The 230,686-nt window shown below is 60.2% G+C and carries 194 protein-coding genes, 3 tRNA genes and 7 pseudogenes (2 of these 204 cut by a window edge); 92 read left to right on the top strand and 112 right to left on the bottom strand.

The window, feature by feature from the left end:
* A protein-coding gene (locus AB4O05_RS06800) for a fimbrial protein (protein ID WP_460132065.1) crosses the window boundary here: on the top strand, positions 1-29 show its final stretch. Its footprint begins 499 nt before the window's first position; the window shows 29 of its 528 coding nt (coding positions 500-528); the start codon falls outside the window, past its left edge; the stop codon is at positions 27-29.
* Between the two features lie 42 nt (positions 30-71).
* On the opposite strand, the gene AB4O05_RS06795 is transcribed toward AB4O05_RS06800, so the two are convergent.
* The 4 genes from AB4O05_RS06795 to AB4O05_RS06780 all read right to left on the bottom strand — a co-directional run bounded on the left by AB4O05_RS06795 (position 72) and on the right by AB4O05_RS06780 (position 3,099).
* Positions 72-1,277, bottom strand: coding sequence for an ISL3 family transposase (locus tag AB4O05_RS06795; protein WP_460131522.1), 1,206 nt, complete (start codon positions 1,275-1,277; stop codon positions 72-74).
* Positions 1,278-1,425: 148 nt separating this feature from the next.
* Positions 1,426-2,283 (bottom strand): phasin family protein, encoded by an 858-nt coding sequence (locus AB4O05_RS06790; protein ID WP_460132067.1) that lies wholly within the window; start codon positions 2,281-2,283, stop codon positions 1,426-1,428.
* 12 nt (positions 2,284-2,295) lie between these two features.
* Positions 2,296-2,718, bottom strand: coding sequence for a phasin family protein (locus tag AB4O05_RS06785; protein ID WP_460132069.1), 423 nt, complete (start codon positions 2,716-2,718; stop codon positions 2,296-2,298).
* 105 nt (positions 2,719-2,823) lie between these two features.
* Positions 2,824-3,099: a polyhydroxyalkanoic acid system family protein gene (locus AB4O05_RS06780; protein WP_122753825.1), complete on the bottom strand. Its 276-nt coding sequence runs from the start codon at positions 3,097-3,099 to the stop codon at positions 2,824-2,826.
* A gap of 144 nt (positions 3,100-3,243) precedes the next feature.
* On the opposite strand from AB4O05_RS06780, the gene ubiE reads away from it, so the two are divergent.
* The 12 genes and pseudogenes from ubiE to AB4O05_RS06720 all read left to right on the top strand — a co-directional run bounded on the left by ubiE (position 3,244) and on the right by AB4O05_RS06720 (position 13,355).
* Entirely contained in the window at positions 3,244-4,014 is a 771-nt protein-coding gene (ubiE, locus tag AB4O05_RS06775; RefSeq protein WP_010563184.1) for a bifunctional demethylmenaquinone methyltransferase/2-methoxy-6-polyprenyl-1,4-benzoquinol methylase UbiE, read from the top strand.
* Positions 4,014-4,637 (top strand): ubiquinone biosynthesis accessory factor UbiJ, encoded by a 624-nt coding sequence (locus AB4O05_RS06770; RefSeq protein WP_460132070.1) that lies wholly within the window; start codon positions 4,014-4,016, stop codon positions 4,635-4,637. Before ubiE ends, AB4O05_RS06770 begins: the two co-directional genes overlap by 1 nt.
* Positions 4,634-6,238, top strand: a complete 1,605-nt coding sequence (ubiB, locus tag AB4O05_RS06765) for a ubiquinone biosynthesis regulatory protein kinase UbiB (protein WP_460132072.1) — start codon at positions 4,634-4,636, stop codon at positions 6,236-6,238. Before AB4O05_RS06770 ends, ubiB begins: the two co-directional genes overlap by 4 nt.
* A 41-nt stretch (positions 6,239-6,279) precedes the next feature.
* A complete protein-coding gene (gene hisI / locus AB4O05_RS06760; protein ID WP_460132074.1) occupies positions 6,280-6,672 on the top strand; it encodes a phosphoribosyl-AMP cyclohydrolase in 393 nt (130 codons plus the stop codon).
* Positions 6,673-6,674: 2 nt separating this feature from the next.
* The gene (locus tag AB4O05_RS06755; RefSeq protein ID WP_003209299.1) at positions 6,675-7,007 is read left to right on the top strand and encodes a phosphoribosyl-ATP diphosphatase; all 333 of its coding nucleotides are present in this window, start codon (positions 6,675-6,677) and stop codon (positions 7,005-7,007) included.
* Positions 7,008-7,033: 26 nt separating this feature from the next.
* The gene (locus AB4O05_RS06750; RefSeq protein ID WP_460132075.1) at positions 7,034-7,312 is read left to right on the top strand and encodes a twin-arginine translocase TatA/TatE family subunit; all 279 of its coding nucleotides are present in this window, start codon (positions 7,034-7,036) and stop codon (positions 7,310-7,312) included.
* Positions 7,313-7,322: 10 nt separating this feature from the next.
* Positions 7,323-7,724, top strand: a complete 402-nt coding sequence (gene tatB / locus AB4O05_RS06745; protein WP_460132077.1) for a Sec-independent protein translocase protein TatB — start codon at positions 7,323-7,325, stop codon at positions 7,722-7,724.
* A complete protein-coding gene (tatC, locus tag AB4O05_RS06740; RefSeq protein WP_460132079.1) occupies positions 7,721-8,512 on the top strand; it encodes a twin-arginine translocase subunit TatC in 792 nt (263 codons plus the stop codon). The genes tatB and tatC overlap by 4 nt, the downstream gene beginning before the upstream one ends.
* The gene (locus AB4O05_RS06735; protein WP_460132080.1) at positions 8,509-9,216 is read left to right on the top strand and encodes a 16S rRNA (uracil(1498)-N(3))-methyltransferase; all 708 of its coding nucleotides are present in this window, start codon (positions 8,509-8,511) and stop codon (positions 9,214-9,216) included. The genes tatC and AB4O05_RS06735 overlap by 4 nt, the downstream gene beginning before the upstream one ends.
* A gap of 171 nt (positions 9,217-9,387) precedes the next feature.
* Positions 9,388-10,398, top strand: a pseudogene (locus tag AB4O05_RS06730) (methyl-accepting chemotaxis protein); the annotation flags it as partial.
* Between the two features lie 33 nt (positions 10,399-10,431).
* On the top strand, positions 10,432-11,304 hold the full coding sequence (locus AB4O05_RS06725) for a methyl-accepting chemotaxis protein (protein WP_460164901.1): 873 nt from the start codon (positions 10,432-10,434) through the stop codon (positions 11,302-11,304).
* A gap of 143 nt (positions 11,305-11,447) precedes the next feature.
* Positions 11,448-13,355, top strand: a complete 1,908-nt coding sequence (locus AB4O05_RS06720) for a methyl-accepting chemotaxis protein (RefSeq protein ID WP_460132082.1) — start codon at positions 11,448-11,450, stop codon at positions 13,353-13,355.
* 3 nt (positions 13,356-13,358) lie between these two features.
* Here the strand turns inward: AB4O05_RS06720 and AB4O05_RS06715 are convergent, their stop codons facing one another.
* From AB4O05_RS06715 to AB4O05_RS06670, 10 genes and pseudogenes are all read right to left on the bottom strand, one after another.
* A complete protein-coding gene (locus AB4O05_RS06715) occupies positions 13,359-14,093 on the bottom strand; it encodes an amino acid ABC transporter ATP-binding protein (protein WP_460132083.1) in 735 nt (244 codons plus the stop codon).
* Positions 14,086-15,045 (bottom strand): amino acid ABC transporter permease, encoded by a 960-nt coding sequence (locus AB4O05_RS06710; RefSeq protein WP_460132085.1) that lies wholly within the window; start codon positions 15,043-15,045, stop codon positions 14,086-14,088. The genes AB4O05_RS06715 and AB4O05_RS06710 overlap by 8 nt, the downstream gene beginning before the upstream one ends.
* 205 nt (positions 15,046-15,250) lie before the next feature.
* Positions 15,251-16,048 carry a transporter substrate-binding domain-containing protein gene (locus AB4O05_RS06705; protein WP_460132087.1) on the bottom strand — a complete coding sequence of 266 codons (798 nt, stop codon included), beginning with the start codon at positions 16,046-16,048 and terminating at the stop codon, positions 15,251-15,253.
* Positions 16,049-16,268: 220 nt separating this feature from the next.
* Positions 16,269-17,069 (bottom strand): transporter substrate-binding domain-containing protein, encoded by an 801-nt coding sequence (locus AB4O05_RS06700; RefSeq protein ID WP_460132088.1) that lies wholly within the window; start codon positions 17,067-17,069, stop codon positions 16,269-16,271.
* Between the two features lie 186 nt (positions 17,070-17,255).
* Positions 17,256-19,826 (bottom strand): glucans biosynthesis glucosyltransferase MdoH, encoded by a 2,571-nt coding sequence (gene mdoH, locus AB4O05_RS06695; protein WP_460132090.1) that lies wholly within the window; start codon positions 19,824-19,826, stop codon positions 17,256-17,258.
* The gene (locus AB4O05_RS06690; protein ID WP_460137651.1) at positions 19,819-21,498 is read right to left on the bottom strand and encodes a glucan biosynthesis protein G; all 1,680 of its coding nucleotides are present in this window, start codon (positions 21,496-21,498) and stop codon (positions 19,819-19,821) included. The genes mdoH and AB4O05_RS06690 overlap by 8 nt, the downstream gene beginning before the upstream one ends.
* Positions 21,499-21,821: 323 nt before the next feature.
* Positions 21,822-22,259, bottom strand: a complete 438-nt coding sequence (gene dtd, locus AB4O05_RS06685; protein ID WP_460132091.1) for a D-aminoacyl-tRNA deacylase — start codon at positions 22,257-22,259, stop codon at positions 21,822-21,824.
* The gene (gene pip / locus AB4O05_RS06680; protein WP_460132093.1) at positions 22,256-23,227 is read right to left on the bottom strand and encodes a prolyl aminopeptidase; all 972 of its coding nucleotides are present in this window, start codon (positions 23,225-23,227) and stop codon (positions 22,256-22,258) included. Before pip ends, dtd begins: the two co-directional genes overlap by 4 nt.
* A 106-nt stretch (positions 23,228-23,333) precedes the next feature.
* Positions 23,334-23,438: pseudogene (locus AB4O05_RS06675) on the bottom strand (alpha/beta hydrolase); the annotation flags it as partial.
* Positions 23,439-23,668: 230 nt separating this feature from the next.
* Positions 23,669-23,800: pseudogene (locus AB4O05_RS06670) on the bottom strand (glycine/betaine ABC transporter substrate-binding protein); the annotation flags it as partial.
* 67 nt (positions 23,801-23,867) lie between these two features.
* Here AB4O05_RS06670 and AB4O05_RS06665 point away from each other — a divergent pair.
* A complete protein-coding gene (locus AB4O05_RS06665) occupies positions 23,868-24,446 on the top strand; it encodes a hypothetical protein (RefSeq protein ID WP_460132095.1) in 579 nt (192 codons plus the stop codon).
* Between the two features lie 117 nt (positions 24,447-24,563).
* Here AB4O05_RS06665 and hutG read toward each other — a convergent pair whose 3' ends face one another.
* The 11 genes from hutG to hutC form a co-directional block, all read right to left on the bottom strand.
* A complete protein-coding gene (hutG, locus tag AB4O05_RS06660) occupies positions 24,564-25,364 on the bottom strand; it encodes an N-formylglutamate deformylase (protein WP_460164853.1) in 801 nt (266 codons plus the stop codon).
* A 29-nt stretch (positions 25,365-25,393) separates the two neighbouring features.
* Complete coding sequence (gene hutI, locus AB4O05_RS06655; protein WP_460132099.1) at positions 25,394-26,599, bottom strand: imidazolonepropionase; 1,206 nt, start codon at positions 26,597-26,599, stop codon at positions 25,394-25,396.
* Between the two features lie 157 nt (positions 26,600-26,756).
* Positions 26,757-28,289 carry a histidine ammonia-lyase gene (gene hutH / locus AB4O05_RS06650; RefSeq protein ID WP_460132101.1) on the bottom strand — a complete coding sequence of 511 codons (1,533 nt, stop codon included), beginning with the start codon at positions 28,287-28,289 and terminating at the stop codon, positions 26,757-26,759.
* Positions 28,290-28,327: 38 nt separating this feature from the next.
* Entirely contained in the window at positions 28,328-29,836 is a 1,509-nt protein-coding gene (locus AB4O05_RS06645) for an HAL/PAL/TAL family ammonia-lyase (RefSeq protein ID WP_460132103.1), read from the bottom strand.
* Between the two features lie 115 nt (positions 29,837-29,951).
* Positions 29,952-30,776, bottom strand: a complete 825-nt coding sequence (locus tag AB4O05_RS06640) for a quaternary amine ABC transporter ATP-binding protein (protein ID WP_460132105.1) — start codon at positions 30,774-30,776, stop codon at positions 29,952-29,954.
* Positions 30,773-31,624, bottom strand: coding sequence for an ABC transporter permease (locus tag AB4O05_RS06635; RefSeq protein WP_460132107.1), 852 nt, complete (start codon positions 31,622-31,624; stop codon positions 30,773-30,775). The genes AB4O05_RS06640 and AB4O05_RS06635 overlap by 4 nt, the downstream gene beginning before the upstream one ends.
* A gap of 71 nt (positions 31,625-31,695) precedes the next feature.
* A complete protein-coding gene (locus AB4O05_RS06630; RefSeq protein ID WP_460132109.1) occupies positions 31,696-32,661 on the bottom strand; it encodes an ABC transporter substrate-binding protein in 966 nt (321 codons plus the stop codon).
* Between the two features lie 69 nt (positions 32,662-32,730).
* Positions 32,731-34,176, bottom strand: a complete 1,446-nt coding sequence (locus AB4O05_RS06625) for a purine-cytosine permease family protein (RefSeq protein WP_460132111.1) — start codon at positions 34,174-34,176, stop codon at positions 32,731-32,733.
* 149 nt (positions 34,177-34,325) lie between these two features.
* Positions 34,326-35,999 (bottom strand): urocanate hydratase, encoded by a 1,674-nt coding sequence (hutU, locus tag AB4O05_RS06620; protein WP_460132113.1) that lies wholly within the window; start codon positions 35,997-35,999, stop codon positions 34,326-34,328.
* A gap of 298 nt (positions 36,000-36,297) precedes the next feature.
* Positions 36,298-36,858 carry a HutD/Ves family protein gene (locus tag AB4O05_RS06615; RefSeq protein ID WP_460132114.1) on the bottom strand — a complete coding sequence of 187 codons (561 nt, stop codon included), beginning with the start codon at positions 36,856-36,858 and terminating at the stop codon, positions 36,298-36,300.
* A complete protein-coding gene (gene hutC / locus AB4O05_RS06610) occupies positions 36,855-37,565 on the bottom strand; it encodes a histidine utilization repressor (RefSeq protein ID WP_460137653.1) in 711 nt (236 codons plus the stop codon). Before hutC ends, AB4O05_RS06615 begins: the two co-directional genes overlap by 4 nt.
* 147 nt (positions 37,566-37,712) lie before the next feature.
* Between hutC and AB4O05_RS06605 the strand changes: the two genes are divergently transcribed.
* On the top strand, positions 37,713-39,077 hold the full coding sequence (locus tag AB4O05_RS06605; protein ID WP_460132116.1) for a formimidoylglutamate deiminase: 1,365 nt from the start codon (positions 37,713-37,715) through the stop codon (positions 39,075-39,077).
* 106 nt (positions 39,078-39,183) lie between these two features.
* Here the strand turns inward: AB4O05_RS06605 and AB4O05_RS06600 are convergent, their stop codons facing one another.
* From AB4O05_RS06600 to AB4O05_RS06575, 6 genes are all read right to left on the bottom strand, one after another.
* Complete coding sequence (locus AB4O05_RS06600) at positions 39,184-39,753, bottom strand: lipocalin family protein (protein ID WP_460132118.1); 570 nt, start codon at positions 39,751-39,753, stop codon at positions 39,184-39,186.
* 30 nt (positions 39,754-39,783) lie between these two features.
* Positions 39,784-40,038: a hypothetical protein gene (locus tag AB4O05_RS06595; RefSeq protein ID WP_003171143.1), complete on the bottom strand. Its 255-nt coding sequence runs from the start codon at positions 40,036-40,038 to the stop codon at positions 39,784-39,786.
* A 176-nt stretch (positions 40,039-40,214) separates the two neighbouring features.
* Positions 40,215-41,225, bottom strand: coding sequence for a class 1 fructose-bisphosphatase (locus AB4O05_RS06590; protein WP_460132120.1), 1,011 nt, complete (start codon positions 41,223-41,225; stop codon positions 40,215-40,217).
* Between the two features lie 109 nt (positions 41,226-41,334).
* Positions 41,335-42,687: a DUF3999 domain-containing protein gene (locus tag AB4O05_RS06585; protein ID WP_460137655.1), complete on the bottom strand. Its 1,353-nt coding sequence runs from the start codon at positions 42,685-42,687 to the stop codon at positions 41,335-41,337.
* Positions 42,687-46,196, bottom strand: coding sequence for a DUF2339 domain-containing protein (locus AB4O05_RS06580; protein ID WP_460132122.1), 3,510 nt, complete (start codon positions 46,194-46,196; stop codon positions 42,687-42,689). Before AB4O05_RS06580 ends, AB4O05_RS06585 begins: the two co-directional genes overlap by 1 nt.
* Before the next feature lie 146 nt (positions 46,197-46,342).
* Complete coding sequence (locus tag AB4O05_RS06575) at positions 46,343-48,793, bottom strand: glycogen/starch/alpha-glucan phosphorylase (RefSeq protein ID WP_460132124.1); 2,451 nt, start codon at positions 48,791-48,793, stop codon at positions 46,343-46,345.
* Positions 48,794-49,031: 238 nt separating this feature from the next.
* On the opposite strand from AB4O05_RS06575, the gene AB4O05_RS06570 reads away from it, so the two are divergent.
* Positions 49,032-49,466, top strand: coding sequence for a YkgJ family cysteine cluster protein (locus AB4O05_RS06570; protein ID WP_024072902.1), 435 nt, complete (start codon positions 49,032-49,034; stop codon positions 49,464-49,466).
* Positions 49,467-49,651: 185 nt separating this feature from the next.
* Here the strand turns inward: AB4O05_RS06570 and typA are convergent, their stop codons facing one another.
* Together typA and thiI are read right to left on the bottom strand one after the other, a co-directional pair.
* The gene (gene typA, locus AB4O05_RS06565; RefSeq protein ID WP_460132126.1) at positions 49,652-51,472 is read right to left on the bottom strand and encodes a translational GTPase TypA; all 1,821 of its coding nucleotides are present in this window, start codon (positions 51,470-51,472) and stop codon (positions 49,652-49,654) included.
* A gap of 139 nt (positions 51,473-51,611) precedes the next feature.
* Positions 51,612-53,066, bottom strand: coding sequence for a tRNA uracil 4-sulfurtransferase ThiI (thiI, locus tag AB4O05_RS06560; RefSeq protein ID WP_460132128.1), 1,455 nt, complete (start codon positions 53,064-53,066; stop codon positions 51,612-51,614).
* Positions 53,067-53,399: 333 nt separating this feature from the next.
* Here thiI and glnA point away from each other — a divergent pair, with 333 nt between their 5' ends.
* From glnA to ntrC, 4 genes are all read left to right on the top strand, one after another.
* The gene (gene glnA / locus AB4O05_RS06555) at positions 53,400-54,806 is read left to right on the top strand and encodes a glutamate--ammonia ligase (protein WP_017529544.1); all 1,407 of its coding nucleotides are present in this window, start codon (positions 53,400-53,402) and stop codon (positions 54,804-54,806) included.
* Between the two features lie 85 nt (positions 54,807-54,891).
* Positions 54,892-55,428 carry a chorismate mutase gene (locus AB4O05_RS06550; RefSeq protein WP_460132129.1) on the top strand — a complete coding sequence of 179 codons (537 nt, stop codon included), beginning with the start codon at positions 54,892-54,894 and terminating at the stop codon, positions 55,426-55,428.
* A gap of 311 nt (positions 55,429-55,739) precedes the next feature.
* A complete protein-coding gene (glnL, locus tag AB4O05_RS06545) occupies positions 55,740-56,825 on the top strand; it encodes a nitrogen regulation protein NR(II) (protein ID WP_460132131.1) in 1,086 nt (361 codons plus the stop codon).
* The gene (gene ntrC, locus AB4O05_RS06540) at positions 56,822-58,258 is read left to right on the top strand and encodes a nitrogen regulation protein NR(I) (protein ID WP_460132133.1); all 1,437 of its coding nucleotides are present in this window, start codon (positions 56,822-56,824) and stop codon (positions 58,256-58,258) included. The genes glnL and ntrC overlap by 4 nt, the downstream gene beginning before the upstream one ends.
* Positions 58,259-58,691: 433 nt before the next feature.
* Here the strand turns inward: ntrC and AB4O05_RS06535 are convergent, their stop codons facing one another.
* The gene (locus AB4O05_RS06535) at positions 58,692-59,132 is read right to left on the bottom strand and encodes a hypothetical protein (RefSeq protein ID WP_460132135.1); all 441 of its coding nucleotides are present in this window, start codon (positions 59,130-59,132) and stop codon (positions 58,692-58,694) included.
* On the opposite strand from AB4O05_RS06535, the gene AB4O05_RS06530 reads away from it, so the two are divergent.
* Positions 59,131-59,586 carry a tRNA (cytidine(34)-2'-O)-methyltransferase gene (locus AB4O05_RS06530; protein WP_003171120.1) on the top strand — a complete coding sequence of 152 codons (456 nt, stop codon included), beginning with the start codon at positions 59,131-59,133 and terminating at the stop codon, positions 59,584-59,586. The genes AB4O05_RS06535 and AB4O05_RS06530 overlap by 2 nt on opposite strands.
* Positions 59,587-59,755: 169 nt before the next feature.
* Here AB4O05_RS06530 and secB read toward each other — a convergent pair whose 3' ends face one another.
* From secB to AB4O05_RS06515, 3 genes are read right to left on the bottom strand one after another with little or no spacing between them, the layout of a single operon-like run.
* Positions 59,756-60,235 (bottom strand): protein-export chaperone SecB, encoded by a 480-nt coding sequence (gene secB / locus AB4O05_RS06525; protein ID WP_005783933.1) that lies wholly within the window; start codon positions 60,233-60,235, stop codon positions 59,756-59,758.
* A 42-nt stretch (positions 60,236-60,277) separates the two neighbouring features.
* Positions 60,278-60,532 carry a glutaredoxin 3 gene (grxC, locus tag AB4O05_RS06520; protein WP_460132137.1) on the bottom strand — a complete coding sequence of 85 codons (255 nt, stop codon included), beginning with the start codon at positions 60,530-60,532 and terminating at the stop codon, positions 60,278-60,280.
* Position 60,533: 1 nt separating this feature from the next.
* On the bottom strand, positions 60,534-60,947 hold the full coding sequence (locus AB4O05_RS06515; RefSeq protein WP_460132139.1) for a rhodanese-like domain-containing protein: 414 nt from the start codon (positions 60,945-60,947) through the stop codon (positions 60,534-60,536).
* Between the two features lie 151 nt (positions 60,948-61,098).
* Here AB4O05_RS06515 and gpmI point away from each other — a divergent pair, with 151 nt between their 5' ends.
* From gpmI to AB4O05_RS06495, 4 genes and pseudogenes are all read left to right on the top strand, one after another.
* A complete protein-coding gene (gene gpmI, locus AB4O05_RS06510) occupies positions 61,099-62,625 on the top strand; it encodes a 2,3-bisphosphoglycerate-independent phosphoglycerate mutase (protein WP_460132141.1) in 1,527 nt (508 codons plus the stop codon).
* Between the two features lie 227 nt (positions 62,626-62,852).
* A pseudogene (locus AB4O05_RS06505) lies at positions 62,853-64,146 on the top strand (murein hydrolase activator EnvC family protein).
* Between the two features lie 30 nt (positions 64,147-64,176).
* A complete protein-coding gene (locus AB4O05_RS06500; protein WP_460132142.1) occupies positions 64,177-65,484 on the top strand; it encodes a S41 family peptidase in 1,308 nt (435 codons plus the stop codon).
* Position 65,485: 1 nt separating this feature from the next.
* Positions 65,486-66,259 carry a divergent polysaccharide deacetylase family protein gene (locus tag AB4O05_RS06495; RefSeq protein ID WP_460132144.1) on the top strand — a complete coding sequence of 258 codons (774 nt, stop codon included), beginning with the start codon at positions 65,486-65,488 and terminating at the stop codon, positions 66,257-66,259.
* Positions 66,260-66,333: 74 nt separating this feature from the next.
* On the opposite strand, the gene AB4O05_RS06490 is transcribed toward AB4O05_RS06495, so the two are convergent.
* From AB4O05_RS06490 to AB4O05_RS06460, 7 genes are all read right to left on the bottom strand, one after another.
* Positions 66,334-67,089, bottom strand: coding sequence for a substrate-binding periplasmic protein (locus tag AB4O05_RS06490; protein WP_460132146.1), 756 nt, complete (start codon positions 67,087-67,089; stop codon positions 66,334-66,336).
* Between the two features lie 66 nt (positions 67,090-67,155).
* Positions 67,156-67,926, bottom strand: coding sequence for an imidazole glycerol phosphate synthase subunit HisF (gene hisF / locus AB4O05_RS06485; RefSeq protein ID WP_064450246.1), 771 nt, complete (start codon positions 67,924-67,926; stop codon positions 67,156-67,158).
* A gap of 79 nt (positions 67,927-68,005) precedes the next feature.
* Positions 68,006-68,755 (bottom strand): 1-(5-phosphoribosyl)-5-[(5-phosphoribosylamino)methylideneamino]imidazole-4-carboxamide isomerase, encoded by a 750-nt coding sequence (hisA, locus tag AB4O05_RS06480; RefSeq protein ID WP_460132148.1) that lies wholly within the window; start codon positions 68,753-68,755, stop codon positions 68,006-68,008.
* A gap of 90 nt (positions 68,756-68,845) precedes the next feature.
* The gene (locus AB4O05_RS06475; RefSeq protein ID WP_460132150.1) at positions 68,846-69,106 is read right to left on the bottom strand and encodes a DUF2164 domain-containing protein; all 261 of its coding nucleotides are present in this window, start codon (positions 69,104-69,106) and stop codon (positions 68,846-68,848) included.
* Positions 69,106-69,744, bottom strand: coding sequence for an imidazole glycerol phosphate synthase subunit HisH (gene hisH, locus AB4O05_RS06470; RefSeq protein ID WP_460132151.1), 639 nt, complete (start codon positions 69,742-69,744; stop codon positions 69,106-69,108). Before hisH ends, AB4O05_RS06475 begins: the two co-directional genes overlap by 1 nt.
* Positions 69,744-70,337 (bottom strand): imidazoleglycerol-phosphate dehydratase HisB, encoded by a 594-nt coding sequence (hisB, locus tag AB4O05_RS06465; protein ID WP_017849940.1) that lies wholly within the window; start codon positions 70,335-70,337, stop codon positions 69,744-69,746. Before hisB ends, hisH begins: the two co-directional genes overlap by 1 nt.
* A gap of 306 nt (positions 70,338-70,643) precedes the next feature.
* Positions 70,644-72,305, bottom strand: coding sequence for an OFA family MFS transporter (locus AB4O05_RS06460; RefSeq protein ID WP_460132152.1), 1,662 nt, complete (start codon positions 72,303-72,305; stop codon positions 70,644-70,646).
* A 325-nt stretch (positions 72,306-72,630) separates the two neighbouring features.
* Between AB4O05_RS06460 and AB4O05_RS06455 the strand changes: the two genes are divergently transcribed.
* From AB4O05_RS06455 to AB4O05_RS06440, 4 genes are all read left to right on the top strand, one after another.
* The gene (locus AB4O05_RS06455; protein ID WP_460132153.1) at positions 72,631-74,847 is read left to right on the top strand and encodes an AsmA family protein; all 2,217 of its coding nucleotides are present in this window, start codon (positions 72,631-72,633) and stop codon (positions 74,845-74,847) included.
* On the top strand, positions 74,844-75,911 hold the full coding sequence (gene mutY / locus AB4O05_RS06450) for an A/G-specific adenine glycosylase (RefSeq protein ID WP_460132154.1): 1,068 nt from the start codon (positions 74,844-74,846) through the stop codon (positions 75,909-75,911). Before AB4O05_RS06455 ends, mutY begins: the two co-directional genes overlap by 4 nt.
* Positions 75,908-76,180, top strand: coding sequence for an oxidative damage protection protein (locus tag AB4O05_RS06445; protein WP_460132156.1), 273 nt, complete (start codon positions 75,908-75,910; stop codon positions 76,178-76,180). The genes mutY and AB4O05_RS06445 overlap by 4 nt, the downstream gene beginning before the upstream one ends.
* A gap of 103 nt (positions 76,181-76,283) precedes the next feature.
* Positions 76,284-76,359, top strand: a tRNA-Phe gene (locus tag AB4O05_RS06440).
* A 167-nt stretch (positions 76,360-76,526) separates the two neighbouring features.
* On the opposite strand, the gene AB4O05_RS06435 is transcribed toward AB4O05_RS06440, so the two are convergent.
* Positions 76,527-78,131, bottom strand: a complete 1,605-nt coding sequence (locus tag AB4O05_RS06435; protein WP_460132158.1) for a glycosyltransferase family 39 protein — start codon at positions 78,129-78,131, stop codon at positions 76,527-76,529.
* 85 nt (positions 78,132-78,216) lie between these two features.
* Positions 78,217-79,182 carry an arsenic resistance protein gene (locus AB4O05_RS06430; RefSeq protein WP_460132160.1) on the bottom strand — a complete coding sequence of 322 codons (966 nt, stop codon included), beginning with the start codon at positions 79,180-79,182 and terminating at the stop codon, positions 78,217-78,219.
* A gap of 140 nt (positions 79,183-79,322) precedes the next feature.
* Here AB4O05_RS06430 and AB4O05_RS06425 point away from each other — a divergent pair, with 140 nt between their 5' ends.
* A complete protein-coding gene (locus AB4O05_RS06425) occupies positions 79,323-79,736 on the top strand; it encodes a hypothetical protein (RefSeq protein ID WP_460132162.1) in 414 nt (137 codons plus the stop codon).
* Between the two features lie 103 nt (positions 79,737-79,839).
* Here the strand turns inward: AB4O05_RS06425 and gabP are convergent, their stop codons facing one another.
* A complete protein-coding gene (gene gabP / locus AB4O05_RS06420; RefSeq protein ID WP_460132164.1) occupies positions 79,840-81,231 on the bottom strand; it encodes a GABA permease in 1,392 nt (463 codons plus the stop codon).
* Between the two features lie 554 nt (positions 81,232-81,785).
* On the opposite strand from gabP, the gene AB4O05_RS06415 reads away from it, so the two are divergent.
* From AB4O05_RS06415 to AB4O05_RS06395, 5 genes are all read left to right on the top strand, one after another.
* Positions 81,786-82,559 (top strand): ABC transporter ATP-binding protein, encoded by a 774-nt coding sequence (locus AB4O05_RS06415; RefSeq protein WP_460132165.1) that lies wholly within the window; start codon positions 81,786-81,788, stop codon positions 82,557-82,559.
* 13 nt (positions 82,560-82,572) lie between these two features.
* A complete protein-coding gene (locus AB4O05_RS06410; RefSeq protein ID WP_460132167.1) occupies positions 82,573-83,325 on the top strand; it encodes an ABC transporter substrate-binding protein in 753 nt (250 codons plus the stop codon).
* A 72-nt stretch (positions 83,326-83,397) separates the two neighbouring features.
* A complete protein-coding gene (locus tag AB4O05_RS06405) occupies positions 83,398-84,090 on the top strand; it encodes an ABC transporter permease (protein WP_460132169.1) in 693 nt (230 codons plus the stop codon).
* Entirely contained in the window at positions 84,090-84,779 is a 690-nt protein-coding gene (locus AB4O05_RS06400) for an ABC transporter permease (protein WP_460132170.1), read from the top strand. Before AB4O05_RS06405 ends, AB4O05_RS06400 begins: the two co-directional genes overlap by 1 nt.
* Positions 84,760-85,947, top strand: coding sequence for a methyltransferase (locus AB4O05_RS06395; protein ID WP_460132172.1), 1,188 nt, complete (start codon positions 84,760-84,762; stop codon positions 85,945-85,947). The genes AB4O05_RS06400 and AB4O05_RS06395 overlap by 20 nt, the downstream gene beginning before the upstream one ends.
* Before the next feature lie 239 nt (positions 85,948-86,186).
* Here AB4O05_RS06395 and bcsQ read toward each other — a convergent pair whose 3' ends face one another.
* Positions 86,187-87,146 (bottom strand): cellulose biosynthesis protein BcsQ, encoded by a 960-nt coding sequence (gene bcsQ, locus AB4O05_RS06390; RefSeq protein ID WP_460164852.1) that lies wholly within the window; start codon positions 87,144-87,146, stop codon positions 86,187-86,189.
* 266 nt (positions 87,147-87,412) lie between these two features.
* Between bcsQ and lapG the strand changes: the two genes are divergently transcribed.
* Together lapG and lapD are read left to right on the top strand one after the other, a co-directional pair.
* On the top strand, positions 87,413-88,129 hold the full coding sequence (gene lapG, locus AB4O05_RS06385) for a cysteine protease LapG (protein WP_460137657.1): 717 nt from the start codon (positions 87,413-87,415) through the stop codon (positions 88,127-88,129).
* A gap of 11 nt (positions 88,130-88,140) precedes the next feature.
* The gene (lapD, locus tag AB4O05_RS06380) at positions 88,141-90,087 is read left to right on the top strand and encodes a cyclic di-GMP receptor LapD (RefSeq protein WP_460132174.1); all 1,947 of its coding nucleotides are present in this window, start codon (positions 88,141-88,143) and stop codon (positions 90,085-90,087) included.
* 55 nt (positions 90,088-90,142) lie between these two features.
* Here the strand turns inward: lapD and AB4O05_RS06375 are convergent, their stop codons facing one another.
* Both AB4O05_RS06375 and AB4O05_RS06370 read right to left on the bottom strand, forming a co-directional pair.
* A complete protein-coding gene (locus AB4O05_RS06375) occupies positions 90,143-90,481 on the bottom strand; it encodes a tryptophan synthase subunit beta (protein WP_460132176.1) in 339 nt (112 codons plus the stop codon).
* 124 nt (positions 90,482-90,605) lie between these two features.
* The gene (locus AB4O05_RS06370; protein ID WP_460132178.1) at positions 90,606-102,497 is read right to left on the bottom strand and encodes a retention module-containing protein; all 11,892 of its coding nucleotides are present in this window, start codon (positions 102,495-102,497) and stop codon (positions 90,606-90,608) included.
* A 343-nt stretch (positions 102,498-102,840) separates the two neighbouring features.
* Between AB4O05_RS06370 and AB4O05_RS06365 the strand changes: the two genes are divergently transcribed.
* The 4 genes from AB4O05_RS06365 to AB4O05_RS06350 all read left to right on the top strand — a co-directional run bounded on the left by AB4O05_RS06365 (position 102,841) and on the right by AB4O05_RS06350 (position 107,956).
* Complete coding sequence (locus tag AB4O05_RS06365) at positions 102,841-104,193, top strand: TolC family outer membrane protein (RefSeq protein WP_460132180.1); 1,353 nt, start codon at positions 102,841-102,843, stop codon at positions 104,191-104,193.
* A 45-nt stretch (positions 104,194-104,238) separates the two neighbouring features.
* A complete protein-coding gene (locus AB4O05_RS06360; protein WP_460132182.1) occupies positions 104,239-106,392 on the top strand; it encodes a type I secretion system permease/ATPase in 2,154 nt (717 codons plus the stop codon).
* Positions 106,382-107,758: an HlyD family type I secretion periplasmic adaptor subunit gene (locus AB4O05_RS06355; RefSeq protein WP_460132184.1), complete on the top strand. Its 1,377-nt coding sequence runs from the start codon at positions 106,382-106,384 to the stop codon at positions 107,756-107,758. The genes AB4O05_RS06360 and AB4O05_RS06355 overlap by 11 nt, the downstream gene beginning before the upstream one ends.
* 122 nt (positions 107,759-107,880) lie before the next feature.
* A tRNA-Thr gene (locus tag AB4O05_RS06350) sits at positions 107,881-107,956 on the top strand.
* Positions 107,957-108,123: 167 nt separating this feature from the next.
* Here the strand turns inward: AB4O05_RS06350 and AB4O05_RS06345 are convergent.
* Positions 108,124-108,765: a BRCT domain-containing protein gene (locus AB4O05_RS06345; protein WP_460132186.1), complete on the bottom strand. Its 642-nt coding sequence runs from the start codon at positions 108,763-108,765 to the stop codon at positions 108,124-108,126.
* 570 nt (positions 108,766-109,335) lie between these two features.
* Between AB4O05_RS06345 and AB4O05_RS06340 the strand changes: the two genes are divergently transcribed.
* The 4 genes from AB4O05_RS06340 (at position 109,336) to AB4O05_RS06325 (ending at position 112,172) form a co-directional block, all read left to right on the top strand.
* Positions 109,336-109,716, top strand: coding sequence for a hypothetical protein (locus tag AB4O05_RS06340; protein WP_460164851.1), 381 nt, complete (start codon positions 109,336-109,338; stop codon positions 109,714-109,716).
* Positions 109,713-110,240 carry a hypothetical protein gene (locus AB4O05_RS06335; RefSeq protein ID WP_460164850.1) on the top strand — a complete coding sequence of 176 codons (528 nt, stop codon included), beginning with the start codon at positions 109,713-109,715 and terminating at the stop codon, positions 110,238-110,240. Before AB4O05_RS06340 ends, AB4O05_RS06335 begins: the two co-directional genes overlap by 4 nt.
* 16 nt (positions 110,241-110,256) lie before the next feature.
* On the top strand, positions 110,257-111,291 hold the full coding sequence (locus AB4O05_RS06330; RefSeq protein ID WP_460132190.1) for a ParA family protein: 1,035 nt from the start codon (positions 110,257-110,259) through the stop codon (positions 111,289-111,291).
* A gap of 77 nt (positions 111,292-111,368) precedes the next feature.
* A complete protein-coding gene (locus AB4O05_RS06325) occupies positions 111,369-112,172 on the top strand; it encodes an SIR2 family protein (protein ID WP_460132192.1) in 804 nt (267 codons plus the stop codon).
* 205 nt (positions 112,173-112,377) lie between these two features.
* Here AB4O05_RS06325 and AB4O05_RS06320 read toward each other — a convergent pair.
* Positions 112,378-113,349, bottom strand: a pseudogene (locus AB4O05_RS06320) (hypothetical protein).
* 275 nt (positions 113,350-113,624) lie between these two features.
* Between AB4O05_RS06320 and AB4O05_RS06315 the strand changes: the two are divergent.
* A complete protein-coding gene (locus AB4O05_RS06315) occupies positions 113,625-114,446 on the top strand; it encodes a hypothetical protein (protein ID WP_460132194.1) in 822 nt (273 codons plus the stop codon).
* A 391-nt stretch (positions 114,447-114,837) separates the two neighbouring features.
* Here the strand turns inward: AB4O05_RS06315 and pelG are convergent, their stop codons facing one another.
* From pelG to AB4O05_RS06255, 12 genes are all read right to left on the bottom strand, one after another.
* A complete protein-coding gene (gene pelG / locus AB4O05_RS06310; protein ID WP_460132196.1) occupies positions 114,838-116,208 on the bottom strand; it encodes an exopolysaccharide Pel transporter PelG in 1,371 nt (456 codons plus the stop codon).
* Complete coding sequence (gene pelF / locus AB4O05_RS06305) at positions 116,209-117,723, bottom strand: GT4 family glycosyltransferase PelF (protein WP_460132198.1); 1,515 nt, start codon at positions 117,721-117,723, stop codon at positions 116,209-116,211.
* Complete coding sequence (locus tag AB4O05_RS06300; RefSeq protein ID WP_460132200.1) at positions 117,720-118,709, bottom strand: HEAT repeat domain-containing protein; 990 nt, start codon at positions 118,707-118,709, stop codon at positions 117,720-117,722. The genes pelF and AB4O05_RS06300 overlap by 4 nt, the downstream gene beginning before the upstream one ends.
* On the bottom strand, positions 118,687-120,054 hold the full coding sequence (locus tag AB4O05_RS06295) for a PelD GGDEF domain-containing protein (RefSeq protein WP_460132202.1): 1,368 nt from the start codon (positions 120,052-120,054) through the stop codon (positions 118,687-118,689). Before AB4O05_RS06295 ends, AB4O05_RS06300 begins: the two co-directional genes overlap by 23 nt.
* Positions 120,055-120,059: 5 nt before the next feature.
* Positions 120,060-120,578: a penicillin-binding protein activator LpoB gene (locus tag AB4O05_RS06290; protein WP_460132204.1), complete on the bottom strand. Its 519-nt coding sequence runs from the start codon at positions 120,576-120,578 to the stop codon at positions 120,060-120,062.
* 27 nt (positions 120,579-120,605) lie between these two features.
* Entirely contained in the window at positions 120,606-124,214 is a 3,609-nt protein-coding gene (locus AB4O05_RS06285; protein ID WP_460132206.1) for a tetratricopeptide repeat protein, read from the bottom strand.
* Positions 124,192-127,005 (bottom strand): endo alpha-1,4 polygalactosaminidase, encoded by a 2,814-nt coding sequence (locus tag AB4O05_RS06280; RefSeq protein ID WP_460132208.1) that lies wholly within the window; start codon positions 127,003-127,005, stop codon positions 124,192-124,194. The genes AB4O05_RS06285 and AB4O05_RS06280 overlap by 23 nt, the downstream gene beginning before the upstream one ends.
* Positions 127,006-127,068: 63 nt before the next feature.
* Entirely contained in the window at positions 127,069-128,001 is a 933-nt protein-coding gene (locus AB4O05_RS06275) for an NAD-dependent epimerase/dehydratase family protein (RefSeq protein WP_460132210.1), read from the bottom strand.
* A gap of 390 nt (positions 128,002-128,391) precedes the next feature.
* On the bottom strand, positions 128,392-129,684 hold the full coding sequence (locus AB4O05_RS06270; protein WP_460132212.1) for an OprD family porin: 1,293 nt from the start codon (positions 129,682-129,684) through the stop codon (positions 128,392-128,394).
* A 372-nt stretch (positions 129,685-130,056) separates the two neighbouring features.
* Positions 130,057-130,272 carry a hypothetical protein gene (locus AB4O05_RS06265; RefSeq protein ID WP_460132214.1) on the bottom strand — a complete coding sequence of 72 codons (216 nt, stop codon included), beginning with the start codon at positions 130,270-130,272 and terminating at the stop codon, positions 130,057-130,059.
* Between the two features lie 234 nt (positions 130,273-130,506).
* Positions 130,507-131,613: an agmatine deiminase gene (gene aguA, locus AB4O05_RS06260; protein ID WP_460132215.1), complete on the bottom strand. Its 1,107-nt coding sequence runs from the start codon at positions 131,611-131,613 to the stop codon at positions 130,507-130,509.
* Positions 131,614-131,735: 122 nt separating this feature from the next.
* Positions 131,736-134,645 (bottom strand): aminotransferase, encoded by a 2,910-nt coding sequence (locus tag AB4O05_RS06255; RefSeq protein WP_460132217.1) that lies wholly within the window; start codon positions 134,643-134,645, stop codon positions 131,736-131,738.
* A 153-nt stretch (positions 134,646-134,798) separates the two neighbouring features.
* Here AB4O05_RS06255 and rfbB point away from each other — a divergent pair, with 153 nt between their 5' ends.
* The 7 genes from rfbB to AB4O05_RS06220 are packed head-to-tail and all read left to right on the top strand — an operon-like array spanning position 134,799 to position 141,870.
* Positions 134,799-135,881, top strand: coding sequence for a dTDP-glucose 4,6-dehydratase (gene rfbB / locus AB4O05_RS06250; RefSeq protein ID WP_460132218.1), 1,083 nt, complete (start codon positions 134,799-134,801; stop codon positions 135,879-135,881).
* Positions 135,878-136,750, top strand: a complete 873-nt coding sequence (rfbA, locus tag AB4O05_RS06245) for a glucose-1-phosphate thymidylyltransferase RfbA (protein ID WP_460132220.1) — start codon at positions 135,878-135,880, stop codon at positions 136,748-136,750. The genes rfbB and rfbA overlap by 4 nt, the downstream gene beginning before the upstream one ends.
* Positions 136,747-137,292, top strand: coding sequence for a dTDP-4-dehydrorhamnose 3,5-epimerase (gene rfbC / locus AB4O05_RS06240; RefSeq protein WP_460132221.1), 546 nt, complete (start codon positions 136,747-136,749; stop codon positions 137,290-137,292). The genes rfbA and rfbC overlap by 4 nt, the downstream gene beginning before the upstream one ends.
* Positions 137,289-138,170 (top strand): dTDP-4-dehydrorhamnose reductase, encoded by an 882-nt coding sequence (rfbD, locus tag AB4O05_RS06235; protein ID WP_460132223.1) that lies wholly within the window; start codon positions 137,289-137,291, stop codon positions 138,168-138,170. Before rfbC ends, rfbD begins: the two co-directional genes overlap by 4 nt.
* Positions 138,171-138,206: 36 nt before the next feature.
* The gene (locus AB4O05_RS06230) at positions 138,207-140,015 is read left to right on the top strand and encodes a sensor histidine kinase (protein ID WP_460164849.1); all 1,809 of its coding nucleotides are present in this window, start codon (positions 138,207-138,209) and stop codon (positions 140,013-140,015) included.
* Positions 140,012-141,388, top strand: coding sequence for a sigma-54-dependent transcriptional regulator (locus tag AB4O05_RS06225; RefSeq protein WP_460132225.1), 1,377 nt, complete (start codon positions 140,012-140,014; stop codon positions 141,386-141,388). The genes AB4O05_RS06230 and AB4O05_RS06225 overlap by 4 nt, the downstream gene beginning before the upstream one ends.
* A gap of 26 nt (positions 141,389-141,414) precedes the next feature.
* Entirely contained in the window at positions 141,415-141,870 is a 456-nt protein-coding gene (locus AB4O05_RS06220) for a thioesterase domain-containing protein (RefSeq protein WP_460132227.1), read from the top strand.
* A 65-nt stretch (positions 141,871-141,935) separates the two neighbouring features.
* Here AB4O05_RS06220 and cysQ read toward each other — a convergent pair whose 3' ends face one another.
* Positions 141,936-142,772, bottom strand: a complete 837-nt coding sequence (cysQ, locus tag AB4O05_RS06215) for a 3'(2'),5'-bisphosphate nucleotidase CysQ (RefSeq protein ID WP_460132228.1) — start codon at positions 142,770-142,772, stop codon at positions 141,936-141,938.
* A complete protein-coding gene (nudE, locus tag AB4O05_RS06210; protein WP_460132230.1) occupies positions 142,769-143,335 on the bottom strand; it encodes an ADP compounds hydrolase NudE in 567 nt (188 codons plus the stop codon). The genes cysQ and nudE overlap by 4 nt, the downstream gene beginning before the upstream one ends.
* An 86-nt stretch (positions 143,336-143,421) precedes the next feature.
* Between nudE and yrfG the strand changes: the two genes are divergently transcribed.
* On the top strand, positions 143,422-144,084 hold the full coding sequence (yrfG, locus tag AB4O05_RS06205) for a GMP/IMP nucleotidase (RefSeq protein ID WP_460132232.1): 663 nt from the start codon (positions 143,422-143,424) through the stop codon (positions 144,082-144,084).
* A 50-nt stretch (positions 144,085-144,134) separates the two neighbouring features.
* Here yrfG and lysM read toward each other — a convergent pair whose 3' ends face one another.
* Positions 144,135-144,575: a peptidoglycan-binding protein LysM gene (gene lysM, locus AB4O05_RS06200; protein ID WP_460132234.1), complete on the bottom strand. Its 441-nt coding sequence runs from the start codon at positions 144,573-144,575 to the stop codon at positions 144,135-144,137.
* A gap of 132 nt (positions 144,576-144,707) precedes the next feature.
* Here lysM and AB4O05_RS06195 point away from each other — a divergent pair, with 132 nt between their 5' ends.
* From AB4O05_RS06195 to AB4O05_RS06180, 4 genes are all read left to right on the top strand, one after another.
* Complete coding sequence (locus tag AB4O05_RS06195; RefSeq protein WP_460132236.1) at positions 144,708-145,595, top strand: LysR family transcriptional regulator; 888 nt, start codon at positions 144,708-144,710, stop codon at positions 145,593-145,595.
* A 97-nt stretch (positions 145,596-145,692) separates the two neighbouring features.
* The gene (gene fdhD / locus AB4O05_RS06190; protein ID WP_460132238.1) at positions 145,693-146,532 is read left to right on the top strand and encodes a formate dehydrogenase accessory sulfurtransferase FdhD; all 840 of its coding nucleotides are present in this window, start codon (positions 145,693-145,695) and stop codon (positions 146,530-146,532) included.
* Entirely contained in the window at positions 146,529-148,877 is a 2,349-nt protein-coding gene (locus AB4O05_RS06185) for an FdhF/YdeP family oxidoreductase (RefSeq protein ID WP_460132240.1), read from the top strand. The genes fdhD and AB4O05_RS06185 overlap by 4 nt, the downstream gene beginning before the upstream one ends.
* Positions 148,878-149,084: 207 nt before the next feature.
* Positions 149,085-149,561 (top strand): glycine zipper domain-containing protein, encoded by a 477-nt coding sequence (locus AB4O05_RS06180; RefSeq protein WP_460132242.1) that lies wholly within the window; start codon positions 149,085-149,087, stop codon positions 149,559-149,561.
* A 156-nt stretch (positions 149,562-149,717) separates the two neighbouring features.
* Here the strand turns inward: AB4O05_RS06180 and AB4O05_RS06175 are convergent, their stop codons facing one another.
* The 3 genes and pseudogenes from AB4O05_RS06175 to AB4O05_RS06165 form a co-directional block, all read right to left on the bottom strand.
* On the bottom strand, positions 149,718-150,149 hold the full coding sequence (locus tag AB4O05_RS06175; protein ID WP_460132244.1) for an acyl-CoA thioesterase: 432 nt from the start codon (positions 150,147-150,149) through the stop codon (positions 149,718-149,720).
* A 23-nt stretch (positions 150,150-150,172) separates the two neighbouring features.
* Positions 150,173-152,109 (bottom strand): annotated as a pseudogene (locus AB4O05_RS06170) (RecQ family ATP-dependent DNA helicase).
* 208 nt (positions 152,110-152,317) lie between these two features.
* On the bottom strand, positions 152,318-153,493 hold the full coding sequence (locus tag AB4O05_RS06165) for a tetratricopeptide repeat protein (protein ID WP_460132246.1): 1,176 nt from the start codon (positions 153,491-153,493) through the stop codon (positions 152,318-152,320).
* 174 nt (positions 153,494-153,667) lie between these two features.
* Here AB4O05_RS06165 and AB4O05_RS06160 point away from each other — a divergent pair, with 174 nt between their 5' ends.
* The 3 genes and pseudogenes from AB4O05_RS06160 to AB4O05_RS06150 all read left to right on the top strand — a co-directional run bounded on the left by AB4O05_RS06160 (position 153,668) and on the right by AB4O05_RS06150 (position 155,775).
* Positions 153,668-153,838, top strand: a complete 171-nt coding sequence (locus AB4O05_RS06160; protein WP_460132248.1) for a YhfG family protein — start codon at positions 153,668-153,670, stop codon at positions 153,836-153,838.
* Positions 153,838-154,438: pseudogene (locus AB4O05_RS06155) on the top strand (putative adenosine monophosphate-protein transferase Fic). Before AB4O05_RS06160 ends, AB4O05_RS06155 begins: the two are co-directional and overlap by 1 nt.
* Positions 154,439-155,418: 980 nt before the next feature.
* Positions 155,419-155,775 (top strand): DUF1493 family protein, encoded by a 357-nt coding sequence (locus AB4O05_RS06150; protein WP_460132250.1) that lies wholly within the window; start codon positions 155,419-155,421, stop codon positions 155,773-155,775.
* Positions 155,776-156,033: 258 nt separating this feature from the next.
* On the opposite strand, the gene AB4O05_RS06145 is transcribed toward AB4O05_RS06150, so the two are convergent.
* Positions 156,034-157,575, bottom strand: a complete 1,542-nt coding sequence (locus AB4O05_RS06145) for a phosphoenolpyruvate carboxykinase (protein WP_460132251.1) — start codon at positions 157,573-157,575, stop codon at positions 156,034-156,036.
* 178 nt (positions 157,576-157,753) lie between these two features.
* Complete coding sequence (gene hslO / locus AB4O05_RS06140; RefSeq protein ID WP_460132253.1) at positions 157,754-158,656, bottom strand: Hsp33 family molecular chaperone HslO; 903 nt, start codon at positions 158,654-158,656, stop codon at positions 157,754-157,756.
* A gap of 125 nt (positions 158,657-158,781) precedes the next feature.
* On the opposite strand from hslO, the gene AB4O05_RS06135 reads away from it, so the two are divergent.
* Positions 158,782-159,585, top strand: a complete 804-nt coding sequence (locus AB4O05_RS06135; RefSeq protein WP_460132255.1) for a phosphatase PAP2 family protein — start codon at positions 158,782-158,784, stop codon at positions 159,583-159,585.
* 35 nt (positions 159,586-159,620) lie between these two features.
* Here the strand turns inward: AB4O05_RS06135 and AB4O05_RS06130 are convergent, their stop codons facing one another.
* Positions 159,621-160,028, bottom strand: coding sequence for an RNA-binding S4 domain-containing protein (locus tag AB4O05_RS06130; protein WP_460132257.1), 408 nt, complete (start codon positions 160,026-160,028; stop codon positions 159,621-159,623).
* 116 nt (positions 160,029-160,144) lie between these two features.
* Here AB4O05_RS06130 and rimA point away from each other — a divergent pair, with 116 nt between their 5' ends.
* The 3 genes from rimA to rimK are packed head-to-tail and all read left to right on the top strand — an operon-like array spanning position 160,145 to position 162,322.
* Positions 160,145-160,924, top strand: coding sequence for a S6 modification regulatory phosphodiesterase RimA (gene rimA / locus AB4O05_RS06125; RefSeq protein WP_460132259.1), 780 nt, complete (start codon positions 160,145-160,147; stop codon positions 160,922-160,924).
* Between the two features lie 13 nt (positions 160,925-160,937).
* Positions 160,938-161,420 (top strand): retropepsin-like aspartic endopeptidase RimB, encoded by a 483-nt coding sequence (gene rimB / locus AB4O05_RS06120; protein ID WP_005783815.1) that lies wholly within the window; start codon positions 160,938-160,940, stop codon positions 161,418-161,420.
* Positions 161,417-162,322, top strand: coding sequence for a 30S ribosomal protein S6--L-glutamate ligase (gene rimK, locus AB4O05_RS06115; protein WP_460132261.1), 906 nt, complete (start codon positions 161,417-161,419; stop codon positions 162,320-162,322). Before rimB ends, rimK begins: the two co-directional genes overlap by 4 nt.
* Positions 162,323-162,418: 96 nt before the next feature.
* Here rimK and AB4O05_RS06110 read toward each other — a convergent pair whose 3' ends face one another.
* Positions 162,419-163,732, bottom strand: coding sequence for an ATP-binding protein (locus AB4O05_RS06110; protein WP_460132263.1), 1,314 nt, complete (start codon positions 163,730-163,732; stop codon positions 162,419-162,421).
* Between the two features lie 117 nt (positions 163,733-163,849).
* Positions 163,850-164,590, bottom strand: a complete 741-nt coding sequence (ompR, locus tag AB4O05_RS06105; protein WP_460132265.1) for an osmolarity response regulator transcription factor OmpR — start codon at positions 164,588-164,590, stop codon at positions 163,850-163,852.
* A 356-nt stretch (positions 164,591-164,946) separates the two neighbouring features.
* Here ompR and AB4O05_RS06100 point away from each other — a divergent pair, with 356 nt between their 5' ends.
* The 3 genes from AB4O05_RS06100 (at position 164,947) to gshA (ending at position 169,452) form a co-directional block, all read left to right on the top strand.
* Positions 164,947-167,271, top strand: a complete 2,325-nt coding sequence (locus tag AB4O05_RS06100) for a Tex family protein (RefSeq protein ID WP_460132267.1) — start codon at positions 164,947-164,949, stop codon at positions 167,269-167,271.
* Complete coding sequence (locus AB4O05_RS06095; RefSeq protein ID WP_460132268.1) at positions 167,271-167,654, top strand: PaaI family thioesterase; 384 nt, start codon at positions 167,271-167,273, stop codon at positions 167,652-167,654. The genes AB4O05_RS06100 and AB4O05_RS06095 overlap by 1 nt, the downstream gene beginning before the upstream one ends.
* A gap of 214 nt (positions 167,655-167,868) precedes the next feature.
* The gene (gene gshA, locus AB4O05_RS06090; RefSeq protein WP_460132270.1) at positions 167,869-169,452 is read left to right on the top strand and encodes a glutamate--cysteine ligase; all 1,584 of its coding nucleotides are present in this window, start codon (positions 167,869-167,871) and stop codon (positions 169,450-169,452) included.
* A gap of 64 nt (positions 169,453-169,516) precedes the next feature.
* Here gshA and mgrA read toward each other — a convergent pair whose 3' ends face one another.
* The 3 genes from mgrA to epsC form a co-directional block, all read right to left on the bottom strand.
* Positions 169,517-170,554: an L-glyceraldehyde 3-phosphate reductase gene (gene mgrA, locus AB4O05_RS06085; RefSeq protein WP_460132271.1), complete on the bottom strand. Its 1,038-nt coding sequence runs from the start codon at positions 170,552-170,554 to the stop codon at positions 169,517-169,519.
* Positions 170,555-170,716: 162 nt separating this feature from the next.
* A complete protein-coding gene (gene betT, locus AB4O05_RS06080; protein ID WP_460137660.1) occupies positions 170,717-172,678 on the bottom strand; it encodes a choline transporter BetT in 1,962 nt (653 codons plus the stop codon).
* Between the two features lie 401 nt (positions 172,679-173,079).
* On the bottom strand, positions 173,080-174,006 hold the full coding sequence (gene epsC / locus AB4O05_RS06075; RefSeq protein ID WP_460132272.1) for a serine O-acetyltransferase EpsC: 927 nt from the start codon (positions 174,004-174,006) through the stop codon (positions 173,080-173,082).
* A gap of 238 nt (positions 174,007-174,244) precedes the next feature.
* Here epsC and AB4O05_RS06070 point away from each other — a divergent pair, with 238 nt between their 5' ends.
* The 12 genes from AB4O05_RS06070 to AB4O05_RS06015 all read left to right on the top strand — a co-directional run bounded on the left by AB4O05_RS06070 (position 174,245) and on the right by AB4O05_RS06015 (position 186,180).
* Entirely contained in the window at positions 174,245-175,240 is a 996-nt protein-coding gene (locus AB4O05_RS06070; RefSeq protein WP_460132274.1) for a D-cysteine desulfhydrase, read from the top strand.
* A 169-nt stretch (positions 175,241-175,409) separates the two neighbouring features.
* Positions 175,410-176,204 (top strand): cystine ABC transporter substrate-binding protein, encoded by a 795-nt coding sequence (gene tcyJ, locus AB4O05_RS06065; protein WP_460132275.1) that lies wholly within the window; start codon positions 175,410-175,412, stop codon positions 176,202-176,204.
* Positions 176,204-176,869 (top strand): cystine ABC transporter permease, encoded by a 666-nt coding sequence (tcyL, locus tag AB4O05_RS06060; RefSeq protein WP_460132277.1) that lies wholly within the window; start codon positions 176,204-176,206, stop codon positions 176,867-176,869. Before tcyJ ends, tcyL begins: the two co-directional genes overlap by 1 nt.
* 3 nt (positions 176,870-176,872) lie before the next feature.
* Positions 176,873-177,619: an L-cystine ABC transporter ATP-binding protein TcyN gene (gene tcyN / locus AB4O05_RS06055; protein ID WP_460132278.1), complete on the top strand. Its 747-nt coding sequence runs from the start codon at positions 176,873-176,875 to the stop codon at positions 177,617-177,619.
* Positions 177,620-177,989: 370 nt separating this feature from the next.
* Positions 177,990-178,766: a hypothetical protein gene (locus AB4O05_RS06050; RefSeq protein ID WP_460132279.1), complete on the top strand. Its 777-nt coding sequence runs from the start codon at positions 177,990-177,992 to the stop codon at positions 178,764-178,766.
* A gap of 178 nt (positions 178,767-178,944) precedes the next feature.
* Positions 178,945-180,186 (top strand): SfnB family sulfur acquisition oxidoreductase, encoded by a 1,242-nt coding sequence (locus AB4O05_RS06045; protein ID WP_460132281.1) that lies wholly within the window; start codon positions 178,945-178,947, stop codon positions 180,184-180,186.
* A gap of 25 nt (positions 180,187-180,211) precedes the next feature.
* Positions 180,212-181,405 (top strand): SfnB family sulfur acquisition oxidoreductase, encoded by a 1,194-nt coding sequence (locus AB4O05_RS06040; protein ID WP_460132283.1) that lies wholly within the window; start codon positions 180,212-180,214, stop codon positions 181,403-181,405.
* On the top strand, positions 181,374-182,807 hold the full coding sequence (locus AB4O05_RS06035; protein WP_460132284.1) for an LLM class flavin-dependent oxidoreductase: 1,434 nt from the start codon (positions 181,374-181,376) through the stop codon (positions 182,805-182,807). The genes AB4O05_RS06040 and AB4O05_RS06035 overlap by 32 nt, the downstream gene beginning before the upstream one ends.
* Before the next feature lie 95 nt (positions 182,808-182,902).
* Positions 182,903-183,718: a MetQ/NlpA family ABC transporter substrate-binding protein gene (locus tag AB4O05_RS06030; RefSeq protein ID WP_460132286.1), complete on the top strand. Its 816-nt coding sequence runs from the start codon at positions 182,903-182,905 to the stop codon at positions 183,716-183,718.
* Entirely contained in the window at positions 183,715-184,830 is a 1,116-nt protein-coding gene (locus tag AB4O05_RS06025; protein WP_460132287.1) for a methionine ABC transporter ATP-binding protein, read from the top strand. Before AB4O05_RS06030 ends, AB4O05_RS06025 begins: the two co-directional genes overlap by 4 nt.
* The gene (locus AB4O05_RS06020; protein ID WP_191955981.1) at positions 184,820-185,464 is read left to right on the top strand and encodes a methionine ABC transporter permease; all 645 of its coding nucleotides are present in this window, start codon (positions 184,820-184,822) and stop codon (positions 185,462-185,464) included. The genes AB4O05_RS06025 and AB4O05_RS06020 overlap by 11 nt, the downstream gene beginning before the upstream one ends.
* 89 nt (positions 185,465-185,553) lie before the next feature.
* The gene (locus AB4O05_RS06015; protein ID WP_460132290.1) at positions 185,554-186,180 is read left to right on the top strand and encodes a class I SAM-dependent methyltransferase; all 627 of its coding nucleotides are present in this window, start codon (positions 185,554-185,556) and stop codon (positions 186,178-186,180) included.
* Between the two features lie 100 nt (positions 186,181-186,280).
* On the opposite strand, the gene AB4O05_RS06010 is transcribed toward AB4O05_RS06015, so the two are convergent.
* The 3 genes from AB4O05_RS06010 to AB4O05_RS06000 are packed head-to-tail and all read right to left on the bottom strand — an operon-like array spanning position 186,281 to position 191,480.
* Positions 186,281-189,334, bottom strand: a complete 3,054-nt coding sequence (locus AB4O05_RS06010) for an efflux RND transporter permease subunit (RefSeq protein ID WP_460132291.1) — start codon at positions 189,332-189,334, stop codon at positions 186,281-186,283.
* Positions 189,331-190,401 (bottom strand): efflux RND transporter periplasmic adaptor subunit, encoded by a 1,071-nt coding sequence (locus tag AB4O05_RS06005; protein ID WP_460132292.1) that lies wholly within the window; start codon positions 190,399-190,401, stop codon positions 189,331-189,333. The genes AB4O05_RS06010 and AB4O05_RS06005 overlap by 4 nt, the downstream gene beginning before the upstream one ends.
* Complete coding sequence (locus AB4O05_RS06000) at positions 190,398-191,480, bottom strand: efflux RND transporter periplasmic adaptor subunit (RefSeq protein ID WP_460132294.1); 1,083 nt, start codon at positions 191,478-191,480, stop codon at positions 190,398-190,400. Before AB4O05_RS06000 ends, AB4O05_RS06005 begins: the two co-directional genes overlap by 4 nt.
* A 121-nt stretch (positions 191,481-191,601) precedes the next feature.
* Between AB4O05_RS06000 and AB4O05_RS05995 the strand changes: the two genes are divergently transcribed.
* Complete coding sequence (locus AB4O05_RS05995; RefSeq protein ID WP_460132296.1) at positions 191,602-192,765, top strand: AAA family ATPase; 1,164 nt, start codon at positions 191,602-191,604, stop codon at positions 192,763-192,765.
* Between the two features lie 316 nt (positions 192,766-193,081).
* Here AB4O05_RS05995 and AB4O05_RS05990 read toward each other — a convergent pair whose 3' ends face one another.
* The 4 genes from AB4O05_RS05990 to AB4O05_RS05975 all read right to left on the bottom strand — a co-directional run bounded on the left by AB4O05_RS05990 (position 193,082) and on the right by AB4O05_RS05975 (position 196,703).
* The gene (locus AB4O05_RS05990) at positions 193,082-193,864 is read right to left on the bottom strand and encodes a MetQ/NlpA family ABC transporter substrate-binding protein (RefSeq protein ID WP_460132298.1); all 783 of its coding nucleotides are present in this window, start codon (positions 193,862-193,864) and stop codon (positions 193,082-193,084) included.
* A 126-nt stretch (positions 193,865-193,990) separates the two neighbouring features.
* Positions 193,991-194,917, bottom strand: coding sequence for a sigma 54-interacting transcriptional regulator (locus tag AB4O05_RS05985; protein ID WP_460132300.1), 927 nt, complete (start codon positions 194,915-194,917; stop codon positions 193,991-193,993).
* Positions 194,918-194,963: 46 nt separating this feature from the next.
* The gene (locus AB4O05_RS05980) at positions 194,964-195,545 is read right to left on the bottom strand and encodes an alpha/beta hydrolase (protein ID WP_460132302.1); all 582 of its coding nucleotides are present in this window, start codon (positions 195,543-195,545) and stop codon (positions 194,964-194,966) included.
* Between the two features lie 96 nt (positions 195,546-195,641).
* Entirely contained in the window at positions 195,642-196,703 is a 1,062-nt protein-coding gene (locus AB4O05_RS05975; protein ID WP_460132304.1) for a fatty acid desaturase, read from the bottom strand.
* A gap of 101 nt (positions 196,704-196,804) precedes the next feature.
* Between AB4O05_RS05975 and AB4O05_RS05970 the strand changes: the two genes are divergently transcribed.
* Positions 196,805-197,809 carry an AraC family transcriptional regulator gene (locus AB4O05_RS05970; RefSeq protein ID WP_460132306.1) on the top strand — a complete coding sequence of 335 codons (1,005 nt, stop codon included), beginning with the start codon at positions 196,805-196,807 and terminating at the stop codon, positions 197,807-197,809.
* 10 nt (positions 197,810-197,819) lie between these two features.
* Here the strand turns inward: AB4O05_RS05970 and AB4O05_RS05965 are convergent, their stop codons facing one another.
* The gene (locus AB4O05_RS05965) at positions 197,820-198,185 is read right to left on the bottom strand and encodes a response regulator (RefSeq protein WP_460132307.1); all 366 of its coding nucleotides are present in this window, start codon (positions 198,183-198,185) and stop codon (positions 197,820-197,822) included.
* Positions 198,186-198,293: 108 nt separating this feature from the next.
* Positions 198,294-198,980 (bottom strand): Crp/Fnr family transcriptional regulator, encoded by a 687-nt coding sequence (locus AB4O05_RS05960; RefSeq protein ID WP_460132309.1) that lies wholly within the window; start codon positions 198,978-198,980, stop codon positions 198,294-198,296.
* A gap of 83 nt (positions 198,981-199,063) precedes the next feature.
* Here AB4O05_RS05960 and AB4O05_RS05955 point away from each other — a divergent pair, with 83 nt between their 5' ends.
* A complete protein-coding gene (locus AB4O05_RS05955) occupies positions 199,064-199,591 on the top strand; it encodes an Mpo1 family 2-hydroxy fatty acid dioxygenase (RefSeq protein ID WP_460132311.1) in 528 nt (175 codons plus the stop codon).
* A 45-nt stretch (positions 199,592-199,636) separates the two neighbouring features.
* Here AB4O05_RS05955 and AB4O05_RS05950 read toward each other — a convergent pair whose 3' ends face one another.
* The 6 genes from AB4O05_RS05950 to dibA all read right to left on the bottom strand — a co-directional run bounded on the left by AB4O05_RS05950 (position 199,637) and on the right by dibA (position 206,017).
* Complete coding sequence (locus tag AB4O05_RS05950; protein ID WP_460132313.1) at positions 199,637-200,617, bottom strand: sulfate/molybdate ABC transporter ATP-binding protein; 981 nt, start codon at positions 200,615-200,617, stop codon at positions 199,637-199,639.
* Between the two features lie 3 nt (positions 200,618-200,620).
* Positions 200,621-201,493 carry a sulfate ABC transporter permease subunit CysW gene (gene cysW, locus AB4O05_RS05945; RefSeq protein ID WP_460132315.1) on the bottom strand — a complete coding sequence of 291 codons (873 nt, stop codon included), beginning with the start codon at positions 201,491-201,493 and terminating at the stop codon, positions 200,621-200,623.
* A 12-nt stretch (positions 201,494-201,505) separates the two neighbouring features.
* Positions 201,506-202,324: a sulfate ABC transporter permease subunit CysT gene (gene cysT, locus AB4O05_RS05940; RefSeq protein ID WP_460132317.1), complete on the bottom strand. Its 819-nt coding sequence runs from the start codon at positions 202,322-202,324 to the stop codon at positions 201,506-201,508.
* 191 nt (positions 202,325-202,515) lie between these two features.
* A complete protein-coding gene (locus AB4O05_RS05935) occupies positions 202,516-203,526 on the bottom strand; it encodes a sulfate ABC transporter substrate-binding protein (RefSeq protein WP_460132318.1) in 1,011 nt (336 codons plus the stop codon).
* Positions 203,527-203,687: 161 nt separating this feature from the next.
* Entirely contained in the window at positions 203,688-203,870 is a 183-nt protein-coding gene (gene oscA / locus AB4O05_RS05930; protein ID WP_010565387.1) for a sulfur starvation response protein OscA, read from the bottom strand.
* Positions 203,871-204,103: 233 nt separating this feature from the next.
* Complete coding sequence (dibA, locus tag AB4O05_RS05925) at positions 204,104-206,017, bottom strand: phosphodiesterase DibA (protein ID WP_460132320.1); 1,914 nt, start codon at positions 206,015-206,017, stop codon at positions 204,104-204,106.
* A gap of 165 nt (positions 206,018-206,182) precedes the next feature.
* Here dibA and desA point away from each other — a divergent pair, with 165 nt between their 5' ends.
* Both desA and AB4O05_RS05915 read left to right on the top strand, forming a co-directional pair.
* Positions 206,183-207,367: a delta-9 fatty acid desaturase DesA gene (desA, locus tag AB4O05_RS05920; protein ID WP_460132321.1), complete on the top strand. Its 1,185-nt coding sequence runs from the start codon at positions 206,183-206,185 to the stop codon at positions 207,365-207,367.
* Between the two features lie 188 nt (positions 207,368-207,555).
* Entirely contained in the window at positions 207,556-208,557 is a 1,002-nt protein-coding gene (locus tag AB4O05_RS05915; protein ID WP_460132323.1) for a GGDEF domain-containing protein, read from the top strand.
* Positions 208,558-208,795: 238 nt separating this feature from the next.
* Here AB4O05_RS05915 and gabT read toward each other — a convergent pair whose 3' ends face one another.
* The 10 genes from gabT to AB4O05_RS05865 form a co-directional block, all read right to left on the bottom strand.
* The gene (gene gabT, locus AB4O05_RS05910) at positions 208,796-210,073 is read right to left on the bottom strand and encodes a 4-aminobutyrate--2-oxoglutarate transaminase (RefSeq protein ID WP_460132324.1); all 1,278 of its coding nucleotides are present in this window, start codon (positions 210,071-210,073) and stop codon (positions 208,796-208,798) included.
* A 182-nt stretch (positions 210,074-210,255) separates the two neighbouring features.
* Positions 210,256-211,698 carry an NADP-dependent succinate-semialdehyde dehydrogenase gene (gene gabD / locus AB4O05_RS05905; protein ID WP_460132326.1) on the bottom strand — a complete coding sequence of 481 codons (1,443 nt, stop codon included), beginning with the start codon at positions 211,696-211,698 and terminating at the stop codon, positions 210,256-210,258.
* Positions 211,699-211,992: 294 nt separating this feature from the next.
* Positions 211,993-212,307 (bottom strand): RebB family R body protein, encoded by a 315-nt coding sequence (locus AB4O05_RS05900; RefSeq protein ID WP_078731054.1) that lies wholly within the window; start codon positions 212,305-212,307, stop codon positions 211,993-211,995.
* 50 nt (positions 212,308-212,357) lie between these two features.
* Positions 212,358-212,672 (bottom strand): RebB family R body protein, encoded by a 315-nt coding sequence (locus AB4O05_RS05895; protein ID WP_124384586.1) that lies wholly within the window; start codon positions 212,670-212,672, stop codon positions 212,358-212,360.
* Between the two features lie 82 nt (positions 212,673-212,754).
* A complete protein-coding gene (locus tag AB4O05_RS05890; RefSeq protein WP_460132329.1) occupies positions 212,755-213,078 on the bottom strand; it encodes a hypothetical protein in 324 nt (107 codons plus the stop codon).
* A gap of 40 nt (positions 213,079-213,118) precedes the next feature.
* Positions 213,119-213,757: a hypothetical protein gene (locus AB4O05_RS05885; protein WP_460132330.1), complete on the bottom strand. Its 639-nt coding sequence runs from the start codon at positions 213,755-213,757 to the stop codon at positions 213,119-213,121.
* Positions 213,758-213,839: 82 nt separating this feature from the next.
* Complete coding sequence (locus tag AB4O05_RS05880; protein ID WP_460132332.1) at positions 213,840-214,403, bottom strand: hypothetical protein; 564 nt, start codon at positions 214,401-214,403, stop codon at positions 213,840-213,842.
* Between the two features lie 19 nt (positions 214,404-214,422).
* Positions 214,423-214,650 (bottom strand): RebB family R body protein, encoded by a 228-nt coding sequence (locus AB4O05_RS05875; protein ID WP_003187543.1) that lies wholly within the window; start codon positions 214,648-214,650, stop codon positions 214,423-214,425.
* A 103-nt stretch (positions 214,651-214,753) separates the two neighbouring features.
* On the bottom strand, positions 214,754-215,296 hold the full coding sequence (locus AB4O05_RS05870; protein WP_460132334.1) for an RNA polymerase sigma factor: 543 nt from the start codon (positions 215,294-215,296) through the stop codon (positions 214,754-214,756).
* Positions 215,297-215,382: 86 nt separating this feature from the next.
* Entirely contained in the window at positions 215,383-216,099 is a 717-nt protein-coding gene (locus AB4O05_RS05865) for a Crp/Fnr family transcriptional regulator (protein ID WP_460132335.1), read from the bottom strand.
* A gap of 196 nt (positions 216,100-216,295) precedes the next feature.
* Here AB4O05_RS05865 and AB4O05_RS05860 point away from each other — a divergent pair.
* The 4 genes from AB4O05_RS05860 (at position 216,296) to AB4O05_RS05845 (ending at position 220,645) form a co-directional block, all read left to right on the top strand.
* Positions 216,296-216,372: transfer RNA gene (locus AB4O05_RS05860), tRNA-Arg, on the top strand.
* 351 nt (positions 216,373-216,723) lie between these two features.
* Positions 216,724-217,893, top strand: coding sequence for a putative dsRNA-binding protein (locus AB4O05_RS05855; protein ID WP_460164848.1), 1,170 nt, complete (start codon positions 216,724-216,726; stop codon positions 217,891-217,893).
* Between the two features lie 68 nt (positions 217,894-217,961).
* Positions 217,962-219,785, top strand: a complete 1,824-nt coding sequence (locus AB4O05_RS05850) for a sensor histidine kinase (protein ID WP_460164847.1) — start codon at positions 217,962-217,964, stop codon at positions 219,783-219,785.
* A complete protein-coding gene (locus tag AB4O05_RS05845) occupies positions 219,782-220,645 on the top strand; it encodes an AlbA family DNA-binding domain-containing protein (RefSeq protein ID WP_460132338.1) in 864 nt (287 codons plus the stop codon). The genes AB4O05_RS05850 and AB4O05_RS05845 overlap by 4 nt, the downstream gene beginning before the upstream one ends.
* 228 nt (positions 220,646-220,873) lie before the next feature.
* On the opposite strand, the gene AB4O05_RS05840 is transcribed toward AB4O05_RS05845, so the two are convergent.
* Positions 220,874-221,890: a 2,3-butanediol dehydrogenase gene (locus AB4O05_RS05840; RefSeq protein WP_460132340.1), complete on the bottom strand. Its 1,017-nt coding sequence runs from the start codon at positions 221,888-221,890 to the stop codon at positions 220,874-220,876.
* A 381-nt stretch (positions 221,891-222,271) separates the two neighbouring features.
* Between AB4O05_RS05840 and AB4O05_RS05835 the strand changes: the two genes are divergently transcribed.
* Entirely contained in the window at positions 222,272-222,907 is a 636-nt protein-coding gene (locus AB4O05_RS05835; protein ID WP_460132342.1) for a LysE family translocator, read from the top strand.
* Between the two features lie 241 nt (positions 222,908-223,148).
* Here AB4O05_RS05835 and AB4O05_RS05830 read toward each other — a convergent pair whose 3' ends face one another.
* From AB4O05_RS05830 to AB4O05_RS05800, 7 genes are all read right to left on the bottom strand, one after another.
* On the bottom strand, positions 223,149-223,748 hold the full coding sequence (locus tag AB4O05_RS05830; RefSeq protein WP_460132344.1) for a hypothetical protein: 600 nt from the start codon (positions 223,746-223,748) through the stop codon (positions 223,149-223,151).
* Positions 223,745-224,317, bottom strand: a complete 573-nt coding sequence (locus tag AB4O05_RS05825) for an RNA polymerase sigma factor (protein WP_460132346.1) — start codon at positions 224,315-224,317, stop codon at positions 223,745-223,747. The genes AB4O05_RS05830 and AB4O05_RS05825 overlap by 4 nt, the downstream gene beginning before the upstream one ends.
* A 165-nt stretch (positions 224,318-224,482) precedes the next feature.
* Positions 224,483-226,111, bottom strand: a complete 1,629-nt coding sequence (locus AB4O05_RS05820; RefSeq protein WP_460132347.1) for a vWA domain-containing protein — start codon at positions 226,109-226,111, stop codon at positions 224,483-224,485.
* A 220-nt stretch (positions 226,112-226,331) separates the two neighbouring features.
* Entirely contained in the window at positions 226,332-226,982 is a 651-nt protein-coding gene (locus AB4O05_RS05815; RefSeq protein WP_460132348.1) for a DUF799 domain-containing protein, read from the bottom strand.
* The gene (locus tag AB4O05_RS05810) at positions 226,979-227,341 is read right to left on the bottom strand and encodes a DUF4810 domain-containing protein (protein ID WP_460132350.1); all 363 of its coding nucleotides are present in this window, start codon (positions 227,339-227,341) and stop codon (positions 226,979-226,981) included. The genes AB4O05_RS05815 and AB4O05_RS05810 overlap by 4 nt, the downstream gene beginning before the upstream one ends.
* Before the next feature lie 29 nt (positions 227,342-227,370).
* The gene (locus AB4O05_RS05805) at positions 227,371-228,051 is read right to left on the bottom strand and encodes a CsgG/HfaB family protein (RefSeq protein ID WP_460132352.1); all 681 of its coding nucleotides are present in this window, start codon (positions 228,049-228,051) and stop codon (positions 227,371-227,373) included.
* Positions 228,052-228,091: 40 nt separating this feature from the next.
* Positions 228,092-228,673 carry a hypothetical protein gene (locus AB4O05_RS05800; protein WP_460132354.1) on the bottom strand — a complete coding sequence of 194 codons (582 nt, stop codon included), beginning with the start codon at positions 228,671-228,673 and terminating at the stop codon, positions 228,092-228,094.
* Positions 228,674-228,846: 173 nt separating this feature from the next.
* Here AB4O05_RS05800 and AB4O05_RS05795 point away from each other — a divergent pair, with 173 nt between their 5' ends.
* Both AB4O05_RS05795 and AB4O05_RS05790 read left to right on the top strand, forming a co-directional pair.
* Positions 228,847-229,458, top strand: coding sequence for a hypothetical protein (locus AB4O05_RS05795; protein ID WP_460132355.1), 612 nt, complete (start codon positions 228,847-228,849; stop codon positions 229,456-229,458).
* Positions 229,459-229,474: 16 nt separating this feature from the next.
* A complete protein-coding gene (locus AB4O05_RS05790) occupies positions 229,475-230,062 on the top strand; it encodes a hypothetical protein (protein WP_460132357.1) in 588 nt (195 codons plus the stop codon).
* 90 nt (positions 230,063-230,152) lie between these two features.
* On the opposite strand, the gene AB4O05_RS05785 is transcribed toward AB4O05_RS05790, so the two are convergent.
* On the bottom strand, positions 230,153-230,686 hold the 3' portion of the coding sequence (locus tag AB4O05_RS05785; protein ID WP_460132359.1) for a hypothetical protein. It continues 87 nt past the right edge of the window; the window shows 534 of its 621 coding nt (coding positions 88-621); its start codon lies beyond the right edge, outside the window — the gene reads right to left on this strand; the stop codon is at positions 230,153-230,155.

Raw genomic sequence — 230,686 nt, 5'->3', positions numbered from 1 at the left:
CCGTGACCGTTTCGATCACGTACAACTGACGCGCGTACGTCAACGTTATACGCGCGCAAAAAAAAGGTTCTTCACGGATTGCCGGGAAAGACGCTCTTGATCTTCATGAAAAAGAATTCGCTGTCCCGGTAACCGTACGCCATTCGTTTGATGACCTTTATTCGATTGTTTATTCCTTCCAACTGACCAGTGTGCATTGGCCAGCGTACCCGGCTCACGATGCCCCGCCAGTAGCCCTTTAGTCGCTTTGCGAACTGGATCAGTGCGGGTATTTCGCTTTCTTGAGCGTGACGCAGCCACTGCTTCCAGGCTGATCTCCAGTCCCAGGCATCGCTCGGCGCCCAGAGCATTTTGAGCTCGGCCTTCATCAAGTAGACCGTCATTAACGATTGGTTAGCGGCCAGCAGATCCTGTAAATGAACCTGCTGTTCCGGCTTTTTCAGGTTCTCCGGGTTACGCAATAGCAACCATCGCGCTTGCTTTATGACCTTTCGAGCGGGCTTGTCATGGCGCAGTCGGTTCGCCTCGTCAACGCGAACACGATCAATCACTTCTCGGCCATATTTGGCGACCACATGGAAAAGGTCATAAATCACCCGTGCTTTTGGGCAGTGTTGGCGAACCTCCAGGTCATAAGCCGTGTTCATGTCCATCGCTACCGCTTCAATTCGGGCGCACCCTTCTGGCCCCAGCTCTTCGAAAAACGGTCTGACTGCCGCTCGGCTACGGCCTTCGCCGATCCAAAGCACTCGCCGAGTATCAGCGTCCAACACCACGCTGGCGTAGCGATGACCTTTGAATAACGCGAACTCGTCCATTATCAAGCGCCGTGGCTGGGCCTTGGGTAAGGCACTCAACGCCGCTTGCAGAGCGCGCCGCTCCAGCAACCGAACGGTGTCCCAGTGCAGCCCGAACATTTGCGCAACATGCAGTGTAGGAAGGCGTTCGCAGGCTTGAATAACGGCCTCTGCCAGCCGGCGCGTCATGCGGGCATAGCGATCCAGCCAACTGACGACCTCCATGCGCTTGCCACAATCACGGCAGCCAACACGCCTGAGTTGCACGTTGAGGCGGACTGCGCGACCGAGAATCGGCAAGTCACGCACGACTCGATCGCAGTATTCATGAGTTGTTGGACAGAGCTTTTGGCAGCCACCACAGGTGGGAAATCGCGTGGCCTGGGGGATCAGGTCGATTTGAAGGGCATCGCCGTCAGGTTTGATCGCGACGACAGAAAAGCCCTCCCAAAAGGGAAGGAAAGTATTAATATCGCGCATAAGAACGCCGGTTTTTTAGATGTGTTTGCTCGCACGAACATCATCCATCAAATCGGCGTTCTTGTTTCTGTGTTTCCCGGGATTCCGTGAAGAACCAAAAAAAAGCCCGACCTCTGCAGGCCGGGCATTTTTTGCGGTCCCGGAAAAATCAGGACTGACTGGATGGCGTCGGAGCTACCGGCGTTGCAGTCGGCGTCGCCGCAGCGTGGGTCGGCGTGGAAGCCGAGTTGGCTGTCGAGGCGGCGGGTGCTGGCGCAGTCGCCGGCTTGGCCGCTGCTGGTTTTTTCGCAGCCGCTGGTTTCCTGGCGGTTGCGGGTTTTGCCGCAGGCTTGGCAGCAGCAGGTTTTGCCGCTGCGGGCTTGGCGGCAGCAGGTTTGGCGGCAGGTTTAGCCGCCGACTTGGCAACAGGCTTGGCAGCAGGTTTAGCGGCAGCCTTGGCAACGGGTTTAGCCGCTGGTTTTGCTGCGGCGGTTTTGGCCGCTGGCTTGGCGGCAGCTTTTGCCGGAGCCTTGGCGGCGGTTTTGGCGGCAGGTTTGGCGGCAGCCGTTTTCGCGGCGGGCTTGGCGGCGGGCTTGGCCGCAGGTTTAGCGGCGGCGGCTTTGACAGGAGCCACTTTGGCACCGGTCAGTTTCTCGATCTGCTTGGTCAGGGTATCGACCTTGCTGTGCAGTGCCTTGACTTCAGTGCGGCTAGGCACGCCGAGTCGTGAAATAGCGCTGTTGAGGCGCTTGTCCAAAGTCTCTTCCAACTTGCCCCACGTGTCGGAAAGACTCGACTTGGCAGTACCGGCGCTCGCCTTGGCGGCATCAACTTTTTTACCCACTGCGCTTTTGGTCAACTTCTCGGCCTTCTCGCCGTCCTTGACCAACGTCTCGAAGAGTTTGCTGCCGTCACTGTCGATCTTCGAGTACACGCCTAAACCAGCGAGCCAGATTTTTCGGGAATACTCTTCAACTTTCCCGACCCACGAGCTGCTTTCTTTCTGAGTAGTCTTTTTAACAGCCATCCCGATGTCTCCTTAGTGTTTACGCGCGACACGTTCGAGCAATGCCGTCAGCTCTTCGAGCTTAGCAGAGAGTGTCTCCACGTCATGTTTAGACGCAATGCCGATTCGATTCAAGGCACTTGCAACGCGAGTATCAAAAGCTTTTTCAACTTTATCCAGCTGAACTTCTACCAGACCTTTGACGGAGGAGACATTACTCTTTACTTGGTCAATCTGACTGTTGGCGGCATCAAGTTGCTCAATGGCAACTTTTTTACCTTTACTTTCAACATGTTGACCACTCTTAACCAGCTCCTTGAAGTACTCGCCGCCCTCGCTGCCGACCTTGGCATAGGCACCAAGGCCTGCCAGCCAGATCTTGCGAGCGTAGGTTTTAACGTCGGTCAGGGCGCCGGTCTGTGCGTCGATTTTTTTCTTCAGGATAACTTTGGCCATGGTGCACCTCACGCAGAACAGGGTGGAGGAACCGCCCACAGGAGTTGAGGGCTTGGGCACAAAGTAGGAGAAAAAATTAGAATCGGCACCCTAAGAACATCCGCGTCACGCCAATGCCTTATCCAGGGCTTTCTCGATCTCAGACTTGATAGTGCCACTCATGGCCGACATCAGCAGACCCAATTCCACATCGATGCGCAGCGAATCGTCGGCCACTAATACTGTGCCTTTTACCCCGGAACGCTTGAGGTTCAAGGTATCGCCCGACCAGGACGACTCAAGGCCATATTGTTCCTTGAGTTTGTGTGCCAACTTCTCGGCCTTTGCCCGTGCCCCTTCTTTACCCAGGGAATGTGCACGCTCAACGGTTATACGGGCCATTGCAATGACTCCTCTTTATAGGGCTATGAATACCTTGAATGCGGCAAAAGGTCTCGGTGGGTGCCTATCTTACCTGCAGCCTTGCCAAGACAAAGCAGGCCTTGGGGATTATCATGTGCCGCATTCTCTTTTGGTGACAGCGATATGACTGATCAGCGCAAAGGCAGCGATGCCGAACCCACCACTCACTTCGGCTTCAAGAACGTCCCGGAAAGCCAAAAAGCGGAAAAAGTCGCTGAGGTGTTCCACTCCGTCGCCGCCAAGTACGACCTGATGAACGACGTGCTCTCCGGCGGCATGCATCGCCTGTGGAAGCGGTTCACCATCGAGTTGTCGGGGGTGCGCACCGGCAACCGCGTGCTCGACATCGCCGGCGGCACGGGCGACCTGGCGGCCAAGTTCTCCAAGCTCGTCGGCCCGACCGGCCAAGTGGTACTGGCGGACATCAACGGCTCGATGCTCAAGGTCGGCCGCGATCGCCTGCTCGACAAGGGCGTGGCCGGCAATATCGAGTTCGTCCAGGCCGATGCCGAAAAGCTGCCGTTCCCCGACAACCATTTCGACTGCGTGACCATCGCCTTCGGCCTGCGCAACGTGACCCACAAGGAAGACGCGCTGCGCTCGATGCTGCGCGTACTCAAGCCGGGTGGCCGCCTGTTGGTGCTGGAATTCTCCAAGCCGACCAATGCGCTGATGTCCAAGGTCTACGACACCTACTCCTTCGCCTTCATGCCGCTGATGGGCAAGCTGATCACCAACGACGCCGAGAGCTATCGCTACCTGGCCGAATCGATCCGCATGCACCCCGACCAGGAAACCCTGAAGTCGATGATGGTGGAAGCCGGTTTCGACCGCGTGACCTACCACAACATGACCTCGGGCATCGTCGCCCTGCACCGCGGCATCAAGCCCTGATGCTGCTCCAAGGCCTGCTTGCCAGCGTCGAACACGGCCTCAACCGTGTGCTGCGCCTGGACAGCACCGCCCTGGCGCGGCTGGCGCACTTGAACGGCAAGATCATTGCCGTCGACTGCACAAGCCCCGCCTTGCAGCTGTTTATCCTGCCCAGCGATGAGGGCCTGTTGCTCGCCGCCCACTGGGCCGCCGAGGCCGACTGCACCCTGCGCGCGCCGGCGTCGAGCCTGTTGCACCTGGCCCTGAGCCGCAACAAGACCGCCATCCTGCACAGCGCCGAAGTGGAACTGGAAGGCGACAGCGCGGTGCTGATGGACCTGGCCGCCGTGCTGCAAGACCTGGAGCTGGACTGGGAATACGAGCTGTCACGCTGGATCGGCCCCGTCGCCACCCAGTTGATCAGCGGGCACCTGCGCAGCCGCTCGCGCTGGTACCAGCAAGGGTTCGCCAGCCTCAACCAGAACCTCGCCGAATACCTGAGCGAAGAATCGCGCACCCTGGTCGGGCAGCGGGAGGCGCAAGCGCGCTTTCGCGAACTCGACAAGGCCAAAATCGACCTGGAACGCCTCGAGGCGCGCTTCGAGCGCCTGAGCCGTTCCCTTGATCCAAGCGATAACGCATGAAGCTGCTCGCCGTCCGCCGTTTGTTTCGTATCCAGCGCGTCGTAATCCGCTACCGCCTCGATGACCTGCTGTTCGCCCTGCCCCTGCCATGGTTTCTGCTGGCGGTGCGCTATGTGCTGCCGTGGCGCTGGTTCCCGCGCAAACAGCTGGCGCTGAGCCGTGGCGCGCGCCTGCGCCTGGCGCTGCAGGACCTGGGGCCGATTTTTATCAAGTTCGGCCAGATCCTCTCCACGCGCCGCGACTTGCTGCCCGAAGATATCGCCGATGAACTGATGCTGTTGCAGGACCGCGTGCCGCCGTTCGACTCGCAGCAATCGATGAAGCTGATCGAGGAACAACTGGGCAAGAAGATCAGCGAAGTGTTCAGCCGCTTCGACGTCGAGCCGCTGGCCTCGGCCTCCGTGGCGCAAGTCCACGCGGCGCAGCTCAAGACTGGCGAAGAAGTGGTGGTCAAGGTGATTCGCCCAGGCCTCAAGCCGATCATCGGCCAGGACCTGGCGTGGCTGTTCATTCTCGCCCGCGCCGCCGAGCGTTTCAGCGCCGATGCACGCCTGCTGCACCCGGTGGACGTGGTCGCCGACTACGAAAAAACCATCTACGACGAACTCGACCTGCTGCGCGAAGCGGCCAATGCCAGCCAGCTCAAACGCAACTTCGAAGGTTCACCGTTGCTGTATGTGCCGCAGGTCTACTGGGACTGGTGCCGCCCGAAAGTACTGGTGATGGAGCGCATCTACGGCGTGCAGGTCACCGACCTCGCGACCCTGGCCGATCAGCGCACCGATATGAAAATGCTCGCCGAGCGTGGCGTGGAGATCTTCTTCACCCAGGTGTTCCGCGACAGTTTCTTCCACGCCGACATGCACCCGGGCAACATCTTCGTCAGCACCGTCAACCCGTGGAGCCCGCAGTACATTGCGATCGACTGCGGCATCGTCGGCAGTCTCACCCCGGAAGACCAGGACTACCTGGCGCGCAACCTGTTCGCTTTCTTCAAGCGCGACTACCGCCGCGTGGCACAGTTGCACATCGATTCGGGCTGGGTGCCGGCAGAGACCAAGCTCAATGAATTCGAAGCGGCGATTCGTACCGTGTGCGAGCCGATCTTTGAAAAACCATTAAAAGATATTTCATTCGGCCAGGTGCTGATGCGCCTGTTCCAGACCGCGCGGCGCTTCAATATGGAAGTGCAGCCACAGTTGGTGCTGCTGCAAAAAACCCTGCTCAACATCGAAGGCCTGGGCCGCCAGCTGTACCCGGACCTCGACCTGTGGAACACCGCGCAGCCGTTCCTGGAGCGCTGGATGCGCGAGCGGATGAGCCCGAAAGCCATGCTGGGTAACCTGCATAGCCAAATGGAGCAACTGCCACACCTGGCCAACATGACCCGCGACCTGTTGGAGCGCATGTCCCAACCCCACGCCAAGGACCCGGAACCGCCGTGGCGCAAGCGCAAGGACGACTGGTTCCTGCGCCTGCTCGGCGCGGCGCATCTGGTGGGTGGCGTCATGCTCGCCATTGGCGGCCCGTTGAATCAGCTGGGCCATTGGCCCGCCGGCATCATGGTCGCCGTGGGTGTTTATCTGATCGTGCGTCGATAGCCGATCCGGTTATACACTGTCGCAAATTGCCGGAGCCGAACATGAAAGACTGGCTGGACGAGATCAAGTGGGACAGTGACGGCCTGGTGCCGGCCATTGCCCAGGACTACAAGACCGGGCGCGTGCTGATGATGGCCTGGATGAACCGCGAGGCCCTGGGCCTCACCGCCACTGAGCAGCGCGCCATTTACTGGTCACGTTCACGTGGCAAACTGTGGCGCAAGGGTGAAGAGTCCGGGCACGTGCAAATCCTGCACGAGATGCGCATCGACTGCGACGCCGACGTGGTGATCCTCAAGGTCGAGCAGATCGGCGATATCGCCTGCCACACCGGCCGTCACAGCTGCTTCTATCGCGTGTTCGAGAACGGCGAGTGGAAGGTTGTCGAACCGGTGCTCAAAGACCCGCACGCCATTTATTCCGCAGGACACTGACCATGAGCGATACCCTGAACCGCGTGGCCCAGGTGCTGGAAGACCGCAAAGGCGCGGACGCCGACAGCTCCTACGTCGCCAGCCTGTACCACAAGGGCCTGAACAAGATTCTGGAAAAACTCGGCGAAGAATCCGTCGAGACCATCATCGCCGCCAAGGATGCGCAGATCAGCGGCGATTGCAGCGATGTGATCTACGAAACCGCCGACCTGTGGTTCCACAGCCTGGTCATGCTCGCCCAATTGGGGCAGCATCCGCAGGCCGTACTGGATGAACTGGACCGCCGCTTCGGGTTGTCCGGGCACGCCGAAAAGGCCTCGCGCCCGTCCGCTTGAATAACTAAGACTAGAGGATTTGCAGCATGGGCATTTTTGACTGGAAACACTGGATCGTCATTCTGGTGGTGGTGGTACTGGTGTTCGGCACCAAGAAACTGAAAAACCTGGGCACCGACGTGGGCGAGTCGATCAAGGGCTTCCGCAAAGCCATGAACGACGATGAAAAGCCGGCGGAACCCAGCGCCAACCCAGTACCGCCGGCCCAGCCTGTGCACCCCCAGGCCTCCCAGCCGATCACCGAGCGTCGTACCTTCGACGTGCAGGCTGAGAAAGTCGAAGAGCCGACCCGCAAAGACTCGTGAGCACTGACTAATGTTTGGTATCAGCTTCTCTGAACTGCTGCTCGTCGGCCTGGTTGCCCTATTGGTGCTGGGGCCCGAACGCCTGCCCGGCGCCGCACGCACCGCCGGCCTGTGGATCGGGCGCCTGAAGCGCAGCTTCAACGCGATCAAACAGGAAGTTGAACGGGAAATCGGCGCCGACGAGATCCGCCGGCAACTGCACAACGAACATATCCTGTCGTTGGAGCAAGAGGCGCGCAAGATTCTTTCGCCCGTGCAGGAGCCGGCCAAACCCGTCGAGCCGCTGCCCGAGCAGAGCATCGCGCCCGCGGTCGACGCCACGCCTGCCGCGCCCATTCCGACCGAGCCAGCGCCGACGTCCGTTGCGTCGCCCGCTCCCCATGACCCTACATTGCCGCCGCGAGCCCCATGAGCGCTGATAAACCGGAAAACGACCAGCATATGCCGCTGGTCTCGCACCTCACCGAGCTGCGTACCCGCCTGCTGCGTTGCGTAGCGGCCATCTTCATCATCTTTGCCGGGCTGTTCGCCTTTACCCAGCAGATCTATACCTTCGTCTCCACGCCCCTGCGCCAGTACCTGCCGGCCGGCGCGACGATGATCGCCACCGACGTGTCGTCGCCGTTCCTCACGCCGCTGAAGCTGACCATGATGGTCTCGCTGTTCCTGGCGATCCCGGTGATCCTGCACCAGATCTGGGGCTTTATCGCGCCGGGCCTGTACAAGCACGAGAAGCGCATTGCCGTGCCGTTGCTGGTGTCGAGCATCCTGCTGTTCTACACCGGCATGGCGTTCGCCTACTTCCTGGTGTTCCCGCTGATCTTCAAGTTCTTCGCCGCCGCCACCCCGGCCGGCGTGGAGATGATGACCGACATCACCAGCTACCTCGACTTCGTGATGACGCTGTTCTTCGCCTTTGGCGTGGCCTTCGAAATCCCGGTGGCGGTGGTGCTGCTGGTGTGGATCGGCGTGGTCAACGTGCAGTACCTGAAGATGATCCGCCCGTACGTGATCATCGGCTGCTTCGTGGTCGGCATGATCCTGACCCCGCCGGACATCTTCTCCCAGACCCTGCTGGCCGTGCCGATGTGGATGCTGTTCGAGATCGGCATCCTGTTCAGCGGTTTGATCAGCAAGCGTGGCGAACACCCGGATGACCAGCCCGCCGACGACGACCAGCCGCCAGCAACCCAGCCGTGAACCTGCTGCTGCTGTTGGAGGCCGACTTTATCGCGGCCGACCGGGTGATCCTGCGTGATCGGCGCCTGGTGCATATGCAGGACGTCCATCGCGCCGCCGTGGGTGACAGCCTGCGGGTCGGGCGTATTGGCGGCCTGATGGGCCACGCACAGGTGCTGCGCCTGGAAGCCAGCGAAGCCGAGCTGCAAGTGAGCTTCGACCAACCGCCGCCGGCCAAACTGCCCCTGACCCTGCTGCTGGCCTTGCCACGCCCGAAAATGCTGCGCCGGGTGTTGCAAACCGTGGCGGCCATGGGTGTGCCGAAAGTGGTGCTGGTCAACAGTTACCGGGTGGAAAAGAGCTTCTGGCAAACCCCGTTCCTTGAGCCCGAGGCGATTCGCGAGCAACTGATCCTCGGCCTGGAACAGGCACGGGACACGATGCTGCCCGAGATCATCATCGAAAAACGCTTCAAACCGTTCGTCGAAGACCGCCTGCCGGCCCTGACGGCAGGCACCCTCGGCCTGATCGGCCACCCCGGCGACTATCCGGCCTGCCCTCGTGGCCTCGAGGAGCCGGTCACCCTGGCCATTGGCCCGGAAGGCGGCTGGATTCCCTACGAAGTGGACCTGCTGGCCAAGGCCGGCTTGCAACCGGTGCAATTGGGCGCCCGCATCCTGCGCGTCGAAACGGCCGTCACCGCCCTGCTGGCCCGCCTTTTCTAACAACACCGCTGTACCCCTGTGGGAGAGGGCTTGCCCACGTGCCCCCGCTCGGCATGGGAACTGACCGGTCACTTCTGTAGGAGCGAGGGGGTACAGCGTCACTACAGAATTCCGTCTGCAAGCCGATAACTCCTGAACAAGTCCAAGCCTTGCTCCAGGGGAGTTCGCAACATGTATCGTGGGTTAGCCGAAAAACTGGGGAATGTCAGCGTCAAAACCAAGCTGGCCGTAGGCTTTGGCCTGGTATTGCTGTTGACGCTGATGATCACCTTCACTGGCTGGACCGGCCTGGGCGACGTGATCAATCGCGGCGACAAACTGGGCTACATCTCCAGCCTGAACGGGCTGACCAAGGACCTTCGCCTGGCGCGCCTGGACTACGAGATGCGCCGTGGCGAACAAGGCCCGGCGGCGGTCAACGAGCTGCAGAGCAAGCTGGAAAACGGCCTCAAGACTGCCCGCACCCTGATCGAACAACCCGCCGACGCGGCCCTGGTCGATGGGCAGTTGGCCGCTTTGGAGCAATACAAGCGCGCGTTCAATGACATGACACAGGCCGGCGCCAGCCGTGAAAATGCTCGCAGCAAGTTGGGCGACACTGCTGACAATGCGGTGCTCAAGATCAACGAGATTGAAAAATCCCTGCTGCAAGGCGACAGCGTCACCCAGTTCAACAACGTGGTGGAACTGAGCAAGTTGATCCAGCAAGCGCGCTTCCAGGTGCGCGGCTACACCTACAGCGGCAAGGTCGAAGCCGAACAGCCCGCCCTGGATGCCATCGACAATGCCCTGAAGAAAATCACCAGCCTCACCGCGCAATTACCTGATCAATATGCGACCAACCTGCAGCAGGCCAGCGTTTCGCTGCAGGCCTACCGCGCCGCTGTCAGCCAATACCGCGACTCCCAAGTGGCCAGTGCCGCAGCGCTGAAAACCATGGCCGCCCAAGGCGATATCCTGCTGGAGCACAGTGACAAACTGACCGTTTCGCAGACCGTGGTACGCGACACCGATGCCGCGCAGGCCAAGTATTTCCTGTTGCTGGCCGCCGTACTGGCGCTGATCTTCGGCCTGGTCGCCGCCTGGGCCATCACCCGCCAGATCATCATCCCGTTGAACCAGACGCTTCAGGTTGCCGAGCGCGTGGCGTCGGGCGATCTGAGCCACAACCTGATCTCCTTGCGCCAGGACGAACTGGGCCAACTGCAACGCGCCATGCAAAGCATGACCGTCGGCCTGCGCGAGCTGATCGGTGGCATCAGCGAAGGGGTCACGCAGATTGCCAGCGCGGCCGAGCAACTGTCGTCCGTGACCGAACAGACCAGCGCCGGGGTCAACAGCCAGAAGGTCGAGACCGACCAAGTGGCCACCGCCATGAACGAGATGGCCGCGACCGTACAGGAAGTGGCGCGCAATGCCGAGGAAGCCTCCGAAGCCGCCGTGGCCGCCGACCAACAGGCCCGTGAAGGCGACAAAGTGGTGGGCGAAGCCATCGCCCAGATCGAACGCCTGGCCACCGAAGTCGGCCATTCCACCGAAGCCATGGGCCACCTCAAGCGCGAAAGCGACAAGATCGGCAGCGTGCTCGATGTAATCAAGTCCGTGGCCCAGCAAACCAACCTGCTGGCCCTCAACGCCGCGATTGAAGCCGCGCGCGCCGGTGAAGCCGGGCGTGGCTTCGCGGTGGTGGCCGATGAGGTGCGCAGCCTGGCCCAGCGCACCCAGAAGTCCACCGAAGAGATCGAAGAACTGATCGTCGGCCTGCAAAGCGGCACCCAGCAGGTAGCAACCATCATGGACAACAGCCGTGGCCTGACCGACAGCAGCGTCGAGCTGACCCGCCGCGCCGGCAGCGCGTTGGCCAACATCACGCGCACGGTCTCGACCATCCAGGCAATGAACTCGCAGATCGCCACCGCCGCCGAGCAGCAAAGCGCCGTGGCTGAAGAGATCAACCGCAGCGTGCTCAACGTGCGCGACGTGTCGGAGCAAACCTCTTCGGCCAGCGAAGAAACCGCCGCGTCCAGCGCCGAATTGGCGCGCCTGGGCATCTATCTGCAAACCCTCGTCGGCCGCTTCCGCATCTGAGCGCCCCTGCGCGGCGGCCAATCGAGGCCGTCGCCACGCGGCAACTTGTGAAATTTCCTACGCAGTTATCAGCCCCGCACTACTCCGAATCGACTTAGCGTTTCAGCTGTTGCGAAGCGCATTTTCAGATTGGGAGGTTCACCATGTTTCCTCGACTGACCCGCTTGCTGATCAACGCCAGCGTCCGCCTCAAGCTGGCCCTGGGTTTTGGCCTGGTGCTGATGCTCAGCCTCGCCATTGCCGTGACGGGCTGGCAGGCCCTCAATGCCGTGCTTTCCCGCTCCAACAACCTGACCGCCCTGCTGCAACTGGCCCTTGATACCGAGGCCCTGCGCGCTGATCGCATTGTCTATCGCACCCTGAACGATCAGGCCAGCCTGGGCAAAGTGACTGCGCACATTGAAAAAATCGAGCAGCAAGTGGCCGACTTCGCCTACCGCATGAACGACCTCGACGACCGGCCGCGCCTTCAGGAAGCTACGCGTCTGGTGGCAAGGCTCAAGGGGTCACTCGCCGAGCTGCCAGCGCTGATCGACGGTCGTGAAAACGCCCGCGCGCCCCTCAAGAACATGGCACTTCAGACCGGCGACAGCCTGGCGCAGCTTGCCAGTGAGCTGCCCGACCAGGACGACCAGGCTGCCCTGGAGGCGATCGAGAACCTGCGCCAGGCGATGGAGCAGGCCGACGATGGCGCCCAGAGCCCCGCCTGGGCCGCGGCCTCGCTCGAGGCCTATGCCGAAACGGCGGGCACGGCACTCGCCGCACTGGAGCAAGCACAGGCGGCCGTCGTGGCCCTGCCGGTGGACACGGCCCCGCTCAACGCCGAGCTGGCCAACTATCGCAAACAACTGGCCAAGCTCACGCAGGCCCAGCTCGACACCGAGACCGTACAGAACCGCTTCGAACACCAGCTCGATCAACTGCTGGCGCAAAGCGACCTGTTGAGCCAGGCGCACACGTTCAAGCGTGACCGCGAGGCCAGTCAGACTCGCACCCTGCTGGTCAGTGTCAGCCTGGCCGCCCTGCTGTTCGGCGCACTGGCGGCGTGGTGGATTGCCCGGCAGATTGCCGTGCCACTGCGCCAGGCCCTGGCCTGCGCCGAGCGCGTCGCCAAGGGCGACCTGAGCCAGGATATCCAGGTGGAGCGCCGCGATGAGGTGGGCCAGTTACAGCACAGTATCGGCGCCATGACCCGCAACCTGCGCAAGTTGATCAGTGGCATCGACGACAGCGCACGGCAGATCGCCAGCGCCGCCACGCAACTGTCGGCCATCACCGAGCAGGCACGCACCGGGGTGATGCATCAGAAAGAAGAAACCGACCAGGTCGCCACGGCGATGAACGAAATGCTCGCCACCGCCCATGCGGTGGCCCAGCACGCCGAACAGGCCTCGATCGCGGCGGCGGAGGCCGACCAGCAAGCCAGCACCGGCGATCAGGTGGTCACCCAAGCCGTCGAGCACATCGGCCACCTGGCCCACGAAATGGCGCGTTCCAGCCAGGCAATGCTGGCTCTGCGGCACGAAAGCCAGAAAATCGGCGGCGTGCTGGAGGTGATCAAGTCGGTGTCGCAACAGACCAACCTGCTGGCCCTCAACGCCGCCATTGAGGCGGCGCGGGCGGGCAGTGCCGGTGAAGGGTTCGCGGTGGTCGCCGACGAAGTACGCAGCCTGGCACAGCGCACGCAGGAATCGGCTGAAGAGATCGAAGGCTTGATCCTGGGCTTGCACAACGGCACTCAGCAAGTGGCGGACATAATGGACGGCAGTTGCGCCCTCACCGATGTCAGCGTGGACCTGACCCGCGACGCGGGCGACGCCCTGGCGGCGATTGCGCGCACCGTGTCGGTCATCCAGGAAATGAACCCGCAGATCGCCGCCGCGGCCGAGGAGCAAAGCGCGGTGGCCGAGGAGATCAATCGCAGCGTATTGAAGGTGCGGGAGGTGTCCGAACTCACCACGGCCGCCAGTGAGGAAACGGCGGCCGCGAGTGTTCAGTTGGAGCGGTTGAGCCAGGATCTACAGACGATGGTCGGTAAATTCAGGTTCTGAGGTTTACAACACCTGGCGCAGGAACGCCTGGGCGCGCGGGTCCTTCGGTGCGTCGAAGAACTCGGCCGGCGCCGCGTCTTCCAGCAGCTTGCCATGGTCGAAGAACAGCACGCGATCCGCTACTTCACGGGCAAAGCCCATTTCGTGAGTGACGCAAACCATGGTCATGCCTTCCAGGGCCAGGGTCTTCATCACGTCCAATACTTCGCCGACCATTTCCGGGTCCAGCGCCGAGGTGGGCTCATCGAACAGCATCACCTTGGGCTCCATCGCCAGGGCCCGGGCGATCGCCACCCGTTGTTGCTGGCCGCCGGACAAGCGCGAGGGGAACTCGTTGGCCTTCTGCGCAATACCGACCTTTTCCAGCAGCGCCAGGGCCTTGGTTTCGCGCTCCTGCTTACCGCGCTTGCGCACGACTTTCTGCGCCAGGCACAGGTTCTCCAGCACGGTCATGTGGGGAAACAGGTTGAAATGCTGGAACACCATGCCGACTTCACGGCGATAGGCGTTCACGTCGGTTTTCGGATCAGCCAGTTGCAGGCCATCGATGCTCACCGAGCCCGAATCGAATTCCTCCAGCCCATTGAGGCAGCGCAGGAAGGTGGATTTGCCGGAACCGGACGGACCGATCACCACCAACACTTCGCCCTTGGCCACCTGGATGGTCACGTGGTCCACCGCGCGAACCACATGGCCACGGGTGTCGAAGACTTTTACCAGATCGCGGACTTCAATCACTTTGTGCGAGCCTCCGCTCAAGCCGGCTGGCCATTTTCGACAGCGGCAGGTTGATCAGCAGGTACAGGCCTGCGACGCAGAACAGGATTTCAAACGGCGAGAACGAGGTGGTGATCACCTCGCGCCCGCTCTTGAGCAGTTCGGTGATGGCGATGACCGAGACCAGCGAGGTGTCCTTGACCAGGCTGATAAATTGCCCGGCCAAGGGCGGCAGCACGCGCTTGAAGGCCTGCGGCAACACCACGTGGCGCATCGACTGGCTGGCACTCAGGCCCAGGGAGCGCGCGGCTTCGTTCTGGCCACGGGTGATCGATTGCACACCCGCGCGGACGATCTCGGCCACATACGCGCCGGTGAACAGCGACAGTGCGGCGATCCCGGCGAATTCGCGCGACAGGTTGAGCACCGTGCCGATAAAGAAATAGAAAATGAAGATCTGCACCAACAACGGCGTGCCGCGTACCAGTTCGACGTAGATCGTCGACAGATCGCGCAAGGTCGGGTTGCTGGACAGGCGGCACAACCCTGTGGCCAAGCCGATCGCCAGGCCGAGGATGCCGGACACCACCGACAGCCATAATGTGGTCCACAAACCCCACATCAGCGGGCCCAACGCCCAATGGCGGTTCACCCCAATGACATCGCCTTCGGCCACATCATCGCCGCGCGCCACTTGCAGGCTGTTGTCGGCCACGCTCACCCGTTGTTCGGCGCCTGCGTCGTTGCGCAGGGTCACTTCGGCAACATCGCCTTTGCGGACCAACTCAATGACGGTGGAGATATCCGCCGCGCGCTGGGCCTCTTCGGCCTGATAGGCGAAGTATTGCGGCACGCGGTTCCAGCGCCATTCGTAGGACATCAGCGAGGTTGCGTAATACAAGGCGCCCGCCAGGCCGACCAGCACGACCACGGTCAGCAGGTGCCAGGGCCATTGGGCTTTTTTCTGTTTCATTTACTCAGCATCCAAAAAAATCGTGGCACGCACACTTGAGGTGGCGAGCGGGCTTGCCCCGCGTTGGGCTGCGCAGCAGCCCCAATAAACTCAGCGCGGTTTTCCATACACTCCGAGGCGGATGGTAGTGGGGCCGCTTCGCGCCCCAACGCGGGGCAAGCCCGCTCGCCACATCAAGCCCCCTCACAATAGAAACAGTCCCGCTTTATTCCATGTCCTTGAGCCACTCGGAGCTCTTGAACCACTTGTCATGGATGCGATCGTAGGTGCCGTCGTTCTTGATCTGGTGCAGGAAGTTGTTGATGAAGTTGAGGCTGTCGTAATCGCCTTTCTTCAAACCGAACGCCAACGGTTCGAAGGTGAAGGGTTCGTCGAGGAATACCAGCTTGCCGTTGCCGACTTTCTTCTCGGCCACTACGTTGTACGGCGCGTCATACACAAAGGCATCGGCCTTGCCGTTGACCACGTCCAGCACGCCTTCCTGCTCGTTGTCATAGCCGTGGTACTTGGCCTTGGAAATCAGCTTTTTGGCGACCATCTCGCCGGTGGTGCCGAGCTTGGAGGTCAGGCGGTATTTTTCGTCGTTCAGGTCTTTGTAGGACTTGATCGTGCCTTCCAGTTCCTTGCGGATCAGCAGGGTCTGGCCGACAACGATGAAAGGTTCGCTGAAATTCAGGCGCAGGTTACGTTCCTGGGTCAGGGTCATGCCGCTGCCGATCATGTCGAACTTGCCGGTGAGGAAGGCCGGGATGATGCCGTCGTAGCCGGTGGACACCAGTTCCAGCTTGACGCCCATGGACTTGGCCATGGCCTTGAGGATGTCGACTTCGAAGCCAATGATGTCGCCGCGCTTGTTTGTCATTTCGAACGGCATGTAGGTCGGGTCCATGCCGACTTTCAGTGTGCCGCGCTTGACCGCATCATCGATAGCGCCAGCCTGGGCCGTATTGGCAGCCACCAGCGCGGTGACGCCTAGCAGCAGCATCGAAAGATACTTTTTCATCATCAGGTCCCCTGAACGATTCTTATGAGGTCGGCGCGCTGAAGGGCTGCACCATTTCGGGGTGCGATCCTAACCCACTCATTGCTCGTCACAAAGGTTTCACAGGCAATTGTTATCGGCGTATGTCGGAAAAACCTCACAGCGCGGCGACCAGGCGCAGGGGGTAGACAGGTGCGCAACCTGAACCGGCAACGGCTTGATGTGTAAGCAGTTATGACGCTCAGTCGATTTCCGCCAGCCAGCCGGTGTCCTTGAACCACTTGTCATGCAGCCGATCGTAGGTGCCGTCCTGAGCCACCTGGTTGAGGAAATGGTTGATCCAGTTGAGGCTGTCGAAATCGCCTTTTTTCAAACCAAACGCCAGCGGTTCAAAGGTGAACGGTTGCTCCAGCGCCAGCAGCGCGCTGTTCTCCGGACGGCTCATGGCGATCAGGTTGTAGGGCGCATCATGGATAAAGGCATCGGCCTTGCCTTCGACCACCTGACGAACACCCTCCTCCGGCGTGGCAAAGCTGTTCAGCCGTGCCGCCCCCAGGAACCGCCGCGCCGCAGCCTCGCCGGTGGTGCCTTCGGTGGTAGCAATCGTGTAACTGGCATCGTCAAGGTCTTCGACGCTGGTGACCTTGCCGAGCAATCGGGAGTGCAGCAGCACGGTCTGGCCCACCACGATAAAGGAGTCGCTGAAATTCAGCTTGATGTTGCGTTCCTGGGTAACGGTCATGCCGCTGCCTATCACGTCGAATTTTTTTGCCAGCAGCCCCGGTAACAGCTCGGTATAGGGCACCGCCACCAGTTCAAGCTCCACCCCCAGGGCCTGGCTCATTACCCTGAGCAAGTCGATTTCAAAGCCGACGATGTGTCCCTGCCGATCAGTCATTTCAAAAGGGACATAAGTGGGCGTGGTGCCGACTTTAAGCACACCACGTCGTACGGCATCGTCGATGGCGCCTGCCTGCAGCAGAGCGCCTTGCATCAGCGCAACCGCCCCCATCAGCAATGCCGAACCATACCTTTTGATCATGAATCCCCCTGTGGCCTAGTCAAATCCGGGGCGCGATCCTAACCCAGTCGCGGGCACGTAAATATGCCTCGAACAAGGTATTTTGTTTCGAGATAACAAGGACTTAAACAGAAAAGGAAGAGGCGAAAAACGCTGTAGGACCAGCGCTGACAACGCCCCCGAGGAGAACCCTCGGGGGCGTCTGAATCAGGCCGGATGGGCCTGGGGCAACAGCGATTGCAGCGGCAGCAGCGGCGCGTGCGGGTCGGCCTTGATCGAATCACGCCAGGCAGCCAGCCACTCGGCATGCCCTTCGCTCCAGACCTGCTCGTGCAGGCGAGCCAAGGCCACCGGGTCACTGAGCAGGGCCACGCGTTCACCGTTGTTGAGGCCGGCGGGGCCGACTTTCAACGCATGGCGAACACGCTCCATGCGCAGGTACTCGATCGGCTCCGCTTCACGGTGACGCGAGGTCGCCAGGGCGCAGGCCAGGGCGTTCTGGCGCGGGTCGACCACCGAACGCACGAAGCCGTCATTGAGGGCGTGCCAGCGGTTTTCGTGGGTGTACTTCTCCGTCGACTGCAGCGCCTGCGGCGGGTTGTATTCCTCAGGAATCAGGAACAGGCTTTCGTCACGCGACTTCAGGCCCAGGTTCACACGGCTGGAGATCACCGACACCGGGATCGACAGCATCAGCGAACCCACGATCGGCACCAGCCACCACAGGAAGCTCGGGTTCAACCACACCACGAGCAGAGCCCACAGGAAGCCGAGCAAGGTCTGGGTACCGTGACGCTTGAACGCTTCGCCCCAGGTGGTGGAGTCATCGTCGCGCTTGGGCGAGTTCCAGGTCGCGGCCCAGCCAAGGAACGCGGCGAGCACGAAGCGGGTGTGGAAGATCATGCGCACCGGCGCCAGCAGCATGGAGAACAACATCTCCAGCAGCATCGACATCGTCACCTTGAACTTGCCACCGAACTCTTTCGCGCCCTTGGCCCAGATCAGGATGATGCTGAGCAATTTAGGCAGGAACAGCAGCACGATGGTGGTGGAGAACAACGCCACCGCCTTGTCCGGGTGCCATTGCGGCCACAGCGGGTACAGCTGGCGCGGCGCCATGAAGTACTGCGGCTCCATCAGGGTATTCACCGCCAGCAACGCCGTGGACAGCACCAGGAACAGGAACCACAACGGCGCCGACAGGTAGGACATCACACCCGTCAGGAACACCGCACGGTGTACCGGGTGCATGCCTTTGACCAGGAACAGGCGGAAGTTCATCAGGTTGCCGTGGCACCAGCGACGGTCACGCTTGAGTTCGTCGAGCAGGTTCGGCGGCAGTTCTTCGTAGCTGCCCGGCAGGTCGTAGGCAATCCACACGCCCCAGCCGGCGCGGCGCATCAGCGCGGCTTCAACGAAGTCATGGGAGAGGATCGAACCGGCAAACGCGCCCTTACCTGGCAACGGCGCCAGGGCGCAGTGCTCGATGAACGGCTTCATGCGGATGATCGCGTTGTGACCCCAGTAATGGGATTCACCCAACTGCCAGAAGTGCAGGCCGGCGGTGAACAGCGGGCCGTAGACGCGAGTGGCGAACTGCTGCATGCGCGCATACAGGGTGTCCATGCCCGACGCACGCGGCGCGGTCTGGATGATCCCGGCATCCGGCGTGGCTTCCATCAGGCGCACCAGACTGGTCAGGCATTCGCCGCTCATCACGCTGTCGGCGTCGAGCACCACCATGTATTTATAGTCACCGCCCCAGCGACGGCAGAAGTCGTCGAGGTTGCCGCTCTTGCGTTTGACGCGACGGCGACGGCGGCGATAGAAGATTTTGCCGAAGCCGCCGGCTTCGCGACACACGTCGAGCCAGGCTTGCTGTTCGGCGATGCAGATGTCGGCGTCATTGCTGTCGCTGAGCACGAAGAAGTCGAAGCGGTCGAGGTCACCAGTGGCGGCCACCGATTCGAACGTCGCACGCAGGCCGGCAAATACACGCGGCACGTCTTCGTTGCAGATCGGCATCACCAGCGCGGTGCGGGCCTCCTTCGGAATCGGCTCGTTGCCGGCACTTTTACCGGAGATCCGGTATTTATCGTGGCCGGTGAGCAGCTCGAGAAAGCCCATCAAGGCGGTCCAGAAACCCGCCGAAACCCAGCAGAACAGGATCCCGAACATGATCAGGATGCTGGTTTGCAGGGCGTAAGGCAGTACCTGGGTAGCGGTTTGCAGCAGGGTCTGGTTGCGGATCTCGTCGAAGTCGACCAGCGACCAGCCCTGGTACGGCATGATGCCTTTCATGTACCAGCCGGCCACGATGGTCTGGCCGAGCATCAGCACCAGCAGGATATAACGACGGATGGAACCGACGGTGCGCCAGCGCGCGGCCGGCAATACACGTTCATCCTTGGGCGGTGCCGGCGGGTTGCTGCGCCCGGTGATACGGCGCCAGCCGCGCACCAGGATATTGGTGCGCCATGGCTCCGGTACCACGCGAGTGCGACGAATTGGCGGCGTGGCCTTGAGGCACACGCGGCCGCCGGCATCGAGCGCGAGCATTTCGGCGTCTTGCAGCTCTTCGGCCGTGCTGAGGTTCAACCGGCTGCCAACCGACGCCTGGGCGGCGTCGATGGGCGCATCGAAGGTCTTGGACGACAAACGCTCGTGCAACTCGGTGAAGGATGTGCAGCCCGCCAGTTCGGCGCGCTGCTCAGCGGTCATCGGTAGATGCGCCAGGTACTCGGAGAGAGTCTCTGGCCGGGCTTGAGAATTACTCATCGGCAGGCAACTGATAGCTCCAGGTTTCGGTCAGGACTTCTTCTGTCTTGATCGGCTCCGGCGTGGCTGGGGCAGCTTCAGGCTGCTTGGTTTCCTTGTCCTTGGCGTCTTTCTTGGCCTGTTTCTCGTGCTGCTTGGCCAAGACTTTGTCAGCCTTGAGCACTTGGCTGGAAACATGAGCCGGCTCAGGCTGAGCGACATCCTGTACCAACGCTGCGCGTATCTCGGTCGGCTTGCTTGCGTCCTTGATCTTCATGCGCAGGGTCAGGCGCCAGCCTTTGGTGTGCTCGTTGTAACGCACGCTGTTTTCAACCAACTCAGCGTTGTCACCCACGCTCACCTGGCTGCGCACCGGGGCATCCGGCAGCAGTTTCTTCAGGGATGGGCCTTCGAAGTCCACCAGGTAGGCCACACTGCCATCCGGCTGACGGATCAGGTTGGATTGCTTCACATCGCCCGTGGAGCGCAGGGTCTGCTTGACCCAGGCGCTGTCCGGCGAGTGGAACGCGGCGTCATCCAGGGTCCAGTGCAGACGGTAGGCGACATCCAGTGGCTGGCCGACTTCCGGCAGTTTTTCCGGGTTCCAGAACGCAACGATGTTGTCGTTGGTTTCATCGGCGGTCGGGATCTCTACCAGGTCGACGGAGCCCTTGCCCCAGTCGCCCTCAGGCTCGATCCAGGCGCTTGGGCGCTTGTCGTAGTTGTCGTCCAGGTCTTCGTAGTAGCTGAAGTTGCGACCACGTTGCAGCAGGCCGAAACCACGCGGGTTCTCGACGGTGAAGTTGCTCACCGACAGGTGTTTGGGGTTGTTCAATGGGCGCCAGATCCACTCGCCATTGCCGGCATGGATCGACAGCCCACTGGAATCGTGCAGCTCACGACGGTAGTTGAGCACCTTGGACGGCTGGTTCGCGCCGAACAGGAACATGCTGGTCAGCGGGGCCACGCCCAGCTTGCTGACCTTATCGCGCAGGAACATCTGGGCTTTGACGTCGACCACGGTGTCGGTGCCCGGACGCAGGATCAGCCGGTAGGCACCGGTGGCACGTGGCGAATCCAGCAGGGCGAAGATCACCAGGTGTTTGTCACCCGGTTTTGGCCGCTCGATCCAGAACTCGGTGAAGCGCGGGAATTCTTCGCCGGACGGCAACGCAGTGTCGATCGCCATGCCTCGGGCAGACAGGCCATACACCTGGTCTTTGCCGACGACGCGGAAATAGCTGGCGCCGAGCATGGTCATGATTTCGTCTTGCTTGTCGCTCTTGTTGATCGGGTACAGCACACGGAAACCGGCATAACCCAGCTGTTCGGTGGCTTTAGGATCAACTTTCACGCCGCCGAAATCGAAACGCGACGGGTCGTATTTGATTTCATGGACGCTGTCGGCGGTGACTTCGTTGATTTTCACCGGTGTATCGAAGTGCATACCCTGGTGATAGAACGACAGCTTGAACGGGGTGTTCTGATCGGCCCATTCGGCTTTTTCGTTGCGGAAACGAATCTTCTGGTAGTCCGCGAACTTCATTTCACGGAATTCGTTTGGCAGATTGCTGCGCGGAGCTTCGTATTTCTGCCCGGCCAGCTCTTTTGCCTTGGCCGACACATCATCCAGACTGAATGCCCACAGTTGACCCGCGCCGAACAGGCAAAACAGGGCGGAGCCCGTCACCAGTGCGTTTCGTAACCGTTTGGCAGACAATTTTGGTGCATTACAGGGACTAACAATCACGAGCAACCCTCGCCGAAAACAGATCAAAAAACCAACGGCCAGCTATCTATATGCCAGGTTGGCGAGCATTGTTCCGACTCCTCTGGGTGAAAATGATTCCCCAAGGGTTGTCGGACAAGTCTCTACCTAAGTCAAAAATGGACCAAACAACGCTGATCCCCGTAGCGCGCGATTATCTAGTAGCCCGCGAGACAACGCATCAGGGGCAACGAAGTATTTGTAGCGAAACCCTGCGTTTTTAGGCATTAACGTCGTTTTTAATGCATTCAAGTCTGCAAGAGGAAGGTCACAGGGCCATCATTGACCAAATGCACCTGCATATCGGCACCAAAACGTCCCGATGCCACCTTGCCATGCAATTGTTGCGCTTGTAACAACATGTGCTCAAAAAGCGCCGCTCCCAGGGCTGGGGGCGCCGCCGTGGAGAAGCTTGGTCGCAGCCCGCTCCTGGTATCCGCCGCCAGGGTGAACTGCGACACCAGCAGCAAACCACCGCCGATATCCTTCAATGACAGGTTCATCTTGCCCGCGTCGTCGCTGAACACCCGATAGTTAAGCAGCTTGTGCAGCAGTTTGTCGGCACTCTCGACGGTATCCGCAGGTTCGACGGCTACCAGCACCAGCAAACCCTGGTCGATTGCCCCCACGATTTCGCCCGCGACCTCGACTCGGGCGCCACGCACCCGTTGCAACAGACCCTTCATGCTTCTTCAGGCGGCAGATCAAGCAAACGCCGCGCCATCTCACCGGTCGCGCGCACGAGCGCATCGGTGATGCCCGGCTCGGAGGCCGCATGGCCCGCTTCGCGGATCACCTGCAGCTCGCTGTTCGGCCACGCCTGATGCAGCTCCCAGGCATTATCCAGCGTGCAGATCATATCGTAGCGGCCGTGGATGATGACGCCAGGCAGGTGGGCGATCTTGTGCATGTCGCGGATCAGTTGGTTGGGCTCCAGGAACGAGTTGTTAGTGAAGTAGTGGCACTCGATCCGCGCAATGGACAGCGCCCGTTGCGGCTCGGAAAACCGCTCCACGTGCTGCGGGCTCGGGCACAGGCCCAGCATGCGCCCCTCCCAACCGGACCAGGCTTTGGCCGCGTGCATCTGGGCGATCTGGTCGTTACCGGTCAGCCGCTTGTGGTAGGCGGCGATCATGTCGTGGCGTTCCTCCGCAGGGATCGGCGCAATGTAGTCCTGCCAGTAATCCGGGAACAGGCGGCTCGCACCAGCCTGGTAGAACCACTCGATGTCCTGGGGGCGGGCCAGGAAAATGCCGCGCACGATCAGGCCATGCACACGCTCGGGGTGGGTTTGCGCGTAAGCCAGGGCCAGGGTGGAACCCCAGGAACCGCCGAACAGCACCCATTTTTCGATGCCCAGGTGTTCGCGGATGCGCTCAAGGTCGGCGACCAGGTGCCAGGTGGTGTTGTTTTCCAGGCTGGCGCGGGGCGTGGAACGACCGCAACCACGCTGGTCGAAGGTGACGATACGGTACAGGTTCGGATCGAAATAGCAGCGGCTCTGGGCGTCGCAACCGGCGCCAGGACCACCGTGGATGAAGACGACAGGCAAGCCTTCGGGGGAGCCACTTTCATCGACATACAGCGTATGGGTGTCATCGACGGCCAGATCGTGCCGGGCGTAGGGTTTGATCTGCGGGTACCAAGTCTGCATTGCGCGCTCCGTAGGGGGTCGGGTTCATCCCTGGGGGGACGTCTTTTATTTTGCCGTCTGGCACTATAAACCCGAATTGTGCAATGAGCATGTCCTTGAGCACCTGGACCTGTGTCAGCCGTTCGCCATCGAGGTAACCCAGCAGATAGCCGTACAGGCGATCCACCTCCGCCACCTGGCCTCGCGTCCGCAGACAGCCGTGGATCAGGCCGTCGTCGCGCAACCCCAGGCACAACGCCGCCAGGTTGCCGCCGGCGCTATCACCGATCATTGGAAGCAGATGAAGTTGTGGGAATCCAGCCCGCCGACCACCCAACCATCACCGTGTATATAAAGAGGAACGGCCAGTCCTGATCCGGGAAGACTCGGTGGTGATGACGAAGGCCGCAAGCTGCGGGGAGATCAGGTGCATGCACAAATATCCCTGACGATGAAAAACCGCTGTGGGGACTGGCACTCCATGATCGGCACCATCCGCTGGCTTTCCTGGACGGCGGTGAGGGTCAAGTTGGTGAGCAACCGACTGGCATTCGGGCAACGCTCGGCAAAGTCCGGCGCGGTCACAGTAGCGACTATTCCAATGCTCAACTATCGCTAATCAATATAAAGAACTGGCAATTCTCCCAGGCGACACTCACTGATGATCGCGATTAAATCACTCAAGGCCCCAAGGTTAATTTCGTACTCAAAGGAGATGGATGCAATGTGCCCTCAACCCATCCAAGATAATCTGCAAGAGTTTTTCACGGCAAATGTGATTTTTTCAGACCACATCGAAGAACTCATCGCCACTAGAGCGTCGCTTGAGAGCGTTGAGGCTTCTGGAATTGAATGTTGGAAGATAAGGTTCTTTGAAGACACTACTAATAAAGAAACTCAGACGAACGAGATCAACTTGATCCAGTTTTTTCTGGAAAAGGACTCGACGAGTTTCGACCATTCGCTTGCCAGGGCTGCACCTTATCCAGATTTCACAAAAAACAGCGCAAGCTTCTACAAGTATGAAGACAGCCCTGATGACGAGGATGACATAGTTGATACGGCTTATGACTTCCCTCTCAAAAAAGGTTGGATTACCTACCAATGGAGCCAGGACAAAACATCTATAAGTGCCAGCTTCGACCTCACGCTCGAAAACCCGGACACGACCACTTTCCAAATCATGGGGAGTTTCGTTATAAAAAAAGGCACCACTCACAACCTTGCCCCTACCCACTAAAACCCAACAACTATAGAGGTGCGCACTTGTTGCTATCGACATCGCACCTCGTCGACGAGCCAGGCCTGTCTTAAACGTTGGGTTACGGCGGCTATCGCACGAGATGCGACAATCAGCTCAACCGTAACGTTTTTTCCCCCATTCCAAGATCCTCTCCAGCAACTGCTTCAACACCACCCGCGTCGGCTCGGCCAGGTCCGGCCGATAACGGAACGGCTCGAACTCTTCCATGTACGTGCTCTGGCACAACTCCAACTGCACGGCGTGGATGTTCTGCGCCGGGTTGCCGTAATGCCGGGTGATATGCCCGCCTTTGAAGCGCCCGTTCAGCACATGCGTGAAGTGCGGATGCTCGGCGCAGACAGCCTCAAGTTGCCCGGCCAATTCAGGGTCGCAGGCAGCACCGTTGAACGTCCCCAGGTTGAAGTCCGGCAGCTTGCCCTCGAACAGGTGCGGGATCACCGAGCGGATCGAGTGCGCGTCGAACAGCAGCGCGTAGCCGAATTCGGCCTTGAGCCGTGCCAGTTCATCCTGCAACGTGCGGTGATACGGACCCCAGATCTTCTGCAGGTAACTGGCGCGCTCGGCCTCGCCCGGTGCCAGCCCCTCACGGAACAACGGCATGCCATCGAACAGCGTCGCCGGGTACAGGCCAGTGGTGGCGCCGGCATAGAGCGGGGTGTCGTCGGACGGCCGGTTCAGGTCGATCACGAACCGCGAATACTCGGCCGACAGGGTGCTGGCGCCCAGTGCTTCGGCGAAGTCATACAGCGTGGGGATGTGCCAGTCCGTGTCCGGCAGGCTTTGCGCCTCGGGGATCAAGCCGGCCTCGACCGCAGGTGTCAGGCGTAAACCTGCGTGGGGCATGCTGACCAGCAGCGGTACGCGACCTTGTTTGAAGTTCAGAACCTTATCCACAACGATACTCCTCACCTAAAAAGGCAGCTTTAGACGGTGACGTCGACGCCATGGCGCACGACGCGTTTATCCAACTCGCCGCCGAGCCAATAGGCGAGGTCGGCGGGACGATCAATTTGCCAGGCGACAAAATCGGCGACCTTGCCCACTTCCAGCGAACCATGGGTGTCCCCCATGCCCAGCGCGGTGGCCGCATGCTGCGTGGCGCCGGCCAGGGCCTCTTCCGGGGTCATGCGCAACAGGGTGCACGCCATGTTCAGCATCAGGCGTACCGACAAGGCCGGTGAGGTGCCGGGGTTGAGGTCGCTGGCGATGGCGATCTTCACGCCATGCTTGCGCAGGGCCTCCATCGGCGGCAATTGGGTTTCACGCAGGAAGTAGAAGGCCCCCGGCAGCAGAACCGCGACGGTGCCAGCGGCGGCCATGGCGATGGCGTCGTCTTCGGTCATGAATTCCAGATGGTCCGCTGACAATGCCTGGTAGCGCGCAGCCAGGCTGGAGCCGTGCAGCGACGACAGCTGCTCGGCGTGCAGCTTCACCGGCAGACCAAGTTGCCGGGCGACCTTGAACACCCGCTCCACCTGCTCGGTGGAAAACGCCAGGTATTCACAGAACGCATCCACCGCATCCACCAGCCCTTCCTTTGCCAGGGCCGGCAGCATCTCGCTGCAGATGTGCTCGATGTAGTCGTCGGCGCGATCCTTGTACTCCGGTGGTAACGCATGGGCGGCCAGACACGTGGCGCGCACGCTGACCGGCAGCGCGTCCCCCAGGCGACGGGCCACGCGCAGCATCTTGCGTTCATTGGCCAGGTCCAGGCCGTAGCCGGATTTGATCTCCACGGTAGTCACGCCATCACGCAGCAAACTGCGCAGCCGCTTGTGGGCGCTGGCAAACAGTTCATCTTCGCTGGCGGCACGGGTGGCGCGCACGGTGCTGGCGATCCCGCCGCCCTGGGCCGCGATCTCGGCATAACTCACGCCTTGGAGGCGCTGCTCGAATTCGCCGCTGCGGTTACCGCCGAACACCGCGTGAGTGTGGCAGTCGATCAGCCCAGGCGTAACCCACGCGCCTTGCAGATCATGCACCTGGGCGTAGTCCGCGGTGGGCACCTGGCTACGCGGGCCGATCCACTCGATCAGCTGACCTGCGGTCACCAGGGCGGCATCCTCGATGATCGCGTACTTGCCGTGGGCCATGGTTGCGATGTGGCAGTGTTGCCAAAGGGTGTTCATCAACGCCTCCCGATGTGATCCCTGATGCCTGTAGGAGCGAGGGGGACGCCTAGTTCTTGCTCGCGAAAACCTCAAGGACCCCGCGTTCATCCAAGATGCGCGCGTTAGCGTTGACGTTCTTCGCGAGCAAGCTCGCTCCTACAGGGGGTGGTGTTTTTTAGAGGCTCGGCAGGAGCTTGGCCGGTGCCAGTTCGTTCAGACAGCGGCTGGCGAGCAGTTCGCTGGCGGCGATGATGTCCGGGGCGAAGAAGCGGTCCTTGTCGTAGAACGCCACTTTGCCGCGCAGGAGGGCGCGCGCCTGTTCCAGTTTCGGTGAAGTCTTCAGGCCTTCGCGCAGGTCCAGGCCCTGGCAGGCGGCCAGCCATTCCACGGCCAGAATGCCACGGGTATTCTCGGCCATTTCCCACAGGCGCTTGCCCGCTGCAGGGGCCATGGACACGTGGTCTTCCTGGTTGGCGGAGGTCGGCAGGCTGTCGACGCTATGGGGGTGGGCCAGCGCTTTGTTCTCGCTGGCCAGTGCCGCTGCGGTCACCTGGGCGATCATGAAGCCGGAGTTGACCCCGCCATTGCCCACCAGGAATGGCGGCAGTTGCGACATGTGCTTGTCCATCATCAGCGAGATCCGGCGCTCACTCAGGGAGCCGATTTCGGCGATGGCCAGGGCCATGTTGTCGGCAGCCATGGCCACCGGTTCGGCGTGGAAGTTACCGCCGGAAATCACATCGCCTTCGGCGGCGAACACCAGCGGGTTATCCGACACGGCGTTGGCTTCGACCACCAGCACCTCGCCGGCCTGACGGAACTGGGTCAGGCAGGCGCCCATCACTTGTGGCTGACAACGCAGGGAGTACGGGTCTTGCACCTTGTCGCAGTTCTGGTGCGACTGGGAGACCTGGCTGCTTTCGCCGAGCAGGTCGCGGTAGGCGGCCGCAGAGTCGATCTGCCCTCGCTGGCCACGCGCCGCGTGAATACGTGCGTCGAAGGGCGAGCGCGAACCGAGCACGGCTTCCACGGTAAGAGCACCGCAGGCCAGCGCGCCGGCGAACAGGTCTTCGCCCTCGAACAGGCCACGCAGGGCATAGGCAGTGGACACCTGGGTGCCGTTGAGGAGCGCCAGGCCTTCTTTGGCGGCGAGGGTCAACGGCGTGAGGCCGGCGACCTTCAGGGCCTCGGTCGCCTCCAGCCATTCGCCCTTGTAGCGCGCCTTGCCTTCGCCGAGCAGCACCAGGGACATGTGCGCCAAGGGCGCCAGGTCGCCGGATGCCCCCACCGAACCTTTGAGCGGAATGTGCGGGTACACCTCGGCATTGATCAGCGCGATCAGCGCGTCGATCACCTGGCGACGAATCCCGGAGAACCCACGGCTCAGGCTGTTGACCTTGAGCACCATGACCAGCCGCACCAGCGCGTCGCTGATCGGCTCGCCCACACCGGCGGCGTGGGACAGCACCAGGGAACGCTGGAGGTTTTCCAGGTCTTCGCTGGCGATGCGGGTGGAGGCCAGCAGGCCGAAACCGGTGTTGATGCCGTAGGCGGTGCGGTTCTCGGCGAGAATCTGCTCCACGCAGGCGACACTGGCTTCGATCTGCGCCGTAGCACTGTCATCCAGACTGAGGGTCACCGGCTGCTGGTAGACGGTTCGCAGTTGGGCAAGGCTCAGTTGGCCTGGAATCAGGTTTAGCGCAGTCACATTCGTACTCCTTGTGAATTGTTTTTTTAAATCAGTGTTCAGTGCAAAGTCGGTAATGCAGTGTCTTTGAGCAATTTGGCGGCCGCCGCAATATCCGGTGCCAGCCAGCGGTCCTGCTCGTACGCGGGGACCACTTCACGCAACAACCGCCAGGCCCTGTCGGTGCCCGCGCCGAAACGCTGATCCTTCAAGAATTCAAACGCCTGCGCCGCCAGCAAGTACTCGATGGCGAGGATCTGGGTGACGTTGGCCAGCAGTTGATGCAGCTTGAGCGCGGCGTTGGTGCCCATGCTCAGGTGGTCTTCCTGCAGGCCCGAGGTGACGAAGTTGTCGAGCACCGCCGGTTGCGCCAGCTGACGGTTTTGCCCACACAGCGAGGCGGCGACGTACTGCACGATCATCATCCCGGAGTTGACCCCGGGGTTGCTCACCAGGAACGCCGGCAAGCCACTGACGTGGGGGTTGATCAGGCGGTCCAGGCGCCGTTCGGCCACCGCGCCGATCTCGGCCATGGCGATGGCGAGCACGTCGGCGGCCAGCGCCACGGACTGGCCGTGCGGGTTGGCCTGGGACACTACGCGGTAATTGTCAGGCGTGCCGAGCAGCAGCGGGTTGTCGGTGGCGCTGTTGAGTTCGGTCTCGATCTGGCGCGTGGCATGCTCTACCTGGTCGCGCGCGGCGCCGTGGATCTGCGGGATCGAGCGGATACTCAAGGCGTCCTGGGTGCGCAGGCCTTGGCTGCTGGCGATCACTTCACTGCCGTCGAGCAACGCACGCAGGTTGATACCGACGCGCTGCATGCCCGGGTGCGGCTTGAGGGCGATGATCTCTGCATCGAACGCGTCGATCTGGCCGCGCTGGGCCTCGAAGCTCATGGCACCGATCACGTCCGCCCATTGCAGCAGGTGATGGGCATCGGCCAGCGCCAGGCAGCTCAGGCCGGTCATGCACGGCGTGCCGTTGACCAGGCACAGGCCGTCCTTGGCGCCGAGCACCACCGGCTGCAAACCTTCGGCGTGCAAGGCTTCCTGTGCCGGGACAATGCGCCCGCGATAGCTCACCGTGCCAATACCCAGCAAGGCCACGCCGACATGGGCCATGTGGGTCAGGTAACCCACCGACCCCTGGGACGGCACTTGCGGAGTGATGCCGTGATTGAGCAGCGCCAGCAACGCCTGCACCACCTGCGGGTGCAGGCCGGAGTTGCCGTGGCTGTAGTTGATGACGGCCGCGCAGATGATCGCGCGGGTCTGCTCGTCGCTGAGCACCGGGCCGACGCCGCAGGCATGGCTGAGCAAGGTATTGCGCGACAGTTGGCTCAGTTGCTCGCCTTGCAGCGAGACGTTGCACAATGCGCCCAGGCCAGTATTGACGCCATAGGCGCGTTCGCCGCTGCTGACGATGCGCTGCACGATGGCCTGGGCATTGTCGATGCGTGCCCAGGCCTGGCCCGAGAGTTCGAGCACCGCGCCGTGGCGGGCTACGGCGGTCACGTCCTGCCAACGCATCGGGGCGTCGGCGATGATGATTTTTGCTGCCTGGGACATCTTCATACCTTCTTGAATTTATGTGCCGCTTTTGCCGGCCTCTTCGCGGGCAAGCCCGCTCCTACAGGGGAATGCATTCCAAATGTGGGAGCGGGCTTGCTCGCGAAAGCGTCCGTCAGACCACCGCCGCCCGCCGCTGAACAAAGCGGTCCACATATTCATCCGCCGGCGAATGCAGAATCTCGCGCGGCGTGCCGACCTGGATCAACTTGCCGTCCTTGAGAATCGCAATGCGATTGCCAATGCGCACGGCCTCGTCGAGGTCGTGGGTGATGAACACGATGGTCTTGTGCAGGGTCTTTTGCAGGTCGAGCAACTGGTCCTGCATCTCGGCGCGGATCAGCGGGTCGAGGGCACTGAAGGCTTCGTCCATCAGGATGATGTCGGTGTCGGCCGCCAGGGCACGGGCCAGGCCCACACGCTGGCGCATGCCGCCGGAAAGCTGGTGCGGGTATTTGTTTTCGTAGCCCTTGAGGCCCACGGTTTCGACCCACTGCAGGGCGCGTTCGGCGCACACCTGCTTGGGTTCGCCACGCACTTTCAGGCCGTAGGCGACGTTGTCGAGCACCGTCTTGTGGGGCAACAGGCCGAAGCTCTGGAACACCATGCTGATCTTGTGCCGACGGAATTGGCGCAGGGCGTCCATGTCCAGTTGCAGGATATCTTCGCCGTCCACCAGGATCGCGCCGCTGGTAGGGTCGATCAGGCGGTTGAAGTGGCGCACCAGGGTGGATTTGCCGGAACCCGACAGGCCCATGATGACAAAAATCTCGCCAGTGCCGATGCTCAAGGACAGGTCATTCACGCCGACCACACAGCCGGTTTCGGCCAGTACCTGATCCTTGGTCTTGCCCTGGCCGATCAGTGCCAGCGCTTCCTTGGAACGGTTGCCGAAAATCTTGAAGACGTTTTTAACTTCGATTTTGCTGACAGTGGTCATTTGCTCGCCTCATGCCGTGGGCGGCCATAAGCCTGGGTGATGCGGTCGATGACCACGGCTAGAATCACGATCGCCAGCCCGGCTTCAAGGCCACGGCCGACGTTGAGAGTCTGGATGCCGACGAGCACGTCTTCACCCAAGCCACGGGCACCGATCATCGAGGCGATCACCACCATCGACAACGCCATCATCGTGGTCTGGTTGATACCCGCCATGATGCTTGGCAGTGCCAGCGGCAGTTGCACACCGAACAGTTGCTGCCAACGGTTGGCACCAAAGGCGTTGATCGCTTCCATGACTTCGCCGTCAACCTGGCGAATCCCCAGGTCGGTCAGGCGAATCAGCGGCGGTGCGGCATAGATCACCGTGGCGAAAATCGCCGGCACCTTGCCCAGGCCGAACAGCATCAGCACCGGGATCAGGTACACGAAGCTGGGCATGGTTTGCATGATGTCGAGCAGTGGCATCAGCACCGAACGCAGGCGGTTGCTGCGCGCCGAGAGGATGCCCAGGGGGATGCCGATGAGCACCGAGATCAGCGTGGCGACCAGCATCAGGGCCAGGGTCTGCATCAGCTTGTCCCACAGGCCGACGGCTCCCACCAGAAACAGCAAACCGACGATCACCGCCGTGGTCACCACCTTGCGGGTGGCATGCCAGGCGACGCCGCCGACAATGGCCAGCATCAGCCACCAGGGCGCCGCGCGCAGCACGCCTTCAAGGTTGACGATGGCCCACAGCAGGGTGTCGGAGATGTGCCGGAACACATCGCCGTAGTTAGTCACCAGTGAATCAACCCAACCGTTGACCCAGTCGGCAATGGAAAACGTAAAACTCTCAGGAAACATAGCGTGCTCTCGATCCAAGGGGTTGTGGCCAGGTGCCCGGCTTCCCCTCAGGGTAGCCGGGCACACTTGACCTACAAGGCCGCGTCGATTTTCTTGGCTGCGTCTTCACTTACCCAGGCGTGCCAGACTTCAGGATGTTCCTTGAGGAAGATCTTCGCCAGTTTCGGCGACTCAATCCGCTCCTTGGCCATGCGCCCCAGGTTCTGGTTGAGCAGATCGATCGGCAGGTTGACTTTTTCCAGCACGGCCACCAGTTCCGGGGCGTGTTCGTGGAAGGTCTTGGACAGGCCGACCTTGATACTTATGGTCTTATCCACACCCGGCTTTTCTTCCAGTTTGACCAGATCCACCTGGCCCATCAGCGGGGTTGGCGACCAGTAGTAGAACAGGATCGGCTCGCCGCGCTTGTAGCTCGACAGCACCGCCGCATCCAGCGCCGGGCCAGTCCCTGGGCGGAAGTTGGTGTAGGTGCTTTCCAGGCCGTAGCTTTTCAGCATCTCGCTGTTTTCCAGCTCGCAGGTCCAGCCGGCCGGGCAATTGTAGAAACGGCCCTTGGACGGCTCTTCCGGGTCCTTGAACACGGCGGCGTACTTGGCCAGGTCAGCGATGTTTTTCAAGCCTGGCGCCTTGGCTTCCAGCTTGCGCTTGGCGTCGCCTTCGATCACATAACGCGGCACGTACCAGCCTTCGATGGCGCCGACAATCGGCGCACCGACACCCACGACCTTGCCGGCCTTCTCGGCCTTGTTCCAGACTTCGCTGCGGCCGACCCACTCCTCGGCAAACACTTGGATGTCGTTGCTGCCCAGGGCGTTTTCCATGGTGATGGAGTTGCCCGGCAGGCTGTCGGTTTTGCAGCCGTAGCCTTTTTCCAGCACGGTTTGCAGGATGTCGGTGAGCAGCATGCCGCTTTCCCAGTTCAAGCCCGCGAATTTCACGGGTTTCCCGGATTCGCACCAACCCGCCGCCTGCGCGCCGGCGCTGGCCAGCAAGCCTGCAGAGAACAATGTGGCCAACAGGGTTTTATTCACTTTCATTGTTGTGACGCTCCCAATCTTGAAATGGATTACGGCAGTCAGTAGGCATCCTGCCCTGTCCACGTCCCATCAGGCCTGTGCAACCAGCCCGTTTGTCGTCGGTGCAGCGCCCTGCTCTAGCGGCAGGATCAGGTGTTCAGGGGTTGCGCCGGGCCATTTTTTTGCAGCCCAGTAATACAGCGCGGCGGGGAGCACCAGCCCGATGATCCAGGAAATATCCACATCCCCCAGGGCGGCCACGAGGGGGCCTGTGTAGAACTTGGTGGAGATGAACGGCAATTGAACCAGCACGCCGAAGACATAGACGCTGATACCGAGCAGGTTCCAACGGCCATAACGACCGTTCGGATCGGCCAGCGCCGGCACGTCATAGCGATCACGGGTGATGCAGTAATAGTCCACCAGGTTGATCGCGCTCCAGGGCGTAAAAAACGCCAGCAGGAACAGAATGAAAGACTTGAACGCACCGAGGAACGAGTGCTGGCCGAGCAAGGCGATAAGGGTCGCCGTACCGACGATGACCAGCACGAACATCAGCCGCTGCAAACGCGTGACCTCCAGGCGCCCGCGAAAGCCGCTGATGATGGTCGCGATGCACATGAAGCTGCCGTAGGAGTTCAGCGTAGAGATGGTCACCTTGCCGAATGCGATGCTGAAATACAGCAGCGCAGCGGTGGCCCCCGTACCGCCCAGCCCCACGATGTAGGCCACTTCGTGACCGGCAAACTGCCCGTTGGACATGGCCGCGGCAAACACGCCGAGGATCATCGCCACCTGTGCGCCGATCACTGAGCCTGCGCCAGCAGCAAGAAAGGTTTTCAGCGCGGACGTACTGCTTGGCAGGTAGCGCGAGTAGTCAGCCACATAGGGCCCGAAGGCGATCTGCCAGGAGGCAGCGAGCGAGACCGCGAGCAAAAAGCTGCTCCAGCTGAAATGCCGGATTTGCAGCAATGCGCCGATGTCAGCCTGACCCACCAGGCGCATAAACAGGTAAACGAAGGCAATCACCCCAATGACGCTGGCGACGCGACCGATAAAGTGGATCACTCGATAACCCAGCACCGTCACCAGCACGATGACACTGGCGAAGAGGAGAATCCCGACGCTGTCGCTGATGCCGAACAACTGGCCCAGCGCCTGACCGGAGAGCACTGTGCCCGTGGCGGTGAAGCCCAGGTACATCAGGCACACCAACACGATTGGAATAGCCGCGCCATAGACGCCGAACTGCACGCGGCTGGAGATCATCTGCGGCAAGCCCAACTGCGGGCCTTGGGCGGCATGCAGCGCCATCACCGCACCGCCCAGCAGCTGACCGATCAACAGACCGATCAACGACCAGAACACATCACCGCCCAACACCACAGCCAAGGCCCCGGTAACGATGGCGGTGATCTGCAGGTTGGCCCCCAGCCACAGGGTGAACTGGCTCAGGAGACGACCATGTCTTTCCGCTTCCGGGATGTAGTCGATCGAACGCCGTTCGATCAACGCAGGGGTTTCGTTTGCAGCCATGGTGTTCAACCTCTGATGGATTGTTCGGGTTTAGCCTTTTCTTCTGTAGGAGCGAGGGGGACGCCTAGTTCTTGCTCGCGAAAAACGTACAGTCAACGCAGCAATGCGCCTGAAATATCTTCGCGCGCAAGCTCGCTCCTACAGGGGGATCAGCCTTTGATCATCGGCAGGTTCAGGCCCTGCTCCTTGGCGCAATCGATGGCGATCTGGTAACCGGCGTCGGCATGGCGCATCACACCGGTCGCCGGATCGTTGTGCAGCACACGCGCAATACGCTCGGCGGCTTCATCGGTACCGTCACAAACGATCACCATGCCGGAGTGCTGGGAGAAGCCCATACCCACGCCCCCGCCGTGGTGCAACGACACCCAGGTCGCGCCGCTCGCGGTGTTGAGCAAGGCGTTGAGCAGTGGCCAATCCGAGACAGCGTCGGAGCCGTCCTGCATGGATTCGGTTTCGCGGTTGGGGCTGGCGACCGAGCCGGAGTCGAGGTGGTCACGGCCGATCACTACCGGCGCCGACAACTCGCCGCTGCGTACCATTTCGTTGAACGCCAGGCCCAGCTTGGCGCGCTGGCCCAGGCCGACCCAGCAGATACGCGCCGGCAGGCCCTGGAAGCTGATGCGCTCGCGGGCCATGTCCAACCAGTTGTGCAGGTGGGCATCGTCGGGGATCAGCTCTTTGACTTTGGCGTCGGTCTTGTAAATGTCTTGCGGGTCGCCAGAGAGTGCCGCCCAGCGGAACGGGCCGATGCCACGGCAGAACAGTGGGCGGATGTAGGCCGGGACGAAGCCTGGGAAATCGAAGGCATTTTCCACGCCCTCTTCCTGGGCCATCTGGCGGATGTTGTTGCCGTAGTCGAAGGTTGGGATGCCTTGTTTCTGGAATTCCAGCATGGCTTTGACGTGTACGGCCATCGACTGCTTGGCGGCCTTGATCACGGCTGCCGGTTCGGTCTTGGCGCGGGCGCGGTATTCGTCCCAGGTCCAGCCGGCCGGCAGGTAGCCGTTGAGCGGGTCGTGGGCGCTGGTCTGGTCGGTGACCATGTCCGGGCGCACCCCGCGCCTGACCAGTTCCGGCAGGATTTCAGCGGCGTTGCCCAGCAGGGCGATGGAGATCGCCTTGCCTTCCTGGGTGTATTTGGCGATGCGCGCCAGGGCGTCGTCGAGGTCGCTGGCTTGCTCGTCGACATAGCGGCTGCTCAAGCGGAAGTCGATGCTGACCTGCTGGCATTCGATGTTCAGCGAGCAGGCACCGGCCAACGTTGCGGCCAGCGGCTGTGCGCCACCCATGCCGCCGAGGCCGGCAGTGAGCACCCAACGGCCTTTGAGGTTGCTGTCGTAATGTTGGCGACCGGCTTCGACGAAGGTTTCGTAAGTGCCCTGGACGATGCCCTGGCTGCCGATGTAGATCCAGCTGCCGGCGGTCATCTGGCCGTACATGGCCAGGCCTTTGGCGTCCAATTCGTTGAAGTGTTCCCAACTGGCCCAGTGCGGTACCAGGTTGGAGTTGGCGATCAGCACGCGCGGGGCATTGCTGTGGGTCTTGAACACGCCAACCGGTTTGCCGGATTGCACCAGCAGGGTTTCGTCGTCATTGAGGTTCGTGAGGCTCTCGACGATCTGGTCGTAGCACTCCCAATTACGCGCGGCACGGCCAATACCGCCGTACACCACCAATTCTTTCGGGTTCTCGGCCACTTGTGGGTCGAGGTTGTTCATCAGCATGCGCAGCGGCGCTTCGGTCAGCCAGCTTTTGGCGGTGAGCGTGTTACCGCGGGCGGCGCGGATTTCGACATCACGGAACTTAGTAGGCTTGGTCACTGCTGGAACTCCTCGGCGATCGATGCGCGGACAGGGATGGTGTGAAGAACAGTCTTACGCACACATCTTTACTTGTATGTACAAGCATATGCAATCGAGCGGCCAACTTGAGGAGCGCGCGGTGGAGAATTTTTTGAAGGCTGTGTGTAAGCCTTGAAAATAAAGGCTTGGAGGCTTGATGAAATTTCTTGCGGGGGATTTTTTCAGGGCGGGAGGTGTTTCATGACAGCGTCGCTTTGCGACACGCTGGGGCATTCGGTAACAAATTGGTGCGCGGGTTTGGTTAGCGCCGCAGTGTTTAACCGCGCGCGCTCAGTTCAATCAGGCAGCAACGGCCACTTACAGAGATATCCAGCAAGCCCGTATTACCGTCCACTTGCAGGCAATCGTGGTGACCAAGTTTCTGCTCCAGCACTTTCACTTCATCGGCCACACTGAACACCAGCACCGTCTGCGCGGCACTGAAAAACCGCTGCACGCCATCCACCCATTGCAAGCGCGCGTGGTAACGCTCGGGCGCGTAGATCAGGTTGAAGTCGCGGATCGGCCCGGTGATCAGGCGGCATGACACCTGGCTGTCGCCCTTGAACGCGAACGGTTGCAGCGGTAACAGCCCGCGTTGCTCTTCGCCGTCCACGGTCAGGACCATGCCAGCGCCCTTGATCACCGTGATCACGCGCTGGTAGCCGGCGAAACTGGAGAACCCACCCGACTCGACGATATCGGCAATCGACAGGCGCCAGCCAAAGCCATCCAGGCCGGTGCCTGCATCACGGGTGATTTCTTCGGTGCTGCCACCGCCGTTTTTCCATGGCATGCGCACGTAATCGGCGGCGCGCCACACAGTGATTGCACTCATTTACTGAAACGACCTTCCAGGCTGTGGCGGGAACCGGGGTGGATCAAACGCGCGGCGGTCACCGGCTGGCGACCGGACCAGGTACGTCGACGAATCAACAGGCAGGGCTCGCTGGGCTCGATCTGCAACAACTTGCACTCGGCGGCATCGGCCAGAATCGCCTCTACGACGTGCTCGCCTTCTGTCAGCGGCGCCACCTGGTTCAAGTAGGCATAAGGCGTTTGCAGAGTGAAATCCTGCTGCAGATAGTCCGGCGCGACCAGGGCGTTGACGAAGCGGTCCTCGATTTGCACGGGAATGTCGTTTTCGTAATGCACGATCAGCGAGTGGAACACCCGCCCGCCTTCGCGCATTTCCAGGGCGACGGCGCGCTCGGAACCGGCAGCTTCCTCGCCCAGGGTGATGACCTGGCAGGTATGCCGATGACCGCGGGAGGCGATTTCATCGGCAATGTTGTGCACTTCAAACAGCGCCGACTGGCTCTTGGGCTCGGCGACGAACGTGCCAACGCCCTGCATGCGCACCAGCAAACCCTCGGCGGTGAGCTCACGCAGAGCGCGGTTGATGGTCATGCGGCTGAAGCCCAGCTCGCTGACCAATTCGCTCTCCGATGGCACGCGGTAGTGCGGTGGCCAGTTACCGTTGAGGATCTGCTGGCTGATCATTTGTTTGACGCGGGCATACAAGGGCGCCGGACTTTCGTCCATGTGGGCAGCCAGCGAAGAGTTGGCGGGCGGAGTCGGCACAGGGAATCCTTGCAGGGGGAAAAGATGCATAGATTGCCGGAGTTTACCGAGCAGGCAAACGTCTGTATATGTATATACAAATAAACACACGACCGGGGTGCTCTGAACATGTCCGCTTTCTTTGCCGAACGCGCACTGCTGCCTGATGGATGGGCCAACGATGTACGTCTTGAAGTCAACGCTGAGGGACGGCTGACACAGGTGATGGCCAATGCCAGCGCAGACGGTGCCGAGCGGCTCAGAGGCCCGGTCCTGGCGGGCATGCCCAACCTGCACTCCCATGCGTTTCAACGCGCAATGGCCGGCTTGGCCGAAGTCGCCGGCAACCCCAATGACAGTTTCTGGACCTGGCGCGACCTGATGTACCGCATGGTCGGCAAGATCAATCCCGACCAGCTGCAGGTTATCGCACGCCAGCTGTATATCGAGATGCTCAAGGCCGGCTACACCTCGGTGGCCGAATTTCACTATGTGCACCACGATGTCAGCGGCCAGGCCTATGCCGACCGCACGGAGCTGTCGCGGCAGATCAGCCAGGCGGCCGCCAGCAGCGGGATCGGCCTGACGTTGCTGCCGGTGCTCTACACCCACGCCGGTTTCGGTGGCCAGGTGCCGAACGAGGGCCAACGGCGCTTTATCAACAGCACCGAACACTACCTGGACCTGCAAGCACGCCTCAAACCCATGCTTGCCGCGCAGCCGGCGCAGCAGTTGGGCCTGTGCTTCCACTCATTGCGCGCGGTCACGCCCCAACAAATCAGCGAAGTACTCGCCGCCAGTGATACAACGTGCCCGGTGCATATCCACATCGCCGAACAGCAAAAGGAAGTCGACGACTGCCTGGCCTGGAGCGGCAAGCGCCCGCTGCAATGGCTGTATGACAATGTCGAGGTCGATGAACGCTGGTGCCTGGTGCACGCCACCCACGCCGATCCGGACGAAGTCACGCGCATGGCCAAAAGCCGCGCGATTGCCGGCCTGTGCCTGACCACCGAAGCCAACCTGGGCGACGGGATCTTCCCGGCGGTGGACTTTCTTGCCCAGGGCGGGCGCATGGGCATTGGCTCCGATAGCCATGTGTCACTGAGCGTGGTGGAAGAACTGCGCTGGCTGGAATACGGCCAGCGCCTGCGCGATCAACGGCGCAACCGCTTGTATCGCAGTGACCAGCCGATGGTCGGCCGCACACTGTTCGATGCCGCGCTGGACGGTGGCACCCAGGCGCTGGGGCAGCCTATTGGTCGGCTGGAGATCGGCAAGCGTGCGGATTGGATCGTACTGGATGGCAATGACCCCTACCTGGCAACGGCGACTGAGGACGGGATCCTCAACCGCTGGCTGTTTGCCGGCGGCGATCGACAGGTGCGGGATGTACTGGTCAACGGCAAGTGGGTGGTGCGCGATGGCCGGCATGCCGGCGAGGAAGAAAGCAACCGGGCGTTCACTCAAGTCTTGAGAGATTTGCTGAGCTGACAGGCGACACATAACAACTGTAGGAGCTGGCTTGCCTGCGATGGCGTCCTTGAGATCGCCATCGCAGGCAAGCCAGCTCCTACAGTTGTTTGATGATGCTGCTCAATTACTGCGAAGTCTTGGCCATCTGCTTGTCCGACGTACGGAAGATCAACCGCGTCGTGTCGTACCCTTGCTGCCGCGCCCTGCTGAGCAGATCTTCGCGGGTATCGGCACTCACCGTCGGCGTGCGCGACAGGATCCACATATAGCGACGGCTGGGGCTGCCGACGATGGCGGTCTTGTAGTCGTCGCTGACGTACAACACCCAGTAATCGCCCTTGGCGACGCCCGGCAGCAGCGCGGTAAACCAGTTATTGAATTCGACCCAGAGCTTGTCGGTCTTGCCGGGCTCTTGCGGCGTGGCCGTGCCCTTGGCCTCTTCCCATGTCCACTCGGTGGTCAGGCAGCGGTTGAACACCGACATGTCGCCATCGGGCAGCAAGGTGTAACGCGCTTCGGACTGCGCGCAGTTACGCTGGAAGTACATCGGCAATCGCGCCAACTCATACCAGGTGCCCTGGTAACGCTTGAGGTTGACGTTGCCAGCGGTCTTGGGTTGCAGATCATCGCCAGAATGGCTGGCGCAGCCCGCCAAAAACAGGCTGGCGCAAAGGAACACAACAAAACGCATCATTCTTCTTCTCCCGCAGGCTCTCGCCCCGGTTTACTTCAGGCCTTGCCCGGAAAACATCAGAACTTTGTCACCGGCATATTGAACGCTGATAAAGCTGGTTTTATCGCCCCAGGTGCAGCTGGACATGCCCAGTGCGCCGGAACAGTCAGTCGGCTTACCCAACAGCGACTCCACCTCGGCCTTGGGCATCCCGGCCGACAACTTTGCGTAATTCTCTTGATTGACCTTGCTGCAAGCGGCCAACAGCACGCAGAAAGTCAGCAGGGCAAGACGGCGTAACGACATGGATAAACTCCTGGAGGGGCGAAGCAGCGTGGGTATCTGCCAGAAGCTTAGAAGGGAAAAGAGGTGTCTGGTTCCCGACCAACGAAAACAAAAAAGCCCCGAAAACGCTGAAACGTTTCGGGGCTTCTTTAAGGGTGAACAGGCTCACAACGACGCCGTTCACTTATCGCAGCGGGTTACTTCTTGTGGTAAGCCGTCACGCGCTCAACTTCTTCCTTGGAACCCAGGAACACCGCCACCCGCTGGTGCAAGCCTTCAGGCTGGATGTCGAGGATGCGCTGGTGGCCGTCGGTGGACGCGCCGCCCGCTTGTTCCACCAGGAAGGACATCGGGTTGGCTTCGTACATCAGGCGCAGTTTGCCTGGCTTGGACGGCTCGCGGCTGTCACGCGGGTACATGAACAAGCCACCCCGGGTCAGGATACGGTGCACGTCGGCCACCATCGCAGCCACCCAGCGCATGTTGAAGTTCTTCTTCAACGGGCCTTCCTCGCCTTCCATCAACTCGTTGACGTAGCGCTTGACCGGTTCTTCCCAGTGGCGCTGGTTGGACATGTTGATCGCAAATTCCTGGGTGGACGCAGGAATGATGATGTCTTCGTGAGTCAGCACGAAGCTGCCCATTTCACGGTCCAGGGTGAAGCCTTTGACGCCATCGCCCAGGGTCAGCACGAGCATGGTCTGTGGGCCGTAGATCGCGTAGCCGGCGGCAACCTGCTCGGTGCCAGGCTGCAGGAAGGCCTTTTCGTTCAGCGCTTCGTTCTGGCTCAGGTATTCGCTCGGGCAACGCAGTACCGAGAAGATGGTGCCGACGGGGGCGTTGATGTCGATGTTGGACGAACCGTCCAGTGGGTCGAACACCAGCAGGTAGGCGCCTTTCGGGTATTTGCCCGGAATCTGGTAGGCATTGTCCATTTCTTCGGACGCCATGCCGGCCAGGTGACCGCCCCATTCGTTGGCTTCGAGCAGGATCTCGTTGGAGAGTACGTCGAGCTTCTTCTGTACTTCGCCCTGCACGTTTTCAGTGCCCATGCTGCCCAGGACACCGCCCAGTGCGCCTTTGGACACGGCGTGGCTGATTTCCTTGCAGGCACGCGCCACCACTTCGATAAGGAAGCGCAGATCGGCAGGCGTGTTGTTGCTGCGGGTCTGCTCAATCAAATAGCGACTCAAAGTAACGCGGGACATGTAAGGCTCCGGAGAATGGGGGGCTTGAAAACCCGCGCAGTTTAACGCGAGTCGGGGCGTATTTCCTCCTATCAGAGGATTTAAACCCAATAGAGTTCATGGACTTTATTTAACGTGCCATCGGTGGCTTGCGCAGCAAACTGTAGGCCATGGCCCCCAGCGCCACCACTCCCAACAGCAATACGGCCCAGAGCCCGAGTTTTTTCCAGTTCGGCCCGTGATCGACAGCCGCTACGACGACAGGCGACGTGGCCACGATGTCCCCCGCGACCTTGGCCTGCCCCAACGCCTTGAGGCGCTCGGCGCTGTAGTCCGGGATCAGCGTCGACAGTGGCAGGTTCGCGGCCTTCACCGAGGCATTCCCCAACGCCAGGGTAAACGGCGGCTCCCCCCGAGCCAGGAACACCAACTGGGTGGCGCGTACCGCAAAACGCAGCGCTGGCGCCTCAGTGCCCAGGCCACCGCCACGCTCGTCCACCTGCAGGTTCAATTGGTGGACGACCTGGCCCGGCAACGGCAACTCATCCTGGACCACGTCCTGGCCGTTCTGGGTCAGACGGTACAACAGGCCATTGCTCAATGACTGCCAGGCTTGCTTGCTATCGCTACGCCCGGACACGGTCACCGGCGCCAGCGTATTGGGCTGTCGCAACTCGATGCGCAAACGCTCAACGCTCAACCCCGTGGGCAACTGCCAGCTGTATTCGCCGGCCTTGACCCGAGTACCGGCCAACGGCTGCGACCACACCAACGGCATCGGCAGGCTGCTGCGGGTGGCGCTTGCCAGCTTGGCCGAGGTCAGCAACGGCGCCGCCTGGCCCTGCCACACCAGGCGCAGGTAACGCGCCGATTGCCCTGGCAGGCTGACGTCATGCTGCTCGACCCGCTCGTCGGCAAATGACAAACGCGCCACTTGCCCGTCACCCCAGGATTCCCAATGCTGCAGGTCATCGCTGGCTTCAATGCTGAAACGCTGGAAGCCCTCCTGCTCGCGGCTCCAGTCAAGGCTCAATTGCTGCAACGGCGCCTTGATCGCGCTGGCATCCAGCACCCAACCCCGCAGCACTTGCTGGCCGGGCTTGGCGGCGGCGGACGGTTTGATTTCCACCAGGGTGCCTTCGGTGGTGGTTTTCATCACCACGCCGGGCAGGGTCTGGCGGGTATCGGCGGCATACAGCGGGAACCATTTCACGTCGGTGACGTTGCGGCTTTCGCTGCGTTGCGACGCCTGACGCGATAACGCATAGGCCTGGGGCTCCCCCGCGGCATTGAAGACACGCACGTCACCGAGGTCGGCCTGGCGTGCGTTCAGTTGCACCGCCAGAGGCAACTCCAGGCGATACCAGGGGCCGTCGCCGCTGACGCTCAGTGGCACCTGGGTGGCGAAATCCGCCGGGGCTTCCTGGGCCCACGCCGACAACGTCGCACACATGCCCGCCACGACCACGCTCAGCTTACCGATCAAGAGGATGCTCCTTCAGTTTCCAACACCGGTTCGGCGCGCTTGGGTGGCAGCGGCGCGAAGTACCCCACCACCAGCAACAACCCGCCCACACCGATAAACGACACGATCCGCGCCAGCCCGCCACGGTTGCTCAACTCGACAAAGAACAGCTTGGCCACCACCACCGCAATCAACGCCGCACCGATCAGCCACACTTCACGACGATGGCGCAGGTGACCGCCGATCATCAGGCCGAGGGCAATCAGGGTCCAGGCAATCGACAGGCCGGCCTGAACCAGCATCGATTCAAGCAACGCATCCAGATGAAACGGCACACCGCCCCAATGATGCGCGGTGCGCATCACCAACGCGGTAAAGAACGCAAACAGCGAAAGACCCGCCACGCCCTGGGCGATCCACTGCGCACGCGGCCCACGTTGCGGCGCCACGCTGCGCGACCACACGTACACGCCCAGCAACGCAAACAGCAGGCCCAGGTCCAGCGGATTAAGCAGCGGCACATAGGGCAGCGGCTCGGCCGTGCCGTCGCTGAAGCTGTTCGCCAGCCAGAACCAGCCGAGCATCAGCACCGCCAAGGGCAGCGCCGCCCAGACTCGATACTCCCGTGGGTACGCCGACACCGGCCACGGCCAAGTGCGCGGCGCGGCGGCCAGCACCAGGTACAGGCTCGGCAGAATCGCCCAGCCCAACCAGCGCCAGGCGTTGTACTCGCTCGACAGCAATAGCAGGCCGTAACGCAGCTCCAGCGCCAGCATGCCGATCAGCATCCAGCAGCCCAGCACATGGGCAATGCTCAGCACCTTGGCCGGCACTACTGTTGCCAGACGTCGCAGCGAGACGAAATGCACCACAAACACCGCCAGCCAGGCCAACCAGCCGAGCTGCGCCGCCGGGTGGTAATAGGTGTGCGCCGACGCCAGCAACACCACGCCCGCCGCCGGCATCAACAAAGTGCATAGCATGCCCAGCGACGCCCAGCGCAGTCGTGTCGCCAGCAGCGCCCAGATCGCCACGCTGACCGCCGCAATGCCCAGCAGGCAGGTGCCTTGCCGCTCAGCGGGAACAAATCGCAGCACTTCGCCGCTCAGCGCCATCGTCCACCAGGCCGCGCCCCACACCAGCAAGAGATCGGACAGACGTTGCAGCTTCAGCACCGTAAATACGCGCGCATGAGGCTCTCGCTGCAAGCGCCAGGCGCCCACCATGGCAGCCAGGCCAAGCACCATCGGCGTCCAGAAACCGCTGTGGGCCAATGGGCTCAAACCCTCGCGGGTCAAGGGCCCGAGCAGGTCCGGCACCGCCAGCAGGAATGAACCACCGCCGACCAGTTGCAGCAGCAAGCCAAACACAAAGCTGACGCGCTGTTGCAGGTACAGGCTCAACCAGATAATCAACAAGCCACTGGCCGCCCACACACCACTGGCGCTTTCCCAGGGCAGCACGAACAGCACGGCGAGGTTGATCAGCACCAGCCCGGCCAGCAGCACCACCGACAAGCCACGTAACAGACGTACGTCGCCACGCACCATGTCGTCGCGCGCCGCCAGCAGCATGCCGCCGATCAACGCCAGGCCGATCAGCGAGGCGGTGAGCAAACCGCTCCAACCGGCATTGAATACCGCCTCACCCCCACCGCCCTGCAAACGCAGCAGGAACAGCGCGCCACCCAATAACTGCACGGCGAACGCGGTGAACAGGAAGGTGCGCGACCCAATGCGCAGGCCGACAAACAGCGTTACCAACCCGGCGATGGCCCAACTGACAGCGGTGCCTTGGGTCAGCAACAGTAACGGCGCCAGCAGGTGCAAAAAGCCCAGGCCCAGGCTCGCCAGCAGCGGCAGGCCACGGCGCTCCCACTGCGCCGCTTGTTCGCTCGGCGCCTGGCGCAACTGCTGGAAGCTGAACAGCAATGCCGCGCCCAGCAGCAACGCACCCAGCGGCGCGCCATCCAGCAGAGTGTGTTCGCCAAGGCGCAGTTCGCTGAGGAACGCCAGCGCCGAGCCCAGTTGCAGCAGCAGACCGAAGGCCCGCGCCAGCGGTCGCTGCTGACGCAAACCGAGCCAGAAGATCCCCGCGCCCTCCACCGCCCACGCCGCCGCAGTCCAGCGCGCATCGAGGCCCAGTGGAATCGCCAGGCTGGCAAAGATCACACCCAGGGCCAGGCAGGTTTCCGCCAGCAGCACGGCACGCCCGCCGCTCAGCAGCCGGGCCAGGCCCATATAGAGAATGCCCAGGCCCAGTGCGCTGAACGCAGCGGCGAATTCCAGGTGCTGCACCAGCGCGAACTGCAAGCCGAAGCCCACCAGCGGCGGGCCGAACAACATGCTGCCGTCGACATAATCGCCCTTGGCCGCCGACCAGCGCAGCAACGCAACCCGGCCCTCGGGCGCGTCGCCCATCTCCAGCAATTTGCGCCGGGCGAACAACAGGCCGATGGCCAGGTACATCAGGAAGAACAGGATCAGGAACGGCTCGGTGCTCCATAACAGCTCCGGCGTGTAGGAACGCAGGCCCCAGGCGAAGCCGATGCCGAACGTGCCGACAAAACCGATCAGGTTGAGCAGGCGCCAGGCCTTGAACCAGGCGATGGCAAGGATGCCGGCGTTGAGCAAGGCAAAGTAACTGAACAGCGCCACATGGTTACCGGCGCCGGTGGATGTAAGGATCGGTGCCGCAAAGCCGCCGAGCGCCGCCGCGCAGGCCAGCCCCAATGCGTCTTGGCTAATCGCCAGGATCGCCGAAAACACCGTGACCGCCACCAGCAGGCCCAGGGCCGCCCCCGGATCGATCAGCGGGTGCAAACGCATCGCCGCAAACACCGTCAGGTACAACACCGCGATCCCAGTGCCTTGCAGCATCAACCCATAGTTGCTGTTGCGCAGCCGCAGCCACCAGCCCAGGCCCAGCAGGCCGAGGGCGGCTGCGGCCACACCGGCATAACGCAGCTCGATCGGCACCACCATGCCTTCGGTGGCGTAGCGCAGCAGGAACGCCAGGCCGAGGAACAACAGCACCACGCCCACCCGCAGCACGGTGTTGCCACCAAACAACCAATTGCGCGCGCCACGGATGGCGCGTTCGAACAGGTTGGGTTCACGAGGAGCGGCAGGTGTTTCGGGAGGGCGAGGCGCTGGCGTCCAGACATCGTCCGGTAACGGTTGGCTCGGTTCGGCGACCATCGCGACGGGCGTCAATTCGGCCGGCAGCTCCCAGACCAGCTCGGGCGCCTTGGCCACAGGTGTGGGCTCAGCAACAGGCGCTTCAGCAACCACGCTGCTCGAAGGCGTGGGTACCTCCAACTGCCGCAGGCGTTCACCCAGGGCGATCAGTGCCTTCTGCGTGGTTTCCAGCTCAAGCGCTTGCTGTTGTGCCTGGGCCGCCAGTTTCGACAGGCGAATCGCCTGGCCAATGCCCAACCCCAGCAGCGCACCGATGCCCGCGTCACTGAACGACTCATCGAGCGTCCAGCCGAGCACCAGGCCAATCAGCATGAAAATCCATTGCATGGTCGATATCCCTGAGCAAACCGAGACTGTAGGAGCGAGGGGGACGCCTAGTTCTTGCTCGCGAAGAACGCAAAGATACCGCGTTAAATCAGAAAGCACGCGTTATCGTTGACGCTCTTCGCGAGCAAGCTCGCTCCTACAGGAGGTTAGTCCAGCGCTTTCCAGATATCGGTGGCGTATTCGCGGATCGTGCGGTCGGACGAGAACCACCCCATCCGCGCGGTATTGAGCACTGCCGAACGCCACCAGGCCTTGGCGTCATGCCAGTGCGCTTCGACCCGCGCCTGGGCGTCCCAGTAGGAGTCGAAGTCGGCGCAGACCAGGAAGCGGTCGTAGTCGATCAGCCCGTCGATCAAGCCCACGTAACGGCCCGGATCATCCGGCGAGAACACCCCGCCACGAATCGCCTGCAGCACATCGTTGAGACGATGGGAGGCGGCGATGTCCGGCCCGGCACTGAACTCGCCGGCGTGCTTGCGGGCTTCCACCTGCTGGGCACTGAGGCCGAAGATAAACATGTGATCGGCGCCCACCCGCTCGTGCATCTCGACGTTGGCGCCATCCATGGTGCCGATGGTCAGCGCGCCGTTGAGGCCGAACTTCATGTTGCTGGTACCGGACGCCTCAAAGCCGGCGGTGGAGATCTGTTCCGACAAGTCCGCCGCCGGGATGATGCTTTCCGCCAGGCTGACGTTGTAGTTGGGCAGGAACACCACCTTGAGCAGGCCGCGCACGGTCGGGTCGTTGTTGACGGTGCGGGCGATGTCGTTGGTCAGCTTGATGATCAACTTGGCCTGGTGATAGCTGGCCGCCGCCTTGCCGGCGAAGATCTTCACCCGTGGCACCCAGTCGATCTCGGGCTCGGCACGGATCGCCTGGTACAACGCCACGGTGTGCATCAGGTTGAGCAGTTGGCGTTTGTATTCGTGGATCCGCTTGACCTGCACATCGAACATCGCCGCCGGGTTTACCGAAATACCCAGGCGCTCGTGAATGATCTCGGCCAACGCACGCTTGCTGTGCAGGCGCTGCTCGCCGAAAGCTTTGCGGAAAGCCTGTTTCTCGGCGAAGGTTTCCAACTCGCCCAGGCGGGTTTCCATGTTGTCGAGAATGTCCGGGCCCAAGGCGTCCACCAGCATCGACGTGAGCTTGGGGTTGGCCTGGTACAGCCAGCGGCGGAAGGTGATGCCGTTGGTTTTGTTGTTGATACGCTCCGGGTAAAGCTTATGCAGCTCGGAGAACACCGTACTGCGCATCAACTGGGTGTGCAGCCCGGACACGCCATTGACGCTATGGGAGCCGAGGAACGCCAGGTTACCCATGCGCACGCGGCGGCCGTTGTCTTCCTCGATCAGCGACACGGCGCGCAGCACGTCAAAGTCGTGGATGCCCTTGGCCCGCAGCGAGTCGATGTGCTGGGCGTTGATCAGGTAGATGATCTGCATGTGTCGGGGCAGCATGCGCTCCATCAATCCCACAGGCCAGGTTTCCAACGCCTCGGGCAGCAGGGTGTGGTTGGTGTAGGACAGCGTCTCGACGGTGACCTGCCAGGCCGCATCCCAGGCGATATCGTGCAAGTCCACCAATTGGCGCATCAGCTCGGCCACAGCAATGGAGGGGTGGGTGTCATTGAGCTGGATGGCCGCGTGTTCGCCCAGGCTCAGAACCGAGCCGTGCATGTTCTTGTGGCGGCGCAGCAGGTCTTGCAGCGAGGCCGAAACGAAGAAGTATTCCTGGCGCAGGCGCAGTTCCTGCCCGGCTTCGGTGCTGTCGGCCGGGTACAGCACGCGGGAGATGCTTTCGGCACGCGCTACTTCGGCGACGGCACCCAAGTGGTCACCGGCATTGAAGCGCTCCAGGTGCAGGTCTTCCACCGCACGGGCACGCCACAGGCGCAGGGTATTGACGCTGGCACCACGCCAGCCGACCACCGGGGTGTCGTAGGCGACGGCACGCACGGTCTCGCTGGGCGTCCACACCTGGATCAGCTTGCCATCGGCGTCAGGCAGGGTTTCGACGCTGCCACCAAAGCCGATCGGGTAAATCACCTCGGCCCGCTCGAATTCCCACGGGTTGCCGAAATCCAGCCAGCGTTCGGTCTGCTCCTGTTGCCAGCCATCGACAATCGCCTGGCGGAACAAACCGTGTTCATAACGGATGCCATAGCCGTGGCCGGCAATGCCCAAGGTCGACATGCTTTCCATAAAGCATGCGGCCAGGCGGCCCAGGCCACCGTTGCCGAGCGCCGCATCGGGCTCCAGCAGACGGATACGCTCCAGGTCGACGCCCAGTTCGGCCAGTGCCTCGCGGGCGACTTCCAGCACCCCGAGGTTGCTCAGGCTGTCGTAGAGCAAGCGGCCGATCAGGAATTCCAGAGAAAGGTAATACACCCGTTTCTGGCCTTTGCGGTAAATCCGCCGGGTATGGTCCATCCAGTGTTCGACCATCTGGTCGCGCGCGGCCAGGGCAATGGCTTCGAACCAGTCATGGTCGAAGGCGTGATCCGGGTCCTTGCCCACCGCATAGGTGAGTTTGGTCAAGACGGCATCGCGGAATGCGGCTACCTCTGCTTCTCGTGCAAGTGGTTCCTGAGACATCAAATGCGACCTCGGGCGAGATAGAAGGAGTTGCTAGAGCCTAGACGGTCTGACAGACGGTAGACGCTCTGGTTCGGCAGTTTTTTAACGCATTTACCTTTGTAGGGTTTTAATGCATTGGCCGTGCCTGCTTTTGCATAAATAGAGCCTTCGGGCCGAAACCCGCAAAATACTGTTCAAAAAAACACCAATCCCGGTATGATCGCGCGCCCGGATACCGCCCCACCTTGGAACCCTGATGAAGCCTCAACTGATCGCCGCCGCGGAACTCGACCGTCTCGAGACCTGGCAGAAATATTCCGCCCACATGTGCGGCGGCTGCGTGTCCAGCTGCTGCACGCTGCCGGTCGAAGTGAAGATCAAGGACCTGATCCGCATTGGCATCGTCGATGAGTTCGAACGCGGCGACCCGCCGAAGAACATCGCCAAGCGTTTGCAGAAGGAAGGCATCGTTGAGCGCTACAACAACAAATCCGAGATTTTTACCCTGCAGCGCATGAGCAACAACGATTGCCTGTATCTGGATCGTAAGACGCGCTTCTGCACTATTTATGACAAGCGTCCGGATACCTGCCGCAACCACCCGAAGATCGGGCCGCGGCCGGGGTATTGCGCGTACAAGCCCAAAGAAGTGGTGCGCGAGACCAAGTTCAAGACGCTCGATAAGTTCTGATCCGATCATTCCCACGTTCCGCCCTGGAGGCTCTGCGTCCGCCTTCAAGAGCGGGACGCAGAGCGTCCCAAGAGGCATTCCCACGCAGAGCGTGGGAACGATCAACAGTCACCCCAAAACCTGCAAACATAAAAAAACGCCCCCGGCCTTTCGACCGGGGGCGTTTTCATTCAGCCTGAGTTAACTCAGTTCTTGGCTTTCTTGGCAGCGCGGGTACGCTCGCCTTCGTCCAGGATCTTCTTACGCAGGCGGATCGACTTAGGCGTGACTTCGCACAGCTCGTCGTCCTGGATGAATTCCAGGGCCTGTTCCAGGGTGAAGCGAACAGGTGGAACCAGCGCGATGGTTTCGTCTTTACCCGAAGCACGCATGTTGTCGAGCTTCTTGCCTTTGGTTGGGTTGACGCCCATGTCGTTGTCACGGCTGTTCAGACCAACGATCTGGCCGTTGTAGATTTCTTGACCGTGTTCAACGAACAGCTTGCCACGCGCCTGGAGGGTTTCCAGGGAGTAGGTCAGCGCCTTGCCGGTTTCTACCGAGACCAGAACACCGTTCTGACGGCCGGACATGTCGCCGGACTTCATGGTGTCGTAGCGATCGAAGATCGAGGTCAGGATGCCAGCACCGTTGGTCAGGGTCAGGAACTGGTTACGGAAACCGATCAGACCACGCGCAGGGATGTTGTATTCCAGACGAACACGGCCTTTGCCATCCGGCACCATATTGGTCAGGTCGCCCTTACGCAGGCCCATCTCTTCCATGACCTTGCCCTGGGATTCTTCCGGGGTGTCGATGGTCACGTTTTCGAACGGTTCCTGCTTCACGCCGTCAACCGTACGGATGATCACTTCAGGACGACCAACGCCCATTTCGAAGCCTTCGCGACGCATGGTTTCGATCAGTACCGAGAGGTGCAGCTCACCACGGCCGGAAACCTTGAACTTGTCAGCCGAGTCGCCTTCTTCAACGCGCAGTGCAACGTTGTACAGCAGCTCTTTGTCCAGACGCTCCTTGATGTTACGGGAGGTCACGAACTTGCCTTCCTTACCGCAGAACGGCGAGTCGTTTACCTGGAAGGTCATGGAAACGGTTGGCTCGTCAACGGTCAGAGGCTTCATCGCCTCGACGTTGTCCGGCTGGCACAGGGTGTCGGAGATGAACAGCGAGTCCATGCCGCTGACGCACACGATGTCGCCGGCAAACGCTTCTTCAACGTCGATACGGTGCAGGCCATGGTGACCCATCAGCTTCAGGATACGACCGTTACGCTTCTTGCCGTCGGCGCCGATAGCCACAACCGGGGTGTTCGGCTTGACGCTGCCACGAGCGATACGGCCAACGCCGATAACACCCAGGAAGCTGTTGTAGTCCAGTGCCGAGATTTGCATCTGGAACGGGCCGTCACGGTCAACTTTTGGAGCCGGTACGTTGTCGACGATCGACTGGTACAGCGGGGTCATGTCTTCAGCCATCTCGGTGTGATCCAGACCGGCAATGCCGTTCAGGGCCGAGGCGTAGACCACTTTGAAGTCCAGCTGTTCTTCGGTAGCACCCAGGTTGTCGAACAGATCGAAGATCTGGTCCAGAACCCAGTCCGGACGCGCGCCTGGACGGTCAACCTTGTTGATGCACACGATCGGACGCAGGCCGGCTTCGAAGGCCTTCTTGGTCACGAAACGGGTTTGCGGCATAGGGCCGTCTTGAGCGTCAACCAGCAGCAGCACGGAGTCAACCATCGACATTACGCGCTCTACTTCGCCGCCGAAGTCGGCGTGGCCCGGGGTGTCCACGATGTTGATGTGGTAGCCGTTCCAGTTGATAGCGGTGTTTTTTGCCAGGATGGTAATACCGCGCTCTTTTTCCTGGTCGTTGGAGTCCATCACGCGCTCGTCGTTGAGCTCGTTGCGCTCCAGGGTGCCGGATTGACGCAGGAGTTTGTCTACCAGGGTGGTTTTACCATGGTCAACGTGAGCAATGATGGCGATGTTACGTAGATTTTCGATCACTTGTGTATCTCGATCAGAGGATTCGGTGTGCTGACAGGTCGTGGCAGCGATTAACAGTAGAGTCAGGCCTTGCCGTTACAGCTTGACGGCAGAGTCGGGGGGCCGGTGACGCAGGCCACAGGCAAACAGCCCCGGGCTCTTAGCTCGGTCGATAAACGCGCACATTGGCATGCCCCTCACTGAGCAAATGGTGGGCATGCAGGCGACTCATCACGCCTTTGTCGCAATACAGCAGGTACTGACGGCTGTTATCCAGTTCCTTGAAACGCGCGTTCAATGCATAAAACGGCAGCGTTTGTACGTCGATGCCGGCGATTTCCAGCGGCTCATCTTCAGCGGCATCCGGGTGACGGATGTCGATGACGATCTGGCCGGCCAGGGCTTCGCTGACTTCTTCGATCTGCACATCCTGGCCCAACTCGTCGATAACTCGATCGATCGGGACCAGCTTGGCGTTCTCGAGCGCACGCTCCAGAATCGCCATGTCAAACTGTTGTTCTTCGTACTCCACGCGGTTGCGCTTGGCGTGGGTCTTGGGGTTCACCGAGATGACCCCGCAATATTCCGGCATATGCTTGGCAAAATCGGCGGTACCGATTTCTTCTGCCAGATCGATGATGTCCTGCTTGTGGCTGGCGATCAGCGGGCGCAACACCAGCTTTTCGGTCACGCAGTCGATCAGCGACAGGTTCGGCAGCGTCTGGCTGGAAACCTGGGAAATCGCTTCACCGGTCACCAGGGCGTCGATCTGCAACTGGTCGGCGATTCGGGAGGCGGCGCGCAACATCATACGCTTCAATACTACGCCCATATGACTGTTATCGACTTTACCGAGAATTTCGCCCAGCACTTCCTCGAACGGCACGCTTACAAATAGCACGCGTTGGGAGCTGCCGTACTTCTTCCAGATAAAGTGCGCGACTTCCATCACGCCCAATTCATGGGCACGCCCGCCCAGGTTAAAGAAGCAGAAGTGGCTCATCAGGCCACGGCGCATGATCTGGTAGGCCGCCACCGTGGAATCGAAACCGCCGGACATCAGCACCAGGGTCTGTTCCAGGGCGCCCAACGGGTAACCGCCGATACTGTTGTGCTGGCTGTGGATCACAAACAACCGTTGGTCGCGTATTTCCATGCGCACTTCAATTTGCGGCGCTTTCAGGGAAATTCCAGCGGCACCGCACTCACGGCGCAGCTTGCTGCCGACGTATTTCTCGACATCCATCGAGCTGAACGGGTGCTTGCCGGCACGCTTGCAACGCACCGAAAAAATCTTGCCTTCAAGGCTGTCGCCGAAGTGCCGTTTGCATTTTTCAGTGATGTCGTCGAAGTCGCCCAGCGGGTACTCGTCGACCTGCAGGAAATGCGCGATGCCCGGCATGCAGCTCAGGCGCTCGGTCATGTCCTTCAAGGCTTTGGCGTCGGTCAGGCGGGTTTCCAGCTCGAGATTGTCCCACACGCCGTTCACCACCACAGCCGGGTCCAGGTCACGGAGCACGGTACGGATGTTCTTGGCCAACTGACGGATGAAACGCATCCGTACCGGTCGGCTCTTGATGGTGATCTCGGGGAAGACTTTAACGATTAATTTCATGGAAACAGCGCGCGCAGGGCCTGCCGAAAAAGGGGGGCGCGGATTATAGCGGAAATCGCTCAAGGTTTAACCAGTTAATATGCACAGCACTTACGCCGCACTAAATCAGTGCATTTTCGATTGAGCGCGCCACTTTGCAGTGCGCGAATTTAAGGCTTTTGTCGTAATGCACCTTTATAGGGGCGCTTTTGGAGCAAAAAACCCATGTTGGCGCACTGGCATGCAATTTGCTCTCTTGTGAGGCAGGTTGCCATGGCGGACTATCCGCGCCGGCATCACCCACATTCTAAGGGCTAACTCCACTACCCAGCCCGAAGCCACCCGGAGGACACTATGTCGAAGTCGGTTCAACTCATCAAAGATCATGACGTTAAATGGATTGATCTGCGCTTCACGGACACCAAAGGCACTCAGCACCACGTGACCATGCCGGCTCGCGACGCGCTGGATGATGCTTTCTTCGAAGAAGGCAAAATGTTCGACGGCTCCTCCATCGCTGGCTGGAAAGGCATCGAAGCCTCCGACATGATCCTGATGCCGGACGACAGCACTGCCGTCCTCGACCCGTTCACCGAAGACCCAACCCTGATCATCGTCTGCGACGTGATCGAGCCTTCGACCATGCAAGGCTACGACCGCGACCCACGTGCGATCGCCAAGCGTGCCGAGGAATACCTGAAGTCCACCGGTATCGGCGACACCGTATTCGTAGGCCCGGAGCCAGAATTCTTCATCTTTGATTCGGTCAAGTTCAAGTCCGACATCTCCGGTTCCATGTTCAAAATCTTCTCCGAACAAGGTTCGTGGATGTCCGACCAGGACGTGGAAGGCGGCAACAAAGGCCACCGTCCAGGCGTCAAAGGTGGCTACTTCCCAGTTCCGCCGTTCGACCACGACCACGAAATCCGTACCTCCATGTGCAACGCCATGGAAGAGATGGGCCTGGTCATCGAAGTTCACCACCACGAAGTGGCGACTGCCGGCCAGAACGAAATCGGCGTGAAGTTCAACACCCTGGTCGCCAAGGCTGACGAAGTACAAACCCTGAAGTACTGCGTACACAACGTGGCTGATGCCTACGGCCGTACCGCTACCTTCATGCCTAAGCCGCTGTACGGCGATAACGGCTCGGGTATGCACGTTCACCTGTCCATCGCTAAAGAAGGCAAGAACACCTTCGCCGGCGAAGGTTATGCCGGCCTGTCCGACACTGCCCTGTACTTCATCGGCGGTATCATCAAGCACGGTAAGGCCCTGAACGGCTTCACCAACCCGTCGACCAACTCCTACAAGCGTCTGGTCCCAGGCTTCGAAGCACCGGTGATGCTGGCCTACTCGGCTCGTAACCGTTCCGCGTCGATCCGCATTCCTTACGTGTCCAGCCCACGCGCCCGCCGTATCGAAGCGCGCTTCCCGGATCCAGCAGCCAACCCATACCTGGCCTTCGCTGCCCTGGTCATGGCCGGCCTGGACGGTATCCAGAACAAGATCCACCCTGGCGATGCCGCCGACAAAAACTTGTACGACCTGCCGCCTGAAGAGGCCAAAGAGATCCCACAAGTGTGCGGCAGCCTGAAAGAAGCCCTGGAAGAACTGGACAAGGGCCGCGCGTTCCTGACCAAAGGCGGCGTATTCAGCGACGACTTCATCGATGCCTACATCGAGCTGAAAAGCGAAGAAGAAATCAAGGTTCGCACCTTCGTACACCCACTGGAATACGAGCTGTACTACAGCTGCTGATCCGGTAGCGCTGCTTGACGTAGCGTGATGAAAAAGGCCTCCTTCGGGAGGTCTTTTTTTTGTCCACACATCAGGAGGTAGTATTTTGAAGCTTCGACTCGCGCTCACACTGCTATTGGCCAGCACTCATGCATTCGCCGCGCCGCCCACCCTCGAACCGCTGCTCCATAGCATCGCTGAACGGCTGGACATCGCCAACCAGGTTGCCTTGAGCAAATGGGACAGCCACAAGGCCGTGGAGGACAAAAAACGCGAACAGGAGGTGATTGCCAGCGTCGTCGCCCAGGCGCCGAGCTATAAGCTGGACCCCGCCGCTGCCGAGCAGTTTTTTGCGGCACAGATCGAGGCCAACAAGCTGGTGCAGTACACCCACCTGTCCGACTGGCAGTTGCAGGGCAAGGCACCCGACGACCCGCGCCCGGATCTGGCAAAGCAGATTCGTCCGCAGCTCGATCAATTGCAAAAACGCTTGCTGCAGCAACTGGCGGACTTCACTCCACAACGCACCGACCCGCAGTGCCCTCAATGGCTGGCCGAAGCGGTGCATGAGCCCCTGAACGACCCGCTGCGGCAACTGGCGATGATCCGCGCCACGGCCGAGCTGTGTATCTACAAAGGTTAAAGGCTGCACTCTGATTAAAAATTGTGGAAGGGGGCTTGCTCCTTCCCCAATTGATTTGTGCGAACTCAAGACTTCCTGAACAAGCGCAACAAAACGGCACTATATTGGTGCGACAGGCTGCACCCCTCCCAATGACTCACACCATTTTGGTTCGAAACTTCCCGAAAAAGCTGGCAGAACGCCACAGTTTCGCGCCTCGGCCCCCTATTTCAGGGCCTTAACGCTTCTTTTCGGAGCCTTGGTTTGGTTTTTGCATTTTCCTTGTATCAGCGTGAGCCTCAAGCCCGCGCCTTGCTCCAAAAGAGGTCCTGATGACCATCAGCGATGCACTGCACCGTTTGCTACTCGACAACCTGACCACCGCGACCATCCTGCTCAATGACGACCTGCGCCTTGAGTACATGAATCCGGCGGCGGAGATGCTGCTGGCCATCAGCGGCCAGCGCAGCCATGGGCAGTTCATCAGCGAATTGTTCACCGAATCTGCCGAAGCCTTGAGCTCGTTGCGCCAGGCGGTGGAGCAGGCACACCCGTTCACCAAACGCGAAGCGATGCTCACCGCCCTGACTGGCCAGACATTGACCGTCGACTACGCGGTGACCCCGATCCTGAGCAACGGCGCCACCCTGTTGCTGCTCGAAGTCCACCCCCGCGACCGCCTGCTGCGCATCACCAAGGAGGAAGCGCAGTTGTCCAAGCAGGAGACCAGCAAGATGCTGGTGCGCGGCCTGGCCCACGAAATCAAGAACCCGTTGGGCGGGATTCGCGGCGCGGCGCAGTTACTGGCCCGCGAGCTGCCGGATGAGCACCTCAAGGACTACACCAACGTCATCATCGAAGAAGCCGACCGCCTGCGTAACCTGGTGGACCGCATGCTCGGCTCGAACAAGCTGCCGTCGCTGGCGATGACCAACGTGCACGAAGTGCTCGAACGCGTCAGCCACCTGGTCGAGGCCGAAAGCCAGGGGTGCATCACCCTGGTGCGCGACTATGACCCGAGCATTCCCGACGTCTTGATCGACCGCGAGCAGATGATCCAGGCCGTGCTCAATATCGTGCGCAACGCCATGCAGGCCATCAGTAGCCAGAACGAACTGCGCCTGGGCCGTATCACCCTGCGCACCCGCGCCCTGCGCCAGTTCACCATTGGGCATGTGCGCCATCGCCTGGTGACCAAGGTCGAGATCATCGACAACGGCCCGGGCATTCCCGCGGATCTCCAGGAAACCATCTTCTTTCCCATGGTCAGCGGCCGCCCCGACGGTACCGGGCTGGGCCTGTCCATTACCCAGAACATCATCAGTCAGCACCAGGGTCTGATCGAATGTGAGAGCCATCCCGGCCACACCACGTTCTCGATCTTTCTGCCTCTGGAACAAGGAGCCCCATCGACATGAGCCGTAGTGAAACTGTCTGGATCGTCGATGACGACCGTTCTATCCGCTGGGTCCTCGAGAAAGCCTTGCAACAGGAAGGCATGACCACCCAGAGCTTCGACAGCGCCGACGGTGTAATGAGCCGCCTGGCTCGCCAGCAGCCCGACGTGATCATCTCCGACATCCGCATGCCCGGCGCCAGTGGCCTGGACCTGCTGGCACGGATCCGCGAGCAGCACCCGCGCCTGCCGGTGATCATCATGACCGCACACTCGGACCTGGACAGCGCTGTCGCGTCCTACCAGGGCGGCGCGTTTGAATACCTGCCCAAGCCATTCGACGTGGACGAGGCCGTGGCGCTGGTCAAGCGTGCCAACCAGCACGCCCAGGAACAGCAGAACCAGGAAGCCCCACCGACACTGACCCGCACCCCGGAAATCATCGGCGAAGCGCCGGCGATGCAGGAAGTGTTCCGCGCCATCGGGCGCTTGAGCCATTCCAACATCACTGTGCTGATCAACGGCGAATCGGGTACCGGCAAAGAACTGGTGGCCCACGCCCTGCACCGTCACAGCCCACGGGCGGCCTCACCGTTTATCGCGCTGAACATGGCGGCTATCCCCAAGGATCTGATGGAGTCCGAGCTGTTCGGCCACGAAAAAGGCGCGTTCACCGGCGCGGCCAACCTGCGCCGCGGGCGCTTTGAACAGGCCGACGGCGGCACGCTGTTCCTCGATGAAATCGGCGATATGCCGGCCGATACCCAGACCCGCCTGCTGCGGGTATTGGCCGACGGCGAGTTCTATCGCGTCGGCGGGCACACGCCGGTCAAAGTCGACGTGCGCATCATTGCCGCCACGCACCAGAACCTGGAAACCCTGGTACACGCCGGCAAGTTCCGTGAAGACTTATTCCACCGTCTCAACGTGATCCGCATCCACATCCCGCGCATGTCGGACCGCCGCGAAGACATCCCCACCCTCGCCCGCCACTTCCTCAGCCGCGCCGCCCAGGAGCTGGCCGTGGAGCCGAAGCTGCTCAAAAGCGAGACCGAGGAGTACCTCAAGAACCTGCCGTGGCCAGGCAACGTGCGCCAGCTGGAGAATACCTGCCGCTGGATCACCGTAATGGCGTCCGGGCGCGAAGTGCACATCAGCGACCTGCCCCCGGAGCTGCTGAGCCTGCCGCAGGATTCGGCACCGGTGACCAACTGGGAACAGGCGCTGCGCCAATGGGCCGACCAGGCGCTGGCTCGCGGCCAGTCGAACCTGCTGGACAGTGCCGTGCCGGCATTCGAGCGGATCATGATCGAAACCGCCTTGAAACACACCGCCGGCCGCCGCCGCGATGCCGCGGTGTTGCTGGGTTGGGGGCGTAATACCTTGACCCGCAAGATCAAGGAGCTGGGGATGAAGGTCGATGGTGGTGACGATGATGAGGGCGATGACGGCTGAATCTCAGACCCACATTTGGATATCTACATAGCGTGTGGGCCGTGCACTGCTTCAATGCATCATGAACTAGCATCGCGCACAGATTTCAACGCTGAAACAAGCGAACTGTTCAAAAAATAAATATCAAAAACAACAAAGCCCCGTATTCCGGGGCTTTGCGCTTTCTGCAGGATTTTTTTGGTACCACCCAACAACTCTGGCACGCGCCCTGCAATACCCCCAGTACTACCCAGTTTCGGGGACCTTGGTACAGGCAGGCCGAGAATCCCCCTCTTTACACCCGGGGTGCTTGACGCAAACAGCGTCGCGCTCCACACCGCTTTGGGGAACCTCGGTACAGGCAGGCCGGGAATTCCCTCTTTAACACCGAAGCCCTGCAAGGCTTCACCCCGTTTTGGGAGCCCTGGTACAGGCAGGCCGGGAACTCCCTCTTTTATTGCTCTTGGAGATGGATCTCCAGCCGCCAGCGGTCGTCGACCGCCTCACCTTTCCACTCCCCACGCAACGGCCGAGCCGCCACCAGGTTCAGCAGCAACCCGGCATCGGCCTTGCGGATGCGCCAATTCACGTCTTTGTCGTTGACCTTGAGCTGCCCACTGGCGGCCTTGCCCTGGGCGTCGAACAATATAGCCACAGTGCCATCAATGTGCTCAGCGTGCAGCTTGGGCTCGCGGTTGAACCACACCGTCACGCCGTCCGCCGTGGTCTCTACCTGTTGCAACTCCACCGGGTCCGGAATAGTCAGGCGGCCGATCATCAGGCCCACCATCAGCCCGAAAATCGCCAACGAACCCATGACCCTCGGCATTAGCTTCGGCCTTGGGTCCTCTTCGGGGGTAGAATGCAGCGCATCTTTACCTTCGGAGCCGTGCATGTTTCACGTCATCCTTTTTCAACCAGAAATTCCGCCGAATACCGGCAACGTTATCAGGCTGTGCGCCAACAGTGGCTGCCACCTGCATTTGATCGAGCCCCTGGGCTTCGACATGGACGATAAGCGCCTGCGCCGCGCCGGGCTGGACTACCACGAGTACGCGACCCTCAAGCGCCATGCCGACCTGGCCAGTTGCCTGGAAAGCCTGGGCCACCCACGCCTGTTCGCCTTCACCACCAAGGGTTCGCGGCCGTTCCATGATGCCAGTTTTGCCGAAGGCGACGCCTTCCTGTTCGGCCCGGAAAGCCGTGGCCTGCCGGCCGAGGTGCTGGACGCCCTGCCCGACGGGCATCGCCTGCGCTTGCCGATGCGTGAGGGTTGCCGCAGCCTGAACCTGTCGAACACCGTGGCTGTTGCTGTCTACGAAGGCTGGCGCCAACTCGGTTTCAAATAACACCACCGCCCCTCTGTAGGAGCGAGCTTGCTCGCGAAAAACCCAAGAGCACCGCAGGCATCCAGAATGCCCGCATCATCGTTGACCTTCTTCGCGAGCAAGCTCGCGCCTGCACAGGTTCGCGCCCAATAAAAAAGCGCCTGTTACGGCGCTTTTTTTCATCGGCGGCTTACTGAACCGTCGGCGCGCCTTCCTGTTGCATGCGCTGCAGCTCTTGAGCGTACAGGGCATCGAAGTTCACCGGTGCCAGCATCAGCGCAGGGAACGAACCGCGGGTGACCAGGCTGTCCAGGGTCTCGCGGGCATACGGGAACAGGATGTTCGGGCAGAACGCCCCCAGGGTGTGGCTCATGGACGCTTCGTCCAGGCCCTGGATCAGGAAGATACCGGCCTGTTGCACTTCAGCGATGAAGGCCACTTCTTCGCCATTCTTGACGGTAACCGACAGGGTCAGCACGACTTCGTGGAAGTCACCTTCCAAGGCTTTCTGCCGGGTGTTCAGGTCCAGCGCAACGCTTGGGGTCCACTCCTGACGGAAGATGGCCGGGCTTTTCGGCGCTTCGAACGACAGGTCACGCACGTAGATACGTTGCAGCGAGAACTGTGGGCCTTGGTCTTGCGCTGCTTCGGTGTTCTGTTGATCAGTCATCGCAGATCCTTCTCTATCTTGGGGTCTTTAAGGGTTTAGGCGTCAGACGAGCAGCAGCGCGTCGAGTTTACCGGCGCGCTCCAGGGCGAACAGGTCGTCGCAACCACCGATATGCTGGCTGCCGATCCAGATCTGCGGCACGGACGTACGCCCCGCCTTCTGGGCCATTTCGGCGCGCACCTGGGGTTTGCCGTCGACCTTGATTTCTTCGAAGGCAACGCCCTTTTTCTCAAGCAGGGCCTTGGCCCGCATGCAGTAAGGGCACCAATCGCTGGAATACACGACAACCTGGGTCATATCACTTCACCAGCGGCAGGTTATCGGCGCGCCAGCTGCTGATGCCACCGGACAGCTTGGCGGCGGTGAAACCGGTCTTGAGCATTTCGCGAGCGTGGGTGCCGGCGTGCTGGCCCTGGGCGTCGACCAGGATGATGGTCTTGGCCTTGTGCTTTTCCAGCTCGGCCAGGCGTGCGATCAGTTTGTCCTGCGGAATGTTCAGCGCACCGACGATATGGCCGGCGGCGAAGTCCTTGGCCGGGCGAATATCCACGACAATGGCTTCATCCTTGTTGACCAGCGCGGTCAGCTCCGATGTGCTCAGGCTGCGGCCACCACGGCTCATTTCGTGAGCGATCAGCAGCGCCAGCAGGATGACGAAGGCACCCACGAGCAGATAGTGGGCAGTGGCAAATGCAATCAGGTGATCAACCATCAAGGAGGTTCCAGGGCGTTAAAATGGCGGTAAGTATACACAGCCGCCAGGGGGGGCCAACCCCCGTAAAGCGGTGACGTGGTCGGAACTTCGCTTTAAACTGCCACTCCCTTTTCAATTGCCTTCCTTTATTACCGCCGCGAGAGGATCTATGACTACCACGCCTAAACCTTTGGTCCTGATAATTCTCGATGGCTTCGGACACAGTGAAAGCCACCACGACAACGCGGTCTACGCGGCCAACAAGCCTGTGCTGGACCGCCTGACCGCCACTGTTCCCAATGGTCTGATCTCCGGTTCGGGCATGGACGTGGGCCTGCCGGATGGCCAGATGGGCAACTCGGAAGTGGGCCACATGAACCTGGGCGCCGGACGAGTGGTCTATCAGGACTTCACCCGCGTGACCAAAGCGATCCGCGACGGCGAGTTCTTCGAGAACCCGACCCTCTGCGCCGCGGTCGATAAAGCAGTGGCCGCCGGCAAGGCCGTGCACATCATGGGCCTGCTGTCGGACGGCGGCGTGCACAGCCACCAGGACCACCTGGTCGCCATGGCCGAACTGGCCGTCAAGCGCGGTGCCGACAAGATTTACCTGCACGCCTTCCTCGATGGCCGCGACACCCCGCCAAAAAGCGCGCAGTCGTCCATCGAACTGCTGGACGCCACCTTCGCCGCCCTGGGCAAGGGCCGCATCGCCAGCCTGATCGGCCGTTACTTCGCCATGGACCGCGACAACCGCTGGGACCGCGTATCCCAGGCCTACAACCTGATCGTCGACGGCCAGGCCGAATTCAACGCCGCCACCGCCCAGGCAGGCCTGGAAGCCGCCTATGCCCGTGGCGAGAGCGATGAGTTCGTCAAGGCCACGACCCTCGGCGAGCCGGTAAAAGTCGAAGACGGCGACGCCGTGGTGTTCATGAACTTCCGCGCCGACCGCGCCCGCGAGCTGAGCCGCGTGTTCGTCGAGGACGGTTTCAAGGAGTTCGAACGCGCACGCCAGCCAAAAGTCCAGTACGTAGGCCTGACCCAGTACGCCGCCAGCATCCCCGCCCCGGCCGCATTTGCACCGGGCAGCCTGGACAACGTGCTGGGCGATTACCTGGCAAAAAACGGCAAGACCCAGTTGCGCATTGCCGAAACCGAGAAATACGCCCACGTAACCTTCTTCTTCTCCGGCGGGCGCGAAGAACCGTTCCCAGGCGAAGAGCGCATCCTGATTCCGTCGCCGAAAGTCGCCACCTATGACCTGCAACCGGAAATGAGCGCGCCGGAAGTGACCGACAAGATCGTCGACGCCATCGACCACCAGCGTTACGACGTGATCGTGGTCAACTACGCCAACGGCGACATGGTGGGCCACAGCGGCAACCTCGAAGCCGCGACCAAAGCCGTGGAATGCCTGGACCTGTGTGTCGGCCGCATTGTCGACGCCCTGGAAAAAGTCGGTGGCGAAGCACTGATCACCGCCGACCACGGCAACTGCGAGCAGATGTCCGACGAATCCACAGGGCAGGCCCATACCGCCCACACGACCGAGCCGGTACCGTTCATCTATGTCGGCAAGCGCGATTTCAAGGTGCGTAAAGGCGGCGTGCTGGCAGATGTGGCGCCGACCATGCTGATGTTGATGGGGCTGGAGAAGCCAAAAGAGATGACTGGCACCTCGATCCTGGTCTGATTCTCAGCTTCACCCAAACACCAGTGTGGGAGCGGGCTTGCTCGCGAATGCGGTAGTTCAGTCGACACCTTCAGCGACTGACCCAACGAATTCGCGAGCAAGCCCGCTCCCACATTGGTTTTGTGCCGCTTGGAAGATATCTTGACCGCCAGCCCGCATTGGGCGTTTTTTTTGCTGCCTGGGCCGGGCATACTAGGCCGTCCCTTTCCCTGGTGTCGCCCGCCTCTATGCTTCGCGCCTTGATTACCCTTGCTCTTGTCTGCCTGCTCCAACCGGCATTTGCCGATGAGCGCGCACAAACCCAACAACAGTTGGACGCTACGCGTCAGGACATTGCCGAACTGAAGAAACTGCTCGGCAAGCTCCAGGAAGAAAAATCCGGAGTGCAGAAAGACCTGCGCGGTACGGAAACCGAAATGGGCAAGCTGGAGAAGCAGGTCCAGGAGCTGCAAAAAGAACTAAAGAAGAGCGAGTCGGAACTGGAGCGACTCGACGCTGAGAAAAAAACTCCAGAGCGCACGCGTTGAACAGCAACGCCTGATCGCGATCCAGGCCCGTGCCGCCTACCAGAGCGGCCGCCAGGAGTACCTCAAGCTGCTGCTCAACCAGCAGAACCCGGAAAAATTCGCACGCACCCTGACCTACTACGACTACCTGAGCAAGGCCCGCCTGGAACAACTCAAAGGCTTCAACGAGACCCTGCGCCAGTTGGTCAATGTGGAGCAGGAAATCGCCAACCAGCAGTCGCAGTTGCAAGACCAGAAAAGCGCCCTCGACGCCCAGCGCGACGAACTCGATAAGGTGCGCAAAGAACGCCAGCTGGCCCTGGCCAAGCTCAATGATGACGTGAAGGCCCGCGACGCCAAGCTGCAAGCTCGCGAACAGGACCAGGCCGACCTGGCCAAAGTACTCAAGACCATCGAAGAAACCCTGGCGCGCCAGGCACGCGAGGCAGAGGAGGCGCGGCAAAAAGCGCTGATCGCCCAGCAGGAAGCGGAAAAAAAGCGCCAGCGTGAGGCCGAGCAGGCTGCTGCCACGGACGCGCCGGCGCCGCGTAAACCGGCGCATTCAGCCCCTGGCCCGCTGGTTTCAAACGCCGGCGAATCCTTCGGCGGCCCTTTTGCTTCAGCCCGCGGCAAACTTCCATGGCCAGTTAATGGTCGACTACTGGCGCGCTTTGGTGAAACCCGTGGCGATGACACCCGTGCCAAGTGGGATGGGGTAATGATCAGCGCCTCCGCCGGCAGCCAGGTGCATGCCATTCACGGTGGGCGCGTGGTATTTGCCGATTGGCTGCGGGGCGCCGGTTTGTTGGTGATTCTTGACCACGGCAATGGCTATTTGAGCCTTTACGGCCACAATCAGACATTACTCAAGTCGGCAGGTGATGTTGTAAAAGCCGGTGATTCCATCTCCACTGTCGGTAACAGTGGTGGCCAGGACACCCCGGCGCTGTACTTCGCTATTCGTCAGCAGGGTCGCCCGAGCGATCCCGCACAATGGTGCCGCTCCCAAGGATAGGGGCGCATCTACATTAGGAGTTCGTTCGACATGCTGCATTTGTCCCGCCTCACTTCGCTGGCCCTGACGATCGCCCTGGTGATCGGCGCGCCTCTGGCTTTCGCCGACCAGGCCGCCCCGGTGGCACCCGCCGCGACCACCAAGGCGCCATTGCCGCTGGACGAGCTGCGCACCTTCGCCGAGGTCATGGACCGGATCAAGGCAGCCTATGTCGACCCTGTAGACGACAAGACTCTGCTGGAAAATGCCATCAAGGGCATGCTCAGCAACCTTGACCCGCACTCCGCCTACCTGGGCCCGGAAGACTTTGCCGAGCTGCAGGAAAGCACCAGCGGTGAATTCGGCGGCCTGGGCATTGAAGTCGGTGCCGAAGACGGCAATATCAAAGTGGTCTCGCCGATCGATGACACCCCGGCGTCGAAGGCCGGCATCCAGGCCGGTGACTTTATCGTCAAGATCAACGGCCAGCCGACCCGCGGCCAGACCATGACCGAAGCGGTCGACAAGATGCGCGGCAAGATCGGCCAGAAGATCACCCTGACCCTGGTGCGCGACGGCGGCAACCCGTTTGACGTCACGCTGACCCGCGCGACCATCATGGTCAAGAGCGTGAAGAGCCAGCTGCTGGAGTCGGGCTACGGTTACATCCGCATCACCCAGTTCCAGGTCAAGACCGGTGACGAAGTCGCCAAGGCCCTGGCCAAGTTGCGCAAGGACAACGGCAAGAAACTCAACGGTATCGTGCTCGACCTGCGTAACAACCCCGGCGGCGTGCTGCAATCGGCGGTGGAAGTGGTCGACCACTTCATCACCAAGGGCTTGATCGTCTACACCAAGGGCCGTATCGCCAACTCCGAGCTGCGCTTCTCGGCGACCGGCAACGACCTCAGCGAGAACGTGCCGCTGGCCGTGCTGATCAACGGCGGCAGCGCCTCGGCGTCGGAAATCGTCGCCGGCGCCCTGCAAGACCAGAAGCGTGGCGTGCTGATGGGCACCACCAGCTTCGGCAAAGGCTCGGTACAAACCGTGCTGCCGCTGAACAACGAACGTGCGTTGAAAATCACCACCGCGCTGTACTACACGCCGAACGGACGCTCGATTCAGGCCCAGGGTATCGTCCCGGACATCGAAGTGCGCAAGGCCAAGATCACCAACGAGATCGACAGCGAGTACTACAAAGAGGCCGACCTGCAAGGTCACCTGGGCAATGGCAACGGCGGCGCCGACCAGCCATCCGGCAGCGTCGCCAAAGCCAAGCCGATGCCGCAGGACGATGATTACCAGTTGGCCCAGGCGTTGAGCCTGCTTAAAGGCCTGAGCATCACGCGCAGCCGTTGATATGCGTGTTGCCCTGATCATCGCTGTGCTATGCAGCCTGGCCGGGGTCGCCCACGCGACCCCGGCCAGCGAGCCGCACAAAGCCTACCTGACCCTGATCATCGACGACCTGGGCCAGAACCTGCCCCGGGATCGGCGTGTGCTGGCCCTGCCGGGACCGGTGACCACCGCGATCATGCCCGACACACCCCACGCCGCCGAATTCGCCCGCGAAGCCCACAAGGCCGGCAAGATCGTGATCCTGCACATGCCCATGGACCCGGCCACCGGCCCGTTCGCCTGGCACCCAGAACTGCCTATCGAAGAACTGGGTAAACGCCTGGACGCCGCGTTCAAGGCCGTGCCCTACACCGCCGGGATCAACAACCACATGGGCAGCCGCATGACCGCCCAGCCGGCGGCCATGGCCTGGTTGATGGCCGAGCTGCAACGGCGCAACAAGTTCTTTGTCGACAGCCGCACCAGCGCACAAACCGTGGCTGGCGCCGAGGCACAGAAGATCGGCCTGGCCAGTGTCTCGCGGGATGTGTTCCTGGACGATGAACGCACCGAAGCGGCAATCACCACGCAATTGCAGACGGCAATCAAGCTGGCCCACAAGCAGGGCTCGGCGGTGATGATCGGCCACCCTTACCCGCAAACCCTGGCAGTGCTCGAGCGTGAGCTGCCCAAGCTCAAGGCCCAGGGGGTGGAGTGGATCGATATCAAGCTGATGATCAGCGTGCGCAGCAACCAGGCCATGGATGGGCACGGTAAAAACGGCGTTTACCGCTGACGGCTCACCCTCACTGTAGGAGCGAGCTTGCTCGCGAAAAACATCTGCTGAAAGCTTGACCGCGAACAAAGTATCTACAAGTACTGGGCCATGATCTGGTCTATGCGACCGCTCTTGCGTAGTTCATCCAGAGCTGCCTGCAGCTTGGTCACCATTTCATCCGGCACCTCTTTGTTCAACGCCAGATACAGCTGCGCGCTGTTGAACCGCAGCACCGTCTTGAGCCCGGTCACACCGACCTGGCGCGCCAGGTAACGCCCCGCTGGATCGCCGGTGGCCCACAGGTCGATCTGCCCCTCCAGCAGTTTTTGCGCGTTGTCCTGGTCACGTAATACCACAACCGGTTTGAGGCCCTGCTTCGTCAGGGTATCGGCGATGGCATCGCCCTTGTAGGCGCCGATCCTGTAGCCGCGCGCCTGCTCGAGGTCGGCCAGCTGGATCTTGCTGTCCGCCTTCGCCAGCAGCACCCAGTCATCGGGACCGATGGGGCCGACCCACTTGAACAACGCTTCGCGGTCCGGCAGGCGGGCCATCACGAATACCCCATAACCGGGTTTCTCCAAGGCGAGCTTGTAGATACGCTCCCAGGGAAAACGCAGCGTGAGGTTGTAGGAAATGCCGGCGCGCTTGAAGGTTTCGCGCACGATGTCCACGGCGATGCCTTCGATGTTCTCGTCCCTGGCGAAGTTCTTGCCGTTTTTCGCCATGTTGTAGGGCGGGAAATTCTCCGTCAGCAACACCAGGGAGGCGTCGGACGGTGCTTCGGCGCGGGCCGAGCCTGCCAACAGCAAAGACGTACTGGCGAGGGCGAACAGCAGGTGCTTGAACATGAAGGTTACCGGAATCCATGGCAAGCGCAGAGAGTGCCGCGCGCCTGCCAGGGTGTCCAGCAACGTTTAGCGGACGACGATACCGCGTGCCGCCATATAGGCCTTGGCCTCGGGAACGGTGTATTCGCCAAAGTGGAAAATACTCGCCGCCAGCACCGCGCTGGCATGGCCTTCGATCACGCCATCAGCCAGGTGCTGCAGGTTGCCAACGCCGCCGGAGGCGATCACGGGAATGCCCAGGGCGTCGCTGATGGCGCGGGTCACGCCGAGGTCGAAGCCGTTTTTCATGCCGTCCTGGTCCATGCTGGTCAGCAGGATTTCACCGGCACCCAGGCCTTCCATCTTCATCGCCCACTCCACCGCGTCCAGGCCGGTGGGCTTGCGCCCGCCGTGGGTGAAGATCTCCCAGCGCGGGGTTTCACCCGGGCCAGAGACTTTCTTCGCGTCGATGGCCACCACGATGCACTGCGAGCCGAAATGCTGCGCGGCTTCGCCGACGAATTCCGGGTTGAACACCGCTGCGGTATTGATCGAGACCTTGTCCGCGCCGGCATTGAGCAGGTTGCGGATGTCTTGCACGGTGCGCACGCCACCGCCCACGGTCAGCGGGATAAACACCTGGCTGGCCATGCGCTCGACGGTATGCAGCGTGGTGTCGCGGCCGTCGACGCTGGCGGTGATGTCGAGAAAGGTAATCTCGTCGGCACCTTGCTCATCGTAGCGACGGGCGATTTCCACCGGGTCGCCGGCGTCACGGATGTTCTCGAACTTGACGCCCTTGACCACGCGACCGTTGTCGACGTCCAGGCAAGGGATGATGCGTCTGGCTAAAGCCATAGACTTAATCTCCGATTAAGAAGCTTTAAGCTACAAGCTGCAAGTTGAAGCAGATCTGCTTTTACTTGCAGCTTGCGGCTTATGACTTGGAGCTGGCCGCGTAGCCATCACACAAGGCCTGAGCCTCGGACACATCCAACGTACCCTCATAAATCGCGCGGCCGGTGATGGCACCGATGATGCCTGGGGCCTTGGCATCCAGCAGCGACTTGATGTCGCCCAGGTTGTGAATGCCGCCGGAAGCGATCACGGGAATCTTCGTCGCCGCCGCCAGCGCAGCGGTGAACGGTACGTTGCAGCCCTGCATCATGCCGTCTTTGGCGATGTCGGTATAAACGATGGCAGACACGCCATCGGCTTCGAACTGCCTGGCCAGGTCGATCACCTGCACGGTGCTGATTTCAGCCCAACCGTCAGTGGCGACAAAGCCATCTTTGGCGTCCAGACCGACGATCACCTTGCCTGGGAAGGCGCGGCAGGCCTCGGCGACGAATGCCGGGTCCTTCACCGCCTTGGTGCCGATGATCACGTAGCTCACGCCGGCCTTGACGTAGTGCTCGATGGTTTCCAGCGAGCGGATACCGCCGCCGATCTGGATCGGCAGGTTGGGGTAGCGCTTGGCGATCGCGGTGACCACTTCGCCATTGACCGGCTGGCCTTCGAAGGCACCGTTCAAGTCCACCAGGTGCAGGCGACGGCAACCCCCTTCCACCCATTTGGCAGCCATGCTCACCGGATCATCGGAGAACACGGTGGAGTCTTCCATGCGGCCTTGGCGCAGACGTACGCAGGCGCCGTCCTTGAGATCGATAGCGGGGATAATGAGCATGCTTTTCCTTCGTCAAAAAGTTGCAAGCTGCAAGCTATTAGCTGCAAGCAAGCACGCGTATCAATTCTTGCAGCTTATGGCCTGAAGCTTTCAGCTGCTCTTTTCAAGCGACCACAGGTCGCTTTCGATGCTTTCGAACCTTTCTTTAAGGAGCGTCTGCGCGTCGAAAATTGCCCGGTTGTAATAGTGTGGCGCCACTTCGGTGGTGAACAGGTCAAGAATCTCGGCGACCTCGAACGAGCCCAGCTTGAGTTCGAAGCGGTCTTCCATGAAGTGCTTGATCTTGTTGGTGGCCTCACGCTCCTGCTCGGGCGTGAGGTTCAAGATCGGCGGCTTGGCCTTCTTGGCCATTACCAACGGCCATCCCAGGCGGCGAAGTTCTGCAGCAATTGCAGGCCATGGGTATGGCTCTTCTCCGGGTGGAACTGCACGGCAAAGCGCGAACCGTCGGCCAGCGCGGCGGCGAAGTCGACGCCGTAGTGCCCGCCACCCACCACCTGGCGCGGGTTACCGGCAGCGATGTAGTAGCTGTGCACAAAATAGAAGCGCGCCATGTCCGGAATCTCGTGCCACAGCGGGTGGTCGACGGTGCGGCGCACTTCGTTCCAGCCCATGTGCGGGACTTTCAGGTGTTCGCCGTCTTCATGCAGGTCCTTGCCGAAGAACTTCACTTGGCCAGGAAACAGGCCGATGCAGTCGACGCCGCCGTTCTCTTCACTGCTGTCGAGCAAGGCTTGCATGCCCACGCAGATGCCGAGGAACGGACGGTCCTGGCTGACTTCGCGCACCAGGCTGTCAAAGCCCAGGCGGCGGATCTCGGCCATGCAATCGCGAATCGCGCCAACACCGGGGAACACCACGCGGTCGGCTTCGCGAATCACGTTGGCATCGCTGGTGATCAGCACCTTGCCGGCCCCTACGTGCTCGAGAGCCTTGGCCACCGAGTGCAGGTTACCCATGCCGTAATCGATAACCGCGACCGTCTGCATTAAAGGACGCCCTTGGTCGAGGGCATTTGCCCGGCCATGCGCTCATCCAGCTCCACGGCCATGCGCAACGCGCGGCCGAAAGCCTTGAACACGGTTTCGATTTGGTGGTGGGTGTTGGTGCCGCGCAGGTTGTCGATGTGCAGACTGACCAGGGCGTGGTTGACGAAGCCCTGGAAGAATTCCTGGAACAGGTCGACGTCGAAGCCGCCCACGGTGGCGCGGGTGTAGGGCACGTGCATCTGCAGGCCGGGGCGGCCGGAGAAGTCGATGACCACACGCGACAACGCTTCGTCCAGCGGGACATAGGCGTGGCCGTAACGACGGATGCCTTTCTTGTCGCCGATGGCCTTGGCAAAGGCCTGGCCGAGGGTGATGCCTACGTCTTCCACCGTGTGGTGGTCGTCGATATGCAGGTCGCCCTTGCTGACGATATCCAGGTCGATCAGCCCGTGACGGGCGATCTGGTCCAGCATGTGCTCAAGAAAAGGTACACCGATATCAAATCGGGCCTTTCCGGTGCCATCCAGGTTGATCGAGGCTTTGATCTGGGTTTCCAGAGTGTCGCGCTCGACGGACGCCTTACGTTCGGCCATCACCAGCTCCGCAAAATCATTGGGCGAAAAAGGCAGCCATTATAGGGGCGCGGGCGCCAAACAGAAACATCGAAGGGGATAAGACTGACGAGTTGAAGCGAGGAATGTCGGGGATAGACATGTGCACACATGTGGGTACCCGCTTATGTGGCGAGCGGGCTTGCCCCGCGTTGGGCTGCGAAGCAGCCCCAAAACCTACCTACGCGTTTTAACTGAAAAAACGCGCGGGTCTCCTTGGGGTCGCTTCGCGACCCAACGCGGGGCAAGCCCGCTCGCCACAAAAAGCCAGCCCCTACAGGTATTGCATCAGTGGAACAGTACCGCCGTCTTCTGCAGGGTCACCCACACACCCCACGCCAGCGGAATACCCACCACCAGCCAGGCGGCGATCGCCAATGGCACGGTGCCGGACGCGGCTTTCCACTCCAGGGAAGTGGTGGCATCGGCGCCTTTGTCATGGCCCAGCGCCTGCTCGGCGGCCAGTTCCGCATCGGTCATGAAGTACTTGTCGGCCACCGGGCGCACCAGCAGGTTGCAGATAAAGCCCAGTACCAGCAGGCCGGCGAGGATGTACAAGGTGATGTCATAGGCCGCAGCGCGTTCAACGCCGATGCTCAGCTGATATTCACGCAGGTAGTTCACCAACACCGGGCCCAGCACGCCCGCCGCCGCCCATGCAGTCAGCAGGCGACCGTGGATCGCGCCGACCATCTGCGTACCGAACAGGTCGGCCAGGTAGGCCGGGACGGTCGCAAAACCACCGCCGTACATCGACAGGATGATGCAGAACGCCGCCACGAACAGCGCAACGTTGCCCAGGTGCCCCAGGTTCGGGATCAGTGCGTACAAGGCAAAGCCCAGGGCGAAGAACACAAAGTAGGTGTTTTTACGCCCCAGATAGTCGGAGAACGACGCCCAGAAGAACCGGCCACCGATATTGAACAGGCTCAGCAGACCGGTGAAGCCCGCCGCAATGGCAGCAATTGACCCAAGCTGCCCGGCGTCCAGCTGGCCGAACGGCACATCCACACCCAGCAGTTTGCCGCCGAACACTTCCTGCAGCAGCGGCGAAGCCATGCCGAGGATGCCGATACCGGCGGACACGTTCAGGCACAACACCAGCCAGACCAGGCGGAATTGCGGGGTTTTCCACGCCACGTTCACGTGCACGTGACGGTGGGTGATCATCGCGTTGCTGGCTTTTTTCGCCGGTGCGGTCCAGCCCTCAGGCTTCCAGCCGGTCGGCGGAACGCGGTAGGACAATGCGCCGCCGATCATGAACACGAAATAGATCGCAGCCATCACCACGAAGCTCTGCCAGACGCCCACGCTGGTCGGCGAAGCGAAGTGCCCCATCAGCGCTGCGGCCAGGGGTGCTCCCACCATCGCGCCGCCGCCGAAGCCCATGATCGCCATGCCGGTGGCCATGCCTCGTTTGTCCGGGAACCATTTGATCAGGGTCGACACAGGCGAGATATAACCCAGCCCCAGGCCGATACCGCCAATAACCCCGGAACCGATCCACATCAGCCAGATCTGGTGGGTATAGATACCCAGTGCCGAGATCAACAGGCCGCCGCACCAGCACAACGCCGAGACAACGCCAGCCTTGCGTGGCCCGGCATGTTCCAGCCAGCCGCCCCAGATGGCTGCCGAGCAGCCCAGGAAAATGAAGAACAGGGTGTAGATCCAGCCCAGCATGGAGATGGGCCAGTCACATTGGGACGAGAAGACTTGCGCGATAAAGCTCATGTCCGGTGCGCAGGCAACCGGTTTGGTAATCCCCAACGCCTTGGACAGCGGCAACCAGAACACCGAGAAGCCGTAGGCCATGCCGATGCAGAGGTGGATGGCCAGGGCGGCCGGTGGAACCAGCCAGCGGTTGAATCCCGGCTTGGCGATAATGCGCTCCTTGGACAGGAACGCGGGCTGCGCGGCGGTATGACCTGCCGCAGTGCTAGTGCTCATTGGTGTTTCCCCCAGTTATTAGTATGCGTTCGTCAGGCGCTCTCTCCCTCGGCCTTGCACGCAAAGCGTGGCCGTTTTGTTGAGTGAAGCTCCATTTTCAGCGCGACGATAAGTCGCAGAAGGCGAACGAACGGGCGAAGATTAGCATCTGCGAGTGACAGAAAAACCAAAATGACATCATCTTTTTGCGTTTTTTTAGTTTTATTGACGTCAAAATCCCGTTTTTCCGGCCGTGGATACAATGTAACGATCGATGAACTGACGCAGGCCGTCGGGCGTTATACTCTGCGGCTAAATTTTGAAATCGACATACAAGGACTCGCCCATGAAAGCGTTCGGCAAAATCCTGGGTCTGGTACTTCTCGGGCTGTTGCTGATCATTGTGGCTCTCGGCTTTGCCCTGACCCACCTCTTCGATCCCAACGACTACAAGGAAGAGATTCGCCAGATTGCCCGCGACAAGGCCCACATCGAGCTGACACTCAATGGCGATATCGGCTGGAGCCTGTTCCCCTGGCTGGGCCTCGAACTGCACGAAGCCAGCGTCGCCACCCTGACCAACCCCACCCAACCGTTTGCCGACCTGCAGATGCTTGGCCTGTCGGTCCGCGTGCTGCCACTGCTGCGCCGTGAAGTCCAGATGAGCGATGTACGGGTCGAAGGCCTGAACCTGCGCCTCAACCGCGATAAACAGGGCCATGGCAATTGGGAAGACATCGGCAAGAACGCACCGGTGGCCGGCACTGAAACGCCCGCTGCCGCCCCCGCGCAAACGCCCGCCGCGCCCAAGCCGGAAAAGCCGGCCCAGCCCATCCGCCTGGATATTGACAGCCTGACCATCAACAACGCCCGTGTCGAATACAACGATGAGCAGACCGGCAAGCAGTTCAGCGCCGAAAGCATCCAGTTGAGCGCCGGCGCCGTGCACGAAGGCGCGAGCATCCCGGTGAAGCTCACCGCCTTCTTCGGCAGCAACCAGCCGGTGATGCGCGTCAAGACCGAGCTCAATGGCAACCTGCGCATCCAGCGCGCCCTCAAGCGCTACCAGTTCGAAGACATGCGCATCAGCGGCGAAGCCACCGGCGAACCGCTGCAAGGCAAGACCGTGACCTTCTCTACCCAGGGGCAGTTGCTGGTCGACCAGGCGGCCAATATCGCCGAATGGACCAACCTGAAATTGTCGGCCAACCAGCTGCGCGCGCTGGGCGAACTGAAAGTCAACAACCTGGACAACACGCCGCAGCTCAGCGGCGCGCTGTCCATCGCCCAGTTCGACCTGGCCAAGTTCCTCGACAGCGTGGGCAGCCCGCTGCCGGCCATGGCCGAAGGCAGCCTGAGCAAGGTGGAACTGGTCAGCCGTCTCAAGGGCACGCCGACCAGCCTGGCCCTGGAAGACCTGAACCTGAAACTCGACGGCAGCACCTTCACCGGCCGCGTCGCCGTGGACGATTTCGCCAAGCAATCGCTGCGCGTGCAGCTCAAGGGCGACACCTTCAACGCCGACAACTACCTGCCGGCCAAGTCCGAATCCGCCAAGGGCGCAACCGCGGCGCGCCAGGCCGAAGTGCAGAACAGCGAAGCCGGCGCCATGGCCGCCGGTGGCACCACACCGCTGCCTGAGGCACCGACCAAAGGCGCCTGGAGCACCGACAAACTGCTGCCACTGGCTCACCTGCGCACGCTGGATGTGGACGCCGACCTGGCCTTCGACCAACTGACCCTGAGCAAATTGCCGATCCAGAATGCCGTGCTCAAAGCCTCCGGTCTCGATGGCCAGCTCAAGCTCAATACCCTGAGCGGCGGCCTCTACAATGGCACCTTCCAGGCCAACGGCACGCTCGACGTGCGCCAGGACATTCCGCTGCTCGCGCTGCAAAGCCAGATCAGGCAAGTGCCGGTCGAACGCATCCTGCAAGCCCAGGGGCAAACGCCGCCGGTGAAAGGCCTGGTCACTCTCGACAGCAACCTCAGCGGCCGCGGCAACAGCCAGAAGGCCCTGATCGACAGCCTTAACGGCACCGCCAGCTTTGTGATCAACAACGGCGTGCTGCTCAACGCCAACCTTGAGCAGCAACTGTGCACCGGCATCGCCCTGCTCAACCGCAAGACCCTGCGCAGCGAGCCGCGAGGCAAGGACACGCCGTTCCAGGAATTGAAGGGCAACCTGACCTTCCGTAACGGCGTGGCGAATAACCCCGACCTCAAAGTGCGCATCCCGGGGCTGGCGGTCAACGGCAATGGCGACATCGACCTGCGCGTCCTGGGCATGGATTACCGCGTCGGCATCATCGTCGAAGGCGACCAACGCGAAGTGCCGGACCCGGCCTGCGAAGTAGGGGCCAACTTCCAGGGCATCGAAGTGCCTCTGCGCTGCCGTGGCCCGCTGGAGCTGGGCGCCAAGGCTTGCCGCCTGGACAAGGACGGCCTGAGCCAGGTCGCTATCAAGGCGGCCGGCAACAAGCTCGGCGAGAAGCTGGAAGAGAAGCTCGACAAGGTCAACCCACAGCTCAAAGACGCGTTGAAAGGCCTGTTCAAACGATGAAAGACCAGCAGTTCTCAACGGCGGTGCTGGATTGGTACGACCGCCACGGTCGCCATGACCTGCCCTGGCAACAGGGCATTACGCCTTACCGGGTATGGGTCTCGGAGATCATGCTGCAACAGACCCAGGTCAGCACCGTGCTCAATTACTTCGACCGGTTCATGGCGTCCTTGCCCACGGTTGAAGCCCTGGCCGCCGCGCCGGAAGACGAAGTGCTGCATTTGTGGACCGGCCTGGGTTACTACACCCGGGCGCGCAACCTGCAAAAGACCGCGAAGATCGTCGTCGCCGAATACGGCGGCGAGTTTCCAAGGGATGTCGAAAAGCTCACCGAACTGCCTGGCATCGGCCTGTCGACCGCCGGCGCCATCGCCAGCCTGAGCATGGGCCTGCGCGCACCGATCCTCGACGGCAACGTCAAGCGCGTACTGGCACGCTATACCGCGCAGGAGGGCTACCCAGGCGAACCCAAGGTGGCCAAGCAGCTGTGGGCCACCGCGGAGCGCTTCACTCCCCATGATCGCGTCAACGCCTACACCCAGGCGATGATGGACATGGGCGCCACCCTCTGCACCCGCAGCAAACCCAGCTGCCTGCTGTGCCCGCTGGAAAAGGGCTGCGAAGCCCATCTGCTCGGCCTGGAAACGCGCTACCCGATCCCCAAGCCGCGCAAGAGCATCCCGCAAAAGCGCACGCTGATGCCAATGCTCGCCAATGCCGAGGGCGCCATCCTGCTTTACCGTCGCCCTTCCACGGGCCTGTGGGGCGGCTTGTGGAGCCTGCCCGAGCTGGACGACCTGGCCGACCTCGAACACCTGGCCAACCAGCACGCGCTCGCACTGGGCACGCACCGGGAGCTGCCGGGTCTGGTCCACACCTTCAGCCACTTCCAGCTGGCCATCGAACCCTGGCTGGTCCAGGTCGAGGAATCCGCCCTTCACGTGGCCGAGGCCGACTGGCTCTGGTATAACCTCGCCACCCCGCCGCGCCTGGGCCTTGCCGCCCCGGTAAAGAAACTGCTCAAGCGCGCGGCCGATGCATTGAACGCAGGAGAGTCGTCATGACCCGCACCATCATGTGCCGCAAGTACCACGAAGAATTGCCAGCCCTGGAACGCGCGCCGTTTCCAGGCGCCAAGGGCCAGGACATTTTCGACAACGTCTCCGCCAAGGCCTGGGCTGACTGGCAAAAACACCAGACCCTGCTGATCAACGAAAAACGCCTGAACATGATGAACGCCGAAGACCGCAAATACCTGCAGGGCGAGATGGACAAGTTCTTTTCCGGCGAGGATTACGCCAAGGCCGAAGGCTACGTGCCGCCTGCTCAATAATTGATCAAAAGCCGGGGTCGGCACGTAAGCGACGGTAATAATTAAATATTTTTTGAAAACTTGCTTGACGACCCCCTGAAAAACCCGTTTAATGCGCCCCGTTGCCCAGATAGCTCAGTCGGTAGAGCAGGGGATTGAAAATCCCCGTGTCGGCGGTTCGATTCCGTCTCTGGGCACCACTATTAAGTTTCAGGTGGTGCAAACGCCATCCGAAACACACAAGAAACCCGCCTGGTGCGGGTTTTTTGTTGCCTGTAATTTACAGCGCCTCTCCTGCTCTGCCCCCCATCACAGCCAGATTCATAAAACCTGCACACCTACAGCCAGGCGCGCCAGGTTGCCCTGCTCACTCGAGCAGAAACACCAGCAGCGGATTGTCATTCAGACGCCCGTTGAACATCGGCTCTAAATGCTCCACAGGGGTTCCCTTCAACAACTCGGTTTCCCTGCGTGCCACGATCACCCATGACGGCCGGGGCAGTTGATCCAACCGTTGCAACTCATCACGCCCAACAAACAGCGGCTGTTCGTCATGGTCCAGGTTCATCATGTAGCGCACCGCCCAGGTATCGCGGCCAAGGTTGACGAACACCAGCGGCCCCGGCTGCGCATCGCGAAGCGCCTCTACCTGGTCGACAAACTGTCGGGTATCGAATTGCAGGTCCTTGGCCGGCTCCACCACGGTCACCAGCAGCAACCACTGCGCCGCCAGTGCGATCAGGCTGAGCCCCACCAGCCGTCCCGCCCGATGCCAGGCGATCAGTGCCGCCACCTGCAGCGCAACCAGCGCGCCAATCAATACCGGCAGTGAAACGTCAGGCCAGTAACCGTGCTTCTGCCAGCCATGCCGACAGACAAGCACGGCAACCACGCACAGCGTCGGCAGCGCCACGACAAGCCCCTCATAGCCTCTGCGCACACCCGCAAGCCAGCCTTGCGCCTGGAGCAACCCATAGGCCGCGACAGCCGCAAACAGCGGCACCATGGGCAGGATGTAGTAGGCACGCTTGAAATGCGGCACCGACAACCCGAGCAAAATCATCAAGCCACAGGCACCGAGCCGCACCACCAATTGCACCGTGTGATCGTCGCGCTCGCGCCAGCGGTGACGCAGTGCAATCAAGGTGGCCAACGCCAATGGCACCACGGGGAAGTAGCGGTACACACTCAACTGGAGGTAGAAATAGAACGGTTCGCCGTTTTCATCGAGGCGCCCGCCCACTTGCATCTTGAACACCTCGGCGGCAAATGCCTCGCCACCGCTGATGCGCGCCAGCTTCATCAACAACCACCAACAGCCCGCCAGCAACACCAGGCCGACGACACCGTGGATCAATACTTGCCTGACTCGCGCACCGGGACTGCCCAGCGCCCAGTACACGCACGTCACCCCGCAAACCTCGATCAAACCCAATGGCCCACGTATCGCAAAGCCCAGGACAAACAGCGGGAACACCGCGAGCTGCCGCCACTGCGACCCCAGGCGCTCGCCACTGTGCAGCAGGTAAAAACTGCCCACACAGAGCAACGCCACCATCTGGTCCAGGCACACCGAGCGCGACTTCTCGAGCAACTGGCTGGTGAGCAACGTCAGCAGCACCGTAAGCAACGCCCATTGGCGGTTCAGCGGGACCAGCAAGCGATAGATCACGGCCACCACCCCGGCGGATGCGAGGGCAGTGGGCAGCACATTTGCCAGGTGGTTGGGCGCGCCGAACAGCCGAGCGAATACATAGCTGAAGAAGGTCGCGGTACCGGGGTAGTCCGCGTAGGGCTGACCGTAGGTGGTGGGGAAAAAACTCGCGCCATGGCGAAACATTTCTTGCAGGAACAGCGCCCAGCGCCCGTCAAAACCCTGGGGTTGCTGATCCCATATGCCCAGGGTGAACAGCAACAAGGCGAGCAGGAAAATGCCCAGGGACTCGAGGCGAAAACGGCTGCGGTGATCCATCGACTGACCTGTCAGGTAGGGGGCGCTGGCTCATGGTGCCGAACACATCCCTAATAACGCCTGAACAGACCAGCATATTCATTTTTTACCGATCCCCGCGCCATACCAGCCGTGGGATCAGGCGGACGTAGATCAATTCGCCCACCAACTCGACCAGGGTTTGCAGGATCACCGCCGTGGCCGCCAGGCCGCGCACGTCTTCGGGCAACGCCAACGCCAGGGGCAACACCACCAGCGAGTTGCGCGTCGATGCGCTGAAGGCCACCGTGCGCGCGCTCATCGCCGGCAGCGTGAACAGACGCGCGGCCAACAACCCCGCCAGCGGCGCCAGCAGCAGGAAGCCGATATACACCGGAGTCACCGGTAACAGCAGGCCGATATCGCGTACAACCGAGGTCACCTGCGAACCAATCACCACCAGCAGTACCAGCGCCATCGCCGGCACCGGCAGCCATGCCCAGGCATTGTTCCAAGCGTTGACGGCTGACGAGCGCCGCGCCAGGTACGTGGTGGCCACCGCCAGCAGCATCGGCACCACGATCAACCACAGGAACGCCTCGACAAACGGCGCCACCTCGACCACCACCTCAGGCTGCGCGCCCAGCATCAAACCCAGGTACACCGGCAGCAACACCAACTGCAGCAACAACAGCACAGGCGTCGCCGCCAGCATCAACCGCGCATCGCCCTTGCCGATATGGGTGAACACCACCACGTAATCGATGCACGGCGTCAGCAGCACCAGCAACGCGCCCACCAGTAGCGCCGGGTGCTCCACCAGGCCACGGGTCAGACCCCATACCAGCAACGGCACAAAGATAAAATTGGCCAATAGCAGCGCCGACAGGAAGCGCTTGTGACTCAAGCCGTGGCGCAGGTCCAGAAACGGGATTTGCAGGAACATCGCGTATATCAGCACCGCAATGGCAGGTGTGATCAATACACGCAAGTGGTGAGCCGAAGAAGGGGCGAGCAGGCCGAAGGTGGCAGCCAGCAAGGCGGTGACGAAGTAGACAGGGATCTGGTGGCGCTCAAGGGCGTCGCGGGACATAAAGGAGGCTCTGGCGTTCGCGAAAAGGTGAGCCTAGGTGCCTGCTGCTTTAAGGTCGAGTAAAACTGGAACTTCTTGGGATTTGCCCCAACCTGCGCTTCAATACCCCACCCAGATCCTTCAACCCAGGACGTGAGCCCATGGCCTCGCCAAACAAGCAGCAAAAACGTGCCCACCGGGCAAAGGCCAAGGCCAAGCAAAACTGCACCCAGCGCGCCATCGCAGCCAAGCCGGATGCGTTCGCTGGCGATGACAGCCGCATTGACCTTGAGTCGGTGGATTTGACCGAGCTGTTTCTAGAAATGCGCGCCGCTGGCGAGATCAGCCAACAGGCGTTGTGCGCGGCATTCCTGGCCCACCCGCTGCTGGCGCTGGTGCTGGAACAGGAAGGTGAAGACAACGCCACCGATTTTATCCTGACAGCGCTGATCGAATATCGGCAGTGGGCCACGGACAGCGACGATGAAACGGCCGCCCTGGCGTGGATTGAGTCGCCACAGTTCCAGGCCGACTATGTGGCTGCGTCCCAGGCGCTGGCGACGTCCCAGGACTGACGCAAAACAAACTGGGGGCCGGGCTTGCCCTAATGCCAGTCAGTTAAGCGATAGACGAGCAAACAGTAGCCTGCGGCGCAATCAAGCGCCGCATTCCGTCACTTCAATTCAGCACCGCGGCACCGACTCTCTGCGCCTTGCGACGACTCGACACAACAAGCCCCGCCGCCACCACCAGCAAGCTCAGAACACCAGTCGCGATAATCTCGACCCGGTGCGCTTCCTGGAACAGCATGATGGTCAGCGTCCCCACGATAAAGACCATTACCGCGTAGGTCAGGCCGGGGAACAGCCACATCTTGAAGACAAGCTCCTCACTCGCAGCGGTGCGCTTCTGGCGCATGCGCAGTTGCGACACCGCGATCACCAGGTACACCAGCAGCGCGATGGCGCCGGAGCTGGCGAGCAGGAACTCGAACACCGCGGCCGGTGCTACATAGTTGGCAAATACTGCCAGGAACGCCGCGCCGGTAGACAGCATCACCGCCCAATAAGGCGTGCCGCTCTTGTTGGTGCGCTTGGCCACTGCTGGTGCATCACCGCGACGGCCCAGGGAGAACAGCATGCGCGAAGCGGTATACAGCGCCGAGTTCAAGCAGCTGGTCACGGCAACCAACACCACCAGGTCAACGATCAGCTTGGCATTCGGGATGCCCATGCGTTCCAGCACGGTCTGGTAGGAACCCACCGCCGCCAGGGTCGGATCATTCCAAGGCACCAGCGACACAACGATGAAGATCGACAGCAGGTAGAACAAGCCAATCCGCCAGATTACCGAGTTGGTGGCCTTGGTGATCTGCTGGCCTGGGTTCTTCGACTCGGCTGCGGCGATGGTGACGATCTCGGTGCCCATGAACGAGAACATGGTGGTCAGGATCGCGGCCAATACCGCGCCCATGCCATTGGGCATGAAGCCTTGGGTGTCGAACAGGTGCGACACGCCGCTGACCTGGCTGGTCGGCAGGAAGCCGAAAATCGCCGCCAGGCCGAGGAGCACAAAGCCCACGATCGCCACGACTTTGATCAGCGCAAACCAGAACTCGAATTCGCCGTAGTTCTTCACGCTGAACAGGTTGGTCGCCGTCAGCAGCAACGTGATGATCAGGGTAAAGGCCCAAATGGCCACATTCGGGAACCAGGCGTGGAGGATGGTCGCGGCGGCGTTGGCTTCCAGGGGAATCACCAGCACCCAGAACCACCAGTACAGCCAGCCAATGGTGAAACCTGCCCAGTGCCCGATCGCCCGGTCGGCGTAGGTCGAGAACGAACCGGTGTCCGGCGACGCCACGGCCATTTCGGCCAGCATGCGCATCACCAATACCACCAGCGTACCCGCAGCGGCATACGCCAGCAGCACTGCGGGGCCGGCGGCAGCAATCGCGTGGCCGGAGCCGACAAACAAACCGGCACCAATAACGCCGGCAATCGACAGCATGGTGACGTGACGCGGTTTGAGCCCCTGTTCGAGGTCATTGGAGCTTTGCGTACTACTCATTGACACACCTTTGCGAGGAATTGCGAAAACGGTTCGCCCGACCTGGGATCCTCCTCGTGAAAAGAAACCAACAGGGCGTTCTTTATTTTTTACGCAAGATTTGCGCCAAAATGTTACAAAGCCGCGCTTGACGCGGCCTGTATGAGATTTCACAAAGCATCGCAAGTCATTGACAACAATGGCATTTCGCTATGGCGTTACCGTGCGACTCACTTCTGCGGCCCCGAAGTGCACCAAAAACACACACAGAAAGCGCCAGGCGCTCCATAAAAGGGCTGATAGGTACCGTTTGCCCGTTTAACCCTTCCAACCCCCGGCCAAAGCTGGCACCATCGCGCCCTTTTTGACGCGAAGCCTGCGGTTTTTCGGGTTCAAACGGTTGTTCGGTTGTTGATGGCGCGACACCCTGCTGTGCCGATGCGACACCCTGCCGCAGACCGTCTGTTTACCGCCCGCCACGCTGTTGGCTGCCATCCGGACGCTATGCTAGCTTGGCGCCTCGCCAGGAAGGCGGCCCAACAGCAGGAACGCAACGAACACAATGAGGACCGCACATGGCCGAGGCCACGCCCGCGCTTGAAATCCGCAACTTGCACAAACGCTATGGTGAGCTGGAGGTACTCAAAGGTATCTCGCTGACCGCCCGCGACGGCGATGTGATCTCGATCCTGGGTTCCTCCGGTTCCGGCAAGTCCACGTTCCTGCGCTGCATCAACCTGCTGGAAAACCCGCACAAGGGCCAGATCCTGGTAGCCGGTGAAGAGCTCAAGCTCAAGGCCGCGAAGAACGGCGAGCTGATGGCCGCCGACGGCAAGCAGATCAACCGCCTGCGCAGCGAAATCGGTTTTGTGTTTCAAAACTTTAACCTGTGGCCACACATGAGCATCCTCGACAACATCATCGAGGCCCCTCGCCGTGTGCTTGGCCAGAGCAAGGCCGAAGCCGTGGACGTGGCCGAAGCCCTGCTGGACAAGGTCGGCATCGCCGACAAGCGCCACGCCTACCCCGCGCAATTGTCCGGTGGCCAGCAACAACGGGCCGCCATCGCGCGCACCCTGGCGATGCAGCCCAAGGTCATCCTGTTCGACGAGCCCACTTCCGCCCTTGACCCGGAAATGGTTCAGGAAGTACTTAATGTGATCCGCGCACTGGCCGAAGAAGGCCGCACCATGCTGCTGGTCACCCATGAAATGGGCTTCGCCCGTCAGGTGTCCAGTGAGGTGGTGTTCCTTCACCAGGGCCTGATCGAAGAGCAAGGATCGCCACAGCAGGTGTTTGAAAACCCGCTTTCGGCGCGCTGCAAACAATTCATGTCCAGCAACCGCTAACGGAGCAACATGCATGCAGAACTATAAAAAATTCCTTCTGGCAGCAGCCGTCTCGATGGCGTTCAGCGCCACGGCCATGGCGGAAACCTTGACCATGGGGATCGAAGCGGCCTACCCGCCGTTCAACAATAAAGACGCCAGCGGCAACGTCGTAGGCTTCGACAAAGACATCGGCGACGCCCTGTGCGCCAAGATGAAAGTCGAGAAGTGCGACGTGTATGTATCGGACTGGGACGGCATCATCCCGGCCCTGAACGCCAAGAAGTTCGACTTCCTGGTGTCCTCGCTGTCGATCACCGACGAGCGCAAGCAGGCCGTCGACTTCACCGACCCGTACTACTCCAACAAGCTGCAGTTCATCGCACCCAAAGCCACCGCCGACTTCAAGCCCGATGCGGCCTACCTCAAGGGCAAGAGCATCGGCGCGCAACGTGCGACGCTGGCCGCGACGTACCTGGAAGACAAGCTGCCCGACACCGAAGCCAAGCTTTACGACACTCAGGAAAACGCCTACCTCGACCTGAAGTCCGACCGTCTGGACGGGATTCTCGCCGACAAGTACGTACAGTACGAATGGCTCAAGAGCAAAGACGGTTCCGCCTATGAGTTCAAGGGCGACCCGGTGGTAGAAAGCGACAAGATCGGTATCGCCGTACGCAAAGGCGACCCACTGCGCGAGCGCCTGAACAAAGCCCTGGCAGAGATCAAGGCAGACGGCACCTACAAGAAGATCAACGACAAGTACTTCCCGTTCAGCATCGAATGATCTGACGGCCTGCCCGGCGCGCCTGTTGAGCGCGCCGGCTTTCAGCAATGCCTGCCGCGATATGAAAACACCATGAATTTCGATCTCTACGGATTCGGCCCGGCGCTCGCCGCTGGCGCGCTGATGACCGTCAAACTGGCGCTCACGGCGTTATGCCTGGGGCTGGTACTGGGCCTTGCCGGTGCCTTGGCCAAGACCTCGCCGTACAAGCCGTTGCAATGGCTGGGCGGTACCTACTCGACCATCGTGCGCGGTGTACCCGAACTGCTGTGGGTGTTGCTGATTTACTTCGGCACGATCAACGCAATGCGCGGGCTGGGAGAGCTGTTCGGCATTCCCGACCTTTCGCTCAGTGCCTTTGCCGCGGGTGTGATCGCGCTGGGGTTATGTTTCGGCGCCTACGCCACGGAAGTACTGCGCGGCGCGATCATCGCCATCCCCAAGGGCCACCGCGAAGCCGGTGTCGCGCTGGGGCTGTCGAAGTTGCGCATATTTACCCGGTTGATCATGCCGCAGATGTGGCGCATCGCCCTGCCAGGGCTGGGCAATCTGTTCCTGATCCTGATGAAGGACACCGCGCTGGTCACCGTCATCGGCCTTGAAGAAATCATGCGCCATGCGCAGATCGCCGTCACCGTGACCAAACAGCCCTTCACCTTCTACTTGGTCGCCGCGTTCATCTACCTGGGCCTCACATCCCTGTCGATGGTGGCGATGCACTTCCTGGAAAAACGCGCCGCCCGCGGCTTCGTGAGGACGACGTAATGGAATGGGAAGTCATCATCAAGTGGCTGCCAAAATTTGTTCAGGGCGCCATCCTGACCCTGGAACTGGTCGGTATCGCCGTGATTCTCGGTCTGATCCTGGCCATCCCGCTGGGCATCGCACGCTCGTCCACACGCTGGTATGTGCGCTCCCTGCCCTACGCCTATATCTTTTTCTTTCGCGGCACGCCGCTGCTGGTGCAGCTGTTCCTCGTCTACTACGGCCTGGCCCAGTTCGAATCGATCCGCTCAAGCTTCATGTGGACCTACCTGCGCGACCCGTTCTGGTGCGCCACGGCCACCATGACACTGCACACCGCCGCCTATATCGCCGAGATCCTGCGCGGCGCCATCCAGGCCATCCCGCCCGGTGAAATCGAAGCAGCTCGTGCGCTGGGCATGTCCAGGCCCAAAACGCTGTTCTACATCATCCTGCCCCGCGCCGCGCGCATCGGGTTGCCGGCCTATAGCAACGAAGTGATCCTGATGCTCAAGGCCAGCTCGCTGGCGAGCACCGTGACCCTGCTGGAGCTGACCGGCATGGCCAGGACGATCATCGCGCGCAACTACCTGACCGTGGAAATGTTCTTCACCGCCGGCGTGTTCTACCTGTTGATCTCCTACCTGTTGGTACAAGGCTTCAAACTGCTGGAACGCTGGCTGCGCGTCGATGCCTGTCAGGGACGTTGAAGCCCGCTTTCGGGCGCTGGACGCGTTCCTGATCGAGCATCAAGGGCTGTGGCGACCACGGCCCTTTACTCATCAACGGTTACCTTGGGAAAGCGAGTTGCCTGAACTCGCCCAATGGCTGCGCCAACGCACCTTGGCCGATGCCGAAACCAGCCACAACCAACCACATGAACTGCCCGCACCCGCGCCTTTTCCTGCATTGGCCGCAGAGGCCGTGCGCCTCAGTGCTGTGGATAAATTACCGGCGCAGCCCCTGCAACCTGCCGCGCACCGCCTGAACGTCGACGTACCGGGCCGTAAATGGCAACAGATCGAAGCCTTTGGCGCGGCCCTGCACTTTGCGCAAACGCCGACTCACTGGCTGGACTGGTGCGCCGGCAAGGGCCACCTTGGCCGGCGCCTGCTGCACACAGGCCAGCAGCTGACCTGCCTGGAACACGACCCGGCCCTGGTCGCGGCCGGCCAAGCCTTGAGCGACCACCATCGGCTGCCCGTCACCCATCGCCTGCAAGACGTGATGGCGCAGGTGGCGCTCAGCTCGGAGCACACTCCGGTCGCCCTGCACGCCTGCGGGGACCTGCACGTGCGCCTGCTGCAACTGGCCAGCGCCGCCGGTTGCAAGCAACTGGCAGTAGCACCCTGCTGCTACAACCGCATCAACACACACACCTACCAGCCACTCTGCGCAGCAGGCCGCGCTTCAACCTTGCAACTGTCGATCGACGACCTGGGGCTGCCCCTCAGCGAAACCGTCACCGCAGGGACACGGGTGCGCCAGCAACGCGACACGTCCATGGCCCGTCGCCTGGCTTTCGATCAGTTGCAACGCCGGCTACGTGGCTGCGATGAGTACCTGCCCACCCCCTCCCTGCCCGCCAGTTGGCTGCACAAACCCTTCGCCGATTACTGCCAGGCATTGGCACACCTCAAAGGGTTATCCACAGGGGAACAGGATTGGGCGGCGCTGGAGCTTGACGGCTGGCGGCGCCTCGCCGAGGTCAGGAATCTGGAATTGCTGCGTGGTCTGTTTCGGCGCCCGCTGGAGTTGTGGCTGGTACTGGATCGGGCACTGTTTCTGCGCGAACGCGGCTACCGGGTTGAGGTGGGCAGCTTCTGCGAAACGGCACTGACGCCGCGCAACTTGATGGTGCTTGCCGAGCGCGATTAAAGGGCAAAATTGTCGCACCACAGCCTGTGGATAACTCTGTTGATGAAATCTTTACGAAGCCTGTAGCTACCTACGCTACAGGCCAAAAGCCACGCTGGTCATTTTTTGATCACACGATAAAACGCACGTAAAACAGGCAGTTGCAGCGCGTTGAGAACAGCTCCACAAAATGGCTGTTCCATGACGTCGTCGCCAACCAATTGTGTATAAGCATCTGGCGTTACCCGTATAAACCGCGCCTACGCGGTTCTTTTTCGGGCGATCAACAACCGGCAAAGATCGCCGATATCGTCACTTGCCTGGCTTAACGCCTTGCTATCGAGCGGGTCCGTCGCGAAAGCCAGGGCTTGGCTGATCGCCGGATCGTGATGTACGACCGCCAGGGGGTATTTACCGCGGCGCAGCTTGAAGGCATCGAGCATTTCCCGGTTGAACGTCGAGCGTTCATCCAGCTGATTGATTACAAAGTGACAACGGGGTGCACGCTCTCGCTCAAGATGAGGTGCCAACAGCGCGTCCAGTTGATCCAAGGTGCCCAGGCACGCGGCATTGGGCTGGGCGACGACCAGCACAATGTCGGCCACGCTCAATGCTTGCTGAAGATAAACGTTGTTACCGGCGGGTGTATCGACGATCACCGTATGCGCTTCGCTCAGTTCCAGCGCCGACAGGTGCCGCACCAGCCACTGGGGCTCACGCGCGAGCCAGCGCTGCAGGCTTTCTTTCTCCTGGGTATCGGTATCGCCGAAAGGCAGCACCTGGCAACCGCAGAACCCCGCCTGCAGGAGTGTCGTCCATGGCGTCTTGAGCAGGCTGCCTGGGCCCACGCCGGGGCACTCATGTTCAACCCCGAAATGTTGGCGCAAAGCATTCTGGGGGTCCAGGTCCAATGCCACTACTGATTCACCAAGACGTTGCAAGCCGCTGCTCAACCCCGTGGCGAGGGTACTGCGGCCAACGCCACCATTGATGGATACCAACGCCACCACGGTCGGGCGCAGCGCGACTCGTTGATGGCTGTGAAGCGTTTCATGGGTGTAGGACGGCTGGGCGCCAAAGCGCGAGCCCGCTTTTTGGTTCACACGGGTGCCATCATCGAATGGGAGGGTGCCAAAAAAATGCAGTCGGGCTTTTTTTCCCTTGGGATCACGAGCGACGCTCTTGCCGGTCAGGGCAAACAGGTCATCGGTGCGACTCATGGCTGGGCCTCCTTTACGGCGCCCTTTAAAGACCTGTGAGGTCGGTAAAACAGGGCTTTACCGCAAGTCTTTTTGTAGGCGCTTATGGGGATACATTCTGTGACAGCGGGGGGTGAGTGTCATTATTTTGATGAAATAGTCACAACCATTTCAGACGAGCGGAAAATAGCCAATTTACTGACACGCCATTCGCGCATTCAAGGGCCGATGATTTCATCGTGCCATTGTTTTTTACCCGCTATCACCGCACCATTGCCGCACCTTCAATGCTGCAGGCTCTGGTAATCGCAGTGGCGATACGCTTTAAACTCCCGCGGATTCTGTACAGTTTGGCCATCACCTTGTTGCTGGGTGGCGGCCTGCTGGGCGATCTGCTCGCCGATTGGGATTTCAGCCAGATCAGCCGCCGCGCCGAATCGCTTTACGGGCCACTCGGCCCCGGCCGTCAGCGCATCGATGCCTGGCAACAGTTGCTGTCCACGCAGAAGCAAGTCAGTGAGAGCGAGCAGCTCAAAGTGGTGAATTTGTTTTTCAACCGCCAACTGCACTACGCGGAAGACATCGACGTGTGGCACGAGATTGATTATTGGGCGACCCCCATTCAATCCCTGTGGAAAGGCGCCGGCGACTGCGAAGACTATGCCATCGCCAAATATTTCAGCCTGCGGCACTTGGGTGTGCCGGCCGAAAAACTGCGCATCACCTACGTCAAGGCCTTGCGCCAGAACCGTGCGCATATGGTGCTGACGTATTATGCAAGCCCCGAAGCCATGCCCCTGGTGCTGGACAGCCTGATGGACCCCATTCTGCCGGCCAGCCAACGGACGGACCTACTGCCCGTTTATGCGTTCAACGGCGAAGGGCTGTGGTTGACCGGCGCGGCGGGCAACAAAAAAGTCGGTGACACCAAGCGCCTGTCACGCTGGCAGGACGTCTTGAAAAAAATGACCGCCGAAGGGTTTCCGGCCAGTTCGGATAATTAACAGGAGCTACGATGTCACTGTTCAAACAATTGCTGATCGCTATCTGCGTGTTCCTGGTGGTCGCATTCAGCGGTAGCTTCATGGTCAGCCTGGAAAGCTCGCGTACACAGTACGTCAACCAACTGCGCTCCCATGCCCAGGACGCGGCCACCGCGCTGGCGCTGTCGCTGACCCCGAACATCGATGACCCGGCGATGACCGAGCTGATGGTCAGTTCGATTTTTGACAGTGGCTATTACGCGAGCATCCGCGTGATAGACCTGAGCAATAACCAGGTACTGGTGGAACGTGCCGCCGAGCCGGATGCGAGCGGCGTGCCGGCCTGGTTCGTGAAGATGATCGGCCTGGCACCGGCCGGCGGCGATGCAATCGTCAGCCGTGGCTGGCAGCAGGCTGCACGGGTGGAAGTGGTCAGTCACCCGATGTTCGCGCTGGCCAAGCTGTGGCAGAGCGCGCTGGGCAGCCTGGGCTGGCTGTTGGTCTGCGGCGCCGTGAGCGCGGTACTGGGCGCGCTGTTGCTGCGCCGTCAACTGAAGCCCTTGGACTATATGGTCGAGCAGTCGCACGCCATCGCCCGTCGCGAGTTCCTGAGCTTGCCCGACCTGCCCCGCACCCCTGAGTTGCGCCGCGTGGTGCAGGCCATGAACCAGATGGTGGAGAAGCTCAAGGCGCTGTTCCATGAGCAGACCGAGCGTAGCGAAAAGCTGCGTGTGGAGTCCTATCAGGACAGCCTGACGGGCCTGGCGAACCGTCGCTATTTCGAGATGCAACTGCAATCGCGCGTCAGCAACCTGGAGGAACCCAGTTCAGGTTACCTGCTGATGTTGCGGGTCAACGACTTGAGCGGCCTCAACCAGCGTCTTGGCGGGCAACGCACCGACCAACTGCTGCAAGCCGTCAGCCAGCAACTGGTGCGCACCTGCGCCAAATACCCGGAGACTCAAAACCTGATCACTCGCAGCCGTGGCGGCGAGTTCGCAGTGCTTGCCCCGGGCCTGGTGCGTGATGAAGCGCTGCAACTGGCCCAGGACCTGGAAAGCACCCTGCAAAGCCTGCACGAAACGGGTGCTACCGACATGCCGACCGTGGCCTATATCGGGCTGGCGCCGTATAACCCTGGCGATGCCTCAGCCGACCTGTTGATGCTGGCCGACCAAGCGCTGACCCAGGCCGAAGCCAGCAGCGCTCAAACCTGGATCTGCCTGGAACGCCAGGCCCCAGGCACCGTCAGCGATGACCCGCACAACTGGCACACCTTGCTCGACGACGCCCTGAACCAGGGGCGCTTCCGCTTGTTTTTCCAACCGGTGGTCAGCAGCCGTGACACCCAACAGGTACTGCATTACAAGGTGCTGTCACGCCTGCTCGACAGTCAGGACCAGACCATTGCCGCAGGCCACTTCCTGCCTTGGCTGGAGCGCTTCGGCTGGACCGCCCGGCTCGATCAACTGATGCTCGAGCTGGTGATCAAACACCTCACACAACACAACCAATCGGTGGCGTTGAACCTCTCGGCCGCCACCTTGAATGACCCGCAAGCGTTGGAGCGGGTGTTCGAACGCCTGGCCCAACACCCGGCACTGGGACCGCGCCTGACGCTGGAAATCGGCGAAGAACAAGTGCCCGAGCAAACCCAATTGGAGCGCCTCATCCGACGCATGCACAGCCTGGGCTACAGCCTGGGCCTGCAACGTTTCGGCGGGCGTTTCAGCATGATCGGCAACCTGGCGAACCTGGGCCTGGCGTACCTGAAGGTCGACGGCAGTTACATCCGCGCCATTGATCAGGAAAACCACAAGCGCTTTTTTATCGAAGCGATCCAGCGAGCCGCCCACAGCATTGATTTGCCATTGATTGCCGAGCGCGTGGAAACCGAGGGTGAATTGCGGGTGATCCGCGAGATGGGTATTGAAGGGGTGCAAGGCCAACTGGTCGGTGAACCGGCGCCCTGGAAGTAAAGCACTGAGAGCTCATGCCTCCTTGACGGCCTTACCGTGAAGGAGGTGTGCAGTGTCAGATCAAGCCGGTTTCATCGTCATTGATCAGCTCGCTCAAGCCGCCCAATGTTGCCCGCGCCCTGGTACGCTCCAAAAACTTGGCCTGTGCCGCCGGTGGCAGGTCAGTGATGCTCATCACGTTCTTGGTGATCAGCACCTGGATCAAGTCATCGAGCACCCGAATCATCTCAAGGTCGCTTTGCTTGAGCTGTTTGAGGCTGTTATCGACCGCATCATCGGCAAACCACGCCAGAATCTCATGATGGTCAGCCGGTAGTGTCTCGGTGGCTTCGGCGTAGGCCTGCGCTTCGACGCGAATCAAAGCGTTGTGTTGATCGCGTTGCACGTAGAACATCAACGTTCTCCCAATAAAAAATCCCTGCAGGCCCCCTGTAGGCACCTTCGCAGAGATTACACACATTTTCCCGACGCTGATGCCCATGCAGCGCCAATCCATGAAGATTGGCGCTGCCGGGTAATCAGTCGTGATGCTTGACGGTCAGGTCACCACCGGCGATCAGGTTGTTGATCGCGGTGTTGCCCGCGCCCCAGTTGGCGCCATCGACCTTGATCGTGACATCGGCCGTACCGCCACCCTGGGTGGTGAACGAACCGGTGCTGCTCACGCTCAGCGTCGAATTGCCGGCCGTGTCGGTCGACAACTTCAGGTAGCTGGACAAGTTGTTGTCGTTATTGCCTTGCAGCAAATCGGACAGGTCCAGCTTGTCGCCTTCGCTGTGCTTGAAGTCGGTGATGCGATCAAAGCCGCCGCTGGTGTTGGTGTCACCTTTGAGCCACACGAAGGTATCGGCACCCGCGCCGCCGGTCAGGATGTCATTGCCCTTGCCGCCGACAAGAATGTCGTTGCCGGCACCGCCCGACAGGGTGTCGTTACCGCCCTGGCCGAACAGGATGTCGTTGCCGGCATTGCCGATCAGGGTGTCGCCGCCATCATTGGTGCCATAGATGTTCGACGCGTTGGCCAGTGCGCCGACGTCCTGCACATGCTCAGTGATGAACTGATGCAACGTGCGGTCATCGATATGGTCGACGGTGGTGGACAGCTTCTCGGCCGCGAAGGCCTTGAGTGCAGCACTGCCTTCCTGACCTTTGTAGCTGATCAGATCACCGAACAGGATGTCGTTGCCCGAACCGCCGGTAATGTTGTCGGCGCCCGCGTCGGCCGTGTGGCCGGTGATGGCGTCCGCCAGCTTCGCGGTGTCGATGGTGGCAACGGTCTTGTCGGTATCGAACTGCTTGAGCACAGTGCTATCAATGCTCGAACCCAGGCCGATTGCCTCGACGACGACCTTGCCGGGTACCGCGTTGACCAGATCGGCGTAGGCACTCTTGGCGTTCGCCATGGCCGTGTTGGCGTCGCTGTAGACCGATGCAACGTCAAAGCCGCCATTGCTGTTGGCCACCACCGTGCCTTCAAAGGTTCTTTGGCCCCAAATATTGTAGGAATAGACGTTGCCGTCGCCATCGACAATCAACTGCGACCAGCCGTTGATGTTCGCGTACACCTCTTTGCCCTGGCCCAATACGTAATTGGCGCTGGTGACGACATTGTCAAAGTAAATGTTCGAGCCCCAGTTGCCGCCCAGGTAAGGGTTGCCCTGCACGTCGGTATACACGTTCGGCGAACCGTCGGTAATGAAGTACGTGAGGTTGGTTGCGCCCTTGTTGCTGGTGGCTTCGCTGCTCTTGAACCAGTTGGTGGCGGCGTTGAACGCGTCCTGATAGTTGGTCATGTCGCTCGAATGGGACGCCATCTGGGTCAATACCGCCTGCAACGCAGCTTTGGCGGCGACCTTGTCAGCCAGGTTGACCGAAACCTGCGCCTCGACCCGCGTGTCGAAATCGACCAGCAGCACTTTCACGACGCCGGAATCTTTATTGCCGGCATTGGCAATCAAGGTATCGAACACGCTTGCCAGTTGAGTCTTGATCGAACTCATGGCGCTGCTGCCGATACTGCCCGAGGTATCGACGATGAAGGCGATGTTGTAATTGCTGCCCTGAGTGACGACGCCGGCCTTGTCGCCGACGACAACGTTGTTGGCCGAAGAACTGCCCAGGTTGATGACATCAGCAACACCGGTGCCGTCCGTCACCGAATAGCTCTGCGGGGCAACCGTGATGGTGCTGGTGGCCACGTTCGAAGTCAGGCTGTTGCCACCTTCGTTGTCGGTCACCGCGATATCGATCGTGCGATCACCGATAGTCGGATACTTGCTGGTGCTGGAGTACTGGAACGACTCAAGCAGCGTCTTGTAGGTCGCCGCATCCGCTGCACCCGACAAGGTCAGCACGATCTTGCCACTGACGTCGGTGCCGACCGCGGTCACCGTGATGCCGTTGTAGGTACCGCCCACGCTCACCAGGTTGGAGCTGAGCTGGTCACCGGCACTGGCGTTTTTCAGGGTGATGGTCGCACTTTGCATCTGGGTGCTGTCGACATCACCGATGGCCACGCTGCCGGTAATCGCAACACCGCTGGTGCTGCGCTCGTTGTACGCCGTGTTGTAACCGGTGGCGACAGTACCATCGACGGTGCTGAGGTCCAGAGTCGGCGCGTCGTTGACCGCAGCGATCACGATGCTCACCTTGCCGGTCGTAACCTCCTCGACCCCGGTGCTCAACTCTTTGGCCGTCGCTTTCACGGTGATATCGAAGCTGGCGGTCGAATCCTTGAACGGCGTAACCGTCAGGGTTTTCAGATTCCAGCCGCTGACATCATAAAGCGCGGTGGTGCCGGTGGAGGTGAAGCTGTGGCCAGTGGTGCCATCGGTGATCACGGTGCCTTTTGGCAAGCCGCTGATTTCCACCTTGTGGGATTCCGAGCCGTCGTTGTCGACAAACGTGGTGGTAATCGGAGCGACCTTGATGGCGGTGTCTTCCAGCCCACGGTTGTAGACGTAGCCGGTGTAATAGCCTTCGCCATTGACCACATGGCTATCGCCCAGCACCGCGCCGGCGGCTTTCAACGCGTCCACGCTGGTGTAGGTCTGCACGCCGCTGTTGCCCAGCGACATCGACACGCCGTTGTTGATCGACACATTGACGTCGTAGCTACCGCCGCCCGCCTGGTTGTAGTGGTAAATATCGAGGGTGTAGTAACCCGACTCGGTCGGCGTATAGGCCGTCCCGGTAATCGCGCTGCCCTTGCTCCAGGTTTCGGAAGCGACCAACTTGCCGCCCACGGTGATTGCCAGGCTGTCGTCGGCCGTACCGGTGAAGGTATAGCTCTTGCCGGCTTCCAGGTAGATCAGGCCAGAGACTTTGGTCGCCGTGCCCTCCGCCACATTACCGTTGCTGACACTGCTGGTCACACCCGTAGACACTGCGCTGGCAGCGGTCTTGGCGTCGATCACCTTGATCAGGTCGCTGGACTGCGCAACGCCGTTACCGTTGGTGCCCAGGTCTTTAGCGAGCGTGCCACCGGTCCAGGTTTGAATGACCAACCCTGTCGGCACTGCGCCGAATTGGCCAATGGTCACAACCGGCACATCCGTCACCGGGTGGATATCCACAGTGATGGTTTTGGTGTCGCTGTAGAGGTTGCCGTCGGTAGCCTGGAACTTCAGCTCGGCGTAATCCCCCTGCTTGTTACCCACGCCGGTGCCGCCGAAGCTGTTATCGCCCGATTCGTTGGCCACCGGGGTGTAACGCACGTTGTGGTTGTCGAAATCAGCCTGGCTGAATGCCTTGCCGGCCGACGTATCGGTTTTCAGATCCGCCGTGGTCAGCGCAACCCACTGGCCGTTGACTTTGTACTCGATGGAACCGACAGGCAGGCTGGTGAACACCACTTTCGGGCTCACCGAGTCCACATCCTTGACGCCAAAGTTTGCCCAGGTCAGTTCGACCGAGGTGTCTTCATTGCCCTGGATGTTGCCATTGGCCGCAGTCGGCGCGTCGTTGACCGCCACGATGTTCACATTCAGCGTACTGCTGGAGCCGGTGTTGGTGGTGTAGCCGACTTGCGGTACGTCGCCGTTGAAGTCTTTGACTGGGGTGAAGGCGTAGGCGCCGTCAGTACCAATGGTGATGCTGCCAACACCCGAGATAATCGCGGTTTGGCCAGCGGTATAAGTGGTGCCGTTGACGTTGAAAGTGGCAACGCTCAGCGCGTTGTCGACGTCGACGTCGTTCGAAAGGACGTTGCCGGTGGCAACCTGGTCTTCCAAGGCACTGCCGGTATCCGCTTTCAGTACGCTCGCGTCGTCAACGGCGTCGATCTTCACGTCCAGCGTGCTGCTGGAGCCGGTGTTGGTGGTGTAGCCGATTTGCGGTACGTCGCCGTTGAAATCTTTGACTGGGGTGAAAGCGTAGGCGCCGTCAGTACCAATGGTGATGCTGCCAACACCCGAGATAATCGCGGTTTGGCCAGCGGTATAAGTGGTGCCGTTGACGTTGAAAGTGGCAACGCTCAATACGTTGTCGACGTCGACGTCGTTGGTCAGCACATTGCCAGTGGCAACGTGGTCTTCCAAGGCGCTGCCGGTGTCCGCTTTCAGAACGCTCGCGTCGTCAACGGCGTCGATCTTCACGTTCAGCGTGCTGCTCGAACCGGTGTTGGTGGTGTAGCCGATTTGCGGTACGTCGCCGTTGAAATCTTTGATCGGGGTGAAGGCGTAGGCGCCGTCAGTACCAATGGTGATGCTGCCAACACCCGAGATGATCGCGGTTTGGCCAGCGGTGTAAGTGGTGCCGTTGACATTGAACGTGGCAACGCTCAGCGCGCTGTCCACATCCACGTCGTTGGTCAGCACATTGCCGGTGGCGACGTGGTCTTCCAAGACGCTGCCGGTGTCCGCTTTCAGAACGCTCGCGTCGTCAACGGCGTCGATCTTCACGTTCAGCGTGCTGCTCGAACCGGTGTTGGTGGTGTAGCCGATTTGCGGTACGTCGCCGTTGAAATCTTTGATCGGGGTGAAGGCGTAGGCGCCGTCAGTACCAATGGTGATGCTGCCAACACCCGAGATGATCGCGGTTTGGCCAGCGGTGTAAGTGGTGCCGTTGACATTGAACGTGGCAACGCTCAGCGCGCTGTCCACATCCACGTCGTTGGTCAGCACATTGCCGGTGGCGACGTGGTCTTCCAAGACGCTGCCGGTGTCCGCTTTCAGAACGCTCGCGTCGTCAACGGCGTCGATCTTCACGTTCAGCGTGCTGCTCGAACCTGTATTGGTGGTGTAGCCGATTTGCGGTACGTCACCGTTGAAATCTTTGACCGGGGTGAAGGCGTAGGCGCCGTCAGTACCAATGGTGATGCTGCCAACACCCGAGATAATCGCGGTTTGGCCAGCGGTATAAGTGGCGCCGTTGACGTTGAAAGTGGCAACGCTCAGCGCGTTGTCGACGTCGACGTCGTTCGAAAGGACGTTGCCGGTGGCAACCTGGTCTTCCAAGGCACTGCCGGTATCCGCTTTCAGTACGCTCGCGTCGTCAACGGCGTCGATCTTCACGTCCAGCGTGCTGCTGGAGCCGGTGTTGGTGGTGTAGCCGATTTGCGGTACGTCGCCGTTGAAATCTTTGACTGGGGTGAAAGCGTAGGCGCCGTCAGTACCAATGGTGATGCTGCCAACACCCGAGATAATCGCGGTTTGGCCAGCGGTATAAGTGGTGCCGTTGACATTGAACGTGGCAACGCTCAGCACACTGTCCACATCCACGTCGTTGGTCAGCACATTGCCGGTGGCGACGTGGTCTTCCAAGGCACTGCCAGTGTCGGCTTTCAGGACGCTCGCGTCATCAACCGCCACGATGTTCACATTCAGCGTGCTGCTCGAACCTGTATTGGTGGTGTAGCCGATTTGCGGTACGTCGCCGTTGAAGTCTTTGACTGGGGTGAAGGCATAGGCACCATTGGTGCCGATGGTGATGCTGCCAACGCCCGCGATGATCGCGGTTTGACCTGCGGTGTAGTTAGTACCGTTAACGCTGAACGTGGCAACGCTCAATACGTTGTCCACATCAATGTCGTTAGTCAGTACGTTGCCGGTGGCGACGTGGTCTTCCAAGGCACTGCCAGTGTCGGCTTTCAGGACGCTCGCGTCATCAACCGCCACGATGTTCACATTCAGCGTGCTGCTCGAACCTGTATTGGTGGTGTAGCCGATTTGCGGTACGTCGCCGTTGAAATCTTTGACTGGGGTGAAAGCGTAGGCGCCGTCAGTACCAATGGTGATGCTGCCAACACCCGAGATAATCGCGGTTTGGCCAGCGGTATAAGTGGTGCCGTTGACGTTGAAAGTGGCAACGCTCAGCGCGTTGTCGACGTCGACGTCGTTCGAAAGGACGTTGCCGGTGGCAACCTGGTCTTCCAAGGCACTGCCGGTATCCGCTTTCAGTACGCTCGCGTCGTCAACGGCGTCGATCTTCACGTCCAGCGTGCTGCTGGAGCCGGTGTTGGTGGTGTAGCCGATTTGCGGTACGTCGCCGTTGAAATCTTTGACTGGGGTGAAAGCGTAGGCGCCGTCAGTACCAATGGTGATGCTGCCAACACCCGAGATAATCGCGGTTTGGCCAGCGGTATAAGTGGTGCCGTTGACGTTGAAAGTGGCAACGCTCAATACGTTGTCGACGTCGACGTCGTTGGTCAGCACATTGCCAGTGGCAACGTAGTCTTCCAAGGCGCTGCCGGTATCGGCTTTCAGAACGCTTGCGTCATCAACCGCGTCAATCTTCACATCCAACGTGCTGCTGGAGCCGGTGTTGGTGGTGTAGCCGATTTGCGGTACATCACCGTTGAAGTCTTTGACTGGAGTGAAGGCGTACGCGCCGTCAGTACCGATGGTGATAGAACCCACACCAGCGATGATCGCGGTTTGGCCGGCGGTGTAGGTGGTGCCGTTGACGTTGAAAGTGGCAACGCTCAACACGTTGTCGACGTCTACGTCATTGGTCAGCACATTGCCGCTGGCAACGTGGTCTTCCAACGCACTGCCGGTGTCGGCTTTCAGGACGCTCGCGTCGTCAACCGCGTCGATCTTAACGTCCAGCGTGCTGCTGGAACCCGTGTTGGTGGTGTAGCCGATTTGCGGCACGTCACCGTTGAAGTCTTTAACCGGGGTGAAGGCGTAGGCGCCATCGGCGCCGATGGTGATAGAACCCACGCCAGCAATGACGGCGGTTTGACCTGCTGTGTAAGTGGTGCCGTTGACGTTGAAAGTGGCAACGCTCAACACGTTGTCCACATCCACGTCATTGGTCAGCACATTGCCAGTGGCAACATGATCTTCCAACGCACTGCCGGTGTCGGCTTTCAGAACACTCGCGTCATCAACCGCGTCGATCTTCACGTCCAGCGTGCTGCTGGAACCCGTGTTGGTGGTGTAGCCGATTTGCGGCACGTCACCGTTGAAATCTTTGACCGGCGTGAAAGCGTAAGCGCCGTCAGTACCGATGGTGATCGAGCCAACGCCTGCAATGACGGCGGTTTGGCCGGCGCCATAACTCGCGCCGTTGACGGTGAAGCTGGCAACGGTCAGCACGTTATCCACGTCGCTGTCATTGGTCAGTACGTTGCCGGTGGCAACGGTGTCTTCTTTCGCACTGCCGGTATCGGCCTTCAGAACACTCGCGTCATCAACCGCGTCGATCTTCACGTCCAGCGTGCTGCTCGAACCGGTGTTGGTGGTGTAGCCAATTTGCGGCACGTCACCGTTGAAATCTTTGACCGGAGTGAAGGCGTACGCACCGTCAGCACCAATGGTGATGCTGCCAACCCCGGCGATGATTGCGGTTTGGCCGGCGGTGTAGGTAGTGCCACCCACGTTAAAGGTCGCAACGCTCAGCACATTATCGACGTCGACGTCATTGGTCAGCACATTGCCGGTAGCAACATGATCTTCCAAGGCACTGCCGGTGTCGGCTTTCAGAACGCTCGCGTCATCAACCGCGTCGATCTTCACGTCCAGCGTGCTGCTGGAACCGGTATTGGTGGTGTAGCCGATTTGCGGTACATCACCGTTGAAATCTTTGACCGGAGTGAAGGCGTACGCACCGTCAGCACCAATGGTGATGCTGCCAACCCCGGCGATGATTGCGGTTTGGCCGGCGGTGTAGGTGGTGCCACCCACATTGAAGGTCGCGACAGTCAGTGTGTTGTCCACATCGACATCGTTCGAAAGTACGTTGCCCGTGGCAACGTGGTCTTCCAACGCACTACCGGTATCGGCCTTCAGGATGCTTGCGTCATCAACCGCGTCGATCTTCACGTCCAGCGTGCTGCTGGAACCCGTGTTGGTGGTGTAGCCGATTTGCGGCACATCACCGTTGAAATCTTTGACCGGAGTGAAGGCGTACGCACCGTCAGCACCAATGGTGATGCTGCCAACCCCGGCGATGATTGCGGTTTGGCCGGCGGTGTAGGTAGTGCCACCCACGTTAAAGGTCGCAACGCTCAGCACATTATCGACGTCGACGTCATTGGTCAGCACATTGCCGGTAGCAACATGATCTTCCAAGGCACTGCCGGTGTCGGCTTTCAGAACGCTCGCGTCATCAACCGCGTCGATCTTCACGTCCAGCGTGCTGCTGGAACCGGTATTGGTGGTGTAGCCGATTTGCGGTACATCACCGTTGAAATCTTTGACCGGAGTGAAGGCGTACGCACCGTCAGCACCAATGGTGATGCTGCCAACCCCGGCGATGATTGCGGTTTGGCCGGCGGTGTAGGTGGTGCCACCCACATTGAAGGTCGCGACAGTCAGTGTGTTGTCCACATCGACATCGTTCGAAAGTACGTTGCCCGTGGCAACGTGGTCTTCCAACGCACTACCGGTATCGGCCTTCAGGATGCTTGCGTCATCAACCGCGTCGATCTTCACGTCCAGCGTGCTGCTGGAACCCGTGTTGGTGGTGTAGCCGATTTGCGGCACATCACCGTTGAAATCTTTGACCGGAGTGAAGGCGTACGCACCGTCAGCACCAATGGTGATGCTGCCAACCCCGGCGATGATTGCGGTTTGGCCGGCGGTGTAGGTAGTGCCACCCACGTTAAAGGTCGCAACGCTCAGCACATTATCGACGTCGACGTCATTGGTCAGCACATTGCCGGTAGCAACATGATCTTCCAACGCACTGCCGGTGTCGGCTTTCAGAACGCTCGCGTCATCAACCGCGTCGATCTTCACGTCCAGCGTGCTGCTCGAACCGGTGTTGGTGGTGTAGCCGATTTGCGGTACGTCACCGTTGAAATCTTTGACCGGAGTGAAGGCGTACGCGCCGTCAGTACCAATGGTGATGCTGCCAACACCGGCGATGATCGCGGTTTGGCCAGCCGTATAGCTCGTGCCGTTGACACTGAACGTAGCAACGCTCAGCACGTTGTCGACGTCGACGTCATTGCTCAGCACATTGCCAGTGGCAACCTGGTCTTCCAAGGCACTGCCGGTGTCGGCTTTCAAGACGCTCGCGTCGTCAACCGCGTCAATCTTCACGTCCAGCGTGCTGCTCGAACCGGTGTTGGTGGTGTAGCCGACTTGCGGTACGTCACCGTTGAAATCTTTGACCGGAGTGAAGGCGTACGCGCCATCCGTACCGATAGTGATAGACCCCACGCCAGCAATGATCGCGGTTTGGCCGGCGCTGTAGGTGGTACCACCTACGTTGAAGGTCGCGACAGTCAGTGTGTTGTCCACATCGACATCGTTCGAAAGGACGTTGCCGGTGGCAACATGGTCTTCCAACGCACTACCGGTATCCGCTTTCAGTACGCTCGCGTCATCAACCGCGTCAATCTTCACGTCCAGCGTGCTGCTGGAGCCGGTATTGGTGGTGTAGCCGATTTGCGGTACATCGCCGTTGAAGTCTTTGACTGGCGTGAAGGCGTAGGCGCCATCGGCGCCGATGGTGATAGAGCCAACGCCAGCAATGACAGCAGTTTGGCCAGCGGTGTAAGTGGTGCCGTTGACGTTGAACGTGGCAACGCTCAGCACGTTGTCCACATCCACGTCGTTGGTCAGCACATTGCCCGTGGCAACGTTATCTTCCAACGCACTGCCGGTATCCGCTTTCAGGACGCTCGCGTCGTCAACCGCGTCAATCTTCACGTCCAGCGTGCTGCTCGAACCGGTGTTGGTGGTGTAGCCGACTTGCGGTACGTCACCGTTGAAGTCTTTGACTGGAGTAAACGCATAGGCGCCATCGGCACCGATGGTGATAGAACCCATGCCTGCGATGATCGCGGTTTGGCCAGCGGTATAGGTAGTGCCACCTACGTTGAAGGTTGCGACAGCCAGTGCGTTGTCCACATCGACATCGTTCGAAAGGACGTTGCCGGTAGCAACGTTATCTTCCAGTGCACTACCGGTATCGGCTTTCAAGACGCTCGCGTCATCAACCGCGTCGATCTTCACGTCCAGCGTGCTGCTGGAACCGGTATTGGTGGTGTAGCCGATTTGCGGCACATCACCGTTGAAGTCTTTAACCGGGGTGAAGGCGTAGGCACCGTCAGCACCAATGGTGATGCTGCCAACACCCGCGATAATTGCGGTTTGGCCTGCTGTGTAAGTGGTGCCGTTGACGTTGAAAGTCGCGACAGTCAATACACTATCAATGTCACTGTCATTGCTCAGCACATTGCCGCTAGCAACGTTGTCTTCCAACGCACTACCGGTATCCGCTTTCAGGACGCTCGCGTCATCAACCGCTTCAATCTTCACGTCCAGCGTGCTGCTCGAACCGGTGTTAGTGGTGTAGCCAATTTGTGGCACATCACCGTTGAAGTCTTTGACCGGGGTGAACGCATAGGCGCCATCGGCGCCAATGGTGATAGAACCCACGCCAGCAATGATCGCGGTTTGACCGGCGTTATAGGTGGTGCCATTGACATTGAAAGTGGCAACACTCAACACGTTATCAACGTCGACATCGTTCGAAAGTACGTTGCCAGTAGCAACGTTATCTTCCAACGCACTACCGGTGTCGGCCTTCAGAACGCTCGCGTCATCAACCGCCACGACGTTCACATTCAACGTGCTGCTCGAACCGGTGTTGGTGGTGTAACCGATTTGCGGCACGTCACCATTGAAATCTTTAACCGGGGTAAAGGTGTACGCGCCATCCGTACCGATGGTGATAGAACCCACACCCGTAATGACGGCGGTTTGGCCGGCGTTGTAGGTAGTGCCAGCCACGTTGAAGGTAGCAACGTTCAGCACATTGTCGATGTCACTGTCGTTGCTCAGCACGTTGCCGGTAGCGACGCCATCTTCGGCGATGGTGCTGGTATCAGCCACCAACACGCTCTTATCGTCCACTGCAACCACTGTAGAAGTGGCCGCTTGCGGATTGATCGCCAGGTTCTCGTAATTGCCGCCGGTGGCGCTGGTAATTGTGGTGCTGACGACCAGGTCTTTGCCGTCGGCCAGATTGGCAGGCGTGTCGATACTGACTGTACCGGTGGTTTTGCCGGCTTCGATGGTGATGGTCTGATCGTTGGACAGTTTGATGACAACGTCGGTCTGCGCGGCGTTGGTCACGGTCGCGGTGTAGACGATCTTGCCACCCTCATCCACCGACGCGGTCGCGGTCAGCGTGACGGTGGTGGTGTCGATGGTGTCGTTGATCTGGGTAACCGCTGGCGCCGGGTCAGTGGTGATGATCAGGTTGCCGCCGCCGGAGGTACCGGCGATGGTGGCGGAGATCGACGAGGCATCCAGGTAAGGCGTGTCATTGCCGGCAAACGTGACGTTCAGTGCGCCCGAGGTCTGGCCGGCGGCGATCACCACCGCGAGGCCGTTGGACAAGGTGACGGTCAAGTCGCTGGTCGGTGCCTGGGTGACAAACACCGTATACACCACAACACCACCGGCTTCGGTGATGGTGGGCGTAGCAGTCAGGGTAATGGTCACGTTACGCGGATCGACGCCATTATTGGTGGCGGCGGTGAGGGTATTGCCCACCGCATCAGCGGCGTTCAGACCGGTCGTCGGGTAACCGATGGTGGGGTCAACCACACCTGCGGTGGCTTCCAGCACGACAAAACTGTGGCCGCCGCCAACAGCGCCGTCTGCACCCGCGGAGGTCGGGCCGGCAGCTGTGGCTTCAAGGTCTTGGGTCGGGTCGGCACCGGCAGCGATGGCTTGCTGAAGTTCGGCGACGGACGGTGCGGCTTGAGCAGTGGCGGCGCTCAGGTCGGTGGACGAGTCGGGCGCGCTGGCGCTCCACTGAGTGTCGCGCCCCAGGTCGATGACCCGGCCATCCGCCAGTTCCAGCGAGACGGCGCCAGCAGCGCCGGTATCGACCTGTTCACCGGCGACCAGGCGATCCCCTTCTACAAGCAGGCGGCGAATCCCTTCCGGGGAAACCGCGAACACTTGACCGACAATACTTTTGACGACCGCAACGCTGCTCATAAAAGACTCTCCGTGTATTGCCGTTCGGGGTATCCATCAAGGAGACCGACCTTCTCGCTACTGCCGATTCAGATAGCTGGACTACGCTATTTCTATGAAAGTATATTGACGTCAATATTTTGTTGTTTCATGGGAAAAATTACTTTCCCGTCAAGGTATTGACCTATTGGGCGCCATCCTAAACAATCTGCCCAGTAATGTCACATTGATATTTAAGCGGCTTCACGACGTTCTGTTTGCGCCTTCACGCGTCTAAGAAAAACGAGCATTTCGAGTTGCCACTACAATGCATATTCCAGTTTGTTGCGGTTTTTCAGGCAACCAATCCCCGGGAAAAATCAGAATGCGTTTGCACCTTCTTAAAGCTATGCCGTTTGCTCTAGCCGCCAGTTTTGTCCAGGCCCAAACCCTTCCCGAAGCAATGCAAACTGCTGTGGAAAACCACCCGGAGATCCAGGCGGCTATCAATGCGCGGATTGCCGCCGACTATCAGGTCAGAGAGGCCCAGGGCGGCTACCTGCCTAAAATCGACGTGCTGGGCGGTTATGGCCGTGAAAGCTCGGACAACACCTCGACCCGTGCCGCAAGCAACAGCCATGACTGGAAAACCCTGAACCGTGGCGAGTCGTCCATTCGCCTTCAGCAAAATTTGTTCCAAGGCTTTGGCACCGTCAATGAAGTCGGCCGCCAACAAGCCACCGCCAACTCCCGTGGGTATGCGCTGCTCAATACGTCCGAGCGCACCGCGCTGACGGTTGCCCAGGTTTATCTGGATGTCTTGACCCGTCGCGAGATGGTGCAACTGGCAGAAGACAACCTGAAAAGCCACGAACGTATTTTTGACCAGATCAAACTGCGCACCAGCCGTGGCGTCGGAAGAATGGCGGACATGGATCAGGCCGAAGCTCGACTGGCCCAGGCTCAAAACAACCTGATCACCGAGCAGACCAACCTGGCGGACGCCAATACCAATTTCCTGAGCGTGGTCGGCAAAGAGCCCGACCAGCTTGAAAAACCACTGGGCATTGTGACCGCACTGCCGGCCAGCCTGGATGAAGCTCGCCGCCAGATGATTGCGGACAGCCCGGTATTGCGCTCTGCCGAGTCGGATATCGCCGCTGCCGAAAAGCAGTACGAAGCCGCCAAGTCGACCTTCTACCCGCGCTTTGACGCAGTGCTGCAGCGCTCCGCCAACAACAACATCGGCGGCGAAGAAGGCCATGACAATGGTTATTCCGCCATGCTGAACATGCAGTTCAACCTGTATAACGGCGGCAGCGACAAAGCCAGCCTGCAGTCCAAGGCCTCCCAGGCCAGCCAGGCGCTGGATATCCGCAACAACGCCCTGCGCCAGTTGAACGAAGAACTCGGTTTGGCCTGGAACGCCTACAACAACGCCACCCAGCAGGTGCCGATCGCACAGCAATACGTGGACCGCAGCAACAAAGTGCGCACCTCGTACCAGCAGCAGTTCAGCCTGGGCGAGCGTACGCTGCTCGACTTGCTCGACAGCGAGAACGAGCTGTTCACCGCTCAGCAGCGCCTGGCACAGATCAAAAGCCTGCACATCTATACGCAGTACCGGATCAAGGCCGATATGGGCCAATTGCTGAGAAGTCAGGGCGTCGTCGCGCCGCTGGCATCAGTTGTGCAGAACGAAGTCAAAACGAAGGTAAACCTGCCAGGGATGAACTGATTCTTGACGGCGTTGGACCACTCAACCGTTTAAGAGAGAGTCAGCTTGGATTCTGAAATAGGTGTGGCGCAGTTCCACCATGACCCGCGCAGTCAGCATGACGACCCCTTGCTGGACGGATTGTTGACGCTCTGCTCCCTGCATTACAAGCCTGCCAGTCGGGCCATGCTGACCACCGGATTGCCCTTGGCAGGCCAGCGCCTGAGCCCTGACCTGCTGCCCCGCGCCGCGGCCCGGGCGGGTTTGCAGGGCCGTCTGCTGCAGCGCAAGCTGGAGCAAATCCCGTCCATCGCATTACCGGCGCTGCTGCTCTTCAAGGAAGGACGCTGCGCGGTGCTGTTGGCATGGGAGGGTGACACCGCCCGCCTGCTGCTCAGCGAAAGCGACGGCGGTGAAGTCCAGGTTACCCGCGAAGCGCTGAGTCACGATTACAGCGGTCGGGTTTTCTTCGCCCAACCGCAACATAAATTTGACGTCACCAGCGGCACGCTGATCCCACGGGCGCGCTCGTGGTTCAAAGACACCCTCAAGCGCTCCCGTTGGCTGTACGCCGACGCGATCGCTGCCAGCCTGGTGATCAACCTGATCGCCTTGGCCGCGCCACTGTTTGTGATGAACGTGTATGACCGCGTCGTGCCGAACCAGGCCACCGCCACCTTGTGGGTGTTGGCCATCGGTATTTGCGGCGCCTACCTGTTCGACCTGTTGCTCAAGAGCATGCGCAGTCTGTGCCTGGACCTGGCGGGCAAGAAAACCGACCTGATCATTTCCGCGACGCTGTTCGAGCGCATCGTGGGCATGTCGATGAAAATGCGCCCGGCGCGCGTCGGCAGCTATGCCTCGAACATCCACGAATTTCAGGGGATGCGCGACTTCCTCACCTCCCTGACCCTCGCCAGCCTGATCGACTTGCCGTTTACCCTGATCATCCTCGCGGTGATCGCACTGCTCGGCGGCCACCTGGTGTGGATCCCCATCGTCGCCTTCCCGCTGGCGCTGGGGATCGGCCATTTCCTGCAAAAACCGCTGACCGCCACGCTTGAGCGCACCATGGCCCTGAGTGCCGAACGCCAGTCGAGCCTGATCGAAACCCTCGCCGGGCTGGATGCGGTGAAGGTCAACAACGCCGAAAGCGAACGCCAATACCAGTGGGAACAAACCATCGGCACCCTCAGCCGGCTGGAGTTGCGGGTCAAGGTTCTGTCCGGCCTGGCGATGAACATCACGTTGCTGATCCAGCAAGTGGCCGGCGTGGCGATGATCATCTTCGGCGTGTACCAGATCATCGATGGCGCCCTGAGCATGGGCGGCCTGGTGGCCTGCTACATGCTCAGCGGCCGCGCACTCGGCCCGTTGGCGCAACTGTCGGGCCTGCTGACACGCTACCAGCAAGCCAAGGTGACGATGGTGTCGGTGGACCAGATGATGGAGCTGCCGCAGGAACGCAACTTCGACGAGCGCCCGCTCAGCCGTAAAACCCTGCAAGGCGCAATGACGTTCCGCGAGGTCGACTTTACCTACCCGAACCAGCAGAACCTGGCACTGCGCGGCATCAACCTGACGGTTCGGCCTGGCGAGAAGATCGGCATCATCGGCCGCAGCGGCTCGGGCAAAAGCTCGCTGGCCAAGCTGTTGGTGGGCCTGTATCAGCCGGATTCCGGCTCGCTGCTGGTGGACGGTGTAGACATCCGCCAGATCGACGTCAGCGAACTGCGCCATAACATCGGCTACGTGGCCCAGGACATCCAACTACTGGCCGGCACCCTGCGCGACAACCTCGTGTCCGGTGCGCGCTATGTGGATGATGAAATGGTGCTGCAGGCCGCCGAGCTCGCCGGCGTGCATGAATTTGCCAGGCTGCATCCGCAAGGCTACGAACTGCAAGTGGGCGAGCGCGGGCAAAACCTTTCCGGCGGTCAGCGCCAGAACGTCGCCCTGGCCCGCGCGCTGCTGCTGAACCCACCGATTCTGCTGCTGGACGAACCGACCAGCGCCATGGACAACACCGGCGAAGAACGCCTGAAACAACGCTTGCAGTCGGTTATCGAAAACAAGACGGTGATTCTCGTCACCCACCGTGCTTCGCTGCTGAGCCTGGTCGATCGCCTGCTGGTGATCGACCGTGGCCAGATCCTCGCAGACGGCCCGAAAGCGGCCGTCATGGAAGCGCTGAAAAAGGGGCAGATCAGTGTTGCTTAAGTCCGGTGCAGGCCGTTGGAAGGACGTCATCTTCCGCTATTTCAAGGGCAGCGACTCGCTCGATGACCAGCCATTGCCCGAGGTCGAAAAGGCGCTGGTCGACGACGCGCCGCGCATCGTGCGCCTGACCATCTGGGCCGTGATCGGCTTCTTCGTGTTCCTGTTGTTGTGGGCGCACTTCGCGATTATCGATGAAGTCACCAAGGGTGACGGCAAGGCGATTCCTTCGTCGCGCATCCAGAAAATCCAGAACCTGGAAGGCGGCATCGTCGCTCAGATCTACGTGCACGAAGGGCAGATCGTCGAAGCCGGCGCGCCGCTGGTGCGCCTGGACGACACACGCTTTGCCTCCAACGTCGGCGAAACCGAAGCCGACCGCGTGGCCATGGAACTGCGCGTGGAGCGCCTTAGCGCCGAGATCGAAAATCGCCCGCTGAACATCACCGAGGACGCGCGCAAAGCCGTGCCCAACCAAGCCTCGAACGAAGAGTCCTTGTACCTCAGCCGCCGTCAGCAACTGGCAGACGAAATTGGCGGGCTGCAACAACAACTGCTGCAACGCCAGCAAGAGGCGCGTGAATTCAGCTCCAAGCAGGAGCAATACCGCAACAGCCTGAACCTGCTGCGCCAGGAAATCGGCATGTCCGAACCCCTGGTAAAACAAGGTGCGATTTCGCCGGTAGAAGTGCTGCGCCTCAAACGCTCCGAGGTCGAAACCCGCGGCATGCTCGACGGCACCACCCTGGCCATCCCCCGTGCCCAGGCCGCCATCAACGAAGTGCAGCGCAAAATCGACGAAACCCGCGGCAAGTTTCGCAGCGAAGCCCTTGCCCAGCTGAACGAAGCACGCACCAACCTGAGCAAGGCCCAAGCGACATCCAAAGGCCTGGAAGACCGCGTCAGCCGCACCATGGTCACCTCCCCCGTACGCGGCATCGTCAAACAGATGATGGTCAACACCGTCGGCGGCGTGATCCAGCCCGGCAGCGACATGGCCGAAGTCGTCCCGCTGGACGACACCCTGCTGGTGGAAGCAAAGATCCGCCCGCAGGACATCGCCTTCCTGCACCCAGGCCAGGAAGCCATGATCAAATTCACCGCCTACGACTACACCATCTACGGCGGCCTCAAAGGCAAACTCGAAACCATCGGCGCCGACACCGTGATGGACGAAGAAAAGAAAAACACCTTCTACATCATCAAACTGCGCACCGACCGCAGCCACCTGGGCACCGATGAGAAGCCGCTGCTGATCATCCCCGGCATGGTGGCGTCTGTAGACATCATCACCGGCAAGAAGAGCATCTTGAGCTACCTGCTCAAACCGATCATCAAATCCCGCGCAGAGGCGCTGCACGAGCGCTGATTTTTTTGCGGGTAGCGAAGGGAAATGCGGGGAGATTTGCGAAAACTTGGGTTTTCGCAAAAATAGTCAGATTTCAGGGGTTTACAGAACCTTGGCAGTCGCTATAATCGTCGCCCTAACACGCCGGTATAGCTCAGTTGGTAGAGCAACTGACTTGTAATCAGTAGGTCCCGGGTTCGACTCCTGGTGCCGGCACCATACAAAACGAAGCCCCTGCAGAAATGCAGGGGCTTTGTTGTTTCTGGGGTGCTCACTTTCCTCCACACCCTGAAAACCCTGTAGGAGCGAGCTTGCTCGCGATGAGTCCCTCAAACCCACCGACAATCTTCCAGCCAGGACAATCGGCAGCCTTTTCCTGGACCGGCTCAACCAAACAACATCTTTTGCCAGTGGTGCTCACCCACAATGGCAATCGAAGCACCCGCCTCCCGCAGCTCCACTGCCTTCATGATCTTCGTTCCGTAGGTGCTGTGGCGCCACTGCTCATTACCCACGCTGCCGACCACCAGGTAATGCACCTTCTTACTCACCCCACCACCAATCAAACCGCCACGCTCCTCGACCAATGCCTGGCAATCTTTGCGTGGCCCAAAGGCCATGACGCCTGTAAATACAAACATTCGGCCATCCCACACCAAGTCAGGGGCTGGGGAATTGAAGGGAAGGTCCGTTGGAGTCATGGCAACAGCTTCGCCGACCTTCGATCTCTCAATGCCAAGGCCAGAAAAGCTACGCAGGATGTTAAGCAGCTCAAGAGACTCGTCCGGGTCCAGAGCATCGTCCTGAAGCATGGACGCCAGACGCGAATACAACAGATTGATCACCGGGTCGTTTAGATGGGCCAGGTTGTTTTCCAACCATTGCTTTAGGAAAACCGCTTCGTTGGTGTTCACGACACCGTCCGCCGTAATCCCCGCGGCCAGTCCCACCAAGGCATCGGCGGCGCGTCGATCAATACGGGCGTGGTGGAAGAATTTGCTGTTTTCGAACTCGTTGTGTAGGTCCATTACAGGGTTCCTTAGGATGGTATCGGTTCAGCACCGAAGCATTACGGGTGGGGAAATGCTGTGTTCAAAGCACTCCTGCGCATAACCACCCATTTTTTGATCGAGGAAATAAATCCGTCCCTTTTTCCCGTTCATTTTTTTGGCCCAATAAAACCGGGGGATCGCCATAACCAGCAGGTGACCGCCTGAGTGCATCGCTATGCAACCGCGCTGCATTTTTCTTCCAAAATTTGTATTTTGTGAAATTGCCGATCGGCCGCGGAGCCGCCCTACCCGCCTGGGCTACAGGCGCATTTGCACTACATCTGGATTTGCACAAAAAACGATGCAAACCCCGTCGGCGGGAGGAGGATAAGTGCTTTTTTTGATATATTTTTTCGCCGCACGATTTTTTCGGCCAAAGGGGCAGCGAGTCTCCTGAACCATGAGCGGAGATGAACCGCTCAATATGGGATCTCGCCTGAGCGCCCCCTGTTCACGTCGGCATACCTGCAGACTTCCTCGATAGGGTTCCAAGCGCGATATCAAGATGCTACCTTCGACACACAGCATCACTCAATGGAGGCAGCAATGATTAAGGGACCAACAATCAAGAGTATGGCGCGCCTGATAGCCGAGGCTAAAGGTGCAACCAATGTGATGCTCGTAGTTCGCCAAGACCGTATAACGCCAGCTCGACAAAAAGAAATAGGTATTGATTTCCTTCAAGATGACGGAGACTCCATTCTCGCATCAAGCATTGGAAAAGTTTCAAGCTTTAATGTTAGCGGAAAGGAAGTTAAGCGAAAGGATCTTCCATTAATAAAAAAATCGATACCTCAGTATCGTACATGGAAGGATTGGCACGGAAAGGAGCATGACGGTATTCAGCATCGCACGATGGATGTCTACCCTATAGACTTTATTACTCCTCCTGCGGAGAAGCTGTCACTAAAAAAATTGACGGTGTGACGTATATATCGACACGTATAATAAATTTTACGGACTATCAGTCACCGATCATTCATTTAGCCAATCTATTATTCGAGTATTTCGGTGAATTTGAAATATTTGACGTTTCAAAACATAAAATCTCCAACATGCCTGCGCGCCAGCTTCAATGGGAAGTACTGCCACGAGGAAAGTATCCTTGGAACAAAGCATCAGGAGTTCTCGCGCCCTTTCTAACAAAACTTAGCCAATCTGAAAAAGGCGTGATTGAGCATAGAATGCGTGAGATCTCAAAATACGAACCTGATTTTTTAGCAACCGGTCGCGGCGGTTACTCCGGGTACTTTGTCTATGGCTTCACAGATAAAAAACTTCATTTCTTAGAGAGCATATATCTGAACAACGCCACATACATATTTGGGGAAAACTGGGAAGAGCTCTCAGGTTTATCAAAAGAAGAAATCATAAACGGCGAGCACGAACACTTAAGAGTAATCCACGATAAAAAATGGATAGGAAAAATCCGTCAACTGCTACGAGCCTAATCAAGGCAAGGCCTAATTGCTCACCAAAGGATATAAAATGAAAGCTTTTTGCGTCTTCAACAACAAAGGCGGCGTAGGAAAAACCACTCTCCTTTGCAACTTAGCTGCGTACTATGCCTTAAGGGGCAATAAAAGAGTATTAGTAGTCGATGCAGATCCACAATGTAACGCTACTGCCTATATGTTCAAGGAAAAAATACTTGACGACCTATACTCTTCCTCAAAGGATGGTGAAACTATAAACCAGCTAGTTACCTCACTAAAAAAATCTAAAGGTTATTCTGATATCCCGATTAAAAAAAGTGAATCATTCGGTGTAGATGTAGTACCCGGCGACCCCAGATTTTCTTTAGCTGAGGATTTCCTGGCAAAAGACTGGGTAGACGCAACAAGTGGACAAGAACGAGGTTTAAAAACAACCTTTCTTTTTAGAGCATTACTAGAGTGGGCCTCTAAAAAAAAATACGATTATGTTTTTTTTGATATTGGCCCGTCTCTAGGGGCGATAAATCGCACAGTACTTTTATCATGCGACTATTTTATTTTACCTATGTCGTCCGACATTTTCAGCTTACGCGGTCTTCAGAATATCGAAGTAGCGATCACCAGTTGGACTAAGGGTTTAGAACGTGGGCTTACAAGCTATAAAGAAGACAATAACGAAAATTTCCTTTTTGATGGTTTGCACCAACGAAACCCTCAAGGAATAAAGTTTCTCGGGTATGTCACTCAGCAATACACTGCTAAAACCGTTGCGGGAAAAAAACAGCCTGTTGATGCCTACGAGAAAATAATTAAACGGATTGGGCCCGCTATCAAAAAGAGCCTAATAGAAAAAATAAACCTTGGTAAAAATTTAGAATACAAGCTTGGCGAAATCCCTTACTTCAGTAGTTTGGTCCCTATGGCTCAAACTTCTACAAAACCAATATTCATGCTGAAATCTGCAGACGGGGTTGTAGGCGCACACTTTGATAAAGTTAAGCAATTTGAAAAAGTCATCTCTGACATCGCTGCCAGCCTTAGTATAAACATGAACGAGATGACTTAAATGTCTATCTGGCCCAAGGATTTAATTCATTCCATTGCTTGCAGGCGCTGCGTGCTTTTTTTGGCGCAGGTGTCTCTATGAACTCATCAGGCATTGACGGTGTTAGGCCGCCTAGTTGGGCGGACTTCCTAACAGAGGCTACAGGCCAAATAGACGCGCCTAGAAAAAAGAAGACAGTGAAAGAAATTCACGCCCTCATTAAAGCAGGAGATTACCTGACAGCCGCCGAGGTTATTCGAAATGAAATAAAACAGGAAAAATTTACAAACCTCGTGAAGGCTCGATTCCATACTCCGGATTTCAAAGCAGCACCAATACACAAAACACTTTTTAATTTAGACTTACGAATTGCAATCACACCAAATTTTGATAGCATTTACGAAACTGCAGCAGGTGAGCGAGGGGCTGGTGCCCTAACCACAAAAATATATCATGACGATGATATAGCAGATTGTTTACGCCGACATGAGCGGGTTTTGATAAAAAGCCATGGAACGATTTCCTCACCGAATAAATTGATTTTCACTAGAACCGATTACGCTAAAGCCCGGAACTCTCATAGCCAATTTTATGAACTATTGGATGCACTCCTTCGCACCCACACCTTCATATTTGTTGGATGCGGTGTGAGCGATCCGGATATCAGATCACTATTAGAAAATTATAGATACAGACATCCTTATGGACAGAGCCACTACTTTGTAACAGCTTCGAACAACTTCTGCCCCGAGGTTAAATCTGTTCTGAGCGACTCTCTAAAAATCAACTTCATAGAATATTCCTCAACCAAAGACCATGTAAATTTATCCAAAGAACTGGATTTATTGAAGGAGCAAGTCGAACTGGAAAGAATTGAGCTAAGCAAAAATCAAGCATGGTAAAATTTGCAAGAGTTTACAATACAGACCACCAATCTATAGCTGCCTTCCACGAAAGGCAGCTATAGAAATCTAAAAATGCAACTCGATTCGAAAAACTCTAATCACAAACACAATTTCAATTTATATCCTGACTCATGACCCTCAACAAAATTCTAGATATGACGTACTAACTTAACTACAACCGCACTTAAATTAGCAGACTAAATCAAAGTGTAACTTTTCTGAGCGCTATTCCAAGCTCCAAGGCGTTCCCCGCACTATCTGAAAATTCCTTTGCATTCGTTGGGATTGGAGTAGACCCATGCGTATGCCTGGCCAACTCGATGTTCATCTTTTGCACCAGGTCGAGCAAATCACAAAGTATCTGCAGCACGTTCACCCCTTCGGACCCCAGCCACGTCTTAGGCGCCACCAGCTGTTGACTGCCCCCCGCAACGCCCTTACGCAGCCCCTGAATCCTTTCCTCCATATCGCCACCCACCGTGGCGTTATGCTTCTGCCCCACCACCAGGTTCAAGTCCCGCCCGGTCGCCTGGTGCAAGTCATCCACCGCCGCCAAGCTCGAAGATCCGCCCGACAGCAGCTTGAGTGCCCCCAGCGCCTCGATCGTCTTGATTCCACCCACCGACTCCTTTGAATGGTCATCCACCGTCCTGGTGTGATTCTGGAACGTCCTCGTATTCCCCATCACTTCTACCTCCCGCTCTATCGCCTTGTCCAGGATCTTGCCGTCAGTCTGACGCAGCCAATTGCCATCAGCGTCGACACGCTCCTGACAGGCTTCGCTGTGCTACCGCACCTGGTCGCCCTTCGGCACGCTGGGCATGCTCAGGCCGTGGGGCAGAATGGTTTGGATATAGGGCTTGTGCGGCAGGCCGTAGGCAAAGCACACCACAACCTGGGCGCCTTCCTCGGGGAACGCATAGATGCCCATTTCCTCGCCACCGGTGGGCAGCGGCAACGGCACGCCGGCAAGCATCGGCAGCTTGGTATCTGGCTCGCCGTCCGGCCCCATGACCTCAATGTCGACCGCGTAGCGCGGCCGGAAGTCGTCACAGATGCCGGCGCCGGCCGGAGCGTCGGCCACGGCGACAACACGGGCAAAGCGCGGCAAGTGGTAACCGCCGGTGAGTTCGGGGAATTGTCGTTCTACGCTGCGGCGGATTGCGTCGTCCATCGGATGGCCATCTGGTTGTCGATGAGCGCCACACTGGTGATGCGCTCGCCGTGGTTGATTGTTGCACCTGGTCGCGCGCGTCGGGTTGGCCATTCTCTTCTCCTGCCTGGGGCTGCCATAGGGGCCTCCAGAAACGAAAAGGCCATGCTTAATAGCAAGGTCAGAGCTGTTAGAAAACGTCAAAGTGTGATGTATCAAAGGCATTCAAACAGAGCAACACTCTAAAAAAATGCTGCTAATATCAGTTTGCCTTCACTATAAAAACAGGAATAAAAATGAGCAAGCTAACAGTCTTACTTATATCGCTATCTATGCTTCTTGGATGCAGTGGAAAAAACCTTCGCTCAATGGATCTATCCACCACAAAATGCACGTCTACACGTCCAAGCATTTGTCGGATGATGTCCATACAAAATGAAATGGCCGAATACGCAAATGGAGCAAACTTAAACAGCTCCACCTTAAACTTAGTAGCCCTAGGGGGTGCGGGAGTTGGCGCAATAGGACTAGCAGCAGACTCACACTCGGATTTATACAAATCAGCTGGAGCTATTATTTTAACCTCATTAGGATTCAAAAAATGGGGAAACTTTGAAGAACAATCAAAAATTTACTCTGCTGCCTATTATAAACTTGGATGTGCAATCCCATATGTAGAAAACATCAACAAAAAAGGTGATGAACTTCAGAGAGTCTCTGCATCTGAAGCCGGCACCTCATATATAAAATTGCTCAAAGTCGTACCCGGAGCCGAAAGCTTGACGGATGATAACCTTCCGCAGGCTATCGCTAAAAGCATTTCAAATTACAGAACATTAGAAAATAAAGCGATCGCGGAAGACATCATCGCCACGATCAACAGAGACGCTTCCGCCGATGCTCTAAACCTACAAAAAATTGCTCGCGCCGAAGTAGAGAGGGATTCCTTCAAAACTGAAGAAAGCATCAAGGTGATCTACAACACCGCCTTCCAAAGCACTAACTTCATGTCTGACGCAGGGGATGACTCAGGCCTATCCAAAATATATGCAGATGTAATATCAGACAAAGTAAAGTATCTTGAGTGTATGCAGCTAAGTTCCAAACCAAAACCTTAATCTTCGACAAAAATCGCTTCATATTAGAGCACTGAAAAAGCCCGACTCGTTTGTCGGGCTTTTCTGTGGTGTTTCGCTGGAACAGCTGAACACCGTATTTGGCATTCCCTGCTCCATCCGGCACCAACAAGGCGATGGCAAGATGTACGCCGGCAGTTGAACGGACAGCTCATGGGGACCCGGCCGGCGTTGCAACTGCCCGTCGAACTGTTCAACCCTTGCCAAGGCAACCAAAGCACGGGCTGTGGCGTCGAGAGCGGCTTTTATGCCTTTCGCAGATGGCGGAGTGGGTTGGACGAGGATTGATCAAAAGCGCCAGCCCCCATCCCCAAAAAAACAAAAGGCACCTGCCGCTAACCGCCAAGTGCCTTTCGCCTCTCTACCGCCCCACTCAGCGCGACAACATAAACGTCTCGTACTCCAAATCCTCCAACGCCGAAGACAACCGCGCCAAGCCCAGCAATACACATATCAGCAGCGACAACGTAAACCCATACCCGAAGAAGCTAGGCCCCAGGTACATGCTGAGCAGTGTCAGGCCGGCGTTGAGCATGGCGAACAGTATGCAAAGCTCCAGCACCAGGCGGCGTTTGTCGAGGTAGAAGAACACGTTGAGCAAGGCCATGAACACCACTTGAATGCTCACGCCGATCAAGTCGATGTAGAACAGCGGCAGGTAGTAGCTGGAGATCCCCAGCCAGTCCAGCAGGCGCGGTGCGAAGAGGAACAGCAGCACCACGGTCAGGCCCTGGACCTTGCAGATTTCCAGCAGGCCCTGGCGGATGGACAGGATCATCTCGACTTTCAGTGAGCCGATGTGTTGCAACGTTTCGCCTTCTCGAATCGCGCGAAACAAGCGGTCATACCATTCGGCGAAGTCGGTTTCGATGCGCACCAGAAACACGGCCATGCCTGGGATGATGGCCAGGTAGGCGATGAAGATCGGCATGTCGTAGAGGATCGAGGCGCGCAGCGGCCCGATGACGGGGTTGGAGGTGCCGGGGTTGAACCAGAACAGGATCTTGTCGATCCAGATGCCGAAGTTGTAGAAGAACCCGGTGACCAGCAGGCTCAGGAAGACGTTGCGACGATTGAGGAAATCGAAGGCAATCATCTTCTCGGCCCGATACTCACGCAGGATGTCGTAGAGGTACAGGAACAACAGGGTGCTGTGCCCGATCAACAATGCCAGCAGCAGGCCAGGCATCTGCAGGAAGCTCAGCAGATAGGCGCTCGCCACCATGAGCGAGTAGCCAACCACCATCACCATCAGGATGCGGTTGTACTTCTTCATTCCCGATAGAAAGATGATCACCAGCCACAGGTTGCACAGCACCACGAAATTCGACAGGACCAGCACGCGGTAGATCAGCGGCTGATCGAACAGCAGCGCCAGCAACACGATACCCAGTACGCCGGCACCCACCGTGACCAGTAACAAGATGCCCAGCAGGTTGGGCAGGATGTTTTCGTACTTGTGTTCGAACAGTTGGTCGGACACAAACCGCGTGAAGAACAACTGCAGGCCACCCGTCAGGATCAATGAGCTGGCCATCAGGTAGGTCACCGTGACCAGGAACTGGCCGACCAGCGAGTTGGGTAACATCAGGCCCAGGCTGATGATGCCCACCAGCATCACGCTGATGATGGACAGCACCCAGGGTCCGGAACTGATCAGCCCGGCGTAGACGTAGGCGTGCAGGGTTGCGGTGTAAGAGTCGCGCGAAAGGATCTTGCGCAGTTCGAAGCCAATACCGGCCATTTAACTGTTCTCCATGGCGGCCTGGTACAGGTCGCGGTAGCGCTGCAGCATCAAGGCTTCGGTGTAGTAACGATTGACCCGCAACAAGCCGCTGGTCTGTGCGGCCTGCCAGCGCTCCGGGTTGCGCAGCAGTTCCAGGATCGCGGCGGACGTGGCTTGTGGGTCGGCAATCGCAACCACTTTGCCGGCCACGCCAAGGTCACGGTCTTCGGCGCTGCCGCCTTCGATCAACTCACGGCATGAACCGACGTCGCTGCTGATCACCGGCGTACCGGCAGCCCAGGCTTCAAGGATCACCAAAGGTTGTGCCTCGCTGATGGAAGTCAGCACCATCAGGCCCAGTTTCGGCAAAATTTCCTGGATCCGCTGGAACCCCAGAAAATGCACTTTGCCCTCAAGCCCCAGGCTCGCCATGAGGCTGCGGCATTCGCTGACGTATTCCGGGTCTTCTTCTTCAGGACCGACGATCCACCCTTCGACGTGCGGCATGGCGGTGATCACACCGCGCATTGCCCGCAGGAAAGTTTTGACGTCCTTGATCGGCACCACGCGGCCGATCAGCCCCACCACCGGTGCGATGCCTGGCTTACGGGTTTCCATGGCCGAGGCCCACTGCGACAGGTCGATCCCGTTGGCGATCAACTGGGTGCGGCTTGGGTCGGCGCCGTCCTTGAGCTGGCGCTGACGGTTGCCCTCGTAGAGGGCGATGATCTGGTCGGCGCTGTTGTAGGCCAACTGGCCGATCCGCTCGAAGTAGCGCACCCACAACGTGCGGATGTAACCCGACCCGCCATCGAGGCTGCGATTCAGCGCCTGGCCGGAGCTCTCCGCGATCCAGGTCGCCTGGGCCAGGTCGATCTTGCGCTCCTTGGTGTAGATCCCGTGCTCGCTGAGCAGGTAGCTACAGCCCCAGCGCTGTTTGAGGATGCAGCCCAGCAACCCGGCGTAACCGGTGGAGATCGAGTGCAGCACGCGTGCCGGCGGCATTTTGCGCGAGACTTCGGCCAGCATCAGCAAGGGCGACTGCAATGAACGCAGGGTCCAGAAATAGTTGACGAAGGACGGGTCGGCGCAGTGCTGGCGATAGCCTTCGGTCAACGTCTCCCAACTGGCGCGGCTGCGCAGCACATCGTCGAGGGTCATGTCGCCCTGGGCGATGCAACTGAGCATGCGCTCGCCCAGCTCGCGCTCGGGCAGGTCCGGGTGATGCAGAAACCGGTACAGGTCGGCCAACTGCTGGGCATCGGCTTCACGCGGGTTGCCACGCAGGCCAGTGGGGTGCGTTGCGTCTTCAAGGAATACTTCCTCGATGTGCAACACGTTCGCCGGGACTTCGTAGCGCCGCGAGGTGTATGCCGAACGCTGACCGCCGATGAACATCACTGAAAACGTGATGTGCGGCAAGCCGAGGATCAACTGGTGAATCCAGCTCGACACGCCGCCGCGCACGTAAGGCCAGGTGCCTTCGAGCAGCAGGCAAATGTCGGCAATCGGCGCTGCTTCCTTGTTTTTCATTCCCAGCTCCTCACCAGCTCAGCGAAGGGTGGCCGCTGGCGGGTCTTTTCGGGAAGGCTGGCGAGCAGCCCGGGGATTTCGTGATAACGACCCGCTTCGAACGCCAGTTCAGCGTGGAACGGCAGCAACTGGGCAGCACCCAGGCCGTTTTCCTGGGCCTTGTGCAAGAGCTCTTCGGCGCGTTCGTTCTCACCGCGCTGCAGGGCAATCCGGCCGGCCAACAGAAACAGTTCGCCGCTCTCACCCGCCGCCAGGCCTTGCTCGGCATGTTCGCTGGCCTGGTTGAGCACGTGCTCAAGCACGCTGCCCTGCGCCAATCCCAGGTAAGCCAGTTCCCAGTACCAGCGCGCCAGCATGCTATGCACGGGCCCCGCAGTCCTGGGGCTGGTGCCGGCCAATTGTTCCAGGCACATCTGGATGTGCAGGTTGATGTCGCTTTCTTGCTTATCGAGCATCGAGTAAGCCAGCAATCGCACGTCGTCACTGGGGTCACCCAGGGCGAGCTTGAGAATGGGCACCGCTTCCTTGCCGGGCATGCGGCGGGTCGCCAGCAAAGCCGCCAGGCGCTGGTCCGGATCAGGCGCATGACGCAGCACGTCCTGCAGGCCGCCATCGGCGAAAATCGGCGTTCGCGTCTGGGCCTTCGCACGGAACGGCAGGCTTGGGATGCCCACGGCCTGCCAGCCTTGCTGGTCACGTTTACGCGGCAGGTACAGCGCCGGAAAAATCGAGGCGATCACACCCAGCGTACCGATCACCGGCACAAAGAAGGCCAGGCTGAAAATGAACAGCGGGCTCCAGGGCAGCGGTGCGCGATAGCGGGCCGGCAGCAACAGCCACACAGCCGCGCACAGCATCAGGCAGGCGAGGCCATGGCTGAGGGTGAAGACCAGCAATTGCTGCAACTGCGGGGCATCGAGCCACAAACTGGCGCCACTGCCCGCCTCCAGCACCAAGGCTCCGCTAAACAGCCACTTGCTGATCATTCAGGCCACACTCGTTGTAAAGGAAGTTACGCAGCCCGTTGCGGTCGACGCCAGGCTCCAGGTTGAAAGGCAGGACCCGCACACCCAGGCTGTCGAAATTGCTGTCGATACCAAAGTGCTCGTGCAACAACAGGCCGATACGCGCCAGGTAGCCTTCGGTGCCTTGGGGAGCGGTCAACGGCAACAGCACCAGCAACAGGGCGTGGTCGCGGTTGTTGCGCACCGGCAAGTGCAAGTCCAGGCCGCGCTGGCTGCGCGCCATAAGGCGAGTCAGCTCGTCGTTGGCGCGAGTCATCTCGAACGCGAACAAGCCGGCAGGCAGCGCATGTTGCTCCACATCCGCCAGCGAACGCTTGAGCTGCAAGGTAAATTGCTGGGCATCGGCATCTGGCAGTTGCAGCACCTGCGGGTCACGGCGCAGCAAGTCGGCGATGTGGCCGGCCAGCAGCGACAACAGGCTCAAGGTACGATCCTGGAACGCGAAGAATGGCATCTGCCGAACCGCCAGGATCGCCAGCAGGCGGCCTTCGGCGTCGATCAACGGAATGCACGCCTGCAACGACGAAAACTGTGCGGACTGGCCGGCGTCAATCAGTTCCTGACGCACGCTGACCAGCTCGCCACGTTCCAGGCACAGCGTGATCAAGCCGTCGTCGACGTCCAGCGCGCCCATCACCCCGATCATGGCCAACGCGTGCGGCAGCACGTTTTTTTCAGTCTCGTCGACGCGGTACAGCCCCGCTACTCGCAGCGCACCGTATTGCCCCAGCAACGCCACGACCGGCTCCGCCAGGTCGTTGAGTGGGTCACCTTCGACCGGCAGGCCACGCAGTTTTTCACGCAGGCCCAGCAGAGAGCTGCGCAGGCTCTGGTCACTGCCCGCCATGCGTTGCTCCAGCAGGTCATGGGAAACCCGCAGGATCTGATGGGCGCGGGTGAATTCGTCGAGACGGTACTGACGGTATTCGTTGGCCATCTGCAGACGCTCCAGGCGCCGTACCCACAGATCGCGAACCTCGCCGACCAGCATGCCGCACACCAACACACCGACAATGAATGACGGCTCCAGTTGGGTATATTCCGCATGCCCGGCGTAGCGCAGGGCGAACAATGCCGCCACCAGCAGCACGGCACTCAACAGGCCGCGCACGAACCCGTAACGCACACCCAACAGCAGCGGCGCCAGGATCGGCCAGGGGAAGCCGCCGTGAACCTGCAACGGGTCCTCGGGCGTCAGCCAGAAGCCAAGGCCAATGGCCAAGCCCGTCACCAGCAGCGTTTCCAGCCAAGACACCGGCCCGCTGGCGCGAGGCGCCAGGCTGTAATCCATGTGTGGAGAATTCATTACGTTCACTCGAACCGAAGGGCGCCAACAAGTTTGTCGATGACCGTCTGGGCATTACCCGCCAGGCTTTCACGAGACCAGCCGGCGCGTGCGCCGCTTTTGCTCCAGAGTACGGTGCCGTCTTTGGCGTCCAGCACACGCAGGCTGATGCCAACCGCCGGCTCGCCATCCAGGCCGTTCTTGTACTGCCACTCTTCCACGCTGCCGGCGACCACGTAATCGAGCTTCTGTGCGCGTGCCCAATCGAGGGCTCCGGCCAGGCGCTCATTGTCATCCATCAAGGCTTGTTCGCCCTGGGTGCTGACAGGATAAACCCGTGGTTGCAGGCCGTGACTGCTGAGCACACTGAGCAGGATCTGCTCGCTGCGCTCACCCGCTTGCGGGGTCTGCGAATAGTTGACCATCGGCACGATGCCCCACTGCGCATTGCGCGGCAGGTTCGGGCTGTTTTCACTGGTGAAGCTTGAGCAGCCGGCAACGAACAGTACAGTCAGCGCCAGGCTCAGGTTACGAATGACTTGCATAGATTTTCTCCCGTAGAGATTCTGTAATCAGCGCCCGAAACGCACGCCGTAGCTCATACCCAGTGTGCCGCCGGATTTACCATCCCCGCCCTGAGGCGCGGATTGGTAGCCGACAGTCAGGGCCAGTTCGTCGTCACCCAGCACTTCAAAGCCGATGCCGGTATTCATGCCGTAGTTAAAGGTCTGGTCTGTCCACTGCCAGCCTGCCGTCACGTCCACCAGCCAGGTGTATTGCGGCTGGGTGCGCACCAGCGCGCCGGGTATGCCGCGACGCCAGGTGGTGCCGACGTAGAGTTGGCCGTAGCGGCTTTGCAGCAGGTTGGCGCCGGTGACAGGGTCCACATCCAGAGGATCAGGCAGACCGGTGTCGGCATCTATCGCCTGAGGCGTCACCTTGATGGCCCCGCCGTTGCGGCTGGACAAGTAGTCCAGTTCCCGATCCTTCACGCTGTTTTTCTGATAGTCCATGCCGCCGCGCACCGTCCAGTTAGGCCCGGCGAATTCCAGCGTATGGTTAAGCTCCATCTTCAACGCTTGCCCAGTGCCCAACGAGTCGCCTTGACGGGTAGAGAACGAACGCTGCGCCACTTCCCAGCTCAACTGGTCCCTTGCCGTCAGGCCATGACGCCCACCGACCCAGGCCCGGTCCTGCTGACCGAATGCGCGCATCAGCCCGCTGTCGTCACTCTTGCGGTGCCAGTCCAGACCCGTCTCAAACTGATGGCTGGTACCCAACTGCCACATGCGCGAAACACCCAGACCATTACGGTCTTCATCCTTGCGCTGGCTGGTATCGGCAAACAACTTCCAGCTGCCGTTTTCCACCGAGCGAAGCAGGGTCAGGGCGGCGTTGCTCTCGTTGCCGATCCTCGATGAGATGACGTCGTCGCCCTGGTACCTGCCGTGTTCCATCTCAAGGTCGGCGTACCATTTGTCACCCAGGTTATGCGCGATTTCCAGGCGCGGTGCGTCAAACGAAAGACCGCCGAAATCCTGCTGCTGATAAGACAACAGCGCACCTTGCGGCGTGCTTTCGTGGATCTCCACGGCCTGGCGGCGCAGTTGCTCACGCACCGATTCAGGCTGCTCGTCACCCAACGCAGACAGGCTGATGTCCAGGGCTTCGTTATCGCGCCCCAAACGGCTGAGTGCCTGGGCACGTTGCGCCGGGTTCAGGTCGCTGCTGGCCAACAGGGTTTCAACCTGGGCCTTGTTACGGCTGCGCAGGGCTTCCTGGATCTGCTCGTAGCGGTCGACCTTGAGGCCTTGGCTACGCGCCCATTCCAGCCATTGATCTTTCTGCGATTCCTGGTTGGTTGCATCCAGCCGCGCCAGCAAGCGTTCGAACCACATCTGCTTCATCGACGGCGAACCGTCTTTCCACTTCAACAGTTCCTGCTGTGCCTTGCGGGGCGAGTAGCTGCTGGACATCAAGCGCAGCCAGATCGCGTAGCGCTGCGACGAGGGTTGCAGGTCCTGCGCCTCGGGGTTGCGCAGCAGCTTCAAGCGCAGGCGTTGCGCTGCATCCTGGTAGCCGGCGGTGTCCAGTGCATCGGCGTATGCGGCCTGCACCAGCCAGTCGTTCGGGGTGAGCTTGAGGTACATGCGGTACCAGGCCAGGGCCTCGGTATCGAGGCTCAACAACTGGCTGGCACTGGCGAACGGCAGCCAGAGCAGGCGGTCTTCACGCGCATTGGAACGCCATTTGGCCAGCAACGGCTTGAGCTTCGCGGTGTCGCCCTGGTCGACATACATCCAGATCATGCGTTCGCGAAACAGGTTGTCATTGGGGAAGCGCGACAGGCCCAACAGGTACAAACGCTCGGCTTCGGCGCTGTCGCCCTGTTCGATTGCCAGTGCACCACGCACCGCCAGGACCTGGGCCTGCTCGTAGGCATCCGGGTACTGTTTGGCGTCTTCCAGCAGGTCAGCCACCTGGTCCCACTCCTGCAGTTCCTGGGCGAGCTGCAGCGCTTCGACCAAACGTTGCGGGTCCCGGGCACGGTGCCAACTGGCGACCATCAAGGCCAAAGCCCGTTGCGGGTCGCGGGTGCGGTACAGGGAAATCAACTGGCTTTCATCGCCGCTGACCAGCTTGCCGTTGACGGCCAGCAGTCGCTCCAGCGAAACGCGCAGGTCTTCATCACGCTCCAGGTCCCAGGCCAGGCCAGCGCGGGCGTGCCAATACTCAGGATCTTCGATTGTCGGGTCATCCGCTTTCACGACCTCCCATGCCGCCTGCTCGTCAAACAGCTTCATCTCGGTGCCGACCCAGTCCACCCGCTCGGCCGGGGTCAGCGTGAAACGCTTGGCGTAGTCGTTGTACACCTTGCTTCGTGCAGCGAACTGCCCGGTGTTATCCAGGTTCTGCAACAAGCGTGTCCAGGCCAGGCGGTGCTCCGGGTATTTGCGCAAATAGGTCCGCAGCCAGGCCTCGGCCTCGGCGGGCGTGCCGCGCGATTCGTGGCCGTAGACCAAGGCGTCCAGTTCGATATCGGTGAGCGCGCGTTGCTGCATGATTTCGGCGAGCAACGGGATCGAGCGGTCGAAATCGAACAGTTGGCTGGCCAGGCGCCACGCGTGTTCGCGGGTTTTCGGGTCTTCCTTGAGTGTGAGCAGGCGAATCCAATAGCCGACTGCCGCTGCGTTATCGCCGCGCCATTCGCCCAGGAGCGCCATTTGCTCGAGCAACTTGGGGTCATCCGGGTAATCGACCGTCAATTGCTGGCCGGTTTCCCACGCACCCGCCAGGTCGTTGATAGCCAGGCGTACGTGGAATTCTTTCAGGGCAATTTTCGGGTTGTCCGGCTGCACCTCGCGCCACTGCTTGAGCACGCGCTGCGCCAGGTCAAAGCGCTTGGTCGCCACGGCAACGTCGGCGCCCTGTTCCAGCCACGCCACGTCGGTCGGGGAGTTGGTGAGCTGGGGCAATTCGTCGGACAGCACCTGTGCGGCCTGTTCATCGTGCCCGGCCGACAGCAAGCTGTTGAACGCCAACAGCGCATAATCACGGCGCGCGGTCGGTTGCTGGGCGTCGCGCCTGAGTTGCAAGTAAATGTCTGCGGCATGCTGCGGTTGGCCGCTGGCCATGTACCACTGCGCGGCTGACGTGAGCGCTTCGGTGCGTTGCGCCGGATCGCGCGCGGCAATTTCTTCGTAAACCTCGGCGGCAAACTCAGGCGCCTGCAACGTCAACGCGCGTTTCGCCAGGTTTTGCAACTGAGGCATCGGCAGCTTGCGGTGATCGAAGCTACCCAGGCGCTGGACCAGCGCCTGCTGCGCGATCAGGTCGTTGCTGCTGGTGGCTACCAGTGCGTCCAGCTCAAGACGGTAGTAAGCCTGGGTTTCAGGCTGAGGCTTGGGCCACGCCTCCAGATGCTGGCGCGCTTTGGCGTAGTCACCGAGACGAATCAACAAGTCGATCAGTTGCAGACGCAATTGATCGTCGTCCGGGTGCGCCGCCAGCAGCAGCTCGGCATAGTTGGCCGATACCGCATCGGGCTGACGACCATCGGGCTGGAATACGGATTCACGCTGGAAGGTCGCCCACAGCAGACCTCCCACAGTCACCGCTACCACCGCCAATGCCCAAGGGTTGAGCAGGCGGGTGGGCTTAGTTGCAGAGGAGTTGACCATTACTCACCTGCTTCATAGGTAATTGAAAAGTCCACAAGCCGTTAGACGCCTTGCCCGCAAATTGTTGTCCATCCACTTCCACGCGGCAGGCACTGGCCGAACGCACGGAGAAGGTCAGGTCGAACTGACCGGCAAAAGCAAAACTCACGCGCCGCTCATCCAGGTAACGCCAGTCCAGCAAGGGCAAGTTGGCTTCCTCCAGCGCCGGTCTGGGGTCTCGATCCGGGCGCAGCACCAACAAGGCCTTGTCACTGCTCAGCGCCACGTAGCGCCCTTGCGGCAAATCACGCACACCGGCGATGCCCTGGGATTGCAGCAGGTCTGGCCAGCCCATTTGCGCGTCCAGGCGCACGGTACGCAGCGCGTCCATCCCGCGAATCTGCCAGGCGCCATCCGCTGTGCGTGCCAGGCTCGCCTGGTACAGGCCATGCAAACGGTCGAGGTAGTCGCTCATCCACAACGAGATCGGCTGCTGCTCGCGCATGTAGCCGTAGATCTCGTGCATGGCCTTGATCGATGCCTGCTTGGTGCTGGAATAGAAGTGGTAATAGAGGTGCAAGCCACGCAAGCGACGTGGGCTGTCGGTGAGTTCGAACGTCTCGATCAAATCGCGGAAGCCGTAATACGGTCCCTTCCACAGGTTGGTGTAGAGGTTCTCGTTGATGATCGGCGCGTAGTATTGCAGCCCACCCGCGGTTGGACGCAGCAACGGGTTCAGGCCGGTCAGCGACGGGTTGGCCTTGGTCATGATGGTTTCGGCACCGTTGACGTTTTTCAGGCCGGCGTCGTAGGCCAGTTTGATCGTGTCGGCCGAAGGCAGCGCATCACCGGGCCAGAACACCAACTTCACCGGCTTTTCCGGGGTGGTCAGGTTCTTGTTGATGTAGTCGCGCGAGCCAAAGATCTCACGACGAAAATCGATTTTGTCGTAGCCGGGCACCTTTATATTCATGCCGTATTCCGGATTGAAGTTCTCGCGCTTCTTGGCTTTTTCCGGTTGCATGAAAAACGGGTGACTGTAGGTGTGCGTGGCGACTTCGACTTTGGGGTTGGCGAAGATCTCGCGCGCAATCGGCTCCAGCTCACGGGCAAGGAAGGGGAACGCACCACGCGGCGAAATCTCGGCTTCGATGATCGACACCGAGGTCAGGAACGGGTTGGGCTTGATGTAGTCGTCCAGCGTGTGGCGCCCGGCGTAAGGCGTGCCACGCACCTCGGCCCGGGAAGGGAAACCATCGCCGTCGATGTGCACGGTGGCGATGCGGCGGCCATTTTCGGTAGTCGTGTCCGGGCGTGGCTGGCTTGGCAGATGCAGGCTGGCCTGCAGAAACGCAAAGGGATCGAGGATCCAGCGGCTGCGCTCGTTGTTGCTTTCAAGAAGATAGGGGGCAAGTGCCAGGCCACCCCATTTGCCGACCACCACCGGGGTGAACACATCACCGCCGGCACCCTTCAACGACAGCGCAACCGTCGGGCCGTTGGGCATGACCGACACGGCCGTCAGGTCACGCGAGCGCGGTACCACCGGTGCTTCGAATGCGCCCACCAGGGCCTTGTCCTGGTAAGTAATGGTCACCACCTGCGTCGCAGGCGGCGCATCACGCTTGAGGCCCAGGCGCTTGAGCAGCAGCTTGTCTTCAACCGGCAGCCCACTGAAAAACGCCACGGGTACCTGTTCGTCCAGGCGCGCATTGAGGAAGCGATTAAACGCAGCAGGGTCCTGGGGAGGGCCGCTGGTCATCCACGTGACGACACCGGCGTACAGGCCCGCGAAGCTGTAGAGCGGGAGGTCGCTGTCGGCAGGAAAATAATCGACCCGATAACCCAGATATTCCAGCAGGCCGCCGAGTTCGCTGTGGCCGGCGGAATCCTCCAGCGCGCCTTCGCGCGGGTCAAAGATCAGCGCGATACGTCGCGGCTGGACCTCAATGCTGCTGATACCCATGGTATTGAGGTCAGGCGTGCCGATATACGGGATGAACCCTTCATCGCGCAGACGCTTGGCCAGTTTGCGCGCTTCTTCACGGCGCTCGGGTGGCAGGTAGTCGATCGCCACCAGCGGGATGCCTTTGGCGCGCAGGGGGCGCAAATGGGTCTCCAGCCACTCGCGATCGGATTCCGACACCGGGCGATAGCGCTTGGCCGAAGCATCCCAGCCGGCATGGATCGACTCGACAGCCACGGCGGCGGCGACGCCATCCAGCTCGGGCAGCACTTCGAAGCCACGGTTGAAGAACAGTTTCAGCGTGGGCTGACGCTTGTGCAGCTCACGCAGCAGGCTGGCCAAGCCTACGCGTTGCGATTCCTGGGAGGCTTGCGGCAGCAGCTGGAAGCTGTCGAGGGTATCCAGGAACAGGCCGGCATAACCTTGCGCCTCGAGGGCCTTGGCACGGGCGAACAAATGCTCACGCCAGGCCGTCGATGTGAGGTCCATGACCTGACTGTTCCAGGCATTGTTGCGCACCGGAGCAATCGCTTTGCTCAAGCCGGCTTTCTCGACCTCGGCCTTGTTGCCGTCGAACTCGCCAACGGACAGGTACGCAAACGGCTGGCTGCCCAACGTGCGCAGGGTTTTGACATCCCCTGGCGTCATGTGGCCCGGCTCCACCACGGCCCAGTCAAATTGTGCCAGCTCCGGCAACGGTGGCTGATCGGCGTACCAGAAGGCGACGCTCGCGGGTTGAGGGAGAGCGGCTGCCTGGACGACTGGCCCGCCTACGATCAACGCAAAAGCCGCTAACAGCCGTTCAGCGACCGCGCGAACACGCGTCCTGCGAAAAACGATTTCCATAATTCACTCTTAAAAATGACTGGGCCGATACGACATTAATGCCGGTCTGGACGATGCCGACGGTTACAGGCTACGCAAAAGCTGAAGCAGCCCCTGGCCGACCGAGGTCGGCTGCGCAAGCGTGTAGTGCTCCAGCAAACGCTTGTTGTTAGCGCACGAATGGCGAATGTCGCCTTGACGAGGGTCGCGGTAAGTCACGTTCAGTTGGGTGCCAGTGGCCTCCCCCAGTTCAGCGATCAGCTCGTTGAGACTGGTCGAACGGCTCAGCCCTACGTTGACCGCACCGCGTGCCGGCTCGCTCGCCTCGACCGCCTGGACGAGAATGCTCACCAAGTCCTGCACGTACACAAAATCGCGAGTCTGTTCGCCATCACCGAACACCGTGATCGGCTTACCGGCCAGCGCGCACTCGGTGAAGATGCTGATCACACCGGAATACGGCGAGGACGGGTCCTGGCGCGGGCCGAAGATATTGAAAAAGCGAAAGATCACCGGCTCCAAACCGTGCTCACGGCCATAGAAGTCCAGGTAATACTCACTGGCCAACTTGTCACTGGCATAGGGGGTCAACGGCGATTTGGGGGTGTCCTCGTCAATGGCCGCGCCTTCACCGTTATGGCCGTAGGTGGCGGCACTGGAGGCAAATACCACACGTTTCACACCGGCCTTGAGCATGCTTTGGCAGACATTGAGCGTGCCGACGAAATTGGCCTGGTGAGTGGCAACCGGATCGTTTACCGATGCCTGCACCGATGCCACCGCAGCCAGATGCACCACCGCGTCACAATCACGCATGGCCTGGTCAACCACGGCGTCGTCAGCCACGTCACCGATCACCAGTTCCAGGTCAGCGTTATCAACAGGCAGGTTGGTTACCTTGCCGGTCGACAGATTGTCCAACACACGAATCTTGTGACCTTTGGCCAGCAAGACGTCGACAAGATGAGAACCAATGAAACCCGCACCACCAGTGACCAGAACCCGTCCAACAACCATGAAATGTTTTCCTAAAGACTCACAAGGAACAATCCGTGCCACTAATGTCATTTTAATGGCTTAGAGCCACCAAAACGTCGCAGATAATGTTAGATACGCCCAAGACTGTCAATACATTGTCTCTCGCTCCGCCAAACGGTAATTAGCGGGAATTTACGACATTTAATTGACGCCACCATCACACTCGTCGGTAATGGTGACTGAGTGAGCCAGTGCAGATTTGCTGAAGACGAATAGCGCCCGAGGGGCGTATTTCATGCGAGATGCGGAGGGAATAGGTGCATCCACACGAAGAAGATCGAGCACCGCGAGGACCGACCGGCACCCATAAAAAAACCCCGAACCAGTCGGGGTCTTTATCGCCTGGCATCAGGCGCGACGTGCGATCAATTAGAAAACGTTGATCGGGTAGTCGGCAAACAGACGCAGCTCGTTACCGCCAACGTTGTAGTTGCTGGCGTTGTTGGAAACGCGCAACCACGAGGCCCGCGCGCGCAGGCTCAGGTCTTTGGCAGGGCCGCTCTGAACGACGTATTTGAACTGGTTGAAGATCTCGCGCTCGGTGCCATTGCCGCGGCCGCTGCCGTCGTCGATGTTGGTACCGCGCACGTAGGCCACGTTGTAGGTCAGGCCAGGCACGCCGAAGGTGCTGAAGTCCAGGCCGTAGCCAACCTGCCAGGAGCGCTCGTCCTTGCCGTTGAAGTCGGACCAGTAGGAGTTGGCCAGCAGAATGGTATTGCCGCCGTCGCCGATGCCGGTGTCGCGGGTATTGTCGCGATAACCGCCATACAGGTAGCCGGTGTCGCCGGTGCTGCGCTGGTGGGCCAGGGTGAAGCTATGTGGGCCCACGGCCCAAGTGGCGCCCAGGCTCCAGATCTTGTTGTCGCGCGCGTCGGCATCGCCACGTTGTTCGGCGAAGCTCTTGTCCAGCTTGGTTTTGTAGCCGTTGAAGTCAAAAGTCAGCGATTGCTTTTCTGGCAGGGCCAGTACGTAGTTGACGTTGACATATTGCTTCTTCAGCACATCTTCCATGTCGGAAGCGTACAGCGCAGCGGACAGGCTTTCGGTGAACTTGTAGCTGCCGCCCAGGTAGCTGATGTTCTTCAGGTTGCCGCTGTCGGTGCCTTCAGCACTTTTGCGGGCTTCCTTGGTGAAGCGCCCCGCGTCCAGTTGCAAACCTTCGATCTCTTTGGAAACGATCGAGGTACCGGTGTAGGTTTCCGACAACAGGCGAGAGTTGTCGTACTGCAACACGGGCACAGCCGGCATTTGATCGCCGTACTTGAGCACGGTGTTGGACACACGGAATTTCACCGCCGCGCCGCCTTTGGCCAAATCGTCGGCCGCGGCACCGCTGTCACCTTGTTTGAAGAAGTCGATGCCGCCCGCGCCGCTGCGACCTTTACCACCGTCCAGACGGATAGCGTATTGGCCGATCACGTCCACACCCACACCGACGGTGCCTTGGGTGAAGCCGGACTCGAACTTGCCAATGAAGCCCTGGCCCCATTCAGCTTTGTCCTGCTTGCCGTTTTTGTAGTCACGGCTGATGTAGGCGTTACGTGCCGCGATATTCAGGTGGCTGTCTTCAACGAAACCCTGGGATTGCGCCTGGTCGTTTGCCATTGCTGTCGATGCGCTCAAAATCCCCAGAGCGATCAGACTCATCCGTTGCTTCAACATATTCTTGTATTCCTTGTTACGGGTTGAGTACGCGCTATGGCACCAGGCTCAATGTCGCTTTCTGGTGTCGACTTTTTCCGAAAAAAAGAAGGCCCGCGCAAGACTGAACATGCAGCGGGCCTTTTCTTATGGGATGAGTCATGGCGGTTAGCCACAGGCGTTGGGCGCAATCCTAGTCGCCGGTTGAACTATGTGTCAATTTCGTGAACCGCCTGTTTTTAGGCGAAATAATTCTAAGCAAATGCCTACTGCCTTTCTAAAAACGACAAAAATCTTGCTTAAACGACCCAAAAAACACATTTGAAAGCCGACAGGTGCGGGGCGTGCATGCGTCAAGGAAACCCGCACGCGACGTATGTCAGCGGTGAGCGTTTATTTTGTCATCAGCTCACACAACGCCTGTATTTCATCGTCGCTGAATAACCCCACCGGATAGCGCTCAGCCATCACCCTGTGCAAGTCACACCGCTGCCGAGCTTGTCGCGAGCCCTGCTCCTTCAACCAGAGACCCAGCGCTTGGATCGCGGCACCGTTGACCCGCACAGGATGAAAGGTGCGCATGTACATCGGGTGGGTATTGGCATTCATCTCGGCGCTCTCTCCTGCTGCGTGAGCGGCTAACTTACTCAAGGTTTATGACAGAACTGCGCAATCATTAGCTTGGGCCGCTGTGACAACAGCGATACAAGAGCTATGCCAATGTGTCGTGTTTATAGGCATGCGCACGCAAAAAAGCCCGGGGCCTTGTAGGGCCGCGGGCTTGCTGCGAGCAATGAAACCGAGTAGCGCATCGGCGCCGGAATGGCGCTGTTACAACTGCACTCAGTTTTTGTGTGGGGCGGGTTGCTGCTGGGTCAGGCAATGGATATTTCCGCCACCCAGTAACAGTTCACGGCCCGGCACCATCACCACTTGGTGCTGTGGGAACAGCTCCTGCAGGATGGCCTTTGCCTGGCTGTCCAGTGGGTCGTCAAAGCTTGGCGCGATGATGCCGCCGTTGACGATCAGGAAGTTGACGTAGGAACCCGCCAACCGCACGGTCGGATTACGTTCCTGGGTGCCGTCCACCGGGTCGACGCCCGCGCATTCGTCCTCAGTGGCGTACAGCGGGCCCGGGATCGGCATTTTATGCACTGTGAACGGGCGCCCCTGGGCGTCGGTGCTGCTTTGCAGCACGTCCATGGCGGCGTGGCAGCGTGCGTAGTTAGGGTTTTGCGGGTCGTCGGTCCAGGCCAGCAACACTTCGCCCGGGCGTACGTAGCAGCAGAAGTTATCCACATGACCGTCGGTTTCGTCGTTGTACAGGCCATGCGGCAGCCAGACAATTTTATCCACAGCCAGGTTGGCGCTGAGGATCGCCTCGATCCCGGCGCGGTCGAGGTGCGGGTTGCGGTTACGATTGAGCAGGCATTCTTCGGTGGTGATCAAAGTACCTTCACCGTCGACATGAATCGAACCCCCTTCAAGCACGAAGCCTTCGGTGCGGTAGCGCGGCGCGCGTTCGATTTCAAGGATTTTGCCGCCGACTTGCGCATCACGGTTCCAAGGCGAGTACAGGCCACCGTCAAAACCGCCCCAGGCATTGAAGTCCCAGTTCACCCCCCGTACTTCGCCATGGTTGTTGATCACAAAGGTGGGGCCGGTGTCCCGTACCCAGGCGTCATCGCTGGACATTTCCACCAGGCGAATATTCGGCACGTCCAAACGGGCGCGGGCGTTTTCGTACTGGCCGGCGGAAACCGCCACCGTCACCGGCTCAAAGCGAGCAATGGCCTTGGCTACCGCAATATGAGCCGCTTGCGCCGGCTTGCCGCCCAGGCGCCAGTTGTCCGGTCGCTCGGGCCAGATCATCCAGACCTGGGTTTGTGGCGCCCATTCGGCGGGCATATGGAAGCCATCGACGCGGGGGGTGCTGTTCAGGGTGGTCATGGCGATCAGGACTCCGAATGGGGGTAAAAGCCGACTTTATAACGGATAAAAATCGGCTTTAAAAGCGATCAAATAGCATGATCGATAAATATGACAAGAATTAATCGATAACAATCGACCAATTACAATTGTTCGTCCAGCACCTTCGACAACATGTCGACAAAGAAGTCCACGCTGCGTCTGGACGTGACCATGGGCGGCTTGATCTTGAGAATGTTCAGATAATCGCCGGTGGGTTGCATGAAAATGCCCAGCTCGCGCAGGCGGTCGCACAGCAGCATGGTCTCTTCGGTGGCGGGCTCCAGGGTCTGCCGGTCGCGCACCAACTCCAGGCCCAGATAGAAGCCGGACCCGTGCACCGCGCCCACCAATGGGTGACGGTCGATCAGTGCCTCCAAGCGCGACTTGAAATGCGCGCCTACCACTTGGGCGTTTTCCCACAGTTTTTCTTCTTCCATTACATCCAGCACCGCCATGCCGATCCGGCAACTGACCGGGCTGCCCCCCGACGACGAGAAGAAATACCCCTCGGCCTCCAGGGCTTCGGCGATCTCGCGGCGAGTGATCACCGCGCCCAATGGCTGGCCGTTGCCCATGCCCTTGGCCATGGTAATGATGTCGGGCACCACGCCCTGCTCTTCAAAGCCCCAGAAGAAGTGCCCCATGCGGCCGTACCCCACCTGCACTTCATCGGCGATGCACACGCCACCCTGGGCGCGCACCAATCCATACACCTGTTGCAGATAACCCGGCGGCAGGGAGATGCCGCCGGCATTGCCATACACCGGCTCACAGATGAAACCTGCCAATTGACGCTTGCTCTGCGCGATTTTCGCCAGGTTGTGTTCCACGCTTCGTACATAGTCCGGCGCACTGTCCTGCCCACGGAATTCACCGCGATAGGTATTCGGGGCGGTCACCGGGTGCACCCAGTCCGGGCGACTGCTCAGCGCCTGGGGGTTGTCGGCAATCGAGGTGGACACCGCATCCGCCGCCACCGACCAGCCGTGGTAGGCCTCCAGCACGCTGAGCATGTCGCGCCCGCCGCTGTAGGCCCAGGCCAGGCGGATAGCCAGGTCGTTGGCCTCGGTGCCGCTGTTGACCAGAAATACACGGTCCATGCCCGCCGGCGCCAACGCCAGCAAACGCTCGGAAAACTCGGCGACCGCCGCGTAGTGAAACCGTGAGTTGGTGTTGAGCAACGACCACTGGCGCGCCGCCACTGCCGCCATGCGCGGGTGGCCATGGCCCAGCACCGCAACGTTGTTGAGCATGTCCAGGTAGGAGCGGCCCTGCATGTCGATCAGGTGGTTGCGCCAGCCGCGCTCGATACGCGGCGGGTCGACATAATAGTGTTTCTGCGAGCGCGCGAAACTGGCATCACGCCGCGCCAGCAGGGCGTGGGGGTCAAGCTCCGGTTCGGCGTCACAGGCCAGCCCCAGCAATGCCGCGGGCGATGGGCACACGGCTTGCCAGGCCAAGGCTCGGGACGGCGTACAGAACAGCGGTGGCTCGAGGTCGGCGCGGCACAGTTGCACGGTCAACGGCGCATGCACTTCGCCGAGGATTTGCCCTTTTACCAGGAGTGCGCCGGGTTTCAGTATGGTTTTCACACCCCGCACACGCACGCTCAACTCAACGCCTCGCAGGCTCAGCAGGCCATCGGCGTCCTGGCGCAGGGTTCCGGCAAAGGGCGCTTCCAGCACTGTGCCATGGGGCACATGCAGTTCAACGTGCAGCGGGAAAGTGTCAGGCTCTACGGCACTGTCCGGGCAAGTGCGCGACAGGCGGTACTGGCCATAACGGCTGGCCGCCAAACCGTGCACCGTCGCAGCCTCATCCAGCAGCTGGTGATCAATGCCGGGGGCCTCCCAGTTTCCCGCATCGAAATGCGGGCTGAGCACACCCAGGTCGATCAGCGCGAACTCCTGCCCTACCAGCCCTGGCAGCAGGGGCGCAAAGTCCTGGCTGGCAATCGGCGCCAGTGCCTGGCCGACACTGGCCAGAATCGCGGCTTCCATCAATGCGAACGGCACCGACGTCGCCACCTGGAAAATTTCCCACTCGTGCTCGGCGTTTTTCAGCAAGTAGGTGTTATCCGGGTTCAGTCGTTGCTGCTGCTCGCTGCTCAGCACCAGCACCGCTGCACGGGCAACGATCAACGGCCACAGCACCTGCAGCTCTTCGCGTTGCAGCGCGGTCACGGCGTGACACGCCTGGATCGCCGGCAAGATGGCAAAGGGATCGCCCTCGGCATGGTGCAACAGCGCGGCGCAGGTCACCGACAGGTCGGCAATGCGCCAGGAGTGCACCAGGTCGCCGAAATCGATCACGCCCTGGATCTGCCAGTGCCGCTGCGCATCGCGCTGCCACACTACGTTGTCATCGGTGATGTCCATGTGCACCGCTTGCCACGGCAAGCGCTCGGCGAGGGGGCGGATGTGAGTGTCAACCTGCTCGGCGACCTGCTCGAGCGCCTTGCGATGGGGCAGGTTTTCCAGGGTGGCCAGCAGGTGGGTGATCAGCTCCCCGGCGTGCCGTGGGTCCCATTGCAGGGTGCGGTCCAGGCCAGGGTGCGTGAAGTCCGCCAGCGCGAGGCTCATGCGCCCGCACAAGTCACCGAAGCCTGCGATCACATCGCGCCCCAGATGAGGCAGATGGGTCAACGGCTGGCCGTCGATGTAGTCCAGCAGCCGCAGGTGCAGGGTTTGGCCATCGACCTGCACGCTCAGCAGTTCTTCACCATTCAAGGCCTTGATGACCCTGGGCACGCGCACCTTGGCACGGGCCTGCAACTCATTGAGGGCCGCGTGCTGGGCCTGCAACTCCAGCGCCGCGTAGTCGCCCCGGCAGATTTTAAGAACAAACCGGCCGCGAGCGCTGTCGACCTTATAGTTGAGGTCCTGCTGGCTGCCCAGTGACTGCAAAGCGCCCGTAAGGCCGTAATACTGCTCGAGGAGTTGCGCCGCCTGATCGGGGCCTACTTGCGGGCAGGGTAGACTGGCGCGGTGGATCAAAGTAGCGAGCAGCATGGTGGCACTCTCTGGTGTTATGAGGTGCTTATATCGCCATTGTTCAGGGGGGTTAGGCAACCCCTTATACATACCGCACTTGCTTCGCCCTGCCGCACAACTCAAGCTATGCTTCGTTCGCTTAATGTCCGTCTAAGGAAAAGGCCCCCCGACATGCGTATTCTCATCACCGGTGGTGCCGGTTTTATCGGCTCTGCCCTGATCCGTCACCTGATTCAACATACCGAGCACGAAGTGCTCAACCTGGACAAACTGACCTATGCCGGCAACCTGGAATCGCTGACCAGCATCGCCGCCAATAGCCGTTATGAGTTCGTGCAGGCCGATATCATCGACCAGGTGACTGTCAGCGCCGTGCTGGCGCGCTTCCAGCCGCAGGCAATCATGCACCTGGCCGCCGAATCCCATGTCGACCGGTCGATTGATGGTCCGTCGGATTTTATCCAGACCAATATCGTGGGTACCTACAGCCTGCTGGAGGCCGCGCGTGATTATTGGCAAAAGCTCGCCGAGCCCGCCAAAAGCGCGTTCCGCTTTCACCATATTTCCACCGATGAGGTCTACGGCGATCTTCACGGAGTGGACGATCTGTTCACTGAGTCCACCCCCTATGCGCCCAGCTCCCCGTACTCGGCAAGCAAAGCGGCTTCAGACCACCTGGTACGTGCCTGGCAGCGCACATACGGCCTGCCGGTGCTGCTGACCAACTGTTCCAACAACTACGGCCCCTTCCACTTCCCGGAAAAGCTGATTCCGTTGGTGATTCTTAATGCCCTGGCGGGCAAGCCACTGCCAGTCTACGGCGATGGCCTGCAGGTGCGTGACTGGCTGTTCGTCGAGGATCACGCCCGCGCACTGCTGAAAGTGGTGACTGAAGGTAAAGTCGGCGAAACCTACAATATCGGCGGTCACAACGAGCAGAAAAACATCGATGTGGTCCGTGGTATCTGCGGCCTGCTGGAAGAACTGGCACCGCAACGACCGGCCGGCGTCGACAAATTCACCGACCTGATCACGTTCGTCAAGGATCGTCCGGGTCACGATCAGCGTTATGCCATTGATGCCAGCAAGATCGAACGCGAATTGGGCTGGGTTCCCGAAGAGACCTTCGAGACCGGGTTGCGCAAAACCGTACAGTGGTACCTCGACAACCTGGAATGGTGCCGCAGGGTCCAGGACGGCAGTTATCAAGGTGAACGACTCGGCAACACCGACGTGAAGGATTTGATTGCATGATGAAGGGCATCGTATTGGCGGGTGGTTCTGGAACCCGCTTGCACCCCATTACCCTGGGAGTGTCCAAGCAACTGCTGCCGGTGTATGACAAACCGATGATCTACTACCCGATCTCGGTGCTGATGCTGGCGGGTATCAAGGACATCCTGGTGATCTCCACACCGGTGGACTTGCCGCAGTATCGCAACTTGCTCGGCGATGGCAGCCAGTTTGGCGTGCGTTTCAGCTATGCGCAGCAGCCGTCTCCGGATGGATTGGCCCAGGCGTTTATCATCGGTGAAGAGTTTATCGGCGATGATCCGGTGTGCCTGATCCTGGGGGACAATATTTTCCATGGTCAACATTTCAGCGATCAGCTGAAGAGAGCCGCTGAACGCCCATCGGGCGCCACGGTATTCGGCTATTGGGTCAAGGACCCTGAGCGTTTCGGCGTGATCGACTTTGACAGCGAGGGCCGCGCCCTGTCCATCGAAGAAAAACCGGCGAAACCAAAATCCAGCTATGCCGTAACCGGTCTGTATTTCTACGACAATGACGTGATCAAAATCGCCAAGGCGGTCAAGCCTTCGCCGCGCGGGGAACTGGAGATCACCGACATCAACAACGCCTATCTGAAACGCGGCGATCTGCACGTTGAACGCTTCGGTCGTGGTTTCGCCTGGCTGGACACGGGTACCCATGACAGCCTGCTGGAAGCCTCCACTTACGTACAGACAATCGAGCATCGTCAGGGCCTCAAAGTGGCATGCCTGGAGGAGATCGCCTACGAAAACGGCTGGATCGACCGTGACTATCTGCTGGAGCGCGCCAAGTATTTTGGCAAAACCGGTTATGGTCAGTACCTGTTCACCCTCGGGGGAGCCCAATGAATGTGATCGCCACTGAGTTGCCCGGTGTATTGATCATCGAGCCGAAGGTTTTTGGCGATGAGCGCGGCTTTTTCTATGAAAGTTACAACGCTCGGGATTTCGCCCAGGCGACCGGGTCGCATCAGGACTTTGTACAGGACAACCATTCGCGCTCGCAAAAAGGCGTATTACGCGGCCTGCACTACCAGATTGAACATGCCCAGGGGAAACTGGTGCGCGTGACAGCGGGTGAAGTATTGGACATAGCGGTGGATATCCGCCGCAGCTCCCCTCACTTTGGCAAATGGGCAAGTGTGCGCTTATCTGCCGAGAATAATCGCCAGTTGTGGATTCCACCGGGATTTGCCCATGGTTTCGTGGTGCTCAGTGATTACGCTGAATTCCTTTACAAAACCACCGATTATTACACCCCCTCTGCCGAGCGATGCATTCGTTGGGATGATCCAGACCTCGCCATCGATTGGCAGTTGACGACGGCCCCAACCCTGTCCGCCAAGGATCAGAAAGGTGAAAGCCTGAAAGAGGCCGACCTGTTCCCATGACAAACCCTTTGAAAATCCTCATCACCGGCCAACACGGCCAAGTCTCCCAAGAGCTGCAACACCGGCTCCAGGGCCTCGGCGAGCTCATCGTACTGGGCCGGGACCAGCTGGACCTGGCCGATGTCGACCAGATTCGCCGGCAAGTGCGCGCCCATCGCCCCGGCCTGATCATCAACGCCGCCGCCCATACCGCGGTCGACCAGGCCGAAAGCGAACCGGATGCCGCCTTCGCCATCAACGCCACCGCCCCCGGCGTGCTGGCCGAGGAAGCCAAGGGGCTGGGCATCCCGCTGATCCATTACTCCACTGACTACGTGTTCGACGGCAGCAAGCCGGCACCTTACACCGAGGCCGACTCGCCGAACCCCTTGGGCGTCTATGGCCAGAGCAAGCTCGCCGGCGAGCAGGCAATTGCGGCAGTGGGCGGCGAATACCTGATCCTGCGCACCAGCTGGGTCTACTCCAGCCACGGCAAGAATTTCCTGCTGACCATGCAGCGCCTGCTGCAGGAAAAACCGCACCTGCGTATCGTCGCCGACCAGATCGGTGCGCCGACCTGGGCCGGGACCATCGCCAGCAGCACCCACGCATTGATCGGGCGCTGGCAAGCGGGTCAAGCAGGTGACTGGGGCGTTTATCACCTGACCGCACAGGGCGAAACCTCGTGGTTCGGTTTTGCCCAGGCGATTGGCGAACACCTGCGCGCCGAAGGCAAAGCCTGCGCCGAGCTGGAAGCCATCCCTTCCAGCGCCTACCCGACGCCCGCCAAGCGTCCGCTGAACTCGCGCCTCGATTGCAGTCGCCTGCAACAGCAGTGGCAGGTCGGCCAGCCGCAGTGGCAAGACGCATTGCGCGAGTGTCTTGCCGGGCAGCACTAGGCATAATGCGCCTGTACCCCCAGGCGCACGACTCCCATGACTCCACCCCTCCCGCGTAGACCCCGCTGGCGCAGCCTGGCCCTGTTGGCGTTGTGCCTGGCACCGCTGCTGTGGCCGCTGGAGCATTTGGCCGAGCGCTACTACCGCAGCGAACTGGCCGGGCAGAACCGCCAGACGCTCGACCTGTACGTCGCCAACCTGCTCGGCACGTTGCATCGCTATGAGGTCTTGCCACAAATCCTCGGCGACTTGCCGGCCCTGCGCACCGCGCTGGACGCGCCAGAGGTGAGCACCAATCTGGTCAACGCCAACACGCTGCTCAAAGACGTCGCCGCCCAGGCCGGGGTGGAAGTGATGTACCTGATGGACACCACCGGCAAGACGCTCGCCGCCTCGAACTGGGATAAACAGGACAGCTTCGTCGGGCGCAATTTCTCGTTTCGTCCCTATTTCAGCGAAGCCATGGCCGGGCGATTGGGGCGGTTCTTCGGCCTGGGCACTACCTCGGCCAAACGCGGCTACTTTTTCGCGGCAGCGGTGCGCGACGGTGAAAAGATCATCGGCGTGCTGGTGGTCAAGGTGGATCTGGACCACACCGAAAGCCTGTGGGGCAACACTCCGGAACAACTGCTGGTGACCGACCACAACGGCGTGGTGATCCTGACCTCGCGCCCACAATGGCGATTTCGCGCCACCCGGCCGCTGACCGACGAAGAGCGCCAGGCCATTATCGCTATCCAACCTTACCCGACCCGCGATCCACAGCCGCTGAGCCTGAGCAGCACCGCCTGGCTGCGCCAATCCAGCGCCATCGCCGAAACCGGCTGGACCGTGGAAATCCTCGCGCCCAAATCCTTGATCAGCCGCCCGGTGCGCACGGTGGTCGCTGTGGGCGGTGCCACGCTGCTGGTGTTGATGCTGTTGCTGGGCTTGCTGATGCAGCGCCGCCGGCATTACCTGGAACGCATCGCCTTCGAAGCCAAGACACGCCGCGAGCTGGAAATGCGCGTGGTCGAGCGGACCAGCGATCTGGAAGGCCTCAACCGCCGCCTGAAACAGGAGGTGCTGGAACGCGAACACGCCCAGCAGGAACTGGTGCGTGCCCAGGATGACCTGGTGCAGGCTGGCAAGTTGTCGGCGCTGGGCACCATGTCGGCGAGTATCAGCCACGAACTCAACCAGCCCCTGGCGGCGATTCGCAGCTATGCGGAAAACGCCGAGATCCTGCTCGACCATGAGCGCACCAGCGATGCCCGGGGCAATCTCAAGCTGATCAGCGAGCTGACCGGGCGCATGGCCTCGATCATCGCCCACTTGCGCGCCTTTGCCCGCCGCGATCGGCATGCGCCGGAGAGCGTGGCCCTGCAACCGGCGCTCGACGATGCGCTGGCATTGCTGGCCAAACGCCGGCGGTCAATGGAAGTGGAGCTGATCCGCGATCTGCCGGAAGCGACCCTGTGGGTGCAGGCCGGCGAAACCCGCCTGCGCCAGGTGCTGGGCAACCTGTTGGCCAACGCCCTGGACGCCCTCACCGAAAAAGGCCCGCCGCGTAAACTGTGGCTGAGTGCCGAAGCCACCGCACAGGGCGTCAACCTGTACATTCGCGACAACGGCCCGGGGTTTTGCATGGAAGCCTTGGGCCGCGCCAGCGAGCCGTTCTACACCACCAAGACGCGCACCCAGGGCCTGGGGCTGGGCCTAGCGATCTGTGAAACCCTGATGCGTGCCTTTGGCGGCGAACTGCTGTTCGCCAACCACAAGGAAGGCGGCGCGCTGTTAACCTTGAAACTGCGTGCCGGCTCGCCGGGCGTCAGTCTGCAACCGTCCGAGGACCGCAGCGTATGAGCATTGATAACCAGATTCAGGTGGTGTTGATCGACGACGATCCACACCTGCGTCAGGCCCTGAGCCAGACCCTGGACCTGGCCGGGTTGAAAGTCCTGACCCTGGGCGAGGCCACCGGCCTCACCGCGCGCCTGTCGCGTGACTGGCAGGGCGTGGTGGTCAGCGATATCCGCATGCCCGGCATGGACGGCATGGAGCTGTTGGCCGAGCTGCACGGCCAGGACCCGGACCTGCCGGTGCTGCTGATCACCGGCCACGGCGACGTGCCGCTCGCGGTGCAGGCCATGCGCGCCGGCGCCTATGACTTCCTCGAAAAACCCTTCGCCAGCGACGCCCTGCTCGACAGCGTGCGCCGCGCCCTGGCCCTGCGCCGCCTGGTGCTGGACAACCGCAGCCTGCGCCTGGCCTTGAGCGATCGACAACAACTGAGCACACGCCTGGTGGGCCACTCGCCGCAAATGCTGCGCCTGCGCGAGCAGATCGGCGCGCTGGCCGCGACCAAGGCTGATGTGCTGATCCTGGGTGAAACCGGCGCCGGCAAAGAGGTGGTCGCCCGCGCGCTGCACGACCTTTCGAGTCGACGCAGCGGCCCGTTCGTGGCCATCAACGCCGGGGCACTGGCCGAGTCCGTAGTGGAGAGCGAGCTGTTCGGCCATGAGCCCGGCGCCTTCACCGGCGCGCAGAAACGCCGCATCGGCAAGTTCGAATTCGCCAACGGCGGCACCTTGTTCCTCGATGAAATCGAAAGCATGAGCCTGGACGTGCAGGTCAAGTTGCTGCGCCTGTTGCAGGAGCGCGTGGTGGAGCGCTTGGGCGGCAACCAACTGATCCCGCTGGATATCCGTATCATCGCCGCGACCAAGGAAGACCTGCGTCAGGCGGCGGACCAGGGCCGCTTCCGCGCCGACTTGTACTACCGCCTCAATGTCGCGCCGCTGCGCATTCCGCCGCTGCGCGAGCGTGGGGAAGATGCCTTGATGTTGTTCCAGCACTTCGCCGATGAGGCCAGCAGCCGCCATGGCCTGCCGCCGCACGAGTTGCAACCTGGGCAACGCGCCTTGCTGTTGCGCCATAGCTGGCCGGGCAATGTGCGCGAATTGCAAAACGCCGCCGAGCGTTTCGCCCTGGGCCTGGAACTGGCGCTGGACAACACGCCGGACAATCCCGCCAGCGGCGCGCTCACCTCCACCTCCGGCGGCTTGAGCGAACAGGTCGAGCAGTTTGAAAAAAGCCTGATCGCCGCCGAACTGGCCCGCCCCCACAGTTCCATGCGCAGCCTCGCCGAAGCCCTGGGCGTGCCGCGTAAAACCCTACACGACAAACTGCGCAAGCACGGCCTCAACTTCGCCAACCAAAGCGCCGACGACGAATGACCGTGCCCACCCACCAAGAGGCCGCCATGAGCCGCGACAGCCGTTACCTGGAGTCCATCCTCCATCACGACATCCCCCTCACCCGGGAAATGGGCCTTAAGGTGCTCGATTGGCAACACGGGCAGCTGCAACTGCATTTGCCCCTTGAAGCCAACATCAACCACAAGAGCACCATGTTCGGCGGCAGCCTGTATTGCGGCGCCGTACTGGCAGGCTGGGGTTGGCTGCACCTGCAACTGCGCGAGGAAGGGATTGAAGACGGGCATATCGTGATTCAAGAGGGGCAGATCAGTTACCCGCTGCCGGTCACCCGAGATGCGACCGCGATTTGCGTCGCGCCGCAAGAGAAGGTGTGGAAGCGTTTTCTAGCGACCTACAAACGTTATGGCCGAGCACGGTTGACATTGGGTACGTGGATCGTGAATGAGGGCAGTGAAGAGCAGGCCGTTACTTTTACCGGCCAGTACGTCCTGCACCGCTGAAAACCATCACCCAAAAGCAATGTGGGAGGGGCTTGCCCCCTCCCACATGTTGATCGGCAGAATCGTTAAGACCGGGCCAGGGTAAGCAAGCGTTCACGCCACGCCGCTTTGGCCGGCAACGCCAGAAAGAACGGGTTCAACAACGACGCCCGCGGCGGATAGCTGAACGGTTCACCACTCAACTCCAGCACCTCGCCGCCCGCGCCTTCCAGCACGCCCTGGGCCGCTGCCGTATCCCACTGTGACGTGGGCGCCAGACGCGGATAGCAATCGGCACTGCCCTCGGCCAACAGACAGAACTTCAGCGAACTGCCGATATTCGCCAACTTCAGCTCGCCCAGCCCGGCGCTCAAACCGTTCAACAGGCTTTCCTGTTCAGGGCTGGTATGTCGACGGCTGGCAACCACGGTAAACGCCTCACCCGCTGCCGGTGCTTCGCGGACCTGGATCTGCCTGGGCGCTTCGTTCACATCGGAGCGCCACGCACCCAAACCCGCCCCCCCAAAATAGCAACGGCCGCTGGTAGGCATCGACACCACGCCAAACACCACGCGCCCCTGTTCGATCAACGCGATATTGACGGTGAACTCTTCGCTGCCGGAGATAAACTCCTTGGTGCCGTCCAACGGGTCCACCAGCCACCAGCGCGTCCAACCGGCGCGCACACTCTGGTCAATATCGGCATCCTCTTCGGAGAGCACCGGAATGCTCGGGTCCAGAGCGGTGAGGCCGGCAAGAATCAGATGGTGAGCGGCCAGGTCCGCCGCCGTCACCGGCGAGTCATCCGCCTTGGAGGTAACGGCCACGTTGGCGCGCCAGTAAGGCAGGATGACTTCACCGGCCTGGCGAGCCAGCTCGATCACAGGGGCGATAAACGGGTGGCCTAAAAACAGTTCGCTCATGCGACAAACGCTCCTCGCTGGGTCAACAGGTCTCGTACCAGGTACAACGCCGCCAAGGCACGACCTTCACTGAATTGCTCGTTTTGCGCCAACTGCGACAGCTCGCGCAGGTTGACCCGCTCCACACGCATCGGCTCGGGCTCATCGCCTTCCAGGCGTTCTTCGTAGAGATCGGTGGCCAATACCACTTGGATTTTCTGGCTCATGTAGCCAGGCGACAGCGACAGCTCGGTAATGTGTTCCAATTGCCGCGCGCCATAGCCGGCCTCCTCCTTGAGCTCACGGTCTGCCGCTGCCAGCACGTCTTCGCCAGGTTCGATCAGGCCCTTGGGCAAGGACAATTCATATTCGTCGGTACCACCGCAGTACTCTTCCACCAGCAACGCATGGTCTTCGTCGATCATCGCCACAATCATCACTGCGCCGTAGCCGGCACCGCGGCCCACCAGGCGCTCGTAGGTCCGTTCAACGCCATTGGAAAAGCGCAATTGCACTTCCTCCACGCGGAACAAACGGCTACTGGCGACTATTTCGCGGGCGAGGACAGTGGGTTTCTGGCGCATAAGCGGCTCCTTGGCGTGATCGGGTTACTATACCGTGGCTTTTCCGATTGTCTGTGTCGGATATTTTACTTACATGAGACCGCCCCATGCCCTCTTTGCCTTGGCACGCCATCGACACCGTCCTGCTGGACATGGACGGCACCCTGCTCGACTTGCATTACGACAACCACTTCTGGATGGAACACCTGCCCCTGCGATACGCCCAGTTGCACGGTGTAAGCCAGGCCATGGCCGAGATGGAGCTGCTGCCACTGTTCGAGCGTAACGCCGGACAATTGCAATGGTATTGCCTGGATTTCTGGAGTGCGGAACTGAAGATCCCGGTGCGCGAACTCAAGCTGGAAACCGCGCACCTGATCGCCCTGCGCCCCGACGCCGACACCTTCCTGGCGGCGATCAAGCAGGCCGGCAAGCGTGTGATCCTGATCACCAACGCCCATCGCGATTCGCTGTCATTGAAGATGGAACGAATTGAACTGGCGCCGTATTTCGAACGACTGATCAGCTCGCACGACTACGGTTTCGCCAAGGAAAGCCCGCAATTCTGGGATGCCTTGCACGCCGACATCCAGTTTGACCCGGCGCGCAGTCTGTTTATCGACGACACCTTGCCGATTCTGCGTAGCGCGCGGGAGTTTGGTGTGAAGCATTTGCTGGCGGTGAAGGAGCCGGACAGTCGTAAAGGGCCCAAAGACACCGCGGAATTTACGGCAGTCGAAGACTACCGGGACCTCATCGGCGAACTCTAATCAAATGCGGGAGCGGGCTTGCTCGCTCCCGCATCTTTTTGATCTGCGTATTACTCAGGGATACGCAGGGTCTGGCCTGGATAGATTTTGTCCGGGTGCGACAACAGCGGCTTGTTGGCCTCGAATATCTTGTTGTACAGGTTGGCGTTGCCGTATACCGACAGCGAAATCGCGCTCAGCGTGTCGCCCTTCTTAACCACCACAAACCGGGCTGCCGCTACTGCCGGGCCGGTTACGCTGATCTGGTCATCTACAGTGGCCACACCGGCAATATTGCCCAGCGCCAACAGAATCTTCTCTTTCTCTTCCTGGGTGGCGACTTCGCCGGTCACGGTCACCTTGTCGCCTTCAACCGTGGTCTGCACATTCGGGTTGCCCAACCCCACCTTGGCCACGTGGTCCTTCAACTGCTCACTCGCGTTGGCATTACCCGGCGTCAGCAGGTCGACAATTTTTTCGCCGGCTTCTTTGATAAAGCTGAAAATGCTCATGGTGCGCTCTCCTTAGGATTTGGTTTCCAGATGCCCAAGACTAGACCAGCCCCAAAGACTTGGGTTCCAGCCCGACCAAAGACCCAAACGCGCTAGAATCCCCCCGCCATTGGAATAAGCCCTGGAGCGAAGATGGACATCAAACAGCTGAAATTCCTCATCGCCCTCGACGAAACCCGTCACTTCGGCCAGGCGGCCGCGCGTTGCCACATTACCCAGCCGACGCTGTCGATGCGCCTGCGCAGTCTTGAAGAAGAGCTGGACTTGCCCCTGGTCAATCGCGGGCAACGTTTCGAGGGTTTCACCGCTCCCGGCGAACGCGTGCTGGCCTGGGCGCGCACGGTGCTGGCGGCCTACGACGGCTTGCAAGCCGAGGCGGCGGCCTGCCGTGGCAACCTGGTGGGGACTTTGCGACTGGGCGTGGTACCGCTGTCGAGCTTCGATCCCCTGATGCTGATGCAACAACTTCATAAAGCACACCCCAGCCTGCGCTTTGAGCTCTCGGCGCTCAGCTCGGAACAGATTCTGGAACAGCTGGCGAGCAATCGCCTGGACCTGGGGGTGTCCTACCTCGAGCGCCTGGACAACGAGCGCTTCGACTCCCTGGCCCTCGGTGAAACCCGCATGGGCCTGCTTTACGACCAGCGGTTTTTCAGTTTTGGCGACAAACCGCTGAGCTGGGAAGCATTGATCGAGTTGCCGCTGGGCATGCTCACCAGCGGTATGCACTTCCGTCAGTCCATCGACCACAACTTTCACAGCCGCGGCCTGCACCCGCAGCCGCTGTTACAAACCGACGCGGTGCATCAGTTGTTACAAGCTGTGCATGGCGGCCTGTGTTGCGCAGTGATGCCGTTGGACGGTGGCCTGGATGCGCTCACCGAGCACCTGCGCCTGCAACCCATTGAAGACGCTCACACACTCGCCCGCCTGGGGCTGATCATGCGACGCAGCGCACCGCGCTCGGCGTTGGCCGAGGCGTGTTTCGCGCTGTATCAGAAATCGCAAACAGAGTCTTGATCGACGTCATCTATCGGTAGATCAGTACTGGCAATTAGACGCGACGCTTTGTCGCGCCTAGTCTAAACACTGATCAATCCGCCGGTGGTACTGCCTCATGAACGCCAAGCGCCCAGCCTGCGCGGCGCCCGCTCTCGAAACGCCCGCGCCCGTCGCCAGCCAGAGCTACCAATATTGCACGCTCGAACACACTCTCGGCGCCAGCACCGCGTTGGCGGAAGAGGTGGCGTTGGCGATTGCCTACAACGACATCAGCCAGGCAGTGATGTTGGTGACGCCCACCGACCTCGAAGACTTTATCGTCGGTTTCAGTATCGGTAGTGGCATTATCGACGACGTTAGCGACATCTATGACCTGAAACTCAGTGGTGAGGGCTCTGCCCAATACGCACAGGTGCAGATTTCCAGCCGCGCGTTCTGGAACCTCAAACAGCAACGCCGCCAATTGGCCGGCACCAGCGGCTGTGGGCTGTGCGGCGTAGAAGCGCTGGAGCAGGCGCTGCCGGACCTCAAGGTGCTTCGCGGCGCGCCGCTGCCACCGGCCGAATGGCTCGACGGCCTGCGCCAACGCATCAGCGCGTTCCAACCCTTGGGCCAGTACAGCGGCGCAGTGCATGCCGCCGTGTTTATGAACAACCAGGGCGAGTTGCTGCTGGGCCGCGAAGACATCGGCCGCCACAACGCCCTGGATAAATTGATCGGTGCGCTGATCCGCCAAAAGATACCGACCGATGGCGGCCTGGCGATTGTCACCAGCCGTTGCAGTCTCGAATTGATCCAGAAAGTCCTGCGGGCGGGTATCCAGACCCTGGTCAGCCTGTCCTCGCCCACCGGCCTGGCCCTGCAGTGGGCACGCCGGCATAACCTCAACCTTATCCACCTGCCGCAGAAAAGTGCGCCGCGGGTCTACAGCCCTGCGATGGAGAATCAGCCGTGAGCAATCATCATCAAGCCGACCAAACCCCCACCCCGCGCTACAAGCCGTACAAAGGGCCGGCGGGCGGCTGGGGCGCGCTGATCAGCGTGGCTCAGGCGTGGCTGACCAGCGACAACGCGCTGAAAAACCTGCGCATGATGCTCAAGACCAACCAGAACGGCGGCTTCGACTGCCCGGGCTGCGCCTGGGGCGACTCGCCGGAAAGCGGCATGGTCAAGTTCTGCGAAAACGGCGCCAAGGCGGTCAACTGGGAAGCCACCAAGCGCCGCGTCGACGCCGCATTCTTCGCCAAGCACAGCGTCACGGCGTTGTTGGAGCAGAGCGATTATTGGCTGGAGTATCAGGGCCGTCTCACCGAGCCGATGCGTTATGACGCCGAGACCGACCGTTACACCCCCATCAGTTGGGAAGCGGCGTTCGACCTGGTGGGCAAACACCTCAACGCACTGCCGAGCCCGGACATGGCCGAGTTCTATACCTCGGGCCGGGCCAGCAACGAAGCGGCCTATCTGTACCAGCTGTTCGTACGCGCCTACGGCACCAACAACTTCCCGGATTGCTCGAACATGTGTCACGAAGCCAGCGGCGTAGCCCTGGCGCAAAGCGTCGGTGTAGGCAAAGGCACCGTGACCTTCGATGACTTCGAACATGCCGATGCGATTTTCGTGTGGGGCCAGAACCCCGGCACTAACCATCCGCGCATGCTCGAACCCCTGCGCGAGGCGGTGAAACGCGGCGCCCAGGTGGTGTGCATCAACCCGCTCAAAGAGCGCGGCCTGGAACGCTTCCAGCACCCGCAACATCCCCTGGAAATGCTCACCAACGGCGACAAGCCGACCAACACTGCCTACTTCCGCCCGGCGCTGGGTGGCGACATGGCGATCCTGCGCGGCATGGCCAAGTTCCTGCTGCTGTGGGAACGCCAGGCCCAGGCCGAGGGCAAAGAAGCGGTGTTCGACCACGACTTCCTCAATGAGCACACCACCAACGTGCTGGATTATCTCGGCCAGATCGATGACACCTCATGGGATGAAATCGCCGAGCAGTCCGGCCTGCCCCTGGTGGAGATCGAGCAAGCGGCGCGCATGTATGCCAAAGGCAAGAACGTGATCATGTGCTGGGCAATGGGGATCACCCAGCACCGTCACTCGGTGCCGACCATCCAGGAAATCGCCAACCTGATGCTGCTGCGCGGCAATATCGGCCGCCCAGGTGCAGGCCTGTGCCCGGTGCGTGGTCACAGCAACGTGCAGGGCGACCGCACCATGGGCATCAACGAACGCCCACCGGTGGCGTTCCTCGATGCTCTGGAGCGTCGCTTCCAGTTCCAGGTACCGCGCACCAACGGCCACAACGTGGTCGAAGCCATTCACGCCATGCTTGAAGGTCGCTCCAAAGTGTTTATCGGCCTGGGCGGCAATTTCGCCCAAGCCACGCCGGACAGTACCCGCACCTTCGAGGCGCTGCGCAATTGCGACCTGACCGTGCAGATCAGCACCAAGCTCAACCGCAGCCACCTGATGCACGGTAAGGACGCGCTGATATTGCCTTGCTTGGGCCGTACCGACATCGACATCCAGGCCGAAGGCCCACAGGCAGTCACGGTAGAAGACTCGTTCAGCATGGTCCACGGCTCCAACGGCCAACTGCAACCGCTGTCGAAGCTGATGAAGTCCGAACCGGCGATTCTCGCAGGCATCGCCGCTGCCACCCTGGGCAGCAAACCCGTGGACTGGAACTGGCTGGTGGCTGACTACGGGCGCATCCGCGACCTGATCGCCGACACCATCCCAGGCTTCAAGGACTTCAACGAAAAGATCCAACACCCAGGCGGGTTCTATTTGGGTAACTCCGCCGGGGCACGCCGCTGGAACACCCCATCGGGCCGCGCCAACTTCCGCCCGAACAGGCTGCCCAAAGACCTGATCCATGAACGCACCCATGCCACCGGCAGGGTACCGGACCTGATCATGCAGTCGATGCGTTCCCACGATCAGTACAACACCACTATTTATGGCCTGGACGACCGCTACCGTGGGGTCAAAGGCCAGCGTGACGTATTGTTCGTGAACGAAGCCGACATCATTCGCCTGGGCTTCAAACCGGGGCAGAAGGCCGACATCGTATCGCTGTGGGAAGACGGGCGTGAGCGCCGGGTGAAGGGCTTTACCTTGCTGGCGTTTGATATTCCGGCGGGGCAGGCAGCGGCTTATTACCCGGAAGTGAATCCGCTGGTACCGCTCGAGAGCACCGGCGATGGCAGCCATACGCCGACGTCGAAGTTTGTGGCGATTCGCCTGGAAGCGGCGAGCGAGAGCGGTTTGATCATGTCGCGTTCGGCCTGACCGATCATTTCGCACACAAAAAAAGGCCGCTTTTGTATAAAAGCGGCCGTTCCGAAGTAGCTAATGACTCGCAAAAATCTCTTAAGTTCCGTAGTTAAAACAGTAACTTAGAGAATTGTGTACAACTCGTGCTATTGGTCGGATTTCTATTGTCACAATCTCGACACAGCCTCAGGATCGCGCCGTCATCCTCTTGAGGTTTCCCGAATGAAGTTCTCCTCGATTCTCTTGTTGTCCCTTGGCCTGGTCAGTGGCGCAGCCATGGCCGGTGGCACCACCGAAGCCGGTGTGGGCGGCGCATTGGGCGGGGTTCTAGGTTCTGTCGTTGGCCAGCAGTTGGGCGGTAACACCGGTTCTACCATCGGAGCGGCCCTGGGTGGCGCAGGCGGCAGTGCGGTCGGTGCCGACAAGCGCAGCCGCGGCGAAGCCGCCATTGGCGGCGCACTGGGCGCAGCCGGCGGCAACGTCGTAGGCCGCAGCGTGGGTGGCAGCACCGGCGCACTGGTCGGCTCCGCAGCCGGCGGTGGCGCGGGCGGTGCGCTGGGCAACTACATGGGCAACAAGAGCGATGACGATGACCGCCGTTATCGTGGCCGTGACGACCGTCGCTACTACCGCGACGACCATCCAGGCCGGGGCCATGCCTATGGCCATCGCAAGAACAAGCATCGCTACCGCGACTGATCCATACGCAGTCTGAAGAGCACAGCCCATTTCATGTGGGAGCCGGGCTTGCCCGCGATAGCAGTGGATCAGGTTTAGAAGTATTGCCTGACACTGCGCCATCGCGGGTAAGACCGGCTCCCACATTGGGTGTCCATTGCGCCTGCAAACGCGGCGTCACATCACCAACCGCTGCAACGCCTCGCGCAACATTCCAGGAATCGTCACCGGCTGGTTCGTGCCCCTGTCCACAAACACATGCACAAAACGTCCGGCCGCACAGGCCTCTTCCTGGCCAGCCTTGAACACCGCCAACTCATACTGCACTGAGCTGTTCCCCAGCTTGCCCACCCGCAGGCCGATTTCAATACGCTCGGGAAAGGCGACCGACGCGAAGTAATCGCACGCCGAACTCACCACAAACCCCACCACCTCGCCCTCATGAATATCCAACCCGCCTTGCTCGATCAGGTAGGTATTCACCGCCGTGTCGAAGAAGCTGTAGTAGGTGACGTTATTCACGTGGCCATACACATCATTGTCGTGCCAGCGCGTAATGATCGGCTGGAAGTGAGGGTAATCGGCACGGTGTGGCACTGAGTCAGGCATGGGCACGTCTCGTGAAAGTGGGTTTACAGCTCATTCAAATGGACCTCGGCCCATTCGCGTACTTCGACGTAGGGGTAGTCCTCCAGCGCGGCAAAACCTGGGATACCCCGCGCCTTCAATTTGGTAAACAACGGCACACTGATGCCGCAGAGAAAGCGTGTCAGGCGCTCGGCACCCGGCAAATGCCCGGTGTGCTCATGATGCCTGTGGATAAAATCACCGCACAGTCCCATGAAGTTTTTATCCACAAGCGGCGACAGACTCGGCGGTGCCGGCAAATGCGCGACATGACCGTGGCACACCGAGCAATGCCCACAGCGCTGCGGAGCATTTTCATCGCCAAAATACCGGGCCAGGCGTTGCCCCAGGCACTGCTCGGTAGCGAACAGATCGAGCATGGCGTGAATTCGCGCGACTTGCGCCACCTCGTGCTGCTTGAAGCCTGTGTATAACTCGACGCCCAATGCCTGTGGATCGAAATCCGTATCCAGCAGGCTGTAGACCTCGGTCATCTGCTTGCTTTCCAGCTCGATCAGGCCCTGCTCCTGGAAGTAATCCAACGCCTTCACCACGCGGCTGCGCCCGGCATTATGCTGTTGGTAAAGCGTGTCGAATCCACCGTCGCCCAGGTTTTCGCGCGTTTGCACACCTGGATGATCGCCGCGACAAACTGCTGCCGTTCGCCAGAGAACCGTGCCAGCAAGGCGTCAGGCTCGATCAGGTATTTGAAACGGTATTCGGCATAAAACGCGTAGCGCGGCGCGATCACGCCCTTGAGCTCCAGTTGCACCAGCAGCGTCTTGAGCGGCAGTTCGCGGATATTGCTGTGGTCCGATAGCGCCCTCAGCAAGAACTCCCACTGCCCATCGCCCCGCGCGGCCTGCAAGTCCTCCAGCACCCGACGAATGCCATCCTGCTCGGGCGTATCGCCATATACGAAGTTTTCCAGCACGTTGAGGCTGTCGCGGTTGGCCAGCACCAGGCAATCGGACGCCTGGCCATCACGCCCCGCGCGACCGATTTCCTGGCTGTAATTCTCGATGGATTTGGGCAGGTCGAAGTGCACCACATTGCGAATGTCACTTTTGTCGATGCCCATGCCAAACGCGATGGTGGCAACGATGCAATTGGATTGCCCGCCCATGAAGCGCTGCTGGATGCCCTCGCGCTTGTCGTGGGGCAGACCGGCGTGATACGCCTCGGCCTGGATGCCGTTGCGGTTCAAGTGTTCGGCAATCTGCTCGGCGGTTTTTTGCAAGGTGACGTAGACAATGCTCGGCTGGTTGGCTCGCTCGTTCATCCAGGCGACCAGCCGTTTGCGTTTGTCGGCTCCGCTCACCGGTTCGACCAGCAAGTTGAGGTTGGGCCGGTAGAAGCCCGTGGTGACCACATCGTCCGGTGCTATGGCGAACTTCGCCTGCATATCGACAATCACCTTCGGCGTGGCTGTAGCCGTCAGCAGCAGCGCCTGGGGGATATTGAACTGGCGCTGGTAGTCCGGCAGCTTCAAGTAGTCCGGACGGAAATTGTGGCCCCATTCGGAAATACAGTGAGCTTCATCCACCACCAGTAGTGAGATTTGCACGCTTTGCAGGAAATTACGAAAGCGTTCGTTCTTCAAACGCTCCACGGAAATCATCAGGATTTTCAGCTCGCCCGAACGCGCACGCGCCATGACGTCGTTGGCCTCATCGCGGCTCTGGGCCGAATCGATACTGCCCGCCGAAATGCCATGACGCTGCAAAAAACCAAGTTGGTCCTGCATCAGTGCCAGCAGCGGCGACACCACCACAGTCAGATGCGGCAGCAGCACCGCCGACAACTGGTAACACAGGGACTTGCCCGAGCCCGTCGGAAAAATAGCCGCCGCCGAACGACCGGCCAGCACCGCACGGACGGTTTGTTCCTGGCCCAAACGAAACTGTGGATAACCAAAGACCTGCTGGAGGGTGTCGTGCATAAGGCTGTCACTCCATTGACCGCTGACTGTGGCTCAAAAACATAGCCCGGAAAGCGCAGCGAATCGAGAAAGGTCGCATGGAAAAAAGAGACAGGATGATACACAGGGTGGGGAGATGGCCCAGGGCCAATTGAAAACACAAAATCAGATGTGGGAGCTGGCTCTAGCGAGCCGCTCCCACATCTTTTAGCGCTGTACTACAAACACATCAGCGGTTCTGCACGCGCTCAATTGCCGTGTCGTACACCGGGTTGGCCTTCTGCTCTTTGGCCAGCTGGAAATGACGCAATGCATCCGGGAACTGGCCGGCCGCTTCGTAGATCCGCGCAATGTTGTAGTAGGCGCCAGCACGCACGGTCGCGGCATTGGCACCCGTCGCCAGGGCAATGGCCTTGCGGTTGGCCCAGATCGACTCGGCGGTGTTGCCGGCTTTCTGGTAGGCCAGGCCAAGGTTGCCGTAGGCTTTACCGAAACCATTGTCCAGGTCGATCGCCTGACGGAACAGCTCGATGGCTTGGTCCAGGTTACCTGCCTGATAGGCTGTTTCGCCTTGTACGTTCAGACGCTTCGCATCGCTTTGTGCGGAAGAGCTGACGGCCACAGCCGTGACCGCAACATTGTCATCCAGCAACGGTTTGACTTCGTTGAGCACATTCGCGGCATTCACGGTGACGCCGCTGAAGGTGTTAATGTCCTGGAAGTCGCCGCTGCCGGTCATGCGGAATACCGTCCACAGGTTACCGCTGCGGTTTTTCGGCACGTAGTAAGTGCGTACCAGGGATTGGCCCATGTACACGAACACTTTGGCTTCGCTGTTGGACAACTGGCGCGAGCCTGGATTGCCGCCGTTGCTGTAGTCATGCACCGCGTAAACGTAGCTTTCGCCGTAGTGCTTCTTCTGCAGGGTGATGGTTTCCGGGCCATAGCTGTCGGTGTCATCCACGTCCAGCTCGGCGTCGGTACCGGTTTTGTTCTCGAAATAGATATTGTTGCCAGGGAAGATCATATGGGAGTCGAGATCATCCGGCGTCTTGCCCCAGGTCAGCACCACGCGCAGGCCGTCAAGGTTTTCCATGACCGGGCTGATGGCGTAGGTCATGCCCGCGCAGGGGCACTTCACCACCAGGTTGGAATAGCCAGGCTTCTTGATAATCAGCAGATTGCTGGCATCGTCGGCCGCCTCGCTGGTCAAGGTCACTTGGCCCTGGGCGTTGGTGCGGCCCACCACGTTCTGCGCGCCGTTGCGCTGCAGCAGCACTTCGGCGTCGGCGATTTTCTGGTCCTTGACCACCGCGCTAAGCACTTCGATGGGCAATTGCTCAGCCTGGATCGAAAAAGCCACCGCACACAATGACATCGCCCAAGCGACACGAAGCAAACCCATGCTTAACTCCCTTTAAGTAGTGGGCGGAATCGCCCTACAAGATTTTGCGGTGAAACATACGCTGAATAGCGGCCGCTGGCGGATTTTTTATACAGAATGTGACGTAGTTTTATCCTGCCTGCCCGCTGAAGCATTGCGCTACAATCAAGCCTTGCTACCCAGGAGTACGCTGCGATGAGCGAACCGACGTTTGAGCAAAAGCAGGATCATTACCACAAGATCCGCCGTTCCAATTACCTGGCCAGCCTGCGCCTGGAAGGGTTCGACACCCAACCGGCCGATGTCGACAAATCCCTGCCGACCCGCGAGGCCGTCCTTGCCAAGTACCGCAACACCCCACGCTGATGCTCGACAAATACGGAGTGGGCCAGGATCCGTATTGCTATCCCGGTAGCAGCGTCCTGCGCAACCGCCTCGATTTGCTCGACGAACACCGCCTGCACCAGGCCGAGCGAGAATTATCTGAAATCGCCGTAGGCGGCCTTCCCCCTCTTCCCGCCGCCCTATGACCTCGAACGCCTGCAATACATCCACCGCACCTTGTTCAGCGAACTCTACGACTGGGCCGGTGAGCTGCGCAGCGTCAACATCCAGAAAGGCGACACACTGTTCTGCACCCCGGAACGCATCCCGCCGGAAGCGGCAAAGATCATTCGGCATATGGAAGTGGCTAACTGGTTTGTCGGCGCGAACCAGGCGGAACTGGTGACGCAGATTGCCCAAGCGTATGGCGACCTCAACGTTATCCACCCCTTCCGCGAAGGCAACGGCCGGGCGTAGCGGATTTTGTTCGAACAGCTCATCGTGAATGCAGGGTTTTCGGTGAACTGGTGGCTGGTGAAACATGCGGCCTGGATACCGGCGAATATTGACGCGGTGGCGTGTGATTATCGGGGGCTGGAGGCGATTTTTGAGCGGTGTATCAGTAGGCCTGTCAGTGTCTGATTGAACCACAAACGATTAAACCATCTCCCACATCACCAACGCCTTGTACCTGCTCGTCCAGGACGGCTGTGATTTGCTGGAAGACGCGCAACACGTACAGCTACAAGCAGCGCCCGGTCAGGCACACACCTGAACCCTGTGGGAACTGGCTTGCCTGCGATAGCGGAGCATCAGGCAACAATTTCATACCTGACCTACCGTCATCGCAGGCGGCCGGCCATGTACCACTGTAGGAGCGAGCTTGCTCGCGAAGAACGTCAACGATAACGCGGTAGACCTGACCCCCCGCGGCGTTCTCGGTTTTTTCGCGAGCAAGAACTAGGCGTCCCCCTCGCACCTACAGAAGTGACCGGTCAGTTCCCCTGCCGAGCAGCGGCACGTGGGCAAGCCAGCCGAAAGGAGATCTGCGCTTAACTGACTGGCATTAGGGCAAGTCCAGCGCCCATATTTGGCCAGTTTCACCTCTGGCGTCGCTGCCAAGCCATAAATGCCGGAAACCGCTGTAAGAAACCTTCAAACGCCGTGACATCCTTTTCCCAAACTACTTCAACCACCCACTTGACCCTCTACATAATTCCCCGTGGTTTGTCCGAAACTAGCTTCTTCTCAACTGTCTCGACAAAAACCGTGAACATAGAAAGGACTCAACACATTGGACACTAAGGCGTCATCTTCAAAGCACCAATACGGGTGAAACGATGACCGAGTATTTTCCTTGGGTTTTCCTCATCATCCTTGTCGTACTGGCCGTCTTGCTCGACAGAAAGATGAAGCGTCCTGCCTTCAGAACATGCGCCGGCACCGCCCTCGTGGTTGCAGGTCCGGCGCTATTGTTGGGCGCCACGCGCTGGATAACCGAGCTACACTTGGACAGCATTCCGGTACTCGCTTTCAGCTACGGCATTCGCTTGCTGATCACCCGAAACCAATATCGCCTCCAACGCAACCATCCCCCTCACCTACTCCTGCGTGCCCCCACCATGAATCTCGCCCCCAACTTCCCCGAAGACCCCGTCATGCAGCAACTCCTGCAACTGCTGCACGAAGAAATCGGCCTGCCGAAACACAAGACCCTTCGCCTGCAAACCTCGCTCAATTTCGATCTGGGCTGTGATGGCGGTGAAGCCAAGCAACTCATGGAAGCGCTGGAGCAGGAATTCGCCCTCGACCTGGGCGACTACGACACTTATCGTTACTTCAACCCGCCGGTTTTTGACGTGTTCCTCAAGCGTCGAGCCAAGGGGCGCGGCGAGAAGGTACCGCTGACCATCGGCATGCTCTACCTGGCGATCAAGACCCACAGCTGGGACACCCAAACGCTGGAGAACCTCAGTTGATTTAAGGAACGCGGAGAGTCAAATGTGTGTGTGGGCTTGCTCACGAAGGCGGTGTATCAGGCTGGATATTTTTCACTGATCCACCACTTTCGCGAGCAAGCCCGCTCCCACATTGGTTTGCGCTAATCTGCTGATCCGCGCTCAAAACAGACCGTGCAAGCGTACTGGTTGGTGCGGTGGTTCTGCATATCGTTGACTAACCTTTCGCGCATAAAAAAGCCGCCCCACAAGAGGCGGCTTTTTCACAACTCGCAAATCTTACAACTTAGGACCCGCAGCCTTGATCGCATCGCTCACTTCAAACTTCTTGAAGTTTTCGATGAACAGGCCAGCCAGCGCCTTCGCCGCTTCATCGTAGGCAGCCTTGTCAGCCCAGGTGTTGCGTGGGTTCAACAGGCCGGTTTCAACACCCGGTACGGCCAATGGCACGTCGAGGTTGATGGTGTCGAGGTGTTCGGTTTTCGCACCGATCAACGCACCGCTCTGGATCGCTGCAATCACGCCGCGAGTGGTCGGGATGTTGAAGCGTTTGCCAACGCCGTAGCCGCCGCCGGTCCAGCCGGTGTTGACCAGGTAGACCTTGGAGCCGAAACCGCGAATGCGCTTGATCAGCAGCTCCGCGTATTCGCCAGCCGGACGCGGGAAGAATGGCGCGCCGAAGCAAGTGGAAAAGGTCGACTTGATGCCGCTGCCCGAACCCATTTCGGTCGAGCCCACCAGTGCGGTGTAGCCGGACAGGAAGTGGTAGGCCGCCTGTTCTTCGCTGAGGATCGACACGGGCGGCAGTACGCCAGTCAAGTCGCAGGTCAGGAAGATCACCGCGTTTGGCTCGCCGCCCAGGTTCTTCTCGGAACGCTTGGCCACGTGTTCCAGCGGGTAGGCGGCACGACTGTTCTGGGTGAGGCTCACGTCGGCGTAATCGGCGTGCTTGGCGTCGTCGATGACCACGTTTTCCAGTACCGCGCCGTGCTTGATGGCTTTCCAGATAACCGGCTCGTTCTTCTCGGACAGGTCGATGCACTTGGCATAGCAACCGCCTTCGATGTTGAACACCACGCCTTCGCCCCAACCGTGTTCGTCGTCACCGATCAGGTAACGGCTTTCGTCGGCCGACAGGGTGGTCTTGCCGGTGCCGGACAGGCCGAAGAACAGGGTCACGTCGCCCGCTTCGCCAATGTTCGCGGCGCAGTGCATCGGCAGTACGTCGGAGGCCGGCAGCAGGAAGTTCTGCACCGAGAACATGGCTTTCTTCATTTCACCGGCGTAACGCATGCCAGCGATCAGTACTTTTTTCTGCGCGAAGTTGAGAATCACGCAACCGTCGGAGTTGGTGCCGTCACGCTCGGGCACGCACTCGAAGTTGGCCACGTTGAGCACTTGCCACTCATCACGGCCGGCCGGGTTGTACTGGGGCGGGTTGATGAACAGGCAACGACCGAACAGGTTCTGCCAGGCAGTCTGGGTGGTCATTTTCACGGCCAGGTAGTGATCTTCGGAAGCCCCTACATGCACGTGAGACACAAAGTGCTCTTGCGCGTTGTTGAACGCTTCTACACGAGCCCAAAGGGCATCGAATTTGTCGGCGGGGAACTTGCGGTTGATCGGGCCCCAGGCAATGGCGTCCTGGGTGGAAGGCTCTTCAACGATGAAACGGTCGACCGGCGAACGACCGGTACGGTGACCGGTGGTTACGACCAGCGCGCCGGTATCGGCAAGCACGCCTTCACCGCGCTGCAGGGCTTCTTTGACCAGATCGTCAACACTCAGATCGGTGTATACGGCGTTATTGGCTTGCGTCATGAGTTTCCCCGTCGGCCTGTGGCCGAGTGCTCCAAACGTTTTGTAGTAGAAAGTCGCGCACTACTACCGCGAAAAAAGTGGGCCGGATTATGCCAGAAAAGCCCAAAAAAGTAGGGCCCTCCCGTCAGAACACCTCTAATCCGGCATTTGTCAGGTGATTTACCTGTGCTTAAACGTTTTAGTGGCGGGTGTCGGAAGGCGTGTCGATACCTGCGCCGGCGAACAACTGGGCGACATCGGCAGCATCGAACAGGTAGCACTCGTTGCAGAACTGGCAGTCGATCTCGATATTGCCACCGTGCTCCACTACCAGATTCTGCGCATCTTCCAGGCCCAGGCTGACCAGGGCATTGGCCGAACGCTCGCGCGAGCAGCTGCAATTGAAGTGCAGCGACTGTGCGTCGAACAGGCGCACGGCCTCTTCGTGGTAGAGCCGATGCAGGATAGTTTCGTTGTCCAGGCCCAGCAGTTCCTCAGCGGTCAGGGTGCCGGCCAGGGCCGTGAGGTGGCGCCAGCTTTCAACGCGATCGTCATCGTCCTTGATGCGATCGGCCGGCAGCTGTTGCAACAACAGGCCACGCGCACGCTGGCCGTCGGCATTGAGCCAGAACTTGGTGCCCACTTGCTGGGACATCACGAAATAGTTGGTGAAACAGTCCGAGAGGGTATCGCCATCGAGGTCGACGATGCCTTGGTAGCGCTGACCCACGGTCGGGTCGACGGTAAGCGCCAGGACACCATTGGGCATCAGGTCGGCCAGGGTCGCGTCCGGGGCGATCAGGTCGGCCTCGTAACGGGCAAGGCCACGGATCTCGCGCGCGCTGGAGCATTCGATCATCAGCAGCGGAATCGGGCCTTCGGAACGCGCCTGCAGGATCAGCAAGCCATCGAACTTCATGGTGCCCACCAGCAGCGCGGCAGCGGCCATCAGTTCCCCGAGCAGTTGCGCGACCGGCTCCGGATAGGGGTGCTTGGCGAGGACTTCGGCGTAGCTGCGCTCCAACGAGACCAGTTCGCCGCGGGCGTCGCTCTCGTCGAAGATGAAGCGTTGGGTGAAGTCGGTATCCGGTAGATCAGTCATAGGTCTGGGTATCTGAATTGATGACAAATTGATTACAAGGTTTATAAACTTAAACGCTTTAGCACCATCATGGTGCAGCTTTCTCCTGGAAACAGAGAGCTGAATAGAGTGAAGAGGGACAGTTTATGAACAATCCGGGTTTGTTCCAAGCCAAGTGGAACCTCCGGCGATGGGCTCTTTGCAATCTACTCGCTATCGGGCTGTTGTGTTTTTGGCTCTGGCCCACCGGGCAGAGGCTGTGTTTGATTTTCGACGAGTGGTTGTTTCATCTGCTGAATGACCCGCTGGCAACCAACGCAACCTGGCTACATATGTGGGCTGTGGCCAGTTTGCGGCCGTTCGATGCAGTGGTCGGGGTGATCCTGCTGACGCTGCTGGTTCGCGGTGACTGGGTGTTCAAGGCCGCGCAGGTACGCCAGGCGCTGTTAGGTTTTGTCGGCATTTTGTTGCTGTTGCTGTTCATCCGAATGTTGTTTTCCAAACTGGCAGCGCAGATGGGCTGGCAACACAGCAGTCCTTCGATGGTGATCGCTGGGGCGATTCAGATGAGTGACTTTTTCCCGGGGCTGGAGAAGGCCTGGGAACTGAAGGACCGCTCCAGCCAAAGCTTCCCCGGGGATCATGCTTCGGTGCTGTTGATCTGGGGGATGTTCATGACGGTGTTTGCCCAGCGCATCGCCCAGGTCCTGGTGATCTGGGGCCTGGCGGTGTTGTTCATGATGCCGCGCCTGGTCGCGGGGGCGCATTGGGGGCAGGACGATTACATCGGCGGCGTCTTGCTCGCGCTGTTGGCATTGGGCTGGGGGTATTACACGCCGTTTGCGGCAACAGCGTCCGCACTCTTGCTGCGGCTGACGGCACCCGTGTTCGGGGTGTTTCAGCGAGTGCCGCTGATCGGCCGGCTCAGCGCCGTAAGAGACGCGCAATAACCCGGGAAGAGGGTGCCAGCCCCTCTCCCCCATAACTAGTCATCATTGCCACTGCCGCGAAACTTGAACAAGTCGCGGCGTTGCTTCTTGCTTGGCTTGCCATCGGTGGTCATGCCTGTGGCGCCGGCCTTGCGCATGGCCGCGGCGTTTTCACGCTTGGCGATGCTGGCTTCGGTTTCGGCGTACAGCGCCTGGGCTTCAGGCGCGCCGCGCCGCACGATGGAAAGCGCCTGGACCACGACGGTCTTTTCGTCAAAGCCGATGCGAATCTGCAACTCATCACCCACCCGTGGCTCCTTGCCCGGTTTGCAGCGCTCACCGCGATGATGCACCTTGCCACTCTCGATGGCCGCCTTGGCCAGGGCACGGGTTTTATAGAAACGCGCAGCCCACAGCCACTTGTCCAACCGGACCTTTTCCTCCTCTTCCTGCTTTTGAGCCACTTGAATTCCTCGCTCTGAAAAATGTCGCAACTTTACCGTTGAAAACCTTCGACGCATAAACCCCAAGGCTCACCTAAGATACGCCAGGTAGCACCCTGCTTTCGCGAGGATATGCCGTGACCGACTTTCCCGTTTCACTTACCTCGCCAGACCAGCGGTGCGTGGGTTGCCAGCAAAGCGAGCCGTTGGGGTTCGACTTCGCTTTCGCCTACCAACCAATCGTAGACCTTCGGGACCATTCGATCTTTGCCAATGAGGCCCTTGTGCGTGGCATAAAGGGTGAAGGGGCAATGTCGATACTGGCGCAAGTCAACCATAGCAATCGCTACCGCTTCGACCAGCGCTGCCGCACGCAGGCCATTGCCAGCGCCGTAGCCCTGGGGATGCAAACTCGCCTTTCCATCAACTTCATGGCCAATGCCGTATACCGTCCGGAGCTGTGCATCCGCAGCACACTGGAGGCGGCTCGCGTGCACAATTTCCCGCTGAACAAACTGATTTTCGAGACCCTGGAAAGCGAGCACATAGATAACTATCGCCATTTGATGAATATTCTGCGTGAATACCGCGAATTCGGCTTCATGACAGCCATCGACGACTTCGGCGCGGGCTATTCGGGGTTGAACCTGCTGGCCGATTTCCAACCTGACCTGATCAAACTCGACATGGCGCTGATTCGTGATGTCGACCAGGACCGTGTCCGCCAGGTGATCGTCCGGGGGATTGTCACAATCTGTGAGCAGTTGGGGGTTACTGTCATTGCCGAAGGCATCGAAACGCCCGGAGAGAGAGACTTTCTGTTCGACTGTGGAATATTTCTGATGCAGGGCTACTGGTTCGCCAAACCCGCATTCAATGCCCTGGCCGAGGTTTCACCTCAGGCCTGGGCGAACTGATCGGTTACCTATATTGAAGACATTTGACCATTTGACCGTTGTGGGTCTGCGTGAATGGGTGGCACTTCCCGACTTGGGAGTGGCAGGCCTGCGCGCGAAGATCGACACCGGTGCCAGTACCTCGAGCCTGCACGCCACCGATATCGAGCCCTTTGAGCGCGACGGAGAGAAATGGGTGCGCTTTACAGCGCATCTGGGCAGCGTGGTGCAACTGCGTCACCGCCGCTGCGAAGCGCCCCTGGTGACGATGAAAACCATCAAGAGCTCCAACGGCCATGCGCAGGTGCGCTATGTCATCAGCACCACTCTGGCGCTGGGTGATCGGGTATGGCGGGTGGAGTTCACCCTGGCCTGCCGCAAGGCCATGCGTTACCGCCTGCTCCTCGGTTCCAAGGCGTTGATTGACGGCCAATTGGTGGTCAACCCCGGCGTCAAGTACGTTCAAGACAAGCCGGTGTTCCCGGTCTCTACTATTTCTGCCCCAGGTGCTGCATGAAGATTGCTGTGCTGTCGCGAAACCCGCGTCTGTATTCCACCCGCCGCCTGGTCGAGGCCGGCACTGAACGTGGCCATGAAATGGTGGTGATCGACACGTTACGTGCCTATATGAACATTGCCAGCCACAAGCCGCAGATCCACTACCGGGGCAAACCGCTGGAGGGGTTCGATGCGGTGATCCCGCGTATCGGTGCCTCGGTGACGTTCTATGGCTGCGCCGTGCTACGCCAGTTTGAAATGATGGGGGTATGCCCCCTTAATGAATCCGTAGCCATCGCACGCTCACGGGACAAGCTGCGCTCGCTGCAACTGCTGTCGCGCCGGGGCATTGGCCTGCCTGTCACCGGTTTTGCCCACTCCCCCGACGACATCCCGGACCTGATCGAGATGGTCAATGGCGCCCCCCTGGTGATCAAGGTGCTGGAAGGCACCCAGGGTATCGGCGTGGTGCTGTGTGAAACCGCGACGGCGGCCGAATCCGTGATCGAAGCGTTCATGGGCCTCAAGCAAAACATCATGGTGCAGGAATACATCAAGGAAGCCGGCGGCGCGGATATCCGTTGCTTCGTGGTGGGCGACAAGGTGATTGCGGCGATGAAGCGCCAGGCCAAGCCTGGTGAATTTCGCTCCAACCTGCACCGAGGCGGCAGTGCCAGCCTGATCAAGATCACCCCGGAAGAACGCATGACCGCGCTACGGGCGGCCAAGGTGATGGGGCTGGCCGTGGCGGGTGTGGATATTCTGCGGTCGAACCACGGCCCGTTGGTGATGGAAGTGAATTCGTCACCGGGCCTGGAAGGGATCGAGACCACCACGGGCAAGGATGTGGCGGGGATCATCATTCAGCATTTGGAGAAGAGTGGCGGGCCGAATATGACCAGGACCAAAGGCAAGGGCTAGAGAAGCAGTGGGCAGCCTCAAGCTATAAGCTGCAAGAAAGGGCAAAAGCGACATACCTTTCTCTTGCAGCTTTAAGCTTGCGACTTGCGGCTGTCCCTATACCGCCCCCCTCGGCAACATCAACCCCAATGGCAAGCGCACCCGCGCTTCCAGGCCACCGCCCTCGCGATTGCGCAGTTCAACATTGCCGCCATGCATCGAAGCGATCCGTCGCACGATCGCCAGCCCCAACCCGGTGCCCTTGCCACCCCGAGCACGGTCGCCACGGGTAAATGGGTTGAAGATGCCTTCCAGCTCCGCCGGGTCGATCCCTGCACCCCGGTCCATCACACTCAGCACCACATAAGGTGCAGCGCTGTCGCCGGACACGTATGCAGCCACTTCCACATCGGACCCTGCGTGGTGCAAGGCGTTGCCGATCAGGTTGTTCAACAGGCGCTTCATCGACACCCGACGCAACGCAAACGGCTGGATCGGCTCCAGACGCATACGCACCTGTTCGCCATTCTGGTTGTAGGGTGCCACCACCTCGCGTACCAGGTCCGTCAGGTCGACCTCTTCCACCACCTCGTCACGGCCGTCGCGGATAAACGCCAGGAATTGGTCGAGAATCGCGTCCATGTCCTCGATGTCACGAACCATGTCATCGGTGAGGTCGGTATGGTTGCCCATCAACTCCAGGGACAAGCGCAAACGGGTCAACGGTGTACGCAGGTCGTGCGACACGCCGGCCAGCATCAGCTCGCGTTCGCGCCCGGCCTGTTCGACGTCTTCCGCCATCTGGTTGAATGCGCCGTACACTTCGGTCATCTCACTGGGCGTGTCGCTGACCGGCAGGCGCACGCTGCGCCCCTGGCCCAGTTGCCGTGCGGCAAACACCAGGCGCTTGAGCGGTTGGTTGAGCTGACGTACGAAAATCCATGCCGAGGCAGTGGAAAGCAAACCGATGGCAAGGAACCAGCCCAGCACGTTCCAGATTTTTTGCCCGCGCAACGGGTGCGGATAAAGCGGCACCTTGATCCACGCATCCCCCAGGCTTGGAGCCCTCACCCACAGGGCGGGCGAAACATGCATGCGCAATCGAACTTCGGTGTCCTCTCCCAGCTCCGCCTGCATCTGGCGCTGATAGATCTCGCTGTACGGCCAATGCTGCTCGCCTTCAGGCACCCCGGAACCGTCCACACGGATCAGCGTCGATGCCTTGGCGACCTTTTCACGGTTCTCGGGGTCAACGGCCCAATAGGCGCGCAGCGTCAGCGCGACACCGTGGCTATATTGCCGATCCACCAGCACGTCCTCGTTCATCAACAGATAAACCAGCGTGAGTGCCTTGGAAAACAGAACGACGATCAACACCAGCCAAAGGGTGCGGGAGAAGAAACTTTGTGGGAACCACAGCGGGGTTTTCATAAATGACAGCTGGACACCTTGCAGGAACGAGCGGCGCTCGCAGAATTGCAGACATCGGGCACCCGGTCACCCCTCATGGAGTCAAACACCGGGATACCCGCCCCTGCAAGTCATCGGTCACTTTGTAGCGGTGCCATCCGGCACAAATACATAACCTACGCCCCATACCGTCTGGATGTACCGTGGCTTGGACGGGTCTGGTTCGATCATCCGCCGCAGACGGGAAATCTGCACATCGATGGAACGCTCCAGGGCATCCCACTCACGGCCACGGGCAAGGTTCATCAGCTTGTCGCGGGTCAGCGGCTTGCGTGCGTTCATCACCAGGGCCTTGAGCACTGCGAATTCACCGGTGGTGAGCATGTGCACTTCATCGCCACGCTTGAGTTCGCGGGTCGCCAGCGACAGCTCGTAATCACCGAAGGTGACGCTTTCGTCTTCGCTGCCCGGCGCGCCGGGTACCGGCGGCGCCTGGCGACGCAATACGGCCTTGACCCGCGCCATCAGCTCGTCCGGGTTGAATGGCTTGGCCAGGTAGTCATCAGCGCCCAGTTCGAGGCCTTTGATGCGGCTCAGCTCATCGCCCTTGGCGGTGAGCATGATGATGGGAATCTGGTTGTTGGCGCCGCGCAGGCGCTTGCAGGCGGTCAGGCCGTCTTCGCCGGGCAGCATCAGGTCGAGCACGACCAGGTTGAATACTTCGCGCCCCAGGAGACGATCCATCTGCTCGGTGTTCGGCACCGCGCGGGCACGGTAGCCCTTGGAGTTGAAGAATCGCTCCAACAGGCTGCTCAGCCCCGGATCGTCATCAACGATGAGAATTTTTTCGCCTTCAGCAGTTTGTGCAGTGCTGCTCATTGGATGCTCCTCTTATCTCGGCGCGCATTATGGCTTAGCTGCCGTTATACGCACCGTGTGCATTGTTAGCAGATTTTTCCTCTACTGCCAGCGAACCCGTGCCCTACAACCGTTGGCGCAGTACCCCTCAAGGACAGAACGCTGGTTATAATGCGGCGCCGTCGTGCAGGGCAACGTCAGATCGTTACCATTTACTGCCGGGCTTTTTTTACCCGCTTGTCGTGATTTTTTCGATTTCGAGGGTCAACAGGCAGCCTCTTGACCCAGGTAGCGGCGCCAGTCGGGCCGCTCAACCAGCCGCGCAAGGCCTTGTTTTTATGGCCTGCGGGCTGCTTTTCAGAATTTCAGGTGGTTTTATGGACAGCATCAACAGCCGCATCGCCGAGGAACTCGGTGTACGCCCGCAACAGGTCGAAGCGGCCGTCGCTCTACTGGATGAGGGCTCCACGGTGCCCTTCATCGCCCGTTACCGTAAAGAGGTGACCGGCAGCCTCGACGACACCCAACTGCGACACCTGGAAGAGCGCCTGCGCTACCTGCGAGAACTCGACGAACGGCGCATCAGCATCCTCGCCAGCATCGAGGAGCAGGGCAAGTTGACCCCGCAGCTTGAGCGCGATATCAAGCTTGCCGACACCAAGACCCGCCTCGAAGATCTTTACCTGCCCTACAAGCAGAAGCGTCGCACCAAGGGCCAGATCGCCCTGGAAGCCGGCCTGGGCGAGTTGGCCGACGGCCTGTTCAACGACCCGTCGCTGACCCCGGAAACCGAAGCCGCGCGCTTTATCGATGCCGAAAAAGGCGTCGCCGACGTCAAGGCCGCCCTCGAAGGCGCCAAGTACATCCTCATGGAACGCTTCGCCGAAAACGCCAGCCTCCTGGAAAAACTGCGTAACTACCTGAAACAGGAAGCCATCCTCAGCGCCCGTGTCATCGCCGGCAAAGAGGAAGAAGGCGCCAAGTTCCGCGACTATTTCGAACACGACGAACCGCTCAAGAGCATGCCGTCCCACCGCGCACTGGCGATTTTCCGTGGCCGTAACGAAGGCATTCTCAGCTCCTCGCTGAAAGTCGGTGACGAGCTGCCAGGCACCATGCACCCGTGCGAAGGCATGATCGGGCAACAATTCGGCATCCAGAATCAGAACCGTCCCGCAGACAAGTGGCTCGGCGAAGTCGTGCGCTGGACCTGGAAGGTCAAGCTCTACACCCACCTGGAAACCGACCTGCTGGGCGAGTTGCGCGACGCCGCCGAAACCGAGGCGATCAACGTCTTCGCCCACAACCTGCACGATTTGCTGCTGGCCGCTCCGGCCGGTCCGCGTGCCACCCTGGGCCTCGACCCGGGCCTGCGCACCGGTTGCAAGGTGGCCGTGGTCGATGCCACCGGCAAACTGCTGGACCACGCCACCGTGTACCCGCACGTGCCCCATAACAAATGGGACCAGACCCTCGCGATCCTGGCTGCGCTGTGCGCCAAACATTCGGTGGACCTGATCGCCATCGGCAACGGCACCGCCAGCCGTGAAACCGACAAGCTCGCCGCCGAGCTGATCAAAAAATATCCAGCCATGAAAATGACCAAGGTCATGGTCTCCGAGGCCGGCGCTTCGGTGTACTCGGCGTCGGAACTGGCGTCCAAGGAGTTCCCGGACCTCGACGTATCGATCCGTGGCGCGGTGTCCATTGCCCGCCGCCTACAGGACCCGCTGGCCGAATTGGTGAAGATCGACCCGAAATCCATCGGTGTCGGCCAGTACCAGCACGACGTATCGCAGCTCAAGCTGGCGCGCGGCCTGGATGCGGTGGTGGAAGACTGCGTAAACGCCGTGGGCGTGGACGTGAACACTGCCTCCGTCGCGCTGCTGGCGCGGATCTCCGGCCTCAACGCCACCCTGGCGCAGAATATCGTCACCCATCGTGACGAAAACGGTGCCTTCAAGACCCGCGCCGCGCTGAAAAAAGTCGCCCGCCTGGGTGAAAAAACCTTCGAACAAGCGGCCGGTTTCCTGCGCGTGATGAACGGTGACAACCCACTGGACGCGTCAGCCGTTCACCCGGAAGCCTACCCGTTGGTGCAACGCATCGCCGCCGAAACCGACCGCGACATCCGCTCGCTGATCGGCGATGCCGCGTTCCTCAAGCGCCTGGACCCGAAGAAGTACACCGACGAAACCTTCGGCGTGCCCACTATTACCGACATCCTGCAAGAGCTGGAAAAACCGGGCCGTGACCCACGACCGGGGTTCAAAACCGCCGAGTTCCAGGACGGCGTCGAAGACCTCAAGGACCTGCAACCGGGCATGATCCTCGAAGGCGTGGTCACCAACGTGACCAACTTCGGCGCTTTTGTGGATATTGGCGTGCACCAGGACGGCCTGGTGCATATCTCTGCGCTGTCGGAGAAGTTCATCAAGGACCCGCGTGAAGCGGTGAAAGCCGGTGACGTGGTCAAGGTCAAGGTCATGGAAGTCGACATCCCGCGTAAACGCGTGGGCCTGTCGATGCGCATGAGCGACACCCCCGGCGAGAAAGTCGACGGCGCCCGTGGTGCCCGCCCAGGCTCGGCGCCGCGTCAGTCGCAAAACACCGCACCGCGCAAGGAAACCACGACCGCAGCGCCAAGCAATAACGCGATGGCCTCGCTGTTCGCCAACGCCAAACAGTTGAAGAAACGCTGATGGAAATCCCCGCTGGCGTTACCCAGAGCGCTTTCAGCGAACTGATCGGCTGCCGCCTGCAACGCCTGGAAGAAGGTGTTGCCGAGGTGGCCCTGACCCTGGAGCCACACCTGCGCAACCGCTCGGGCAAGCTGCATGGCGGAGCGATTTTCAGCCTGGTGGACATCGCGATGGGGTTGGCCTGTTCCAGCGCCCATGGTTTTGACCAGAAGAGCGCGACCATCGAATGCAAGATCAACTACATTCGCGCCGTGGAAGACGGTGAGGTGTTGTGCACCAGCCGGGTGATTCACACCGGCCGGCGCACGCTGGTGGTCGAAGCCGATGTGTATCAGGACGACAGACTTGTCGCAAAAGCACAGGGCACGTTCGCTGTCCTATAGCTCTCTACCCGCGATTTGAGTTAATTTCGGCGCTGCGATAACGGCGTCGGAATTTTCCTTCCGTGCTATAGCCAAATTCATGGAGTGAAGTAGGCTTTTTCAATACAGGTCAAATCGACTCAAAACCAGGCGATCACGCCAGTTTTAACTTCACCCTTGTAGACCGTCCTGCCCACCCCCATATTGGGGCGACTGATGCGTGAAGGAATCCAACTTGAGCGAACTTCTCAACCGCCGCCTGGCCCTGCTCGGCAAGCGCGAACACCTCTCCCTGCTAGAGCACTGCTTGCATGGCATCGAGCGGGAATGCCTACGTGTCACCAGTGAGGGTCGCCTGGCGCAAACGCCGCATCCCGAAACCCTGGGCGCCGCGCTGACCCATGAACAGATCACCACCGACTACTCGGAATCGTTGCTCGAGTTCATCACCCCAGCCCTGCCCAACCCGGCCGATACCCTGAGCAGCCTGGACAAGATCCACCGCTTTGCCTATTCCAAGCTCGGCAGCGAATACCTGTGGAGCCCGTCCATGCCATGCCCGTTGCCGGCCGAGGAAGATATTCCGATTGCCTACTACGGCACCTCCAATATCGGCCAGCTCAAGTACGTGTACCGCAAGGGCCTGGCTCTGCGTTACGGCAAGACCATGCAGTGCATCGCCGGCATCCACTACAACTTTTCCCTGCCGGAACAGGTATGGCCGTTGCTCAAGGAAACCGAAGGGTTTGTCGGCACCGACCGCGACTACCAGTCCAACGCCTATATCGCGCTGATCCGCAATTTCCGTCGCTACAGCTGGCTGCTGATGTACCTGTTCGGTGCCTCGCCGGCCCTGGACGCCGGCTTCCTGCGCGGCCGTTCGCATCAACTGGAAGTCCTCGACCCCGACACCTTGTACCTGCCTTACGCAACCAGCCTGCGCATGAGCGACCTGGGTTACCAGAGCAACGCCCAGGCCGGCCTCACGCCGTGCTACAACGACTTGGCCAGCTACACCGACAGCCTGCGCAAGGCGGTGGCAACGCCCTACGCGCCGTACGTCGAAGTCGGCACCCATAAGGACGGTGAGTGGGTACAGCTCAACACCAACATCCTGCAGATCGAAAACGAGTACTACTCCAACATTCGCCCCAAGCGCGTGACCTACACTGGCGAGCGGCCGATCCAGGCGCTGATGGCGCGTGGCATCCAGTACATCGAAGTGCGCTGCCTGGACATCAACCCGTTCCTGCCGATGGGCATCGACTTGCAGGAGTCGCGCTTCCTCGACGCGTTCCTGCTGTATTGCGCACTGAACGACAGCCCACTGTTCGCCGACAACGAGTGCGGCAACGCCACCGCAAACTTCCTCAGCGTGGTCAAGCAAGGTCGTCGTCCGGGCCTGCAGTTGCAGCGCAAGGGCCAGGCGGTGGACATGAAGGAATGGGCCAGCGAGTTGCTGGAGAAAATCGCACCATTGGCCGCGCTGCTTGATCAGAGCCACGGCATCAGCGAACACAGCCAGGCGCTGGACGCTCAGTTGGCGAAGGTCAAAGACCCATCGCTGACACCATCGGCCCAAGTGTTGGCGGCGATGGCCGAGCGTAAAGAGAGCTTTGCGCAATTCTCCCTGCACCAAAGCCAGCTGCACGCCGAGCATTTCCGCAAGGAGCCGCTGGCGGCCGAAGAGCAGGCACGTTTTGAAGAACTGGCGCGCACGTCGCTGGCCCAACAGGCAGAGCTGGAACAGAACGAAGTGGGTGACTTCGATGTGTTTGTCGGGGCGTACCAGGCGAGCATCCTGGCGATCAGCAACTAAGACCGAACTCGGTCCATTGTGGGAGGGCTTGCCCCCCTGCCACAATGGACCCGGTAGTGTCAGCTTATTCAGCAGTGGATGGCTTTTCCCACAGGTTAATCCCGCCTTCCAGCGCAAACCGATCGATCTCCGCCAATTCCTCGGCAGTGAAACTCAAGTTCTGCAACGCCCCGACGTTCTCGATGATCTGCTCCGGCCGGCTCGCGCCGATCAGCGCGCTGGTGACCCGTGGATCACGCAACGTCCAGGCCAGGGCCAGTTGCGCCAGGCTTTGGCCGCGGCGCTGGGCGATTTCGTTCAGCGCGCGCACGTGGGCGAGGTTGGCTTCGGACAAATGCTTGGCCTGCAACGAACCGCCGCCCGGGCGATTGACCCGTGCGTCGGCCGGCACACCGTTGAGGTATTTGTCGGTCAGTAACCCTTGAGCCAGCGGCGTAAAGGCGATCACTCCGGCACCGAGTTCTTCGGTGGTGTCGAGCAGGTCTTTTTCCACCCAGCGGTTGAGCAGGTTGTAGGCCGGTTGGTGGATCAACAGCGGTACTTTCCACTCGTTGAGCAGCGCGGCGATTTCGCGGGTTTTCACGCCTGAGTAAGACGAGATGCCGATGTACAACGCCTTGCCTTGTTGCACGGCGGTAGCAAGGGCGCTGGCGGTTTCTTCCAGGGGTGTATCGGCGTCAAAACGGTGGGAGTAGAAAATATCCACGTAGTCGACGCCCAGGCGCAGCAGGCTCTGGTCCAGGCTGGCCAGCACGTATTTGCGTGAACCGCCGCCCTGGCCATACGGGCCCGGCCACATGTCCCAGCCGGCCTTGCTGGAGATGATCAATTCATCGCGGTAGTGCTTGAAGTCTTCGCGCAGCAAACGACCGAAGTTGATCTCGGCGCTGCCATAGGGCGGGCCGTAGTTGTTGGCCAGGTCGAAGTGGTTGATCCCCAGGTCGAACGCGGTACGCAGCAGGGCGCGCTGGGTGTCGATCGGGGTGCTGTCGCCAAAGTTGTGCCACAGCCCCAGGGACAGTGCCGGCAGCACTAATCCACTGCGTCCTACGCGGCGATACGGGATAGATTCATAGCGGTTTTCGGCAGCAATGTACGTCATCGAATCCTCTCTGGGCTTGGGGCAAATAAGGCCTGGAAATAAGGTTATTCCCAAGCCTTTTAAGCCGCTGAATCGCTTAAGTCTGCCTCTTCCTTTTACAGCAAAGACCTACCTGAAAGGAATGCCGGGATGCCCGCCCATCCGGGGCCTTTCAGCGTTTGCTCAGCGCACCAGGTGCAGGAACTGCAGGTGCCGCTCGTACTGGTCGAGGATGTCGTTGATGATCTGCTCCTTGGTGTAACCGACCAGGTCGTAGTCCTGGCTGCCTTCACTCAAGTGCACTTCCGCGCGGTAGTAGCGGCGGTTGTTGATCTCTTTGGAGCCCATGCCGCCACGGGCGAACGATGGTGTGAAGTAGCCGCGCATCTGCACTTGGTAGATGAACGGATGCTCCTCGCCATGGCCGATTTCCAGGCTGACGCTGTCGTTGGACGGGTCGGGCTGGGTCACGACCGAGAGCCCCTTCTCGACAAACACCGCCGTCACCTCTTCGATCGCCGGGCGGACCGTCGACTCAAGGAAGCGGTACACCTCGTCTCGCGATGGGAAGTGCACCGCCTGGCTCAAGCGCTGGCGCCAACCGCCCTTGCCTTTGCGCGAGGCGGAAATCGGCGCCAGCGAATGCAACTGGGCGATCTGCTTTTGCGACTCAAGGTAGAAGGCTTTGTGCAGGCCCCACATCATCAGCAGCAGGATCAGTGAGAACGGCAACGAGGTCAGCACCACCGCTGATTTCAGCGAGTCGATACTGCCGGCGAACAGCAAGGCACTGGTGACCAGCGCGGTCATTGCGCCCCAGAACACCCGCAGCCACTTCGGCCCGTCTTCATCGGCGTTGCCACCCTTGGACGACAGGGTCGACAGCACCACCGTGCCCGAATCCGCCGAGGTGACGAAGAACACGAAGCTGATAAACACCGTCACCGCGATAACGGTTTTGCTCCACGGGTAAGTTTCCAGCAGCAGGTAGAGGCTCATCGACGGATCATCGATGGCCGACTGACCGAGCGCCGCCATGCCGTGGTTGAGCACCTGGTCGATGGCGCTGTTACCGAAGATCGACATCCACGCCAGGGTGAACCCCAGTGGGATCAGCAGCACCCCGAACACGAATTCGCGGATGGTGCGCCCACGGGAAATCCGCGCGATGAACAGGCCCACGAACGGCGACCATGCGATCCACCAGGCCCAGTAGAACACCGTCCAACCGCCCAGCCAGTCGCTGGGTTTGTCGTAGGCGTATACGTCGAAGCTTTTGGTCGGCAACGCGCCGAGGTAATCGCCGATGTTCTGGATCAGGGTGTTGAGCAAATGCTGGGTGGGGCCCGCGAACAGCACGAACAGCAGCAGCGCGCAGGCCAGCAGCATGTTGATGTCGGACATCACCCGCACGCCCTTGTCGACCCCGGCCACCGCGACCAGGATCGCCGCGCCCATCATCAGGGTGATCAGGCCGACCTGGATCCATTGGGTATGGGCAATGCCAAACAGATAGTCCAGCCCGGAGTTGAGGTGCAGCACCCCAAAGCCCATATCGGCGCCGAGGCCGAACACCGTGGCGATAATGCCGAAGCCATCCACCGCATAACCAATGGGGCCGTTGATGCGCTTGCCGATCAGTGGATACAACGCCGAGCGCAACGCCAGCGGCAGGTTATGCCGGTAGGCGAAGTACGCCAGGGCCATGCCGACAAACGCGAACACCCCCCAACCGTGCAGGCCCCAGTGCAGAAACAGGACCTGCATGGCCTGGCGCGCGGCATCGGCATTCATGGGCGCGCCCTGGGGCGGCTGCACCAGGTGCGTCAGGGGCTCGGACACGCAGAAGAAAAACAGTGTGATGCTGATACCCGCGGCGAACAGCATGCCGGCCCAGGACAAGTAACTGAATTCGGGCTCGTCGTGGTCGGCACCGAGTTTTATCTTGCCGTAGCCCGATAACGCGGTGACCACCACGAAGACCAGATACAGGGTCATCGCCAGCATGTAGTACCAGCCGACCGTATTGGCCGCCCAGTTTTGCGCCGCCAGCAACCAGGCACCGGCCTGTTGCGGAATGGCGATGACCGTGAGGCCGAACAGCAGGATAAAGGTGGCGGCAAAGTAGAAGACCGGCGCATTCATGCGCACCAGGCCGCTAGGTGGGGTGGACGATGCACTCATGAACGATGCACCCCTGGGACGTGAAATGTGGCTGGGAAAAACGGACTCCGCAAAGGTAAGCCTCCTGTTGTGAGCGGGCAGCGAACCACCGGGTTTAACTTGAACGAACGTTCAAGTTAAACATAAATAGACGGTCTGGGACTAATCGCAGGGCCGAGCGGCAGGTAATTCCTACACTAGCTCAAGTACTGGTATGACGAACGGGGGAGGTAAATCGTTCAGCGACCTGGATTTGAAATGCAGATAAAAAATGTGGGAGCGGGCTTGCTCGCGAAAGCGGCAGGGCAGCCGACACATACATCAACTGACCCACCGCCTTCGCGACCAAGCCCGCTCCCACAGGGGATTTGCGCAATCTTCAGCTACTTCTGCGCGCCATCATCATGCTGCAGATTCGCCTGGGTGATATTCGCCTCGGCCGGCACACTGCGTGTCAGCCACACATTGCCGCCGATGGTCGACCCCTTGCCGATGGTGATGCGCCCGAGGATCGTTGCCCCGGCATAAATCACCACGTCATCCTCGACGATCGGGTGACGGGGATGCCCCTTCTGCAACTGGCCATCCTCATCCGCCGGGAAGCGCTTGGCGCCCAACGTCACCGCCTGATAGATACGCACCCGTTCGCCGATAATCGCGGTCTCACCGATCACCACGCCAGTTCCATGGTCGATGAAGAAACTCGGGCCGATCTGCGCGCCAGGGTGGATATCGATACCGGTGGCCGAGTGGGCGATTTCCGCGATGATCCGCGCCAGCAACGGCAAGCCGGCGCGGTACAGGTGGTGGGCCAGGCGGTGGTGAATCACCGCCAGGATCCCCGGATAGCACAGCAGCACTTCATCCACGCTGCGCGCCGCCGGGTCGCCGTGATAGGCGGCCAGTACGTCGGTGTCCAGCAGGCTGCGCAACGACGGCAAGGCCAGGGCGAAATCCTGGATCAGGCGGATGGCATGCGCATCGATCTGGCTGTCATCCTGGCCACCCTGGCGTGCGGCGTAGCGCAGTTCCAGGCGCGCCTGGGCAAGCAAGGCATTGAGCGCCACGTCGAGGGTGTGGCCGACATAGAAGTCTTCACTTTCTTCGCGCAGATCCGCCGGCCCCAGGCGCATCGGGAACAGCGCACCGCACAGCGCTTCAAGGACCTGTGCCACGGCCTCGCGCGACGGTAATTCACGGCCGCCATGTTCGCCGCTCAAGCGGCCATTGCGCGCTCGCCACTGGTCCCGGGCACCGCGTAGCTGGCTGACGATGGTCTGTAATTGCCAATGGCTGGATCGCTCGCTCAACTTGGTCACTCCTGAAAATGGGGAGGCGCAGTAGCAAACTTCAAGCGACAGGCTGCAAGTTGAGCGCGATCAACTTGAGGCTTGCCGCTTATCACTCGCCGCTGAAGGGGCCACCACTTTACGACATGCCGAGCCAGCAGCCTTAATAACCAATCATGCCGAGCAAATAACCAAACCGGTTGCCCGATGAAAAGTGCCTGCCTATAGTCGCTGCATCCCTTAGCCACCGTGCGTAGCCATGATCAAGCAACAGCTCGACCGTTTTAAGCGTCTGGAACTGCTGGGCGGCGCCACCGCCCTGGAAAAACTCGAACGGCTGTCGGCCTGGCTGGGCAGGGACGTCTACGTCAAGCGCGACGACACCACGCCCCTGGCAATGGGTGGTAACAAGCTGCGCAAACTCGAATACCTGGCGGCCGACGCCATCGCCCAGGGCGCCGACACCCTCGTCACCGCCGGCGCCATCCAGTCCAACCACGTACGCCAGACCGCCGCCCTGGCCGCCAAGCTCGGCCTGGGCTGCGTCGCCCTGCTGGAAAACCCCACCGGCACCGAAGACCCCAACTATCTCGGCAATGGCAACCGCCTGCTGCTGGAGTTGTTCGACGCCAAAGTGGAATTGGTGGAGAACCTCGACAACGTCGACGACCAACTCAACGCCATCGCCGAGCGCCTGCGCAGCAACGGCAAGAAGCCGTACCTGGTGCCCATCGGCGGCTCCAATGCCCTCGGCGCCCTCGGTTATGTGCGCGCCGGGCTGGAACTGGCCGGGCAGATCGAAGCCAGCGGCCTGGACTTTGCTGCCGTGGTCCTGGCCTCTGGCAGCGCCGGCACCCACAGTGGCCTGGCCCTGGGCCTGAGCGATGGGCTGCCGAACCTGCCGGTGATCGGCGTCACCGTGTCGCGCACCGAGGAAGCGCAGTTCCCGAAAGTACAAGGCCTGGCCGAGCGCACTGCTGAGTTGCTGGGTATAGGAGTTCCCGACGCGTTCAAGGTGACCTTGTGGGACGAATACTTCGGCCCACGCTATGGCGAACCCAATGCCGGCACCTTGGCCGCGATCAAACTGTTGGCCAGCCAGGAAGGTCTGTTGCTGGACCCGGTCTACACCGGCAAGGCCATGGCCGGTTTGCTGGACGGTATCGGGCGGCAGCGGTTCGAGGACGGCCCGATCATATTCCTGCATACCGGCGGGGCACCCGCGCTGTTTGCCTATGACTCGGTTTTCAACTGAGCCAACCAATATTCCTTAACTGAATATCAAATTGAATTTATATTATTTTCAAGTCTTAAAAACCGGCTTTATCATCGCGCCGAAGGCGAAGACGCGCTTCGCGCTTTAAGGCAGGATACGACTACCGCGTCACCTGCTTCGCTCAACATAAAAAACACAGGGGCTCTTCATGACTATTTCTGTATTACGTCGCACATTGCTGGTCGGCACATTGGGCCTGGCACTCGGTGCTGGGTTGCTGGGCCAGGCGGTTGCCGGCGAGCAACTGGGCAATATCAAAAAAGCCGGCGAGATCAAAATCGGCCTGGAAGGCACCTACCCGCCGTTCAGCTTTCAGGATGAAAAAGGCAAACTGGCGGGCTTCGAAGTCGAACTTTCCGAAGCGCTGGCCAAAGAGCTGGGCGTGAAGGTCAAGCTCCAGCAAACACCATGGGACGGCATCCTCGCCGCCCTGGAATCCAAGCGCCTGGACGCTGTGGTCAACCAAGTGACCATCTCTGAAGAGCGCAAGAAGAAGTACGACTTCTCCACGCCTTACACCGTTTCCGGTATCCAGGCACTGGTGCTGACGAAGAACGTCAACACGATCAAGACCGCCGACGACCTGGCCGGCAAGAAAGTCGGCGTGGGCCTGGGCACCAACTACGAACAATGGCTCAAGGACAATCAACCAAAAGCCATTATCAAGACCTATAACGATGACCCGACCAAGTTCCAGGACCTGCGCATCGGCCGTATCGACGCCATCCTGATCGACCGCCTGGCCGCCCTGGAATACGCCAAGAAAGCCCTGGACACCGAAGCTGCCGGCGCCCCCTTCTCCCGCCAGGAATCCGGCATTGCCCTGCGCAAAGGCGAGCCTGAACTGCTGGACGCCATAAACAAGGCCCTCGACAAGCTGCGCGCCGACGGCACCTTGAAGAAGTTGTCCGAGAAGTACTTCAACGCTGACGTCACTCAATAATGGAAGCAGGTTTCCAACTCGCGCTCGACTCCGCGCCCTTTCTGCTCAAGGGCGCGTATTACACGGTGATCCTCAGCCTTGGCGGGATGTTCTTCGGCTTGCTGCTGGGCTTCGGCCTGGCCTTGATGCGCCTGTCGCGCTTCAAGCTATTGAGCTGGACTGCCCGGGCCTATGTGTCGTTCTTTCGCGGCACGCCGTTGCTGGTACAGCTGTTTTTGATCTACTACGGCTTGCCGCAGGTGGGCATCGAGCTGGACCCGATCCCGGCGGCCATGATCGGCTTTTCGCTGAACATGGCGGCCTACGCCTGTGAAATCCTGCGGGCCGCCATCGCGTCCATCGAGCGTGGCCAGTGGGAAGCCGCCGCCAGTATCGGCATGACCCGCGCGCAGACCCTGCGCCGGGCCATCCTGCCGCAAGCCATGCGCACGGCCCTGCCACCGCTGGGCAACAGCTTCATTTCCCTGGTCAAGGACACCGCGCTGGCCGCCACTATCCAGGTGCCCGAGCTGTTCCGCCAGGCGCAACTGGTGTCGGCGCGCACCTTCGAAATTTTCACCATGTACCTCTCCGCAGCCCTGATCTACTGGGTACTGGCGAGCATCCTGGCGCACTTCCAAAACCGCCTGGAAGACCGGGTCAACCGGCATGACCTGGAGTCTTGAAGCATGATCGTGGTTGAAAAACTGACCAAACAATTCAACGGTCAGGTGGTGCTCAACGGCATCGACCTTGAGGTCAAGGCAGGCGAAGTCGTCGCCATCATTGGCCCCAGCGGTTCCGGCAAGACCACCTTCCTGCGCTGCCTGAATTTCCTCGAAGAACCCACCAGCGGCCGTATCAAAGTGGGTGACATCGAGATCGACGGCAGCAAACCGCTCAACCAGCAACAGAGCCTGGTGCGGCGCTTGCGCCAGCACGTGGGTTTTGTGTTCCAGAACTTCAACCTGTTCCCCCACCGCACCGCGCTGGAAAACGTCATCGAAGGCCCGATCGTGGTCAAGAAGATGCCGCGCGAGGCGGCCCTGGCGCTGGGTCGCCAGCTGCTGGCCAGGGTCGGCCTGGCGGGCAAGGAAGATGCCTACCCGCGGCGCCTGTCCGGCGGCCAGCAACAGCGCGTGGCGATTGCCCGTGCGCTGGCCATGGAGCCGGAGGTGATCCTGTTCGACGAACCCACCTCGGCCCTCGACCCGGAGCTGGTCGGCGAAGTGCTGGCGACCATCCGCAGCCTGGCCGAAGAGAACCGCACCATGGTCATCGTCACCCATGAAATGAGCTTTGCCCGGGATGTGGCCAACCGGGTGATCTTCTTCGACAAGGGCGTGATCGTCGAACAAGGCGAAGCCAAGGCATTGTTCGCCCACCCCAAGGAAGAACGCACCAGGCAGTTCCTCAGTAAGTTTTTAGCCCACTGATACCCTCCCCTGTAGGAGCTGGCTTGCCAGCGAAAATCGTCAACGATAACGCGGTCAATCAGGTTTACCGAGTTGTCTGGTCGTTCTTCGCCGGCAAGCCGGCTCCTACAAGCGTTTCTCGCCTGCACGCGCAAAACACCCTGCCACATGCACACCAAAATACCCCCTCCCAGTCGGACCCTTCTGAATATCTCCGAACTCGCCGTTTAGCCTTTTGCCGCCATTGACGCTCCCCGGCCAACCCTCTTATCTAACGCCCAGAGGATTGGATCCTATCCCGGCTACTCACTGAATCGTTCCTTTCGGCCCCCCGGCGCACCCGCGTCAAAGGCCGGAACGATTGCTGCTGGCTGCATCAAGGAGATTACTTATGACGCGCACTGCAACCCCGGCCATGCTCACCGCCCCAACGCTGCCCCAGGCGAGCCGATATGGCCTCAACGCCCTGGCGGCCACCCAACTTCAGGTGGATATCGCGCCCTACCCCGGCATGGATGAGGGCGACCTGATCGAGCTGTTCTGGAACAACTGCTTTGCCGCCTCACGCCGGGTGACCGCGTGCAGAGCCGGCATGCCGACGCACCTGCGGGTGCCGGAAAGTTTCGTGCAGGATGGCCTGGCCCAGGTGCATTACCAAGTCATGCAAGTCGGTCGCGCCCCCGCGCGCTCGGCCATAACACGGGTGCGTGTAAAAACCCGGTACCCGGGCGGCCAGCCCTCCTCCTTGTACAGCGACGAAAACCAGAACCTCGCCCCCGTCGAACTGCCCGAGACCATTCGCCGCTATGGCGTCAACGGTCGCCAGGTACGACGCGGCGTTCCGCTGACCATCGAGCCGTACCTGAACATGTCCACCGGCGACGCCATCACCCTGCGCTGGGGCGATGTGCGCATGGACCTGCCGAACATCGCCGCCAAGGGCGTGGGCGAGGCCGTGCGGGTATGGGTGCCGTCGACGGTGATCATGGAGGCGGGTGATGACAGCAGACTGGAGGTGACGTACTGCATCCTGGACCGTGTCGGCAACAATTCACGCTGGGCGCCGGCACGCACACTGCGCATTGCCGCCGGCACGCCAACTCACCCGAACGGTGGCGCGCGAGTCTATCAACCGCGCCCCCTCGGCTCGCCCTGCGAACCGGGGTAGCCGACCTTCTATGCATATTCCAAAAAGTTAGTTTATTTAATTATTTAACATGATTAGGGTATATAAACCGGACCACCGGACATCTTTGTTTTTATTTCATTGAAGTCGAGGTCGGTATGGTCAGGATTACCCCAGTGCACAACGCCAGAGCATCAGGTGCAGCCAAGGAGCGGCGCTGATGACGCATTTGGCTGTCACACCTCCCCAGCGTGAGCTGGACGTCGCGCCGCCGTTATTGCCGGCCGCCGTGCTGCGCAACGATGCCCAGGCGTTGCACGCCGCCCACGAACTGGCTCGGGCCGCGCGCGTGCACGCCGCCACGCGCGACCGCCAGCGCCAGTTGCCGTGGGCGCAGATCGAACAGTTCACCCGCAGCGGGCTCGGCAGTATTTCCATTCCCCGCGAGTACGGCGGCCCGCAGGTGTCTTTCGTGACCCTGGCCGACGTGTTCGCCATCATCAGCGCCGCAGACCCCGCCCTCGGGCAAATCCCACAGAACCATTTCGGCATCCTGCACCTGTTGCAGGGCAGCGCCACCGAGCGCCAGAAAAAGCAGCTGTTCCAGAGCGTGCTCGACGGCTGGCGCATCGGCAATGGCGGCCCCGAACGCGGCACCCAAAACACCCTGCAACTCAAGGCCCGCATCACCGCCAGAGGCGACGGTTATGTGATCAGCGGCCAGAAGTTCTACTCCACCGGCGCATTGTTTGCGCACTGGGTCGCCATCAAAGCGCTGAACGATAACGGCCAGCAGGTCATGGCGTTCGTGCGTCGAGGCACGCCAGGGTTGCGCATCGTCGACGACTGGTCCGGCTTTGGCCAACGCACCACCGCCAGCGGCACAGTGCTGCTGGACCAGGTACCGGTGGACGCCGAATGGGTGGTGGATAACTGGCGTATCGGTGAAACCCCGAATATCCAGGGCGCCGTCTCGCAATTGATCCAGGCCGCCATCGACGCCGGCATCGCCCGTGGCGCGCTGGACGACACCATCGCCTTCGTGCGCGAACGCTCACGCCCATGGATCGACGCCAAGGTCGAGCGCGCCAGCGATGACCTGTACGTGATCGCCGATATCGGCAAGCTGAACATCGAACTGCACGCCGCCCAAGCGCTGCTGCGCAAGGCCGGCCAAGTGCTGGACCAGGTCAGCGCCGCGCCGATCACCGCGCAGTCCGCCGCCCGTGCCTCGATTGCCGTGGCCGAGGCCAAGGTGCTGACCACCGAAGTGGCGCTGCTGGTCAGCGAAAAGCTCTTCGAACTGGCCGGCAGCCGCGCCACCCTCGCCGACTTCAACCTCGACCGTCACTGGCGCAACGCGCGGGTGCACACCCTGCACGACCCGGTGCGCTGGAAGTATCACGCGGTGGGCGCCTATCGCTTGAACGGCACCTTGCCGGCACGCCATTCCTGGATCTGACCGACCGGCCCTCTGGAGCACAACCATGACTTTCTCTCAACCCGTCGCGGTGATCACCAGCGACGAACAGGCGCTTGTTGTCGCCAGCGACCTGGCCGATGACCTGCGCCGCGACAGCGCCCAACGCGACCGTGAACGCCGCCTGCCGCTGCCGGAGCTGGACGTGTTCTCGCGCTCCGGCCTGTGGGGCATCAGTGTGCCGAAAGCACACGGCGGCGCGGGGGTGTCGAATGTCACCCTGGCCAAGGTCATCGCACTGATCGCCCAGGCCGACGCCTCGCTGGGCCAGATCCCGCAAAACCATTTCTACGCCCTCGAAGTGCTGCGCGTGAACGGCAGCCCGCAACAGCAACAACGCCTGTACGCCGAAGTGCTCGCCGGCCAGCGCTTCGGCAACGCCCTGGCGGAGCTCGGCACCAAGACCGCCCACGACCGCACCACCCGTATGACGCGCGACGGCGATGGGTTTCGCATCAGCGGTCGCAAGTTCTACGCCACCGGCGCGATCTACGCCCAACGCATCCCCACCGCAGTGGTGGATGAACACGGCGTACAGCAACTGGCGTTTGTGCCCCGCGACAGCAAGGGCCTGAGCGTAATCGACGACTGGAGCGGCTTCGGCCAGCGCACCACCGGCAGCGGCTCGGTGGTGTTCGACAACGTGCGGGTCGCCGCCGACGACGTGATCCCCTTCCAGAGCGCCTTCGAGCGTCCGACCACCGTCGGCCCGCTGGCGCAGATCCTTCACGCTGCCATCGACACCGGCATCGCCCGCGCCGCCTTTGAAGACGCGCTGCACTTTGTACGCACCAAGACCCGCCCGTGGATCGACGCCGGCAATGACAAAGCCACCGAAGACCCATTGACCCTGAAAAGCTTCGGTCACTTGAGCATTCGCCTGCACGCCGCCGAAGCCTTGCTTGAGCGCGCAGGCGAATACCTTGATCGCGCCCAGGCCGACAGCAACACCCAGACCGTCGCCGCCGCCTCGATTGCGGTGGCCGAAGTGCGCGCCCTGAGTACCGAAATTGCCTTGGCCGCCGGCAGCACCCTGTTCGAACTCGCCGGCAGCCAGGCGACCCTGGCCGAACACGGGCTCGACCGCCACTGGCGCAACGCCCGCGTGCACACCCTGCACGACCCGGTGCGCTGGAAGTACTTTGCGGTAGGCAATTACTACCTCAACGATGAAAACCCGCCGCTGCGGGGGACCATCTGATGGCGCTGCCTTTGAAAACGAGAAAAAGATCCTGCTCAACGCCTTCAACATGAACTGCATCGGGCATATCAACCACGGTTTGTGGACGCACCCACGCGACACCTCGACCCAGTACAAAACCCTCGAGTACTGGACCGAACTGGCGCAAACCCTGGAACGCGGCTTGTTCGACGGCCTGTTCATCGCCGACATCGTCGGTGTGTATGACGTGTACCAGAACGCCATCGACGTACCGCTCAGGGAGTCGATCCAACTGCCGGTCAACGATCCGTTGCTGCTGGTCTCGGCCATGGCCGCCGTAACCCGCAACCTCGGCTTCGGCCTCACCGCCAACCTCACCTACGAGCCGCCGTACCTGTTCGCCCGGCGCATGTCCACGCTCGACCACCTGAGCCGTGGCCGGGTGGGCTGGAACATCGTCACCGGCTACCTCGACAGCGCCGCCAAGGCCATGGGCCTTACCGAACAGGTCGAACATGACCGGCGCTACGACCAGGCCGATGAATACCTGCAGGTGCTGTACAAACTCTGGGAAGGCAGCTGGGAAGATGACGCGGTGCTCAACGATCCGCAGCAGCGGGTGTATGCGCAGCCGGGCAAGGTGCACAAGGTCGAGCACCACGGCGAGTTCTATCAGATGCAGGGTTATCACCTGTGCGAACCGTCGCCGCAGCGCACGCCGGTGCTGTTCCAGGCCGGCAGTTCGGACCGGGGCTTGCTGTTCGCCGGGCAGCATGCCGAGTGCGTGTTCATCAGCGGGCAGAACAAGGCCTCCACCAAGGTCCAGGTGGACAAGGTGCGCGCCAGCGCGGTAGCGGCCGGACGCAACCCGGATGACATCAAGGTGTTCATGGGCCTTAACGTGATCGTCGGTGCCACCGAAGAGCTGGCCTGGGCCAAGCATGCCGAGTACCTGAGCTACGCCAGCGCCGAAGCCGGCGTGGCGCACTTCTCGGCGTCCACTGCGATTGATTTTGCTCAATACGAGCTGGACGAACCGATCCAGTACGTGAAGAGCAACGCCATCCAGTCGGCCACCCAGAACCTGCAAAACAACGACTGGACCCGGCGCAAGTTGCTCGAGCAGCACGCCCTGGGCGGGCGCTATATCACCCTGGTGGGTTCACCCGAACAGGTGGCGGACGAACTCGAATCCTGGATCAGCGAAACCGGCCTGGATGGCTTCAACCTCACGCGCATCGTGACCCCGGAAAGCTACGTGGACTTCATCGACCTGGTGGTGCCCGAGTTGCAGAAGCGCGGCTCGTACAAGACCGAATATGCGTCGGGAACGCTGCGGGAAAAAGTCTTCCAGCGCAGCGCCCGCTTGCCCGCACAACACACCGGCTCCACCTACCGACACGGCCCCTGTAGGAGCGAGCTTGCTCGCGAAGACCGTTAACGATCACGCGTGGCCCCTGATACCCCGCAGCGCCTGCAAGTTTTTCGCGAGCAAGAACTAGGCGTCCCCCTCGCTCCTATAACTGGAATACGATTATGAAAAAGACCCTGCTCACCCACCCAGTCAAAGCACTGGCCCTGGCCTTCGGGCTGTTCAGCTCGGCGCTGTTCGCCGCTGAGGCACCGCTCAAAGTCGGCACCACCGCGGCCTTCGCGATTCCCCTGGAAGCCGCCGTGACCGAGGCCGGCAAGCAGGGCCTGAAGGTCGAACTGGTGGAGTTCACCGACTGGATCGCGCCCAACGTCAGCCTGGCGGCCGGCGATATCGACGTGAATTACTTCCAGCACATCCCATTCCTGGAAAACGCCAAGGCCGCGGCCGGGTTTGATCTGGTGCCCTATGCACCGGGCATCATCAACAACGTCGGGCTGTATTCGAAGCACTACAAAAGCTTCAACGACCTGCCCGAAGGCGCCAGCGTGGCTATCGCCAACGACCCGATCAACAGCGGTCGCGGCCTGCAACTGCTGGCCAAGGCCGGGCTGATCACCCTCAAGCCAGGCGTGGGCTACAAAGCCACCGAAGAAGACATCGTCGCCAACCCGAAAAAGCTCAAGATCCTGCAAGTGGAAGCCGTGCAATTGGTACGCGCCTATGACGACGCCGACCTGGTGCAGGGCTACCCGGCGTATATCCGCCTGTCCAAGACCTTCGATGCCGAGTCGGCGTTGCTGTTCGACGGCCTCGACCACCCGGAATACGTGATCCAGTTCGTGATCCAGCCCAGGAGCAAAACCGACCCGCGGCTGATCAAGTTCGTCGACATTTACCAGCACTCGCCAGTGGTACGCGCGGCGCTGGATAAATCCCTCGGCAAGCTCTACCAAGTCGGTTGGGAAGCTAAAAAATGACCGCCACCAACGCCCGACTGCGCGACCTGGGCACCGCGCCCAGGCCCGCCGAGCAGACTGAACTGCACCCGCACTTGAACCGCGCCCACGTGCGCTTTATCAACCTGGGCAAAACCTACGACGGCCGCGTGCATGCGCTGCAAGGCATCGACCTGGCGATCCAGCGCGGCGAAGTGTTCGGCATCATCGGCCGCAGCGGCGCCGGTAAATCCTCACTGATCCGCACCATCAACCGCCTGGAACAACCCAGCAGCGGGCGGGTGCTGATCGATCAGGTGGATATCGGCACCTTCGACGAAGACCACCTGGTGGCGCTGCGGCGGCGCATCGGCATGATCTTCCAGCACTTCAACCTGATGTCGGCCAAGACGGTGTGGCAGAACGTCGAACTGCCACTGAAGGTCGCCGGCATACCCAAGCCCCAGCGTGAGCAAAAGGTGCGTGAACTGCTGGAGCTGGTGGGTTTGCAGGACAAGCACAAGGCCTACCCGGCGCAGCTGTCCGGCGGGCAGAAGCAACGCGTGGGCATCGCCCGTTCGCTGGTGCATGACCCTGAAATCCTGCTGTGCGACGAAGCCACCTCGGCCCTCGACCCCGAGACCACCCAGTCGATCCTCGGCCTGCTGCGCGAGATCAATCGGCGCCTGGGCCTGACCATCGTCTTGATCACCCATGAGATGGCAGTGATCCGCGACATCTGCGACCGCGTGGTGGTGCTGGAGCACGGGCGCATCGTCGAGCAAGGCCCGGTGTGGGAAGTGTTTGGCGACCCACACCATGAGGTGAGCAAAACCCTGCTGGCGCCACTGCAACACGGGCTGCCCGAAGAGCTGCAAAGCCGTTTGCATGTCACGCCGCAATCGCCTGAGGCCGCCGTGGTCCTGCGTTTGCAGCTCACCGGCAGCTCTAGCGACGAACCCGACCTGGCGGCGTTGTTCAGCGCCCTGGGCGGTCGCGTGCGGTTGCTGCAAGGCGGTGTGGAACGCATTCAAGGGCATGCCCTGGGGCAACTGCTGCTGGCGGTGAGTGGCTCGAGTCACAACGCCGAAGAGCTGCGCACGCGCGCCGCGAACTGGGCACAACAGGTGGAGGTGCTGGGCTATGTGGTTTGATCGTTTAGTCCAGGGCGCCCTCGACACCCTGCTGATGGTCGGCGTGTCATCGCTGATTGCATTGCTGGTGGGGATTCCGCTGGCGGTGTTCCTGGTCACCAGTGACAAAGGCGGCATCTACCAGGCGCCGGCGCTGAACCGGGTGCTGGGGGCGTTCGTCAATCTGTTCCGCTCGATTCCGTTTTTGATCCTGATGGTGGCGCTGATCCCGTTCACCCGGCTGATCGTCGGCACCACCTATGGCGTGTGGGCGGCGGTGGTGCCGTTGACTATCGCTGCCACGCCGTTCTTTGCGCGCATTGCCGAAGTGAGCCTGCGCGAGGTCGACCACGGTTTGATCGAAGCCGCGCAGGCCATGGGCTGCCGGCGCTGGCACATCATTTGGCACGTGCTGTTGCCCGAGGCGCTGCCGGGGATTGTCGGCGGGTTCACCATCACCCTGGTGACCATGATCAACTCGTCGGCCATGGCCGGGGCAATCGGTGCCGGCGGTTTGGGTGACATTGCCTACCGCTACGGCTATCAGCGCTTTGATACGCAGATCATGCTCACGGTGATCGTGCTGCTGGTGGTGCTGGTGGCGGTGATTCAATTGGGCGGCGATCGGTTGGCGCGGGTGCTGAACAAGCGCTGAAAGCTGGGGCCGCTGCGCAGCCCAACGCGGGGCAAGCCCGCTCGCCACAAGGTATAGTCGGGCCATCTCAGCTCCCGGTATTACCCGTCATGACCCTCAAGCCCGACGACCTCGACCAGATCACTGCCACCACCCTCGGCCACTACAACAAAGTGGCCGAGGACTTCCGCGAAGGCACCCGCGACCACGATGTCAGCCAGAACATCGATGCGTTGCTGCGACATATCCACGGCACGCCACCGTTTACCGTGCTGGATTTCGGATGCGGGCCGGGGCGGGATTTGCAGACGTTCACGCGCATGGGCCACATCGCCGTGGGGCTCGACGGCTCCGAACGCTTTGCGCAGATGGCGCGCGAAGACAGCGGTTGCGAAGTGCTGCAGCAGGACTTCCTCAAGCTGGATCTGCCTGCCGAGCGCTTCGATGGGATTTTCGCCAATGCGGTGCTGTTTCATATCCCCAAGCAGGAATTGCCACGGGTGCTCAAGCAGTTGCATGGCGCGTTGAAGCCAGGGGGCGTGCTGTTCAGCTCGAACCCACGGGGCGAGAACCAGGAAGGCTGGAACGGGCCGCGCTATGGCTCGTACCACGACCTGGCGGCGTGGCAATCACTGCTGACAACGGCCGGGTTCGTGGAGCTGGAGCATTACTACCGGCCGGCCGGGTTGCCTCGGGAGCAGCAGCCGTGGTTGGCCAGCGTGTGGCGCAAACCTTAAGAATGCCATCGCAGGCAAGCCAGCTCCTACAGGGTGAATGCATTCCAAATGTAGGAGCTGGCTTACCTGCGATGGCGCCCTCAAAAGCCCCGCAGATGTATCAGACCTGCTCTTTCTTCGGCTCGCGGATCTTGTACCAGGCCACATACAGCGCCGGCAAAAACAGCAGCGTCAGCAAGGTGGCAATGATGATCCCGCCAATCATTGCGTAAGCCATCGGCCCCCAGAACACTTCACGGGCGATGGGGATCATGCCCAGGCTCGCCGCCGCCGCCGTGAGCAGGATCGGCCGGCGCCGGTGCTCGGTGGCTTGCACCACCGCCTCCCACGGCGAGTAGCCGGCCACCTCATATTCGTGAATCTGCGTCACCAGGATCACCGAGTTTCGGATGATGATGCCGATCAGCGCCAGGATGCCGAGGATCGCCACAAAGCCCATGGGTGTACCCGTGGGGATCAGCGCCAGTACCACGCCAATCAAGCCCAGCGGCGCGACACTGGCCACCAGGAACATCTTTTGCACGCTGTGCAGCTGGATCATCAGGAAGGTCGCCATCAGGAACAGCATCAGCGGCACCACGCTGGCAATCGGGCCCTGGGCCTTGCCGCTTTCTTCCACGGTACCGCCGGTCTCGACCTTGTAGCCCACGGGCAGCCCCGCGCTGAATTTATCGATCTCGGGCTTGAGTTGTTTCACCAGGTCCGTGGGCTGCATCTCGTCGCGCACCGAGGCCTTGATCGTGATGGTCGGCTTGCGGTCGCGGCGCCACACCAACGGTTGTTCCAGCTCGTAACGCACGGTGGCAAACGCCAGCAGCGGAATCGAGGCACCGTTAGGCGTGACGATCTGCAGGTTCTGCAAGGTTTCCGGCGTGCCGCGTTCGGCGTCCACCGCTCGGCCCACCACGTTGATCAGGTAGATATCGTCGTGCACCTGGGTCACCGACGCACCGCTGACCACGCTGTTCATCAACTGCGCCACGTCTTCCGACGACAGCCCCAGTTGCCGCGCCTTGTCCTGGGCGATGTCGATGCGCAGGACTTTGCCCGGCTCGTTCCAGTCGTAGATGATCTCGCCCAGGTGGCTGTTGTTATCCAGCAAGGTCGCCAGTTCGATGGCGTGTTTGCGCACCTGGTCGGTGTCTTTGCCAGACACCCGGTACTGAATCGGACGCCCCACCGGCGGGCCCATTTCCAGCGGCTGCACATAGCTGCCGATGCCGACAAAGTCATCACGCAGGCGCTTCTGCAAGCGTGCAATCAAGGCGCCGCGCTCTTCCAGGCCCTTGCTGACGATCACCAACTGCGCGTAGTAGGGGTTTTCCAATTGCTGGTCCAGCGGCAGGTAGAAACGGATCGCGCCCTGGCCGATATAGGTGCTCCACCGGGAGATGTCCGGGTCGTCCTGGATGATCGCTTCGAGGCGGTCCACCACCTTGCGCGTCTCGTTGATCGAGGCATTTTGCGGCAGGTTCAGGTCGACGAGGATTTCCGGGCGGTCCGACGACGGGAAGAACTGGTTCTGTACGAACTGCATGGCGAACACCGAGGCCGCGAACAGCGCCACGGTGATGCCGATGGCCCACCAGCGGTTGCGCATGGCCCAGAGCATGCCGCCGTTGAACGCGCGGCCAATGCGCCCCGGTTCGGCGCTGTGGGGTTTCACGTTGGCGCTGAGGATATGCACGCCGATCACCGGCGCGAACAACACCGCCACCACCCACGACACCAGCATCGCCACGGCGATCACCGCGAACAGGGTAAAAGTGTATTCCCCCGCCGAGCTGGCATTGAGGCCGATCGGCACAAAACCGGCCACGGTCACCAGGGTACCGGTGAGCATCGGGAACGCCGTGGAGGTGTAGGCGTAGGTCGCCGCCTGTTCCTTGGTTTCGCCTTTTTCCAGGCGCGTGATCATCATCTCCACGGTGATCATCGCGTCGTCCACCAACAGGCCGAGGGCGATGATCAACGCACCCAGCGACACGCGCTGCATGGTGATGCCGCTGTACTCCATGAACACGAACACCAGCGCCAGCACCAGCGGGATCGAGCACGCCACCACCAGCCCGGCGCGCATCCCGAGGCTGATAAAACTCACCACCAGCACGATGATCACCGCTTCGAATAATGCGCTGGTAAAGCCGCCGACGGCCTCTTCCACCACCTCGGCCTGGTCGGAGACCTTGTGCACGCCCACGCCCACCGGCAGGTCGGCGGTGAGTTCGTCCATGCGCGTGTGCAGGGCCTTGCCGAACGACTGGATGTTGCCGCCCTTCTGCATGGCAATCGCCAACCCGATGGCCGGCTTGCCATTGAAACGGAACATCGGCCGCGCCGGGTCGACGTAGCCACGGCTGATGTCGGCAATATCCGCCAGGCGATAGAAGCGATCATTGAGCCGCAGGTTGACGTCGGCCAGGTCTTTTTCCGAGGCGAACTGCCCCGAAGTGCGCACGGAAATCCGCTCCGGGCCGGCCTCGATCACCCCGGCGGGGGTCACCGCGTTCTGCGATTGCAGGCTCTGCACCACCTGGCGCTGGTCGATGCCCAACGCCGCCAGTTTGCGCGTGGAGAAATTCAGGTAAATCACTTCGTCCTGCTGGCCGATCATCTCGACCTTGCCCAGCCCCGGCACTGCGCGGATCTCGGCGCGCACCTGCTCCACATAGTCGCGCAACTGGCGCATGGACAGGCCGTCACCGGTAAACGCATACACCGAGCCGAACACGTCTCCGAACTCATCGTTGAACGACGGCCCCTGCAAGCCCTGGGGGAAGGTGCCGCGAATGTCGTCGATCTTCTTGCGTACCTGGTACCAGGTCTCAGGGATGGCCTTGGCGCTGGTGGTGTCCTTGAGGAACACGAATACCGTGGACTCGCCCGGCCGGGTGTAGCTTTTCACATAGTCGAGGGCGTCCAGCTCTTCGAGTTTTTTCTCGATGCGGTCGGTGACCTGCTTGAGGGTTTCGTCCTGGGTCGCGCCCGGCCAGCGGGTCTGGATCACCATGGTCTTGATCGTGAACGAGGGGTCTTCCTCGCGGCCCAGGTTCAGGTAGGAGAACACGCCCATCAGCAGCGCGACGAACATCAGGTACCACACGAAGGACTGATGCTTGAGGGCCCAGTCGGATAAGTTGAAGCGGCCTTTCATCGCGGGCTGTCCTCGTCGATTTTGACTTTCTGCCCGGGGGTCAGGCTGTTCACCCCGGCCGTCACTATCCGTTCGCCCGGTTTGACGCCGTCATTGAGCAAGGCGCTGTCGGCATCCCGGCTGATCACACTGACCTCACGCGGTTGCACGGTCTGGTTTTGCGTATCGAGGAGCCAGATGCGGGTCTTGCCGTCCACTGCCTGCAGCGCGCTGAGAGGCACTTCAACGCGCGGCGCGATGGCGGTGCTCAAGGTCACACTGATGGCGGTACCCAGGCGAAACGCGGCAGGCGTCTCGGTCAGGGTCAAACGGGCGCGACGGGTACGGGTGGCGCTTTGGGCCTGGGGTTCGATCTCGCGCACGATGGCGCTGGTGTTGACGCTGGGGTCGAGTTGCCCGGCGACCAGAAACACCACATCCGGCGGCAAGCGTTCGGCGAGGCCGGCGGGCAGGTCGATCACCGCTTCCTTGACGTCCGGGCGCGCCAGGGTCACCACCTGCTGGCCGGCGCTGACCACCTGGCCGGCCTCGGCATTCCAGGCGGTGACGATGCCGGCGTGATCAGTGCGCAGTTCGGCGTAGTTGAGCTGGTCCTTGGCCTGGTTGACCGAGGCTTGGGCCTGGTCGAGGGTGGCCTGGGTGGTTTTCAGGTCGGTCTGGGCCACATCCAGCTGGGCCTGGGCGCCGACGCCACGGTTGAACAGTTCTTGCTGGCGCCGCGCGTTGGCCTGGGCATTGATGTACTGCGCCTGGACGCGGGCGAGGTCACCTTGGGCGGCGCGTAACTGGTTTTGTTGGTCGGTGGGGTCGAGCACCGCGAGCAAGGCGCCCTTCTCCACTTCGGCGCCGACATCCACGGCACGCCGGGCAATACGCCCCGGCACGCGAAAACCCAGGTTGCTTTCGTAACGGGCCTGGATGGTGCCGGCGAAGCGACCGAGGGTTTCCTGGTCTTCGGACTTCACCTGCATCGACAGCACCGGGCGCACCGCTTCCGGCGGCGATTCCTGCTTGGAGCAGGCCACCAGCAACAGGCCGGCGGCCAGTATCAGCGTCAGGCGCGTCATGGCTGCGCTCCTGGCTGGGCAATCTCGACCACCATGCCGGGGTGCAGCAGTTGCCCACCGGCTACCACGACTTTTTCGCCGCCCTTGAGGCCGTCACCGATGATGACTTTGCCGGTGAGGTAACGTGCCACGCTGACCTTGTGCAACTGCACCTTGCCGTCACCGTCGACCAGCCATACGGCGGGTTCGCTGAGGTCTTTGGTCAGTGCCGACCACGGCAGCTCGACACTGGTCTTGGCCGGAGCATGCAGGGTCGTGCTGACCACGGCGCCCAGGTCCATGCCCTGGGGCAAGGTGTTCAAGGCGATCTTCACCTGCAAGGTGCCGCTGGTGGCGTTCACCGCCGGGGTGGTCTCGCGGATTTTGCCGGTGGTCTGCACCTGGGGTTTATCCAACAACTTGACCGTCATCACGTCATCATTGGCCGGTTCCACCAACAGCGACTCATACACGTCGAACACCGCGTCGCGCTCGCCATCGCGGGCCAGGCTGAAGATCGGCACGGTGGCCTGCACCACCTGGCCCACTTCCGCCTGGCGCGCGGTAATCACACCGGGGGCTTCGGCAATCAGGGCGGTGTAGCCCAGTTGCTCGCGGGCATTGGCCAATTGGGCCTGGGCCGCCGCCAGCGCGCTTTGGCTGCTGCGCAAGGCCGCCTGGGCGGCGTCGTACTCACTGCGGCTGGTGTAGCCCTTGGGCAGGAGTTTTTCCTGGCGCACAAAGGCGGCGGCGGTCTGCTTGACCCGCGCCTGCTCGGCCACGACCTGGGCCTGGGCTGAATCGACGTTGGTCTGCAGGTCCTTGGGATCGAGCCTGGCCAGCACTTGCCTGGCGCTGACGCGGTCGCCCACATCGACCATGCGCTGGATGATCTTGCCGCCCACGCGAAAGGACAAGTCCGTTTGCACACGCGCCTGGATATCCCCGGTGAGCGTCACCGCCGCGGCGAAATCCGCCGATTGCACTGTCTGCACAAACACCCGCGAATGGGCCTTGGGCTCGGCTGTTTCCTGGCCACACCCGCTCAAGAGCGTCACCAGGCCAAATCCGAAAATACAGGTGGAAATACGACCGCCCATGCAGGCTCCTTTTGCGTGATGCCGACTTGCCAGTGTGCATGCGACTGTGAGCGTAGTTGAGGGTTCCTTATCTGCATGGAGGCTCCCATACTCCAATGGTTCCCAAGCCGATCGAATGCTCATGCTCAAGACCCTCGCCGTCGCCAATTACCGCTCGATCAACACATTGGTAGTGCCACTGGGCCGGCTCAACCTGATTACCGGCCCCAATGGCAGCGGCAAGTCCAACCTGTACCGCGCCTTGCGCCTGCTGGCGGAAACCGCCCAAGGCGGGGTGATCAATGCGCTGGCGCGCGAGGGCGGGCTGGATTCGACCTTCTGGGCCGGCCCCGAGACCATCAGCCGACGTATGCATACCGCTGAAGTGCCAGTGGAGCCCAGCGTGCGTAAAGGCGCTCGGCGCCTGCGCCTGGGGTTTGCCGCCGAAGATTTCAGCTACGCCATCTCGCTCGGCTTGCCGGAGCCGGTGCCCAAGACCGAATTCAGGCTGGACCCGCAAATCAAAAAGGAATGCATCTGGGCCGGCCACCTGTACCGTCCGGCCAGCCTGCTGGTGCAACGCTCTGGCCCCATGGTGCGCGCCCGCGACGGCCGCGCCTGGGATGTGCTGGCCCAGCACACACCCAACTACCACAGCTTGTTCGACCAGGTCGGCAGCCTGCGTGGCTCGCCTGAGGTGTTGGTGCTGCGCGAAAACATTCGTGGCTGGCGCTTTTATGACCATTTTCGCAGCGATGCGGACGCCCCCGTGCGCCAGCCGCAACTGGGCACGCGCACGCCCGTGCTGCACCACGACGGCCGCGACCTGGCGGCAGCGTTGCAGACCATTCGCGAGATCGGCGATCCCGAGGCATTGCAGCGCGCGGTCAGCGATGCGTTCCCCGGCGCGCGCTTGAACATCCAGCCCTTGCAGGGTGGACGCTTTGCCATCGAGTTTTATCAGGAAGGCCTGCTGCGGCCGTTGTCGGCGGCGGAGCTGTCGGACGGCACCTTGCGCTACCTGCTGCTGATCGCCGCGCTGCTCACGCCACGGCCACCGACCATGATGGTGCTGAACGAGCCGGAAACCAGCCTGCACCCGGATTTGCTGCCGGCGTTGGCGCGCTTGATTGTCCTGGCGTCCGAACACTGCCAGGTGTGGGTGGTGTCCCACGCCAGCCGCTTGATTGCGGCCTTGCAGCAGGATAAAGGGTGCAATTCGATTGTGCTGGAGAAGGTGCTGGGGGAAACGCGGATAGTCGGGCAAGGGGTTTTGGATGCGCCGGCCTGGCATTGGCCGCAGTAGCGGGGGTGCCTGTATCAGCGTCATCAGTCAGTTTTTTTACCCACACATTCGCGGGTTGGCCAGGTGCCAGCTATGGTAGGTGGGTCTGTAATTCGAGGGATTGAATCATGAATAACGCGAAACCCATTGACCCGCAGGAGCTGGTGAAATGGTTGGTGGCATTGCGCCGGGCAATCAATAGCCGTGACCTCTAGGTCACTTTAGATCCGAATGTGGGAGCAGCCCACTCCCACAGTTTTTTTGTATTTCAGTCATAAAAAACGCCGACGCTGTATGAGCCGCCGGCGTTGAAACCGTGAACGGGTGTCGAGTTACCTCAGAACGCCGGCACCACCGCGCCGTTGTACTTCTTCTCGATGAAGGCTTTGACTTCCGGGCTGGTCAGGGCCTTGGACAGTTTCTGGATAGCGTCGCTGTCCTTGTTGTCCGGGCGGGCCACCAGGAAATTCACGTACGGCGACTTGGCGTCTTCGATGATCAGTGCATCCTTGGCCGGGTTCAGGCCAGCTTCCAGGGCGTAGTTGGTGTTGATCATGTCCAGGTCAACCTGGTCCAGCACGCGAGGCAGCAGGGCGGATTCCAGTTCCTTGAATTTCAGGTGTTTCGGGTTGCCGACGATGTCTTTTGGCGTGGACAGGGCATTGGTCGGGTCTTTGAGGGTAATCACGCCGGCTTTCTGCAGCAGCAACAGCGCGCGGCCACTGTTGGAGCCTTCGTTCGGGATGGCGACAGTGGCGCCGTCTTTGAGCTCGGAAATATTCTTGATCTTTTTCGAGTAACCACCGAAGGGTTCAACGTGCACACCAACCACGGTGACCAGGTTGGTGCCCTTGCCCTTGTTGAAGTTTTCCAGGTACGGCAGGGTCTGGAAGTAGTTGGCGTCCAGGCGTTTTTCGGCGACCTGTACGTTTGGCTGCACATAGTCGGTGAAGACTTTGATTTGCAGGTCCACGCCTTCTTTGGCCAGGGTCGGCTTGATCAGCTCGAGAATCTCGGCGTGCGGCACCGGGGTGGCGGCCACCACCAGTTTCTCGTTGGCTTGGGCGAAGCTTGCAACCAGGGCAGCCGCGAGTGCGGTAAACAACAGAACCTTTTTCATGCAGTGTCCTTATCGGAATTGCGGGGCGTCACTGACGACCGTTTTTATGTGAAGTGCCAGCGAAGTGCTATCGCGGCATGCAGGGGACAATACCTAGATTTTTTATTCCCGAACAATATCTTTTATTCACGTTGATATTCCATTTTGCTCATACAGGAATTGACGCAGTGTTTCCTGCTCCGCAGGGCTGGCGCTGTGGAAGATCCGCCGTACCTGTTCCAACGGCGAACTCGCCAGTGGCAGGTTCAAATGCTCGGGCAGAATCTCCTCGCCGCTGCTCACCAGCAAGGCAAAGTGAATGACGTTTTCCAACTCACGGGTATTGCCCGGCCAGCTGTGGCGCTCCAGTACGCGCTGGGCGGCTTCACTGATCAGCGGCACCGGCAAGCCCAGGCGCTGACTGTAGATGCCGAGGAAGTATTCGGCCAATGACAGGATGTCGCCCACCCGCTCGCGCAACGCCGGCAGCTCGAGCCGGCCCTCGCTCAAGTAATGGAACAGCCGCTCATGGAACTTGCCCGCCGCCACGGCCTGGGCCAGGTCAATGCTGGTGGCCGCCACCAGGCGCACGTCTACCGGGCTGGGCTGATGGGCACCGACGCGGATGACTTCGTGGTTTTCCAGGGCGGCGAGCAGCTTGACCTGGATCGGCAGCGGCAAGTCGCCAATCTCATCCAGGTACAAGGTGCCGCCATTGGCCGAACCAAACCACCCGGCCCGGCTGCTGGCCGTGCCACTGTGACTGCCGGCGACGTAGCCGAACAGCTCGGCATCGGCGTAGGTGGGGCTGATCGCGCCGCAATTGACCGAGACAAACAGGCCGGCGCGATCGCTGCCACGGTGGATATGTCGCGCCAGCAGTTCTTTGCCGCTGCCGGTCTCGCCGCGAATCAACACGGGCAAGGCGCGGGGGGCGAGGCTTTCCAGCTCTTCACGCAGCGTGCGCGAACGCGGGTCGACAAACACCAGCGCCTTGGCACGGATGCTCAACGGGCTCTTTTCCGCATCGGGAAAGGTCAGCAGTGGCTGGCCGTGGGTTTCATGCAGGCTCATGGCAGACTCCCGCCCCATCCACTCAGGGACGGGGCGTTGAAAAATATCAGGCGCTGCGCCGAGCATGCTGCTCGAGGCGGTTTTGCAGACGATAGAGATAGGCAAAGCCTTGCTCCCAACGCCGGTGGCCGGACTTCACATTGATATGCCCGGCGCCCGCGAGGATGCCGGCTTCGGCCCCCCAATTGCGGGCCAGCTCCAGCGCACGCGGGGCGCTGACGGCACTGTCGTTGTCGGAGCTGACCACCTGGCTTGGAAACGGCAGCAGGTCGGTGGGGATCGGCGCGAAGTTGCGCAGGGCGGGCGCGCAGGCCGGGCGTTCGACATCGGCCGGGGCCACCAGCAAGGCGCCACGCACCTGGCGCAGGCACCGCGCCGGGGCGTTGGCGGCCCAGTGGGCCACGGTGATGCAACCCAGGCTGTGGGCGATCAGGATCACCGGCGTATCGTCGGCCGCGATCGCCTCGGCCAGCGCGGCCACCCAGTCTTCACGGCGCGGCGTCAGCCAATCGGCCTGCTCCACGCGCGCACTGTTGGGCAGGCTCTTCTGCCAGTGGCTTTGCCAATGATCTTCTGGCGATCCTTGCCAGCCCGGCACGATCAGGTAACGAATCGACTCGCTGTGCATGGGGGTGCCCTCCTGCAGCGTTTAACGTTGCAGGCCAGTATAGGGACGAGGGCTATGTTCGTTAAGGAATAAGAAGCTATTTATTAATAACCAAACTCAAGCTTCATGGGTCAAGTTGGGCGACACCATGGGCTCAAGTCGGTTGGCTCGCCTGAACGTGCCAACGTCATTGAAGCGCACGCCCATCTCGGCCATGACCTTGTGGGCCACCTTGGCGGTCATCTGGCGGATGTAGAACGGCTCCTTCACCACAAAATGGTGGATGCCATGGGTGCTGCCGAAGTTGAAGCAGAACGCCTGCAACGGCCATAGCCACCAGGGGTTCAACACTTGGGTCTGCTGGATCACATTGCCCAGCTCCACATCGCCGTAGTAGTGCATGTTGGAGCTGACAAAGTGCAGGCAAAAGGTACGCAGCACGTTGGGGCCGATGATCACCACGGCGGCGATGTCGATCACGTGCATCATCTGCAAGGTGCCGGCGGACCAGTCGATGGGCGCGCCCAGCAGGCCGGCGACGCCGTTGGCGGCATGAAAGCCGAGGAACACGTACCACGCGCCCCAATGCAGCAGCGCCAGCGGTGCATAGACCAGCAGCGAGCGTTTGAGGATCTTGAGTTTGTGACCCCAGGTCTTGGCGCGCAGCATGCGGATAAACGCTGACATCACGTTATCGCCCACCATCAGCAAGCGCGCCAACCCCCAGGGTTCGCCATTGGTGATCGCGCGCTCTTCCATATCGGTCTCGGTGCCGGACACCTTGTGGTGGTTGAGGTGCAGGTGCCGACGTATCCACGGGTTGATCGTGCTTGGCCGCGCCAGCCACACCAGGCCCATCATCAGGTTGTGCGGCACGCGCTGTTTGCGAAAGTACATGCTGTGGATCAGGTCATGTTCCAGCTCGTGGGTCAGCGAAGCCAGGAAGGCATTGAGCAGCAGGCAGGCCCACCAGGCCATATGGCCGCTGATATAGAGCGCCGCCGAGCCCAGCATGCCCAGCAGGGCAAACGCCAGGATGCCCGCGCCCAGGGCGTCCTGATGCTGCAACCACGGGTGCTGCCGACGCAAACGCACACCTTCGGCGAGTACCACCTCACGAATATGCGCTGAACGCTGCTGCGCGTTCATCTGCTGGGGACTTGCAGAAGTACCGTCCATGCTCCCATCCTCTTATTCATTGACGCTGACATCCTGCACCAGGCCTGGTTGCAGGACGCTAGCCCCACACGCCAACCTGTTGACCGCAAGCGCCAATCGCCATGACCGAACCCACCTCCCTCGCCAGCTGGACCCGTGCCCTGCGCAAGCAGCTCGACGCCCTGGGCCTCGACAGCGCCGCGCTGTGCCTCGCGGCCGGGCTCGACCCGCAGCAGATGGACGATCCCAACGCGCGCTACCCGTTGTCAGCGACCACGCGCTTGTGGGAACTGGCGGTGCAGACCAGCGGCGATCCGGCGATTGGTTTGCGCGTGTCGCGGTTCGTCAGCCCCACCACCTTTCATGCGTTGGGCTATGCGCTGGTGGCCAGTGGCAGCCTGCGGGAAGTGTTCGAGCGCATCGTGCGTTATCACCAGGTGGTCAGTGATGCCCTGACGCTGGAACTGACCCGGGAGGGTGAGCGCTATCGTTTTCGCCTGCTGCAACCCCAGGGCAGCCCGGCGCCGGCGCTGGAAGCCATCGATGCGTTTGCGGCGATCTATGTACGCACCTGCCGCAACCGCCTGGGCCGGGACTACGCGCCCTTGGCCGTTTATTTAAAGCGTGCGGAACCGATTGATCCTCACCCCTGGCACACGGTGTTCCGCGCCCCGGTATTTTTTGGCGCCATCGAGGACTGCCTGGAGTTCAGGGCCCTGGACTTCGACAGCCACCTGGACGATGCCAACCCGGAGCTGGCCGAACATAACGAAACCGTGCTCAAGCGCACCCTCGCCCAGCTGCAGCCACTGACCTGGGAACGCAAGGTGCGCGCGGCGATCGAGGCGCAACTGCCCGACGGCGAGCCGAGCGCCGAGCGCATCGCCCAGGCATTGCATTTGAGTTTGCGCAGCTTGCAGCGGCACCTGGCGGATGAAGGGTGCCGCTTTGATGCGTTGCTCAACGAGTGCCGACAGAACCTGGCATTGCTGCACTTGCGCGACCCGCAGTGCTCATTGGCCGAGATCAGCCATTTGTTGGGGTTTGCCGATACCAGCAGTTTCAATCGGGCGTTCAAGCGGTGGACGGGGATGACACCGGGGCAGTTTCGCGATGGGTTGCGCTAGGAGCCGGGCATCAGCGCCCACGATCACGTCGCAATAATTTGCGCACCCGTGCCACCAATGCCTTGGCATCGAACGGCTTGAGCAGGTAATCATCCTCATGCAACTCCAGCCCGCGCAGGCGATCTTCGATGCCGCCTGGGGTGGTCAGGAACAATACGGGCGTGTCACCCCTCTGCCGGATGGCCTGCTGCAACTTCCAGGCATTCAAGCCCGGCAGCATCACGTCGAGGATGATCAGGTCGTACTCGACGCTTTCCACGAACCGCTGCGCCGCCATGCCGTTGGCGGCGACTTCCACGCCGAAACCGGCCTCGCTCAGGCCCTGGGCCATGCGTTGCGCCAGTTGGGGCTGATCTTCAACTAACAACACCTGCATGCCTTACCTCTGGGTTTGTGAACGCTTGCGCTGGCTAACGTTGCCGACGGCCAGCCACCTTAACAGCTTGCCTGAGTTGCTGTTGCGTTCTTCCCCGAGAGGCCAGGTTCAGCGGCCTGCGGCCTGCCTCAAGCCTGGCAGGTCCAGCACCTCGATCGCGCCGTAACTCAGGCCGATGATGCCCTGCTGCTCCAATGCCTTGAGCAGGCTGTTGGTAGTTTGCCGCGACAAGCCCAACATCGCCGCCAGATCCTCCTGAGGCAGTTGCAGCATGCGCCGCGCCTGGTCTATCTCACCGTAGCCTTCAGCGATCATCAGCAACCGATGGGCCAGGCGCGTCGACGCGGGCATCAGGCTCATCTGTTCGATATTGATCAACGACAGGCGCAGTTTGTGGCTCATCAACAAAGCCACGTCGCGCCAGTACGCCGGGTGCTCGGCGAGGAGGTCGAGCATCGACGCCTGTGGCACCTGCAACAGCGTGCACGGCCCCATGGCCATCGCGTCGTGGGTACGCGGCAAGTTATCGAACAGGCAGATTTCGCCGAACCAGTAAGGCGTTTCGACCAGGCTCAACACCGCTTCCTTGCCCTGGGCATTGACTGCGCTGATGCGCACCGCGCCTTTCAGCACCGCATACAGGCCGCAGGGCGGGTCGCCGCGCTTGAACAGGCATTGCCCCGCCGTCAGCGAGCGCAGCCGCGCGGCTGCCAGCAAACGACGTTGCAGATCCACAGGCAGGTGGCGGAACCAGTGACCGCTCGCGAGGTGGTGGTGCCATTGCTCTGCGTCCATGGGAACTCCGAAGATTGTCGCCCAGTTGACAGTTAGTCACAGGCTGACAGGGCATGATCAAACATCCTACAGGAGGAATAACAATGAAAAGCCTCGTCGACCACCTCAGTCAATACGCCGCCTACCACCGCGACCCGCGCAATATCGCCAGCCACTTTATTGGCATCCCGCTGATTGTGGTCGCCGTAGCGGTACTGCTGTCGCGCCCCGAATGGGCAATGGGCGGCCTGTGGATTTCCCCCGCCGTGATTGTCGCGTTGTTGTCGGCGTGGTTTTACCTGCGCCTGGAACTGGCACTGGGCATGCTGATGAGCGCGCTGATGGGTTTATCGGTATGGGCCGGGCATGTATTGGCGGCGCAGAGCACCCTGGTGTGGCTCGGCAGCGGCCTTGGGATGTTCGTGGTGGGCTGGGTAATTCAGTTTGTCGGGCACTACTACGAAGGCAAAAAGCCTGCGTTCGTGGACGATGTATCGGGGTTGATTGTGGGGCCGCTGTTTGTGGTGGCGGAGTTGGCGTTTCTGCTCGGGGGGCGGCAGGAGCTGAAACAGCAGATCGAAGAGCGCTCGGGGCCAGTCGCTCGCCGCGATCTAAAGCCGAGAGAAGTCTGAATGTGGGAGGGGGTTGCCCCTCCCACATCAGGTATTGCGGGGTTGTCAGGCTTTTTGCCAGACCTTGGGTTTGAAGAACAGCGTCTCGCCGCGCGCCAGGCCGGTCAGGCTGTCATGGTCCTTCACCACTTCGGCTTCGATGAGCTCAGGCTGGCCTTCGACCTTCAAGGTCACTCGCGTGGTGGCGCCCAGTGGGCGAATATCGCGCACTTCAGCGGCCAGGTGATCTTCCAGTTCATGGCGCGACAACGACACTTCGTGCGGGCGGAACAGCACATGTTTGTCTTCGCCCAGATGCAGGCGGTTGGAGTCGCCGAGGAAGTGGTAGACGAAATCGCTGGCCGGGTTTTCGTAGACATCGCCCGGTGAGCCGATCTGCTCGATCACGCCCTTGTTCATCACCACGATACGGTCGGCGACTTCCATGGCTTCTTCCTGGTCGTGGGTCACGAACACCGAGGTCAGGTTGATGTCTTCGTGCAGGCGCGCCAGCCAGCGGCGCAGCTCTTTACGCACCTTGGCGTCAAGCGCGCCGAAGGGTTCGTCCAGCAGCAGCACTTTCGGCTCTACCGCCAGCGCACGGGCCAGGGCGATACGCTGGCGCTGGCCACCGGAGAGTTGTTCCGGGTAGCGGTCCGACAGCCAATCGAGCTGCACCATATTCAGCAATTCGTGCACCTTGGTTGCGATCTGGCTTTCGGTGGGCCGCTGGTTTTTCGGCTTCATGCGCAGGCCGAAGGCGACGTTGTCGAACACCGTCATGTGGCGAAACAGCGCGTAGTGCTGGAACACAAAGCCCACGTTGCGATCACGCACGTCGTGGCCGGAGACGTCTTCCCCGTGGAACACGATGCTGCCATCGTCCGGGGTTTCCAGGCCTGCGATGATGCGCAGCAAGGTGGTCTTGCCACAGCCGGACGGGCCCAGCAACGCCACCAGCTCGCCACTCTGGATGTCCAGGTTGATGCTGTTCAGGGCCTTGAAGGCGTTGAAGTTCTTGCTGACATTACGGACTTCGATCGACATGACTTATTCCTCACCGGCGCTTTTGCGCAGGCGGTTGATACGGTTCTCGCTCCACTGCTTGAGCAGCAGGATGAAGAGCGCCAGGATCAGCAACAGGCTGGCCACCGCGAACGCGGCAACGTGGTTGTATTCGTTGTAGAGAATCTCGACGTGCAGCGGCAGGGTGTTGGTGACCCCGCGAATGTGCCCGGACACCACCGACACCGCGCCGAACTCGCCCATGGCGCGGGCAGTACACAGCACCACGCCGTAGATCAGGCCCCATTTGATATTCGGCACGGTCACGTGCCAGAACATCTGCCAACCATTGGCGCCGAGCAGGCGCGCGGCTTCTTCCTCCTGGGTGCCCTGCTCCTGCATCAGCGGGATCAGTTCACGGGCCACGAACGGCACGGTGACGAAGATGGTGGCGAGCACGATGCCCGGCAGGGCGAACACGATCTGGATGTCATGCGCCTGCAGCCACGGGCCGAAGAAGCCTTGCGCACCGAACATCAGCACATAGACCAGGCCGGCGATCACTGGCGACACCGAGAACGGCAGGTCGATCAAGGTGACCAGGATGCTTTTGCCACGGAACGAGTACTTGCTCACGCACCACGCGGCGCTGACGCCGAACACCACATTGAGCGGCACCGAGATCAACACCGCGATCACCGTGAGTTTCAGCGCCGACAGTGCATCGGGTTCCAGAATCGCGGCAAAGAACGCCCCCAGGCCGTTCTTCAGGCCCTGGGACACCACGATAAACAGCGGCAGCAACAGGAACAGAAAGAACACCAGCCAACCCAGGCCGATCAGGATGCGTCGCGACGTGGCACTGCCACGCCGGGCAGCGTTGGCCGAGGACACGGCGGAAATAGACGATTGGGACATGTTCCGCGCCTCCTATGGACGTTCGATGCGCCGCTGCAACAAGTTGATCAGCAGCAGCAAAACAAAGGAAACCACCAGCATCAGCACGCCGATGGCGGTGGCGCCGGTGTAGTCGTATTGGTCGAGCTTGACCATGATCAGCAGCGGCAGGATCTCGGTTTTCATCGGCATGTTGCCGGCGATGAAGATCACCGAACCGTACTCACCCACGCCACGGGCAAACGCCAGGGCGAAGCCGGTCAGCCAGGCCGGCAGCAAGGCGGGTACGAGGATGTAACGGAACACCTGCAGCGGCTTGGCGCCCAGGCAGGCGGCGGCTTCTTCGACTTCCCGGGGGATGTCGGCGAGCACCGGCTGCACCGTGCGCACCACGAAGGGCAGCGTGACAAACGTCAGCGCCAGGGTGATACCCAACGGCGTGTAGGCGATCTTGAAGCCCAGGTCAGCGGCAAACTGGCCGACCAGGCCGGTCGGCGTGTACAGCGCGGTCAGCGCGATACCGGCCACGGCGGTGGGCAGGGCGAACGGCAGGTCGATCATCGCATCGATGATCTTGCGGCCGGGGAAGGTGTAGCGCACCAGCACCCAGGCCAGCAGCGTGCCGATCACGCCGTTGATCAGCGCGGCATACAGCGCGGTGCTGAAGCTCAGTTTCAATGCCGCCAGCACACGCGGTGCGGTGATGATGTGCCAGAACTGATCCCAGGTCAGTTGAGCGGCGTGTACAAACATCGCCGCCAGGGGGATGAGTACGATCAAGCTGAGGTACACCACGGTGTAACCCAGCGTCAGCCCGAAGCCGGGTATGACGGGGGAAATACGACGCGACATAAGAGTCCTTGGTTAGCGAAACGGACATGCAAAACCCGCACACGGATGCGGGCTCTTGGTTCCTGTAGGAGCGGGCTTGCCCGCGAAGCGCGTCAACGATAACGCGGGCAGTCTGGATGCCGGCGGTGCCTTGATATTTTTCGCGAGCAAGAACTAGGCGTCCCCCTCGCTCCTACAGTGATCGGTGTTGGTTATTGCGCCGTGTAGATCTGGTCGAACACGCCACCGTCATTGAAGAATTTCGGTTGGGCAGTTTTCCAGCCGCCGAAGTCTTTGTCGATAGTCACCAGGTCCAGTTTCGGGAACTGTTGGGCGTATTTGGCGGCGACCTTTTCATCGCGTGGGCGGTAGAAGTTTTTCGCCGCAATCTCCTGGCCTGCCGGGCTGTACAGGTGCTTGAGGTATTCGGTGGCGATCTCGGCATTGCCCTTTTTCTCGGCGTTCTTGTCGACCACGGCCACCGGCGGCTCGGCGAGGATCGACAGGGACGGCACGACGATGTCGAACTTGTCGGCGCCGCCGTCTTCTTTCAGCGCCAGGAACGCCTCGTTTTCCCAGGCCAGCAACACATCGCCCTGGCCGTTGTTGACGAACGTGATGGTCGAACCGCGCGCGCCGGTGTCGAGGATCGGCACGTGCTTGAACAGCGCTTTCACGTACTCCTGGGCCTTGGCTTCGCTGCCACCCGCCTTGAGACCATAGGCCCAGGCCGCGAGGAAGTTCCAGCGCGCACCGCCGGAGGTTTTCGGGTTCGGGGTGATCACCGACACGTCCTGCTTGATCAGGTCGCCCCAGTCCTTGATGCCTTTAGGGTTGCCCTTGCGCACCAGGAACACGATGGTCGAGGTGTACGGGGTGCTGGCATCCGGCAGGCGGGTTTGCCAGTTTTCCGGCAGGGTCTTGCCCAGCTTGGCGATTTCATCGATGTCGCCGGCCAGGGCCAGGGTCACCACGTCGGCGCGCAGGCCGTCGATCACCGCCCGGGCCTGCTTGCCCGACCCTCCGTGGGATTGCTGGATCTTGACGTTATCGTCGGGGTGGGACTGCTTCCAGAAGTGAGTGAACTCTGCGTTGTAGTCCTGGTACAGCTCACGGGTAGGGTCATACGAGACGTTGAGCAACTCGTAGTCCTTGGCAACGGCGGAACCGGCAAACACGGCACTGGCCAACGCGGCCAGGGCATAACGGCGAATCGACGACATAGAAGGCTCCTGAAATTCTGGGGTGTTGACTGACGCCTGTAGGTAGGAGCGAGCTTGCTCGCGAAAAGCTTGAGGGCAACGCGTTGCACCTGATGCGCAGCGTTATCGTTGCGGTTTTTCGCGAGCGAGCTCGCTCCTACAGGGTCTGTCGCCGTTCTTGCTTAGGCCGGTTTGTTACCCGGGTTCTGCAAACGGAATTTTTCCTTGCGTTCGATCTGTACCACTTGCGCGTTGTGCACGGTGATTTCCACCGCACCGAACCGCAGATCGCGCAGGGCGCTCTGGATCTCACGCAAAATGGCTGCTTCGTCCTGGCCGTCGACGCTACGTAGAGAGGCGCTCATGGTCTCGCTCCTGAAATGAATAGTGCCTGGCAGTGGCGGCACTGCTTGCGGCGTGAGGGCGATAGTAGACAAGCGCTGATATTCTTAAAAATACTATTTAAGAATTTTTATATAACCAAAAAGAATTTTCTGGCGAGACATGGGGTTGCAACGGTTTTCAACTTGAAAATACGGGCGCAAGGGCACTGCCCATTCCTGTGGCGAGCCCGCTCTCCCACAGGTTGCGCGTAGTTTCACATGCGGATTGCCGGAGCGTTTGCCCAATCAATGTCCTGGGCCGGCATCGGGCGGCCAAACCAGTAGCCCTGCCCCATGTCGCATTGCTGATCCAACAGGAATCGCGCCTGCTCCACCTGCTCGATCCCCTCGGCGTGCACCTGCATGCCCATGCTTTTCGCCAACGCGATCACCACACGCACAATCGCAGCGTCGTCTTCGTCCCCCGGCAACCCGGTGACAAAGCCCTGGTCGATCTTGAGCTTTTGCACCGGCAGGCGCTTGAGGCGCAGCAGCGACGAATAGCCGGTACCAAAATCGTCGATGGCCAGGCGCAGGCCCAGTTCGCGCAGGCGGTGCAGTTGTTCCAAGGCCACTTCGGGGTCTTCCATCACCGCGCTTTCGGTGACTTCCAGCTCAAGGAAAGCCGGGTCCAGGCCGGTGTCATGCAGCACCTGGGCGACTTGCCCGTAGAGCTCGCGCCGGGCAAACAGGCGGCTGGAGACGTTAACGGCGATAAAGCTCAGCGCGACGCCGTCGGCCAGCCATTGGCACATCTGGCGGCAAGCCTGGTCCATCACCCAGGCGTCGATATCGGCAATCAGGCCGGTGCGCTCGGCGATGGGGATAAACTCCCCCGGCGGCACCAGGCCGCGTTCCGGGTGTTGCCAACGCACCAGTGCCTCCACGCCGATCAGGCGGCTGTCGCGCAGGCTGTGCACCGGCTGGTAATAGACGCGCAGTTCCTGCTGGTGCAGGGCACGACGCAGGTCGCTGGCGATTTCCACGCGGTTCTGCGCGTGGGCGGTGAGTTCTTCGGTGTACAAGGCGTAGCCTTCGCGCCCGGCACTCTTGGCCTTGAACAACGCCGAGTCGGCATTGCGCAGCAGTTGTTCGGCGCTCAGGGCGTCACTGGGGAACAGGCTGATGCCGACGCTGGCGCTGATAAACAGTTGGTGGCCGTCGAAGATGAACGGCTGCTTCATCACATCGAGCATGCGTTGCGCCAATGCCGCCGCCTGCACCACCTGTGAACAACTTTCCGCGAGCACCGCGAACTCGTCGCCTCCCAGGCGCGCCAGGGTCACGCCGGGGCCAAGCAGGCCCTTGAGGCGTTCGCCCAGCAGCTTGAGCAACTGGTCGCCGACGTTATGGCCGAGGCTGTCATTGATGATCTTGAAGTGGTCCAGGTCCAGCAACAGCAGCGCGCAGCCTCGCTTGTGGAGCTGCGCCGAGGCCAGCGCCTGCTCGGCGCGGTCGGTGAACAGCAGGCGGTTAGGCAGATCGGTCAACGGGTCGTGATGAGCCAGGTGCGCCAGTTCGTGTTCGGAATTCTTGATAGCACTGATGTCTGAAAATACCGCGACGTAATGGCTGACCTGGCCATGATCGTCCTGAATCGCGCGGATGGTTTGCCATTGTGGATAAATCTCGCCACTTTTGCGGCGGTTCCAGATTTCCCCGCTCCATTCACCGCAGCTCTCCAGAAGCTGGAACATCTTTTGGTAAAAACCCGACGAATGGCGTCCGGACTTGAACAGGCTCGGTTGTTGGCCCAAGACGTCTTCGCACTGATAGCCGGTGATTTCCATGAACGCCCGATTCACATGCACGATCTGGCCCTGGGCATCGGTGACCAGCACCCCTTCACGGGTGCAATCGAACACGGCGGCGGCCTGGCGCAGGCGCTCGCGGTTCTCTTGCAACGGCTGCTGCAACTGGTGGGCCCGGGCAAAACGGGCATACATCAGGAAAATCAACACCGCGCTGAACGCCACCCACACATAGCCGCGCACCTGCAGCCAGTGGTCCACGTCAATCGGGTTATCGAGAAACTCGATCAATGCACGTTGAGTCAGGCCTATCCAGGCACTCGAAACCAGCAGGTATACCAGCCCCGCACGCAGGGCACCTCGGCATGAAAACAGCATATAGCCAGTAATCCTTACGCAAAAACAGCATCACCCCACAACGGCTGCGGATTATAGAATAAGAAACATCCAGTCACTTCTATCTGAAAGGGCGGCTGGTTTTCTCTGTAGGCTTAGTGATAATGCGTGAGCTGGTTTTTTCTTTATCTGAGGGCCATACAGCCTATGTGGTACAACGGTTTTCTTGACCTGTCAGCCTGGCAACTGGTGGCAGTGACTCTGTTGATGACCCACGTGACCATTGTTGGGGTCACGGTTTATCTGCACCGCTATTCAGCCCACCGCTCCCTGGAGCTCAATGCAGGCCTGAAACACTTCTTCCGCTTCTGGCTGTGGCTGACCACGGCGCAGAACACCCGCGAGTGGACCGCCATCCACCGCAAGCACCACGCCAAATGTGAAACCGTCGACGACCCGCACAGCCCGGTGATCAAGGGCCTGTCCACCGTGTTGCGCAAAGGCGCCGAGCTGTACCGCGCCGAGGCGGAAAACCCCGAGACCCTGCGCATCTACGGCAAGAACTGCCCGGACGACTGGATCGAGCGCAAGCTCTACACCCCCTACCCGCTGCTGGGCGTGGCGATCATGGGCGTGATCGACCTGCTGCTGTTCGGCACCATCGGCATCACCATCTGGGCCATCCAGATGATGTGGATTCCGTTCTGGGCCGCCGGCGTGATCAACGGCCTGGGCCATGCCGTGGGCTATCGCAACTTCGAATGCCGTGACGCGGCGACCAACCTGGTGCCCTGGGGCATCATCGTCGGCGGCGAAGAGCTGCACAACAACCACCATACCTATCCCAACTCCGCCAAGCTGTCGGTGAAAAAATGGGAATTCGACCTCGGCTGGGCGTGGATCAAGGTGTTCAGCTTCCTGCGCCTGGCCAAGGTGCAGCGCGTGGCACCGATTGCGCACCGCGTCGAAGGCAAGGGCCACCTGGACATGGACACCGCCATGGCGATCCTCAACAACCGCTTCCAGATCATGGCCCAGTACCGCAAGCTGGTGATCGGCCCGCTGGTCAAGCAGGAGCTGGACAAGGTCGATCACTCGGTACGCCACCAGTTCCACCGCGCCAAGCGCCTGCTGTCGCGGGAAACCAGCCTGCTGGACGACCGCCATCACCTGCGCATCCAAAACATGCTGGAGCACAGCCAGGCCCTTAAAGTGATCTACGAAAAACGCCTGGCGCTGCAGCAGATCTGGCTCAAGACCAGTTCCAACGGCCACGACATGCTCGCTGCGATCAAGGAATGGGTGCACGAGGCCGAGGCGAGCGGCATCCAGTCACTGCGTGATTTTGCTCACCAACTGAAGACCTATTCGCTGCGCCCCGCAGCGGTGTGACAATGCCGTGGGAGGGCCAGCCCTCCCACGCACCATCTTTTTGGCGTCATTTACCGGGCACCGCCAATCGGCACCGTTGACGGAACTTCACAGAAATTCACCTCTCTCAACCAACACTTAGCCATCATGGTGGCCCCTTGTTGTGACCGCTGCTCCACCCTGCGGCGCGCCCAGAGAGAGTTGTGCTGATGGTTCACGAAAAGCCCCACGTGTCTGATCCTCCCGTCACCGAACATCCGCCTCCGGCGGCGGCGGCCACCCTGCTGGCGCTGGTACATGCCCAGGGTGAAGTCGAGCGCTTGAGTGAGCGCGAACAGCTGCTGAGTTCGTTGTTGGTCAGCGTCAACGCCGTGCTGTGGGCCATCGACTGGGAAACCCGCCGCGTGCTCTATGTGAGCCCTGCGTATGAGCGGATCTTCGGACGCCCCGCCAGCCTGCTACTGGCCGACCATCGGGAGTGGCGCAACAGCATTCATCCAGAAGACCTCGATTACGCCGAACACACCCTGGCCCGCGTACTGAGCCAGGGCGCCGTGGAAGATCGCGAATACCGCATCATTACCGCCGACGGGCAGATCCGCTGGCTGAGCGACAAGTGCTACATCAACCAGCTGGCCGAGCCCGACAAGCCGGTGATCGTGGTCGGCATGGCCGAAGACATCACCGAAAAGAAGCAGCTCGAACTGGAACTGCACCGCCTGGCTACCACCGATGTGCTGACCCAGAGCAGCAACCGCCGGCACTTCTTCGAATGCGCCAACCAGGCCTTCGACAGCGCCTGTGCTCAAGGCGCGCCGCTGGCCTTCCTGCTGCTGGACATCGATGACTTCAAGGATGTCAACGACACCTACGGCCACCTGGAGGGCGACCAGGTGTTGCGACGTATCGCCGAAAGCGGTCGAGGGGTGTTGCGCCGTGGCGACCTGTTCGGGCGCATTGGCGGCGAAGAGTTTGCCGCAGTGCTGCCAGGTTGCCCGCCGGCCATGGCGCTGCAAGTGGCCGAACGGCTGGGCAGGGAGATCCAGGCGCTGAGTTTCAGCTACGAAGGCCGGACGTTCAGCGTGACCATCAGCCAGGGGCTGGCCAGCCTCACCGAAGAAGACTCGACCCTGGACAGCCTGTTCGCCCGCGCCGATATCGCCATGTATGAAGCCAAGCGCCTGGGCAAGAACCGCGTCGTCGCGGGTTGAACGCATAGTGGCGCTGCTGCGCAGCCCGGCGCGGGGCAAGCCCTGATGGCCATAGGTATCTACACAACGTTGTAGCAGCCAACGCTAACCACAGAAACGGATATGTACCCGGTCTGATCTAACAAAATACTCGCCTGACCCACCGCCATCGCGGGCAAGCCCGCTCCTACAGGGCATTCGGGCAAGACGCAAAAAAACCCGCCGAGGCGGGTTTTTCTGTGATCGGGCCAACGTCCGCTTACAGCTCGGAGAAGCACTCTTCGATGATCGCCAAGCCTTTGTCCAACTGCTCGTCCGGCGAGGTCAGCGGCACCAGTACCCGCAAGACGTTGCCGTAGGTGCCGCAGGACAGCAGGATCAGGCCCTTGTCACGCGCCTTGGCCACCACGGCCGCAACGGCAGCGGCGTTTGGCTTGTGGCTGTCGCCATCTTCGAACAGCTCCAGCGCGATCATCGCGCCCAGGGCACGCACTTCACCGATCACCGGGTACTTGGCCTGGATCGCCTTGAGGCCTGTCACCAGACGCTCGCCGACCGCTTTGCAGCGGTCCAGCAGGTGCTCTTCTTCAAACACTTCCATCACCGCCAGCGCGGCGGCGCACGCGATCGGGCTACCGGCGTAGGTGCCGCCGAGGCCGCCTGGGGCGATGGCGTCCATGTATTCCGCCTTACCGCACACACCGGCCAGCGGGAAGCCACCGGCGATGGATTTGGCGAAGGTGGTCAGGTCGGCAGAAACGCCCATCTGCTCCATGGCGAAGAACGTACCGGTACGGCCGGCACCGGTTTGCACTTCGTCGGCGATCAGCAGGATGCCGTGCTTGTCGCACAGTTCGCGCAGGCGCTTCATGAAGGCTTTAGGCGCGACGTAGAAACCGCCTTCACCCTGTACCGGCTCGATGATGATGGCGGCGATATCACGCGGCTCGGCATCGTTCTTGAAGATGCGTTCGATGCTGGCGATCGAGTCGTCGACGCTCACCCCGTGCAGTTCATTCGGGTACAGCGCACGGAAGATACCGCCTGGCATCAGGCCCATGCCGGCCGAGTAAGGCACGACTTTACCGGTGAGGCCCAGGGTCATCATGGTGCGGCCGTGGTAGGCGCCGGTGAAGGCGATCACGCCGGCACGGCCAGTGGCGGCGCGGGCGATTTTCACGGCGTTTTCGACGGCTTCGGAACCGGTGGTGACCAGCAGGGTTTTCTTGGCGAAATCACCTGGCACCTTGGCGTTGATTTTCTCGCACAGCTCCACGTATGGCTCGTAGGCCAGTACCTGGAAGCAGGTGTGGGTCAGCTTGTTCAGCTGCTCGGTCACGGCCTTGATGATCTTCGGGTGCACGTGACCGGTGTTCAGTACAGCGATACCACCAGCGAAGTCAATGAACTCGCGGCCTTCAACGTCGGTCACGGTGGCGTTCTTCGCGGATTCGGCGAAGATCGGGTGAATTTGGCCAACACCGCGCGGTACAGCGGCTTCGCGGCGTTTCATCAGGGAAGCGTTGGTCTTGCTCATAAAGTCCTCATTCGCCACTCATCGGGTGGCGTGGTTCAAGGAGTACGTGGCGGGGAGGCAACTACGGCAGCATGCGATGATCGACTGCCACAGCTTTCCCCGCCACTGCGAATAACGTCTTGAAACACGCAAAGGGTCAGCGCTCTCGTGCCCTTTGCGTTTGCAGCAATCTCTTGCCGGGCTTAGATGCCCAGGCAGAGGTATTTGATTTCCAGGTAATCCTCGATCCCGTACTTGGAACCTTCACGGCCCAGGCCCGAAGCCTTGATACCGCCGAACGGCGCCACTTCGTTGGAGATCAACCCGGTATTGACGCCGACCATGCCGTATTCCAGGGCTTCGGCCACACGGAACACACGGCCCAGGTCACGGGCATAGAAGTATGACGCCAGGCCGAACTCGGTGTCGTTGGACATCGCGATCACTTCGTCTTCGTCTTTGAAACGGAACAGCGGCGCCAGTGGGCCGAAGGTTTCTTCCTTGGCCACGGCGGCGTCTTTCGGCACGTTGGTGAGGATGGTCGGTTCGAAGAAGTTACCTTCCATCACCTTGCCACCGGCCAGCAGCGTGGCGCCTTTCTTGAGCGCGTCGGCAATGTGTTCCTGAACCTTGGCCACGGCTTTTTCGTCGATCAGCGGGCCAGTGGTGGTGCCTTCTTCCAGACCGTTGCCGATCTTGAGCTTGGCCACGGCCACTTTCAGCTTCTCGGCGAACGCGTCGTACACCGAATCCTGAATGTACAGACGGTTGGCGCAGACGCAGGTCTGGCCGTTGTTGCGGTACTTGGAAATGATCGCGCCTTCGACGGCCTTATCCAGGTCGGCGTCGTCGAACACGATGAACGGTGCGTTACCGCCCAGTTCCAGGGAGACTTTCTTGATGTCCTTGGCGCATTCAGCCATCAGTTGGCGACCGATTTCGGTCGAGCCGGTGAAGGACAATTTACGCACGATCGGGTTGCTGGTCAGCTCGCCGCCGATGTCGCCGGCGCTGCCGGTCACCACGCTCAGCACGCCTTTGGGGATACCGGCACGGTGCGCCAGCTCAACCAGGGCCAGGGCCGAGAACGGGGTTTGCGAAGCGGGTTTGATCACCATGGTGCAACCGGCGGCCAGGGCCGGGCCGGCTTTACGGGTGATCATCGCGGCCGGGAAGTTCCACGGGGTGATGGCAGCGGTCACGCCGATTGGCTGCTTGATCACGATCAGGCGCTTGTCGGGCTGGTGGCCGGGGATCACATCACCGTAGATGCGCTTGGCTTCTTCGGCGAACCACTCGATAAAGGAGGCCGCGTAGACGATTTCGCCCTTGGCTTCGGCCAGTGGCTTGCCCTGCTCGAGGGTCATCAGGCGGCCGAGGTCGTCCTGGTTTTCGATCAACAGCTCGAACCAACGGCGCAGCTTGTTGGCGCGCTCCTTGGCGGTGAGTGCACGCCAGGCCGGCAAGGCCTTGTCGGCGGCTTCGATGGCACGGCGGGTTTCCGCAGCACCCATCTTCGGCACGGTGCCGAGAATCTCCCCCGTGGCCGGGTTGTTGACCTTGATGGTCTGACCGTTGTCCGCATCGACCCAAGCGCCATCGATAAAGGCTTGCTGGCGGAACAACTGGGCATCTTTAAGCTGCATGTCGGCTTTCCTTAACAGCACCGCGCGCGCGCGGAGCGAATTAGAGTTGTTGAAAGGCGCCTTGGTGGGCTGCCGTCAGGGAAATCAGCCTCACTGCGCAAGATCATAAAGAGCGCACGGGAGACAGAGCGTTTGAAATCTCAAACGAATCCTAGGATCAATGGGGGGTCAGGGCAATAGTCTGTTCGAAAAAAAGAACGAGAACCGCGTATTTGGCTCATCTTTCGGATCAAACGCACCAACGAAAACACCCCCGGCGCCTGGTGGGCACCGGGGGTGTCGGGGCGTTGCGGTTTACGATTGGAACGATTTGAGGATGGTCAACAGACTGGTCAGGTTGTCGGCCACACCGCCCTGGGCGACTTTTTCAGTGGCGGCGGCGCCGGCGGTGGTGTCGACGCTGTAGATCTGCATCACGCCCTGGTTGGTGGCCGCCTGGGCCAGGGTGTTTTGCTGTTGCTGGGCCGAGACCGAGTTCTGGAACAGGATCGCCGTGGCCTGGCCCATCGATTGGTAGATCGTGCTCATGGCCATCGCTGGCGATTCGGCAACGACCTTGACGTTGGTCTGGGTGACGGCATCGGTGATTTGCGGGCTGACTGTGCTCATGGTTGGAACTCCTGGTTTGAAAAAGAACAACATCCGTTATCGCTCAGTGCTTAAGACTGAAAAGACTTGAGCACGGTCAACAGGCTGGTGAGGTTATCCGACACGCCGCCTTGGGCGACTTTTTCGGTGGCCGCGGCGCCTGCGGTGGTATCGACGCTGTAGATCTGCATCACGCCCTGGTTGGTGGCCGCCTGGGCCAGGGTATTTTGCTGCTGCTGGGCCGACACCGCGTTCTGGAACAGAATCGCCGTGGCCTGCGCCATCGACTGGTAGATGGTACTCATCGCCATCGCTGGCGATTCGGCCACCACTTTGACGTTGGTCTGGGTGACGGCGTCGGTAATTTGTTCGCTGACAAATGCCATGATCAATTTCCTTATTTAGTACACGGTGCATTCCGTGTTCATGAATGAACGTTGCAAAACGGCCGCTGTGACGCTGGAAGATTCAAGGTTTCCCGGCCTGAGCCAGGGCCGCTTCAATTTGCGTAATCAGCGCCTGGATCAAGCCCTGCACGTCTTTGCGTTGCGCGTCGCCCTCCGGTGCCGCGCCGTCCAGCACTTGGCGTATTGCGGCCTCGCGCTGCTCGGCGGCGGTCTTGAGCGCCTGCTCGTTGACCCTCGACTGTTCGAGCACCTGAGTGGCGCGCTTGAGGGTTTCTTCGACGATGGCTTGCGGCGCTCCGACGAACATCTGCGGGTTGCGCAGCATCGCTTCAAGCCGTTGACGATCATCGCTGGACAGCACTGACGGTGTGGATGGGGGAGCCATCGGGACCTCCTGGGGCACGACGTAACCGGCGAAAGGCCCGCTAAAGCCGCACCTCGACGTTGTCCTGCCAGAACCCGGCGAAGTAGAAGTCCGCGGCGTTGTCGCAACTCGCGGCCAGCTCCCAGGGGGTCATCACGGTGGGGCGCGTGTCGAAGATCGGTGCCGGTACGGGCAACAAGTTGGCGTTGCTGTACAGGTTGCCCACCTCATAAGCGTTGGCGACAAACTGCGAACAGAACGCGGCGTTGCCGATGGGCACCGACTCATTGATACGACTCATGAGGCCGGGCCCATAAGCTGAAAGCTTGAAGATCGACAACATAGCGTTCCATTTACTGTAGCGACCGCTGATGTCCTTGGTCGCCACATCGCCGAGGAACTGACCAGCGGCATAGGCTGCCGCATTCGCCAGGTCGTCCTCGGTGCAACTGAACACCATGGCGCCGCGAGGAGGCACCTCGGTGGTCAGGTCCGTCAGTTGAATACCCTCACCGACACTTTCGATGACATGCGTGGCGTCCACTGCAATGGCCGCATGTACCACCGGCACATTGGGATCGCCGGTGCCGAAAATCCTGGCTTTAAGCCATTGCCCCGCCCGAATGAATGCACGGGGAATGCTGGTGGCTATTTTGTCGTCCACTTGCGCCACTGAAAAAACAATATCTCCAGGCTGCATGATGTCGCTCCTCACTTAAGAAAAGTTGCTTTCAAGTTGCTGTTGCACCGCTCCAGAAGAACCCTGGAGCGCTGTGCTCGATTCAGGCCGCTGGCGCAGCCCGGTTAGCCAAGGTGTCGGCGTACTTGGCGATGCTCTGGTCGATCTTGTCGATGGCCACGCTGGCCGCCTCGGCCTCCATCGCCCCGGCCGCAGCGGCCACGGCAGCGGCGGCGCCCACCAGAAGGTCGGTGGCCAACGCGCCGAGGGCGTCCTCGGCGGCGGCCGGCAGGTTGTCCTTGACGATGTTCTCGGTCATTTGCTGCAGCAGCACGGCCTGGGCCGCCAGCGCGATCTTGCTGACCCCGTCGAAGTAACCCGCCGCCGCCTGCGCCACCAGCCCCGCCGCCTGGCTGATCATCATGTCGGCCGGCACCGCAATCTGCGCCGGGGCATAGGCAAAGTTCTGCGCATTGGTGAACTGCACCGCCTGCACGATCTGGCTGTTGAGCGCTGCCGTACTGTCGGACGAGGGCGTGCTTGCCTGGGTCATCAGATGTTTGTTCATCATCTCCATGACTGAAGGCCGGGCGGCCGCAGGCGCACTGGAAGCGGGTGTTGCCGGTGGAGGTGCATCATCGGGTTTACGGCTGCTGAATGGCCACATGGTAGATCCCCCTCAGGCCTCAGCCCTTCTCGCCAATCTGCATGATCAGCGCCACGGCCTTGGAGATCACGGCATTGGAAATCTGGTTCATCGCCTGCTGGCTGTTGACCGCGTTCTGCAACGACAGGCCCGCCGCGCTACTGGCCACCTGGTACAGCGACGCGATGGCCTGGGCCGGCGCCTCCGCCACCACCTTGACGTTGGTTTGGGTGACCGCGTCGGTTATCTGGCTGTTGACCTCTGTCATACATCTCTCCTTGATGGCATTCACCCAGGGTTGGGCGTGGATAGCGGCGGCAGGACGCGCTCATACAACTAGAACGCCCCGCGCCAAGGTCTGTGAATCAGCTTCAGCGCAAGGCACTGCGCAGCAGCTGCACACGCTTGCGCACCAGGGGCAGCTTGACCTGCAACTCGGCGGCGATTTGCGGGTAAGGCAAGTCGTCCACAAAACGCATCTCGAACAAACGCTGCTGCACGACCGGCAACTGCGCCACCTGCGCTTCGACCTGCTCCAGGCGCTCATAACACTCCACCCGCTCCAACACCGAAGCGCAGGGGGCGGCGAGCACGGCCATGTGATCGTGCTCAAGATCGATCGAATCATCGAACAGCCGCCCCTCGCGCTTGCTGCGCCGCAGGCTGTCGAGAAACACATGCTTGAGCACCAGAAACAAAAAGCCCTCGGGGTCACGAATGCGCTCCGGCGAGCGCCGAAAAAACAGCAGGGCCTTGATAGCGGTGGCCGACAACCACTCCCCCGCCTGGTCCTGATTACCCTTGGCACGCCGCAACGCGCGGCACTTGAGTTCGTTGTGGACTGCGCGCCAACTCGCCTCGAACAAGCGGTCATCAGCGCACCATTGATCCTTGAACTGAACAGTCATCCCCATCACAAGCACTCCTGTGCATCCTTGATGAAGGGCCAGTCTGCGAGGACTCGACAGGGGACGCTGTTACCTGGGGAACACTGCCGCGACTAATTCAAGGCAAACGCCTTGCGCCGCAAATGCTCCAGATCGTTGATCACCATGCGCTCCAGATTGCCGCTGATCACCCCACTGCGGCGCCACACTTGCAGTTGCACATTGAGCTTGGGCCGGCTGGTATTGAGCATGGCGGCCAACACCCCCTGGCTGGCGGGCAACGACACGCTGGGCATGGCGAGCGCCAGGTCGATATCGTCCATGTTCGCCAACACGAACCGCGCCAGTCGTGACTCCAACCGATACAGGCACACCAACTCCAGCAACTCGATAGCACGCAGCAAACGCACCATCATCAGCATCAGCAAACGCTGCAGGAACAGCGGCTCCTCGAACAGCAAGGCAAAATGTCGGCTTCCCAATTGCAGCAAGCGCGTCGGGCCACTGGCAAAGGTCGAGGATTCGCGGCCATGATCCTTGATCAACGCCGTCTCCCCCACCACCTGCCCGGCCCCCGTACTGCCAATAATCTGCTCGCGGCCGTCCGGCCCATGCACCACCGAATAAATCCGGCCCTCCACCACCAACGCGATGAACTCGAGGGAGTCGTCCTTGAAATAGAGCAGTTCACGGTCGTCCAACGTGCGCTCCACCATATGGGTGGCGACGTAGTGCAAGAGGTGCTCCGGCATACCTCGAAACAAATCAGAACGGGCAAGCAGGGTTTGTCTCAACGGGAGATCGAGCATCACGGTTCCTTTGGAATGCATGCGTTCACCTGGGGAATTGCGGCCTTGAAGCGGTGCTAAAGCCACAAGAGCAAAGCAAACAAAGGGACGTGCCACACAGCCAGTTGTGAACATAGATGGCAATTAGCCATTTTCCACCGGAAATATCCCGCCGTTACCGGCTAAAACGCCGGATTGGACGCATCAGGTCGACATGGGTATGATGTCGCCCGCACAAGCATCCGTAGCTCAGCTGGATAGAGTACTGCCCTCCGAAGGCAGGGGTCGTGGGTTCGAATCCCGCCGGGTGCACCAGATACAAATGAAAAAGCCCCAGGTCGAAAGGTCTGGGGCTTTTTTGTGGGCGTTAAATCAGTACATTTGTTGACGCTTTGGCGGCTATGCAAGAAAACAGTGGAAAGCTGATGTAGAGGTAAACAGGCATCGGCTCGCTGGCAGGCTAGCGGTAGCCTAAAGGGGGATACGTAATTTCATCGAATTGATCTATAAATATAGATTAGATTACAGCTTGAGATTGTAGGTAGACAGCCTAAAACTTGATGGGAAAATGAAAAAAATTACACAAAATTTTTAGTTCGTGATTACGGCTCTACCAGAACTACAACAATATCGCCGACGAATTCACTATAAAGGGTCAGGATAGGCATGGATGACATTAAGAGTCTGGCTGAGGAGATTGAACGGAATGATTTTATGCTGGCTGCGCTGCATCACAAATCAGCCAGAAAATCCGCCTCAAACAAATTAAAAGACTACAATCAGGACGATAGAATAATCGATGCGTGGGAGTCGTTAGGGAAATCTGTAATAAGCTTGTATTCAGCTTGTCGATCTGTAGATACAGCTGACAAAACCTCCGGCGCGTGCTCCTTAGTAGAACGAAAAATAAAAGTTCTTGCATATGAGCAGCTAGGCAAAAAAATAAGATCAACAGGTAAAGAAAAATTTGGCAGCGGCGTTCCAATTCACGAGAAAAGCTCCATTGAAATCACGAACTCTCTAACAAATCAGCTATTAGGCGCCATCCAACACAACCTAGGTCTTACTAGGCTTAACAAAGACTTCATAGAAAAATACCTATCGCTAAATTCAATAGACATAGTTCCCGAAAAAGATAGTAAAACACAACTACAAGAATACTGCCAGAGTATTAAAAGGCAGTTACCTACCTATAGTCTGCTTGAGGAGACAGGCCCCGCTCACTCACGGAGCTTCAAAGTTAGGGTGGATGCTTTAGGCATGCATCGAGAAGGTACCGGGCCGTCTAAACGAATAGCAGAACTTCAGGCAGCCGGACAGTTTATTGAAAAGCACTCCATAAGGGTACCAAGAAAACAAAAGCCAGTAAATGCCAGTAAAAAAATTGATTATATTTCCGCCGCCAAGTTGATGCCGCCCCCCCCAAACTCAAGTAGAGTTCGTTTGATTGTAGAAAAGCTTATGCTTCCAGCGTGGTCTTTATCACTGGTTGGCCTAGCACTAACTCATCGAAGCTACAACCTTGGAAAATCAAACTCTATCCTTGGTAAAAACAATAGTGTTTTGGCTTTCTTGGGAGCGAACGTTTTAGAATGGGTAGCATTCGATACCATTATTAGAAATCTCAGCGTGGACGATCTATCCAAAGCAGGTGGAATTCGAGAAATAATTAGGACACTAGTTAACGAGTCTAGCATTAGCAAGATTTACGAAGAGTTACTTTCGAAAGATGCTCTTTTACTAGGGCCCGGAGAAAAAAACATAACACAGGCGATCAAGACCGAATTTATCCAAGCATTATTTGGAGTGTTATTTTTGGTCAGAGAAAAAACTTAGAGCACGCAGAAAGCCTAATTAATGACATACCAATATTTTTAGATTACTTCATAAATAAACCTAAAATCATGAACTTGTCACGCGACGAGATAGCGCCAATAAAAACAGTATTTCAAGAGAAATGTCAACTCTTAGGATTGAGATTAAAATTTCAAACCGATGTATATACACGTATTCAACAGCGGGTTGCAACGCCATCTATAACACTGGAATCAGAATATCTAAGCTACGCACTAAAAATACAAGGTGAGGTACAATCATCCAAAAAAAACGACGGAACACCAAATGTTGTACTAGAATCTGAGCTCGCATCAAAAAACAAAAGTCTATTCGAAGCAATTCTATTCAAAGAACCATTCCCGATGTTCGAGCTTAATCAGGAACCATACGTCAAGTGGATTTTCGAGCACGCCATTAGGTTGGCGGGAAATGCAGGCGAGAAAAGTGGAACACTCAGACTATCAAAGCTAATAAACAAAAACTTTCTAGGAGTTGGTCTTCTCAGAGGGTTAAAATTTAGAAGTTTCGAAAACTTTATCTTCTCCATCAATAAATTTATTGACCTTAAAACAGATATCAACAAAGCAGACCTACTGAAATACTATGGTCATGCTGGTAGAAACGTAACTTCAAACAAATTCAAAAGCCTATCCCAAACTATTAAGCAACTTGAGGGGGAATTATCTAAGGCAGACCCACTCCAAGAATCACACGACTTACGAGACACAGTCGTTTTCAAGAGTTTTATTTCTGAAGCAACTACTTATCGCTTGAAGGGCGGAGACATCACCCTTACTAGCCTTGGGGAAATCCTTGAAGAGTTCGAGCTTCTTCAGCGAGGCAAAACAAATATAACTTGCCTAACTGACCTCTCTGAAAAAGTTGTAGAAATTGATGGGGCACATCTGTGCCTACTTGACATATTAAAAGATGCATGCGATCCGGATACCATTATCAAAATTGTGATTGACATTGAGGATGGCGAGCTATTTTTAACCATTAGCGGTTTTACAGAAGAAAGGCAAATGTCCATTCTTTCGTCTTCAACATGGAGCGACTTAAATGTAATACTACCTATATCAAATCTAATCGTATCGAAAGAAATTTTTAAGATCCACACAAGCTCCATCACAAAAAATACCATTAGGAAAATATCTTTAGAGCTCTGGTGGCGATACCATTTCAAAGACCCCTACGAAGTAGCGGCAAATGACCGGATAGCTTCAATTTTGCACGACGTCAAAAATAGTATTTTAGGCTATTGCTTTACTTCAGAGCACGCTAGAAACAAAAGCTCTGGGCGAGAACGGTATTTACTTGCTGCTGAAGCTAGTGGTCACCTAGATACAGCTGTAGCTGCGTTGCGCATAGTAAAAAGCCTGTCTGAAGAAACTGGTTCAGCAAATATCTCCTCAATGAAAATAAGCATATTTATTAAGTCCTTGATTAGTGAGCTTTGGTCGTGGATTCCAAACTCTGTTCATTTGATATTTACACCTTGCGACTCGCAAATTAATATCTGTACTGACGAGCATCGGTTACGCTCGTTAATTACTAATGTGGTAAAAAATTCCGTAGAGGCGATGAGTAGTATTGGAAGCATTTATATTTCATACAAGATAGAGACGGAGCTTGAAGGAATAGAATTCATTATATCTGATACGGGCCCAGGCTTTACTAAAGAACAGCTTATCGCACTTGAATCTGGAACCTCACTAAAAACATCTAAAGATAGTGGGCAGGGCATAGGGCTTATGGCAGTAATGTTAACTGCCAAAGAGCTAGGTGGAAACATAGCTTTTTCAAATGGCAACGATGTAGGGGCCACTGTGAAAATTTGGGTGCCTTCAATATATAATTATGAAGATCAAAATATGGAGGATCTTTTATGATAAATATTCTTTGGGCTGACGACCAACAGGATGTGATTACTAGCATAGTGCGAGTTCTAGGAATGGAAGATGTAAACTTCGAACTCACAGGTGATGGCGAGGATGCGCTAAGTAAGATACAAGGCAAGGTTTATGATCTCGTACTTATAGATTTAGCTATGCCGCCCGGTCGTTGGGGTGGGTTATGGCTCCTTCAAAAAATTAATGAGTTAAAACTCAACCTCCCATCAATAGTGGTCTCCGGGGAGGGTAGCCAAGCAGAGACGATCAAGGCACTCCGATTGGGGGCTGTCGATTATGTCACAAAAGAGAATTTAATAACTGAGCTTCCCCAGCAACTTAACCGAGCTTTGGACAAAAAAGCAAAGCAACTGGCGAGTTTATTTTCCATCATTAAAGGAGGCGAAAAAGATACTGTCGAATTCAAATCAACTCTAAGAACAAACTTACGGACCGGCCTAAAAGACCGTGAAATGGAAATCTCGGTACTGAAGACGGTGGCAGGTTTTTTCAATGCTTCAGGCGGAACCTTACTAGTCGGAGTTAGCGATGAAGGAATACCGTTAGGAATTGAAAAGGATTTATTTCCTAATGCTGATAAATTCCAACTTCACTTCTGGAATATTTTCAGGGAGGCAATTGGCACAGAGTACTCGGAATTTATTAAAACCGAAATGATAGACATTGATGAGAAATCTATATTCTCCGTAGTCTGCCTTCCTAGTAACAGACCGGTTTTTCTGAAATGGAAAGCTACAGGGCAGAGTAAGGCTGAGGAGCTATTTTATCTGAGGGTAGGCCCTCAAACAGAACTACTTGGTATAAGACAGGCGATAACTTATATTGAAGATCACTTTTGACATATTGACTCTAACTTTTCTTTATTTTCCTATTAAGAGGCTCCGATCGACTCGCCACTATTAAGTGGTGAGTTGAGACCGCAGTGCCCCATGGCGGTTTTCGAGATTTTTCCCTGGCCTCTAGTTTTAGTGGATGCGCTCAACTCCTCCATCCTTTGAGATAAAAAAGCCCCAGATCAAAAGACCTGAGGCTTTTTTGCCTGCGCCGGTCGGCGCTCACCCCTCGCCTCAAACCCGAGCCGGCGACACAATAATCTTCACGTTATGCTCCTTGTTCTTAACCAACTCCTCAAACCCCGCGCCCACGATCTGTTCCAACTGAATACGCCCCGTCACCAGCGGCGAGATATCCAGCCGCCCATCCGCGATAAACGCGATCACGTCGGCGAACTCGCCGTTATAGGCCAGCGCACCGAGGACCTGTTTTTCGGTGGACACCAATTCGAAAAAGTTGAATTCACTGGGTTCTTCGAAGATGCCCACCAGTACGCATTTGCCGGCCTTGCGGATCAGGTCAATGGCGAGTTTGGCCGTGTGTTTGTTGCCGATGCATTCGAAGCTGACATCCGCGCCGAGCCCGCCCGTGAGGCGGCGGACTTCGGCGAGGGCGTCGCATTGGTTGGGGTCGAGCACGTGGCTGGCGCCTACTTCCAGGGCTTTGGCCTTGCGCGCGCTGGACATTTCCAGGGCGATCACCTGCGCTGCGCCCGCGGCCTTGGCGCACATGATGGTGCACAGGCCGATGGTGCCGGCGCCGACCACCACGACGTTTTGCCCGAGCAGGCTTCCGGCTTTTTTCACGGCGTGCATGCCTACCGCGAGCGGCTCGATCAGTGCTCCGGCTTCGGCCGGGAAGTTCGCTGGCAGTTTGTACAGCAGGTTGGCCGGCACGTTGACCAACTCGGCGAAGGCTCCATTGTTCATCAGGCCGGTGAAGGCCAGGTTTTCGCAGATGTTGTACAGCCCGTGGGTGCAGTAGTAGCACGTGCCGCAATGTTGGCAGGCGTCGGCCGCCACGGGTTCGCCGACGTTGAAGCCCTGTACGCCGGCACCGAGTTCGACGATCTCGCCACAAAACTCATGGCCGAGAATGCACTGGCCTTTTATGCCGGTGAGCGGGTGCGGGGCGTCGACGGGGATGAAGACCGGGCCGGCCACGTACTCATGTAAATCGGAACCGCAGATGCCGCACCATTGCACGCGGATCTGCACCCAACCGGCAGGCGGCGAGACGGGCAGCGGCACGCATGCTGCGTTGCGAATTGACCGAAAGGCTCATGGTGAAGTCTCCTTGAAACGGTTGGCATTGGCGGCGCACTGGGCGGCTTGCCAGAGCCAGAGCAAGGCCGGTGCCAGTTGGGCAAAAACCCCTGAACAGCCGTTGCTTAGAGCGCTCCGATGGACATCCAGGGGTGGCTGGTATCGCGTTCGAATGAGACGCGCCCGGTCAGGCAGGGCGAGGTAACGCTGAGACGATGAGACGTTGCGTCTCACTGCCTGATCGTCACAAGCCGCCTGTATGACGTTTTGTCAGCCCATCTGTATCTAACGCGCGCCCTGCGCTCGCCCTACCATCAGGCGCATCCAACCCGCGCAACGACGCGCTCGACCTACAGGACTCAACCCATGCCCGACCTGTCGAACCTGCTGGCCTATGGTCTGATTTCGCTCGGGATGGTGCTCACGCCAGGCCCGAACATGATCTACCTGATCTCGCGGTCGATCTGCCAGGGGCCGCTGGCCGGGTTGATTTCACTGGGCGGTGTGGCGCTGGGTTTCGTGGTGTACATGCTGTGCGCGGCGCTGGGGATTACTGCGTTGCTGATGGCGGTGCCGTATGCGTATGACGCGCTCAGGCTCGGCGGCGCGCTCTATCTGCTGTACCTGGCCTGGCAAGCGGTCAAGCCGGACGGGCGCTCGGCGTTTCATGTGCGCGATTTGCCCAGGGACGGCCCACGCAAGTTGTTCATGATGGGCTTTGTGACCAACCTGTTGAACCCGAAAGTCGCGGTGATGTACCTGTCATTGCTGCCGCAATTCATCACGCCTACCGGCCACGGCAGTGTGCTGGTGCAATCCGTCGTGCTGGGTTTTACCCAGATCCTGATCAGTGTGAGCGTCAACGCGGTGATCGCCATTATGGCGGGGTCCATCGCGACGTTTCTGGCGGCCAAGCCGGTGTGGCAGTTGGTGCAGCGTTGGTTGATGGGGACGGTGCTGGCGGGCCTGGCGGTGCGCATGGTCGTTGAAGGGCGGCGCTGAGCACGGGGCTTTATGGTCACGGTGGCGAGCGGGCTTGTCCAATGCTGGTCAGTTGATGTGATACGGCGAACACGTTTCTGTGGCGAGCGGGCTTGTCCCGCGTTGGGGTGCGCAGCAGCCCCAAAACATAGCCCCGGAGCTGCCTGACACACTGCAGCGCTCTTATTGGGGCTGCTTCGCAGCCCAACGCGGGGCAAGCCCGCTCGCCACGGGTTATGGGTAGGTCTGGTTTTTTTGTGGGTCAACGCTTGTGCAACGCCTCCAGCCGCGCCGGCAGGTCTTCGTTAGGGAAGCGCGCGTGCAACGCCAGCAGTTTTTCATCCGCGGCTTTGCTTTCACCCGCTTCGCGCAAGCGCACAATCGCCTGCAACTCCTGCTCCAACGACGGCAACGCCGGCGGCGCGCGCTTGCTGAGTTTTGCGCTCGACTCATCCGCCATCGCACCTGCGATTTCAGCCTGCACCTGCGCACGCTCGGCCTGGGGCGCGGCGGCGATGCGCGCCATCGGCGCAGGTGCGGACAACGCTTGCGGCGCCGGGCGGGCGGCTTCTTCGTGAAGCGCGGAGAACGTCGCGGTGGAGATTTCGGGTTGCGGCACTGGCGAGCGCATGACCACACCGATCATCAGCGCGACACCGGCCACGGTGGCGAATGCCATTTGCCAGCGCGGGCGTTGGCAGGCGTGCAGCCAGCGTTGCCACAGGTTCGGTGGTGGTGCCGGGGCTTCGCGGCGGGCGGCGTTGAGGATGAAGGCGTCGAGGGACGCGGGTGGTTCGCCCGTGCGGTGTTGACGAAAGTGCTGGATCAGCTCGTCGTCAGGGGCGTGTCGGGAGTCAGTCATACAGGTACCTCCTCGGCCAGCAGGCGCCGCAGTTTCTGCTGGGCGTAGCGCAAGCGGCTTTTTACGGTTTCCAGCGGGGCGTTGATCAGCGCGGCGATTTGCGGCACTTCGAGGTCGCCGTGCAGGCGCAGCAGGAACACTTCGCGCTGGTCTTCGGGCAAGTCTTGCAGGGCCGCGTCGAGGCGCGCCTGGTCGCGGCTCAGGCTCAGTTGTTGCTCGGGCCCGGCGCTGGCGTCGGCCTGGGCGTGCAGTTGCTCATCGTAGCTGTCGTGCAACGGGGTGTGGACGCCGTGCTTGCGCCAGTGGTCGATCAGGCGGTTGCGCGCGATCTGGAACAGCCAGGTCCGAAAGCTCGCCCGGCCTTGTGGCTGGGTGCTGCTGCGGATCAGGCTGAGCCAGGTCTCCTGGTAGATTTCCTCGGCCAGTTCGGCCTTGTTGCTCAAGGACACGAGGAAGCGGTAGAGGCCTTGGCGATGCCGTGCGTACAGGGCTTCGAACGCGGCGGCGTCGCCGGTGCGGTAGCGGGCCAGCAGGGATTCGTCGCTGGGTGGGTCATCGGGTACGGCCATGTAGGGGGCGGACTCCTTTCGATGGATCAATGCGGGTTACCTGTGGGAGCCGGGCTTGCCCGCGAAGAACGTCAACGATAACGCGGCAAGCCTGACTCCCCGCGGTGTTCTCGAGTTTTTCGCGAGCGAGCTCGCTCCTACATTGGATCGTTGTTGTGTTTAAGATCAGTGTTTCAGGCTTTGGGCCACTTCCACCAGTTGCACGAATTCGTTGCGCAGGCCGAACGGGTCGTCACCCCGGGCCGAGCGCGCCAGTGCGGCGGTGTCTTTCAAGCTCATGCTGCCAGTGTAGCGGCCATCGCCCTTGAGCTGTTGGGCGAACGCGGCCACGGCGGCGCAGAAGCGCAGGTCGTCGCTGGCCTTGGCGGACACGTTAGCGATGGGGCGCTCGATCAGTTGGCTGTCACCGCCCGAGGCAGGCTTGTAGCGCACGCGCAGCATCGCCAACTCAGCGGATTGACCTTCAGCCGCAGGCGCGGCGGCGTAGCGCAACGGTTCCAGCCAGCCCTTCTCACCCTTCGGCACGATTTCGTACAGCGCGGTCACGGTATGCCCTGCGCCGATCTCGCCGGCGTCCACCTTGTCGTTATTGAAATCCTCACGCTTCAGGGCGCGGTTTTCATAACCCAACAGGCGATATTCGCTGACTTGGGCGGGGTTGAATTCCACTTGCACTTTCACATCCCGCGCCACTACGGCCAGGGTGGAGCTGAGCTGGTCCACCAGCACCTTGCGGGCTTCGCGCAGGGTGTCGATGTAGGCGTAGTTACCGTCGCCCGCATCGGCCAGTTGCTCCATCAGGTGTTCGTTGTAGTTATCCACACCGAAGCCCAGGGTGGTCAGGGAGACACCGCTCTTACGCTGTTCCACGGCCATCTGCTTGAGGCTGTCGAAGTCGCTGATGCCCACGTTGAAGTCACCGTCGGTGGCCAGCAGGATGCGGTTGATGCCCTTTTCGATAAAGCCTTCGCGGGCCATCTGGTAGGCCAGTTGAATACCGGACGCCCCTGCGGTGGAGCCGCCGGCGGTGAGTTGATCAATGGCACTGCGGATCCTGGCCTTGTCGCGGCCGGAGGTGGGCGGGAGCACCACGCGGGATTCACCGGCGTACACCACCAATGACACGCGGTCCTGGTCACGCAGTTGATCCACCAGCAATTTCAGCGTGCTTTGCACCAGCGGCAAACCTTCGCGGCGGTCCATGGAGCCGGACACGTCCACCAGGAACACCAGGTTGGCCGGCGCCAGCTGCGCCACGGCGCGGTCGGAGGCCTTGATGCCGATGCGCAGCAGCTTTGTACGCGGGTTCCACGGCGTGGCCGCGACTTCGGTGGTCACGCCAAACGGTGAACCATCGGTGGGCAAGGCGTAGCTGTAGGGAAAGTAGTTGACCATCTCCTCCAGACGCACGGCGCCTTCGGGCGGCAGGCGGCCCTGGTTGAGGAAACGTCGTACGTTGGCGTAGCTGCCGGTGTCGACATCGACGCTGAAGGTGGAGACCGGTGTTTCGGCCGCGCGATGCACCGGGTTGTCCGGCAGGTTGGCGTATTGCTCACGAGGCTCGCTGCGGTAGTCCAGGGTTGCGGACTCCTGCAGACGCATCGGCACGGGCATCGCCATGCGTTTGACCAAAGCGCCCTGGGGTGGCGCGTTTTGCAGCTCGGCGACGGGCTCGGACTCGGCCGGCTTGGCCAACTCCGGCGAAGACGACAGCCCACACCCGGCCAGCGTGACCAGCACGGTAACCGCAAAGCTTTGGGCAGCAGGACGCAGGCAGAACAGAGAGTAGGACATGGGCTGAGCCTCGTGAATGAATGATCCGTTCACAAGGTCAGACGCAAGCTGTGCAGGATTCGGGTTAAACGCAGATGTGGATAACACCACCCATCCATTGTGGGAGCGGGCTTGCTCGCGAAGGCGGAGTGTCAGCCAATACATCCATAGGCTGATCCACCGCCTTCGCGAGCAAGCCCACATTTGGCTCTCAGTGATTCCAGAGCCGAGGCTATTGCCCCTAGTCGGTGCCGTACTTGGGGTTACGCGGCCCGTACAGGATACCGGCGCGTTGGCCCGGCGACAGCAGGCGTGCGCTGGTGATACCGGCAATCGGATGCGCCGCGTCGGTGGAGCTGTTGATCACTTGCTTGACCGCTGCGGTGATCAGCATGCCCACCAGGCCGCCGCCGTTGTTGTTGCCTTCTTCGCTAGAAGCCCGCGCCGAACCGGTCCACAACGTGGTGCCGGTGCGCAGGTCCACCAGTTTGGCCGACGCCGTCACCGCGGTGTCGCTGGAGATCAGCATGTACTTGGTGCCGTACTCGGTAACGGTGATGTACAGCCCGGCGTCCGCACCGAAGATGTCATGCAGCTTGGCCGGCGGCACGCCCTGGATGTCGTTGGCGGTGGTGAGGCCGTTCTGGCGGAAGGTTTCGTCCACCAGGGCAATCGGCAGCACGTAATAGCCGGCTTCAGCCAGCGGGTAGGTCACTTGCGAGACCAGGCTGTACGAGGCCTGCACTTCCGGCGACTCGTTGATCGGTGGCAGGACCAGGATCGACTTCGGTCGTGCCTGTTTGTATGCCGTGTAATCAATGGTCTTGGGGGCTGCGCAACCGCCGAGCAAAGCCAGGGCCAGCAGGGCGCCGGTGAGTTTCAACAGGCTCATTTGGTGGCGACTCCGGTCTTGGCGTTTTTCAGCAGAAAGTCCATGTAGGAAGCGGACTCGGGAAACAGCGCTTTCTCGGTGCGGAACTCCTGCACCATCTGGTCATCCTTGCCCATGCTCAGGTACAGCATGCCCAGGTGCGCGTGGAAACCCGGCGGCGCTTTGCGACCACTGGCGTTGATCTTTTGCAGATCGCGCTCCAGGGCCTCGACCTGCGCTTCCTTGGGCTCGCCCTTGAAGTACTCGTAAACCTGCGGCTGGTAGCTTTCCCATTGATACAGGGGCTGGGGCGCCGTGTGGCACCCGGTTACCAGCGCGATTGCTGTCAGCGTCAGCGCCAACTTCACTGCCTTGCTCATCCGTGTACTGCTCCTTGAGAGGTTGCTGATCAGTTGCGCGGGTTCCAGGCGCCGGCGTTGATGCCGTCGACCAGGCGGTTGATCGCTTCGCGCATGGCCAGGTCGAGGACCTTGCCATTGAGGGTGGAGTCGTAGCTGGCGGTGCCGCCGAAGCCGACCACTTCACGGTTGGACAGCGCGTACTCACCGGCGCCCTGGGTGGAATACACCACTTCGGAGGTGCTGATGTTGACGATGTTCAACGCGACTTTGGCGTAGGCCACTTGGGTCTTGCCACGGCCGAGGATGCCGAACAGCTGGCGGTCGCCGGTTTCTTTGCGGCCGAACTCGGTCACGTCGCCGGTTACCACGTAGTCAGCGCCCTTGAGCTTCTGCGCGGTGCCTTTGATCGCGGCTTCCTGGGAGATTTCACCCATGTTGTCGCGGTCCAGCACGCTGAAGCGGTTGGTCTGCTGCAGGTGGGTGATGAGGATGGTCTTGGCCTGGCCACCGAGGCGGTCGACGCCGTCGGAGAAGATGCCGCGCATGTAGCTGGAGCGGTTATCGAACTTGCCCACGGCGATTGGCACGCGCACGCCGGAATAGGCGACGTGGGCGCTGGCGACTTGCTCCACTGGCATGGCGCGGTTGCTTTCGGTGGCGCAACCGGCCACGGTCAGCAGCGCTGCGCCGGTGAGGCCGGACAGCAGGATTTTGGACAGTGTTTTCACGAGGTGCTCCTAAGTGGGAAATCGAGTGCGGCAGGTAACGCTAGCGGGAAGGAATGTTGCGTAAGTCGTCGACGATAAAGCGGCTCAACACCCCGGTGTAGAACCGCTCCACACTGGCGTTGCCCGTGTTGGTCAGCGCGCCAGCCACGGTCTTCATGTTCTCCCAGTTGCCCCGATACCCGGCGGGCATCAGCCCTTGGCGCACCTGGGAAAAATGCAGCACCTCGGCGCCGGCCTTCTTGACCTTGACCTGGTAGTTGAAATCGACGCTGGCAAGAATGGAGTTGTCATCGACGGCAGGGGCCAGGAACCCGACCTGGCTGTTCTGGATACGCCGCGTATAGACAACGTTCACATCCAGCAAATAGTCGGCACTGGCCTTGCTGGTGGCGTAACGCTTGGCCTTGAGCAAGCGGTCGACCAGGTCAATACCGAGTTGCTGGCGAACCTTGTCATCCGGCAAAAACCGCTCGCTCTTGCCCACCACCTCAACATCGAAATTGTCGAGCCAGTAGGTGGCAGTCTTGGGAATAGTCACCGGTGCCGGGGAAATGTAGTAGTCCGGCTTGGAGGCACAGCCGGCCAGTAGGCAGACGGCGAGGAATACGGCAAACACGCGCATGTCTGAATTCATCCCTGAAAAGTATCGTGCTTTAAACAGTCGCGGCATTTTACGGGGTTGAGGGCGCTTCTCAAGGTGTTTCGTCGGTTGGCGTGCGGTGGCGCACATTCCCTCAAGTTCTTCGCCCACGGGTCGAAACAGTAACTTGGCTTGTTCATTTATAGGGATATTGCGTGTTTAAAATTCTGCTCCGGGCTACGGCCCTGCTCGCCGCGCTGTCGATGACCGGCTGCGTGTCCTACACCGTCACCGGCCCTATCGCCGCCCCGCTCCACCCAGTCGCAGCCAGCAGCCCGCGCAGCGCGCAAGTCGCCGATGTGACGGTGAGCGCCGCCGACGTCAACGAGGCCAACAAGGCGGCCATCAGCAGCTCCCTGACGGCGCAGATCACCCAGTACGTGCGTACCGCCGGTTACTTCAAGCAGGTCACCGAATACCCGGTGCGCCTGGGCGAGCAAGACGTCACGCTCAAATTCAACATGACCGCCCTCAAGGGCCATCGCGCGCCGCACCCGGCATACGTGCCCGGTGCACTGCTGACGCTGACCATCTGGATCTGGGTCAACGGCCCGATCTACGTGGACAGCTTCGAGGTGGCCGGCGACCTGGTGATCATCGATCGCAACGGCAAGGAACTGGCCAAGGCCAAGGACTCGATCATCTTCGAACACAACGTGGGGCTGTACAGCGGCCAATACTGGGCGCCTTCGATGGGCGGCCAACAGCTGACCAAACTGGTCGGGCAACTGCTCGACACCGCTACCGCCAACCTGGCCAAACCGTAATCTCAAGGAGCACTGCATGAAAGGATTGATCAAACACAGCCTGGTACTCGCCGCGGTCCTGCTGACCGGCTGCGTGTCTTACTCGCAGCACGAACTGCCTGCCGTACAACCCTGGCCGCCAACCGCCAACGCCCCGGCGCAAAAGCCCACGGCGTACGTGCACACCACGGCGCAGAACCACGTCAACGGCGGCCCGGGCAACGCAGCAGTCGGCGCCCCGGTGGCGTTGTGGGAAAAGGCCGTGGTCGACTCGTATCACGCGTCCAACCGCTTTTCGCGGGTGAGCACCGACAAAGTCGACTCGGATATCTACGTGGACGCCACGCTGCATAACAACGAACAGTTCAACATGGCGTTGACTATCATCAGCGGCGCGACGTTCGCCATCATCCCGACCACGGCGAAGAACACCTTCACCCTGGAAACGGTGTTCAAAGACAAAGATGGCAAAGAGCTGGGCCGAGTGAAAAAGAGCGAATCGGTGCGCACCTGGATACAGCTGCTGCTGATCGTGGGCATCCCGTTCCAGGCGGATACGCGGGAAGTGGTGGAAGCGCTGACGCGCAGTACGCTGGACGAGGCGGTGCAGCGCAAATTGCTGTAACCGGCGCCCTGTAGGAGCGAGCTTGCTCGCGAAAAACCAGAGAACACCACAGGCATTCAGCATGCCCGCGGTATTGTTGCCGGCGTCAGGTCACTTGATCAGGTCAGGTCGAGTGGTCTTGAGCATCGCTGCGCTCACCGCACCCTGAACCGAACAGGTGATCATGCCTTTGCTGGTCTTGGCCAGGTCACTGGGTGCGGGCTCGACCATCAAGATGCGTTCGGCCGTATCGGTGACCAGCTTGCCCGCGTTGTCATCGCCGCCCTCCGGTACCCAGGCTGATTGCTTGTGCGACCAGATCTGCGCACGCGCGTAGATACCGTTGGCTTTCTCCAACTCCGTCCCCGGTACTTTACTCAGCTGTGCGTAAAGCGCGTCGGGCGCCTGCTCGGTGTAGAAACCCCAGCCGATGATGCGCGAGCCCATCAGGTCCTGGTCTTCGGCGAAAAAGCCGGTCAAGGTCATACCGTCAAGCGTCAGTGGCGTGTCGAACATCCAGCGCTGGCCCATATCGGATTGTGTGCCGCCGCTGAGCGTGATCTTGCCGTTCGCCACCTTATGGGCAACACGTTCCTTGAGCCCTGGCTGGTTCACCACCGCCAGAGAGTTCTGGTCGCAGGCGAG

It is taken from the genome of Pseudomonas sp. S1_G07 (assembly GCF_054668565.1).
The sequence above is the reverse complement of the archived record's forward strand: the minus strand, read 5'-3'. Positions and strand labels throughout refer to the sequence as shown.

Bases quoted from the DNA above. Each gene is read 5' to 3' on its own strand.
- AB4O05_RS06795 (WP_460131522.1), bottom strand. From the start codon at position 1,277: ATGCGCGATATTAATACTTTCCTTCCCTTTTGGGAGGGCTTTTCTGTC.
- AB4O05_RS06790 (WP_460132067.1), bottom strand. From the start codon at position 2,283: ATGGCTGTTAAAAAGACTACTCAGAAAGAAAGCAGCTCGTGGGTCGGG.
- AB4O05_RS06785 (WP_460132069.1), bottom strand. From the start codon at position 2,718: ATGGCCAAAGTTATCCTGAAGAAAAAAATCGACGCACAGACCGGCGCC.
- AB4O05_RS06780 (WP_122753825.1), bottom strand. From the start codon at position 3,099: ATGGCCCGTATAACCGTTGAGCGTGCACATTCCCTGGGTAAAGAAGGG.
- ubiE (WP_010563184.1), top strand. From the start codon at position 3,244: ATGACTGATCAGCGCAAAGGCAGCGATGCCGAACCCACCACTCACTTC.
- AB4O05_RS06770 (WP_460132070.1), top strand. From the start codon at position 4,014: ATGCTGCTCCAAGGCCTGCTTGCCAGCGTCGAACACGGCCTCAACCGT.
- ubiB (WP_460132072.1), top strand. From the start codon at position 4,634: ATGAAGCTGCTCGCCGTCCGCCGTTTGTTTCGTATCCAGCGCGTCGTA.
- hisI (WP_460132074.1), top strand. From the start codon at position 6,280: ATGAAAGACTGGCTGGACGAGATCAAGTGGGACAGTGACGGCCTGGTG.
- AB4O05_RS06755 (WP_003209299.1), top strand. From the start codon at position 6,675: ATGAGCGATACCCTGAACCGCGTGGCCCAGGTGCTGGAAGACCGCAAA.
- AB4O05_RS06750 (WP_460132075.1), top strand. From the start codon at position 7,034: ATGGGCATTTTTGACTGGAAACACTGGATCGTCATTCTGGTGGTGGTG.
- tatB (WP_460132077.1), top strand. From the start codon at position 7,323: ATGTTTGGTATCAGCTTCTCTGAACTGCTGCTCGTCGGCCTGGTTGCC.
- tatC (WP_460132079.1), top strand. From the start codon at position 7,721: ATGAGCGCTGATAAACCGGAAAACGACCAGCATATGCCGCTGGTCTCG.
- AB4O05_RS06725 (WP_460164901.1), top strand. From the start codon at position 10,432: ATGCAAAGCATGACCGTCGGCCTGCGCGAGCTGATCGGTGGCATCAGC.
- AB4O05_RS06720 (WP_460132082.1), top strand. From the start codon at position 11,448: ATGTTTCCTCGACTGACCCGCTTGCTGATCAACGCCAGCGTCCGCCTC.
- AB4O05_RS06710 (WP_460132085.1), bottom strand. From the start codon at position 15,045: ATGAAACAGAAAAAAGCCCAATGGCCCTGGCACCTGCTGACCGTGGTC.
- AB4O05_RS06705 (WP_460132087.1), bottom strand. From the start codon at position 16,048: ATGAAAAAGTATCTTTCGATGCTGCTGCTAGGCGTCACCGCGCTGGTG.
- AB4O05_RS06700 (WP_460132088.1), bottom strand. From the start codon at position 17,069: ATGATCAAAAGGTATGGTTCGGCATTGCTGATGGGGGCGGTTGCGCTG.
- mdoH (WP_460132090.1), bottom strand. From the start codon at position 19,826: ATGAGTAATTCTCAAGCCCGGCCAGAGACTCTCTCCGAGTACCTGGCG.
- dtd (WP_460132091.1), bottom strand. From the start codon at position 22,259: ATGAAGGGTCTGTTGCAACGGGTGCGTGGCGCCCGAGTCGAGGTCGCG.
- pip (WP_460132093.1), bottom strand. From the start codon at position 23,227: ATGCAGACTTGGTACCCGCAGATCAAACCCTACGCCCGGCACGATCTG.
- AB4O05_RS06665 (WP_460132095.1), top strand. From the start codon at position 23,868: ATGATCGCGATTAAATCACTCAAGGCCCCAAGGTTAATTTCGTACTCA.
- hutI (WP_460132099.1), bottom strand. From the start codon at position 26,599: ATGAACACCCTTTGGCAACACTGCCACATCGCAACCATGGCCCACGGC.
- AB4O05_RS06645 (WP_460132103.1), bottom strand. From the start codon at position 29,836: ATGTCCCAGGCAGCAAAAATCATCATCGCCGACGCCCCGATGCGTTGG.
- AB4O05_RS06640 (WP_460132105.1), bottom strand. From the start codon at position 30,776: ATGACCACTGTCAGCAAAATCGAAGTTAAAAACGTCTTCAAGATTTTC.
- AB4O05_RS06635 (WP_460132107.1), bottom strand. From the start codon at position 31,624: ATGTTTCCTGAGAGTTTTACGTTTTCCATTGCCGACTGGGTCAACGGT.
- AB4O05_RS06630 (WP_460132109.1), bottom strand. From the start codon at position 32,661: ATGAAAGTGAATAAAACCCTGTTGGCCACATTGTTCTCTGCAGGCTTG.
- AB4O05_RS06625 (WP_460132111.1), bottom strand. From the start codon at position 34,176: ATGGCTGCAAACGAAACCCCTGCGTTGATCGAACGGCGTTCGATCGAC.
- AB4O05_RS06615 (WP_460132114.1), bottom strand. From the start codon at position 36,858: ATGAGTGCAATCACTGTGTGGCGCGCCGCCGATTACGTGCGCATGCCA.
- hutC (WP_460137653.1), bottom strand. From the start codon at position 37,565: ATGGACGAAAGTCCGGCGCCCTTGTATGCCCGCGTCAAACAAATGATC.
- AB4O05_RS06605 (WP_460132116.1), top strand. From the start codon at position 37,713: ATGTCCGCTTTCTTTGCCGAACGCGCACTGCTGCCTGATGGATGGGCC.
- AB4O05_RS06600 (WP_460132118.1), bottom strand. From the start codon at position 39,753: ATGATGCGTTTTGTTGTGTTCCTTTGCGCCAGCCTGTTTTTGGCGGGC.
- AB4O05_RS06595 (WP_003171143.1), bottom strand. From the start codon at position 40,038: ATGTCGTTACGCCGTCTTGCCCTGCTGACTTTCTGCGTGCTGTTGGCC.
- AB4O05_RS06590 (WP_460132120.1), bottom strand. From the start codon at position 41,225: ATGTCCCGCGTTACTTTGAGTCGCTATTTGATTGAGCAGACCCGCAGC.
- AB4O05_RS06580 (WP_460132122.1), bottom strand. From the start codon at position 46,196: ATGCAATGGATTTTCATGCTGATTGGCCTGGTGCTCGGCTGGACGCTC.
- AB4O05_RS06575 (WP_460132124.1), bottom strand. From the start codon at position 48,793: ATGTCTCAGGAACCACTTGCACGAGAAGCAGAGGTAGCCGCATTCCGC.
- AB4O05_RS06570 (WP_024072902.1), top strand. From the start codon at position 49,032: ATGAAGCCTCAACTGATCGCCGCCGCGGAACTCGACCGTCTCGAGACC.
- thiI (WP_460132128.1), bottom strand. From the start codon at position 53,066: ATGAAATTAATCGTTAAAGTCTTCCCCGAGATCACCATCAAGAGCCGA.
- glnA (WP_017529544.1), top strand. From the start codon at position 53,400: ATGTCGAAGTCGGTTCAACTCATCAAAGATCATGACGTTAAATGGATT.
- glnL (WP_460132131.1), top strand. From the start codon at position 55,740: ATGACCATCAGCGATGCACTGCACCGTTTGCTACTCGACAACCTGACC.
- ntrC (WP_460132133.1), top strand. From the start codon at position 56,822: ATGAGCCGTAGTGAAACTGTCTGGATCGTCGATGACGACCGTTCTATC.
- AB4O05_RS06530 (WP_003171120.1), top strand. From the start codon at position 59,131: ATGTTTCACGTCATCCTTTTTCAACCAGAAATTCCGCCGAATACCGGC.
- AB4O05_RS06535 (WP_460132135.1), bottom strand. From the start codon at position 59,132: ATGCACGGCTCCGAAGGTAAAGATGCGCTGCATTCTACCCCCGAAGAG.
- secB (WP_005783933.1), bottom strand. From the start codon at position 60,235: ATGACTGATCAACAGAACACCGAAGCAGCGCAAGACCAAGGCCCACAG.
- grxC (WP_460132137.1), bottom strand. From the start codon at position 60,532: ATGACCCAGGTTGTCGTGTATTCCAGCGATTGGTGCCCTTACTGCATG.
- AB4O05_RS06515 (WP_460132139.1), bottom strand. From the start codon at position 60,947: ATGGTTGATCACCTGATTGCATTTGCCACTGCCCACTATCTGCTCGTG.
- gpmI (WP_460132141.1), top strand. From the start codon at position 61,099: ATGACTACCACGCCTAAACCTTTGGTCCTGATAATTCTCGATGGCTTC.
- AB4O05_RS06500 (WP_460132142.1), top strand. From the start codon at position 64,177: ATGCTGCATTTGTCCCGCCTCACTTCGCTGGCCCTGACGATCGCCCTG.
- AB4O05_RS06495 (WP_460132144.1), top strand. From the start codon at position 65,486: ATGCGTGTTGCCCTGATCATCGCTGTGCTATGCAGCCTGGCCGGGGTC.
- AB4O05_RS06490 (WP_460132146.1), bottom strand. From the start codon at position 67,089: ATGTTCAAGCACCTGCTGTTCGCCCTCGCCAGTACGTCTTTGCTGTTG.
- hisF (WP_064450246.1), bottom strand. From the start codon at position 67,926: ATGGCTTTAGCCAGACGCATCATCCCTTGCCTGGACGTCGACAACGGT.
- hisA (WP_460132148.1), bottom strand. From the start codon at position 68,755: ATGCTCATTATCCCCGCTATCGATCTCAAGGACGGCGCCTGCGTACGT.
- AB4O05_RS06475 (WP_460132150.1), bottom strand. From the start codon at position 69,106: ATGGCCAAGAAGGCCAAGCCGCCGATCTTGAACCTCACGCCCGAGCAG.
- hisH (WP_460132151.1), bottom strand. From the start codon at position 69,744: ATGCAGACGGTCGCGGTTATCGATTACGGCATGGGTAACCTGCACTCG.
- hisB (WP_017849940.1), bottom strand. From the start codon at position 70,337: ATGGCCGAACGTAAGGCGTCCGTCGAGCGCGACACTCTGGAAACCCAG.
- AB4O05_RS06460 (WP_460132152.1), bottom strand. From the start codon at position 72,305: ATGAGCACTAGCACTGCGGCAGGTCATACCGCCGCGCAGCCCGCGTTC.
- AB4O05_RS06455 (WP_460132153.1), top strand. From the start codon at position 72,631: ATGAAAGCGTTCGGCAAAATCCTGGGTCTGGTACTTCTCGGGCTGTTG.
- mutY (WP_460132154.1), top strand. From the start codon at position 74,844: ATGAAAGACCAGCAGTTCTCAACGGCGGTGCTGGATTGGTACGACCGC.
- AB4O05_RS06445 (WP_460132156.1), top strand. From the start codon at position 75,908: ATGACCCGCACCATCATGTGCCGCAAGTACCACGAAGAATTGCCAGCC.
- AB4O05_RS06435 (WP_460132158.1), bottom strand. From the start codon at position 78,131: ATGGATCACCGCAGCCGTTTTCGCCTCGAGTCCCTGGGCATTTTCCTG.
- AB4O05_RS06430 (WP_460132160.1), bottom strand. From the start codon at position 79,182: ATGTCCCGCGACGCCCTTGAGCGCCACCAGATCCCTGTCTACTTCGTC.
- AB4O05_RS06425 (WP_460132162.1), top strand. From the start codon at position 79,323: ATGGCCTCGCCAAACAAGCAGCAAAAACGTGCCCACCGGGCAAAGGCC.
- gabP (WP_460132164.1), bottom strand. From the start codon at position 81,231: ATGAGTAGTACGCAAAGCTCCAATGACCTCGAACAGGGGCTCAAACCG.
- AB4O05_RS06415 (WP_460132165.1), top strand. From the start codon at position 81,786: ATGGCCGAGGCCACGCCCGCGCTTGAAATCCGCAACTTGCACAAACGC.
- AB4O05_RS06410 (WP_460132167.1), top strand. From the start codon at position 82,573: ATGCAGAACTATAAAAAATTCCTTCTGGCAGCAGCCGTCTCGATGGCG.
- AB4O05_RS06405 (WP_460132169.1), top strand. From the start codon at position 83,398: ATGAATTTCGATCTCTACGGATTCGGCCCGGCGCTCGCCGCTGGCGCG.
- AB4O05_RS06400 (WP_460132170.1), top strand. From the start codon at position 84,090: ATGGAATGGGAAGTCATCATCAAGTGGCTGCCAAAATTTGTTCAGGGC.
- AB4O05_RS06395 (WP_460132172.1), top strand. From the start codon at position 84,760: ATGCCTGTCAGGGACGTTGAAGCCCGCTTTCGGGCGCTGGACGCGTTC.
- bcsQ (WP_460164852.1), bottom strand. From the start codon at position 87,146: ATGAGTCGCACCGATGACCTGTTTGCCCTGACCGGCAAGAGCGTCGCT.
- lapG (WP_460137657.1), top strand. From the start codon at position 87,413: ATGCTGCAGGCTCTGGTAATCGCAGTGGCGATACGCTTTAAACTCCCG.
- lapD (WP_460132174.1), top strand. From the start codon at position 88,141: ATGTCACTGTTCAAACAATTGCTGATCGCTATCTGCGTGTTCCTGGTG.
- AB4O05_RS06375 (WP_460132176.1), bottom strand. From the start codon at position 90,481: ATGTTCTACGTGCAACGCGATCAACACAACGCTTTGATTCGCGTCGAA.
- AB4O05_RS06370 (WP_460132178.1), bottom strand. From the start codon at position 102,497: ATGAGCAGCGTTGCGGTCGTCAAAAGTATTGTCGGTCAAGTGTTCGCG.
- AB4O05_RS06365 (WP_460132180.1), top strand. From the start codon at position 102,841: ATGCGTTTGCACCTTCTTAAAGCTATGCCGTTTGCTCTAGCCGCCAGT.
- AB4O05_RS06345 (WP_460132186.1), bottom strand. From the start codon at position 108,765: ATGGACCTACACAACGAGTTCGAAAACAGCAAATTCTTCCACCACGCC.
- AB4O05_RS06340 (WP_460164851.1), top strand. From the start codon at position 109,336: ATGATTAAGGGACCAACAATCAAGAGTATGGCGCGCCTGATAGCCGAG.
- AB4O05_RS06325 (WP_460132192.1), top strand. From the start codon at position 111,369: ATGAACTCATCAGGCATTGACGGTGTTAGGCCGCCTAGTTGGGCGGAC.
- AB4O05_RS06315 (WP_460132194.1), top strand. From the start codon at position 113,625: ATGAGCAAGCTAACAGTCTTACTTATATCGCTATCTATGCTTCTTGGA.
- pelG (WP_460132196.1), bottom strand. From the start codon at position 116,208: ATGGCCGGTATTGGCTTCGAACTGCGCAAGATCCTTTCGCGCGACTCT.
- pelF (WP_460132198.1), bottom strand. From the start codon at position 117,723: ATGAAAAACAAGGAAGCAGCGCCGATTGCCGACATTTGCCTGCTGCTC.
- AB4O05_RS06300 (WP_460132200.1), bottom strand. From the start codon at position 118,709: ATGATCAGCAAGTGGCTGTTTAGCGGAGCCTTGGTGCTGGAGGCGGGC.
- AB4O05_RS06295 (WP_460132202.1), bottom strand. From the start codon at position 120,054: ATGAATTCTCCACACATGGATTACAGCCTGGCGCCTCGCGCCAGCGGG.
- AB4O05_RS06290 (WP_460132204.1), bottom strand. From the start codon at position 120,578: ATGCAAGTCATTCGTAACCTGAGCCTGGCGCTGACTGTACTGTTCGTT.
- AB4O05_RS06285 (WP_460132206.1), bottom strand. From the start codon at position 124,214: ATGGTCAACTCCTCTGCAACTAAGCCCACCCGCCTGCTCAACCCTTGG.
- AB4O05_RS06280 (WP_460132208.1), bottom strand. From the start codon at position 127,005: ATGGAAATCGTTTTTCGCAGGACGCGTGTTCGCGCGGTCGCTGAACGG.
- AB4O05_RS06275 (WP_460132210.1), bottom strand. From the start codon at position 128,001: ATGGTTGTTGGACGGGTTCTGGTCACTGGTGGTGCGGGTTTCATTGGT.
- AB4O05_RS06270 (WP_460132212.1), bottom strand. From the start codon at position 129,684: ATGTTGAAGCAACGGATGAGTCTGATCGCTCTGGGGATTTTGAGCGCA.
- AB4O05_RS06265 (WP_460132214.1), bottom strand. From the start codon at position 130,272: ATGAATGCCAATACCCACCCGATGTACATGCGCACCTTTCATCCTGTG.
- aguA (WP_460132215.1), bottom strand. From the start codon at position 131,613: ATGACCACCCTGAACAGCACCCCCCGCGTCGATGGCTTCCATATGCCC.
- AB4O05_RS06255 (WP_460132217.1), bottom strand. From the start codon at position 134,645: ATGCTGCTCGCTACTTTGATCCACCGCGCCAGTCTACCCTGCCCGCAA.
- rfbB (WP_460132218.1), top strand. From the start codon at position 134,799: ATGCGTATTCTCATCACCGGTGGTGCCGGTTTTATCGGCTCTGCCCTG.
- rfbA (WP_460132220.1), top strand. From the start codon at position 135,878: ATGATGAAGGGCATCGTATTGGCGGGTGGTTCTGGAACCCGCTTGCAC.
- rfbC (WP_460132221.1), top strand. From the start codon at position 136,747: ATGAATGTGATCGCCACTGAGTTGCCCGGTGTATTGATCATCGAGCCG.
- rfbD (WP_460132223.1), top strand. From the start codon at position 137,289: ATGACAAACCCTTTGAAAATCCTCATCACCGGCCAACACGGCCAAGTC.
- AB4O05_RS06230 (WP_460164849.1), top strand. From the start codon at position 138,207: ATGACTCCACCCCTCCCGCGTAGACCCCGCTGGCGCAGCCTGGCCCTG.
- AB4O05_RS06225 (WP_460132225.1), top strand. From the start codon at position 140,012: ATGAGCATTGATAACCAGATTCAGGTGGTGTTGATCGACGACGATCCA.
- AB4O05_RS06220 (WP_460132227.1), top strand. From the start codon at position 141,415: ATGAGCCGCGACAGCCGTTACCTGGAGTCCATCCTCCATCACGACATC.
- cysQ (WP_460132228.1), bottom strand. From the start codon at position 142,772: ATGAGCGAACTGTTTTTAGGCCACCCGTTTATCGCCCCTGTGATCGAG.
- nudE (WP_460132230.1), bottom strand. From the start codon at position 143,335: ATGCGCCAGAAACCCACTGTCCTCGCCCGCGAAATAGTCGCCAGTAGC.
- yrfG (WP_460132232.1), top strand. From the start codon at position 143,422: ATGCCCTCTTTGCCTTGGCACGCCATCGACACCGTCCTGCTGGACATG.
- lysM (WP_460132234.1), bottom strand. From the start codon at position 144,575: ATGAGCATTTTCAGCTTTATCAAAGAAGCCGGCGAAAAAATTGTCGAC.
- AB4O05_RS06195 (WP_460132236.1), top strand. From the start codon at position 144,708: ATGGACATCAAACAGCTGAAATTCCTCATCGCCCTCGACGAAACCCGT.
- fdhD (WP_460132238.1), top strand. From the start codon at position 145,693: ATGAACGCCAAGCGCCCAGCCTGCGCGGCGCCCGCTCTCGAAACGCCC.
- AB4O05_RS06180 (WP_460132242.1), top strand. From the start codon at position 149,085: ATGAAGTTCTCCTCGATTCTCTTGTTGTCCCTTGGCCTGGTCAGTGGC.
- AB4O05_RS06175 (WP_460132244.1), bottom strand. From the start codon at position 150,149: ATGCCTGACTCAGTGCCACACCGTGCCGATTACCCTCACTTCCAGCCG.
- AB4O05_RS06165 (WP_460132246.1), bottom strand. From the start codon at position 153,493: ATGGGTTTGCTTCGTGTCGCTTGGGCGATGTCATTGTGTGCGGTGGCT.
- AB4O05_RS06160 (WP_460132248.1), top strand. From the start codon at position 153,668: ATGAGCGAACCGACGTTTGAGCAAAAGCAGGATCATTACCACAAGATC.
- AB4O05_RS06150 (WP_460132250.1), top strand. From the start codon at position 155,419: ATGAATCTCGCCCCCAACTTCCCCGAAGACCCCGTCATGCAGCAACTC.
- AB4O05_RS06145 (WP_460132251.1), bottom strand. From the start codon at position 157,575: ATGACGCAAGCCAATAACGCCGTATACACCGATCTGAGTGTTGACGAT.
- hslO (WP_460132253.1), bottom strand. From the start codon at position 158,656: ATGACTGATCTACCGGATACCGACTTCACCCAACGCTTCATCTTCGAC.
- AB4O05_RS06135 (WP_460132255.1), top strand. From the start codon at position 158,782: ATGAACAATCCGGGTTTGTTCCAAGCCAAGTGGAACCTCCGGCGATGG.
- rimK (WP_460132261.1), top strand. From the start codon at position 161,417: ATGAAGATTGCTGTGCTGTCGCGAAACCCGCGTCTGTATTCCACCCGC.
- AB4O05_RS06110 (WP_460132263.1), bottom strand. From the start codon at position 163,732: ATGAAAACCCCGCTGTGGTTCCCACAAAGTTTCTTCTCCCGCACCCTT.
- ompR (WP_460132265.1), bottom strand. From the start codon at position 164,590: ATGAGCAGCACTGCACAAACTGCTGAAGGCGAAAAAATTCTCATCGTT.
- AB4O05_RS06100 (WP_460132267.1), top strand. From the start codon at position 164,947: ATGGACAGCATCAACAGCCGCATCGCCGAGGAACTCGGTGTACGCCCG.
- AB4O05_RS06095 (WP_460132268.1), top strand. From the start codon at position 167,271: ATGGAAATCCCCGCTGGCGTTACCCAGAGCGCTTTCAGCGAACTGATC.
- mgrA (WP_460132271.1), bottom strand. From the start codon at position 170,554: ATGACGTACATTGCTGCCGAAAACCGCTATGAATCTATCCCGTATCGC.
- betT (WP_460137660.1), bottom strand. From the start codon at position 172,678: ATGAATGCGCCGGTCTTCTACTTTGCCGCCACCTTTATCCTGCTGTTC.
- AB4O05_RS06070 (WP_460132274.1), top strand. From the start codon at position 174,245: ATGATCAAGCAACAGCTCGACCGTTTTAAGCGTCTGGAACTGCTGGGC.
- tcyJ (WP_460132275.1), top strand. From the start codon at position 175,410: ATGACTATTTCTGTATTACGTCGCACATTGCTGGTCGGCACATTGGGC.
- tcyL (WP_460132277.1), top strand. From the start codon at position 176,204: ATGGAAGCAGGTTTCCAACTCGCGCTCGACTCCGCGCCCTTTCTGCTC.
- tcyN (WP_460132278.1), top strand. From the start codon at position 176,873: ATGATCGTGGTTGAAAAACTGACCAAACAATTCAACGGTCAGGTGGTG.
- AB4O05_RS06050 (WP_460132279.1), top strand. From the start codon at position 177,990: ATGACGCGCACTGCAACCCCGGCCATGCTCACCGCCCCAACGCTGCCC.
- AB4O05_RS06045 (WP_460132281.1), top strand. From the start codon at position 178,945: ATGACGCATTTGGCTGTCACACCTCCCCAGCGTGAGCTGGACGTCGCG.
- AB4O05_RS06040 (WP_460132283.1), top strand. From the start codon at position 180,212: ATGACTTTCTCTCAACCCGTCGCGGTGATCACCAGCGACGAACAGGCG.
- AB4O05_RS06035 (WP_460132284.1), top strand. From the start codon at position 181,374: ATGAAAACCCGCCGCTGCGGGGGACCATCTGATGGCGCTGCCTTTGAA.
- AB4O05_RS06030 (WP_460132286.1), top strand. From the start codon at position 182,903: ATGAAAAAGACCCTGCTCACCCACCCAGTCAAAGCACTGGCCCTGGCC.
- AB4O05_RS06025 (WP_460132287.1), top strand. From the start codon at position 183,715: ATGACCGCCACCAACGCCCGACTGCGCGACCTGGGCACCGCGCCCAGG.
- AB4O05_RS06020 (WP_191955981.1), top strand. From the start codon at position 184,820: ATGTGGTTTGATCGTTTAGTCCAGGGCGCCCTCGACACCCTGCTGATG.
- AB4O05_RS06015 (WP_460132290.1), top strand. From the start codon at position 185,554: ATGACCCTCAAGCCCGACGACCTCGACCAGATCACTGCCACCACCCTC.
- AB4O05_RS06010 (WP_460132291.1), bottom strand. From the start codon at position 189,334: ATGAAAGGCCGCTTCAACTTATCCGACTGGGCCCTCAAGCATCAGTCC.
- AB4O05_RS06005 (WP_460132292.1), bottom strand. From the start codon at position 190,401: ATGACGCGCCTGACGCTGATACTGGCCGCCGGCCTGTTGCTGGTGGCC.
- AB4O05_RS06000 (WP_460132294.1), bottom strand. From the start codon at position 191,480: ATGGGCGGTCGTATTTCCACCTGTATTTTCGGATTTGGCCTGGTGACG.
- AB4O05_RS05995 (WP_460132296.1), top strand. From the start codon at position 191,602: ATGCTCAAGACCCTCGCCGTCGCCAATTACCGCTCGATCAACACATTG.
- AB4O05_RS05990 (WP_460132298.1), bottom strand. From the start codon at position 193,864: ATGAAAAAGGTTCTGTTGTTTACCGCACTCGCGGCTGCCCTGGTTGCA.
- AB4O05_RS05985 (WP_460132300.1), bottom strand. From the start codon at position 194,917: ATGAGCCTGCATGAAACCCACGGCCAGCCACTGCTGACCTTTCCCGAT.
- AB4O05_RS05980 (WP_460132302.1), bottom strand. From the start codon at position 195,545: ATGCACAGCGAGTCGATTCGTTACCTGATCGTGCCGGGCTGGCAAGGA.
- AB4O05_RS05975 (WP_460132304.1), bottom strand. From the start codon at position 196,703: ATGGACGGTACTTCTGCAAGTCCCCAGCAGATGAACGCGCAGCAGCGT.
- AB4O05_RS05970 (WP_460132306.1), top strand. From the start codon at position 196,805: ATGACCGAACCCACCTCCCTCGCCAGCTGGACCCGTGCCCTGCGCAAG.
- AB4O05_RS05965 (WP_460132307.1), bottom strand. From the start codon at position 198,185: ATGCAGGTGTTGTTAGTTGAAGATCAGCCCCAACTGGCGCAACGCATG.
- AB4O05_RS05960 (WP_460132309.1), bottom strand. From the start codon at position 198,980: ATGGACGCAGAGCAATGGCACCACCACCTCGCGAGCGGTCACTGGTTC.
- AB4O05_RS05955 (WP_460132311.1), top strand. From the start codon at position 199,064: ATGAAAAGCCTCGTCGACCACCTCAGTCAATACGCCGCCTACCACCGC.
- AB4O05_RS05950 (WP_460132313.1), bottom strand. From the start codon at position 200,617: ATGTCGATCGAAGTCCGTAATGTCAGCAAGAACTTCAACGCCTTCAAG.
- cysW (WP_460132315.1), bottom strand. From the start codon at position 201,493: ATGTCCCAATCGTCTATTTCCGCCGTGTCCTCGGCCAACGCTGCCCGG.
- cysT (WP_460132317.1), bottom strand. From the start codon at position 202,324: ATGTCGCGTCGTATTTCCCCCGTCATACCCGGCTTCGGGCTGACGCTG.
- AB4O05_RS05935 (WP_460132318.1), bottom strand. From the start codon at position 203,526: ATGTCGTCGATTCGCCGTTATGCCCTGGCCGCGTTGGCCAGTGCCGTG.
- oscA (WP_010565387.1), bottom strand. From the start codon at position 203,870: ATGAGCGCCTCTCTACGTAGCGTCGACGGCCAGGACGAAGCAGCCATT.
- dibA (WP_460132320.1), bottom strand. From the start codon at position 206,017: ATGCTGTTTTCATGCCGAGGTGCCCTGCGTGCGGGGCTGGTATACCTG.
- desA (WP_460132321.1), top strand. From the start codon at position 206,183: ATGTGGTACAACGGTTTTCTTGACCTGTCAGCCTGGCAACTGGTGGCA.
- AB4O05_RS05915 (WP_460132323.1), top strand. From the start codon at position 207,556: ATGGTTCACGAAAAGCCCCACGTGTCTGATCCTCCCGTCACCGAACAT.
- gabT (WP_460132324.1), bottom strand. From the start codon at position 210,073: ATGAGCAAGACCAACGCTTCCCTGATGAAACGCCGCGAAGCCGCTGTA.
- gabD (WP_460132326.1), bottom strand. From the start codon at position 211,698: ATGCAGCTTAAAGATGCCCAGTTGTTCCGCCAGCAAGCCTTTATCGAT.
- AB4O05_RS05900 (WP_078731054.1), bottom strand. From the start codon at position 212,307: ATGAGCACAGTCAGCCCGCAAATCACCGATGCCGTCACCCAGACCAAC.
- AB4O05_RS05895 (WP_124384586.1), bottom strand. From the start codon at position 212,672: ATGGCATTTGTCAGCGAACAAATTACCGACGCCGTCACCCAGACCAAC.
- AB4O05_RS05890 (WP_460132329.1), bottom strand. From the start codon at position 213,078: ATGGCTCCCCCATCCACACCGTCAGTGCTGTCCAGCGATGATCGTCAA.
- AB4O05_RS05885 (WP_460132330.1), bottom strand. From the start codon at position 213,757: ATGCAGCCTGGAGATATTGTTTTTTCAGTGGCGCAAGTGGACGACAAA.
- AB4O05_RS05880 (WP_460132332.1), bottom strand. From the start codon at position 214,403: ATGTGGCCATTCAGCAGCCGTAAACCCGATGATGCACCTCCACCGGCA.
- AB4O05_RS05875 (WP_003187543.1), bottom strand. From the start codon at position 214,650: ATGACAGAGGTCAACAGCCAGATAACCGACGCGGTCACCCAAACCAAC.
- AB4O05_RS05870 (WP_460132334.1), bottom strand. From the start codon at position 215,296: ATGGGGATGACTGTTCAGTTCAAGGATCAATGGTGCGCTGATGACCGC.
- AB4O05_RS05865 (WP_460132335.1), bottom strand. From the start codon at position 216,099: ATGCATTCCAAAGGAACCGTGATGCTCGATCTCCCGTTGAGACAAACC.
- AB4O05_RS05855 (WP_460164848.1), top strand. From the start codon at position 216,724: ATGGATGACATTAAGAGTCTGGCTGAGGAGATTGAACGGAATGATTTT.
- AB4O05_RS05850 (WP_460164847.1), top strand. From the start codon at position 217,962: ATGAACTTGTCACGCGACGAGATAGCGCCAATAAAAACAGTATTTCAA.
- AB4O05_RS05845 (WP_460132338.1), top strand. From the start codon at position 219,782: ATGATAAATATTCTTTGGGCTGACGACCAACAGGATGTGATTACTAGC.
- AB4O05_RS05835 (WP_460132342.1), top strand. From the start codon at position 222,272: ATGCCCGACCTGTCGAACCTGCTGGCCTATGGTCTGATTTCGCTCGGG.
- AB4O05_RS05830 (WP_460132344.1), bottom strand. From the start codon at position 223,748: ATGACTGACTCCCGACACGCCCCTGACGACGAGCTGATCCAGCACTTT.
- AB4O05_RS05825 (WP_460132346.1), bottom strand. From the start codon at position 224,317: ATGGCCGTACCCGATGACCCACCCAGCGACGAATCCCTGCTGGCCCGC.
- AB4O05_RS05820 (WP_460132347.1), bottom strand. From the start codon at position 226,111: ATGTCCTACTCTCTGTTCTGCCTGCGTCCTGCTGCCCAAAGCTTTGCG.
- AB4O05_RS05815 (WP_460132348.1), bottom strand. From the start codon at position 226,982: ATGAGCCTGTTGAAACTCACCGGCGCCCTGCTGGCCCTGGCTTTGCTC.
- AB4O05_RS05810 (WP_460132350.1), bottom strand. From the start codon at position 227,341: ATGAGCAAGGCAGTGAAGTTGGCGCTGACGCTGACAGCAATCGCGCTG.
- AB4O05_RS05800 (WP_460132354.1), bottom strand. From the start codon at position 228,673: ATGCGCGTGTTTGCCGTATTCCTCGCCGTCTGCCTACTGGCCGGCTGT.
- AB4O05_RS05790 (WP_460132357.1), top strand. From the start codon at position 229,475: ATGAAAGGATTGATCAAACACAGCCTGGTACTCGCCGCGGTCCTGCTG.